This window comes from Nocardia aurantia (assembly GCF_009604425.1).
Classification (GTDB): domain Bacteria; phylum Actinomycetota; class Actinomycetes; order Mycobacteriales; family Mycobacteriaceae; genus Nocardia; species Nocardia aurantia.
This window is the reverse complement of the sequence record NZ_WEGI01000003.1, coordinates 57,672-288,357: the sequence shown is the minus strand read 5'-3', so window position 1 is coordinate 288,357 and position 230,686 is coordinate 57,672. Positions and strand designations below refer to the sequence as shown.

Genomic DNA, 230,686 nt, shown 5'->3' with positions numbered 1-230,686 from the left:
TCCCGGATCCGGTCGACGGTCACGTCGCGCCATTCCCGCATCTGCTCGACCGGAATGGGCTTCCCGGTGTAACTGCTGTTCCAGCCGCCGAAGTCGTTGCCGAATCCGGCCTCGTCCGCGCGGCCGTCCTCGTCTGCGGCGGAATACAATTCGTCGTACACCCGGCGCCACTGCCCGACCAGTTCGTCCGTGCCGACGGCCGGCCCCGCGCCGTCCGCGACCACGTATCCGACCAGTTGCCGGCCGCCCGAACCGATCTCACGCGCCACCACCACGGCTTGCGAGACCGAAGGATGTTGCGCCAGTACGGTTTCCACCTCACCGGGCTCCACCCGGAAGCCGCGGATCTTCAGCTGTTCGTCGGCGCGGCCGACGAATTCCAGCCGGCCCGCCGGGCTCCACCGCACGACGTCGCCGGTGCGATACAGCCGGCCGCCGGCGTCGAACGGGTCGGCGACGAACCGGGCCGCGGTCAGCCCGGCGCGGCCCCGGTAGCCGCGCGCCAATTGCGCACCGGCCACGTACAACTCGCCGGGGACGCCCACCGGCACCGGCATCAGCCACGAATCCAGCACGTACACCCGGGTATTGGCCACCGGCGCGCCGATCGGCACCGCCCCCTCGAACCGGTCCGGCACGGCGAACGAGGTCACGTCGACCGTCGCCTCGGTCGGCCCGTACAGATTGTCCACGCGGACGCCCGGACAGGCCGCGCGCAACGCGCCGACGAGTCCGGCGGACAGGGTGTCGGCGCCGGTGCCGATCCGGTCCAGGCTACGGAAAGGGTTGCCCGCCAAGGCTTCCAGACGGTCGGTCAGAGCCGCCAGCAGCGACGGCGTACCGAACAGCTTCGTCACCGCGCGGGTTTCCACCAGCCGGGTGATCTCCGCCGGATCCGACCGCTCCTCGACCGCCACCACCAGCGCCGCGCCGCCACACAACGCCGGCCAGATCTCGTACGTCGAGGCGTCGAACGCCACCGACGAATGCACCAGCACCCGATCCGCGGACCCCACCTCCCACGCCTGGGCGACGAGATTCACCACGTTGCGATGCGTGATCGTGACCCCCTTCGGCACACCGGTGGAACCCGACGTGTAGATCACGTACGCCAGATTCTGCGGCCGGACCGGGACCGATCCGCCGCCGTCACCGTCGGCGGCATCCGCCGCGTCCGGGTACAGGTGCGCGATCTCCGTGCGGGGCAGGATTTCCGCGATGGCCGCGTCGGTCACGATCACCACCGGCGCGGCATCGTCGAGCACGAAGGCCAGCCGATCCGACGGATACGCCGGGTCGATCGGCAGATACGCGGCACCGGCCTTCGACACCGCCACCAGGGCCACGATCAGGTCCGCGGATCGGGGCAGCGCCACCGCGACGATCGTGTCCGGGCCGGCGCCGGCCGCGCGCAGCTGCCGTGCCAGGCGGGCCGCCCGGCGATCCAGGTCCCGATAGGTGAGCTCGGTCTCGCCGCAGAACACCGCCGGCGCATCGGGATTCGCGGCCACCCGGTCCTCGAACAGCGCGATCGCGGTGGTGTCCGGGAGGTCGGCGGCGGTCTCGTTCCAGCGGCGCACCACCGATTCACGCTCGCCGGCGCCGAGGATGTCGAACGTGCCCACGGGCAGATCCGGGGCGGCCACCGCCAGCCGCAGCAGGCGCACCAGTCGCTGCGCCATCGCCTCGACCGTCGCGCTGTCGAACAATTCGGTCGCGTACTCCACGAACCCGTTCCACGCCTGCCCCGCCGGGGCGTCGGCGATGTTGAAGAACAGGTCGAACCGCGCGGTCGCGGTTGACGCCGGATAGGGCTCGATCCGCACACCCGCCAGATCCAGGGCCGGCAGGGCGTTGTTCTGGAATGCCAGGGCGATCTGGAACAGCGGATGATGGGCCGCCGACCGGACCGGGTTGAGCAGCTCGACCAGCAACTCGAACGGGATGTCCTGATTCTCGTACGCCGCCAGCGCCCGCGCCCGGACTTGGCCCAGGATCTCGGTGAACGGCGCCTCCGGCACGATCGCGGTCCGCAGCACCCAGGTGTTGACGAAGAAGCCCACCAGGTCCGACAGCGCCTCGTCGGTCCGTCCCGCGATCGGCGAGCCGATCGGGATGTCCTCGCCCGCACCGAGTTTGAACAGTAGCACCGCCAGCGCCGATTGCAGCACCATCGACACCGTCGCGCCCTCGCGGGCGGCCAGCCGTTCCACCGCGGCGCGGGTGTCGAGGTCGATCCCGAAATACACCATGTCACCGCGATAGCTCGCGACCCGCGGGCGCGGGCGATCCAGCGGCAGCCGCAACTGCTCCGGCACCCCGTCGAGTTCGCGCCGCCAGTACTCGAACTGGCGCGACAGGACGCTGTCCGGATCGTCCGGTGAGCCGAGCAGATCCCGTTGCCACAGTGTGTAATCCACGTACTGCACCGGCAGCGGCGGCCGGTCCGGCGCGGGGCCGGCCAGGCGGGCCGCGTACGCCGCCGACAGATCGCCGAGCAACGGGGCCAGCGACCAGCCGTCGCCGGCGATGTGGTGCATCAGCAGCACGAACACGCAGTCGTCGGGGCCGTCGCGGAAGATGTCGGCGCGGATCGGGATCTCCCGGGACAGATCGAAGCCGTATCGCGCCGCCGCGGTCACCGCGGAATCCATTCCGGCGGTGTCGATCTCGGTCACCGTGACCGGCACCTCGGCGGTGTCCAGGACCCGCTGGGACGGCTCACCGCCGATATCGGCGAAGATCGTGCGCAGACTCTCGTGCCGCGCGACGACATCCCCGATCGCGGCGCGCAGCGCCGCCACCTCCGCGCCGCGCAGGCGCACGGCCAGCACCATGTTGTAGGTGGCCGAACGGCCCTCCAGCCGATGGATGAACCACAACCGGCGCTGCGCGTACGACAACGGCACGACGGCCGGGCGCGGGCGTGCCGACAGGGCCGGGCGCACCGGCACCTCGGCCTCCAGCCGGGCGGCCAGCTGCGCCACCGTCGGTGCGTCGAAGATCGTCCGGATGGGCACCTCGGCGCCGAGCACCCGCCGGATCCGGCTGGCCAGCCGGGTGGCCAGCAGCGAATGACCACCGAGGGCGAAGAAGCTGTCGTCCGCGCCGACACGTTCGAGTCCGAGTATCTCGGCGAACAATTCGGCCAGCACCCGCTGTCGTTCGTCGGCCGGTGCGCGGAATTCCGCCGCCGACACGAACTCCGGGACGGGCAGGGCCGCGCGATCCAGTTTTCCGTTGGCGGTCAACGGCATCGAGTCCAGCACCATGACGACGGCGGGCACCATGAAATCCGGCAGCCGCTCGGCGACGAACCCGTGCACCCGGGCCCCGTCGAGGACGACCGATCCGGCACGGTCGGGGACCACGTAGCCGACGAGCTGTTTGCCGCCCGCCGCCTCCCGGGCGACCACCGCCGCCTGCGACACCGAAGGATGCCGCGCCAGAATGCTTTCCACCTCGCCGGGCTCCACCCGGAAGCCGCGGATCTTCACCTGGTCGTCGACGCGGCCCACGAATTCCAGCTGCCCGCCGGCGGTCCACCGCACCACGTCGCCGGTGCGATACAACCGGCCGCCGGCCGGATCGAACGGATCGGCCACGAACCGCAGCGCGGTCAGCGCGGCCCGGCCCCGGTAGCCCCGGGCCAACTGCGCGCCGGCGATGTAGAGCTCCCCGGGGACACCCGCGGGCACCGGGACGAGACCCGAATCCAGCACGTACGCGCGCATATTGGCCAGTGCGGCGCCGATCGGCACCGCCGCCTCGCCCGCGGTGCCCGCCCCGGCGGCGAAGGTCGTGGCGAACACCGTGGTCTCGGTCGGCCCGTAGGCGTGGACCACGGCCCCGGCCGCCCCGGCCCGGCGGACGGCCGCGGGGGTGAGCTCGGCGCCACCGGAGATCACCTGGGTGAGGCTGCGGAAGGGGTTGCCGGGCAACGTCTCCGCCCGATCGCACAACGCCGACAGCAGCGCGGGCGTCAGGAACATCCTGGTGACCGCCCGGTCCTCGATCAGCCGGACCATCTCGAGCGGATCCGACCGCTGTTCGGTGGCGACGACCACCGCGCCGCCGGCCACCAGGGCCGCCCAGATCTCGTAGGTGGTGGCGTCGAAGGCGATCGAGGAGTGCAGCAGGATCCGATCCGCCGGTCCGATCGACCACGCCTGGCCGACCAGGTTCAGCACGTTGCGCTGGGTGACGGCAACGCCTTTCGGCGTTCCGGTGGATCCGGAGGTGTACATCACGTACGCCAGGTGCTGCGATCGCGGGGCCGTGGCGGGTTCGGCCGGGACCGGATCGGTCGGGTCGAGCGCGTCCACGTGCAGGTGCGGTATCGCGCTGTCCGGCAACACGTCCGCGGTGCCGGAATCCGTGACGATCACCACCGGCGCCGCGTCCGCGAGCACCGCCGACACCCGCTGGGACGGATACGCCGGATCGATCGGCAGATACGCGCCACCGGCCTTCCACACCGCCAGCAGCGCCACGATCAACTCCACCGACCGCGGCAGGGCCACCGCCACCAGGACATCCGGGCCGACACCGCGCGAAATCAGCACTCGCGCCAGCGCTTCCGCCCGAGTCTCCAGTTCCCGATAGGAGACCGACTCGCCGCCGCAGAGGACGGCCACCGCATCCGGGGTCCGGCCGGCCTGCGCCCGCACCAACGTCGTGACGGTGCCGTCGGGGATCGCCGCCGAGGTGTCGTTCCACTGCGACAACACCCGATCGCGCTCCTCCGGAGCGAGGACATCGGCCGTGCCGACGGGAACGTGCGGATTCGACACCAGCTGTCGCAGTACGCGCACCAGCCGTCGCGCCATCGCCTCGACCGTGGATCGATCGAACAGATCGGTGGCGTATTCGACGAAGCCCGCCCACCTGGTGTCGCCCGGGGCGGCGCCGAGATTCACGGTCAGGTCGAACCTCGACGTCGTGCTCGTCAGCGGCCGCGGCGCGACCTCGACCCCCGGCAGGGCGGGCAGGGCGAGGGTGTCGTCCTGGAAGCTCAGCAGCACCTGGAACAGGGGGTGGTGCGCCGCGGACCGGACCGGGTTGAGCAGTTCGACCAGCCGCTCGAAGGGCGCGTCCTGATTCTCGTAGGCCGCGAGGGCCTTCGAGCGAACCCGGCCGAGCACCTCGGAGAAGGTCGCCGCCGCGGTGACGGGCGCGCGCAGCACCCAGGTGTTCACGAAACACCCGACCAGATCGGCCAGCGCCTCGTCGGTCCGGCCGGCGATCGGTGAACCGATCGGAATGTCCTCGCCCGCACCGAGTTTGAACAGCAGCACGGCCAGGGCGGACTGGAGCACCATCGACACGGTCGCACCCTCGCGGACCGCGAGTCGCTCGACCGCGGCGCGGATCTCGGCATCGACGCCGAACAGCACCATATCCCCGCGGTAGCTGGCCTGCCGCGGTCGCGGGCGATCGGTCGGCAGGCGCAACTGCTCGGGCATTCCGTCGAGTTCGCGTCGCCAGTAGCCGAGCTGCCGGGCGACGACGCTGTCCGGATCGTCGGCGGAGCCCAGCAGTTCCCGCTGCCACAGGGTGTAGTCGACATACTGCACCGGCAACGGCGTCCACTCCGGCGCCCGGCCCGCCCGGCGGGCCGCGTAGGCCACCGACAGGTCGCGCGACAACGCCGCGAACGACAACCCGTCGCCGGCGATGTGGTGGATCAGCAACACCAGGATCCATTCGTCGCCGTGGCGAACGATGCTCGCCCGCACCGGGATCCGCTCGGACAGCGCGAACCGGTGCGCCAGGGCCGCCGCCACCGCGGCGTCGGCCGCTCCGGGTGCCACGTCGGTGACGGTCACCGGCACATCGATGTCGGCGGCATCGAGCACCCGCTGTGCGGGCACCCCGTCGAGTTCGACGAAGATCGTGCGCAGGCTCTCGTGCCGCGCGATGACGTCGCCGACCGCGGCCGTGAAGGCGGCGGTGTCGAACGAACCGGTCAGCCGGGCGGTCAGGGGGATGTTGTAGGTGGCCGACGGTCCCTCCAGCCGATCGATGAACCACAGCCGGCGTTGCGCGAACGACAACGGGATCTCCCGCGGCCGCGGCCGCGGCGACAGCGCCGGGCGCGCCCGCACCCCGGCGTCCAGATGCGTCACCAGCCGCGCGACCGTCGGGGCGTCGAAGACCGTCCGGATCGGCAACTCGACCCCGAGCACCGCCCGGATCCGGCCGATCAGCCGGGTCGCGGACAGCGAATGGCCGCCCAGTTCGAAGAAGTTGTCGTCCAGGCCGATTCGGTCCCGCCCGAGGACCTCGCCGAACAGCTCCCCCAGCAGGCGTTCCCGGGTGCTGCCGGGCGCCCGGTACGCGGCCGAGGAGGCGAACTCCGGATCCGGCAGGGCCCGGCGGTCCACCTTGCCGTTCGACGTGAGCGGCACGGCGTCGAGGACGGTCACCACCGCCGGCACCATGAATTCGGGCAGCAGGCCGGACACGAACCGGCGCATGTGCGCGCCGTCGACCGGCCGGTCCGGGTCGACGACCACGTACCCGATCAGCCGGCTGTCACCGTCCGCGCCGAAGTCGCGGGCCACCACCACCGCCTGCGTCACCGAGGGATGTTGCGCCAGCGCGCTTTCCACCTCGCCGGGCTCGACCCGGAAGCCGCGGATCTGTACCTGGTCGTCGGCGCGGCCCACGAATTCCAGCGTGCCGGCGCCGGTCCAGCGCGCGACGTCGCCGGTGCGGTAGAGGCGGCCGCCACCGGCCGGATCGAACGGATCGGCGACGAATCTCGCCGCGGTCGGCCCCGGCCGCCCGTGATAGCCGCGCGCCAATTGCGCACCGGCGACATACAATTCGCCCGGAACGCCGACCGGGACCGGCGTCAGGCCAGGATCCAGGACGAACACCCGCATGTTCCCCAGCGGAGCGCCGATCGGGCTGCCGCCGTGGAAGCGTTGCACCGTGGACAGATCCAGTCTGGTCACGTGCACGGTGGTCTCGGTGATCCCGTACATGTTCACCAGGGCCGGGCCGTCGCCGCCGGCCGAGTACCAGGGCTGCAGATGCGCGTCCTGCAGCGCCTCGCCGCCGAATATCACCATGCGCAACGCGGATTCGGTGTTCCCGCGCTCCGCCCGGGCCCGTGCGAGCGCCTGGAAGGCGGAGGGCGTCTGATTGAGGACGGTCACCCCGGTGCCGACGATCAGGTCCCACAGCTGGGTGGGAGTGCGCACCACCTCCCACGGCACGACCACGACCCGGCCGCCGTGCACCAGCGCGCCCCAGATCTCCCACACGGAGAAGTCGAAAGCCTGGGAATGACACCAGGCCCAGACATCGCCGGGACCGAACGCGCACCAGTCGGCGGTGCTCAGGAACAGCGACGCGACGTTGCCATGGGTGACGGCAACGCCTTTCGGGGTCCCGGTGGAGCCCGACGTGTAGATCAGATAGGCGAGGTCGCCGGGTGACACGGCGACCGGTGGCGGTGCGGCCGCCGCCCGATCGATGTCCTCGATGCGGAGGCGCGGAATCCCGGTGTCCGGCAGCGACGTCGAGCCCGCCGCGTCGGTGAGCAGGACGACGGGCGCGGCATCGCCGAGGATGAACGCCAGCCGGTCGGCGGGATAGCCCGGATCGACGGGCAGATAGGCCCCACCGGCCTTCAGCACCGCCAGAATCGCGACGATCAGTTCGGGCGAGCGCGGCAGGGCCACCGCCACAACCCGATCCGGACCCACTCCGCGCGAGATCAGCGCGTGCGCGAGACCGTTCGCGCGGGCGTCCAGCTGCCGGTACGACAATCGCTCCGCACCGGAGATCACCGCCACCGCATCGGGTTCGCGGCGCACGCGGTCGGCGAACATCCCCACCAGGGTCGCGCCGGAATCGACCGGCACGGCGGTGTCGTTCCATTGCTCGACCAGCCGCGCCCGGTCCGCGCCGAGCAGGTCCAGCGTGCCGATCGGCGCGTGCGGGTCGGAGACGGCCAGGCGCAGGCAGTTCGCGAGCGCGTCCAGATAGCGGCGCAGATCGTCCTCGCCGTACCGCCGGGCGTCGCCCTCCAGCCGCAGGTAACCGCCACGGGGAGAGTGTCTTTCGTAGTAGAAGACGATCGACAGATCCCCGCTGTTGCCGGCCGACCAGAGCTGCAGGTCGGCCGTCCCGCCGGACATCCGCATCGCGCCGAAGAAGGACATGACGTTGACGACCGGACCGAACGGGTTGCCGTCGGCGTTCGACACCCGCCCGGCGTCCCGCCGGATGTCCGACATGCCGTAGCGGAAGTGGTCGCGGGCGCTCGACAGGCTGCCGCCGATCCGCCGGGCCAGTTCCGCCAGGCTGGTGTCCCGGCTCGCCTCGATCGGCAGCGGAACGGTGTCCGAGAGCTGGCACGGCGTATCACCCACGACGCCACCGCGGTTCGACACCGGGATCTGCACACAGAATTCGTCCCGCAGGGTGTAGCGCCGGACGACGGCGGCGGCGACAGCGAGGAACAGCGTGGAGGGTTTGACGCCGGCCGATCGCGCCGAGTCGAGCAGGGCGGCCAGCTCCGCGGCGGAGAGATCGTGGGTGCGGCCCACCCGGCCCGGCCGTGCGCTGCCGTTCGCGTTGCCGGGCAGGCGAACCGGGTCGACGCCGGCCGGGAGGTAGTCTCGCCAGAAGTCCCGATCGGCCGCCCACCGATCGCGGCGGTAGGCGAGATCGCTGTCGAGGATCTCGTCTATATCCGCGAATTCGGCCGGGGCGAGCGATATCTCGGCAACCGCGGCGCAGTAGACGTCCAGAACCCGTTGCGCCCAGGTCGCGACGCCCACACCGTCCATGATGATGTGGTCGAAACACAGGGAGAGGAAGTAGTGGTCGTCGGCGATTCGCAGCAACGCGACCCGCAGCAGGGCGTCGTGCTCGAGATCGAAACCCGACTCCTGTTGGCGCGCCAGATGTTCGAAGGCCGCCGTTAGCGGATCGGGTTCATCGCGCAGGTCCACATGCGCCGGCGCCCAGCCCGTGACGTCGCGCTCGACGACCACCGGTTCGCCGGCGTTACGCACGAAATTGACTCGCAACGCACGCGATTCGGCGAACACCCGGTGCAGTGCGGCATCGAAACGAGCGGTGTCCAGATCGGCATGGATATCTATATAGACCAGGCAGTTGTTCGGAATATCCGCCAGTTCGTGGGCCAGCCACAACTCTTTCTGAATCGAAGTGGAAGCGCGCAGGGATGATTCATTGTCCAATGGCATGGCAAACTTCCTCGCTCGTCGCCGACGCACGGCAATACCGACCCGTTGGTGACCGGCCACGCACGCACACGTACGTACGTCTCGGTTTTTCGGGTAACGGCGAGGAGCTTGCGACACGGCACGCCCTTGTCTGGACGTGGCCCCTGATCTCGACGTTCCCAGTGGATACGGGTCTCGGCGCACGCGTCGCGGTACGCGTGCATCGCCGGCCCGGCTCGTTGGATGCGTTTTATTGTGACGACAACTCCGGCGCCCGATGGATCACCGGTGTATCCGTCCCCCTTGTCGATCGCCTGACAATGATCAGATGAAGCAATATGAACGGAAAGCTATTTCGATCGCCCCGCCGACCGTGTCCTCTCGATCATGCTACAGGACAAGCGATCGAGAGGACCGGGACTGCGCGAACGTCGCTGAACCGATGCGTAAATCGCTGGTTACACGAAGGTTCGATTCCGCTGAAACCTGCCGTGGACCAGCAATTTCGAATGAAAACCAACCAGTACTCTCACATATCCCCGAATAATCACCGGCGAGCTCCCGCGCGAATGGACGCGACGGTCGGTTTACTTCGGAGTGCAACGAATCGGATCGATTCTCGGCACGACGCGGAATCGGCGAGGACACGAAAGAGGTCCGGAAAGATATCGAGAGCGGGCCGATATCCGCAATTGCGACATTGCGGACAGGAATCGCTTCACAACACGACAGGCCGACCGGTTTCGAATTCGCGATCCCCGGCCCCGCTTCCTCCCGGCGATCGGAAATCGGCGGGTGCCGGGGAGATCGCTATTCGTTCACGAGGACCGGGATCGTCAGCGCGACCGCCGAGACGGTGATATCGCCGGGAGCCGAGGTGATGGTGAAATCGACCCCGTCGTTGTGCGGCCGATGACCGCCGCCTCCGCCGGCCTCCTCGTCGGCGTGCTGGAACACACCGGTCCCGGCGAGGTGTCCCGCGGCGTCGTAGAAGGCCGCGTGCACCTCCAGCGCGAGGATGTCGCTGACGTCGGTGGTGATCGCCACTGTGCCACGAACCGTGGACTTTTCGAGCCGGGCGCCGGTGATGCGCACGCGGTCGGTGAAGGGGCCGGGAATCAGCCGTACCTCTCCCGGCGCGGCCCCGGTGAGGGTGGCCGCGGGTGGTTCGGCGGTCCGCGGGCCCGCCGCGGCGGCGGGCGACGACGGAACCGCCGTGGGGGCGGGCACATTCGAGGTGGACGAGCAGCCCGTGCCCAACGCGAGCACCGTCAGCAGGCTCGCCGCCGCGGCGGTGCCACGCGGTGAGAACCGCGCCGCACCGGCAGCTTTCCGCATCACGGCAGCAGGGCCTTGTGCATCTTGGTGTACAGCGCGGTGTTGTCCTGGCTCGCGGCGAAGACGTCCGCGCCCGGGCCGTACGCGTAGATCTGCACATCCGCGCCGGTGTGGTTGCCGGACAGGTAGGTCAGCCACAGGCTGGCCTCGGGCGAGCCGTCCTTCACGTCGGCGGGATCATCGGGGGTCCGGAAAGTGGCCGGGCCGAAGTTGCGCGGATCCGTCGAGCCGTTGGCGAAACCGCTGGAGCGTACCGGATCCTTGACATTCTCCTTGCCGTCCCGCCCCGGCTTCGAGTTGTTGGCCGGGTTGCCGGTGTCGATGTTCACCGGTGGCGCAACCGCTTCGGCGTTGGTGAAGGTGCCCTTCTCGATGATGTTGAAACCGGCGCACTCGTGGTCGGCGGTCACGAGCACCATGGTGTGGCCGTCCTTCTTCGCGAAATCCAGCGCCGCGGCGACCGCGTCGTCGAACGCCTTGATCTCGTCGAGGGTCTGGGCGGCGTCGTTGGCATGCGAGCGCTTGTCGATCAGCGCGCCCTCCACCTGCAACAGGAAACCCTTGCTGTCCTTGTGCTTCGACAGCAGGTCGACAGCCTTGGTGGTCATCTCGGCCAGGGTCGGCTCCTGTTTCTCCGGGGCCGACGCCGGCAGCGCGGCACGCGCGTTGGTCACCGTCATGTTGCCGCGGTTGAACAGGCCGACCACCTTTTCCGCGTCGGCCGACTTCAGATCGCCCGCGGTGGCGACCTTCTGGCTCTCGGCGGTCTGCGCCTTCAGCGCCGGGTCGCCCATGCTGCCCAGCACCCGATAGCCGTTGTCCTGCAGCGCCTTCTGATCCTCGGGCTCGAAGCGGGCCAGGCCGCCACCGAGGATGACGTCGGCGGTCCTGTTCCGGGCGATCTGCTCGGCGATCGGCGTGACCAGCGTCTTGTCCGCCGGCTGCGCCTCGTAGCCGCCGTCGGATTTCTTGGGCAGACAGGTGGATTCGCTGAAGGTGGGGCCCTGGCAGCCGCGCAGCAGGGCGTGGCTGAACATGGCCGCCGGGGTGGCGTCGGTGATCTCGGCGGTGCTGACGTTGCCGGTCGCGAAACCGGCGGCCTTGGCCTGTTCCATCAGCGTCGGCACCGACTTGCCGGCGGCGTCGACGCCGATGGCCGCGTTGTAGGTCTTGACGCCCGAGGACCATGCCGTGCCCGCGGACGCGGAGTCGGTCACCAGGGCGGGCTTGCTGCTGTTGGGTTCCACGGCATAGGTGGCGACCGCGCCGACGTAGGGCAACTGCTCCATGGCGAGACGGCCGTTGGCGCCGGCGAACCGCTGCCGCGCGGCCGTGACGTGGGTGCGGCCCATTCCGTCGCCCAGCAGATAGATGATGTTGTGAACCTCGTTGCCGGACTTCTTCTCGGACCCGCATCCCGCGATGACGGTGGCCGCGGTCGCCGCGACCATGAGGGCCGCGACTCCCCAGATCCGGGCGCGCTTCCTGTGCTGCACGTAGTCTCCTCCATCGTTGCGCCCGACGGTACGGGCGCCGCCCGTCCCCGGGCGCGCTGAAGCTAACCCCGGCGGTTTGCCGCACCGGGGCTCACAGCCGACACGCAGCTTGCTCGCAGGTTAATGAATTCGTATCGATGTGACCTGCGGTTCATCTCCGGCGCTCCGCGGCCGGATACCCACCGAACTCGGTGCATTCGTGCACGACGACATGGGGCCGCCAGCGCTTCGCCGGCCCGAGCACACGCTCGGCGGTGGCGGGGAGATCCGGCTCAGTGGACGGCAGCCTCCGGCACCGCCTCGGCCTCGGTCGCGACCTCGTCGCGGCGGACACGGCGCGGCACCAGCATGGCCACGATCGCGCCGACGGCCGCCGCGGCGGCGCCCACGACGAAGCACAACCGGAAGGCGTCCAGCGTGGGGATCTGTGGCAGTCCGGGCGCGAGAGTGGTTGTCTTGCTGGTGAGTACGACGGCCATCACCGCGCCGGCGATGGTGGTGCCCACCGAGCGCATCAGCGAGTTGACGCCGACGCTCGAAGCGGCCTCCGTCAGCGGGACGTTCTCCAGGATGATCGTGGGCATCGCCGCATAACCGATCCCGACACCGGCGGACGCGATACAGGTGGCCAGCGCCAATTGCCAAGGGGCATGGAGCAGTACCGCGGCGCAGACGTAGCCGACCGCAAGCACGGCTCCGCCGAGCGCCAACGCGGTCCGGCCACCGAAGCGGGTCAGCAGGAAGCTCGAGACCGGCGCGAACACCATCATCATCAAACCGGCTGGGGCGAGCCACAATCCGGCCGCGAGCACGGTCTGGCCGAGCCCGTATCCGGTCTCGGCGGGCATCTCCAGCAGCTGCGGCACGACGATCGACTGGGCCATCATGCCGAACCCGATCAGCAGCGCCGCGATGTTGGTCAGCAGAACCGGCCGCGCCGCGGTGGTCCGCAGATCGACCAGCGGATCACGATGCCGCAATTCGAAAGCGGCCCAAGCGAAGAGCACCACGACGCCGGCGGCGATCAGGCCGAGGGTGGTCGCGGAGGTCCAGCCCCAGTCGTTGCCCTTCGACACCCCGACCAGGACCGCGACCAGCCCGACCGCGAGGCCGATCGCGCCGACCACATCCAGGTGCGCGGCATGCGCGTCGCGCACGTGCGGCAACGCCACCAGAGAGAACACGGTGATCGCGGTCGCGAGCACCGCCGAAACCCAGAACAGCGCATGCCAATTGTGGTCCTGAGCGATCCAGGCGGCCAACGGCAGCCCGAGCGCGGCGCCCACGCCCAGCGTCGCGCTGATCGTCGCGGTCGCGGCGTTGACCACCCGAGCCGGCACGACCTCCCGCACGAAACTGATGGCGACCGGGATGTACCCCATCGCCACACCCTGTAGCACCCGCCCGGCCAGCATCGGCACCAGCGAACTGGACAGTGCGCACACCAGCGACCCGACCAGCAACAGCCCCGCCTCGGCGACCAGTACCGGCCGCTTGCCGAACATGTCGGCCAGCCGCCCGGCGACCGGCATCGCCACCGCACCGCCCAGCAGCGTCGAGGTGAGCACCCAGGACGCGTTGCTCGCCGAGGTGCTCAGCAGATGCGGCAGTTCACTCTGGATCGGAATCACCAGCGACTGCATGAGCGCCACACACAATCCGGAGAACCCGAGGACCGCCACGATCAGCCAGGGATTGCCCCCGCGCGCCGTGGCGGCGGCCTCCGTGGATGTCTCCTGCACCGCACACCTCCCTCTCGCAACCTGGATGTGTAATGTACACATCCACTTGGTGTGTAGATTACACACATCCGCGACGGGGCGAATGAAGAGGGTGACGATCATGGACCGAGTGCCGGTACTGGAAGCCGGGACCACAGCCAGCCGATTTCTCGCCGGGACGCTCGCCCATCTCGACCGCCACCGCCGCCACCAGGAGCAGACCTCTCCCCTGGGCGTCGCGGACCTCCGGCTGCTGTGGTTGTTCAACGACCACCGGCCCCGGACCCTGCGCGAGATCGTCGACGAACTCGGCCTGGAACGGTCCACGGTGAACCGTCAGGTCAACGCCGCCCTCGCCTCCGGCCTGCTCCGCCGCTACCGCGAGGACGGCGCGAACGCCCACCTCGTCGAGGCCACCCCGAGCGGGCTACAGGCCTTCGAACGCGGCGTCAGCGAGATCCTGCACTCCTACGACGTCGCACTGGCCGAATTCGACGACCACGAGCGCCACCTCCTCCTGAACCTGTTCGACCGCTTCGTCTGCGCCTACGGACGAACCGTCCACTCCACCCCGACCCCGCCGCAACCGTAGCCACCGATCACCCGGCCGGCGGCCCGCCCGGGTTGCCTGTTGCCAGTGCGTTCCGCTCCTTGCGGTCTCCCGCGCACCGGACGAGACTTGCACCGTGCCACCGGCATCTCGGCCGCGGGCGCGAAAGATGTTGTCCCGATTCGGTTCTCATTCGGCGAGAACCGCACGCCCCCCTGTCGTCGTCGCATAGGCCGCCGACGATGGGCGATGATCGATGGTGAGGAATACCGATGATCGTCCGGATTCGGTTGCCCGGCACGGACACTGCCGCGACGTTGGCGGATCTCGCGGCATGGCTGGGCCGTGAGGACGAACTGCGCGGGCAGGTCGCCGTCGAGCAGCAGCCGGTGTCGACCGGAGACATGGGCACCTGGCCGGATGTCCTGATCGTCGCACTGGGCTCCGGTGGCGCCGGAACGGCGCTGGCGACCTCGCTGGGGCTGTGGATCAGATACCGCAAACCCCGGGTGGACATCGAGATCACCCGGGACAACGGGGATTCGGTGAAGATCGCCGCACAGGGTCTGCCCGAGAACGAGGTCGCCCGAGTACTGCGCACCGCGCTGGGCGAATGAATGCGACTACCGGATCCACGACGATCACGGGCAGTGCTGCTGGGCACCACCACCTTCATCGCCGGAGAGCTGCCGGATCTGCCCGCGGTCGGCAACAACGTGACCGACCTCGCTCGCGTGCTGACGAGCCCCCGAGGCACCGGCCTGCTCCCCGAGAACTGCACGACGCTCGTCGACGAGGCCGATCTCACCCGAATCGGCGACACGGTGATCACCGCCGCCGAGCAGGCCGAGGACCTGCTTCTCGTCTACTACGCCGGGCACGGGCTGATCGACCGGAACGGGCTCCTGTATCTGTCCCTGCCGGCCACCAGGCAGGACCCGGACAGGGTCGGGTGGACGGCGCTGTCGCTGGAAATGCTGCGCGGCACCCTCTCCGGCGCGAAGGCCGCGAACCGGTTGCTGATCCTGGACTGCTGCTTCTCCGGGCTGGCGATCGACCTCATGGGTGATGTCACATCCGCGGTCGCCGGACAGCTCGAGGTGGCCGGCACGTGCACGCTGGCCTCCTCGCCCGCGAATCGACCCTCGCGAGCACCGGCCGACGCGCGGCATACGGCCTATACCGGCGAACTGCTGGAGGTACTGCGGCGCGGCCCGGACGACGGCCACGAGTTGCTGACGATCTTCGACATCCACGACTATCTGGCGAAAGCGCTGCCCGCCAAGGGTTTTCCGCGACCCGAGCAGCGCAACACCCGGACGATCGGCCGTCTCGCGCTCGCCAGTGGACCCACCCACGCCTCGGACGAAACCGATTTCCGGCCGCCGGACAGCGGCTCGGGCGACCGGCGGAACCGGTCGCCTTCGGCACACCGTCGAACGCGGTGGTACCGGCCGATATCGGCGATCGCGCTCCTGACCGCCGCGATCATCGGAATCTATACGATCGGGGATTTCCACCGAGCGGGGACGAGCACACCGGCCACGGCGGGCGCGAGCACGCTTTCGACCGCCCCGCCGGCGACAGCGATCGCACCCGCCGGGACGATATATGTCTATCTGGTGGTCAACGCGTCGGCGTGCCCTCCGGGCTCGTCCCCGATGGCGATCAAGGGCAGTGTCGAGCCGACCGGGTGGTCCACGGATTGGGATGTGGGCGACGCTGTCGTGTACCCCCTCGTGGCGAAGGATGTGTCCAACACCGCCCACCTGGATGTCCGGTGCGATTCCGACGTCGGCGGACGGTCCATCACCGCGACGTCACCGCACATCGACGAGAGCTTCACCCCAACCCAATCCCGCCAATCGGTTCGGGTCGGCTGAGCCGGGAAGCGGAGAAACCGCCTGCCGCTCTGGCGGTGACGATCGGCCCGGGGTTGCCTGTTGCCTGTTCGTTCGCGCGCTTGCGGTTTCGAATGCCGCCGACGAGAATTACCGTGTGATCCGGAATCTTCGCCGGGGCAGGTCCGGCGGCGCCGAATAATTCCCGGTTCGGCGTTCAACCGTTGTGACGTATTTTCCCGAACGGTTGTCGAATGGATTTCACGGCGGCTCGATATTCGTGCCGCTTCATCGTCGCGTTCGTCGAATTGACCTGTTGGGTTCCGGGGTGATCACGGCCGACATCGGCCCTGGAATCCGCAATTCGGATCAGGGACGCGTTCCGCGCCCCTGCCGAACGATGACGGATCGCGATGTTCAGAGTTCACCGACGTCTATGAGCCCGTCCTGCACGGCGCGGGCCATGAGCGCGGCCTTGGTGCCGGCCGGTCGTCCCACGTCCGCGTACTTTTTCCGAATTCTGGTGATGTGCGTGTTCAACGTGCTTACGGTAACGAACAAATGAGCGCACGCGTCGGCCTTGGTATCGGACTTGATCCATTCGACCAGCACTTCCCGTTCCCTGCTCGACAGAACGGGACGGGCGACATGATGCACTTCGGCGGCCCGGCCACGCCGGCCGCAGCGGCAGTGCCGATTCGAGCGATCCGATTCCGCGATGATCAGGCTGTCGTGCTCCACCGGAAACAATGCGACTCCCTCCCGAGTTGCATATGCCTCGGCTTGTGACAACCACTTCGATCGAGGCATTGAAGGGATTCAATCACATTTCCGTCCGGCAGGACAGTAATTCGGTGCGCAAGTAATAACTAAACGGTAACGGGTGCGAAGGTGAGCCGGCCTACCCGCATCGGTCAGGGCGCACCGTACATCGAGCGCACGATGTCGTACGCGATCTCGTTGGCGGGGCGGCCGCCGGCGGGACCGTCCCGCATCGTGCAGAAGACGATGATGGTCACGTCCCGGATCGGGTCGTGGCCCATGAAGGTCTGGAATCCCGGGATCGCCCCGTCGTGGCCGAACATCGGCCCGAAGGACTCGAGGCCGAGTCCGTAATGGTTGGCGGTCGGATCCAGCGGGTCGAGCGGGGCCGCGCTGTCCACTCGCGCGCGCTGGAGGTCACCGTCGAGCAGACCGGTTCCGCCGACCAGGGCGCGAGCGTACGTGGTCAGGTCGGCGGCGGTGGAGATCACGCCGCCGGCCGCCCAGATCCAGGTCGGGTTCAGCGCGGTGACGTCGGTCGGCAACAGGGTCCCGGCGCGCGCGGCCGACAGCCGATCGTCCGGCAGCCGCGGCGATATCAGGGCAGAAGCGTTGCTGCCGTACATGTATCCGTGCGGCGACGGTGGCGGGACGGTGGCGTCGCCGGGCACCGGGAAGAAGGTCTGCGTCAGCCCGAGCGGCCCGAAGATCCGCCGGGACAGTTCGGTGGCGATGCTGTCACCGGTGACCTGCTCGATGATCAGGGCCATCAGAACCGTATTGGTGTTCGAGTAGCGGAATTCGGTGTCCGGAGCCGAGTAGGGCGCCTCGCGCAGCGCGATCGCCAGCAACTCCTCGGGCTCCCAGACCCGCGCCGGGTTCCGATCCAGCGCCCACGCGAACGCCGGATCCTCGTTGTAGCTGAACAATCCGCTGCGCATGTCCAGCAGATCGGCGACGGTGATGCCGGTCCCGCCGGGTACATCGGACCGGAACCGCGACACGGGGTCATCGAGGCGCAGCCGCCCCTCCCGGACGAGTTGCAACGCAACGGTTCCCACCATCGTCTTGGTGACCGAACCGACCCGGAAGAAGTCACCGGCCCCGATCGGATCGTCCGTCCCGATCACCCTGGTGCCGAACGCGTGTGACCACACCGTGGACGGAGTACGCACCCGCACAACGACTCCGGGCACCGCCATCGACCGCATGACGCGATCGACGATCGGCACGATCCGCGCGTCCAGCGCCGCACCGGGATCCGGGGTCACCGTCGCCGGCGGCGGCGGTGACGACGCGATGTAGCCGGGACGGTCGTCGGCGGAGGTGGAAATCATGACGCCGCAGATCAATCCGATGACACCCCCGCGCAGCATGGCGCTCGCCGTGCGCGGAGTCCCTGGATCGGGCACGGGTCACCGCCCGACGATCGAAACGGTGCCGACGGTGAAATCGGTGATGTACGCGGCGCCGGTGGTGCGGTCGAAGCAGATGCCGTGCGGATTGTTCCCGACCCTGACGGTGTCGGTCACCCGGCGAGCGGCCGCATCGATCACCGAGACCGTGTCGACGCCGTGATCGGTGACGTACTCCGTCCGCCCGCCCGGCGCGAATGCCACACCGACCGGGCCGTTTCCGACGGTGATTGTACCCACCACCGCACGGCGCGACGTGTCGATCACCGAGACCGTCCCGGATCGATGGTTGGTGACATAGGCCGTGCCGGACTCGACGGCGACCCCCCACGGCTCCTCGCCGACGGGCACGACGGCGACGATCGACGAGCCGGCACCGTCGACAACGGTGACAGCGTTGTCACGGGCGGTGGCGACATAGACGTTCCCGGTCGACTGGTCGACCGCAATTCCGTAGGGATGACCGCCGACTCGCACCGTGGCGGTGACGACGCGCCGGCGGGTATCGATCACCGACACGCTGTCCTCGTCGAAGTTGCTGACGTAAGCGGTGCGTCCGGTGCGATCCAATGCGATGCCGTAGGGTCCGGCGCCGACCTGGACCGTGGCGGTGAACTGCACGGTCCGCGTATCGATCACCGAGACCGACCGGGCCAGCGCGTTGGTCACGTAGGCGAGGTGACCGGCCTGATCCACGGCGACGGCGGTCGGTTTGGCCGCCGCGGGCAGCGTACCGGTGGCGCCGGTGTCCAGATCTATTGTCGTGATGGTGTTGTCGTCGGCGTTCGTCACGAAAGCGGTCCGGGTGTCCGCGTCGACACCCACCCCCCACGGACTGTGCCCCACCGTGTCGACGCCGGTCACCCGCAGCGGGCTGTTGCCGGAAATAACTTGCGCCGCAGTCGGTTTGCCGGTCCGATCACCACCGCTGCCGTTACCTCCCCCGGTCGAATGCACGGCCCACGCGACGACGACGGCGAACACCGCCGCACCCGCGGCCACCGCTTTGACCCGGCCGGACACCGGTTGCCGGCGCGGGGTGTTCGGGGGCGGTGGTGGAAGTGGTTGTGGTGGAGGCGGGTTGACCGTGGGGCCGGGGTGCGTGGTGACGATGGGTCGGGTGAGTGTGGGTGGTGGTTGTGGTGGTGGTGTGGTGTTCGCGGTGGTGGTGGCGGTGGTGAGGTCGGGTATCCAGTCGGTGGCGGTGGGCCGGGTGGTGGGGTCGGGGTCGAGGGCGGCGTGGATGAGTTGCCGGATGCGGTGGGCGACGGTGGGGGGTAGCCGGGTGGGGTCGCGGGTGGTCTGGTCGCCGGTGAGCAGGCGGAGGGCGAGCAGGCCGAGTTTGTGGTTGTCGCTGGCGGGGGTGGCCAGTTCCTCGGTGGGGTTGGTGGTGTGGACTTCCCAGCCGGGGGTTTCCAGTTGCGGGAGCACGGATCGGTTGTGCAGGCGCATGGCGTCGCAGTCGATGAAGTAGACGGCGCGGGTGGGGGTGAGGGAGAACAGCAGGTTCTTCGGTGACAGGTCGCCGACGGCGATGCCGTGGCGGTGCAGGATCGACAGTGCTTCGGCGGTGCGGGTGAGCAGTTCGTATCGGTTGCGGTCGGTCAGGGCGATCCCGCGGCGGGCGAGGAACGAGTCGTCGTTGAGCAGGTGCTGGAATTCTCCGGTGACGCGGACGCGGCCGGAGGCTTTGGTCATGTCGACGAAGAACGGGTCGGGGATCGCGGGCATCACGAAACCGAGGACCTCGCCGGTGCTGTCGTCGGTGACCAGCCGGCACGGCCATGCCACGATCGACAGCAGTTCCGCGCCCGCGCCGAAGGGCAGTGATTCCAGGTGCGCGGGCATCGACTCCAGGGCCCGGACATCCACATCCACCCGGTTCGCGGGCCGGTATTCCTTGTACACCAACCGGTTCGCGTACTGCATCCGCACACCCGGCGCGGTGAACACCACACCCTGACCCCCACCCGCGATCTTGGACTTGTTCCCGAGTTCCGACACTTTCAGTCGTCGCAACGGCATCCGCTCCACCCCCGTCGAGTCACTGCTGTGGTCTGGGCCAGATCGCCACCAGCGTGCGGTCGTCGTCGAAGGTCTCCCGGGAGAAATCCAGCGCATGGCCGAATTCGACGAGCGACGGCACCCGCCCGGCCAGCAGGCCGCGGAACAGATCTCCCACCTGCCCGTCGCCGCCGCCGAGTGGATCTCCGAAACCGTCGGTCCCCATCAGCAGGACATCGCCGGGCCGGACGATCGCTCGCGCCGTCGCGATCTCGGCGGGAACCCGCGGCAGCCCGTCGACCGCCGACGACGACAGCCCGGCCGCGGAGGCCGACTTGCCGCCCAGCAGCGGGATGAACTGTCCGCCGGACAGCAGCCAGGCCGCCGAATCGCCCACCGCGGCAAGGCGTGCCGAGACGGTACCGTCCGCCAGCGCGTCACAGGCCCCGACGACGAGAGTGGTGACCAGGAGTTGATCGGCCAGGCCGGCGTCCGCCTCGGGCAGGCCCAGGACCGTCACGGTCTGCTCGATCAGGGCCCACGCCGCGTATTGGAACAACGTGTGCCACTCGATGTCCGAGTCACCGGCGGGTGCGCTGTCGGCGAGCCATTGGCTCGCGTAGCGGACGGCGGTGGTCGCGCCGACGTGTGACTGGGCGGCACCCGAAACACCGTCGGCGACTGCCACATTCAGCCGGTGACCGAGTGCGTGGGTGATCGCGAGATCGTCCTGGCGTGGTGCGCCGTTGTGCCGGTGGAGATGTCCGCGCATCGAGGCCGCCCGGACCGTGAAGGCGCCCGTCGACCAGCCGTCCAGCACGGTGTCCGGGCGGTAGGGAACGCGCCGGAACTCGTCACCCACGGCGACCGGCTCGAACACCGGTGTCGGCCGCCCGACGACGATCGGCCGATCCGACGGCCACACCGGATACGAATTCGATTCCAGGGCAATCGGTTCGGCCGGCTGCGCGGCCGTGGGCGGCGGATCGGCGGCGGCGCCCGCGGCCGCGTCGTCCGGTCCGCGGAACTTCGAGAAGAGGCTCATCACACCGTGTCCACGGCGAGCGAGACGAATCCGTCCGGTTTCTCCACCTGCAGCGTGGACTGCCCGGTCGCCAGCGCCTGCCCGGAATTGATCACGGACTGGGTGAGCGCCGTGACGAACTTCGAGATCGCGATGCCGGTATCCGTTCCGGCCGCGGTGATGAACGCGTAGCGCGGATCGGTGGCCACCTGTTTGATGACCTCGGCGTCGGCCGACCCGATGCCGAAGGCGAGGATGTTGGGCCGGGCGGCGAACCCGGTGAGCCGCGCGTGCGCCTGCTCCCATCCGTCACCCCGGTTGGGCGCGCCGTCGGTCAGGAAGAACACGGCCGGCCGGTTGACCAGATAGCCGTTGTTCTTCAGGTTCTGGATATCCCGGGGAATCCGGTCCGTCAGTGCGTCGAACGCGGCGGCGAACGACGTGGAGCCGCGGGCGGACAGTTCGGGCATCTTCTCGATCCGGCGCAGATCCTCCGGCTCGAGATAACAGCGTGCGTCGTCGGCGAAGCCCACCACGCAGAAGCGGACCTTCGCGGCGGCCATCGACTCGCCCTGCAATGCGTCGAGCAGGCTGGTCAAGCCCTGATTCAGTTCTCCGACATGGGGATACATGGAACCGGACTCGTCGGCGACGAAATACACCGGTAGTACCGTTCCGAGTGGTTCGTTCATCGGGATCGTCCGTCACCTTCGGCAATAGAGTGGTCGGGTCGGCATGCCACGCATCTCAATACCCGGCCCGGGCCTCGAAACCCGGATCACTGAGCGTGGGAGGCGCTTTCGGTTGCACCGGCGGCGCCACGGCAGGCGCCGGCACGAGCGGTGCGGCCGAAACATCCGGTGCGGGAATGGATTCCGCCGGTTCTTCGACGCGAGCCGCCGGTGGATCATCGGCGCGCGGTATCGCGGGTGCCGGGCCCGGCACTTCCGTCCCGGTCACTTCGGCTGCGGGCGTGACGATTACGGCGGGAGCGGGTGATACCGCGGCGGTTGTGGTCGCAGCGGCGGGCGGCGATCCGGCGGCCTGCCGGCAGGCGGTGAGCGTGCCGGTCAGCACAGCCGCCGAAACCACCACCGCGGCTGTGCCGGCCAGGACCCCCACCCGCGAAATTCTTTCGGGCACGGTGCCAGGCTAATCGCCGGACACCGCCGCGACTGTCGTCCGTTCGGCCGATAGTGCCGGTCGCCGCAGCGGTTCCATACTGGCCTCCCGGTGCGCGCGGTACCGGGCGCACAGCCGGAACGATCTGGGAAGGTTCGAGAAGTTGAGACCGTTCGCCGGCATCCTCGCAGCGATATCGGTGTGTGCCGCACTCTCGCCGGCCGTGGCCACGGCGGCACCCGAATCCGGGAAATCCTTTGTCGTGATGGGTGATTCGTACACCGCGACGGCGCCGCTGATCGGGCAATCCGACGACGGCTGTATGCACTCCGCCAACTCGTGGCCCAATCAGCTCGCCGCGCTGGGTATCCCGGATCGCTCGGAGATGCTCGACACCTCCTGCAACGGCGGCACGATCGACACCGGCGACGGCTGGACCCTGCTGCATCAGGCCCGTAAAGCCGCCGACCGCAACGCTTTCGGCCCGGCGACCCGCGCGGTCCTGATCCAGCTGGGCATGAACGACACCTGGGGCGGGTCCGCCGGGCGGGCGTTTCCCTCGGTGGACTGCCTGCTGGACGTCGTCCGCGGTTGCGGGCTCGATGCCGCCGACCAGAACCGGCTGCCGGACTACCGCGCGGTCACCGGGGACGCGTACGCGGCCCGGATCCGGGAGGTGGTCGACTACGTGCGCTACTACGCCCCGGCCGCCACCGTCGCGATCGTCGGCTATCCGGAGATCTTCGCCCCCGATCAGCCGGCCGCGTGCATGGATCTGGCCGTCGGCGGCCGCGTTGTGCAACCGCGCGCCGAGGGTTACCTCGCGTATCTCGACCGGCTCCAGGACGCCCAGCGTGATGCGGCCCAGCAGTTGGGAATTCGATTCTTCGACGTGCGTTCGGTCACCGCCGGGCACGGCAGTTGCACGGCCGCGCCGTGGATCAGCGGCCTGACCGGGGACGACTCCCCGTTCGCGGGCGCACCGGTCCATCCCAACGCCGCCGGCAACACGGCCGTGGCCACCGGCGTCGAGCGCTGGCTCGGATTGTAGAGAACTACCGGATGTCCGATCCGAGCCGGATGGAAACCGGTGTACGGGAACAGCTTCCGGCACTGACCGGCGCACGCTGGTGGGCCGCGTTCGCGGTCTTCGTCCTGCACGCCCTGGTGTTCCTGCCGGTCTATCCCTTCCAGAAGTCGGCACTGTTCCGGAACCTGCACTGGTGGCTCCCGATGCAGCTCGGCGCCGCCGGGGTCACCTTCTTCTTCGTATTGTCCGGTTTCGTGATCTGCTGGTCCGCCCGACCGGGCACGACGCGGCGGTCGTTCTACCGGCGGCGCGCCCTGAAGATCTTCCCCACCCATCTGGCGGCGGCTCTCGTATTCGTCGCGGCCGCGTCCGTGCCGGTGTCGAGGCTGGTGGTGTGGCTGCCGGACGCGCTGCTCGTCCACGCGTGGGTTCCGACCTGGAGCACCGTGGGCGGCCTGAACGTCCCGTCGTGGTCGTTGTGCTCGGAGGTGCTGTTCTACCTGAGCTTTCCGGCGGCCCTGCCACTCGTGCGCCGGATTCCGCGGAACCGGCTCTACCCGGCCGTGGCCGCGCTACTGCTGCTGATCGCCGCCCTGCACCTCGGTCTGTACCTGTGGGCCGACGGCCCGAAGGGAATCGCGAACACCTTCGCGCCACGGCTGCTGAACGGCGACGAGTCGCCCCGATACGAAATACACGCCTCCCCACGATGGTTCGCACAGCGCGACATTCCCGTCACGCCGTCGTATTGGCTCGGATACACGTTCCCCGCCACGAGACTGCCCGAATTCTATCTGGGCGTCGTCGCCGCACGTCTCGTGCGCGAGAACCTGTGGCGGAACCTACGACTCGGTCCGCCGCTCGCGGCGACGGCCCTCACCTACGCGACTACGTGGCTCGTACCGATCGACTTCAAGATGTCGGCATTGACCGTCGCGCCGATGACCGCGGTCGTCGCCACTCTCGCCGCCCGCGACCGAGCCGGCATATCGGGCATCAACGCCTCCCGCCCGATGCAATGGCTGGGCGAGATCTCGTACGCGTTCTACCTGATCCAATTCCCGGTGATGGTGATCCTGACCCGGTTCCTGATCGGTGGCCACCGATACGGATTCCTCGGCTGGCTGTGCTACGCGTCGGCCGCCGCCGCCCTCTCCGTCCTCGCCGCAGCAGCCCTTTACCACTACCTGGACCAGCCGATCATGAAACGCCTCGCGCGCCCGCGCCTGCCCATCCCGGCCCGGCTCGCAGCGCGTCGAGCATCGACAGGAACAGGATCGTTCCCGCGATAGTTCTCCGAATATTTGCCGGACTCGGATGATCATGGCGACAACGGTGCCGACCGGGCAAGACTCAATAATGGAAATTCAATAGTGCGATTCGCCCGCACGCCGCGACACGGGAACGATCGACCACCGTCCAACTGGCCGTATCGAGCACCGATGACATCGTCCGAGCGAGCTTGCGGACCGGGATCGCCCCACGTCCGGGACACCGAACTCGGGATCGAGCACCGAGCCCACGCCTACGAACCAGTTGCCGATACATAGCCGAATTTGATAGGGCAATGACATTAAAACCTGCCGGTGCGAATTTCCACACGGAAGTTGTCCCATAACCGGCACGGTGGTATGGTCTCGATTCGGATTTGCCGCCGCTTGATTCGGCCATATCGAAGTATCGAGGTGCAAATGAATTTGGACGATGCTCTACACGACGGAATGTCGATGGACGGAGCAGTCGGTATCGCTCTCGTCGATTACAGCAGCGGAATGATTCTCGGCAAGCGGGGCGGGAATTCGTTGATCGACATGGAAGTCGCCGGAGCCGTCCTCACGCGGGTCGTGCGCGCGAAGGTCGAGGCAATAGAGACCTTACAGTTGGACGACGCGATCGAAGACATTCTCATCACGCTCGGTTCGCAGTACCACATCATGATGCCGCTGGACGACGGGCGGCGCGGCAGCATTCTCGAGAGCGGCCGGAACACGCTGTTCCTGTATCTGGTGCTCGACCGGGAACGAGCGAATCTGGCCATGGCGCGGCACCTGCTGCGCCGGATCGAACAGTCGGTCCAGGTGTGACGCGCCGGCTGGAATTAGCGCTCACCGAGCCCGACGAGGTCGCCCGGCTGCTGGCCGAGGCGTGCGAGTCGATCGATGACGCGGCGTACGCCTTCGTCGCCAGCCGGGACGGGCTCGTCGTCGCGAGCGCGACGGCACATGAACAGCCGGAGGACGCTGTGGCACTTCGCGGTTCGGCGCTGGCCGCGGCGGCGATGGGTATCGGCGATCATTTCGCCGCGATGTCGGCCCACGGCCGCCTGCAGTCGACCTTCTTCGAAGCGGACCGCGGTTGTGTCGGCATCTTCCCGATCAGCAGTGCGATGCTGCTCGTCGTGGGCAGCGGCCAATCGGTCAATCTGGGCCGGCTGACCGCTGCGGCGAAGCGAGTCCTCGCACTGCTCCAAGCGCCGAAATAATTTACACCGCATATCCGGCATCAGAATATTTCCCGAAAGGCACGGCATATGAGCAATCTGGATCTCGCACTGAAAGACATGATGTCCATCGACGGCGCGATCGGCGCCGCCGTCGTCGACTACTCCAGCGGTATGGCCCTCGGCATGCTCGGCAATTCCAAGACATTGGACCTGCAGATCGCCGCCGCCGGTAATACCGAGGTCGTGCGCGCCAAGCTGCGCACCATCGACCAGCTCGGGCTGAACGAGGATATCGAGGACATCCTCATCACCCTCTCCGGGCAGTACCACCTCATCCGGCCGATGTCCGGCCCCAAATCCAAGGGCCTGTTCCTCTACCTCGCCCTCCACCGCGAGCGCGCCAACCTCGCGATGGCCCGTCACCGCCTCAAGGGCATCGAGCAGGAACTCGACATCTAGCGCCGATTCCTCGCGGGTGGACGGGCCCGGTGCGCATGGCCGACGATGTCGGTATGTTTCCCACGCGCGAGGCCGATCTGTTCGAAGCCTCCAGGGCCCGCCTGGAGGCGATCGCCTACCGCTTGCTGGGCTCGGCCGGCGATGCCGAGGACGCGGTGCAGGAGACGTACCTGCGCTGGCAGGCGACCGACCGCGAGTACGTGGAGACGCCCGAGGCGTGGCTGACCAAGGTGCTCACCAATCTCTGCCTCAACCAGCTCGACTCGGCCCGCGCCCGCCGGGAGATCTATGTGGGGCAATGGCTTCCGGAGCCGGTGCTGGCCGGCGGCGCGATGCTCGGCCCGGCCGACACCGTGGAGCAGCGGCACTCGGTATCGATCGCCATGCTCACGCTCATGGAGCGGCTCACCGCCAAGGAGCGGGCGGTGTACGTGCTGCGTGAGGCTTTCGGCTACCCACACCACGAGATCGCCGACCTGCTCGACATCACCGAAGCCAACTGCCAGCAGATCTACCGCCGCGCCAAGCAACATCTTTCGACGGAGCGGGCGCGCATCGAGGTCGACGAGGCCGCCGCTCGACGAATCGTGGCGGAATTCCTGGCCGCGGCGGTCAGTGGGCAGACCGAGCGGCTGGTGGCGCTGCTCACCGACGATGCCGCCATCATCGGCGACGGCGGCGGATTCGTCGCGACGCTGAGCCGGCCGCTTCTCGGCGCGGAGCGCGTCGCACGGTTCGTGCGTCTCGCGATCAAGTCCTCGAACGGCACGTGGAACACGCTCGGCGGCAAGCCCGAGATGTTCGCGGCCATCGCCAACGGCATGCCCGCGCTGGTGCTGGTGTCCGAGGATCGGATCGTCGGCATCGCGGTCCTGGAGGTCACCGTCGACGGCATCGCCGCTGTCCACGGCCTCGTCAACCCCGACAAGCTGGCATATGCCAACCGCCAGTGGGCCACTTACGCACAGCGAGAACCGCTGGCCGAGTTGTGGTGACCCACATCACAGTCGACAGCTGTCAGCATTCGTGACTCCGTCCGGTTCAGGTATCGAACCCACCGAGACAGGAGCACACCATGAAGCACCGCATCGTCGTCCTGGGAGCGGGCTACGCCGGAGCCATCACCGCCGGCCGCCTGGCCAAGCGGCTGCACCGCGACGACGTCGAGATCACCCTGGTCAATGCCGATCCCGATTTCGTCGAACGGATCCGCCTGCACCAGCTCGCCGCAGGCCAGGACCTGCCGGTCCGCCCGCTGCGGCGGGTGTTCGCGGGCACCGGCGTCCGGGTGCGGATCGCGTGGGTCGATTCGGTCGACGCGGACCGCAAGAACGTCGAGCTGATCGGCGAGAACGGCGCCGGCACGCTGGCCTACGACACCCTGGTCTACGCCCTGGGCAGCACCATCGCCGATCTCGGCGTGCCCGGCGTCGCCGAGCACGCCCACAATGTGGCGAGCAAGCAGGCCGCACTGCGGTCGCGGGAGCGACTGAACGCGTTGGTGGCGGGCGACACCGTCCTGATCGTGGGCGGCGGCCTGACCGCTATCGAGACCGCGACAGAGATCGCCGAAGCGCGCCCCGATCTGGAAGTCGCCGTGGCGGCGCGCGGCGGCGTCGGCGACTGGCTCGACGAGAAGGCGCAAACCTACCTGCGCGCCGCTTTCGAGCGTTTCGGCATCACCGTGCACGAACACGCCGATGTCACCCGCGTCACCGAGAACGGCGTGGTCACCCGATCGGGCGCGGAGATTCCGGCCCGGATGACCGTCTGGACAGCAGGTTTCGCCGTGCACCCGATCGCGGCCGCCGGCACGCTCACCGTCTCCGAGGCCGGTCGCATCGTCGTCGACGCCACGCTGCGTTCGGTCTCGCACCCGGACGTCTACGCCATCGGCGATGCCGCGCACGCCGCCGGAGTGGGCGGCAGGACCCTGCGGATGGGCTGCGCCACCGCATCCCCGATGGCCTGGCTGGGCGCCGACGCCATCGCCGCCCGGCTGACCGGACGTGAGATCCCGGACGCCCCGATCGGCTACAGCCGCCAGTGCATCAGCCTCGGCCGCCACGATGCCATCGTGCAGAAGGTGACCGAGGAGGATCAGCCGACCTCGAAGGTCGAGGTCGGACGCAAGGGCGCGCGCGTGAAGGAACTGATCTGCCGGGGCACCGCGTGGAACGTCAGCCACCCGACCCTGATGGTGCCGAGCCGGCGTCGCCACGTGGTCGCGACGGCCGCGGCTCCGGTCGCGACCGACTCTCCGGCGCCGGGAATGCGCTCATAACCGACGTTCCGCCTGATCGGACCGATTGCTGGCAGACTGGACGGCCGGTTACCGCGCCGATCGCGCCGCGCCGCGATAACGTTGAAGCGTAAGGCTACCGGTCGCTTGGTTTGATTGCGGTGAGGGTGCGCGTCGGCGACCGGGCCACGCGGCCGCCTCGGGTGGAACCGAATCTCCAGGTTCCGGCCGAGGCGGCCGCGCGGCTGAGCCCGGAAAGGGAGTCGCCGTGGCAGGCGGGTATGTGGCGGCGATCGAGGCGCGGCTCGCGGCGATGCGGGCCGATCACCAGCGGCTGGTGCGGGACGGGCCGCAGTGGTCACTGGAGGATTTGTTCAGTACGCCGGAGTGTGGAATCACTCAGTACTGCAAGGACTTCCGGCCCAATCAGTTCGGGGTCGAGGCGTGTGCGGCGGTCGAGGCGTTCTGTCGCAGGCACGGAATCTGGCTGGAAGCCGGTGGCGCGCACTACAACAGCATGACGCCCTTCCTGCATCCGCGGGCGGTCACGCCCGAGCGGATGACCCTGATCGGCAACTACAACGCAATCCTGTTCTGGCTCAACGACACCGTCGGCCGGGAGAAGTTCGCCCACCTGACGGCCACCGAGCAGGCACAGGCGTGGGACACGGTCGAGAGCCTGTGCCGGTTGCTGGAGACGAGACGGACGGACTCCGAACCGACACCGGTCGAGGCCGCCACGGCCGAATTCGTGGCCGAGCTGATCGCGAACGGTGAACCGGGTTCGGTGGACCGGATCCTGGACTCGACCGGCGACCATCTCCGGACGGCGATCCGGGATCAGAACGCCCGGGCCCGTGGGGATCTGCTATCGGTCGAGGAATACATCGATCTGCGTGCCCGGGTTTCGGGCATGTACCCGGCGATCGCGCTGTGCGAATACGGACGCGACACCTATCTACCCTGGGACCGGATCCGCGCGGCCGGAATCGAGACGGACCTGCGCCGGCTGCAGCGTCTCACCGCCGATATCGGCGCGCTCATGAACGACATGTTCTCCTTCGAGAAGGAATGCATCGTCGACGGCGCGGATTTCAACCTGATCCCGATCTGGTTGCTGAACAATGCCGGTGCGGATCTCGGCGACGCCGTGCGGGCCGCCGGCGATATCGTGCGTGACCGATTCACCCTCTTCCGCCGGATTTGGCAGCCGCTGTACGACCGGTGCGCCGAATCGGACGATCCGGCGACGACCGATCCGGTCGCCGATCATCTGCTCGATCTGCGCTGCTGCGTACAAGCCAGTTGGGTATGGCAGATCGAGACCAGTCGGTACAAAGGAAGCTCGATCTTCGCGGAGAACAGGCAACCGGACAATCACCGTGACCGCACCCGAAACACGCGGTAGATTCGGGACGGTCTGTTCGAGTAGAGGTCCTGACGCTGTTGCCGGAGTGGGGTGTGCCGGGACAGCGCGACACGGTGGTGCAAGGGGATGTGGTGGATGACGGCGAGCGTTCGACGCTGGCGCGAGAATGGTGGGAGGTGCTGGCGGCACATGGTTTCGTGCCCGGTTCGGTCGACGACCCGCAGCGACTACTGTCCGGACTGATCGATGATCTGCGCATCGCCGCCACGGCCGATCCGTTCGACGCGTCGCCGGGAGCGACCGCGGGCCGGGCGCTGGTCGCGGCGGGCCTTGCCGACCAGCGTGTTCCCGTGGTGTCGGCGCAGGTGCTGCACCGGCTGGCCGGTCACATCCGGCACGCCGAGGCGCCCGGCCGGATCGCGGCCCTGCTGACCGCGCTCGGCCAGGGTCACGAAGCCGGGACGATCGCCCTGCGCGCACCGGATTCCGTTGCCGGGCAACGCGAGAACGCGCAGGACAACCGCTTCCGGATCGTCTTCGACCACATCGCGGCCGCGATCGCGATCGGCGACACCGAGGGCACCCTGCTGGAGGCCAACCGCGGCCTGGCGGACATGATCGGCGTTCCGGTCGGTGAATTGCGCGGAATCTCGGTCTACGACTTCGCCCACCCCGACGACCGCGACCACATCCGAACGCTGTTGTACGACAAGCTGGTTCCGGCCCGGTCCGGCACGGTCAAACTGGAACGGCGGCTGATCCGCGCCGACGGCAGCGTCGGGTGGATGTCGTTCGCCATCACCTATGTCCCCGGCGTCGCCGGGAATCCCGACTACCTGCTGGCCGTCGGCGCCGACGTGACCGACACGCACCGGCAGCAGGAGGAACTGCATCGGCAGGCCCGGCACGATCCGATGACCGGCCTGCCCAACCGCCGGCTGCTCCTCGAGCGCATCGACGAACTGGTCGCCACCGCGGGTCCCGACGACCGCGCCGGATTCTTCTTCATCGATATCGACCGCTTCAAGGCCATCAACGACCGATACGGGCACAGCATCGGCGATCAGGCGCTCACCGCGGTCGCCACGCGATTGCGCAACAGTGTCGGCGACCACGATTGCCTGATCGCCCGGATCGGCGGCGACGAGTTCGGCGCCCTCATCCTGCCCCCGGCCGACACGGGCCGGCTGACCGTGATCGCGAACCGCCTGTTGTCGGCGCTGGTGGACCCGATCAGCGTCAACGGCCGGGAGATGACGATCTCGGCCAGCATCGGCGCCGTCGTCACCCCGGTCCCGGGAATGAATCCCGAATCACTGCTCGCCGCCGCCGACACCAGCCTGTACTACGCCAAGACCAACAACAAGGGGCACTGGATCCTGCACACTCTCGACGCGCCCGCCTGACCGGTTTCCGCGATTCGGATCAGCCGGGATGTAAATCTTCCGGGGGCCGAGGCCGGAATGGGATCGTGGACACCGCCTTCGGCTCGAACGGATCGTGCCGGGCCGGGAAGTTGGTGTGCGTGGTATGGGTGGCGGCGACCCCCATTTTCATTGGTATCTCCCGACATCGGGTGACGGGCGGGAGGTGATCGGCGCACTGCAGTCGGCGGGTGTGATCGGGACCGCCTCGGCCCACCGCCCGCCGAGTCTGGAGTACCTGACGCTGGTGGCGAAAACCGCGGAGCAGCTGGGATTCGAGGCGGTGCTGACACCAACGGGCACCTGGTGCGCGGACGCGTGGATCACCACCGCGGCGTTGATCCCGGCGACGACGCGCCTGAAATTCCTGGTCGCGTTCCGGCCGGGACTGATCACCCCGACGCTCGCGGCGCAACAGGCGGCCACCTTCGCCCAGCTCTCCGGTGGCCGACTGGCCCTCAACATCGTGACCGGTGGCGACGCGGAGGAACAGGCGCGCTTCGGCGACCGGCTGACCAAGTCCGAAAGATACGCCCGCACAGACGAATTCGTGCAGGTGATCCGGAAGGCCTGGACCGGCCGGCCGAGCGACTTCGCGGGTACGTACTACGACGTGACCGGCGCGATGGTCGCCCCGGCCCCCGCGCCGACTCCGCAGATCTTCTTCGGCGGCGCCAGCGACGCGGCCCGCGAGGTCGCCGCCAAGAACGTCGACACCTATCTCACCTGGACCGAACCTCCCGCCGCGGTGGCCGAGTTGATCGAGGACGTGCGCGCACGAGCCGATCGGTACGGCCGGCGGATCGAATTCGGCATCCGGGCGCACGTGATCACCCGCGACACCCGCGAGCAGGCGTGGGCCGAGGCACGAAACCTGCTGTCGCGCATGGATCCCGCGATCATCGACCTCGCCCGCGCCCGGCTCGCGCAGGGCGAGTCGGAGGGGCAGCGCCGGCAACTGGCGCTGAACGCGGACCGCGACAATCTCGAGGTGTATCCCGGGCTATGGGCCGGTTACGGCCTGGTACGCCCCGGTGCGGGAACCGCGCTGGTCGGCAGTCACGCCGAGGTCGCCGAGCTGATCGAACAGTACCGGGCTGTCGGCATCGACCATTTCGTCCTGTCGGGCCAGCCGCACATCGAGGAGGCCTACTGGTTCGGCGAGGGCGTGCTGCCGCTGGTCGGGGCCCGCGCCGGTTGACCGGAAGTTGTCTCGCGGCCGGACCCGGGGCCTGACCACCTGTCGATCGTCAAGTCTTGCAATCATTATGAGGATTGACTAGGTTGGGCCCGTGAACGGCAAGATCTCCTTCGGGTACCTCTACGACTTCCGCAACCCGGCCCGCTGGCACCGGCCGTGGGCGGATGTCTACGCCGAGACCCTGGACTTCATCGCCTGGACCGAATCCGCCGGATTCACCGGCGCGTGGGTCCCCGAGCACCACAACGCGAGCGACGGCTACATGCCGTCGCCGCTGGTGATGCTGGCCGCGATCGCCGCGCGCACCGAGACGATCCGGCTCGGGTCCGCGGTCGCGCTGGCCCCGCTGTACCACCCGGTCCGATTCGCCGAGGACTGCGCGATACTCGACATCGTCTCCGGCGGCCGGCTCGACATGGCACTGGGCATCGGCTATCGCCGGCGCGAGGCCGCGGCCTACGGCGTCGACTTCTCCGCGCGCGGACGGCGCACCGACGAATTCCTGGACATCGTCACGAAGCTCTGGGCCGGTGAGACGGTCACCTACAGCGGAAAACACTTCACCGTCGAGAACGCCGCGATCACACCGGCACCCGAACGCGGCCACATTCCGCTCTACCTGGGCGGATTCAGCGACCGGGCCCTCGAACGCGCCGCCCGATACGGTCAGGGCTACTTCGGCAACCTCGAAATCGTCGAACAGTATCGGGCGAAACTCCGTGCGTGCGGAAAGGATCCCGACAGCGGCCGGGTGCGCATCCAGGGCACCTTCGTCGTGGTCGCCGAGGATCCCGAGCAGGCGATGCACGAACTGGGCCCCTACTACCACCACGTGAACAACACCTACGGCGAATGGCACGACGAGGACCGCGCCGCGACCGGAATGGCCGACGACACCGTCCTCTCCCCCATGACCCTGGCCGAATTCGAGGCCAGCGGCACGCTCACCATCCTGACACCCGGGCAGGCCGTCGACATGTTCCGCGGCTGGCTCACCCGGACCCCCGTCGAGCACTTCATGATGATGCTGCCGCCCGGACTGCCGCCGGGCGAATTCGTGAAGTACGCCGAAACCTTCGCCGCCACAGTCATTCCCGAATTCAGTTGACCACCACCCGAAACGGAGCAGCCATGCCCAAGGCGTACGTCATCGTCACCGAAGCCATCACCGATCCCGAGGGTATGGCCGCCTACAGCCGCGCCGCCGCACCGTCGCTGGCCGCGAGCGGCGCCCGCGTCCTGGCCGTCGACACCCAGGTGCAGACGCTGGAAGGGCAGTGGCACGGCAGCAAGACGGTGCTCATGGAGTTCGACTCACCGGAGGCGGCCAAGGCCTGGTACGAATCCGACTCGTACACGGCGGCCCGTCCCCTGCGCCAGGCCGCCGCCGACAGTCACGCCGCGATCATCACCGGGCTCTGACCGGCCTCACTGTCCCTTCCAGTCCGGCGCTCGCCTGCCGAAGAACGCGGCGAGACCTTCCTGCAGATCGGCCGAGGCCAGTAGTCCGGCGTGCACGCCCTCGGTCATGGCCCACAGGCCGGTCTCGTCGCCCGCGACGGCCGTGTTGGCGATCCGCAGCGCGCCGCGGATCGCCAGCGGCGCGTTCGCGGCGATCCGGTGCACGAGTTCCAGTGCGCCGGTGAGCGCGGCGCCCGGCTCGACGAGCCGGTTGACCAGGCCCAGCCGCTCCGCTCGCTCGGCGTCCAGATCGTCTCCGGTGAGCAGCATCTCGCGGGCGATGTTGGCCGGCAGCAGCCGGGTGACCCGGAACGCGCCGCCGAAGTCCGGGATCAGCCCGCGCTTCGGCTCGGGCAGGCCGAAACGCGCTGTGCGACTTGCGACGACGAGATCGCAGCACATGACGAGCTCGAAACCACCACCGAGCGCGAACCCTTCGACCGCCGCGATCAGGGGTTTGGCGCGCACCCGGGTCATGATCCCGGCGATCCCGCCCCGCTCGGTGGGCTCACCCGCGCCGGCGGCGAGATCCGCACCGGCACAGAAGAATTCGGTGCCACCGGTGAGGATCGCGCACCACTGCTCCGGATCGTCCTCGAATTCGTTCAGCGCCCGGTCGAGACCGGCGGTGATCTCCGGGTTGATCGCGTTGCGCTTCGCCGGCCGATTCAGCGTGACAATCGTTGTGCGGTCGCGTTTCTCGACCGTGACCGCTGGTTCGGCACTCATCGGGCCGCTCCTTCCGATCAGGCGATCGTGACGCCGCCGTCGACGACGATGGTCTGGCCGGTGACGTACCCGCCGGCGTCGGAGGCCAGCCAGACCGCGCTCGCCGCCAGTTCGTCGGGATCGCCGGTGCGGCCCAGCACGATTCGGGGTTTCATGCTCTCCAGGTAGCCCGGCTTGTAGTGGTCGGTCATCTCGGTCTCGAAGAAGCCCGGCGCCACCGCGTTGACCCGGATTCCCTTGCGGGTGCCCCACTGCTGCGCGAGGTCGCGGGTCAGGCCGATCAGGCCGGCCTTGCTGGCGGCGTAGGCGGCCTGCGGAAGTCCGGCGGTGGTCAGGCCGAGAATGCTCGAGATGTTCACGACCGACGACCCCGGCTTCATGACCCGGCCGGCGGCCTGCGCGGCCCAGTACGCGCCGTTGAGGTTGACGTCGATGACCTCGCGGAACTGGGCCGGCGTCTCGTGCGTGGCCGGGTAGGCGGTGCCGATGCCGGCGTTGTTGATCAGGGCGTCGACGCGGCCGAAGTGCGCGAACGCCGTATCGATCAGGTTGTACGCCTGCTCCGGGGACGCGATGTCGGTCTCGACGACCAGGGCCTCGCGGCCGGCGGCACGGACGAGTTCGGCGGTGTCCTGCAGCTTCGCCGTCCGCCGCGCGGCCAGGACCACGTTCGCGCCGGCTTCGGCGAACGCGCGCGCGAACGCCACGCCCAGGCCGGAGGAGGCGCCGGTCACCACGACGACCCGGTCGTCCATCCGGAACTTGTCGAGAATGCTCATCAGAAGATCCCTGCCCTACGAGTGGTTGGTCGCTGTGACGGTATCGGCACCGCGATGCGGGTGCCGCAGCAGGCGCAGTCCGGCCGCCATGAACACCGGTGTCGCGTCGGCCGCGGCGACCGCGCCGCGGCCGGCGTCCGCACCCTGGTGGGCGCGGTAGGCGATGCCCTCGGCGATGACGGCCAGTTTGAAGTTGGCCAGGGCCAGATAGTGGTCCCACGGGCCGAGATCGCGGCCCGACGTCACCGCGTAGCGCTGGGCCAGCTCGTCCGGCGACGGCAAGCGGTCGCTGGTCCACGCGGCCGCCGAGCCCAGCACCCGATCGAAGTCCGGATCGCGGTAGACACACATCAACGCCAGGTCGGTGAGCGGGTCGCCCAGCGTGGACATCTCCCAATCGACCACGGCCCGAACGACTTCCGGCCGATCCTGATCGAGAATCGTGTTGTCGACCCGGAAGTCGCCGTGCACGATCGATGTGGCGGCGGGCGGCTCGAAATCGAGCAGGGCCGCGGCCAATCGGGTGGCGTCGGGTAGTTCGCGGGTCTTCACCTGCTCCCACTGCCGGGCCCACAGACGCACCTGGCGCGACACGTAACCCTCGGGGCGGCCGAAGGATTCGAGGCCCACCGCGCGGTGGTCCACGGCGTGCAGCGCCACCAGGACATCGATCAGGGAATCGGTGACGCCACGCACCTGGGCGTCGGTCAGGGCGGCGAGATCGTCCCGGTCACGGACCACGAGCCCCGGCACGAAATCGACGACCGTGCACGGCGCCCCGAGCACCGCGCCCTCCCGGTCGATGGCGACGGTCCCGGCGACCGGTACCGCGGTGGACCGCAGTGCCGTGGTCACCGTGTACTCGCGCGCCATGTCGTGGGCGGACGGGGTGAGCCCGGCGATCGGGGGCCGCCGCAGCACCCAGGCCGACGTGCCGTCGGACAGCTTGAACGTGAGATTCGAACGGCCACCGCTGATCTGCTCCGCGGTCAGCTCGCCGCGAACCGGGACGCCGCGCTCGGTCAGAAAGCGGGTGACCGCCGCGAGGTCCATGCCCGGCAGGGTCATCGGGCGCTCTCCCGCAGCGCGCGCTTCGCGGCGCCGATGCGGCGCTTGGCGATCGCCCACCGATGGACCTCCGAGGGACCGTCGTAGATCCGGAACGGCCGGACCTCCCGCGACAACCGGGCCAGCGGCAGATCCTCCGACACACCCAGCCCGCCGCACATCTGCACGCTGCGATCCACGATCCGGAAGATCGCTTCGGCGGCAAAGGTTTTCGCGATCGAGGTCGAATCGCCCGCGGCCTCACCGGCATCGAGTTCCCAGCAGGCCCGGACCAGCAGGGCCCGCGTGGCGGCGATGTCGATCTCGTTGTCGGCCACCATCTTCTGGACCATGCCGAGATCGCCGATGCGGCCGCCGAAGCCCTCCCGCCGCGCCACGTGCTCGACCGCGACGTCGTGGGCGCGGCGGGCGGCGCCCAGCCAGCGCATGACGTGGGTCATCCGCGCCGGGCCGAGCCGGACCTGCGCGTACTCGAAACCGCGGTCCACCTCACCGAGCACCGCGGAATCGGGAACGTCCACATCCTCGAAGTCGACCTCGCAGTGGCCGCCGAGCATCGACTTGTCCAGCGTCCCGATGTGCCGCCCGACCCGCAACCCGGCCGTGCCGGCGGGCACCAGGAACATGGTCGCCCCGCCGCGCTGACCGGGCTGCCCCGACGTGCGCGCCATCACGATCATGAACGCGGCGCCGTCCGCGCCGGTGATGAACCACTTCCGCCCGTTGATCCGCCAGCCGCCACCGTGCCGCTCCGCGCGGGTGGTCAGCGCGGCGGGATCCGATCCGGCGCCCGGCGCGGGTTCGGTCATCGCGAACGCCGAACGGACGTCCCCGGCCGCCAGCGGCGCCAGGAATTCGTGCCGCTGCTCCGGCGACGCGACATGCGCCAGCAGATGCAGGTTCCCCTCGTCGGGCGCGGCGATGTTCAGCGCGGCCGGCCCGAACAGCGAATAGCCGGCCTCCTCGAAGACCGGCGCCCGATCCGACATCCCCAGCCCGAGGCCGCCGTACTCCAGCGGCGCGTGCGGCGCGAACACGCCGGCCTCCTTCGCGGCCTGCTGCAGATCCTTGCGGACCCCGTCGCCGCCCGCGGCGGCGATATCGCCGTGGTGACGATCCTCGATCGGCAGGACGGTCGCGCGGACGAAATCCCTCGTCCGGTCGACCAGCGCCGTCACCTCGGAGGAGTAGGTCAAATCGATCGGCACTGCCTACCTCATCTCGCGACTTACCGAGCGCTCGCTCGGTCAACGATGGACAGCTCACTCTCACATATGGGAGTTACCGCCGTCAACAACGGAGCCAGCCCTTGCGCTGTTCAGGATTCCTGAACAGAATGGCCCGTCATGGACGACACACACGACGCCGGCGCGACGATCCGGGCGCTCCGGCTCGCCGAGGGCCTCACGATCCGCGACCTGGCCCGGCGTGTGCGGGTCAGCCCGGCCACCGTCAGCGCCGTCGAGAACGGCAAGACCGGCGTCTCCGTCACGCGCCTGCGCACCTTCGCCGAGGCCCTGAACGTCCCCGTCGCCCAGCTGCTCACCGCCGCCGAACCACCGAACCCCCGGCGCCCCACCCCTACTCGCCCGCACCCGGCCGACTGGCGCGACTACCCCCCACTGACCCTGGATCCGGTACTGGCCGCCGCCGTCGACGCCATGGTGGAGACCGGCTACCACGGCACCACGATGCGCGCGATCGCGCAACGGGCCGGCATGAGCGTGCCCGGCATCTACCACCACTACCCCGACAAACAACACCTGCTGGTGGAAATCCTCGACCTGACGATGACCGACCTGCATCGCCGCGTCACCGCCGCCGCCGACGACGCCTCCGACAGCGTCGAGCGCGTGGCCCACATCGTCGAGGCCCTGGCCCTGTTCCACGCCCACCGCCGCGCCCTCGCCTTCATCGGCGCCAGCGAGATGCGCAGCCTGATCGACGCCAACAGATCCCGGATAGCCGACTCCCGCAACCGCCTCCAGCGCATCCTCGACGACGCCATCCACACCGCGTCCCGGGAGGGCCGCACCCGCACCGAGGACCTCCGCACCGCCGGCCGAGCCATCACCACCATGTGCACCTCGATCCCCCAATGGTTCCGCGACGACGGCCCCGCCACCCCCGAGCAAATCGCCCACACCTACGCCGAATTCGCCCTGGCACTCCTGAACGCGACCCGCGCGCGGCCGAACAGTGCCGCGCCCCTGCCACTTTCGTGATCAGGGCACCAGGGACTGGGTTCCCAGGACGATGGCCAGGGCCAGGCGGTCGGCGTCCTCGGTGCCGGGTTCCGCGGTGTAGACGGTGATACGGAGGTCGTCCTGGGCGACGATCAGGGTGTCGCAGTCGAGGGTGATCCGCCCGACCGCGGGGTGGTCGATGGTCTTGTGGCGGGACGGGTCGGGCGCGGGGGGTGGATTCTCGCTGTTCCAGAGTTCGGCGAAGCGCGGGCTGTCGGCGGTCATGGTGGTGATCAGGCGGCGCAGGGCGCGGTCGGCGGGATAGCGCGAGGCTGTCCCGCGGAGGTCGGCGACGAGACGGGCCTCGTGCTCGGCCTGTTCCCGTGGGGCGTGCACGACGCGGGTGGGTTGATGTGTGACGTTGCGCCACACGGCATTTCGTTCCAGGCCGCGCCAGCCGGTGGTCTCGCCCAGCAGCGCGTCGTAGGGGGCGTTGGCCAGTACGAGGGTCCAGCTCGCGTCGTATACGACCACCGGGGTGTGCGACAGCCGGTCCAGAAGTCGTTGCACGCTGCGGGTCAGGCGGGACGGGACGACGTCCGGGCCGGGTGTGGCGTGTCCCGCGAGCCGGTACAGCTGGTCGCGTTCGGCGTCGGAGACGCGCAGCGCGCGGGCCAGGGCCTCCACCACCTGCGCCGACGGAGAGGTCGCGCGGCCCTGTTCGAGGCGGGTCAGGTAGTCGGCGGAGATGCCGGCGAGGGCGGCCAACTCCTCGCGACGCAGACCGGTCGCGCGGCGCCGGCGGCCGACCGGCACACCGAGGCTCTCGGGCGGCACGCGGTCGCGCCAGCGGCGGACCGTCGGGCCGAACTCCCACGGTTCCATACTGCCCAGTCTGCCCGGGGCGCCGTCGGTTGTCCTGGCCCTGGTGGTCCTACGAAAACCGGACGGCTGTTCGCGGGCCGGCCGGGCGCGCAACCTGGGTTCATGAACCGATCCGGAACTGTTCTGATCACCGGCCCGACCCGCAACCTGGGGCGCCACGCCGTGCTGGCCATGGCCGATCGACCCGACGGGCAACGTCCCGATCTGCTGCTGGTCGGGCGCCCTGGGCGGGACCTGACCGCCGTCGCCGACGAGGCTCGGGCGCGGGGCGCCCGCGTTCACGAGATCGGCTGCGATCTGGCGAGCCTGGCCGAGGTCCGTGCCGCCGCGGCCGCCGCGCGGGAGTTGCTCGACGCCGGTGCGGTGCGGCCGCTGCGCGCGCTGATCGCCAACGCCGGCATCACCTCGGCCGACACCCGGCAGGCCTCACCCGACGGCTACGAGCTGACCTTCGCCGTCAATTATCTCGCGCACGCCCAGCTCATCGGCGATCTGCTGGGCTCGTTCACCGCTCCCGCGCGGATCGTCCTGCTCGGCTCGAACACCTATCACGCCAATTTCTGGCGCGGGCTGCTGCACGTACCCGAAGCGCGGTGGGCCGATCCGGTCGACCTCGCCCGCCCGGCCTCCGGCCCGGAGGTTCCGGGGACGACCGCCTCCGGCGTCGCCTATTCCAATGCCAAGCTGGCGATTCTGTACTGCGCCCACGAACTGCAGCGGCACGCCGGCGCGGGGATCGGCGTGTCGGTGTTCGAGCCCGGCTGGATGCCGGGCACCGCGCTGGGCCGGGGCGCACCGGCGGCGATGCAGGCCATCGGCCGGTTCCTGGGCCGGATCCCCGGGGTGTCGACACCACGCCGCTCCGGTCCGCTACTGGCCTCCATGGCACTGGACGACCGATGGGCGCAACTGCGCGACGGCGCGTTCGTGGTGAAGACCGAGCTGACCGACGTACAGCCGGTGGCCCACGACCGCGACCGGGAGAGCCGATTATGGGAGGCGACCGGCGAACTGCTGGAGCGCGCGGCCGCGCGGCGGTGATCCATCGCACCCTCGGGGTGCCGGACGACGGCCGCCGCCGGAATGTTCCGGCGGCGGCCGTAGCCGAATTACAGTCCATGGCATGGGAATCCCCGATCGAGCCGCTTACGTCCGGGACGTCGTGGTCGCGTGCCTGCCCGGCTACCGGATCGAGTCGGTGACGTTGCTCGGTGCGGGGCAGGACAATACCGCTTACGAGGTGAACGCCGAGCTCATCGTGCGGTTCGCCGCGGAATCCGATCCCCGGGCGCGGGCCACGCGGGTCGAGGCCGAGGCCCGGCTGCTGACCGCGGTCGCGGGCATCTCACCGATACCGGTGCCCGAGCCGCGTTTCGTCGCCCCCGAACGAGGTTGCCTGGCCTACGGAAAAGTGCCGGGGACACCGCTGATCGAGCTGGAACCCGCGCGCCGGGCGGCGCACGCGGACTCGATCGCGGTCACGCTCGGACGTTTCCTCGACGCGCTGCACGCCGTTCCCGTCGAACGCTTCGCCGGACTCGTCGATGTCGACCACGAGCCGACGACGGTGTGGCACAACGAGGCCACGCGGACCTACGAGTCGGTCGCGGGCGAGATTCCCCGTGCGCGCCGATCGGCCGTGGAATCGTTCCTGGCGGCCCCGCCGCCGGACGACGCCCGGGCCCCGGTGTTCTCCCACAACGATCTGGGGATCGAACACATTCTCGTGGAACCGCATTCGGGAACGGTCACCGGCGTGATCGACTGGAGTGACGCGGCGATCACCGACGCCGCCTACGATTTCGGCCTGATCTACCGCGATCTGGGATCGGCCGCCCTCGATACCGCCTTGCGCCACTGTCGAACCCGCGAACCGGAATCGCTGCGGGTCCGCGCCGCGTTCTACGCCCGATGCGCCGCGCTGGAGGACATGGCCTACGGGCTCGAGACCGGAGACCGGCGGTATCTCGATCTCGGCCGGGCCGCGCTGTCCTGGCTGTACCCGGCCGGCGTCGATCCCGAGGGCTGACCGACCCCCCCTCGGCCGTGTCCTGTTCATCTTCTGTGGCAACGCCGAAACCCGGCCGGTTACCGGCCACGCGATAATTTTCATCTCGTTCCAGCAACCATCGAGGCTCGGCGCCGGATTCGGTTGGCGGACATCGGCGGAGCACTTCATAATGCTTGCGTCAGCAGGCTCCTGAACTGAAAGTTAGAACCATGACGACTCCCCAGCCTCCCATCAACCCGCCGCCGTCCGCCGGCTTGGACAAAAAGACCAGTGCGATCCTGTCTTACGTGTTGGGGTGGCTCACCGGAATCATCTTCCTTTTCGTGGGCAAGAACGATCCCGATGTGAAATTCCATGCCTCGCAATCGATCATCTTCTTCGGGGCGGTGTCGGTCGTCAATATCGTGCTGAGCGTCCTGGGCTCGGTCCTCGGCGTGGTGGGGATCCTCTTCAGCCTCGTCGGCCTGGCCGTGGGCATCTTCGCCGTGGTCGTCTGGGTCATGGCGATGATCCAGGCCAACAACACCGGTGGCGTCCGTGCCGAGCTGCCGATCGTCGGCAAGTGGGTCGCCCCCTACGCCGACCAGCTGGCCAATTCGGTCAACTGAGAAGTGACCCGGCATCCTGAAACGCGATGCCGGATATCGTGATCGACGCCGCCACTGGTCAGCGGTCGTCCGGGGTCCTCCATCGTGCGATTCTCGCGCGTTAGTTCGCCAAACGAATGAATCGTCCGGCGCACGTGGGCCATCGGCCGGCACCCGACCGGTGGCGGTGGCATTTCCGACCGGGCGCACAGCCGGATCGGCAGACAATTCCGCGGTGGAAATGCGGCCCTCGGCAAATACCGGGCCGAGCTGGTGCGAACCGCGAATTTTCGTTTCGTGCTCCACCACAAGCGATCTCGGCCGCGCGCGGGAATCGGCAGCACGGCCTTGCCGGGGCCGGGGCAGCGGCGCATGATGGCACCCGGGCCGAAATCGGTCCGCCCGTTGCCGAATCGCTCAACAAGGAATGCCACGATGACTGCCAAGTTCGCACAAGTGTCCGCCGTCGCCGCGATCGCTGTCTCGCTCGGTCTGTTCGCCGCCCCTGCCGCGTCCGCCGCCGCACCGCAGTCCGCGACCGCCGTCGACGGTTCGGCGTCGGTATGCCTCAACATCCCGGTCCCCCCGGTCAGCGTGAGCATCTGCCTCTGAGGGCAGACCACGCTGTGACGATGGCGCGGAAAGGAATCCGCGTGATCGTAACCGGCGGTGGGAGACTGCCCGGCGGATAGCGTCGAGGGATGGGTACCGGGCGGCGCACACTGAAAATCGTTGCGGGAGTCAGCGGATCGCCGAAAATCTACGGAGCCGCGATCGATCCGCGGCGATCCACCCTCGCGGACGCGCTGGAGATCGCGAAACTCGCGGAGCGGCATCGGTTCGACGCGTTGTTCGCCGCGGACCTGCTGAGTTTCGGGGCACAGGGCGCGATCGGCGCGCAGGAACCACTGATCTTCCTGGCCGCACTCAGCGCCGTGACCAGCCGGGTGGGCCTGATCGCCACCGTCACCACCACGTTCCACCACCCGTACAACCTCGCCCGATTGTTCGGCACGCTCGACCATGTCAGCAACGGGCGGGCGGCCTGGAACGCGGTCACCTCGTCGGTCGGCGAGGAGAACTACGGCGCCGGCGACCTGCCCAGCCCGGAGGAGCGCTACGCGCGAGCCGGTGAGGTCCTCGAGGTCACCAACGCGCTGTTCGACAGCTGGCTGCCGGGCTCCCTCACCGCCGACGGCCACGATGGCGCGGTGCTCGATCCCGAGCGGGTACGCCGGATCGACCATGCCGGAACGTATTTCACGGTGCGCGGCCCGCTGAACATCCCGCCGCTGCCACAGCGCCGGCCGGTGCAGTTCCAGGCCGGACAGTCCGCGGGCGGGGTCGAACTGGGCGCCCGCCACGCCGAGGTGGTGTTCACGTCGCTGTCGACCCTGGAGGACGCGGTGACCTACACCAAGCGGATCCGGGCCCGCGCCGCCGAACTCGGCCGCGCGGAGGGACTTCCGCTGATCTTCAGTTCACTGCACGCCACCTACGGCGCCACGGAGGAGGAAGTGCGCCGCCTCGTCCGCGAGCGCGCCGACGCCACCGATTTCGACGCCGGCCGGAAAGGCTTGGCGGACATGCTCGGTGGCGGAATCGACCTCTCCGGCCTGCCCTTGGACCGGCCGATCCCGGAATCGCTGCTGCCCGAACCGGCGTCGGTCAACCGGCGGCGCGGCCGGGTCGAGATCTTCAACCGCTTCGCGCGATCGGGAAAGACACTGCGCGAGTTGATCATCGCGGCCGCGGACACCGGGCACTGGGCCGCGGCGGGCACACCCGAGCAGATCGCCGACGCGATCGAGGAACGGTACCGCGCCGGCGTGCTGGACCTGATCGGCCTCAGCGGGCTGGGCGATCCGCGCACCCAGGACTTCCTGGTGGCGGGTCTGCTGCCGGAGCTGCGCCGCCGGGGCATCATCGGTCGCGATCACGCCGGTGGCACCTTCCGCGAGCATCTGGAACTACCGCCACTCCCGCCGCTCGCCGAGTGATCGACCGGCCGCCTTCCCACCGCCCCGGCGAGCCCGGATCGTGACCGGCAACCGGAACCGGGAACATCCTCGTGCCGATCGAATCACCTTCGCGTCACATCCGCGGGACGGCCGCCCACAGGCAATTGCCGATGTGATGCTGTGAACCGACCGATAGTCCGCGTGTTCGGCCATCACCAGGGTGAAAGGCGGGTCATGAAGATCGTAGTCATCGGCGGCACCGGCCGGATCGGCGCACAGGTGGTCCGGAAACTGACCGAGGCCGGACACGAGGCCGCACCGGCCGCGCGATCCACCGGGGTGGATCTGCTCACCGGCGCGGGACTGGACGAGGCGCTCGCGGGCGCCGGCACCGTGGTGAACGTGGCCAACTCGCCGACCTTCGACGACGCATCCCTCGATTTCTTCCGCACCACGATGGGCAATCTGCTGTCCGCGGGAGCGCGGGCCGGGGTCGGGCATCAGGTCGTGCTCTCGATCGTCGGTGTGGACCGGGTGCCTCAATTGGCCTACTACCGGGCGAAGACCTTGCAGGAGACACTGCTCGGCCAGGGAATCACGCCGTATTCGATCGTGCGCGCCACCCAGTTCTTCGAGTTCGTCGACTCGATCATGTCGTGGGTCGTCGACGGTGACACCGTCCACCTCCCCGCCACCCGGCTGCAGCCGATGGCCGGCGCGGACGTCGTCGACGCCGTCACCGAGACGGCGCTCGGCACACCGCTACAGGGCATCCAGAACGTCGCCGGGCCGGAGGTCTTCCCGCTCGACGAACTCGGGCGGATCACCCTCGCGGCGCGCGGCGACGACCGCACCGTCGTCACCGACGACACAGCGGGAATGTTCGCCGCCGTCACCGGCGACGAACTCATCGCCGGCCCTGACGCGCACCTGGCGCCCACCCACTATCTCGACTGGCTCCGGGCGACGCCCTGAACACGGTGCGCCACCGGACCGGTGGACGAAAGACCACCGGGAAGCGCCCGAGCTTCACAGCGCGCGGGCACTTCCCGGTGGTCGGTTGGACAACGAGGGATCAGAGATCCAGCAGATCCGCCATGAGGCTGGTCAGCTCGTTCTTGTAGGTCGAGACGACACCGGCCAGCGAATCCGACTGGGATTCCTGAGTTTTGACGATCGTCTCCAGAACGGCCACCTTCCGGCGCAGCTTCGCGATGAGCTGCGCCTGATCGCTGATCGTCGACGCCTGGTCACGGATCACCGCGGCCGCCTCGTCACCGGTGGACACGCCCGCGTTGGCGAGCACGACTGGACTCGAGTAGGTCACGAGATCGGAACCGGCGGACACCAGATCCGCGTCGTCCTCGGCCTCGACCGCCGAGAACTCGTCGGCGACATCGCCTTCGGCGACGACCGAGTGCTCGTCCTCGACCGCCTCACCGTCGAAGATCTCGTCGCCGTCCGCGACCGCCTCGTCCCCCTCCGACGCCTCGGCCTCCACCTCAACGGCTTCGGCTTCGGCTTCGGCTTCGGCTTCGGCTTCGGCTTCGGCTTCGGCTTCGGCTTCGGCTTCGGCTTCGGCTTCGGCTTCGGCTTCGGCTTCGGCTTCGGCTTCGGCTTCGGCTTCGGCTTCGGCTTCGGCTTCGGCTTCGGCTTCGAGCGAATCTTCCTCGGACTCGGCCTCTTCCGCACCCTCGACCGAGGCTTCCGCGGCTTCGACGACCTCCGGCTCCGCCTCGGGCAATTCGTCTTCGGCGACGACCGGTCCGACCCCGGCGACCTCCGCCTGCTCGTCCGCATCGTCCGAGTCCGCCACCGCGAACTCGACCTCGGCGACCTCCTCGGCATCCAGCGCCTCGTCCCCGACAGCAGCCACCTCGGTCTCGACCGCCTCCACAGCGGAAACGTCCTCTGCCACAGCCTCGGACTCGCCATCCGCCTCGGCCGTGGCGTCACCCGCGGCTTCCTCGGACTCGGCGACCGCCTCAGCCTCGGACACCTCGCCGACCACAGCCTCAACCTCAACCTCAGCAGAGTCAGGCTCTGCCAGTTCGCCTTCCGAGGCTTCGGCCACCTCGACAGACGCAACATTCTCGGCGACTTCCTCGGTCGAAGCCGCTACCTCGGCAGCAGCCTCCGCCTCCTCCACCGGATCCGCGGCAAAAAGGATCGCCTCGGCGACAGCGTCGGCCGCCGCCTCGTCGGCACCCTCCACTCCGGCAACCGCCCCGGTCTCGGAATCCACCGCCGCTACGGGGGCCAATTCCGCAACCGATTCGGTCTCGGCCGCTTCACCTTCGGCCGCCGGCTGCGCGTCGAGGGCCTCCTCGGCTTCCGCGACCTCCACATCGACCGCCGGAGTCTCGGCAACAGCTTCCGATTCGACCTCGCTGACTACAGACTCGGCCGAATCGCCGGCGGCAGCTTCCACTGTCTCCACCTCGACAGCCACGTCGTCGGCAGCAGCCTCTTCGACCACAGCGTCGCCGGTCTCAGCCGACTCCGCCTCGGCCGCTTCGCCTTCGACGGCCAGCTCCTCGCCGAGCACCGCCTCAGCCTCCGCCACCACAGACTCAGCCGCATCATCACCAGGAGCGGCTTCGACAACCGCCGCCGCCTCGAGATCCTCGGCAACCACATCATCAGCGGCAATTACTTCCGCGACGGCTGCCGTGGAATCGGCCGACTCCGCCTCGGCTGCTTCGGCTTCCGCCACAGGCTCCACACCGGCGACCTGCTCAACCTCGGCGACCTCAGCATCGGCCACAGGACCCTCGGCAACAACCTGCTCAGCTTCGGCGACCACGTCGTCGGCCGCGACGGACTCAACCGGCTCGTCAGCGACCTCGGCGGCCACCTCTACCTCGGTCGCGGGCTCGACATCCTCGGCCACCACTTCGTCGGCAACAGCTTCTTCCGCGACAGGTTCCGCCGACTCCACCGACTCCGACTCGGCTACTTCGGCTTCCGCCGCAAGCTCCGCATCGGCGTCCTGCTCAGCCTCAGCAATCTCACCCTCGGCCGCGAGCTCCTCGGCAACGACCTGCTCGGCTTCGACAATCTCGTCATCGGCCGCGACGGACTCAGCCGCCTCGTCAGCGACCTCTACCCCGGTCGCGGGCTCGACATCCTCGGCCACCACTTCGTCTGCAACAGCTTCTTCCGCGACAGCTTCCGCCGACTCCACCGACTCCGACTCGGCTACTACGGCTTCCGCCACAGGCTCCACACCGGCATCCTGCTCAGCCTCGGCACCTTGACCATCGGACGCGAGTTCTTCGGCAACGGCTTGCTCGGCATCGACAACTTCACCGTCGGCCACAGGCTCTTCGGCAACGACCTGCTCGGCATCGGCGACCTCATCGTCGGCCACGACCGCCTCAGCAGCCTCGGCTTCGTCAGCGATTTCAGCCGTCTCGCCTTCGGCAGCATCTCCCTCGGCGACCGCGTCCTCGACGGATTCCTGCTCAGCGACAGCGTCCGCGGATTCCTGTTCGGCGACAGCCTCCGCGGAATCCTGTTCGGCGACAGCGTCCGAGGAATCGGCAGTCTCGACCTCGGCAGCAGCAGCGGCATCTTCGGCCTCGGCAACCACCTCCGCCGTGGCAGTCTCATCGACCTCGGCAGCGTCGTCGGTCACGGCCTCATCCACAACGGCGTCGGACTCCGCGACCTCTTCGCTTTCGGCAACCTCGTCCGCAGCGACCTCGGACACCGCAGCCTCGTCGGCTTCGGCGACCTCGGACTCCACAGCCTCGGCAACCTCTGTGACCGAATCCTGCTCAGCAGCATCGGCTTCAACCGTGTCCTCAGCTTCGGCAGTCTCCACCTCGGTCGCAGCAGCGGCATCTTCGGCCTCGGCGATATCGGCAACCGCCTCCGCCGTAGCGGTCTCATCGACCTCGGCAGCGTCGTCGGTCACGGCCTCATCCACAACGGCGTCGGACTCCGCGACCTCTTCGCTTTCGGCAACCTCGTCCGCAGCGACCTCGGACACCGCAGCCTCGTCGGCTTCGGCGACCTCGGGCTCCGCAGCCTCGACAACGTCCGTCGCCGAATCCTGCTCAGCAGCATCGGCTTCGACTGTGGCCTCAGCTACGGCAGTCTCCACCTCGGCGGCGCTCACCGCAGGCTCGGCGACAGCCTCGGTCTCGACCGATTCGGTTTCGGCGACCGGCTCACCGGCTTCGGCGGACTCGGCTTCGTCGGCGTTCGATGCGTCGACCTCCGCAGTCTCGGCCTCGACCTCATCACCGGCAACTGCCTCGGTCTCGGCCGCATCGGCGACCGCCACCTCGGAATCGGCGGTCTCAGCGGCAAGTTCGCCATCACCGACGTTCACCATCGCAGCGAACGGCGTGGATTCGGTGTCCGCCGTGGCAACCTCGGCCGTCTCCCCCGCCACGACCGGTTCGGAATCGGGGGCCTGCTCGTCGTCGGCCACCACGGACTCAGCAACCGCGGCATCGTCGACCACCACGGCATCATCGACCACCGCCGCCTCATCGAACACCGCAGGATCGCCGACCTCGGCAGTCGGCGATTCGGGCTCGTCGGCCTCGGCGTCGGATCCCGAAACATCTTCGACCGCAACCTCTTCCGCGATGGAAGAGTTATCGGCGACCGCATCGGTCTCGTCCGCGTCGGGAACAACCTCGGTCTCGGTGGCGGCCGGTGCGGCTGCTGCTGCGGCCTCGGCGGCAACCGCCTCGGCTTCGGCCACGACTGCCTGGGCCTGCTCCGCGATCGAAGCCGCCTCGGTCGGCGCCTCGGAATCGCTCGCGGTCACCGCTTCGGGGGTGCTCGTGACCTCCTCGACTGCGCCGGAATCGCTTTCGACGGCGGCGCCGTCCTCCACGCTCTCGGCGACGGCCGTCTCGTCGGCCGCGACCGCCTCCGCATCCTCGGTTGCCGCCGAATCGTCCTGCGACGCTTCCTCGCCGGCCGGAGCGGCATCGGCCGCCTCCTGCTCGGCGATGCCCTCCTCCGTTTCAGCGACAGTGCCGGTCATGCCCTCGTGCTGGGAAACCGGGGATTCGGCCGCCGCGGTTTCCGCCTCGTCACCGACAGCGATGTCCGCAGCAATCGGCTGCGCCTCGCTCTCAGCAACCGTCGTTTCGACGGTGGCGGCCGGCTCGCCCTCGGCCCCCACCACATCCTCCGTCGCGACACGCTCCTCGACAGCGGTTGCGGTGGTTGCCCCCTCGGCTACCGCCTCCTCGCTACCGGTAGCTGTCGTCTCCTCGGCGGCGGTCGCGTCGTCGGTGATCGTCGCCCGGTCGTCGGGAGTTGTCATATTCGCCTGGCCTTTCGAAAAGCTTTGATCGATCCCCGGCTCGACATCCGGGGTACTACACTCTCGCACGTTATCGGGGTTGTTGCCGTCCGAAACCTGTGGTGCTGCTGTGGATTTCGGCGGGGGAGAGTCGACGTCCGCCGGCGCCTCGGCGCCCTTGTCGTCGGCCACCGATTCATCGGGTTCGGCCTCGCTCGTTCGCGGCGCTCCACGAAGGCGCTGCGCGGCCCATCCGGTGAGTCCCCGCAACCCGAACCCGCTACCGAGCATGCGCCTGCCCGACGAAATAATTGCTGCCACACCACATCCCAAGATCATCAACCAGCCCGAACGTCGGTACTGTAGCGCTCGAGCCGGTGCGCGGCGAGCCGAATTGCCAACCTTCAGGCAGCCGTGACCTGGTCGAGATGAGAAGCATTCGCGCACCCCATCAAGGCCCCTACCGGATTTCGCCGCCCGGCACGGGCCCACGCCCCGGCGCCACGGACCATCGGCCCGCCGGCACCGCCCCGGTTGGGTGTGCCGAAAGATTGCCAGACCCGAATTCAGTCTCCGCCGAGCGGGTTCCGGGGCCCGCGAACCCGGGCCGACCGACCCCGCGCCACACCACCGCGGCCGTCCCGCGAGCCCGACACCGACAACCGACACCGTATCCATCTCGGCAATCGTGCAGCAATTGCATTGAAGGAGACTGGGAGTCGACCGCAGCAACCCTTCGATCCGTTACCGGCCGACGCGTCGACAGCGAGTACCACGCAGCCGGGATACGACGATGCCGCAACCGAATCCGGGGATTCCAGCGCAGAGTACGGCGAACACAATCGGGGCGATCGATGCCGGATCAAGACAGCGCCGGGGCTTTCGCGGGAGCACATCCAATTCGGGACGATGGGTTCGACGATCCTCGAGCCGAATCATCGTCCAGTGCAAAACTTTCCCGGCGATCTCGAGCACGACGCGAATTTTTGCGTTTCGGCCGTGACCGGCCCACACGGGGACGCCACGACAGGTAGGGCGCGGCGGACCGCGGTCGTGCCCATCGCCGGCAGCGTGTTCCCGAACTTCGAACTCGGGTCACGAAAGACCGGAAGGATATTCGATCCGTTCTCTCACAAGCCCTTGTGGCCGCACCCGGACCCGTCGTTCGGGGATGTCGTTCGCGGCGCATGCGACGAATCCGTAGACGAACCGCACGAAGCCGTCGAGAGGCTTTCGACGGATGCCGAAAGCGACGACCACTTCGAGTTCCGCGTTCCGGGTGATCGGCCGCTTCTCGGCCCGTCCCGCGCGATTGCGCACCACAGCGGCATCGCCGGACCGCTTCGGCCCGATATCCCGGGCGGGCAAATCCGGCGCCTCACCACGGCATCGGCCACTCGCCCGATCGGCCGGTCCGGCCGGACCTCGGATATACCGCAGGAGCTCGTGTTTCGTGCCTCTCGACCGGTAGGCGCGGCCCGCCCGAGCGGACAACTCCGGGCAACCGGATGCGGAGACCCGAGCCCTCGCGGCGGCCACCGTGCCTTCGAAGGTGCACTGGATGACGCCGGGCGCGGACGGTGCAAAACCGCCCAGTATCGCATATAGCCAGTAAATAGTAGAATCTCACTCCACAATATGGAGAACACTACTATCATCGCTGAAGTGCCGCGGAGCAGTGCGGAGATTCCCGCGGCACACCGTTCGAAGGAGAGCGATGACGGAAACCGAGGTCGGCCTGGGACGCCGGATCCGCGATCTGGGGGCCGGGAGCCCCGGCGAGATCGCCTACCGGCACATCGGCACGGACGGCTCCGAACCCGCCGTCACCTGGGGCGAATTGGACGACCGGTCCAGCCGATTGGCCGGAGCCCTCGCGAAACGCGGTGTCGGACAGGACGATCTGCTGGGGATCGGACTCCGCAACGGACCGCGCTTCGTCCTGAGCACCTTCGCCGCCTGGAAGCTCGGCGCGGTACCCGTCCCGGTGCGCTGGGACGTCCCGGACTGGGAACTCGACCGGCTGCGCGAGGTGATCCGTCCCCGGGTGTATCTCGGCGACGCGGATCTGGCGTGGATCGACGAGGCCCTCGAACTCGAACGACCGACCCTGCCCGACGCGATCGCCCCGTACTCACACGGGATCTGCAGCAGCGGCTCGACGGGCACCCCCAAGGTGATCCTGGCGGGAACGCCGTCGGTCTACAACCCGGCCGCCGGAATCCCGATGATGACCCGCTGGCGCCCGATCCCCACCCCGCAGACCGTCCTGGTGCTGGCGCCGATGTACCACGTGAACGCCTTCTCGGCGCTGTACCCGATGCTGGCCGGCGACCGCCTGGTGGTCATGGAGAAGTTCGACGCCGCACGGGTGGTCGACGTGATCGAGCGGTATCGGATCACGAATTTCACTGCCACACCGACGATGTTGCAGCGGATCGCGGATCTGCCCGGCATCGACGATCGCGATCTGTCGAGCATCGAGTGGTTCACCCAGGGCGCCGCGCCCATGCCGCCCTCCCTGGTGGACCGGTGGTCCGCCCTGGTCGGAGCCGAGCGAATCCTCATGGCGTACGGCATGACCGAGGGCCTGGGCCTCGCCGCGCTCACCGGCGAGGAGTGGTCGACCCGCCGCGGCAGCGTCGGCCGAGGCATGCGCGGCACGGAGATCCGGATCCTCGGCCCGGCAGGCGAGCAGCTGCCGCCCGGTGAGATCGGCGAGATCTACCTGCGCGCCCCGGGCGCGCCGACGGCCCCGTATCTCGGTGACGTGCCCCAACCCACCTCCACCGCAGACGGTTTCGTGACCGTCGGCGATCTGGGCCACCTGGACGAGGAGGGCTTCCTGTATCTCGCCGACCGCCGCGTCGACGTGATCATCTCCGGCGGCGCGAACGTCTTTCCCGCCGAGGTGGAAACCGCCCTGATCGACCACCCCGGCGTGACCGACGTGGTCGTGATCGGCCTGCGCGATCCGGAATGGGGCCGGCGCGTGCACGCCCTCATCGAGCCCGCCGATCCGGCGAATCCTCCCACCCTGGACGGAATCCGGGCATTCGCGAAGTCCCGCCTCGCCGCCTACAAGGTGCCGAAGAGCATCGAGATCGTCGATGCCATTCCCCGCAGCGCGGCCACCAAGGTCAACCGCGGCCGCCTGCTCCAGACCCGCGGCGGCTGACCCGCGCTCTCCGCGGCGCGGGTCAGCCGGAAATCGTTGCGGTGCTGAGTCGCTCGCAGTCCGCGGCAGACCACCTCGACGATTCGCGCCGGGTCCGCGCCCTCGTGGGCCAGGCAGCCCGCGGTCAGGGCCTCGAGGTCCGCGAAGGTGACGGCGGGGTCGACCGCGCCCACCGGATACAGTTCGGCCCACGCGTATTTCCGATCCGAGCCGGCCAATCTGACGTGACGGCGGATGCGCGTGTTCACGTGGTGGCTGATGCAGGACCCGGAAACGGCCGCACTGGCCACGGTTCGCGCGGCGGTCGATCCGGCGGCGGCCGGCGGCGACTACTTCTCCTTGCGGACAACCAAAGACAAACCTACGATCGGCTTATCCAAGTGAGTGATCGGACAAGCCGAGATGGATGGTACTCGCGACCGCATCGTGCGGGAGGCGCTGCGGCTGTTCGCCGAGCAGGGGTACGCCGCGACCAGTGTCGCGGCGATCGAGGAGGCGGCGGGGCTCTCGCCCCGATCCGGCTCGCTGTACACGCATTTCGGGTCCAAGGAACAGGTGCTGGGTGCGGCCGTGGAGGCCGCCATCCGGCTCGCCGAGGCGGGTTTCGCACTGGCGCCGATGTTCCCGCTGGGTGATCTGCGTGCCGAACTCGTACTGATCGCGCGTGGGTCACTGTTGCTGATGACCAACTGGCGCAATCTGATTCGGGTGATGATCAAGGAATCCGATCAGTTCCCGACGGTGATGGCGCAGGCGCGCGAGCGGCTGTTCGCGCCCTCCTACCGGTACCTCGCGGACTGGCTGGCCGAGCGGGCGGCGCAAGGACCCGCTCCCGAGCGGGATTTCGAGGCCATGGCCACCGTCTGGCTGGGCTCGATCGAGAACTACTGGGTGATGACCGATATCCACCAGCATCGCCCGTTCGACATGTCCGACGATCGGTTCGTCGATCAATGGGCGGACTCGTTGCTGACTGTACTGGGGGCCGAACAATGAAGCACACCTTCGATTTCCACGATCCCGCCGTCATCGCGGACCCGTATCCGAGCTATGCGCTGCTGCGCGACCACGCGCCCGTCCACCACAGCGCCGATCCGGACTTGTGGATCGTGAGCCGCTACGACGACGTGCGCACCGTCGTGCGGGACTCGCGCCGATTCTCCTCCGCGGTCTCGGCGATCGACACCAACCCGTTCAATCCCACACCGGCAGCGCAGAAGTGGTTCGACAAGCTGCTGGCGCTGCTCCCGGTCGGCCGCGTGCTGCTGACCAGCGATCCCCCGGACCACACCGTGCTGCGGCGAAAGGTCGGCCGCGCCTTCACCCCACGCCGCGTCGCGGCCTGGGAGCCGCGCATCCGCGAGGTCACCGAGCAGCTGGTCGACGACCTGCTGCGGGCCGAATTCCCGGATCTGGTCCGCGATCTGGCGGCGCCGCTGCCGGCCGCCATCATCGCCGAGATACTCGACGTACCGGCCGACCGGCGCGCCGATTTCCAGCGCTGGTCCGACGGGCTGATCGCGGGCCTGCTCACCAACGGCAGCCGCGGCGCGATGATCCGGAGCGCGATCGCCATCTCCCGGTTCTTCTTCCGCATCGTCCGGGAACGACGCCGCGCACCCGGTGACGACCTGATCAGCGCGCTGCTCACCGGCGCCGGCGAGGAACGCCTGACGACCTCCCAGGCGATCAACTTCTGCATCCTGCTGCTGGTCGCGGGGCACGAGACGACGACGAATCTGATCGCGAACACCGTTGCGGCACTGTTCGATCACCCGGAGATCCGGGCCCGGGTGCACGCGGAGCCGGAGCTGGCCGCCGCGGTCGTCGCCGAGACCCTGCGCTTCGACGGCCCCGCGCAAATGCTGCTCCGGATCACCACCACCGCGGTCGAATTGAGCGGGACCACCATCCCCGCCGGCGCGTACGTGCTTCCGCTGGTGGGATCCGCCAACCGCGATCCGCGGCACTTCCGGGATCCGGACGAGTTCCGGTTGGATCGGCCCGACATCGGGGACCATCTCGCCTTCGGCGCCGGAATCCACTACTGCATCGGCGGCGTCCTGGCCCGGATGGAGGCCACGGCGGCCGTCGAGGCCGTCGCGCGACGCGTCCCCGATATGTCGCCGGCGAATGAGCCGCAACGCATTCCCAGCCCCGTGCTGCGCGGTCTGCGCACCCTCCCGATCGTCGTCACCGCTCCCGCCTGAATCCGCGCCCGGACCCCGATCCGGCCGGCCGGGCGCCCGAATTCGGTGAAGCGGCCGGTCGAATCATGCCGACATCTTGTGGTGGCGGCCACCATGTGGTCTCATCGTGATACTGAGATACAAAGAACGTATCTCTATATCTGTGACTCGACGAAGAGGAACAGTGGCATGACCGCACCCGAGCCCGGCAGTCCGGGCGACCGCAGGACGCCGGCAACACAGCGACTTGTGAGCGATCGCGCAGTCTTGTTCCCAGACGAACCCCGTAGACCTGATCCGGGCGAGTCGTTTTCGGCGGGTCGCCGAGGAGAGGACTGATCACATGGAGCAGAACACTGGCCTGTCGCGCGTCCGCCGCGGTGCGACCGGAGTCTTCGTGGCCGCGACCATCGCCACCGGCGGGCTCACGGTGGCGTTGGCGGTCGACGGGAACCACGCCGGGCAAGCCACCGCGCAGACCGAGGTCGCGCCGGCGAATTCCGCGCGCACCGCGCAGCCGGTCGACGCCGACTCGCCGGCTCCCGCGCCCGGCGACACCGACGGCTGGACACCGACGACGCCGGTGACCACCACCCCGGCGCCTCCGCACGAGCACACGACCGGGTCATGACGGCCGCGCGCGGCACGACCACCGCGTCCACCCGGTTCGCCGCGATCGGGACCACCGTCGGTGTGGTGTGCACCGAACCGGACGAACTGGCGAACGCGGCGGCGGTGCTGCGGGCCCGGCTCGGTGAACTCGACCGCGCCGCTTCGCGTTTCCGCCCGGACAGCGAGCTCGCGGTGATCAATTCCCGCAGCGCCGACCTGGCTCGCGCGAAACACGATGCACGTCTTCGAATTACGGTCGGTCCGATGCTCGGCGCCTGCCTGCGGGCGGCATTGCGCGCCGAGCGGATGACCGGCGGGCTCGTCTCCCCCACGGTCGGCGCGGCGCTCGTGGCCTGTGGCTACGACGAGGATCTGGACGCCGTGCGCGGGCGCGACGGCGTGCGGGACGGCGAACCGGCCCCGCCGCGACCGGCTCCGGTCGGCCGAGTCTTTCTGGACGAGCGGCAATCCCGGCTCGAACTGCCCGCGGGGACGCTGCTCGATCTGGGGGCAAGCGCCAAGGCGTGGGCGGCGGACACGATCGCGGCCGAACTGGCCGCGACACGGCCGGGCGGTTTCCTGGTGAGCCTGGGCGGCGACATCGCGGTGGTCGGCGATCCACCGCCGGAGGGCTGGGCGATCGGTCTCCGGGACCGGAACGACGTTGTGGCCCAGGTGGTCCGGTCGACCGGCCAAGCCTTCGCGACCTCGTCCACCCGGCTGCGGACCTGGAACGACCACGGCATCCACCGCCACCACATCATCGATCCGCGCACCGGCCTGCCCGCACGCACCCGATGGGCGGAGGTCACGTGCGCGGGACCCGATGCGGTGCAAGCGAATACCGCGTCGACCGCCGCCATCGTCCTGGACGATCGCGCGTCGCGCTGGCTGGCCGAGCGCGGCGTGCCGGCCCGGCTGACCACCGTCCACGGCGACGTCGTCACGACCCCGGGCTGGCCCGCGGCGGCGGAGCAACACGTGTCATGAGCACACCGTGGTTGTGGTACATCTCGCGCGCCTCGGGCGTGGTCACCCTCGTACTGCTGACACTCGTGGTGCTGCTCGGCCTGCTGACCGCCGCGCACCCGCGACCGCGCGGCACGATCCCGGTGCTGGCGATGGGCCTGCACCGGAGTCTGGCGCTGGGCACGACCGCCTTCCTGGCCGCACACATCCTGACCGCGGTGACCGACAGCTACGTCCACCTCGGCTGGTTGTCCCCGGTCGTGCCGTTCACCGCCGGCTACCGGCGCCTTCCGGTCGGCCTGGGCGCCTTGGCCTTCGACATCTTCCTGGCCCTGATCACGACCTCGCTGCTGCGGCACCGGCTGCCGGACCGCGCGTGGCGGATGGTGCACCGGCTCGCCTACGCGCTGGCCCCGATCGCGGAGATCCACGCACTGCTGATGGCGACCACGAGCGAGCCGATCCTGTTGTCCGTCACCGTCGCCTGCGGCATCGCGATGACCGGCGCGGCCGGTTGGCGATGGTGGCACCTCGACGCCGACGGCCGCCGCCGCGCGGCTGTCGCCGCCCAGGAATGGTCATGAGCGCCCTGTCGAATCTGCTGCTGGCCGCCGGACTCACCGGCCGCGGCGGCGCGGGCTTTCCCACCGGCACGAAAATCGAACTGGCCGAACGGCACAACGCCGAACTGATCGTGAACGCCTGCGACGGTGAACTCGACGCGATCAAGGATGCCTGGGTCGTGGCCCACCATCTTCCCGAGATGCTCTCGGGTGCGGGGCAACTCACCCGCGGACGGGTCCGGGTGGCCGCGCACCGCGACTCCGCCACCCTGGCGGCACTGCGCGCGGCGGGTGCCGACACCCTCGACGTGCCACGGCGTTACGTCTCGTCGGAGGAGTCGGCGCTGACCCGGCTCGCGCACGGCGGCCCGGCGCGGCCGGTCATGCGGTTCCGGCCGATCGCCGCGGGCGGCCGCGACGCCGACGGGCGCAGGCTGCCGCCCACGCTGGTCCTCAACGCCGAAACCGTATGGCGGATACAGCAGATCACCGAGCACGGCGTGCGCTGGTTCCGCTCCTTCGGTACCGCCGACGAGCCGGGACCGCGGCTGGTCACCCTCGCCGGCGGGGTCGCGAACCCGGGCGTGCACAGCGCGGAGGCCGGTCTGCCGGTATCCGAGATCCTCGATCGCGCGGGCGGTCCCACCGTGCCGGTGCGCGCGCTCTGGCTGAGCGGACTCAGCGGCGGATTCCTGCGCGCGGCCGCCGCGGACGCCGCCTGGTCCCGAATCGGTCTGGCGCCCTTCGGTTTCACGCCCGGAGCGGGCACGGTGCGCGTCCTCGACGCCCGCGCCGATCCCTGGCACGAGGTTCTGGACGCGCTGACCTATGCCGCCGGGGAGAGCGCCGGGCAGTGCGGGCCCTGCATGTTCGGCCTGCCCGCCCTCCGCGACCACCTCGCCGAACTGCTGCGCCACCCGGCCCCGGCCGCCGCCGACCGGCTCGCCCGGACGCTGCGCCAGGTGCCCGGCCGGGGCGCCTGCCGCCACCCCGACGGCGTGGCTCGGCTGGTGACCTCCGCTCTCGACGTATTCGGCACTGCCCCAGCATGTTCCGACCAGCCGATGACCGCCGCCATCGGATCCGAGGAGTAGTCGTGTCCCTGCTGCAGCGCATCCTCGGGGTCGCCCCGCCGTCGGCCGGCAGCACGCTGGTCGTCGACCGCACGGCCTGCACCGGGCACGGCATCTGCGCCCGGATCCTCAGTGGCACGGTGGTTCTCGACGACTGGGGCTATCCGATCCTGCGCGCCGGCGACCCCGACCCCGCACTCGCCGCCCGGGCGGTCACGCTCTGCCCGGCCGCCGCGCTGCGCTGGAGCGAGCGGCGGGACGCGTGACCGAGACGGACGACTCTCCCCGCTTGGTGCGAAAGCGCTATTCTCATCGCCGAGAACCTCATTACACTCCGAGAGGATCAGCATGTCCGAGACCCGGATCGAAGCCCGCAGAGAGATCGCCGCGCCGCCGGAGAAGGTGTTCGACGTGCTGCGCGACCCGCGCGGCCACGTCTCGATCGACAGTTCCGGAATGCTGCAGTCCGCCGAGGGCGACCCGGCGAACGGCGTCGGGGACACGTTCGTCGTCCACATGGACCGGGAAGCGCTGGGCGACATGCCGTTGGGCAAGTACGACGTCACGGTGACCATCACCGAGTACGAGCCCGGTACGCACATCGAATGGACGGTCGCCGCCGGGATCGACCATCGCTACGGCTACGTGCTCGAGCCCACCGAGACCGGCACCACCGTGATCTCGTACTGCGACTGGAGCCGGACCCCGGAGAAATATCTGAACGCGCTGCCCTTCCCGGTCGTCCCGCAGACGTCGCTGCGCGCCACGCTCGGAATCCTCGCGCGCACCGTGGAGTGATCTCCGCCACCGCGGCCCGGGTACAGGTAAGCTATTTTTCAGCTAACAAAATGCTGGTTCTGTCTGCGCACAGTGTCTGAAAGGACACACCGATGTTCCGGACGATCGCCTTCATCGGATGTGGCTCGATCGGGAGCGCGCTGGCCCGGCTCAGCGTCGAGGCCGGGCTGGACGTGGTCGTGAGCAATTCCCGGGGACCGCACACCCTCGGCCGGGTGGTCACCGAGCTCGGCGGGCACGCCTGCGCCGCCACCTGCACCGAGGCCGCGGTCGCCGGCGATCTGGTCGTCGTGACGATCCCGTACGGCGCCTACCGGACGCTACCCGTCGACATCCTCGCGGGCCGGATCGTCGTCGACACCATGAACTACTACCCCGAACGGGACGAACGCGTGCCCGAACTCGACGTCGGCGAGGTGACCTCGAGTGAACTGCTCCAGCGGCATCTGGTCGACGCGCACGTGGTCAAGGCCGTGAACAACGTCGACTACATACGCCTCACCAGCGCCGCCCGCCCGCCCGGCGCACCCGACCGCAGCGCGCTGCCCATCGCCGGGGACGATCCGGACGCCAAGTCGACGGTGGCCGAGTACCTGTCCCGCATCGGCTACGACGCGGTCGACATCGGTGCGCTGGTGGAGAGCTGGCGCAGCGAGCCGGGCACCCCGATCTATCTCGACGCGTACCTGCCGCGCGCACCCCGCGGCATGGACGAGGAGCGGGCCCGCCGCTGGTTCCGCACCGCGCCGAACGTGCCGGTCCCGGCCGCGCGGGTGCGCGAACTCGTCGCCGACGCCGTCCGCGCCGGCGCCCGCCGCGGCACCTTCACCGGCCTGCCGCCCGGCTTCGTCGCCACCATCGAGGGCACCGAGTTCACGGTTCTCTAGAATTCGCCGACGTCCCGTTCGGCTTCCGTGGAGAGGTCCCATGATTCGCAGGCCCCGGCGACCCCGGACCCTCCGCACCCGGCTGCTGGTGACGGTGCTGGTGGTCACCGCGGCCGGCCTGGTGATCTTCGGGACGCTGAGCACCGTGCTGCTGGGCCGCTCCCAGCTCGCGCGGATCGACGATCAAATTGATCACGTCGCGATCGGCCTGGCCTCCGCGGACCGGCCACCGCCGCCGCCCCCGAACGCGGCCGAGGACGACGCCCTGTTGCGGCCGAGTTCCCGGCTGCTGTTCTTCGACCTCGCCGGCACACCCACCGACACCACCGGCACCACGCTCGAGCTGCCGCCGATGGACGCCGCCGCGGTGCGCGCCCGCGGCAGTGCGCCGTTCACCGTCGGCGAGCGCGACGGCGGCGGCCGCTGGCGGGTGGCCACGGTCGTCCAGCCGCCGGACCGGTTCGAGCCCGACGGTGGCACCGCCGCGGTCGTCATGTCGCTGGACGACTACTCCGCGACGATCAGCGAACTGCGCACGATCGAACTGGTCACGGGCGCGGTCCTGCTCGGCCTGCTCGGCGTGGCGGCGGCGCTGCTGGTGCGGGCCGGGCTGTCGCCGCTCACCCGGATCGAGCGCACCGCCGCCGCGATCACCGCCGGCGACCTCGGCCGGCGCGTCGACAACGTCGACGACCACACCGAGGTCGGGCGGCTCGGGCAGGCGTTCGACGTGATGCTGAACCGACTGTCCACGACGATGCGGCGACTGGCGGATTCGGACGCCCGGCTGCGGACGTTCGTCGCCGACGCCTCCCACGAACTGCGCACGCCGCTGACCTCCATCCGCGGCTACGCCGAGCTGTATCGGCACGGCACCCCCGCGCCCGCGGACGTCGAACGCATGATGCACCGGATCGAGAGCGAGGCCGTCCGGATGGCGGGCCTCGTCGACGACATGCTGCTGCTGGCCCAGCTGGACGAGGAACGCCCCCTCGACCTGACCGAGGTGGACCTGAACGTACTGGCCGCCGACGTCGCCAACGACGCCCGCATCCGGAAGCCGGAACGTGTTGTGACACTACGGATTCCGGACCGGCCGATGCGCACTCTCGGCGACGAGCACCGGCTGCGGCAGGTGCTCACCAACGTGGTCGACAACGCCCTCACCCACACCCCGGCCGACGCCGCGGTCGACATCGTGGTCGAGCGGGTGACCGGTCCCCCGGCCGATCCGATCGCCACCGCCGGAGCCGAATCCGCCGCAATCGGCGGCGGCCTCGCGGTCCGGGTGCGGGACAACGGGCCCGGAATTCCGCCCGAGCAGGCGGCACACATCTTCGACCGCTTCTATCGTGCCGACAAATCCCGATCACGGGGTGGCGGTTCGGGTTTGGGGCTGGCGATCACCACCGCGATACTGGCGGCCCACGGCGCCCGGATCGATCTGACGGCCGCGCCCGGCGGGGGCGCGGAATTCGCCGTCCTGTTCCCGCCGGCCGCGCACCCGCCGGCCGACGAACCGGACCCGGCGTAGCGCTCACGACGGCGCGCGGAGGGAACTATTCGGGCACAACCGGATCGGTGAGTATGTCGGCGATCAGCGCGCGAGTACGGTCCAGGGTCGCGGGATCGCCCTCATCGAGGGTCACCAGCGCTTTCCACAGCGCCCAGCCGCGGGCGCGCGCCCAGGTCGCCGCGTCGGCGTCGACGGTGCGGCGGAAGACTTCTCGCCCGGGACCGGACAGCGCGGTCCAGGCGAAGGTGAGGTCGCAGGCCGGATCGCCGACCCCGCAGGTGCCGAAATCGATGACCGCCGTGAGCTTTCCGTTGTCCACCAAGAGATTGCCGGCCACGAGGTCGCCGTGGAACCAGACCGGCTCGCCGCGCCGCTTCGCGGCCAGGGCGGATTCCCACACCGCGGTCGCGGCCGGCACGTCGACCAGGTCGGCGAATCGGGCCAGACAGTCCCGGGTCTGCGCGTCGTAGTGGCCCGGCCGGCCGCCGCGATGGAAGCTGTGCGCGCCGGCCGCCGGCGCGCCGGCGGTATCGCAGCTTTGCAGGGCGCGAACGAATTCCGCTGTCGCACGAGCGAATTCGGTCATATCGGGAATCTCGGCGCGGTCCGCCGGCTCGCCCTGGATCCAGGCGCGCACCGACCAGGGATACGGATAGCCGAAGCCGGGGACGCCGACGGCCAGGACCGTCGGAATCGCCACCGGCAGACCGGGAGCCAGCCACGGCAGCCACCGGCCCTCCTTACGGACGGCGGGCGCGTAGTCGGCCGCGGTCGGCAGCCGGACCGCCAGCTCGTCACCGAGGCGGTAGGTGCGGTTGTCGTGGCCCTCGTGCTCGACCGGCGTGACCGCGAGCCCGTTCCACTGCGGAAACTGCACCGAGATGAGGCGTTCCACCAGTTCCGCCCGGATTCCGCCACGCCCGTCCACGATTCCGCCCTGCCTCTCGTCCTCGCCCCGGCCGTCCCGGACCGCCGCCGCCGCGTGGCGGCGAATCGTGTCAGCCTATCGCGCGATTCGCGCCGAGGTCGCCGCCGAAACCAGCGATTAACAGATGCCGGTACCTTCGGCGATATGTCTGGCAGCGGTCGCCGAGATCGCTTGCCGGAGCGAATGTCCGGTTCGATAGTCCCGAGATGAGGAGAACATGTCGATGTTTCGCGCGACGCGCTACCTGATCGCCGCCGCCGCGGTGACCCTGCCGGTGCTGGTCGCCGGCCCGGCCCTGGCCGACCCCGGACCCCACGAGGTGGTGTACGAGGTGTGGTCGGATTCGTCGGCCCAGGCGACGACCGTCAACTACTACGGTGACGAGAGCACGCCGCAGTCCCCGGCGAACGTGCCCCTGCCCTTCGTGGTCACGGTGCACACCTCCGCCGCGACCCCGATCTACGCTCTCTCCGCGGAGAATTCGGATCTGGGCGCCATCTCCTGCCGCATCACCGTCGACGGCACCGTCCGCGACGAGCAGACCGCGCACGGCATGCACGCCACCGTCGGCTGCACCGCCGCCAGCTGAGCGCGACTACGGGGTCAGCACGATCCGGCCGAACACCTCGCCCTCGTCCATCTTCCGGTGGGCGAGGGCTGCGTCGTCCAGCGGGAGCACCTCGTGGATCACCGTGCGCAACTCGCCGCGGGCGGCGGCCTCGAACTGCGCGGCGCGCACCGGGTCGCGGTCCGCGGCCGGGACGGTGTCGGTACTGAACGTGGCGACCGACAACGACTTCCGGAAGTCCCGCAGCAGCGGCAGGCCGAAATCGGCGGGCGGCAGGCCACCGACCGCGCCGACGACCACCATCCGGCCGTTCGGGGCGAGCCGCTCCAGGAAGGCCGGCAGGTCCGGACCGCCGATCACGTCGAAGACCACGTCGTAGGCCGCGGGCCCGGCGCCGGCGCCGGCGCGGTCGAGCACATGGGTGGCGCCGAGGGCGCGCAGCCGATCGCCACGCCCGGCCGACGAGGTCGTGACCGCCACGGCGGCGGCGCCCGCCCGGGCCGCGAGCTGGACCGCCGCGATGCCGATGCTGCCCGCCGCGCCACGCACCAGCACCGATTCACCGGATGCGAAACGGGCGTGGGCCAAACCGAAGTGGGCGACCGGGCCGGAACTTCCGAGCGTGACCGCGTCCGCCCCGGACAGGCCCCGGGGCAGCGGCACGGCGTCCGCGACGGCGGCGACGGCCTGCTCGGCGTAACCGCCACCGAGACCGGTGAACGCCCACACCCGCCGGCCGAGCCAGGCCGGATCGACACCCTCGCCGACCCCGGTCACGACGCCCGCGACCTCGCTGCCCGGGACCAGTCCCGGCTCGAACCCGTAACCGCCGAGGGTGCCGCGCCGGATGACGGCGTCGACGCCGCCGACCCCGATCGCCTCGACATCGAGCAATACCTGTCCGGGCGCCGCGACCGGCGCCGGCCGGTCGACGACCGCCAAACCGCCGGGACTTCCGAACTCCCGGATCGTGACCGCCTTCACCGTGATTCCTCCTCGTTCGCACATTGTCGTGGCCCGCGACGCTAACCGGCGGCCCGGCGCGGATGGCTAATGTGAGAGTGGTGACCGAGCGTTTGCCTCAGATCCTGCGCTCCGACGCGCAGGACAACCGCGAGCGGATTCTCGACGCGGCGCGGGAGTTGCTCGCCGCCGAGGGCCTGGATGTGCCGATGCGCGAGATCGCCCGGCGCGCCGGAGTCGCCCCGGCCACGCTCTACCGCCGGTTCCCGACCAGGGAGGCGCTGATCACCGCGGCCCTCACGGACCGGATGCGATGGTGCCGCGCGATCGCGGACGAGGGCCTCGCCGAACCCGATCCGTGGCGAGGATTCCGCGTGGTCGTCGAGCGCCTGTGCGAATTGCACGCCGAACAGCAGGGCTTCACCGCCGCGTTCATGTCGGCGTTCCCGGACGCACTGGATTTCGCCGCCGAGCGCCGGTACACGCTGGAGTCGCTCGCCGAACTGACCCGCCGCGCCAAACAGGCCGGGCGGCTGCGCCCGGATTTCGTGCTCGAGGACCTGATCCTGGTGCTGATGGCCAATCGCGGCATCCGGGCGGCGACACCGGCCGCGCGGACCGCGGCCTCCCGCCGCTTCGCGGCGCTGATCATCCAGGCGGCGCAGACCGACCCCGGCCGCGCCCCGCTGCCGCCCGTGGCGCGACTGCTGCCCTGACACTGCCGCGAAACCGTCCGATCCGCAAGGACTTTCACCGGCTCGACCCGGATCGGCGGTTCCCCCGTCCCGAGTACACCGGTATCCGTGCGTGAACGGCACACGGGCGCGCGGTGAAGTTTTCGCTCGGATCGGCGTCCGGGCGAGGCACGGCGGGAAGCCGGGTTCTACGCTGTGACCGGCAGAATTTCCGCCGGGACGGACGGCATGGTGATCGTGCGCGACGTCCGCTCCGGTGGTGTGACGGTACTGGAGGCCGGCCGATGGAATTACCCGAGCTGCTGGCCCGGATCCTGGCGTGGTTACGCGCCGGATATCCGCACGGCGTGCCGAACCACGACTATTTCCCGGTGCTGGCCGTACTCGGCAGGCGGCTGACCGACGACGAGGTGAACCAGGTCGTCGACGAACTCGTCACCCAGGACAAACTGCCCGCGGGCCGGGTCGACGCCGGGGCCGTGATCGCCCGGCTCACCCTGGACCTGCCCCGCGAGTCCGATCTCACCCGGGTCCGGGACCGGTTGCTGGCCACCGGCCGGGCGATCGATGGTTCCTGGCAACCGGCCGCACGCCTCGCCGAGACCGCCGGACCTGGTCCCGCCGGGCGGGATGAGTTTGAATGGGGTGTGCGGACCCAATACCACGAGAATCTGCAGGAGCTGGCCAAGCTGCTGCACGCGATGTGTGTCCGCGACCGCGACATCGTCGCCGCCGCGACCGCCGCACTGCTCGGCACCGACCTGCCGGCCGCCGAAACGGCCATCGACCTGGGCAACGAGGTCGAACGGATGCACCAGCAGGCCGAGCGGGAGGCACTGCGGCTGCTCACGTTGCAGTCCCCGGTCGCCAGGGAGCTGCGTCAGGTGGTCAGCGCTGTGCAACTCACCGGCAACCTGAAGCGGATGGCCGCGCTGGCCACGCACATCGCCGCGACGGCCCGCCGCCGCCACCCGGAGTCCGTCGTCCCGGAGCCCGCGCGGCAGGTGATCGCGGACATGGGCGCCGCGGCGATCGCGATCGCCACCGGCGCCGCCGAGGTGCTCGCCTCCGGCGATCCGCAGGCCGCCGCCGCGCTCGACGCCCAGGACGACACGATGGACGAGCTGCACGAGCGCCTGCTCGCCGCCGTGCTCGACCCGCAGTGGCAGGACGGGATCACCGCCGCCGTGGACCTCACGCTGCTGGGCCGCTACTACGAGCGGTTCGCCGACAACGCCGTGGAGGTCGGCCGCCGCACGATCTTCCTCACCACCGGCGAGACCGCCGAGTCCTGGCGGGCGGGCGGCGACCCGGAGGCCTGAGGCCCGGATTCACCCGCCGACGCGCGGCCGGAAGGAGTCCGCGTCGGCCGCGGCCCAGTCCGCCGCCCAGGACCGCGGCGGTTCCGCGACCAGTTCACCCGGCGACAGCCATTCGAAGAGGTCGGCGTACGAGCGCTGCTCGGTCGCCGAGACGCGTTTGCGCAGCTGATGCGGCGAGAGTTGCGCCGGATCGGATACCCCCATCGAGGCCATGATCTGCACGGCCTGCGCGACGGTGGCCTCGTGGTAGCGCCGGACCCGCTCGCTCTTGTCGGCCACGTCCAGGGCCCGGGCGCGACGGGGATCCTGCGTGGCGACACCGACCGGGCACAGGTTGGTGTGACACCGCTGCGCCTGGATGCAGCCGATGGCCATCATCATCGCCCGCGCGGCGTTGGTGTAGTCGGCGCCCTGGATCAGCCGCTTGACGATGTCGTTGCCGACCGCGACCTTCCCGCTGGCCCCGATCCGGATCCGATCCCGCAGCCCGCTGCCGACCAGCGCGTTGTGGACCGTCATCAACCCGTCGGTGAGCGGCAGGCCGACGTGGTCCTCGTATTCCAGCGGCGCGGCCGCGGTGCCGCCCTCGGCGCCGTCCACGATGATGAAATCGGGTGCGGTCCCCTCCGCGAGCATCGCCTTGCACATCGCCAGCACCTCCATTCGCGACCCGACGCACAATTTGAATCCCACCGGCCGCCCGTCCGCGAGTTCCCGCAGACGCGCGACGAATCGGATCAGTTCACGCGGCGTCGAAAAAGCCGAGTGCGCGGCCGGGCTGACACATTTCTCGTGGGCCGGGACGCCGCGGAAACGCGCGATCTCCGGACTGACCTTCGCGGCCGGCAGCACGCCGCCGAGGCCCGGTTTCGCGCCCTGACTGAGTTTGAGCGAGATCAGCTTGATCTGCTCGTGCGCCGCCTGATCGACGAATCGTTGCGGGTCGAAATGCCCTTCGGGAGTACGGGTTCCGAAATATCCCGAGCCGATCTCCCAGATCAGATCCGCGCCGCCGTCCAGGTGGTACGGTGTCAGCCCGCCCTCCCCGGTGTCGTGCGCGAAATTGCCCAGTGCCGCACCGCGATTCAGCGCACGCAGGGCGTTGCCGGACAACGCGCCGAAGCTCATCGACGACACGTTCAGCAGCGACATCGAATACGGCCGTGTGCAATCCGGCCCGCCGATCGGCACCCGCGGCGGCTCCGCCGGTTCGGGTACCGGAACCGTGGAATGCATCAGGTGTTCGTACCCGATCTCCTCGACATCGCGTTCGGTGCCGAAGGACAGTTCGCCGTGGATTCCCTTCGCGCGTTCGTAGATCATCGTCCGGACATCGCGATCGAACGGCCGGCCGTCGAAATTGCGCTCGATGAAATACTGCTGCAATTCGGGCCGGAGACCTTCGAGCAGATAACGCAGATGCCCGAGAACCGGATAGTTCCGCAACACCGCGTGCCGTCGTTGCACCAGGTCGTAGCCGCCGACCCCGACCAGAAACACCAGGACCGCGACGAGCACCCACCACGCCCAGGAGCCGATCGAGGCCACCACCCCCACCGCGACGGTGGCCACCACGAGAAATCCCACGAAGAAGAACCGGAACATGAGCCCGTTCTACCCCTCGACCGGCGGGTTCATGCCAGACGGGTCGCCACGGACCCGGTCAGGTCCCGATCGCGGCGGCCCGGTGCGCGCGGATCTCGTCCTGATGGTCGGAGGCCCAGGCGATCAGCGAGTTGACGATGTCGAGCAGGCTGCGGCCCAGCGGGGTGAGGTCGTACTCCACCCGGGGTGGCACCTCCGCGTAGGCGGTTCTGGTCGCCAGGCCGTCCTGGCACAGCTGTTGCAGGGTACGGGTGAGCATGCGCTGTGAGATGCCGGGCACGTCCCGCTGCAATTCGGTGTAGCGCAGCGGCCCGGAGTCGAGCACCGCGATCACCAGCGCGCTCCACTTGTCGCCCACCCGGTCCAGGACCTGGCGCATGAACTCGAGTTGATCGACGGGGATGCCGGCGCACGGCCCGTGGCCGGCCGGGGCGCTCGATCGGGTCGTGACATGCATGGCGCACATTCCTCTCCGGCACCGACACCGATGTGCCTTTTGTACGTCCCTCAATACTGGCCCACACTGACGCTACGCACAAATAGTAGGAATCGGCCCTGAAAGGGATCTTCATGTCGTATCTGCTGCACATCGACTCCTCCGCGCTCGGCGATGCCTCGGTCTCCAGGCAGGTCGCGCGGTCCTTCCGCGACGGGTGGCGGGGCGCGGTGGTGCACCGCGACCTCGCCGCTACCCCGGTGCCGCACCTCGACGCCGCGGGTATCCACGCGCGCGATGTCGAGCCCGCCGACCACACCCCCGACGAGGTCGCCGCGGCCGCCTTGCAGGACGAGTTGATCGAGGAGTTCCTCGGCGCCCGGGCCTACCTGTTCACGGTGCCGCTGTACAACCTCACGATGCCGTCGGTGTTCAAGGCGTGGCTGGACCACATTATCGTGATCGGCCGCACCGCTGATCCGGCCGGAACCGCCCCGACCGCCGGTCGCCCGGCCATCGTGGTTTCCGCCCGCGGCGGCGGGTACGGTCCCGGAACCCCCAGACACGGTCTGGATCACGTGGTTCCGGTGCTGGAAGCGATCCTCGGTCCGGGCATTCTCGGCCTGGACGTGACCGCGCTGACGCCGGAACTGACCATGGCTCCGCACGCCCCGGCGCTGGCCGAACTGCTTCCGCTGCACGAGGCTTCGCTGGCCGAGTCGCACGCCCGCGCCCGGCGGCTGGCCGAGACGATCGACATCCCCTCCGCCGCTTGAATTTCGGCGCTTCCCTTCGTACCGTCCGCCCGGACAGGTGCTCCGATCGCCGACATCGGTGTCATCGATCCGATCCCGTCGCACACGTCGCGGGCGCATCACCCGGCGATCGGATCCCGTCCGAAGCGCTCGCCGAGGGCCGCCAGAATCGTACGGGCGGAACCGAAGTCGAACAGTGCGGTGGTTCCGCCCGCGATCTCCTCCCGCAACGGTGCCAGCGCGGCGCTCGCGCGTGCGGCGAGCGGTTCCGCTCCGAGGCGAATCGCGGTGTGCGCGTTGATCGCCCACAGTACGCCGTAAAGATGATCGGCCCGCGGTTCGGGTAGCGCGGTGGCGGCCCGGCGCGCGGCGGCGAGTTCGTCGCAGGCCAGATGGATCAGCGGTTGCGCCCAGGCGCGATAGGGACCCCAGTCGAGGCCGGGATCGGTCGGTGCGGGCCGATCCTGCCGCAGGCGCAACGACAACAACGCCAGCGGCAGGTAGCCCGCCGTCACCCCCGGCATGCCGGAGCAGGCCAAATCCGCTGCCACGGTACGGTATTCGATTTCCGCCGCCGAGTCGTCCGATATCAGCGTGGCCCGGTAGGCAGCGGTCAGGACGGGCACGACCGGGTTCTCCTGACCGACCGCCAGGCGTTCCGCTGCCACCGTGTGCCGCTCGGCCGCCGCCCGCTCACCGCGAGCCGCGGCGACCTGCAGCCCGATGAGGTGACCGAGGATCTCGAACGCGGGCAGATCGTGACGGCCCGCGAGGCCGATCAGTTCTTCGGCGATCGCCGCGCGTTCCGCTGTGCCGCACGGCGTTTGGAAGGACTGCACGAATCGCGCGTTCAAGGCCGGGGCGAGCACGCCGGGGTCGCGCAGTTCCCGGGCCAGCCGTTCGGCCTCGGCCGCCCACCGATCGCGCGAACCACGATGCTCCAGGGCGACGGTCGCGAGCAGGCGCGCGCGCAGCGCGGGGGCGGCGGCCGGCCCGATCCGGCGCAAGGTCCGCCGGGTGGTCTCGACCAGCGCCTCGGCGCGGACCGGATCGTCGCTGCGCGTCCAGATCGTCGGAACGTCGTAGGCCGCGATCACCCGGGCGGTGAGTCCGGCATCGCCGGTCCGTTCGGCCTCCGCGACCGCGGCCGCGCGCTGATCCTGGGCGAGTACGAGATTCGCGCCGCCGGTCAGCGCCGCGGCGCCGGCGACGGTACTCATCGACCGTAACCGCGTGTACGTTCCGGCGGCTTCGGTTCGGGTCAGCAGCCGCACCCGGTCGTCGGCTCGTGCCGGGCCGAGATTCGGTGCGTGCCGGAGAATGTCGAGTTCGAGGTCGCCGAGTGCGGCGGTGGGCTCCATCCCGAACCGATCCAGCAGGTCCGCCCGCGCCCGCCGCAGCACCGCCAGCGCGTCGACCTGCCGATCCGCCTGATACAGGGCGTGTGCCACCAGGATCCACGCCGATTCCCGCCACGGGTGCGCGGTCGCGAACTGTTCGAGCCGCGCGACCAGCGACGCGCCCCCGCCGCGCGCGAGTTCGGCGCGGGCGTGCAGTTCCGTCGCCTCATGCCGCAGTTCCAGCAGCCGGTCCCGTTCCCGGCTCAGCCACGGGGAATCGCCGAGATCGGCGAACGGCTCGCCCTGCCACCAGGACAGCGCCTCGGCCAGGCGGTCGGCGTCCGGGCCGGAGCGCGCCGCGCGTACCGCGTCCTCGAAACGGTGTGCGTCGATGCGCTCGCGGGCGACCCGCAGCGCGTAGCCGGTGCCGACCGTCTCGATGATCCGCGACGGCGCCCGCCGGGGCCGGTCCGGTTCCAGGGCGGTCCGCAACTCGGACACGAAGGTCCGGACGGTCCCCACCGCCGTGGCCGGCGGGTCCGCCCACAGATCGTCGACGAGCGTGGGCAGCGGAACCGCCCGGCCACCGGCGGCGACCAGCCGGCCGAGCACCTCACGGCGACGCCGGCTGCCGACGTCGAGAACCCGCCCGTCACCGGTGACCCGGACCGGCCCCAGCACCTCGATCAGCACCTCCACGGGACCTCATTGTCGTCGCCGTCGCCGCGGCGGCGCTGATCCGCTGCTGATTCGAGCGCCCGATGCTGTCCCGTGGACATCAACGAGTGGAGGAACATGAACATCCCAGGATTCGAGACGACCAGGATCGGCGTCGCCGAGGACGTCGAACTGACCACGGCCGTGGGCGGTACCGGCTCGCCGGTGGTGCTGCTGCACGGCTTCCCGCAGACCCATCTGATGTGGCGGCACGTGGCGCCGATCCTGGCCCGCCGGCACACCGTGATCTGCCCCGACCTGCGCGGCTACGGCGCCAGCAGCAAACCGGTCGCGACCGGCCCGGACGTCTACTCCAAGCGCACGATGGCCGCCGACATCACGGGCCTGGCCGACGCGCTCGGCGTCGGCCGCTTCGCAGTGGTGGGCCACGACCGCGGCGCGCATGTCGCCTTCCGAGCGGCCCTGGACCACCCGCACAGGATCGACCGGCTCGGCATCCTCGACATCGTCCCCACCCTGGACACGTGGAACGTCCTGCACGGCGTCGACGCCGCGGTGGCCTTCCACCTGTATCTGATGGCCCAGCCCCCCGGGCTGCCCGAGCAGATGATCGCCGCGAGCGCCGACGCGTTCTTCGGCCACTTCCTCGACATCTGGTCGAACACCCCGGCGCGATTCCGCCGGAGGTGCGCGCCGAATACCTCCGGGCCTGCCGCGACGCCGTCCCGTCGATCGTCGCCGACTACCGCGCGACCGCCACGGTCGACATCGACCACGACCGCGCCGACCTGGCCGCCGGCCGTCACCTCACCATGCCGGTGACGGTCGTCCAGCAGGATTGGGGCAGCGCCCTCGGCTTCGACGCCGCCGCCGTATGGCGGCCGTGGGCCCCCGACCTCCATCACAGCCTCACGCGCGCAGGGCATTTCATGGCCGAGGAGGCTCCGGCCGATACCGCCGCGGCGATCCTGGATCTGCTGGAACGCCCGGCGGAACAGCCGTAACCGCTTCGCGGCCGCGGGGGCACACCGGCGGCCGGGTCCATACCGCGCCCGGCGGTTGCGGTGGCCGAGCCGGGGTACCACCGCGGAAACGCGGGAGGGGACATGCAGATTCGGCATCGGCCACCGTATGCGCTAGGGATGGCCGTCGGGGCGTTGTGCGTCTCCGCCTCGGCCGTCTTCCTGGCGCTGGCCGGCACGACGGCGGCGACCGCCTCGGTGTACCGGTGCGCGCTGGCGCTTCCGGTGGTCGCGCTCGCCGCCCTGCCCGAGCGGCGTCGCCATCGGCCACGACCGGCAGACCTCGTCCGGGACGTGCTGGCGGGTGTCCTCTTCGCGGTCGACATGCTGTTCTGGACGGCCGCGATACCGCGCTGTTCTGGCTGGCCATGGTGACCGTCTGCGGCCAGCTGTCGGGTTGGTTCCTCGTCGCACTGTGCAGTCCGCGGCTACCGGCCGACACCGGTGCCGCGTTGCTTCTGCTCACACCCGTGGGTGCCTTGGTTCTCGGTGCGGTGATTCTCGGCCAGCTGCCGAGCGCCTGGCAGATCGCCGGAAGTGCCCTGATGCTCCTCGCGGCCTATGCCGGCACCCGGCGCACCGGCGACGGCGATCCCGGCCGCACGGAGCCGGGCGGCCGGGTTTCGCCGGGTGGCTGGTCGCCGGACGGCCGAGGCCGGTCGTTACGCGGTCAGTAATAGAACCTTCGACCGCCGACGGGCCGGCCGACGGCACCCAACAGCATCAGGATCGCGCCCACGACCAGCAGGATGATGCCGATGGTCGTCAGGATCGGTATTCCGACCACGATCCCCACGATCAACAGGATGATGCCCAGAATGATCATTGTCTTTCCTCCTCGTGCAACCACAAGCGGATGGCCGTGATGACCTGCGGCTACCCCGGCGATGACGGATCATGCACGCCGGATCACGGGGACCGGGCTCAGAGCAACCGTTTCGGGTGCATGCCGTCGACGGCTCCCATGAACGGGGGATGGATGCTGTAGCCGAGCATGCGGCGGATGTCCTCGGAGACGGCGCGGGCGGTGTCGCGGCCGGTGGACAACGTGTACGCCTCCTGCGGCCGCAGCCACGGCTCGCAGTACTGCGCGGTCAGCGCGAGCCGGGCGGCGGTGCTGCGGTTGGCGCCGCCGCCGTGCCAGAGCGTGCCGAGGTAGAACACGCAGGACCCGGCGGACATCCGGGTGCCGATCCGGGGGTCGGTGGCGGCGGGCGCGCGGGAACCCCAGCGGTGACTGCCGGGCACGACGACGGTGCCGCCGTTGTCGGCCGTGAACGGGTCGATCGCCCACATCGTCGCGGCGCTGAGGGCCGGACGGGGCCGCGGCACCGGGTAGAAGCCGTCGTCGTGATGCAGCAACTGGGCCTGCTCCCCCGGCAGGATGTTGATCACCTGGAGCTGGGAGAGCAGGTAGTTCGGCAGGAACAGTCGGTCGAGCAGGGCGAGCACGCGCGGGTGGTCGACGAGCCGATCGCAGGCGCGGGTCTTCTCCAGCAGGGTGTACACCCGCTGGGTTCGCTTGCCCTCGAACGTGTTCCGGCCGGTGTGACCGAGCAGGCCGCCGAGTTCGGCGCGCAGGCCGGCGCATTCCGCGGCCGTGAGCAGGTCGGGCAGCACGACGTACCCGTCCCGGTCGAGCGCGGCGAGGTCGGCCTCGACGAGTTCCGGGTCGACCGACGCGCCGGCGCTGGCGGTGGCCCGGTACCGGTCGGCCAGGTCGACGCGCAGTGCGTCGAGGTCGGTGATGACATCGCCGGACCGCGCCTGTCCCGACGCCCCTTCATGTTCACCGATTTCGGATACCACTTCGATCCCCGCCGTCCGATGACTCGCACAGATGAATTCGGCCGTCCGGGCAGCGGAAGACAACGTCCGCAATGGTTTACGAGAAACAGAATGACGAGAAAGGTAGCCGGGCAACCGCTTCCGATTCTATCCAACCGGCGTCGGCCCCGGCAAGCGCACGAGGCCGACCGGCAACCCTCCGGCGCCCGGGCCGCGGTGCGCCGGAACGACTTCCGCCGCGACCGGAAATCCGGCCGCGGCGGAGCACCGGCAATCCGTTCACCTCAGCCGGTTGCGAAACGTTCGCGAAGATCCGTCTTGCGGATCTTGCCGCTCACCGTCTTCGGCAGTTCGTCGACGAAGTAAACCTCGCGCGGCTGTTTGTAGGAGGCCAGCCGGTCCTTGCAGGCCGCGACGATCCGCTCGGGTGACACCGTCGCCCCGTCGCGGGTCACCACGACCGCGGTCACCCGCTCGCCCCACACCGGATCGGGAGTCCCGATCACCGCCGCCTCCGCCACCTCCGGCAGCGCGTAGATCGCGTTCTCGACCTCGCTCGGGTAGATGTTCTCACCGCCGGAGATGATCATGTCCTTCGTGCGGTCGACGATGTAGACGAAGCCCTCCTCGTCCTGCCGGGCGAGATCGCCGGTGTGGAACCAGCCGCCCTCGAACGACTGCTCGGTGGCCGCCGGATCGCCGAAATACCCTGCCATGACCTGATTTCCGCGGATCACCATCTCGCCGACCTCGCCCACGGCGCACTCCCGCCCCGCGGTGTCGACGATCCGCACATCGACCAGCGCCATCGGCTTACCGGCCGCGTCCAGCAGATGGTCCTCCCCGTTCGCGGCGCGGATGTGCGCCCGCCGGTCGAGGGTCAGGATGTTGCCGCCGAGTTCGGTCATGCCCATGCCGGCGTAGACGATCGGGCCGAAATGCTCGATGGTCCGCCGCAGCACCTCCACCGGAATCTTCGATGCCCCGTAGCCCATCCAGCGCAGACTGGACAGGTCGTAGTCCGGCAGCCTGGGATGGTTCAGCAACATGGCCATCATGGTCGGCGCGAAACCGCCACTGGTGACGGCGTTGTCCCGGACGATCCGCATCCACAGTTCCGGATCCCAGCCGGCCATCATCAGCACCCGGCCGCCCTTGAACAGATTCATGGGGACCAGATATCCGGCGACGTGGCACAGCGGCATGGCGTTCAGGAAGACGGTCTCGTCCGACGGTTCGTACTCCAGCGCCGACTGGATCACCGCGGTCACCAGATTGCGGTGCGTCAGCTGCGCGCCCTTGGGGAATCCCGTTGTCCCGCTGGTGTACAGCAACCAGGCGATGTCGTTCTCCGTGGTGTCCTCCGCCGGCACCGCGGATCGCGCTGCGCCGGCGAAACTTTCGTAGTCCGGCACGCCCTCGACCGCTCCGCCGACGACGACGATCTCGGTGACGGTCTCGAGCCGGTCCCGGTACGCCGCGATCGCCTCGTAATACGGCGCGGCCACCAGCAGCACCCGGGCCCGGGCGTTGTTGAGGATCCACACCCATTCCCTGGGATGCAGCCGGTAGTTGAGCATGGTCAGCGTCAGGCCCGCGGCCGGAATGCCGTAGTACGCCTCGACGTATTCGAGACTGTTCTCGGAGAGGATCGCGATCCGGTCCCCGCGGTCGGCGAGGGTACGGATCCCGTTCCCCAGCCGGATCGCGCGCTCGTAGAGCTCACGATAGGTGCGCGTGGCTCCGGAGTCGATGTCCTGCAAGGCGATTCGGTCGGGTGTGCGAGTCGCGATGCGCCGCAGCAGGTTGTGGAGAAGCATGGGGTGGTCCTTCGCGATGCGGGAGAGTCGGCGCCCTACTTGATGGCCAGGGGGTTGATCGGCGACCCCACGCCGCGGGTGAACTTCAGCGGCGGTCCCGCGTAGAAGAACTCGTACACACCGTCCGCGGCGCAGTCCGCGGCCAGCTCCTCGAAGTCCAGCAACTCCGCGAGCGTCATGCCCATGTCCCGGATCAGCACCATGTGCAGTTCGAACAGCGCGCCCTCGTGCTCGCCCGGGAGCACCTCGATGGCCCAGTTGTCGGAGCCGATGACCGCCACGTCGCGCTCCTTGAACCAGCGCGCGGTCGCCAGGCCCAGGCCCGGTTCGCCGGCCATGAACGACTGCGGATCCCGCTCGGCCAGGAACTTCGCCCGGTAGCCGGTGCGGAACAGCACGATGTCGCCGGGGCCGACCCGCACTCCCGCGGCCCGCTCGGCGGCGTCGAGATCCTCCGGGGTGATCACCTCGCCCGCCGCCAGCCAGTCCACCCCGCGCAGCCGCGCGATGTCGAGCAGCACGCCGCGACCTGCGATCCCCTTCGACTGGTTCTCGATCCCCAGCTTCTGCGCGCCCTTGACGGTGATGCCGGCGCCGTCGTGGCCGTTGTAGAGCTGCCCGTCGTAGTGGACGTGGGCCAGCCCGTCGTACTGCGAGGCGGACTGCAAGGGCATGAACACGTAGTCGTCGGCCCATTTGAAGCCGCCGGGCAGCACCTGCTCCTGGCCGTTCTCGGACATCAGCCGGATCGGGTTGATCCGGTTGCCACCCGGCTGCGGGCCGTCGCCGTCGAGCGGGATGCCCAGATCGAAGACCTTGCCCGTGCGCACCAGCCGGGCCGCGGCGACCAGCGCCTCGGGCGTGATCAGGTTGGTGGTGCCGCGTTCGTCGTCGGTCCCCCAACGACCCCAGTTTCGCAGTTCCGCGCCCAGTTCGCGCATGTCCGGCGCAACTTCGCTCACCGGGACCTCCTCGTCCGTTCGTGATCTGCCCGTAATGACGTGACAGTCATGTCATGTTTGGCGACAGCAGCGAGTATGTCCGGGATCACACCACCTGTCAATAACCCCGCGAATGCTCGCGAGCGGACGGCCCCGGGACGACAGGGAGGCGATCACCTCGATCGCCACCCTGTGGCACCGGACCATCCGCTCTGCTCCGGATCACTGACCGGATCGGCCCGCACCCCGCGCGAAACGGTCAGTCGCAGACCGACACGGCATCGGTCAGATTGTCGACATCGTGGGGCAGGGTGCCCCGATGGTCGTCCGGGACGGATTGCAGCAGTTGCCAGTAATCGCCGGTCCAGTTGTACAGGCCGACCGTCGTACCCGTGCGGTTCCAGTACGACGTCAGGCGGTCACCGACGCCGCCGTTGCCGATGTCGTGCAGGACGCAGCTCGCGTCCACCTGCACGATCATGGCGCCCCGGCCCTCGGGACCGTCCCAGCCGCAGAACGTGCCGCCCGGACAGTCGAAGGAAGCCGCCGTGGCCGGCGCGGAAGTCATTGCGCCGAAGCCGATTCCGGCAAAAAGCAGCAGGGCCGCGGCCGATCGGAGCTTGTCCCCGTCCGCAATTCGCGGGCGATACCGCCCGCCGCCGCGATCAGCACCCGCTGGATCGACCGCTGCGCGGCGCCGCCGCGGCCCGTGACCCCGACGATGCCCACCGGCCGCTCGTCCGCGCCGCGCACAACCGCTGCCGCACAACACCATCCGTCCAGCGCCTGCTCCTGCTCGCTGGCGAATCCGGCGTCCCGGGCCGCCGCCAGATTCGCCGTCAACCGCCGCGGCGCGACGGCCGAATGCCGGGTCAGCGGGCGGCATCCGCGCTGGGTGATCTCCCCGGCCTGCCGGTCGTCGAGGGCCACCTGCAGGCGGCCACCGGCGGTCAGCACCACACTGGGCCCGAGCATGGCCATCGACGGCCAGCCCTGCGCACCGACCGCCTCGCGATACCGGTGCCCGAAGACCGGCGGGCTGCGGAAGGTGAGCTCGCCACCGAGCAGCGTCCCGCACCAAGCGATCTCGCCGCCGGTCCGCCACGACAGATCCCACAGGTACGGCTGCGCCGTGGCCGCCAGGCGATCGTCGCGCAGCGCGCGGGACCCGTAGTAGTCCAACCGCGGGCCTAGACGATAGCCGCCGGGAGCCGCGGCCAGTACGCCCCGGCGCACCAGTTCGTTGGCGATCCGGCGCGCGGTGGGTTTGGGCAGGCTCGTCGCGGCCGTCAACGCCGCCAGCGACAACGGCTCGGTCGCGGCCGCCACCGCGTCCAGCACCGCGACGGCCCGGCCGATCACGGTCCGGTCCTCGCCGGGCGCCGGTACGTCCGCGCCGGGAGCGGACCGTGCCGCGGCCGCGCCGGAATCGGCCGCCGGGCCGGAATGTATCCGCACCATCGCGGTGGGCACCGCGTGCGGTCCCTCGTCCGGAGCAGCCCGATTCGTCATGCACTCATCCTCGGCGATCGCGGCCGAGCGCGGATGGGTAGCGCGGTACCCGTTTTCCGTTCATGCCCGAGAGTGCGCCCCGGACGGCGGAACCCTGGCCGGTACCGGTGCGGACCCGCGATTCTGCTACGTTGGACCTGAGAATTGGTATCGTCACCAGGGCCGGAGCGCCGTCCGTGACGGGATCCGGAGGTGTTGGAGGTGCCGTGGCACGGGGTCGGGTGAGCCGCGCGCACCACGCCGTGGCGGACGCGTCACCGGGCGCGGTGACCTACGCCGAGGGCGACGGTAGCCGCCGCACCCAGATCCTGCAGACCGCGGCCACTCTCATCGCGTCGACGGGCCTGCGCACCTCGCTGCAGGAGATCGCGGACGCCTGCGGCATCCTCCCCGGCAGCCTGTACCACCATTTCGAATCCAAGGAGGCGATCCTCGCCGAGTTGCTGCGGCGCTACCACGCCGCACTGGACCGGGTCGCGGTGCAGGCACGGGAATCCGTGCGCCGCAACGACATCCGATCGCCCCTGGATCCGGTCACCGAGCTGGCCGTCGCGATCGCCCGCTGCGCGGTTGCCCACCGCGCCGCCCTGCAGATGTCGTTCTACGAGGGGCCCAGCGCCCATCCGGCGCTGGTCGAGCTCACCCGGCGGCGGCCGACGGCCACCCTGGAGGCGATGGAACAGGCCCTGCGCACGGCCCGGTCCGACGGCGCCCTCACCGCCGACATCGATGTGGCGTTGCTGGCCGACCGGATCACCCAGACCATGCTGCACGTCGGCCTCGATGTCATCCGGCACGACGCCCCGGCGGATCAGGTGGCGCAGCTGTTCTGCCGAATCCTGTTGCAAGGGTTGGCCACCGGCGGGCACCCCGACGCGGTACTGGATCGGTCGCGGGCCTTCCGGATCGCCGACGAGGTGACCCGGACCTGGCCGGGCGACGGCGACGAGGATTCCCGGACGGCCCACATCCGCGCGGTCGCCCGCGCCGAATTCGGCCGCCGCGGCTACGAGAGCACCACCGTCCGCGACATCGCCGCGGCCGCCGGGCTCGGCACCGGCTCGGTCTACCGGCTGATCGGTTCGAAGGAGGAGTTGCTCGCGTCGATCATGCGCTCCTTCGGCGAGAAGGTGGCGCTCGGCTGGACCGCCGTATTGCGTTGCGATGCCTCGCCGGTGGAGAAACTCGACGCGCTCAGCTGGATCAACACCAACATGCTCGCCCGCTTCGGCGACGAGTTCCGCATCCAGCTGGCCTGGATGCGGCAGTCGCCGCCGGACACCCCGAATCCGGGCTGGCACTTCGCGAAACGCATCCGGCAGATGAAAACACTACTGGCCCAAGGGATCCGATCCGGCGAGATCGCGATCGACCATCCCACGCAGGAGATGCTGGCGCGCTGCGTGATCAGCGCGGCCTGGATCCCGGAGAACATCCTGCGCGACATCGGGCCGCGCGCCTCGCTGATCCACCTGCGCGACACCACGTTACGCGGCGTCGTCACCGAGTGAGCTCAGGCGGTGCGCGCCGGCAGCGTCGCCCAGCCGCGCACGCTGGAAGTGCGCGCCTTGACCGCCCGGGTGTAGTCGACCTCCCAATCCGGCCACCGATCCAGGATCTCGTCGAGCGCGACCCGCGCCTCCATCCGCGCGAGCGCGGCGCCCAGACAGAAGTGCAGGCCCTGACCGAAGCCGAGATGCCCGGCCTGCCGGTCGATGTCGAAGCGATCGGCATCCGGATACCGGCGCTCGTCGCGATTGGCGGACCCGTTGAGCAGCAACATCACCGACCCCTCGCGCACGGTGTGGCCGTAGTACTCGGTGTCGGCGGCGACCCAGCGGGCCTGCACCGGCGAGGGGGCCTCGTAGCGCAGCACCTCCTCCACGGCGTTCGGGATCAGCGACCGGTCCGCGGCGAGGCGGCGACGCTGATCGGGATGATCCGACAGCAGCTGGCCGATGAAACCGATGAGCCGCGTGGTGGTTTCGCTGCCGGCACCCATGATCAGGCTGATGTAGGTGAGGATCTCGGTGCGCGACAGCGGCCGGCGGCCGCCGTCCTCGTCCTCCACCTCGGCGTTGATCAACTCCGTCATCAGATCGTCGGCCGGATGCTCCGCGCGCCAATCCACGTATTCGGCGATCATCTCGAGGTTGGGTGGTACGAATTCCTTGATCGCGCCGCGCCGCGCCGGCCCCTCCGTTCGCAGCGTGATGGCCTTGTCGGTGTTGTCGCGCATGATCTCCTGATCCGGCTCGGGGATACCGAGCAGGGCGCCGATCGTGCGCATCGGCATCCACGCGCCGAGATTCCCGATGAAGTCGAACTCGCCCGCGTCGCGCAGCGGATCCAGCGCCGCCGCCGTGAAATCGCGGGCGATCGGCTCGATCGCCGCCATCCGCCGCGGGGTGAACACCCGCGACAACAGGCGGCGATGCTGGTCGTGCAGCGGCGGATCCTCCCAGAGCACCAGGCCCGACGGGATCGCCACCCCACTCGAGATGACGTCGAGCACCGTGCCCCGCCCGGACCGATACGTCCGCCAGTCCATGATGCCCTCGGACACGTCCGAGTACCGGCTGAGCGCGTAGAAGCCGTACTTCTCGTTGTGGTACAGCGGGGCTTCCGCGCGCAGCCGTGCCCACACCGGATAGGGATCGTCGTCGATCGCGAAATCGTAAGGGTCGTAGTACACATCCGGCGTCGTGGTCGCGTCCATCTCTGATGCCTTCCCTGCCGCACACCCGGTGAGCGCGGCTCCGTGCGGGCCGCGCGGCTACCACCAAAGATTTGTTCAGAGGGTAACGGCCCACCGGTGTGCCGGTCAATCATTCTCGCTCGGAAGCCAATTGGAGCAGCGGCCCGAACTGCCGGAACCGCACACCCTCTTGGCAAACCTAATATTCGTTCCGTACGCTCACATCGCGGCGGCGGCAACGGGCCGCCCGGAGATCCCCCGACGCCGGACCGCCCGTGCGGCCGGACCGTCGAATCCCCTCGGAGGTGGTGGAACGTGGGCGCGATCGTCATGCTGGGCACCCTGTTCGGTGCGATCGTCCTGATCGCCGGTGCGGTGTACCGCTTCGACCCGGAGGCCCGGGGCACGGCCGACCCGGGGAGCCCGGCCGATGAACACTGAGCTGTCCCCGTTGCTGCGGGCGTCCATCGCTTTCGCCTATGTCGGCGGGTTCGCGTTCGTCGCGGCCGGGATCTACCTCAGCGTGCGCGCCCGCCGCCCGCATCCGCTTCTGCTGCTGTGCATCTCGGCGATCTCGTTCTCCTGGATCGAGGCGCCCTACGACTGGGCGGTGTACGCGCAGTTCGCCCCCGCCATCCCCCGGATGCCGTCCTGGTGGCCGCTGAACATGACCTGGCACGGGCTGCCCGCGTCGGTGCCGCCGGGGTACATCGCCTATTTCGTGCTGCCCGCCGTGACTGCGACCGCGCTGGGACGTTTCCTGAGTGCGAGATTCGGGTGGCGCCGGCCACTGGTGCTGCTGGCGACCGGACTGGTCGTCGGCTGCGTCTGGGCGTTCCTGTTCAACGCGATCCTCGGCGCCCGGCTGGGCGTATTCCACTACGGCCGAGTGCTTCCCGGCCTGGCGCTGTGGGAGGGTACCGCCCATCAGTACCCGCTGTACGACGCGCTCGCGATGGGCGTGCAGATGATGGTCTTCACCTACCTCCTCGGCCGGACCGATCCGGCGGGCCGCACGATCATCGACCGCTGGGCGAACTCCCGCACCTCGAACCGCTTCGGCGCGGCCGCGCTCGCCGTGGTCGCGATCGTGCTCCTCGGAAACGTCCTCTACGGAACGGTTTTCGCGCCGCATCTGGTCACCAAGCTGGCCGGCTGGGTGACCGCCGGCCCCACCGCCGAACTGTTCCCCGGGGTACCCAACCAGCCCGGATGATCGCGTCAGAGATCGGTGTCCGCCGATTTCCCCCACTCGTCCCGGGTGTCGTCGAGGAATGCCTCCCATTTGGCGACGAGCCGGCTGTAACTGTCGAGTTCTTCCCGGGACGTGTCGAACAATTGCTTCATCATCGCCTGCGCGTATCCGTCGGCGACGCCGGCGGCGCGCTGACCCGACGCCGTGACGTAGAGCCGCTTCCGTTTGGCGTCGCCGGCATCGGGGACCTCGTGGACGAATTTCTTCTGTTTCAATTTGGTGATCGTCTGCGACATCGCCGAACGGGTGACGCCCAGGCGTTGCGACAATTCGCTGCCGGTCACGCCGTCGGCGAGTGAGATGAGCAGGCACATCTCGGCCTCCAGCAAGGTCATCGGCGGACCCGAACCGTATTCGCGCGGCGTCCGGCGGCCCTGGGAGATCTTGTTCACGACGCGGAGCAGTCCGAGAGTGAGTCGTTGGGCGACCTCTGCATCGGTCTCCGCCACCGGGTTTCCTCTCCGACCGTGAACCGGCCCGGCGCACGTCAGCGGGCCGGTCGTCGCGTGGACGTGGCTATCAGTATGCACGACCCGCCCGGCGCCGGCGCCTACTCCGGCCGGCTCGCAGGCGCCGGCCGGAGCGGGGAGCGGGGTGTTGACCGGGTCACAGTGGCGCGTGTACCTTGCCTGTTAAGTTACTTAACTACCCGCCGGGGCACCCTACGACAACGGCCCGAATCGAGGCGCGGCGCGCGCCGCTCGTTGCAACGAAGGAATTGCTGGTCCGATGCAGTACCAACACTTTTCACCGCCGCCGGATATTCGTAGATGACCGCCGTCCGGAATACCGCACGAGCGGCGTTGTGGCGCAATTTCTCCGATACCGTGCTGTCCGCGCTCGCCACCTTCGGCAGGGCCGCGGCCATGGGCGCCCGGGCCGTGCGCATCGGTGTCACCGACGCCGTGCGCGGGCGATTCCAGGTGCACGAGGCGCTCGCCCAGGCCTGGTTCCTCGTCAAGGTGACGGCCGCGCCGAGCGTGCTCATGGCGATTCCGTTCGGCGTCATCGTCTCCGCGCAGGTCGGCAACATCGTGTCCCAGCTCGGCGCCGATTCCATGATCGGCGCGGCCGGTGGCCTCGGCGTCATCAAACAGGGTGCGCCGATGGCGACGGCGATGATGCTCGGCGGCGCCGGCGCGGCGGCCATCGCGGCCGACCTGGGCGCCCGCACCATCCGCGAGGAGGTCGACGCCCTGCGGGTGATGGGGGTGGATCCCGTTCAGCGCCTTGTCGTTCCGCGCATCGCGGCGATGATGCTGGTCGCTCCCCTGCTCAACGTGCTCATCGTGGTCGTCGGCATCGCCTCCGGTTTCGCGGTCGCCGTCACCGCGCTCGGCGTCACGCCCGGAAGCTACTGGGCCTCGTTCGGCTCCTTCACCACGCCGATCGACATCTGGGTGTCGCTGGTCAAGGCGCTGATCTTCGGCTTCCTGGTGGTCGTCATCGCCTGCCAGCGCGGACTGGAGGCCAGCGGCGGCCCGCGCGGCGTCGCCGACGGCGTCAACGCCGCCGTGGTGATGTCGGTCGCGGCCGTCGCCGTGCTCAATACCGTTGTCACACAAGTGGTCACGATGTTCTTCCCGCTGAGGATGGCCTGATGACCGCGGCCTCGTTCGCCCCCGCCGGACTGCGCCGGCTGGCCCGGCTACGGCATCGGGTCCGGCCGTTCGGCGCCGTCGAATCCCTGGGATTCGCCATCGGTTTCGGCTGGCAGGTGCTGTCCTCGGTGCCCTACACGCTGGCGCACTACCGCCGCGAGACGCTCCGGGTCGTCACCGATATGACCTGGGGCCGTGGATCGGTCATCGTCGGCGGCGGAGTGGTGCCGTTGATGCTGCTGCTCGGCGCGGCGATGGGCGGATCCATCGGAATCGAGGCCTACAGCGCGCTGAATCTGCTGTCGCTGGGCCAACTCAGCGGCCTGATCTCCGCCTTCGGCGTCACCCGGGAACTCGCGCCGATCGCGGCGGGAGTCGGCTTCGCCGCGCAGGCCGGCTGCCGGATGACCGCCGAGATCGGTTCCATGCGCATCTCCGAGGAGATCGACGCCCTCGAATCCCTCGGTGTGCGTTCGGTTCCCTTCGTCGTGACGACACGTGTCATCGCAGGTCTGGTCGCCGTCGCGCCGGCCTTCGTGGTGGCGCTGATCCTCAGTTACCTCTCCTGCCAGCTGATCGTCACCACCATCCACGGGGTGCCGGCCGGGACCTACGATCACTACTTCGATCAATTCGTGCTGGGCTGGGACGTCGTCGCCGCCACGATCAAGGTGCTGGTGTTCGCCGTCGCCGTCGTCCTGATCCATTGCTATCAGGGCTATTTCGCCACCGGCGGCCCCGAGGGCGTGGGTACCGCGTCCGGCCGCGCGGTACGCGCCAGCCTGGTGTCGATCATCGCCCTCGACATGTTCGCGACCATCGTCCTGTGGGGCTTCCGGTCCCCGATCACGTTCACCGGGTGAGTGATGCCACCGTATGCCCTTCCCGGAACCGAGGTCGGCCCGCGCCGCGCCCGCCTGCTCGGCGCCGGGGCCGTCCTTCTCACGCTCGCCGTGCTGATCGGCTGGCGGGTCGCACCTCGCCCGCAACCGGCCGACGAGATCCACGTCTCGGTACTCACCGGCCATGTCGGCGAAGGTATCGGCCCCGGCACCGATGTCCGGCTCGACGGGGTGAAAGTGGGTGCGGTCGAGGCGATCGACACCGCGGGCCCCGGCCGGCAACGGCTGGCGCTGACGCTGACGCGATCCCAGTTGTTCGGCCTCACCGACAACCTCGGCGTCGACTACGCCCCGGGCAATCTGTTCGGGGTCAGCGCCCTGCAACTGCATTCCGCAAGCGGCGGAACGGTTCTCGCGAACGGGTCGACGGTCGATCTGACCGGTGCGGCCGCGGATCGGGTCCGCGACGCGACACTGTCCGCGCTGCTGGAGTCCACGGGCCGGCTCACCGGCGACGTGCTGACTCCCGAACTGGCCGCGCTGCTGGTGAAGGCCTCACACGATCTCACGGCCTTCACCCCGCTGCTCCAGGCCGTCGGGACGACCGCACGGTCCTTCGCCGAGACCCAGCAGCTACCGCCGTCGCTGCTGTTCGATCGGTTCGGTTCGGTACTGGCCGGACTGCCGCCGATGCTCACCGGCGGGCTGACGGTCGTCGACGCCGCCTACACCAACAAGTACCTGGCGACACCGGAACACATCGAGAAGTACGGCGACATGTTCAACGGGCTGCAATATCGGTTGCTGCCCACCGTGACTCGCACCGCCACCGTCGCGGAGGGCTGGTTCGGCGGCTTCATCCCGATCGTCGCGGCGATCCTCGGGCAGCTGAACTCCTCGATCGGCGCCACCGGCGATTCCGCTGGGCGACTGAGTGATCTGCTCGACCGGCTGCACACCGCCTTCCACGACACCTCCGACGGACCGGTGCTGAACGTCGACCTCGCGCTGGTACCCGGGCTGGCCGTCCCGCTGGGCGCCGCACTCCCGGCGGGGGGACGCTGATGTCGACTCGCGCACTGGCACTGCGTATCTCGATCGCCGTGCTGGCGATGACGCTCGCGCTGATCGGGGTCTTCCGGGTCGTCGAACGCCCCGTCGCGGGCCGGGCCGACACGTACACCGCCATGTTCACCGACGCCAACGGGCTGCGGGCCGGCGACGACGTGCGGCTGTACGGAGTCCAGGTCGGCAAGGTCGAGGTAGTGGCCCTGTCCGGCACGCTGGCCCGGGTCCGGTTCACGGTGGCCCGCGGCCGGCCGCTGTTCGTCGACACGAAGATCGCGATCCGCTACCAGAACCTCACGGGATTCCGCTATCTCGACATCCAGCAGCCCGACCGGCCCGGCCCCCGGCGCGACCCGAAGGCGGTCTTCGACACCGCCGCCACGGTACCGGCCTTCGATATCACGTTGCTGTTCAAGGGTTTACAGCCGGTGCTCGCCCAACTGTCGCCGGACGACCTGAATCGCTTCGGCACCAGCCTGCTCGCCGTCGTCCAGGGCGACGGCACCGGCCTGGGCCCGGCGCTCGGGGCCATCGACACCCTCAGCCGGTACGCCTCCGATCGGCAGGCCGTGCTGTCCACGCTGGTCGCCAACCTCGGGACGGTGTCGGATCACCTCGGCGGCCGATCCGGCGACGCGATGAAACTCCTGGCGAACCTCACCAACCTGTTCACCGCCATCACCGAGAAGCTGCCCGGCCTGGTCGATTTCGCGGTCGCGATCCCGCCGGTGCTGCAACCGCTGCGCGACATCCTGACCGTGCTCGGCGTCAGCGGCGACCGGGATCGCGACCTGGACGCGCTGCTGCACCGCAGTTTTCCCGACACCCGCCAGGCCGCCACGGTTTTCGCGCGACTGCCGGGCCTGCTGCAGGCGATCACCGCGACCCTGCCCCCGACCGGGCCGGACGCGGCGATGACCTGTTCGCACGGCATCGCGGTCGCGCCCGCACCGATCCAGTTGCTGATCGCCGGACAAAGGATCACCCTGTGCCATTCCTGACGAGGTCCGGGCGCCGCACCGCACCCGCCGCGACCACCGACGCCGCCCGGCGCCGCACCGAAATACGCTGGGGCGTCGCCGGTATCGGCGCGATCCTGGTCCTGGTCGCCGCCCTCGGCGTGGTCGCGGCAACCGGCACCGCGTCGGAGCACACGTATACCGCGGAACTCACCCGGGCCGACGCCGTGCGTCCCGGCGACGACGTGCGCATCGCGGGCATCCCCGTCGGGAAGGTGAAGGCGCTCACCCTGCTCCGCGACCGCGTGCGCATGACGTTCAGCGTGGCCGACGGCGTCTTCCTCGGCGATCGGACCACGCTCGACGTCCGGATGCTCACGGTCGTCGGCGGGTACTACATCGCCGCGGAACCGGCCGGCACCGCCCCGCTGGGCTCGAAAGTGATTCCGCCGCAACGGGTCACCACTCCCTACAATCTCACCCAGGCGTTCCAGGACGCCGTGACGCCGGTCCGGGAGGTCGACGGCGACACCCTCCGGAAGAATCTGGCGGCCCTGGCCGGCTCGATCGGGAACAGCCCCGACGCACTGCGTGCCGCGATCCGGGCGGCCGACGATCTGGTCGCGATCATGAACAAGCAGAACGCCGACATCTCCGCGACCCTCTCGATCGCCGACGACTATCTGACCGCCCTAGACGCCAACGCCGGTGTGCTGGGGCAACTGATCGGCACGCTGCACGCGCTCGAGAACATCGTGGAGAACAACAAGACGCAGATCAGCCGGTCGCTGAGCGACCTCGCCACCGTGCTGCACGACGCGACACCGCTGGGCCGGGCGTGGGACGAGACGCTGCGGCAACGCGCGCGACCGCTCGCCGACGCCGTACCGAAACTCGAACAACTCGGCACCGGGATGAACGCGCTGCTGGATTCGCTGCGCGGGCTGGAACAGCGCCTGCTGCCGTATCTTCCGCCCGGCGGCGGCGTCACCGTGGACCAGTCCGCGGCCACGATCGCGCCGCCCGCCATCTGCGTGCCGATCCCCGGGGGCAGTTGCTGATGCTCACCCGCCTGCTCGGATCGCGCGGACTGATGTCCGCGGCGACCGTCCTCGTCTTCGTGCTGGCGGCCGCCCTCGGGCTGACCCTCACCCGATCCGGGCCGCCGGTGCGCGGGTACTGCGCCGAAATGCCCGACAGCATCGGGCTCTACCCGGGCAGCGCGGTCACGATCATGGGCGTACCGGTCGGCCGGGTCACCACGATCGAACCCGGCGGCGCCACCGCGCTGGTGCGGTTCACCGTGCGCGCCGACCGGAAGCTGCCTCCCGACGTCGGGGCCGTCACGGTCAGCGACACCCTCGTCGCGGACCGCAAGCTCGCACTGATCGGCGACGAACCCGGCGGGCCGGCTCGGGATTCCGGCCGCTGCATCACCAGAACCCTGACGCCCAAAAGCCTCTCGCAGACCTTCGACGCACTGGCCCGGCTGTCCGCCCAACTCGGCGGCGACGCGGATCCCGCCCAGCGCAACGCCTTCGGCGCGGGACTCGACGCGCTCGACCGCGCCACCGCCGGATCGGGCGGACAACTCAACGAGACGATCACCGCGCTGGCGCGGGCGCTGAACTCCCCCGACGCGGCCATCGGCCACCTCGGCGCACTGATCGACGCCCTCGCCGAACTCGCGCACCGCGCCCGCGATTCCTGGCCCGCGGTACAGGATTCGATCACCGGCCTCACCCAGGCGTTCGGCGACATCAACGTCATCGCCATACCCGAGATCGTCCGCATCGTCGCGAATCTCACCGAGACCCTCCCGCAATTGAACGATGTCATCACCATGTTCGGCTCACCGATCCTGCACGACCTCGACGCGATGACCGATCTGCCGCGACTGATCGACGCGGGCGTCGGCTCGCTGGCGGAGGTGATCCGGATGGCGCCGGCCGTCGCCACCGGATTCGCCGGGGCGATCGATCCCGCCACCGGCCGCCTCACGATCGGCTACGCCCCGCCGAAACTTACACTGCCCCAACAGGATGCGACACAACTGTGCGCCGCGCTGGCGACCCTCACCGGAGGACCCTGCCCCGCCGCGGACAACGGCACGGTGACCATCCCGCAGCTGCTGGGGGCGGTGAGCGCGCGATGACGAGGTACCGCCGCGGTCCGGTGGCCGCACTGGCGGTCGCGGTCGCGCTGACCGCCGCCGGCTGTGACGTCCGGCCCGCCGACATCACCGTCCCCGGAACGGGAGTGCGCGGACCGACCTATCACCTGCGCATCGAATTCGCCGACGTGCTCAATCTGCCCGAGGGCGCGAAGGTCATCGCCGACGGCGTGCGCGTGGGACAGCTCACCGGCGTCACCGTGGTCGACCCCGGCCCGGACGCGGCGAAGGGGCGCGTCGTCGCCGATGTCGCGATCCGGAGAGCGGTCCGGCTGCCGGTCGGGACGACCGCCGAACTGCGGCAGGAGACCCCGCTCGGCGACGTCCACATCGCGCTGACCACCCCCGACGGCGCCGCGGGCGCGCTCGCGCCGGACGCCACCATCCCGTTGTCCGACACCACCGGGTCGCCCCCGATCGAGGACATCCTCGCGCGGCTGGCCACCTTCATCGGCAGTGGCGCGATCACCGACATCCAGGACATCGTCCGCACGATGAACGGGGTCCTGCCGCAGGATCCGGCCGACACCGCCCGGATCGCCGGGACGCTCGGCGCCGATCTCACCGACCTGGCCGCCCACACCGACTCGATCCACGCGCTCGTCGGCGGTCTGCGGACCACCACCGAGGACGGATTACTCGGCAACGCACCGAAATTCGACGAACTGCTGACGCCCTACGGCGTGCAGCACACCACCGACGCGATCAACACCACGATCACCGTCATCTTCGTGCTCACCGCGCTCGGTCCCCTCGCACCGAGCCTGCGCTGGCTCGGCCCGATGCTGTCGGCCCTCGACGACACCACCCGGGCGGTGGTGCCGATGCTGTTCGGCGCCAGTGTGTTCGACACCGGATCACCGTCCAACCTGGCGAAACTCACCGACCTCGTCGCGAACCGGCTCGTCCCGTTCGTCGACCGCGGGCCGAAGGTGAACCTGGTCGGTGTCGGCTCCGGCGACACCACGGCCGCCACACCGACTTCCGCGGAGCAGACCGCCCGCGTCATAGACACGCTGCGCATGATCGGAGCCGTCCGATGAATCTCCGTGCCACAACCTCCCTTTCGGCGATCGCCGCGGTGCTGGTGCTCGGTGTCGGCTATATGACGGTCGGGGTGCTGCACATGGACCCCCGGCGCGACTTCCGCACCGCGGACCTGCGTCTGGCGACCTCCGGCGGGCTGGGCCCGCACGCGCCCGTGCTGCTGAACGGCATCCAGGTCGGGCACGCCGAGGAGGTCCGCAAACAGGCCACCGGTGTGCTGGTCCGGCTGCGCATCGACGATCGCTACCGCATCCCGGTCGCCAGTGATGTCCGGATCGAACAACTCTCGGCCCTCGGCGAGCCGTACATCGAATTCTCGCCGCCGAGCGCCGCCGGCCCGTATCTGCGTGACGGCCAGATGGTTCCGACCGAACAGGTCCACACGCCGATGACCATCACGGAGCTGTCGGGCCGCCTCGTCGCGCTGCTCGGTCAGCTGCATCCGGAGTCCGTCGCGAGCCTGGTCGGCACCTTCGACCGCGCGCTGTCGGGAACCGACGCCGCGATGCAGACCCTGCAACGCTCCACCACCCTCCTCGCGGCGACGCTGCTGAGCCGCACCGATACCGTCCGTCAGCTGTTCGCCGACATGCAGGCGCTCGGCGGCGACATCGACTGGCTGGGACCGTCGATGGCCACCGCGGGGCCGGAACTCGGCCGATTCGGCCAGGCGCTCAGCGATATCGTCGAACAGGCCTCGGCGTTCGTCGAAAGCCGGCCGGTCGCCGACTATTTCACCGGCGGCGGGCTCACGCCGTTCATGAGCGACCTCACCGACCTGCTGAACAGGATCGGCCCGGGTGTCGCGCCGCTGGCGCCGGTGCTGAAACCGGCGGTCGACGACGCGGTGCACCGGGCACCGGGACTGGACCTCGGCGCACTCATCGACCAGGCACTGCACAACGTCGATCCCGACGGCACCGTGCATCTGCGAATCACCGTCAAATAGCCGGCCCCGGCCCGGCGAGGAGGATCCGATGACCACCGCGACAGACGAGAAGTCCGGCACCGCGGCAGAACCCGCGCCGCCGCGGACCGGAGGCACCTCGCTCACCATCTCCATCGGAGTCCCCGCCGTCCTGCGGGGCCTGGTGATCGCCGTCCTGCTCACCGCCACAGTGGTTTTCGCCTGCCTGTACCTGTCGGCCCGGTCCACCCTCGCGGACCGCGACCACGCCGCCGCCGGCGACAAGCACGCCGAGGACATCGCCACGACCTACGCCGTCGGCGCCTCCACCATCGATTTCCACGACGTCAAGGGCTGGCTCGCCCGCCTGAAAGCCGGTACCAGCCCCCAGCTGTCCACCAAATTCGACGCCACCGCACCGCAATTGGAGCAGATCCTGCTCCCCTTGCAGTGGACCTCGAAGGCGGCGCCGCTGTCCGCGACGGTCACCTCCGAATCCGGCGGCATCTACAAGGTGAACGCCTACCTGAACGTCACGTCCACCAGCGCCCAGAACCCCGACGGCGCACAGACCACCGTCACCTATTCGCTGACCATCGACCGCAACGCCGGCTGGGCCATCACCGACGTCGGCGGCCTGCAGAACGCACTGCCGGCGAAATGAGCACCGGGAGAACCACTTCCATGGACATCATCGCAGCGGTGGCCCGCGGCGCCGACGCCCCCTTCACCGTCGAGGCCGCCACCCTCCGCCCGCCCGGTCCGGGCGAGGTACTGGTGCGCGTCGTCGCCGCCGGCATCTGCCACACGGATCTGTCCGCCCGCCGGAACTTCCCGGCCGACCTGCCGATCGTCCTGGGTCACGAGGGCGCGGGCGTCGTCGAGGCCGTGGGCGACGGTGTCACCGCCGTCGCCACGGGCGACCACGTCCTGGTCACCTACAGCAGCTGCGGCGCCTGCCGGTATTGTGCCGCCGGCCATCCCGGGTACTGCGCCGAATGGGTAGTTCGCAACGGCGGCCGCTTCGGCGAACAGTCACCACTGCGCGTCGGCGGCGAACCGGTGGTCGGCGGCTTCTTCGGCCAGTCGAGTTTCGCCTCGCACATCGTCACCGGGGTCCGCAACCTCGTCCGCGTCGGCCCCGACGTGAACCTCACGCGCACAGCGGCATTCGGGTGCGGTATCCAGACCGGCGCCGGCGCCGTGGCCAATGTGCTGCGCCCGCCCGCCGGCGCCACGGTCGCGATCTTCGGCACCGGCGGCGTCGGCATGGCCGCGCTGCTGGCCGCTCGCGCGCTCGGCGCCGGCACCGTCGTCGCCGTCGACATCGCCCCCGCCCGCCTGGAACTGGCCCGCGCCCTCGGCGCCGATGTGGTCGTGGACGGCGCCGAACCCGATGTCGCGGCCCGGATCGCCGACGCCACCCATGGCGGCGTCTCGCACGCTCTCGACACCACCGGCCTGGCCCCGGTGATCGCCCAGGCGATCGACGCCCTCGCTCCCCTCGGCACCCTCGCCTTGGTGGCCCTCGGCGAACCCACCCTCCCCATCGAGGTGGCGAAACTCATCGGCCAGGGCAAGACCCTGCGCGGCTGTCTCGAGGGCGACGGCGACCCCCAGCACTTCCTTCCCGTCCTCCTGGACTGGTTCCGCCGTGGCCTGTTCCCGATGGACCGCCTGATCCGCACCTATCCCCTCGGGAAGATCAACGACGCGGTCGCCGACTGTGCGAGCGGCGCGGTGGTGAAACCGGTCCTGACCTTCGAATGACCCGCCCGCCCCCGCTATCCGCCGAGGTGCCCGAGGACGACGGTGGCGTAGGCGTCGTGCACCGCCGCGGGCAACGAGTGGCCCAGGCCGGGGATCTCGGCCAGCCGAGCGCCGGGGATCAGTCCGGCGAGATGACGGCCGTGCGGCGGTGGATTGATCGGGTCGCGCAGGCCCTGGATCACCAGCGTCGGGATCGTGATGGCGGGTAGGTCCCGGCCGCGGTGATCGAGCCCGGCCCGGACCTGCGAGTGCGGATGCGCGGCGCGCGTATCCGATTGCCCGGCATGTCTTTCCGCGATCCGCAAGGCCGCGTCCACCTCGGCTTCGTCATAGAAGTCGCCGGCGAGCGCACGGCGGACGGCATCCCCCGAGGGCGCGGAACCCAGGGCGAGTTCGACGAATCTCCGGTCGGGGGTGGGCAATCCGTCCGGCGTCGGCTCCCCGGTCAGCGCCCGCCGCCAGTTGCCGAAGAAGTCGACACCCAGCGCGAAACAGTTGCTCAGGGTGACCGTGCGCAATCGCGTCGGATGATCCATGGCCAGCAATTGGGCTATGCCGCCACCCATTCCGAACCCGGCGACATGGGCGGCACCGGCGCCCCAGCCGTCGAGCACGGATACGGCGTCGGCCGCCAGATCGTCGAAAGTGTAGGGGTGAGCGGCGAATTCGCGCCAGGTCGAGCGCCCGGTATCGCGGTGATCGTAACGGATCACCGAATATCCGGCGTCGGTGAAGCGCTGAACCAGCGGCTCCGGCCAGCCGGTCGCCGAGGCCGTATCGCCGGCGATCAGCAACAACACCGGATCATCGGGGTCGCCGCGCCGTTCGGTCCACAACTCGAGGGCACCGGCCCGGACGATGCGTTCCTCGATCATCGCGGGGCACCGTCGAATTCCGCCGCTCGATCGGCCGCCCATTCGACCAGCGGCCGGCCGGGCCGGCCCGTCACCTCCGCGACGGTGTTCAGCACCGGCTCCGGTCGCGCGGCGCTGCGCGCCCAGATGTCGAGCAGGAAATCCTGCACGAAAGGTGGTACCCGGTCGGCGTTCTCCCGGCGCCACTCGTCGGGCGAGATCTCCTCGAATTCGAGTGCGCGCCCGATTCCGGCGCCGATCGCCGCCACCTGTTCGGCCTTGGTCAGGGTCTGCGGACCGGTCAGCGGATATCTCCGACCGGCATGGCCCGCCCCGACGAGGGCGGTCGCGGCCACCGCGGCGATATCGGCTTCGTGGATCGGCGTCTGCGCCGCGGCCGCGTACGGTTCGCGCACCACACCGGTGGCCCGGATCGACGGGGCCCACGTCAGCAGATTCGCCGCGAACATCCCGGGCCGGAGGTGGGTCCACGCCACCTCCACGCCCTCCACCGCCCGTTCCATTGCGCGATGCCCGACGGCGTCCGGCGGCTCGGAGTCGGCGAGCATGGACGACAGCGTGACGATCCGGCCGATCCCGCAACGACACGCCAGCCGGGCCACGTCCGCCGCGGTCGCGGGCCGGGCGATCAGCAACAGGGCCTCCGCCCCGGTGAAGGCCCGCGTCAGCGAATCGGGCACATCGAGATCGCCACCGACCACCTCGACCGAATCCGGTAACACCGCCCCCTCTGGGTCGCGGGTGACCGCCCGCACCTCCCGGCCGGCCTCGAGCAGACGCCGGACCACCAGCCCGCCGACCGTACCCGTCGCACCGGTCACGACAACAGTCATCGGAACACCTTTCCATCGCACATCGGAATCGCGGAACCGGCCGCCTCCCAGGGCCGATCGCGATGTCGAAGGTACACCGGAATTGCGCGAAAACAAATCGCCCGGAAGGGTTGACAGAACGGCGGATCCAGACTCTCTCGAAATTGAGAGAATAGATTTATGTGCACCGATTCATTGCGATTACTATTCTCGGAGCGATTTTCTCGAATTCAGTGCGATGGACACCGATTCGATTGCCCGGCGTCGAATATTCCCGCCGTGATTCCGGCGGCGCGACATCACGAATGCGGCGGGAGGTCGGCCCCGCCGGCGCATCCGTCAGCCGATCATCCGGCCCAGTTCGTCGACCGACCAGGGTGGCTGGTTGGCGTGGTCGCGGTAGCCCAGTGGAACGGTTGCCGGGCGGGCGAAGCGGCCGACGAAACCGCCTGCGGCGATGAAGATTTCGCCGGACACCGCGGCGGAGGCGTCGGCGGCGAGGTAGACGTACAGCGCGGCGGCGTATTCCGGTGGCGGGGCGGCGAGGGAGGCCTGCATCGTCATTCCGCGGGCCGCCATGCGGGGAGCCACCCGGCGGCAGGTGTTGAAGGTGGTGGTCAGGTGCGAGTCGAGCAGGTCGCGCCACTGCGCGGTGGTCACCGACAGGATCGAGGACCCGTGGGGTTCGGCGACGCCGGCGCAGTTCACCAGGACATCGACTGCGCCGTAGGCGGATTCGCAGGTTTCGACCAGCCGGTCGGCGACGGATTCGTCGGCGGCCGAACCCGCCACACCCACCGCGCTACCGCCGGTACCGGTGATCGTCTCCGTGGCCCGGTCCACCGCTTCCGCACTGCGCGAATTGATGACGACACCCGCGCCGTGGGCGGCCAGCGCGGTGGCCACGGCCAGACCGACGCCGCTGCCGCCGCCCACCACGATCGCGCCGCGACCGGCGAACATCAGGCGGGGGTCGCGATCAGCTTGGTCTCGAGGTACTCCTCGAAGCCCGCGACGCCCATCTCCCGGCCGATGCCGGACTGTTTGTAGCCGCCGAACGGGGCGTCCGCGTGGTACCACAGGCCGCCGTTCACGCTGAGTGTGCCGGTGCGGACGCCGGCGATCACGCGCTCGATCCGCTCCGGGTCGTTGCCCCACACCGAACCCGAAAGGCCGTAAGGGGATTCGTTGGCCAGCCGGATCGCATCGGCGTCGTCATCGTAGGCGATCACGACGAGCACCGGGCCGAAGATCTCCTCCTGCGCCACGGTGGCGGTGTTGCTCAACCCGGTGATCAGGGTGGGTTCGATGTAGAAGCCCTGCGGGCGGTTCGCCGGGCGGCCGCCACCGACCGCGATGGTGCCGCCCTCGGCGCGCGCGATCTCCAGATAGCGCTCGACCCGATCCCGCTGCCGGGCGGAAATCAAAGGGCCACAAATGGTTCGGGGCTTCGTCGGATCACCGGCCCGGATTCCGGACAGGGTTCCCGCGGCCGCTGCCACCGCCTCGTCGTACCGGGCGCGCGGCACCAGCATGCGGGTGGTCAGCGCGCAGCCCTGGCCCGCGTGCACGGCGACCGAGAACGCGGTGTAGGCCGCGGCGGCGTTCATGTCGGCGTCGTCGAGCACGATGGCCGCCGACTTGCCGCCCAGTTCGAGGAAGGTGCGCTTGAGGTTCGCGGCGGCGCCCGTCATCACCGAACGCCCGGTCGCCGTCGACCCGGTGAAGGTGATCATGTCCACGCGCGGATCGGCCACCAGGCGGGCGCCGAGGCCGTGGTCGGTGGAGGTGACGATGTTCAGTACACCGGCCGGGATGTCGGTGTGCTCGGTGACCAGTGCGCCGAGAACGGCTGCGCACCACGGGGTGTCGGGCGCGGGCTTGAGTACCACCGTGTTGCCGGCGGCCAGCGCGGGGCCGAGCTTCGCCAGGTTGATCTGGTGCGGGAAGTTCCACGGGGTGATCGCCCCGACGACGCCCGTCGCCTCCCGGCGGATCACCCGGCGGCTGCTGATGCCCATCTGCTCGGCGACACCGAGATCGGTTTCCCAGACGTAGCTTTCGGCCAGGTCGGCGGAGAAGGTCAGATCGCCGACCGGCCCCTCCAGTTGCGGTCCGCTCGTGAGCGAGACCGGCGCGCCGACCTCGGCGACGGTGATCTCCCGCAGTTCCTCGATGTGCTCGCGCATGGCGTCGCGCAGCTGGCGCAGGCAGTGCGCGCGCAACGCCGGGTCGCGGGACCAGTCGGAATCATCGAAGGCGGTCCGGGCCGCGGCGACGGCGGCGTCCATATCCTCGGCCGAGGCGTCCGCCGCGTGACCGAGCACCTCCTCGGTGGCGGGATCGACCGTGGCGAAGACGCCCGAGCCGCCGGGGACCAGCTTGCCGCCGATCAGCAGGGGCGTGCCTTCGGGAGGAACGAGGCCGTTCATGTGCGGGCTCCGATGCATGTCTGGACAGGTGTTCGGAATATAGTTCGAAGCATTGATCCAACGCAAGGAAACCGCGGCCGTTGTGGCGAACGAGCGTCGGTGATACCGTCCAGACACATGTCCAGCTGTGTGTCTTCCCGGAGGGGGACGTCATGACCTCGGCCTCGTTGGAGCCGTTCACGTTCGACCCCTACGACTACCGGTTCCACGACGATCCGTACCCGATCTACGAGCGCCTCCGCGCCGACGCTCCGCTGTACCACAACCCGGAGCTGAACTTCTGGGCCGTGTCCCGGCACTCGGACGTCATCACGGCCTTCCGCGACCACGTCCGGCTCTCCAGCGCCAACGGGGTCTCGCTGGATCCCGCCGCCTGGGGCCCGCACGCGCACCGGACGATGTCCTTTCTCGCCATGGACGATCCGCGGCACGTGCGCATGCGGCGGCTGGTGTACAAGGGCTTCACGCCGCGGCGGGTGGCCGAAATGGACGGCCGCATCCTGGAATTGACGCGCGAGCATCTGGAACCCGCGCTCGCGCGCGGAACCTTCGACTGGATCGAGGATTTCGCGGGCAAGCTGCCGATGGACGTCATCTCCGAACTGATGGGGGTGCCCGAGTCCGATCGCGCCGAGGTGCGCCGGCTCGCCGATCTGGTGGTGCATCGCGAGGAGGGCGTCCTCGACGTGCCGATGCCCGCGATCGAGGCGGCACTGTCGCTGATCGGCTACTACAGCGACATGGTCGGCGAGCGGCGCAAGTCGCCGGGCGAGGATCTCACCTCGGCGCTGCTGGACGCCGAGATCGACGGCGATCGGCTCACCGACGAGGAGATCATCGGCTTCATGTTCCTGATGGTGGTCGCCGGGAACGAGACCACCACCAAACTGCTGGGCAACGCGGTCTATTGGGCCGGCCGCAATCCCGGCGAGTACCGCAAGGTCGCCGCGGACCCGGCGCTGGTGCCGGACTGGGTGGAGGAGACCCTGCGCTACGACACCTCGAGTCAGATCGTGGCGCGCAGCGCGGCAACGGATATCGAGATGTACGGCGCCACGATCCCGGCAGGATCGAAGGTGCTGCTGCTGATCGGTTCCGCCAACCGCGATCCGGAGGTGTTCGAGGACGGCGACACCTACCGCATCGATCGGCCGGACAAGGGCAACCTCGCGAGTTTCGGCGCGGGCGTGCACTTCTGCCTCGGCGCGCATCTGGCGCGACTGGAGGCCACCATCGCCCTGCGCGAATTCGCCTCGCGCGTCGGCACTTACGAGCTGGCCGAGACCGGGATCGAACGCGTGCACTCGACCAACGTCCGCGGTTTCGCCAAACTGCCCCTCACCGTGGAGATCCGCTGATGCCCCGCTTCGAACCCCACCCCGATCGCCGGCCCGTGCTGATCGCCGGCGCCTCCTCCGGGATCGGCGCCGCGACCGCGGCGGCGCTCGCCGAACTGGGTCACCCGGTGGCGCTCGGCGCCCGCCGGGTGGAGTTGCTGGAAACGCTGGCCGCGAAGATCAACGACAACGGCGGCGAGGCATTCGCGCATCGGCTCGACGTGGCCGACACCGGTTCCGTCGACGCGTTCGTCACCGCCGCGGAGGCCGCGCTGGGCCCGGCCGAGATCGTGGTGTCCGGCGCCGGCGACATGAGTTTCGGCCGGGTGCACGAGATGACGCCCGAGGACTTCCGCGCTCAGGTCGACGTGCATCTGATCGGGGTGCATCGCCTGGTCCACCGCGTGGTCCCGGACATGATCGCCCGGCAGCGCGGCGATTTCGTGATGATCAGCTCGGACACCGCGAATCATCCGCGGCCACGTTCGGGCGCGTATCCGGCCGCCAAGACCGCGGTGGAGATCATGGCGCGGCAGATGGTCATGGAGCTGGAGGGCACCGGCGTCCGGGTCTCCCTGGTCCGGCCGGGTCCCACCCTCACCGGTATGGGTATGACCACCCCCGCGGAGGTCATCGGCCCGGTGCTCGAGGACTGGGTGCGCTGGGGTTTCGCGCGGCATCCGGAGATGTTGCGCGCGAGCCATCTCGCCGCCGCGATCGTCGCCGTCGTCTCCGCGCCACGCGGGGCCCACATTCAGCTCACCGAGGTACAGCCCGAGGCCCGGGTCCTCCACCCCGGCGCCTGATCTACCGAAAGGACCACTGCCATGGCCGATTTCGATCGCGCCGAACTCGACGAGATGGTGCGGCGCTGGTTGCGGGCGAACCGCGACTGTGAGGCCGCCGGCGACTGGCGGCCACTGGCCGAGTTCTACACCGAGGACGCCACCTACGGCTGGAACTACGGCCCGAAACAGGAGTTCATGGCCGTCGGCCGCGACGAGATCCGCGACGTCGCCATCGGATTGGAGATGGACGGGCTCGACGGCTGGTCCTACCCCTACCAGGACTGGGTCATCGACGACCGCAGCGGCAACCTGATCGGCCTGTGGAAGCAGGTCAGCGACCGCAAGCGGCCCGACGGCCGGTTCTACTCGCCGGAGGGTATCGGCGGCAGCTGGTTCCGCTACGGCGGCGACTATCAATGGTCCTGGCAGCGCGACTTCTTCGACTTCGGCAACGTGTCGGCGCTGTTCCTGGACATGATCACCGGCAACGCGCTGTCGGAGGGCATGCAGCAGCGCATCACCCGCGCCACGTCGGGAGAGAAGCTGCCCGGCTGGTATCCGATCGGCGAGGCGCCGGTGCCGCTGTGGTGAACGAAACCGAGCCGCGCCGAAGCGGTTTCGCGGATCTGACCCGCGCCGAACTGGCCGTGCTGGTACCCGAACTGCTGCTGAGCGGGCAGCTGATCGACCGGTCGGGCATGGCGCACTGCATCGCCGCCTTCGGCCGCGAGGGCATGACCGCCGTCGCGATCGAGGAGTGGCAGGTGTCCAGCCCGGTCTACACCCGGCGGATGCAGCGCGCGCTGAACTTCACCGGCGACAGTGTCGAGACGATCTTCAAAGGGCTGCAACTGGATATCGGCGCCCCGCCGCAGTTCATGGACTTCCGGTACCGGGTCGACGACCGCGATCACGGCGAGTTCTGGCTCGACCACTGCGGCGCGCTGGCCGATGTGGAGCCCATGGGCGAGTCCTATGTGCGCTCGATGTGCCACGACATCGAGGACCCCACCTTCGACGCCACCGCGCTGGCGACCAATCCGCACGCGCAGGTGCGGCCGATCCACCGCCCGCCCCGGGTACCGGCCGACCGGCACCCGGTCTGCGCGTGGACGGTCGTCATCGACGCGGCGCATGTACCGCCGCCCATCCCGCCCAATGCCGACGTTCTCGCCGAATCTCGCGCGGCCGCAGTGGTATTGGATCCGATCGATCCGGGCGACGCCGGGGCCGCCGATTACGCCGGTCCGTTGCTGAGCGATCTGCGGTTCGCCGACTTCTCCCGGTCGGCGCTGATCCGGCTCGCCGACGAGGTCTGCCTGCAACATCATCTGCTGGCCATGGGATTCCGCATCGCGGTCGGCGCGCGCACCGACGCGGCGGCCGAGATCGTGCGGAAGCAGTTCACCGGCATCGCCGGGATCACGGCCGAACGGCTGCGCCGGGCACTGGATCTCGGCGACGACGACGCGGCGCTGGCCCGGATCCTGGGACTGCATCCGGCCTGGAATCCGCTGCGGTACACCGGCGCCTGGATCGATCGGGACGACTCCGGGGTGCGGCTGCGGTTGCCGAAGCGCAGTCCGGCCCTGACGGACGGGGTCTGGCCCGCGGTGGTCGACACCGGTCACCTGGAACCGCTCGCGGCCATGGCGCGCGGGGTGAACCCGCGCTACGCGGCCGAGGTGGTCGCCGACACCGACCACGAGCTGACGATCGGATTCCGGCTCGCCGAAAAGCCTTTCGCCGAATCCGGCGAGGTGGCGATCACCCGGTTCAGCAGCGGGGCGGAGTTCCGCTTCACCGACCGCGGCACCCCCCTCCCGCTGACCGTGGTCCGATCGAAGTGAAGGACGAATCACCATGGCGTGCAACTTCGCCGATCTGTTCGAGCATTCCGTCGACGCGATGGGGCAGCGCACCGCGCTGATCCACGGCGACCGCCGCAGCACCTTCGCCGAGCTCGACGCCCGGGCGAACCGGCTGGCCGATCACCTCGCCGGCGCCGGTGTGGGGCCCGGCGCCCACGTCGGTTTCCAGATGCACAACAGCATCGAGACGATGGAGACCCTGATCGCCTGCTTCAAGCTGCGGGCGGTGCCGATCAACGTCAACTACCGCTACGGCGTCGAGGAACTGGTCTACCTCTACGACAACGCGGATCTCGACGTGCTCGTGTACCACCGCCGCTACGAACCGGCCGTGGCGCCGGCCCTGGCGCGGGCGCCGCGGGTGCGGCACGCGATCGTCGTCGACGACGACCTGGGTGGCGATCACTTACCCAGCGCGGCAACGGAATACGAGGCGGCACTGGCCGCCGGTTCCCCGGCGCGGCGGGTGGTGGAGCGCAGCGCCGACGATCTGTACATGATGTACACCGGCGGCACCACCGGCCTGCCCAAGGGCGTGATGTGGCGGCAGGAGGACATGTGGCGGGTCCTCGGCGGCGGAATCGACTTCTACACCGGGGAACCGGTCGCGGACGAGTTCCAGCAGTCGCGGGTCGGCGCGCAGTCCGATCCCGCCACCTGGCTGATCCTGCCGCCGCTGATCCACCCCTCGGCGATGATGCCCACCTTCACCGCGCTGTGGACCGGCAACGCGGTCGTGTTCGAGTCGAGGTTCGACGCGGCGGCGGTGTGGCGCACCGTGATCCGGGAGCGGCCGATGGTGCTGGTGATCACCGGTGACGCGATGGCGCGGCCGCTGCTGGACGCGCACGCCGAGGCCGACGGCGACACGAGCTCGCTGGTGGTCATCGCCTCCGGCGCGGCGCTGCTGTCCCAGCCGGTGAAGAACGCACTGCTGGAACGCTTCCCGTCGGCCCTGATCTCCGATTCCATCGGCTCCTCCGAAACCGGTTTCGGCGGAATGGGTTTCGCCACCAAGGACGACGATCCCGGCCGTGGCCCGCGCGTGCAGACCGGTCGCGGCGCGGTGGTCGTCGACGACGACGGCCGGCCGGTCGCAATCGGCGAGGAGGGCTGGCTGGCGAAGACCGGTTCGGTGCCGCTGGGCTACTACAAGGACACCGCGAAGACCGAGAAGCTGTTCCGGACCGTCGACGGCGTCCGCACGGTGGTCACCGACGACCGTGCCCGCGCCGAGGAGGGCGGTTACATCACCCTGCTCGGCCGCGGCAACATGGTGATCAACACCGGCGGCGAGAAGGTGTTCGTCGAAGAGGTGGAAAGCGTTCTCAAGGCGCATGATTCGGTCTTCGACGCGGTGGTGGTCGGCATCGCCCACGAGCGCTGGGGCCAGCAGGTCGCCGCGGTCGTCGCGACCACCGATACCGGCGCCCCGGATTTCGACGACCTGATCGCCCACGTCCGTCACCATCTGGCGGGCTACAAGGTGCCCCGCACCCTCTGGGTCGCCGAGACCGTGGTCCGCTCCCCCAGCGGCAAACCCGACTACCGCTGGGCGAAGGAGTACGCCGGCGCCCGCACCCCGGACCACCGCGTGGGCACCGGCGGCGATCGCTGACCGTGCCGCAACGACCCTGGTCGTGTCACTACAGTAGGATTCAGACACATGTCCGAACTCGCATCCACCGGCATCGAGGCGACTCGACGTCGCCTCACCGAGAAACAGGCCGACACCGTCGACCGCCTCACCGCGGCTGCGATCGACGTACTGTCCCGGGAAGGCTACTCCGGCACCACGATTCGCCTCGTCGCCGCCGCAGCGGGTGTCGGCACCGCCACCGCCTACACGTACTTCTCCTCCAAGGAACACCTGATCTCGGAGGTGTACTGGCGCCGTCTGATCGCCGCCCCGCCCCTGGAGACCGACGACGCGGATCCGGCCGCCCGCGTGGTGGCGGTCCTGCGCCAGGTCTCCCTGCTGGTCGCCGACGAACCGGCTCTGGCCAGCGCGGTCAGCAGCGCCCTCCTCGGCGACGACCCGGACGTCCGCCACCTGCGGGTCCGCATCGGCACCGAGATCCGCGGCCGGCTCGCCGCCGCCCTCGGATCCACCGACTCGGAGAGCCTGTCCATGCTGGAACTGCTCTACTCCGGCGCCCTGCTACAGGCGGGCATGAACATCCTCTCCTACGAACAGGTAGCCGACCTCCTCGAGATCTCCGCCCGGCGCCTCCTCGCCGACCGGCACACCTGACCGACACTCCCGAGCGTCCTCCGACGGCCCCGACCGCGCGTGCGGCCGGGGCCGTCGCGCGTGCACCGCGCCGTGGCATTCGCCGGGCCACGGACCTTGTCGCACACTGCTCGCCATAGTACTGTCCAGACAGATGTCCATCATTTGTCTGGACAGATTTCCGGGAGGAATTTCCGCCCCGCCAGGACGTCAGGTCCGTCAGGAGGAAAGCAATGTCAGCTCCGTCCATCCCCGCCGGCTTCGATTTCACCGATCCTGGCCTCTGGGAATCGCGTAATCCGGTGCGGGAGTTCGCCGAACTGCGGCGGACCGCGCCGGTGTGGTGGAATCCGCAGACCGACGAGCAGTCCGGCGGATTCCGGGACGGGGGGTACTGGGTCGTCTCCAAACACGAGGACATCAAGGAGATCTCGCGTAATTCGGAGCTGTACTCCTCGCAGCGGAAGGGGTCGATCATCCGGTTGCCCGGCGAGGTGACGCCCGAGCAGATCGAGCTCACCGGCGCGCTGCTGGTGAACATGGATCCGCCGAAGCACACCAAGATCCGGCGAATCATCTCGAAGGGGTTCAGCCCCAGGGCCGTCGAGGGGTTGCGGACCGCGCTGGCCGATCGCGCGGGCGCCATCGTGCGGGCCGCGCGGGAGGCGGGCACCGGCGATTTCGTCGAGCAGGTGGCGTGTGAGCTGCCGTTGCAGGCGATCGCGGAACTGCTGGGGGTTCCGCAGGACGACCGGCACAAGCTGTTCGAATGGTCGAATCAGATGCTGAACTACGACGATCCGGAGTACGGGGACGCGGTCACCACCGACGCGTCGTCGCTCGCCTCGATGGAGATCCTCGGCTACGCCTGGCAGATGGCCGAGGCGCGGCGCGCGAATCCGCTGGGCGACATCGTGAGTCAACTCGTGCACGCCGATGTCGACGGGGAGGCACTGGCTTCCGAGGAGTTCGGGTTCTTCGTGATCCTGCTGGCGGTGGCCGGGAACGAGACCACCCGCAACGCGATCACCCACGGCATGAAGGCGTTCGTCGACAATCCGGAGCAGTGGGAACTGTACAAGCGGGAGCGGCCGCGCACCGCCACCGACGAGATCGTCCGCTGGGCCACCCCGGTGACGGCGTTCCAGCGCACCGCCACCGCGGACACCGAACTCGGCGGCGCGACGATCCGGGCCGGGCAGCGCGTCGGATTGTTCTACAGCTCGGCCAATTTCGACGAGGACACCTTCGAGAATCCGTTCTCCTTCGACATCACCCGCGATCCCAATCCGCATCTGGCCTTCGGCGGCACCGGGGCGCACTACTGCGTCGGAGCGAATCTGGCGCGGCTCGAGATCGATCTGATGTTCAACGCGCTCGCCGATGTCATGCCGGACCTGTCGGAGGTCGCGGCTCCGGAACGGCTGCGCTCGGGCTGGATCAACGGCATCAAGCACTGGCGGGTGCGGTACGAGTAGCCGGAAACGGCTGCGGCCCGGGTGGTTTCACCCGGGCCGCTCGAACCTGCTGTCGTGCGGGCACTTCCTTCGCTACTTGTGCGGAACCCCCACCACGAGACCGCCGTCGACGATGAACTCCGCCCCGGTCGCGTACGCGGATTCGTCGCTGGCCAGGAAGAGGACGAAGGTGGCGACCTCCTCGGGCTGGGCGGGACGGCCCAGCGGAATGGTGACGAGGTCGTCGGGGATCTGCTCGGTCATGGGGGTACGGATCAGTCCCGGATGCAGCGAGTTGATCCGGATCTTGCGGGGCGCCAGCTCGAGTGCCGCCGATTTGGCCAGCCCGCGCACGCCCCACTTGGACGCGACGTAACCGTGTGCCCAGGGGGCGCCGCGCAGGCCCTCGATCGAGGACACGTTGACGATCGAGCCGCCGCCGGCCGCGGTCATCGGCTCCACGACCGCCCGGATGCCGAGGAACGTGCCGGTGAGGTTCACGTCGAGGATCTTCCGCCACTTGCCGAGGTCGAACTTCTCGATCGGGCCGCCGTTGATGATGCCGGCGTTGTTCACGAGCACGTCGAGCTTGCCGAACGAGGTGACCGCCTCGGCCACCGCCGCCTCCCACTGCTCCGGCTCGGTGACATCGAGATGGACGTAACGCGCTGCGGCGCCGAGCTTCTCGGCGACCGCCCGGCCCTCGTCGCCCAGGACGTCGCCGAGGATCACCTGGGCGCCCTCGGCCACGAGCAGTTCCGCGTGCGCCGCGCCCATGCCGCGCGCCCCGCCACTGATGAGTGCCACTTTGCCGTCTACGCGTCCCATGAACGTCACGCTAACATACCGACTGGAAGCCAATCCAGACTACTGTCCAGAAATATGATCGGGTCGCGCCGGAGTGTCGGGATCGGCTCGAATCCGCTACGCACCGAGGAGAATTCATGCCCATCCGAGTCGCCCATGTCGGTACCGGGAACGTCGGCCGGCTGGCATTGACCGGTCTCATCGAGAGCCCGCGCTACGAACTGACCGGCGTCTGCGTCTCCACCCCGGCCAAGGTCGGCCGCGACGCCGGTGAGCTCGCGGGGCTCGACGCCGCGACCGGGATCACCGCGGTCGGCGATCTCGACGCGCTGCTGGCGACCGAACCGGAGTGCGTCGTGTACTGCGCGATGGGCGACACCCGGCTGCCCGAGGCCGTCGCGGATGTCCGCACGCTGCTCGCCGCCGGCGTCAACGTCGTCGGCTCGGCCCCCGGACTGTTGCAGTACCCGTGGCAGGTGCTGCCGCCGAAGTTCATCACGCCGGTGGAAGAGGCAGCGCGGCAGGGGAATTCGAGCCTGTTCATCACCGGCGTCGATCCCGGCTTCGCCAACGACCTGCTGCCCTTCGCGCTGACGGGCACCTGTCAGACCGTCGAGCAGGTCCGCTGCATGGAGATCGCCGACTACGCCACCTACGACGGCGCGACGGTGATGTTCGACGTGATGGGCTTCGGCAAGCCGATCGACGAGATCCCGATGCTGCTGCAACCCGGGGTGCTGAGTATCGCCTGGGGACCGGCGATCCGGCAGCTGGCCGCCGGGCTCGGCATCACCGTGGACACGATCACCGAGCACTACGAGCGGGTCGCGGCCACCGAGCCGTTCGACATCGCCGTCGGGCACGTCTCCGAGGGCGAGGTGGTGGGCCTGCGATTCGAGCTGCGCGGCATGGTCGGCGGGCATCCGGCGATCGTGATCGAGCACGTCACCCGGCTGCGCGAGGACCTGTGCCCGGACTGGCCGCAGCCCGCCCAGCCCGGCGGTTCGTATCGCATCGAGATCGCCGGGGAGCCTTCGTATTCCGTGGACATCTGCCCGACCAGCCGCAAGGGCGACCACAATCACGCCGCCATCGTCGCGGCCGCGGGCCGCATCGTGAACGCGATCCCGGCTGTGGTCGCCGCCGATCCCGGCATCCGGACCACCCTCGATCTCCCGCTGGTCACCACGCCCGGCCTGGTGCGCGCGCCGCTGCCGCGATAGTGCGGCGCCCTTGCCCGCGCCGAATCGCTGGACTAGTATTCGGACACATGTCCGATCTACCGTCCACCCCGGGCGGATCCGCCGAGGAAACCCCGGTCGACCGCGCCGCGATGTTCGAGGTGCTGATCGACTCGGCCCGCTCGGTCATCGCACGTGGCGGCCTCGGAAGCCTCACGGCCGCAACCATTGCCGCGGAGGCCGGCGTGGATCTCGGCACGGCACAGGCGTGGTTCGCCTCCGACGCCCGGCTGATCTCCGAATTGCTGTGGCGCCAGCTGTCTTCGGCCGGCCTGCGCACACACTCGGGACAGCGCGGCAACCTCGGATCCGATGCCCTGGAAGTGCTGCGGCTGCGGGCCGGGACGGCCGGTGAGATCCAGCATCGGATCCGGGCCGCGCTGGGCCCCGCGCCCGACGCGGCCACCCTGCATCGGCTCGAAACGATCTATACCGCGGCACTTTTCGATGCCGGCACCGGCTACGCCGCCGGATCCCGATCCCGCGAGCAGGTCGTCCGGCGCATTCTCGACCGCCGCTGACGCACTCCGGCTCGCCGGGGGCGGCCACCGGGGCAGCCGACCGCCCCGGCGATCAGCCCGGAGGCCGCGCCGCGAGCAGATCGAGGAAATAGCGCACGAGCACCGGCATGTCGACCTCGCGGTCGTAGAGCCACTGGGTCTGCAACCCGTCGATGACCGCGAACAGCAGCGGGGCGAGCCGGTCGGGATCGAGGCCGGGATCGATCGCGCCCTCGTCGCGCAGCCGCTCGAACATCTCGCGGCCGAACGCGCGGACCGTGTCGTACCGATCGCGGAAGTACTCGTGCGACGGATGATCCGCCTCGATCGCCTCGTGGGTGAGCCGCGCGTGCAACTCGACGAAGCCGGGTACGGCGGCGTTGTGCGCGACGAGTTCGGTGAGCCGCGTGGGGACGTCGCCGGTGCCCGCGCTGTGCGTGGCCAGGTCGATCTCGTCGCGGCGGCGCAGGATCTCGGTGAACAGCGCGTCCTTGGATCCGAAATAGTGCAGCAGGCCGTTCTGGCTCAGCCCGACCGCGTCGGCGATCTGTTTCACCGTCGCCCTGCCGTAGCCGTGCCGCGCGACGATCGCCAGCGCGGTGTCGAGGATCTCCGCCCGCTTCTCCACACCCTTGCTGTAGGGACCACGCCTCGCCATGGGTGCATCGTACGGAGACGACACGGACCGGCGGGCGCTTGCCGCGACGAAAACCGCATGACATTCTGTTTTCGTCCGAGTGTCGCGCCGACCGGGTGTGCCGGACACATGTCGGGAGGAACGACCATGACGTCGACGGCGCCGGAACCGGCCTCGGATTCCGCGGTCCCGCAGCAGGCCGCTCTCACCGGCGGCGCCTCGTTCTGGGCCACCAAGCGGGTGGGCGCGACGGCGGCGTTCACCCTGCACGACGGCCCGCACGGACTGCGGAAGCAGACCGGGGAGACCGATCATCTCGGCATCGGCGAGAGCGTGCCCGCGACCTGTTTCCCGCCGGCGGTCGCGCTGGCGCAGACCTGGAGTGTCGCGTCGGCCGGGGAGGTCGGCGCCGCGCTGGGCCGGGAATGCCGGGCCGAAGGCGTCGGCGTGCTGCTGGGTCCCGGTGTGAACATCAAGCGGGATCCGCGCGGCGGCCGCAACTTCGAATACCTGTCCGAGGATCCGCATCTCACCGGTGCGCTCGGCGCGGCCTGGGTGAACGGGTTGCAGGCGCAGGGCGTCGGCGCGTCGGTGAAGCACTTCGCCGCCAACAACGCCGAGAACGACCGGATGCGGGCCAGTTCCGATATCGACCCGCGCACGCTGCGTGAGATCTACCTGCGCGGCTTCGCGCGGATCGTGCGCGACGCCCGCCCGTGGACGGTGATGTGCTCCTACAACAGCCTCAACGGTGTGCGCGTCTCGGAGAACCACTGGCTGCTGACCGGCGTGCTGCGGGAGGAGTGGGGTTTCGACGGGGTCGTGGTCAGCGATTGGGGCGCGGTGCGCGATCGGCCCGCGGCCGTCGCGGCCGGGGTGGATCTGGCGATGCCCGGCCCGGACCCGCACGGCGACGAGCGCATCGTGGCCGCGGTGTCGCGCGGCGAGGTGCCCGCCGGCGCGGTCGAGCGGGCCGCCGCCCGGGTCTCGGCGCTGTCCGCGAAGATCGCCGCGGCCGGACCGGCGACGGCCGGTTTCGACCGCGACGCCCACCACGCGCTCGCCGCGCGCATCGCCGCCCGCGCGATCGTGTTGTTGCGCAACGAGAACGGCCTGCTCCCGCTGGATCCGGCGCGACCGGTCGCGGTGATCGGCGAATTCGCGCGCACCCCGCGGTATCAGGGCGGCGGCAGCTCGCACGTGAATCCCACCCGGCTCGACATCCCACTCGACGAGATCCGGCGGGTCGCCGGAGCCGAGGTTCCGTTCGCGGCCGGATTCACCACCGACGGCAGCGGCGACGCCGCCGACCTGCGCCGCGAGGCCGTCGACCTGGCGCGCACCGCACAGGTGGCCGTGCTGTTCCTGGGTGTCGACGCGGGGCAGGAATCCGAGGGATTCGACCGCGACCACCTCGAACTGCCCGCCGAACAGCTCACCCTGCTGTGCGAGATCGCCACCGTACAACCGAATGTCGTGGTCGTGCTCTCGCACGGCGGCGTGCTGCGGCTCACGCCGGTCACGGAGTTCGCCCCCGCGATCCTCGACGCGGCGCTGCTCGGTCAGGCCGGCGGCACCGCGATCGCCGAGGTGCTCTACGGCGTGGTCAATCCCTCCGGCAAGCTGGCCGAGACCGTGCCCGCGCGGCTCGAGGACGTCCCGTCCTATCTCGAATTCCCGGGCGAGTTCTCCCACACCCGGTACGCGGAGGGCCTGTTCGTCGGCTACCGCTGGTACGACGCGCGCGGCATCGAGGTCGCCTTCCCGTTCGGACACGGCCTGTCCTACACCAGCTTCGGCTACGCGGACCTGCGGCTGGACACCGGCGCCGGCGGCATCACCGCGACCGTCGCGGTCACCAATACCGGCGCCCGCGCCGGACGCGAGATCGTGCAGTTCTACGCCGGACTGCCCGCCTCGGCGCGCACCCGCGCGGTCCGCGAGCTGAAGGGCTTCGCGGAGGTCACACTGGAACCCGGGCAGACCGCGGACGTGAGCGTCCTGATCCGCCGGGAAGACCTGGCCTACTGGGACATTCGGGTCGACGACTGGGTGGTCGAGCCGGGCGACTACGAGATCGCGGCCGCGGCCTCCAGCACCGACCTCCGGCTACGGCAGACCGTCACCGTCGCCGGCGACACCGTCGGGCTGACCGTCGACGCCGAGACCACCCTCGGCGAGCTGCTCGCCGACCCGGCCGCGGCCGCCGCCGTGGTACCGCTGCTCCAGCAGATGATGCCGGCAGGCGGTGAGGGAACCGCGCTGGGCATGGACATGGCCCGGATGGTGATGTCGATACCGCTGGGCATGCTGGCGTCCTTCGCGGGCGGCGATGCCACCGATCTGGTGGACCGGATCCGTACCGCCGTCGAAACCGGTTAGCCCGGAAGCAGATTCAGCGCGCCCGTGTCGAGGACATGGGAGCTGTGCCGGTCCAGCATGGTCAGGAACAGCGTGTCCCCGCGCTCGGTGCGTTCGACGACGACCGACGCCGCGATCGCCATCGTGACACCCATGAAGGAGAGCGCCCGCACCTCCTCGCGCACCTCGGCCGGCGAGATCGGCGAATCCGGGCCCAGCTCCGCGTGATACGCGGACAACAGGTCGTCGTAGTACACCCGGCGATCCTCCGCGGCGAGCGCGCCGCCGAGGAAGTAGGACAGGTCCGTGCGGGCGGGCCCGGCCATCACACCCTGCCAATCCACCACGACCAGTGGCCTTTCCGCGCCGGGACCACCGAACAGCAGGTTGTCCAGCCGATAGTCGCCGTGCACGAGCCCCCGGGTCAGACTCGCGGTGGCCGCGGCGTACGCGTCGAAGTGCCCGACCAGGCGGTCACAGACGGTCCGTTGCGGCGCGCCGATCCGCGCACCGTAGCGATCCAGGAACAGGGCGTAGAGCTGTTCGAACAGCGCCTGATTCAGCAGCGATCCGCGCTCCAGCCACGGCGCCTCGGTCACCTCCGGCGCGGCGGCGATCAGAGCGTGCCAGCGGCCCAGCCCGCACACCGCCGCCTCGGCCTGCTCCCTTGTGGCGCCGACGATCTCGTCACCGACAACGGCCGGAGCGGCGTCGCCGAGCATCAGATCGAAGCAACCGCTGCCGGGATCGATCGCGGCATGATGACACGCCGGGATCGGACCCGCGGCCAGCCGCGGGGCGATCTCACGATAGAACCGCACCTCGCTCTCGTACAGGCCCATCGCCGCTCCGGTCTGCCGGCTGGTGGGGTCCGCCGCGGCGACCTTCAGCACGACCGAGCGCGGGCCGCTCGCACCGGCCGCGTACTCCAGTGTGACGCGGTAACAATCGCTGACCTGCCCGGTGCCGATCCGCTCACTGTGGAATCCGACGACGGTGCCCGCACCGAGGGCGGCGGTCAGCCACGCACCGGTGAGATCGGCCGGGTGCTCCAGTGGTGCGTCCGAGAACTGTTGCGCCACAAGCCACCTCGCTCACCGCTTCACATCCCGCGCCCCGGCTCGACCACCCGGAGTCCGGCGGGAGAAGCAACCGTAACAGTTACAGTACAGTTTGCGGCGATTCCGGGGAGCGGATCGGCGGTAACGCCGCCCGCGAAGTCCGATCAGGTGGAGCGGCGGTGGATGAGGCGGGCGAGGCCGGTGTCGGGGGGTGGGGCGGGGATCGGGTAGCCGAGGGAGCCGAGGAGGGCGGCCAGGGCGATGTCGACGATGATCTCGGCGTCGAAGGCGATGGTGGTGAGGGGTGGGGCGGCGACCTCGCCGAGGGGGATCGCGTCGATGCCCATCACCGCGAGGTCTTCTGGGCAGCGCCGGCCCGCCTCGCGGATGCCGTGCTGGACGACGAGCGCGGTCTCGTCGCTCTGGGCGCAGACCGCGGTGACGCCGGCTTCGACCCAGGCGGTGACGGTGCCGGCGGCGTCGTCGGGGCCGATCGTGGCGACGTGCACCTCGGGGAGATCGCGGCGGCGGGCGGCGGCTTCGATCCCGGCGAGCCAATAGTCGCCGAGGGGGCGCCATTTCACCGTGTTGGTGTAGGCGAAGCCCAGGTGGCGGTGGCCTCGGGTGGTCAGGTGGTCCACGCGCATCTCACCGGCCAGCAGGTGTAGTTCGCCGACGGATCGCAGTGCGCTGCTGCCCAAATGGAATTGGGGGACGCCGGCCGCCTCGACCGCCGCGAGTGCGCCGCCGCTGAGGGGGAAGACGCTGGTCACCGCGACCGGGTCGAACGAGGAGAGGGCCTCGGCGACCTGGCGGTCGTCCTCGGTCTCGAAGACCACCAGGGACATGACGCCGTGCCGGGCCAGTGCGGTCGTCATGCGGCTGCCGACCTCGATGGCCAACTCCCCCAGCGCTATTCGGGGCACGATGTAGAGGACCACGCCGCTGCCGCCGCGGGCCAGGTTGCGGGCGGCGAGGTTGGGGCGGTAGCCGAGTTGGCGGGCGGCCTGCTGGACCGTTGCCCGCGTCCGGTCCGAGATCGTGACGCCCTTGGCGTTGTTGAGGACGTAGCTGACCGTCGCCGTCGACACGTTCGCCAGGCGAGCGACGTCGGCCTTCGTCGGCCGATCCGACCTGCTCACCTGCCACACCTCCGACTCGACCGGACCGACACTGTCCCGCTCATGATGCCGTACGCGGATTCCGCCGTGTGCCCGCGCGGTGCTGTTTACGCGCGTAAGCTGTGCCGCGAGACGGTAGTCGCGCCCGCGTGACTTCAGGACAGTGAAAGGCGTAGTTCAGTGACGATCACCGCCCCGAGCGACGTGCACTTCGATCCCTACGACGTCGACCTCATCGCGGATCCGTACCCGATGTTCCGGCGGCTGCGGGAGGAGGCGCCGCTGTATTACAACGAGCAGTACGAGTTCTACGCGCTCAGCCGGTTCGACGATGTCAACAAGGGCCTGATCGACTGGGAGACCTACAGTTCCGCCCGCGGCGGCATCCTGGAACTGATCAAGGCGAACATCGAGATCCCTTCCGGTGTAGTACTTTTTGAGGATCCGCCGCTGCACGACGTGCACCGCAAGCTGCTGGCCCGGATGTTCACCCCGCGCAAGGTCCACGCGCTGGAGCCGCACATCCGCGAATTCTGCGCCCAGAGCCTGGATCCGCTGGTCGGCGGCGACAGCTTCGACTTCATCGCCGACCTCGGGGCGCAGATGCCGATGAAGGTGATCAGCAAGCTGGTGGGTATCCCCGAGGGCGATCAGGAAGCGATCCGCGACAACGCCAACGATCGGCTGCGCACCGAGGCGGGCCGGCCGATGCGGGCCGAGGAGGGCCTGTCCGGCGAGATCTTCGCCGACTACATCGACTGGCGCGCGAAGAACCCCTCCGACGACATCATGACCGAGCTGCTGAACGCCGAATTCGACGACGAGAAGGGCGTCCACCGCAAGCTCACCCGCGACGAACTGCTCACCTACATCAACGTGGTCGCGGGCGCGGGCAACGAGACCACGACCCGCCTGATCGGCTGGGCCGGAAAGGTTCTCGCCGAACACCCGGACCAGCGCCGGGAACTGGTCGAGAACCCGGCCCTGATCCCGGGCGCGATCGAGGAACTCCTGCGCTTCGAGCCCCCGGCCCCGCACACCGCGCGCTACGTGACCCGCGACGTCGAGGTGCACGGCCACACGGTCCCGGCGGGCAGCATCATGATGATGCTGCTCGGCTCCGCCTGCCGCGATCATCGCCAATACGCCCCCGACGGAGACGTTTTCGACATCCACCGCGAGATCAAGCAGAACCTGGCCTTCAGCATCGGCACCCACTACTGCCTGGGCGCCGCGCTGGCCCGCCTGGAGGGCCGCATCGCCCTGGAGGAAATCCTGAAACGCTTCCCGGAGTGGAACGTCGACCTCACCCGCGCCCGCCTGTCCCCGACCTCCACCGTCCGCGGCTGGGAGACCCTCCCGGCAGTGCTCGGCTGATTCCGTTGCGCGCGAGCGGCGTCAGCGCAGGACGTCGAAGACGTTCTTCTGGACGCCGTTCGAATAGGTCTCGTGTTCAACGAGTTTCAGCTTGCGGGTGTCCAGGTCGGCGGCGCTGAACAGCCGCTTGCCGGCGCCGAGGAGCAGCGGGAACACCAGCAGGTGGTAGCGGTCGATCAGGGCCGCGTCCGAGAGCGCGTGGTTCAGGGTCGCGCTGCCCTGCACGATGATCGGGCCGCCGTCGGTCTCCTTCAAGGCGGCCACCTCGTCGAGGGAGCGCAGGATCGTGATGTCACCCCAGTCGGTGACCAGATCGTCGTCGGCGAGGGTGGTGGAGACGACGTATTTCGGCATCGCCTTGTAGCCGGGGAATTCCGGCATGTCCGGCCACACCGGGGCGAAGGCTTCGTAGCTGACGCGGCCCAGCAGGAGGGCGGTGGCCTCCTCCTGTTCGCGGCCCTTGAGTTCGTAGGCCTCGGGGACGAAGTCGATGTCCTTGAAGGTCCAGCCGGCGTTGCGGTAACCGGTCTCGCCGCCGGGGCCTTCCATGACGCCGTCGAGGGAGACGAACGCGGTGCTGATCAGGGTGCGCATGTGAATGTCCTTGACTCTCTTGATATTCGGGTGTGTTCAGGCGAACAGGTTGGTCAGCCAGTGCTGCCAGGCGGGCTCGGCGCCGGTGGTGTCCGGGCCGAACAGGTGATGGAACATGACCGCGACGCCGGGGAGGCCGTAGTGGAAGCTGTAGAGCCCGTCGGCGGTGCGGATCGCGAAACGTTCGTCGTCGGACCAGGTCACCTCGCCGTCGAGGGACGGCAGGCCGGCCGGTTCCGCGTGGACCCGGTCGCCGACGGTCACCGGGGTGGGCAGGGTCAGCGCGCGGATCAGGGCCGCGCGGACCTCGGTGCCGCCGGGGGCCGCGGCGAAGACCGGCGTTGCGGTGCGGCCCGGGAAATGGCGCAGGTATTCGGTGAGCGTGTGCAGATGGAACGGCCAGCCGCGGCGCAGGGCGTCGTACTCGTCCTCCCAGTCGTCGCCGAGCATGCCGCTGTGGACGGCGCGCAGCACGGTGCTGCCCTGGTCGCGGCCCTCGATGAGGTATTCGAAGGCCATGAAGCGACCGTCCTCGGCGGTGGGGGTGCGGGTGGCGAAGCGCTTGCCGGGCTCGTAGGCGGTGATCAGCGCCTCCTCGCGCTGCCCGCCGGTATCCATGGCGGCGACGCCGCCCTCGCGCGCTTCCACCTCGTTGTGACCCATGAACCAGGAGTCGATACCCGGTCCGGTCGCGATCGCGGCCCAGACCTCGTCGGGGCTCGCCGGCAGGGTCGTCTCCAGTTCGATCTCGAACGGCTCCGCCATCGTCAATTCTCCTGTCCTGCTTCGGTTTCGGTCTCTGGTTTCGGGTCGGGAATCTGATGCAGCCCGACCACCACGCGGTGGCGGCGGCCACCGGCGGCGGATTCGTCGTGATAGCGGCCGACGAGGGCCGCCACCGTGGCGGCCAGTTCGTCGGCGAAGGCGGCGCGGTCGGCCGCGGAGGCGAACCTGATCTCCGCGTCGATGCCGAAGCTCGCGACCCGCCGCTGGGCCCGGGCGGCGCCGGTGAGCAGCGCGCCGACCTCCTGTACCAGCCGGGCCCCGAGGGCCAGCAGCCAGCGCGCGGACAGCTGGTCGGGCGACCGCGCGGGATCGGGGCTGACGGCGCCGAGCGCGATCGGCGAGATGACGTACGAGGCGGCGGTCGCGCGGAACACGCGCTCGGTGACATTTCCCTTGCGCCGCTCCGACTCCAACTCGACCAGGCCGTGCCGCTCGAGTTCCTTCAGGTGGTAGTTCACCTTCTGCCTCGGCAGCTCGAGCCGCGCGGCGAGCATGGCGGCCGAGCCGGGTTCGGCCAGAGCGGCGAGGATCCGGGACCGGATCGGGTCCAGGGATGCCTCGGCCGCGGCGGGTTCTTCGATCACTGCGACGTCGAGCATGCGCACAAGACTGCTACCGACAAATAAATTTGTCAAGACAAGTCTTGTTGTCGGCTGGTCGTGGCACGACCGGCGGTATCCGCAGGGCGGAATCTATAGTCGGAACGTGGATCGCACACGGGTCCGTCTCGCCGAACTACTGGCCGTCCTGTCGCTGGCGAGCGACCTGGGAATGGGTCAGCCGATGGATCATGTCCTGCGGCAGTGCCTGATCGCGCTGCGGCTCGCGCGCCGGTTGGGACTGTCCGAGGCCGACCGCGAGGTGGTCTACTACACCGGCCTGATCTCCTGGGTCGGCTGCCATATCGACGCCTACGAACAGGCGAAGTGGTTCGGCGACGATCTGGCGTTCAAGACCGATTACCGGCACACCGACTTCCCCAGCGCGAGCGCCGAGCGGATGTTCATCCTCCGTCATCTCGGCGCGGGACGGCCTGCGGCGGAACGGATCCGGCTCGGCTTCGGCTTCCTCGGCGCGGGACACCGGGTGGCGGAGACGATGCTCGACAACCACTGGCACGCCAGCGACCGTCTCACGCAACGGCTCGGGCTCGATCAGCGGGTGCGCGACGGCGTCGAGCAGACCTTCGAACGATGGGACGGCCGGGGTGCGCCGAAAGGCATTCGCGGCGAGGCACTCTCGATGCCGGCCCGGTTGGTGAACCTCGCCGACGTGGTGGAGGTGTTCCACCGCGCCGCGGGGGTCGAGGCGGCCGTCGAGGTGGCGCGGGCCCGCAGCGGCACCCAGTTCGATCCCGCCGTCGTCGAACTCTTCGCGGCGGAAGCCGATTCGATATTCGCCGACCTGGACGGGATCGACAGCTGGGAGACTGTGGTCGCGGCGGAACCGGCGCTGGACGGACGGCTGACCGACGCCGAACTGGATTCCGCGCTGGCGGCAATCGCCGACTTCGCGGATATCAAATCGCCCTACACGATCGGTCATTCGCGCGCCGTCGCGGATTTGGCCGGGGCGGCGGCCGAATCGCTGGAACTGCCGACCGCGGCGCAGGTCCGCCGGGCCGGGCTGATCCACGACCTGGGCCGGCTGGGAGTGTCGAATGCCATCTGGGACAAGCATTCCGCGCTGAGCCCGGTCGAGGTGGAACGAATTCGCTTGCACCCGTACCTGACCGAGCGGATGCTCGCCCGATCGCCCGCGCTGGCACCGCTGGCCGCGATCGCCGTGCAGCATCACGAGCGACTCGACGGCAGCGGCTATCCGCGCGGATTGTCCGGCGCCGCAATCGGAATGGAAGGCCGAGTGCTGGCCGCCGCCGACTTCTACCGGTCCCGGACCGAACCTCGCCCGCACCGCGCGGCGGTACCGACTCCCGAGGCCGCCGCCCTGCTGCGCGCCGAGGTGCGCGCGGGCCGGCTCGACGGCGACGCGGTGGCGGCCGTGCTGCGCGCCGCCGGCCATCGCGGTCACCGCCGCCGGACGTGGCCCGCCGGGCTCAGCGACCGGGAGGTCGAGGTGCTGCGACTGCTGGCCCGCGGCATGTCGAACCGGGAGATCGCCGAGGCGCTGGTCATCTCCCGCCGGACCGCGGGCCATCACGTCGAGCACATCTACGCCAAGACCGGTACGAGCAATCGCGCCCTGGCCAGCCTGTTCGCGGCCGAGCACGGTCTCATCGGCGAGACCGGCGCCGCCGATCTCAGTAGCTGAATGCGGTGACCTGATCGTCGCCGATCCATTCCCAGAGCTGGACCGTCCCGCCGAGTTCGGCATTGCTCACCAGCGTGTCCTTCGCCAGGTGCCGAGCGTCGAAACAGATGGGGCACACCAGCATTCGACCGCCCGCCCGATGGAATCGGGCCACCAGATCGGGTAGCGGCGGGCAGCCCTCGCAGGCCACTCCCCGGGCGACGCCCTCGGTCGCCAGCCGTACCGCTTCCTTCGTGAGGAACATGAGAGTCGGCCGCCCGTGCTCCGCCGCGCCGAGCGCGACCAGGAACGCCACGGCGACCTTTTCGGAATCTTCCAGCCCGGTGATGAGGCTGACCACTGCTTTGTTCGTCATGCCTACGAGCATCGTTGCCCGCCGGCCCGCGCCGCATGGGTCAATCGCCCCATCTTCGCCGTACTTCCGGACCGAGCAGTGCGGGCTCACTCCGAAGGCCGCCTGCCACCTCCCGGCGCCGGGCCCACCGGTGTATGTCGACAGGGCCGCGGACGGTCCGGCCCTGCCGCGGCGGCCCGGCGCCGACGGGCCGCCGCGCTGAACTATCGGATCCCCGCTCCCGGCTGCGCGGGGTCGGCCTCGAGGTCGCGTAAATTCGTCGCGATGAGCGACGACGAGGGTGCCACAGGTTCGGGGGTGGATCGACTGGCGTCGGTCAACCTCAATCTGCTCGTACCCCTGCTCGCGGTGCTGGAGGAGCGCTCGGTGACCCGGGCCGCCGAGCGGGTGGGCCTGTCCCAGCCCGCGATGAGCCACGCCCTGGGCCGGGTGCGACGGTTGCTCGGTGACGATCTGCTGGTCCGGCAGGGCGGCGCGGCGGCGCTGACCCCGCGCGGGCTGGAACTGATCGCGCCGCTGCGGTCGCTGCTGCAACAGGCCGCCGACGTGATCGACTCCCGCGGTTTCGATCCGGCGACCGACCGCCGGGTCGTCACCGTCGCCATGACCACCAGCACGGCCTTCGTCCTCGGGCCGCGGCTGGGCCGGTTGCTCGCCGAGCAGGCGCCGCACGCCACCCTGCGACTGCGCACGATCACCGTGCCGGCCGAGGCCACCTTCACCGAGCACGGCGTCGACGTCGTGCTGATCTCCGAGGCCCACACCTCGCCGTATCCGCGCGAACGGCTGTACGACGACCGGATCGTGGTGGTGGCGTCGACCGACACCCCGCCGGCGGCGAGCGCGCTCGAACTGGTGACCAGCGTGCCGCACGTGGTCGTCGACGGCGAGCGGCGGGTCTTCCCGTATTCGGTGCTCGACGAGCACGGCATCGACTATCACGTCGGCCGCCGGATCTCGGATTTCCTGCTGGTCCCCTACCTGATCGCCGGCGCGGGCGGGGTCGGCCTGCTGCGCTACCGGGTGGCCGCGGCCATGCGCACGATGCTGGACGTGCGGATCGAGGAGTTCCCCTTCCCGTTGCCCGGGCTCGGGATCGACATGGTCTGGAATCCGCACCTGGGCGACCAGCATTTCATCAGCTGGCTGCGGCAGCTGTTGTTCGACGCCGCCCGGCCCTGATCAGCGACGGCCGATCGAGCCTGCCCAGCTCTCGGTGAGGACGTCCAGCATCTCCGCGTGCCGGACACCCCAGTGCCCGGGGGTCCAGTGCCGCGCGACGTGATCCAGTTCGGTGATCGCGATGACGCTGCGGAAGTGCCGGGTGCCGGCCGGGAAGCGGTCGGCGCGGTTCAGGCCCTCCTCGATGTCGCCGATGGCCTCGTTCAGCCATTCGTCCAGCAGCGCACGGATTTCCGGGTCGACGGCCGCCGCCTCGAAGGCCGCGGTCGTGTACGGGCGGATCTCCTCCCAGCGCTGTGAGGTGGCGTCGAGGTAGGCCCGGATCCGCTCCGGGGATCCGTCCTCGACGACGGCGACCAGCTCGCGTTCGGTGGTGCCGTGCTCGGCCGACGGGATCCGGTCCAGCGCGGCGTTGAGCCGCTCGGAGATGAGGGCCTTCATCAGGTCGACCTTCGACGGGAAATACGCGTAGAAGGTCACCCGGGTCGTGCCGGCCGCCGACGCGATGTCGTCGACGGTGGTCGCCGCGTAGCCCTTCGACACGAACAGGGTGACGCCGGCGTCGAGCAGGAGCTTCCGCGTCATCTCCCGCTGCGCCTCGCGAAGTGTCGCCATGCCCGCCAGCCTATAGCACGCCGATCGGGTTCCGGTCCCCATGGTCATTCTTGATACGTATTGCTCATAATCTTGACAGTCCGTCAACTCTTGTGACACCTTGCACATTCTACGGGTGAGCGCACTCACACCCGCGGGGGCGAACGTCTCGCCCGTCTCATCGAAACAAGGAAGAAATCCGCAATGACGCAGATCGCTGTGCGCAAGCAGGGCTACACCGCCACGGTGGTCGCCGGCTGCTTCGCCGTCCTCCTCGCCCAGGTGGCGTACTCGCTGCCCGGCGCGCTCAATGGCACCTTCCAGCAGGAATTCCAGACCACCGGCGCGCAATTGACTTGGGTCACAGCCGCTTTCGCGATCCCGATGGTGGTGCTGGAACTGACCACCGGCGTGATCGGCGATCTGTTCGGCCGCAAACGCCTGCTGCAGGCGGGCGCCGTCGCGACTGTGGCCGGTTCGCTGATCTGCTACCTGGCCGGCACGGTCCAGGTGCTCTGGGCCGGCCAGGTCGTGGCGGGCCTCGGCGCCGCGATCCTCTACCCGATCTCGCTGGCGATGCTCGCCGCGGTGAGCCCGACGCCGGAGGCGCGGTCCCGGGCGATCGCCGTGTGGGCCGGATTCCTCTCGATCGGCGCGGCCGTCTCGCCGCTGCTCGGGGGCTGGCTCGCGCAGCAGGGGCATTGGCGCACTTCGTATCTGGTGGTGATCGCGGCAGCGGTGGTGTCGATCGCGGTGACGCAGTTCGCCGCGGATTCGGCCGCGCCGGAGGGCCGCAAGCTGGATGTCCCGGGCCAGCTCACCCTGGCGCTCGGGCTGATCGCGATCCTGTTCGGCGCGACCCAGGGTTCCGAGGCCGGATTCGGCCGGCCGGAGATCATCGGCGCGTTCGTCGCGGGTGTGGTGCTGCTCGGCGCGTTCGTCGTCATCGAGTTGCGGACCGCGGTGCCGTTGCTGAACCTGAAGATCTTCGCGAACCGGGCCTACGCGGTCGTCGCGATCGCCACGGTCGTCGGCATGTTCGCCTTCCTGGCGATCTGCTATTCGCTGAGCATCCGGATCGGCGCGGTGCAGCATCAGAGCGCACTGAAGATCGGCGTGCTGTTCCTGTTCATCCAGGGCCCGGCGTTCCTGCTGGCGCCGGTGGTCTCGTATCTGATCCGCAATGTCGCCCCGCGCTGGGTCCTCACCACCGGGTTCGCGCTGATCGCCGTCAGCGGCATCTGGTCCTCGACCTTCGACATCGACGACCCGAGCTGGACGGTGTTCATCGCGCCGATGCTGGCGCTGGGGATCGGTTTCGCGCTGACGGTCGGCTCGATCACCGCGGTCGCGATCAACACGGTCCCGCTGCGGCTGGCCGGGATGGCCAGTGCCACCACGAACCTGTTGCGCGACTTCGGTTTCGCGCTCGGCCCGGTGCTGATCGCCGCGATCGCGGTCAGTCGCGCCAACGGCCGGATGACCGACGAACTGGGCACCGCACTCGGCGAGTCCGGGCTGCGGCCGCCGTACACCGACATCGCCGGGGGCATCGCGCACGAGGGCGGTGCGATGGCGATCAACTCGATGCCCGTGGTGCCGGGCGCGGGTCCACAGCTGCCGCCGGTCCCGATGCCCGCGAGCCTGCACACGCTGGCGTTCGAATCCCTCGGCAGCGCTTACAGTCTCGCGTTCCTGGTGGCCGGACTGTGCGGGGCCGCCGCGGCGGTGCTGACCCTGGTCGGTTTGCTCGGGTCCCGGGACGCCGACGCCGAGGAACCACTGGTCGACGCGGAACTCGTTCCGGCCGAATGATTTTCCGGCCACGGCCGGTCGCAGAACTTTTCCGCCGCCCTCGGGGCGAGGGATCGAAGAGAAGGAATTGAGAAGTCATGCACAGCATCTCCCGGGCCACGGCCATCGCAACCTTGGCCATCGCCACCACCGCGAGCGCGGTGGGCATCGCGACGGCCGCACCCGCCCTGCCGGCTTCGGCGGCGGCGGAACCCGGCCACGCGATCGCCGACGACGGCGCGGCGGCCCAGCAGTCGCCCGAAGCGCAACTCGACCAGGCCGTCGGCGCGATGACCGGCGCGTTCAGCAACGCCAAGAACGACGGGACCCTGATCGGTACCGCCGCGGGCGTGATCATCGGCTGCCCGGTCGGCGCGGTCACCGGCGGCACCTTGACCGCCCTCGTCTCGGCCGGTTCGCTGACCCCGATCGGCGTGGTCGGCGGCTGCATCCTGGGCGGTGCCACCCTCGGCGGCCTGGGCGGCGCGTTCGGCGGCGCGGTCACCGGCATCCCGGCCCTCGCCGACGCGGCCGGGCAGCAGTACAACCGCCTGCACGCACAGGGCTTGATCGCCGCGCCGGGTGACCCGGATACTGCGGACCGGACCGCCACCGACGCGGCGCTGCCGATCACGGGCGCCGCCGAGACGGCCGTGCCGCACACCCGTCCGACCGGGCCGCTACCCAGCGAAGTCGCCACGTCCGTACCGGCGAGCGCTACGAACTTGCCGACAACCGGCGGCCTCGAGGCGCCGACGTCGGTCACCGCGACCGCTCTGCCGCTGGCCGGCGGCACCGGGACAACCACGTCCACAGCCCTCCCACCGGGCGGTGTGGCCGCAGAGCCCACGTCGGCAGCCGGCGTGTCGCCCGCGTCGATCGGTGACCTGGCTGCGCCCGCGCCGGTCGCCGGTTCCGGAGATGTGCTCGCCGACCTGAACATGGCCTGGCACGCCGCCGGTCCGTACATCGGACTGGCCGCCGGTGTCGGCGGCACAGCGGGAGCACTGGTCGGCGCGGTGGTCGGCTGCCCGATCGGCGCGATCACGCTGGGCAGCATGGCCACCGTGATGTCGGCGGCGGTCCTGACCGTTCCGGGCGTGATCGGCGGCTGCCTCGCCGGTGCGGGGACCACCGCGGCGTTCGGCGGCATGGCCGGCAGCGTCATGGCCGGCCTGCCGGTCGGCCTGGCGGTGACCGCGCAGAAGTTCGGCGAGATCCAGGCGGACCACGCGGCGGCTCGGTAATCGAGACAAAGCCGATCGCGGTCGGCTGCCCGGTGGCGGGCAGCCGACCGCGATCGACAGTCAGGCGCGCCGAGGCGGATCGGCGAACCGAACCATCGGGCAGCCGAGCGAGCTCAACTCCCGGCAGCCGCGACCGCCGTGCTGAGAAATGCGGCGGGTTGATGACCCGGGTCACCTCCTGGATGAGCGGTTCGGCTCATCGGTCGGCCGAGCGCGACCGTCCGGTAGGCCGATCGTCGGCCGTGGCGCCCTGGTTGCCGGTGGCTTGCCGACGGCGATCCGGACCTGCGAGCTCATGGTCGAGCAGCTCCGCACCGGTTGTTCGGGCCGCATCGAACCAGGTCACAGCCCTGCTGCGGTGCGGTCGGGCGGGGTCGCGACCAGCTTTGTACGGGCATGCAGCTTTATTTACATTCAGAACATTTATTTGACATCACGTAAGCTTTTATGACACCGTTCACATCGGCGGCGTGACCGCATCACTTGCCCCAGATCCGGCCCGGCGGCCGGTGGCGCCCGAGGAGAGCGCGGGGTGACTGCCCGACGAGAGGACAACGACGTGAGCTGCGTCGGCATGGAAAGGAAGTGCCAGTGATGGGCGACCGGACTGCGACCGTGAACACGGTGCTCGGACCCGTTCCCGCCGAGGAGCTGGGAGTCGTCGCGGTGCACGAGGCGCTGCTGTCGGTGGTGCCGGGTGCGGAGTACGCGTTCGACGTCACCATCGACCGCGCCGAGATCTTCGAGACGCTGGCCGCGAAGTTGCGCGCGTTCCGCGAGCAGGGCGGCGGCACGATCGTCGACAGCACCGGCATGTTCCACGGTCGCGATGTTCGGCTGTACGAGACGTTGTCGCGCGCAACCGGTGTGCACATCGTGGCGTCGACCGGGATGGGGCCGGAGGAGCTGCTCGGCGGGTATTTCCTTACGCCGCAGACTGATCCGCCGACTCCGTGGCCGGCCGACAAGTTCGCCGACCTGTTCGCGGCGGAGGTCGCCGAGGGCATGGTGGTTCCGCGCGTGGAGCGCCGCGGCGCCGCGGGCATCGTCGCCACCACCGCGACACCGTCCGGTATGACGGCCACGGACGAGAGCCTGTTCCGGGGGGCGGCGCGGGCCGCTCGGCAGACCGGCGTTCCGGTCTCCGTCCGCTACGGCGCCGACGCCCTGCACGATCTCGGCACTGTCCTCGACGAGGGACTGCCGGCCGATCGGGTGGTCGTCGGCGGACTCGATCGCCGGGACGCCGTCGCCGCCGGTGCGCCGCTCGAAATCGCCTGGCGCGGAGCGTATGTCGCGCTCGACCACGTCGGTACGGAGGACGAGCTCCACATCGCCGACGCCGACCGCGCCGCGCTGGTCCTGGATCTCGTCGAGGCCGGGCACGGTGATCGGATCCTGTTGTCCGCCAACGCGATCGGCGTCGCCAAGGGCGGTCCCGGCCGCGAGCTGCCGTACGGCCACGTGCTGACCGCATTCGTCCCGCTGCTCACGGCGCGTGGGCTCGCCGAGGAGGACCTCAGGCGGATCCTCGTGGCCAATCCGCGCGCGCTGCTGACGCGGCACTGATTGCCGCCCAACGAGTTCCGACTTTCCCGAAGGTGAGTGTTGTGTCGAGAGTGAACACGGTTCTGGGGCCGATCCCCCCGGAGGAGCTGGGCATCGTGGCCGTCCACGAGCACATCGGATACGGCATGCCCGGCTCCGAACTGGATACGAAGTGGTGGAAGTCCCCCGAGCAGCGCTACGCGGAGACCGTTCCCAAGCTGCGCGCGTTCCACGAGTACGGCGGCGGCACGTTCGTCGACGTGACCGGGATCTGCAACGGGCGCGACGTCGACTATTACAAGTCGCTGTCCGCGAAGACCGGCGTGCACATCGTCGCCTGCACCGGCTTCGTCGGCGGCGACACCGCGCTGCCGTTCTTCGCGCGGGCGAGCGTCGACTATCTGGCCGAGCATTTCGTCCACGAGATCACCGTGGGCATCGGCGGCACCGGCAGCAGCGCGGGCGTGATCAAGGTCGGGGTGAGCCGCGGTGGCCGAATGACCGAGCTGGACAAGCGGATCTATCGGGCGGCCGCGCGGGCCGCCCTCGCCACCGGCGTGCCGATCCTGACCCATCTGGCGATCGACGCCGAGAACGCCATCGCGATCTTCGGCGAGGAGGGCCTGCCGCTGGATCGTGTGCTGTTCGGGCACGCCGACGACGGCGTCAATGCGGAACAGACCCGCGACCTGTGGATCGCCGAGCAGGGCGGACGGGTCGGCTTCGACACCTTCGGTTACGAGACCGAACTCGAGGATCCACCGTTCTGGGCGCGGCCGCGCAAGGAACGGCTCGACCACTTCCTGCGCTTCATCGGCCACGGCCATCTGGACCGGGCACTCGCCTCGGCCGACGCCAACTGCAGCCCGCTGGGCTGGCCCGGCGTCAAGGGCCACACCGTGAACTACCTCTTCGAAGACCTCTTCCCCGACCTGCGCGCGGCGGGCGTCGACGAGGCCACCATCACGACGTTGTTCGTCGAGAACCCCGCCGACTTCCTCACCATCCAGAACTGAGAGCAGAGAGAGATGCAATCGTCGGACCTGAAGAACCTGACCATCGCCATCGTCGGCGCGGGGTACGCCGGCGCGTCGGCCGCCCGGGCGCTGAGCCTGCTCGGCGCCCACGTCGGCGTGTACGAGCAGGCCTCCGAGATCCGGGAGGTCGGTGCGGGCATCGGCCTGCGGCCCGCCACCATGGACCGGTTCCGCCGGTGGGGGATCTTCGACACGATCGCGAAGGTGAGTTCACCGAGCGACTACTTCGAGATCCTCACCGCCACCGGCGAGCGGATCCTCAAGGAGGACTGGCCGGGCACCGACGACTTCGCCGAGCGGACCGAGACCCACCTGATCCACCGCGGTGACTTCATCGACGCCCTGCTGGGCGCGCTGCCCGAGGGCATGGTCCACCTCGGGCACAAGCTCGAGCGCGTCGAGGATCACGGTGCGCGCGCGGCACTCACCTTCACCAACGGCCGGACCGTGGCGGCCGATCTGGTCGTCGGCGCCGACGGCATCAAATCGGTTGTGCGCAAACAACTCTTCGCCGATCGGGAACCGGTGTTCTCCGGCGAGCACGCCTACCGCGCGGTGATCTCCGCGGACGACGCCCACGGGATGGTCGTCGACGACAACCTCCGGATGTACATCGGCCGCGGGACGAAGGTCTATCTGCTGCCGCTGCGGCACCGCGGCCAGGTGTCGTTCGACATCACCGCGTTGTGCCCGGACGGCACCTGGGCGCCGGAGGTGACCAAGGACGACATCGTCGCGACGGTCCAGGGTTTCGACGAGCGGATCGTCGACATCGCGCGCAATCTCGACCTCGGCACCGTGAACATCCGCGCGGTCTACGACATCGATCCGGTCGACACGTGGCATTCGGACTCGGTGGTCCTCGTGGGTGACGCCGCGCATTCGATGCTGCACCACCAGGGGCAGGGCGCGAACTCGGCCGTCCTGGACGCCGGCGCGCTCGCGGACGCGTTGCGCGACAACGACTCCCTGCCCGCGGCGCTCGCGGCGTACCAGGCCGGCCGCAAGCCGGTGACCGACGAACTGCAGCGCATCTCGCGCCAGGGCTGGAGCGAGGAGGAACTCGACGAGGTCTTCCCCGGGCAAAAGCCCGCGCGGGCCGGGCAGGCGGTGCGGTCGTGACGCTGCATCCGGAGATCGCGAAGGTACTCGCCACGCTGCCCGCGCCCCCGCCGGACCCGATCGATCCGGCGGTGCTGCGAACCGCCGAGGAGTCACAGGTGCTGCCCGTTTCCGAGCGCCTGCCGCTGCATTCGGTCCGGGACGCGCCGGCCGGCGAGGTGCCGGTCCGGATCTACACACCGGCCGAAGCGGACTCGTACGGATTGCTGATCTACTTCCACGGCGGCGCGTTCTTCCTCGGCAGCCTGGAGACACACGACCACATCGCGCGGTCGCTCGCCCGGGAGACCGGGCTGCGGGTCGTGTCGGTGGGCTACCGCCGGGCACCGGAGGCCGCCTATCCGGCGGGACTGACCGACTGCCTCGCCGCGGTGCGCTGGGCCGCCGATTCCGGCGAGTTGTGCTGGGACGGTGTGACTCTCGCGGTCGCCGGGGACAGTTCGGGCGGCAACTTCGCGGCGGCGGTCGCGGCGCTGGCCCACGACGAGGGCTTCGGCGCGATCACCCATCAGGTGCTGTACTACCCGTCCCTCGATCTGGACTTCGACGTCGACCGCTACCCCTCGCTGCGGGAGAACGCCGTGGGCTACGGCCTCGAGACCGCGGGCCTGAAACCGTTCAACGCCTTCTACCTCGACAGCGGCGCGGATCCGGCGGATCCGCTGGTCTCACCGATCCGGCGGGCCGATCTCGGCGGGCTACCGCCCGCGCTGATCATCACCGCCGAGCACGATCCGCTGCGCGACGAGGGCGAACTCTACGGCCGGCGGCTGCGCGAGGCCGGGGTGGACACGACGATCAGCCGATACCCGGGCGCGGGACACGGCTTCGTGCAGCACTTCTCGTGGATCCCGGAATACCACCGGGCCTTCACCGAGACGGCCGCGTTCCTGAACCGGCGCTGACGAGGAGACAGCCATGACCCGAGATGTGCGGATCCACCCCCTGGTCTCCCCGTGGGGCCGGTTCGGCCTGTACAGCTTCTACATCGACGCCCCGGAGCCGGCGATCGTCGACACCGGGATCGCCTCCTCCCCCGCCGAGGGGATGGCCCCGGCGCTCGCGGCGCTGGGCCGCGACATCGCCGATGTGCGCTGGATCCTGTTGACGCACGGGCACATCGACCATGTCGGCGGGGCGCACGCGCTGTGGGAGCTGACCGGCCGCCGGGCGCAGGTGGTGATCCACCGGGCCGACGCGCCGTTCCTGCGGTCGCGCCGGGCGCATGTGGACGAGTACCTGAACGGGCGCAACCGATATCTGAACGATCCCGGCGGGGAGGCGAAGCAGATCGCCGCGACGCGGGCGGTCATCTCCGGCGAAATGGAACCGACCGTGCTCATCGAGGGTGGCGAAACCCTCTCGCTCGGTGGCGGTGTCACAGTATCGGTGCATTCGATCCCGGGTCATACCGCCGGCTCGGTCGCCTATGTGGTGGACGGGCAGAACTCGGTCTTCGTCGGCGACGCCGTGCAGGTGCACGGGGCCGCCAACGGTTTCCCGGGATTCGAGGACCCGGACGCCTACCGCGCGAGCCTGCGGTACCTGCGGGACGAGATCCGGCCCCGCACCATGTATTTCGGACATCCGTACCGCCGCGCGGACGGCGTGCCCTACGGCGTCGAACTCGACGCCGAGCAGGCGCGCGCGGCGCTGCGGGAGAGTCTCGACATCGAGACCCGGGTCGGCGCCGCGTCGCACGAATGCCTGTGCGCCGGTCTGCATCACACGGATTCGGTGTATTCGCCGTTCGCCCCGGTCGCCGCGGAGCTCGGTTACACCGGCGATCCCACGCTGGAGCCGTCGCCGTTCTTCACGACGCTGCACGGCTACCGCACGCGGTTCGAGCAGAACCCGCACGAACACAAGGAGTTTCACACCCATGGCTGAGTACGCAACGCGGGCGGCGGGCGGCCGCCGGATCGCCGTCCGCACCGATCTCGAGGTGCCGATGCGCGACGGGGTCACCCTGGTCGCCGACACCTACAGCGATGTCGAGGACAAGCCCCGTCCCGCGCTGGTGGCGCTGAGCCCGTACGGCAAGGAATTGCAGGCGCTGGCCCTCACCATGCCGCCGCAGCGGCGGCCGAGCCCGATGTGGGACGGCTGCATCGAGGCCGGCGACATCGCGCGAGTGGTCGGCGAGGGCTACGTCCACGTGATCGGTGACCTGCGCGGCTCCGGCGGCTCCGGCGGCGAGATGATCGGCAACTACAATGCCGGCGGGGTCTCCCTCGGGCAGGACGCCTACGATTTCATCGAATGGGTTGCGGCCCAGCCGTGGTGCGACGGCAACGTCGGCATGATCGGCATCTCCTACTTCGGCTCGATGCAGGTGCTGGCCGCCGCCGAGCGGCCGCCGCATCTGAAGGCCATCTTCGTCAGCGGCGGTCACTACGATTTCTACGAGACCACCTACCACGGCGGCATCATGTGGTTCATGCCGCGCGCCGCCCGCGAGGGACGCGGCGGCGATTCGGGTATCGCGCACACGAACGTGAAATCCCGGATGCGGGAACGGTATTCGCCGGACGAGCTGAAGAGGCTGGTCGACGAGCGGCTGCGGGATCCCGATGTGGCGGCGTGGCCGAATCTCGTGCACGTGCTGAAATACCCCACAAACCGCGAATTCTGGTTCGACATCGTGATGAACAACCTCGACGGTGACTGGTACGAGGAACGCAATCCGATCACGCTGGCCCCGAACATCGACATCCCGGTCTACCTGCAGATCGACCAGGGCCGCGGCTGGACGCTGGACGGCACGCTGGAGCTGTACGACGCGCTGCGCGGACCGAAGAAGCTCGACATCGGCCCCTATCCGCCGATGCAGTCGCGGCCGTTCGTCGAGGAACACGACAAGATGTTCCGCTGGTACGACTACTGGATCAAGGGCATCGACAACGGAGTGATGGACGAACCGCCGGTCACCGTGTTCGTCGAGGGCACGCGGGAACGGGTCACCGGCGAGCAGTGGCCGCCGAAGCGGGTCGAGTACCGGCCGCTGTACCTGCGTACCCGCCGCAAGCTCGCCGCCGATCCGGAGCCCATGGGGGTGGAATACGCAGCGCCCGACGGCTTCTACCAGGCGCCGCTCACCGTCACCGACAAGGTGGAGATCCTGAGCTGGAGCACCGAACCGTTCGAGGAGGCCACCGAACTGATCGGCGCCGGCGCCGCGCACCTGTTCGCCGAGATCGACCAGGACGACACGAATTTCATTCTGCGCCTGTGGGATACCGCCCCCGACGGGAAACGGCAGCTGATCACCACCGGCTACCTGAAGGCCTCGCACCGCGAACTCGACGACCGCAGCACCGAGGGCGACCCATACCATCCGCACACCCGCGCGGTGCCGGTCGAACCGGGTGCGATCGAGGAGTACGTGCTGCGCCTCTATCCGTTCGCGGCGGCCTTCCGGCCGGGGCACCGGCTGGTGGTCGAGTTGTCCAACAACGAACCACTGGCCGACGACCACAACGCGCTGCTGCCCCCGGACGCGTTCCACCTGCCGGTGGGCCGCCCGGTCACGCACAAGATCTACCGCGACGCCGCGCACCCGTCCCGGCTGGTCCTGCCGTTCACGACGCGCGCGGCGCGGCGGTAGCCGATCACGGCTCGGTCGACCCCGCGGAACTCGGGCCGCGGCCGTGGCGCATGACGACGGCCACGACGAGGGCGATCAGGACCGCACCCGCCATGGTCCAGAACGTCAGCACATAGCCGCGGTCGGCGAACACCTGCGGAATCGGTTGTGTGACAGTGCGTCCCATGACCTCGATATGCGCGGTGATCGGGTGCGCGGCCTGGAGGGCGGTCATGACGGCGGTGCCGATGGCGGTACCCAGCCCCATGATCGCCCCCAGCATCCCGGAGCCGATGCCGTGCTGCCCTTCCGGAACGCCGTCGACGATGAGAACCGAAGCGGCGGTGTAGAAGAACGCGAAGCCGATCCCGAACACGGCCGACAGCAGCGCGAAGGTCACCCAGGAGTAGTGGGGCACGGCGAAGGCGAAGCCGATCGCGACGAGAATCACGACGACACAGGCGATCACGGCAGGCACCCGGGCCCCGATCCGCCGGGCCAGCAGCCCGGCGATCGGGCCGAAGATCATGCCGACCGCGCCGGTCATCACGCCGATGTGCAGCGCGTAGGAGAGCATGCCGTACCCGCTGCCGTAGTGGTATCCGGGATCGAGGGTCACGTGGACCGCGGCGGGATTCAGGTTCACCCCGGCGGTCCGGTGGGCCTGGGCGAGCACACCCTGGATCACGTTCTGCCGCAACTCTTCCGCGCCCGGCGTCTGGGTCATGTAGCCGGTGGCGGTGGGTACGACGGCGAATCCGCCGATGCCGAACAGGACCATCAGCAGCGTCCAGCGCATCTTCGGGCCGAGCAGCAACCTCATGTCCATGATCGGTGCGCTGGACCGGGTTTCGATCAGGTAGAACGCGGCGATCAGCACCAGCCCGGCGATCAGCCAGATCAGCGAGGTCGGCCGGCCCCAGCCCCAGTCGTGACCCTTGTCCACGTAGATCAGGGTGGCCAGCATGCCCACCGCCAGCGCCAGCACGCCGTACGGCTGGATGCGCTGCCGCGACCGCAGTGCGCTCTCCGGCACCAGGACGGTGAACAGCGCGGCCGTGACCGCGGTGTAGATCACCAGGAACCAGAACATCGCCCGCCAGTCGTAGTTGTCGACCAGCAGTCCGGCCACGACCGGCCCGATCACCGCGGAGAACCCGACACCGCTGGCGACCACCCCGAGCGCGAGCGGAACATATCTGCGCGGCAACAGGTCTCGCACGAGCCCGTAGGTGATCACCGACATCGCGACGCTGAACGCCTGTAGTCCGCGCCCGGCCAGGAACACCCACCAGTTGCTCGTGAGCGCGTCGAGCAGGCTGCCCACGAGGAAGAACGCCGCGCACACCAGGAAGATGCGCTTCTTCCCCCACATGTCGCTGAGCTTCCCCAGAATCGGGGTGACGGCCGCGCCGACCACCCCGGGAAGGATGATGGCCCAGTTGATGTCGGCGCCGACACCGGAGAACGTCTTCGTGATCTTCTGCAGCGCCGCTCCCACCATCGATAGCTGGAACGGTACGACTTCCGCCAGCAGGACCATCGCGATGACGATCGCGATGATGCGCCGGCGTCCGGTGTCGTCATCGAGACGGCCGGAATCCGTTCGGTCGTCGACGAGTTCGGGATCCGGAACAACAGGTGAGGTGGCCATCGGCCCTCCGAGCATGAGAATACTGCCGTCGAGAGGCCGGCAGTCGGTGGTACGAAGCGCGGCTCGCGAAACCACGTTCTATGTCTTTCGAGAATCGAATTCTACTGCGGTCTGCGCAGTTGTCTTCGTTTTCGAGGGATTGCCGAGGTCCGTTCGGCATCTCGGCCCGAATCCCATGATGCGCATTGCGAGAGCATAGTTCTACTTCGGCCAGTCCATAAGCCTCTCCCCTGAGCAGTCGCCCAGTTCCGTTCGGCACACCCGGTCGCGCCACGAGCCCTCGCAAACCCTTTGCCGCGCAAACGATCCTGCCGAATCCCCCGGCCCCCCGGCGCCGCGGTGCTAATTTGTGCCCGCTCGGCGGAATCGACTGGGATTCCGCAGGATTGGAGATCGACACCATGGGAAAACTCGACGGCAAGGTCGCCTTCATCACCGGAGCCGCGCGCGGTCAGGGCCGCAGTCACGCGATCCGGCTGGCCGAGGAGGGCGCCGACATCATCGCGGTGGACATCTGCGCCCAGCTGGAATCGGTGTCCTACCCGATGGGCACGGAGACCGAACTCGACGAGACCGTCGCGGCGGTGGAAGCCCTGGGACGGCGAATCGTGGCCCGGCAGGCCGACGTTCGTGACGTGACCGAGCTGCGGAAGGCGTTCGCGGACGGCACCGCCGAACTCGGCCCCGTCGACATCGTGCTGGCCAACGCCGGTATCGGCGCCGGCGGTGCGACGGTGGCGGAGGAACAGGAGTGGGACGAGGTCGTCGCGGTCAACCTGACCGGAGTCTGGAACACCGGCCGAGTCGCGATCCCCTCGATGCTCGAGCGTAAACAGGGCGGGGCGATCGTGCTCACCAGCTCCACCGGCGGTATGGCGGGCGTCGGCATCCCGACCGCCGGTTTCCTGGGTTACACCGCCGCCAAGCACGGCGTCATCGGCCTGATGCGATCGTGGGCCAACTACCTTGCCCCGCACAATATCCGGGTGAACAGCGTGGCGCCGACCGCGGTCCGCACGCCGATGGCGGGCGACGGCAACCTGAGCGCGATCATGGAGCGCTCCCCCGCACTGGCCAGCGCGTTGTCCAACGCCATGCCCGTCGATCTGGTCGAACCCGTCGACATCTCCAACGCCATCGTGTGGCTGGTCTCCGACGACGCCCGCTACGTGACCGGCTCGGTCATCCCCGTCGACGCGGGCCAGCTCAACAAGCGCTGATCGTTGTCCGGCGGCCGGGTCGCGAGGCCCGGAGCGGCGGGCCGGGACCGATCGTGAGCCCGGATAATTGTGTCCGCGAACCAGTTCCGCACCAGTGCGGAAAGGCGGCGAGCAATCGGCCGGAAGGTCAGTGCGGCAGCGACTCCCGCCGGCGACAGTCGGCGGGCTGCTGGTCCGCGGGGGTGGTCCCGAAGTCCGGGATCGCGGAATCGCAAGCGCGCCCGAGGAAATCGATCGCGTCACGGACGGTCAGGTAGCGGCTGGGTCGTGTACGCCGCCAATCGCACGTCCGCCACAAAAGGATCTCGCGGTCCCGGAGACGAAATACTCTGCCTCCTCGTATCCTTCGTCGGCCACCCGGAACGGCACGTCCATCTGCGGATGCCCTTGGGTACCACCGGTAATGGGTCCGGTCACCACGGGAACGGCCGGACCCCCGGCCGGATCCGCGGTCACCCGCGCCGGACCCGTGGCGACCACCAGACCCAGCGCGCAGGCCACCGAAGTCACGGCGAGCCACTGCCCACGCGACCGCACGCGCCGCCGCACCCCCGGCTCCGCCGGTCGCGCGAACCCCGCACCGCGCATTCCGGCAGACCGGCTGGGCCACAACCCGTTACGACGGAGAATTCCTCGCCGCACCGCGCGGGCGGCAGCGGCGATCCATGGTTCGCGCTGTGCGGCAGCGAGATCCGGGTCCGGAGGCGGCGCACCGTCGCGCCCCGACAGCTCCCCGCTCTCCTGGCATGCCTGCGATTCGAACGATCCGGCCATGAACTCTCACCTCGCGAGATTGCGAATACTCAGCTGGCTGTAGAACAGCGATTCCCGAGCCGAACGGCACCACACTCGCAAACCCGCCGCACCACAGGATGATTCGGCGGCGGATAAATGTGGACCCCAGGGTCCGGTTATGCCTATGATGACCTAACCGGACCCTGGGGTCCATTTAGCTGCACGAAAGGCAGGCGAGCCGATGGACGATCGGGATGTGGCGCACGAGGAGCAGACCGGAGGTGGCGGGCTGCTGGTGCTGGCAGTGGCGGCCGTCGCCTACTCATTGGCGCAGACGGCGGTGGTACCCGGCCTGAGCCAGCTGACGAAGGCCCTGCACACCTCCTCGGAGAACGTCTCCTGGGTGCTCACCGGATATCTGGTGTCCGCGGCGATCCTCACCCCGGTCGGCGGCCGGCTCGGCGACATGTTCGGCAAGCGCCGGGTGCTGGCGATCGCACTGGCCGCGTTCACCGTCGGCAGCGTGGTGGCCGCATTGTCCGGCAGCATCTGGGTGCTGGTGGCCGCGCGGGTGGTGCAGGGCGCGGGCGGCGCCGTGTTCCCGTTGTGCTTCGGCATCATCAGCGACGCCTTCCCGGCCGAGCGACGTCCGGGAGCGCTCGGACTGATCTCCGCGATCGCGGGCATCGGCGCCGGCGGCGGCCTCCTGATGGGTGGCCTGCTGCTCGATCACGCCTCGTGGCGCTGGATCTTCTGGGCCGGCGCGATCATGGCGGGCCTGGCCGCCCTGGGCACCCTGCGGCTGCCGCAATCCACCACGCACACCCCGGGCCGGGTGGATCTGGTCGGCGCGCTGCTGCTGGCGGTCGGGCTCACGGCCCCGCTGATCGCGTTGACCCGGACAACGAAGTGGGGCTGGGGCGATGCCCGCACCCTGGGCCTGATCGTCGGCGGTCTGCTGGTGCTCGCGCTGTTCGCGTGGTTCGAGACCCGGATCGCGGAGCCGCTGGTGAACGTGCGACTGCTCGCCCGCCCGGTGGTGCTCGGCACCAATGTCGCCACCGCGCTGATCGGTTTCGGCATGTTCGGCGCGTTCGTGCTCATCCCGCAGATCGCCGAAACCCCGGTGGCCAGCGGCTACGGCTTCGGTATGAACGCCACCGGCGCCGGCCTGCTGTTGCTGCCCGCCTGTCTCGTGATGCTGGTGACCGGTGGAGTGTCGGGTCAGATCGGGATGCGCCTCGGTCCACGCTTCCCGCTGGTGGTCGGTCTGCTGATCGCGGTGGCCGGGCTGGCCGTACTCGCGGGCGCCCACCACAACCGGTGGCTGGTGCTCGCGCTGTGCGCGGTCGTGTTCGGCGGCATCGGCCTGGGTATGGCGGCCGTGCCGAATCTGATCGTCGGCGCGGTGCCGCCCGAGGCGACCGGGGAGGCGACCGGCGTCAACGCGCTGGTGCGGTCGGTGGGATCGTCGATCGGCTCCCAGGTCGCGGCGACCGTGCTGGCCGGCAGCGTGACCGCGGCCAGTGCGCTGCCCACCGATTCGGCGCTCACGGAGGCGTTCTGGCTCGGCGCGGCCGGTAGTGCCTGCGCGGCGGTGGCCGCGCTGCTGATCCCCCGCGACCGCCGCGGCGCGGACGCCGGGGCGGAACTACTCGACGCGGCAGCCCCGGTGTCCGACCCGGACGGTGTTCGGGCAAGCTGAGGTGATGTCCCCGGCCACCCCCAACCCCGCCGACTGGTCCGATCGCCGCGCGGACGCCCGCCGCAATCACGAACGTATCGTCGCCGCGGCTCTGGAAGTCTTCTCCGAGAAGGGTTTACAGGCGACGGTGCCGGAGGTGGCGGCCCGGGCCGGGGTGGGCAAGGCCACCGTCTACCGCAGCTACCCCACCAAGGCCGACCTGGTCCGCGCGGTCGCGGACCAGGAGCTGGAGTGGCTGCGGACCCGGCTCGCGGCGATCGCCGAGGACGACGATCCGTACACCGCCCTGCGCGATTTCGTCGGCGACGCCTCCGAACGGCTCGCTCGCCAGCAGATGCTGCTGTTCGAGGTGATGCCCCGCGACGACCCGCGCAACTCCGATTCCGAACCGAATCGGATGTTGCAGCGGATCATCGATGCGGCCCGGGAACGCGGTCAGGTGCGCGCGGATGTCACCGCGCTCGACCTACGCGTCCTGGTCGGCGGATATGCCCGCATCCTTTTCGATCTGGGCATCCGCGACCCGGCGCAGTGGCGCCGCTACGCCGACCTGGTGATGGCCGCACTGCGCCCCTGATCGGGCGAAAGTCCTACTGCCCGAACAGGTCCGGTAGTCCGTCGGAGACCCGATCGACGAACGACGGATCCCGCTTCGACAGAAACGCCTCCACACCCTCACGAATATCAGCCGAACGACCACGCTCGTAGATACCCCGCGACTCCACCACATGCGCCACCTCCGGACCCTCGGCGCCGAGCATCGACCACAACATCCGCCGGGTCAGCGCCACCGACACCGGCGCGGTCCCCGACACCAGATCCCGCGCCACCTCGATCGCCCGCTCCACCACCCGCTCCGGCGGAACCACCTCCCGCACAAGACCCTTCGCCAACGCCTCCCGCGCATCGATCAACCGGCCACTCAACATCCACTCCAACGCCGTCGCGATACCCACGATCCGCGGCAGAAACCACGACGAACACGCCTCCGGCACCAACCCACGCCGCGTGAACACAAACCCGAAACGCGCCGTCTCCGAAGCGATCCGCACATCCGCCGGCAACGTCGACGTCACCCCCACACCCACCGCCGGACCATTCACCGCCACCACCACCGGCTTCATGGAACGAAAAATCCGCAAAGAAGCGAGCCCACCCTCGTCCGGCGGAGCACCACCATCAGCCGGCTCCAGCACGAAACTGTCCCCACCGGCACCCAGATCGGCACCGGCGCAATAAGCCCGCCCCGACCCGGTCAGCACCACCGCCCGCACCTCGTCGTCGGCGTCGCAGCGATCGAACGCCGCCTCCAACTCCTCACGCATCCGCACGGTGAACGCGTTCAACCGATTCGGCCGATGCAGGCGCAACACCGCCACCTCACCCACACGCTCGAACAGGACCACCGGATCATCCACATGCTGCGTCACAGAACTCACCCTAACTTCTCACGGTGGTCGGCGACGTAGAAGTACCCGACCGATGCCATTCCTCGTTAACTTGCCGCGCACGCGGCCTCATCCGAACCAGCGGACGAGCGCATCCTCCAGCGGTTGCGAGTCGGTCGCGGACCAGGCGATATAGCCGTCGGGCCGGATCAGGACGGCGTCGATGTCCTCGTCGGTCTCGGCCACGACGTGGTCCACCCGGCCGGCCCAGGCGTCGATCGACCTGGGCTTGCCGTCGAAGGAGAGCAGCAGTCCGCGGCCGGAACGCAGCAACCGGCCGACCCGGGTCGGGCCTTCCCCGGTGGTCAGGTCCAGGTCGATCATCCGCGGTCCGACGCCCGGATACTCGATGTCGAGACCCGACATCAGGCCCGAGATGAGCCGATTGGCGCCGGGGACCCGCAGCAGGTCGGAGACGATGTCGCGGAGGGCCGCGACGTCCGTGTCCCGGCCCGGGTTCATCAGGACGCTCTGCGCGCGGGTGACGTGCAGCACCCGGGCGGCGACCGGATGCCGCTCGGCGTGGTAGCTGTCCAGCAACCCGTCCGGCGCCCAGCCGTTGATCTCCGCCGCGAGTTTCCAGCCGAGGTTGACGGCGTCCTGGATGCCGAGGTTCACGCCCTGCCCGCCGATGGGCAGATGGATGTGGGCCGCGTCCCCCGCGAAGAACACCCGGCCCTCGCGATACCGCTCGACCTGCCGCACGGCGTCGCCGAACCGGGAGGCCGCGCGGAGTTCACCCAGTTCGGTCCCGGGCCCGTACACCGTCCGCAGCGCGTCGCGGATCTCGTCGGCGGCGACGGGCACCTCGCGCCCCGGCGTCGCACCGGCGAACCTGCCGAAGATCATTCGGTACAGGTCACCCTCGATGGGGTGCAGGATGCTGAAGTACCCGCCACCCGACGTGATGTAGCGGCTGAAATGCTCGGAGCCGGTCGGCACGGACGCGGATCGAGCGGACAGGGTGATGTCCGCGACGACCGCCGACATTCTCGCCGCGGTTCCGGGGAACGGGACGCCGAGGAGTTTGCGAACCGTACTGTGCCCTCCGTCGCACGCGACGAGATATCTGCCGCGGACCTCCCCCGCGGTGACCCCGTCGGCATCCTGCTCGACCGTGGACACCTCGCGCCCGCGCAGCACCGGCACGCCCTGCGCGATCAGGCGTTGTTCGAGGAAGTCCTCGAGCCGGGCCTGCGGAACCGAGACCGGATACGGGTGCCGGGTCCGCCACGGCCGGCAGTCCAGTTCGACGGGAAGTCCGGCGAAGTGCCCGCCGAATTCGCCGCGGGGAATCGCCCGGTCGAGCAACGGGTCCAGGAATCCACGCAGATCCAGCACCTCCGCGGTGCGCGGCTGCAACCCACCGGCCCGCGACTGCGGACTGCGCACCCGCGCCTTCTCCAGCACGACGGCCGGCACGCCGGCCAGCGTCAACTCGGCGGCCAGCATCAGTCCGGTCGGACCGGCCCCGACCACGATCACCTCGGTCTCCATGACCCTCTCCTAAAAGTAGACTCGATGCAATAATATACTGAATCTACTTATGCGCTACCATGGGCGCATGACCGATCCGAGGGGCCTGCGGGAACGCAAGAAGGTGCGCCTGCGCGAGACGATCGCCGCCACGGCCATCCGCATGTTCCTGGAATCGGGCTTCGACCAGGTCTCCATCACCGATATCGCCCGGGCGGCGGAGGTCTCCCGGCGGACGCTGTTCGCGTACTTCCCGACGAAGGAAGATCTCGTCCTGCAACGGTTCGCCGATCACGAGGACGAAGCCGCCAGGATCGTCCGGGCCCACCCCGATCGGCCGCCACTGGACGCGTTGCGCGCGGCGTTACTGGACGCGTTGCGGCAGCGCGATCCGGCCACCGGCCTCAACGACAATCCGGAGACCATCGCCTTCCTCCGATTGGTCAGGGACACCGAGAGTCTGGCCGCGAGACTGATGCGCTACACCGCACGCGGGGTGGACCTGTTGTCGGACGCGTTGCGCGAGAACGGTTTCGACCCGCTCACCGCCCGCCTGGTCGCCTCCCAGGTGATCGCGGTACAGCACGAGCTCACCTTCATGAACCTCGCGTACCTCGCCGAGGGCGAGTCCGCCGCGGATCGCTACCCGGCCGCGGTGCGCGCCACCGACCACGCCTACGATCTCCTTCGCGATGGCCTGAAATCGCATGCGGGAGAAGGCATATCACCGTGATCCGAGTTCGTGCGCGGCCCGATGGCGGCCGGGGGTGGTGCCGACGACCGCGGTGAAGGCCGTGATGAAGCCGCTGGGATTGGACCAGCCACAGGCATGCGCGACCCTGGTCGTGTCGTGGCCGTCGGCGAGCAGGATCAGCGCGTGGGCGATGCGCAACTGGGTCCGCCACTCGTAGAAGGTCATCCCGAGTTCGTCGTGCAGCAGTCGGCTCAGGGTGCGCGCGCCCGCGCCGACCGCCCGCCCGAGTTCGGTCAGAGACGCGTTGTCCGAGGGATTCTCGTCCAGCCGGCGAGCGAGGGCGCGCAGCCGATCGTCGCGCGGTTCCGGCAGGTGCAGGGGCTGCTCGGGCGCTTCGTGGAGTTCGTCGACCAGCACCCGGTGCAGCCGGGCTCGGGCGGCGCGCTCGAAGTCACGAGAACCGGTGAGCGCGAGCAGGACCTCGCGGGCGAGCCCCGAGGCCGGGAACACCGCGGGCCGGTCGGGCAGCCGGCCCGACAGCGCCCCGGGCAGGAAGACGATCCGCATGTCGGTATCGCCGTGCGCGCGGTGATGGTGGGTGAATCCGGCTGGTGTCCAGGCGATCCGGTTCGCGGGAACGATCGAGGTACCGCGCCCGGTGTGCACGGACAGCACGCCGCGCGCCGCGTACACCAGATGCCCGCGCGGATGCGAATGCACCGTGCTCGAATCACCCGAAGGCCAGTGATGAACCCCGCCGGACGGCCACAGCCGGGAGCTTCGAGATTGGCGGGCTACAGGCATGAATCGGCATTCTAGCGGTGGCACGCCATCGGAGCGCTCGACGACAGTGGGGACATGACCGACGATTCCCGGACCGGACCCGCCCCGACGATGCGCGCGGCGGTCTGCACCCGCCCCGGCGCCCCGGACGTACTCGAGGTCCGTGCCCTGCCGATACCGGCGGTCCGTCCCGGCCGGAGTCTGGTACGGGTGCGGGGATTCGGCCTGAACCGCTCGGAACTGCGGACGCGGCAGGGACATTCGCCGAACGTGCGGTTCCCGCGCGTGCTCGGCATCGAATGTGTCGGCACCGTGGCCGCTTCGACCGATCCCGCGCTGCCGGAGGGGACGACCGTGGCGGCGGTGATGGGCGGGATGGGCCGCGAATTCGACGGTGGCTACGCCGAATACGCGTTGCTGCCGAACGAACTGCTGATGCCGGTCACCACCACGCTGCCGTGGGAGGTCCTAGCCGCGCTTCCCGAGGCGTACCTCACCGCGCAGGGCGCCCTGGACACGTTGCGGATCGCACCGCAGAGCAAGAGCCGCTTGCTGATTCGGGGCGGAACCGCCTCGGTGGGGATGGCGGCGGCGACGATCGCGGCCGCCCACGGCATCGAGATCGCGGCCAACACCCGGCAGCCCGGCAAGGCCGGCGCACTGACCGGGATCGGCGTGCACCACGTCGTTCCCGACGACGGTGGGTCGATCGCCGAACGTGTGCACGCGATCTGGCCCGGCGGGCCCGATCACGTCCTGGATCTCGTCGGCGCGGACACGGTGGCCGATTCGCTGCGCCTGGTCCGACGGGGCGGCGCGGTCTGCGTGGCCGGCTCGCTGCGTGGATGGCTGATCCCAGGCTTCGAGCCGATCGCGATGATCCCGTCCGGAACCACGCTCACCGCGTTCCACAGCAAGGACGCCGAGGGCAGCGCCGGCACCCTCGCGCGGATCGTCCGCGAGATCGAAGCCGGCGGCTACCGGCCCAATCTCGATCGGGTCTTCGCCCTGGACGACATCGTCACCGCCCACCGGTACCTGGAGAGCGACGAGGCCGCCGGAAAAGTCGTGGTGCTGCCGTAACGGCCGTGGCCGGGACATATCTTCGAGTGAGCGTGCGCGTGCACCCGACAGCACCCGAGGAGAACCCGTGACCCGCCTGGCACAGACCGCCGGACTCACCGACGTCCAGACCGAGATCCTGCACACGGTGCGAGCCTTCGTGAACAAGGAGATCGTCCCGCACGCCCAAGCGCTGGAACACTCGGACACCTACCCGCGCGAGATCGTGGACGGTATGCGGGCGCTGGGACTGTTCGGCCTGATGATCCCCGAGGAGTACGGCGGACTGGGCGAATCGCTGCTGACCTACGCGCTGGTGGTGGAGGAGATCGCGCGCGGCTGGATGAGCATCTCCGGCGTGATCAACACCCACTTCATCGTCGCCTACATGCTGCGGCAGCACGGCACGCCGGAGCAGCGGCAGCACTATCTGCCGCGGATGGCCACCGGCGAGGTGCGCGGGGCCTTCTCCATGTCGGAGCCGGACCTGGGCTCCGACGTGGCGGCGATCAAGACCCGGGCCCGGCGCGACGGCGACCACTACGTCGTCGACGGCACCAAGATGTGGCTGACCAACGGCGGCACCTCGAACCTGATCGCGCTGCTGGCCCGCACCGACGAGGGCGCCGAGAAACCGCACCGGAACCTGACCGCCTTCCTGGTCGACAAGCCCGAGGGTTACGGCGAGGTGACACCCGGCCTCACCATCCCCGGCAAGATCGAGAAGATGGGTTACAAGGGCGTCGACACCACCGAAGCGATCTTCTCCGGATTCCGGATCCCCGCCGACCGGGTGCTGGGCGGAGTCCCCGGTCACGGCTTCGCCCACATGATGGACGGTATCGAGGTCGGCCGCGTCAACGTCTCCGCGCGTGCCTGCGGCATCGCACTGCGCGCCTTCGAGCTGGCGATCGAATACGCCCAGCAGCGCAGCACCTTCGGCAAGCCGATCGCCGAACACCAGGCCATCTCCTTCAAACTCGCCGAGATGGCCACGAAAGTCGAAGCGGCGCACCTGATGATGGTCAACGCCGCCCGGCTCAAGGACTCCGGCGAGCGCAACGACGTGTCGGCCGGCATGGCCAAGCTGATCGCCTCCGAATACTGCGCCGAGGTCACCCAGGAGGCGTTCCGCATCCACGGCGGCTACGGCTACTCGACCGAGTACGAGATCGAACGCCTGATGCGGGAGGCGCCGTTCCTGCTGATCGGCGAGGGCACCAGCGAGATCCAGAAGACCATCATCAGCCGCGGCCTGCTCCGCGAATACCGCTCCAGGAGCTGAGGGCCCGTACCTCACCGATCGGGCCGGTGATCCCGCCCGGCGTACCGGCGGCCGTTTGACCGCCGGTACGCCGGGAACTGCGGAGACATAGAGGTCTGAAGTATGTCTCCTGGAAGGGGTTTCACCATGCTCCGGCGTATTGCCCATCCGATGCTGGCGGCCGATTCCATCGTCGGTGGTGTGGATGCGCTGTTCGATCCCGAGCCGCGGGTACGCGCCGTGGCCGACCTCGTGCAGCGCGGCGAGAAGACACTGCCGCCCCGGGTGGCGGCCTATCTGCCCGGTAATGCCACGCAGGTGGTCCGGATCAACGCGGTCGTGCGGATCGGCGGCGGCGTGCTGCTCGCGATGGGCAGGATGCCCCGCCTGTCGGTGGTCCTGCTGGCCGCGACGGCCGTGCCGACGGCGGTGTCCGAGCACGATTTCTGGAACGAACAGGACCGGGACCGGCGGTCGGCCAAGCGGTCCGGATTCCTGAAGCAGGTCAGCCTGTTCGGCGGACTGCTGATCGCGTCGACCGACCGCGCGGGCAAGCCGTCGCTGACGTGGCGGGGCAAGCGCGCCGCGGCCCGGCTGCGGGGCGATACGGCCCCGTGGCGCGAGCATCTCGCCGAAGCCGCGGAGCTCGGACCGGAACTCGGTGCGGCACTGCGGCATCGGGGCGAGCAGCTCGCCGAGGCCGCCCGCAGCGGCGGTGAGAGCCTCGCCGGCACGACCCACGATCTCGGTGTGCGGGCCGGTAGCGCCGCCGCCGACCGCGTCGGGTCCGTGCTCGACACCACCCGGGCACGGGGCGGGGATCTCCTGGACACCGCGCGGGATCGGGGCGGGGATCTCCTCGGCACCGCTCGCGACCGGGGTGCGGATCTGGCGGGCACCACCCGGGATCGGGGCGGTGACCTGCTGGGTAGCGCGCGCGACCGGGGCGGTGACCTGGTCGGCACCGCCCGGGATCGGGGCGCCGGCCTGGTCGACAGCGCGCGGGATCGGGGCGGGGATCTCCTCGGCACCGCTCGTGACCGGGGCGCCGACCTGGTCGACAGCGCCCGCGACCGGGGCGGCGATCTGCTCGGTACCACCCGAGATCGGGGTGCGGACCTGTTGGACACCGTGCGGGATCGGGGCAGCGACCTGCTCGGCAGCGCACGTGATCGCGGGAGCCGGCTCACCGGCGCGGCCCGCGATGCCGTCGGCCGGGCACACTGAAAGGAAAGTTCATGGCACAACATCGTTCTCGTCCGATCGCCGCGCGAGGTTGGTGCGCCGCAGCGGTATTGGCGGCGTTCGCGGCCGCCGGCTGCGGCACCAGCACCACCCCGGGGGTGCCGGCGACCGGTACGACCGCGCCGGTGACGGAGACCCCGGCCGTCTCGGCGGACTCCGCGAAGGGGCTCTGCGACCTGATCGGACCGCAGGTCGACACCTGGCGCGGCGACGGGCCGACGCTCGGCAAAACGAAATTCAATGCCACGGTTCATGATTGGGCCCTGCGCAACAACGGCGTGAACATCGCCGTGATGCGCAATCGCGCGGTGATCGACGAGGTCACAACGAACACCTGCCCGGACGTGCGGCAGGCAACCATGGCGGCGCTGCAGATTTCCGACCTCGCCTCGGGCCTCGCGGGATTCTGATCCGTCGCAACTTTTCGCCGGCGCCTGTTTGACCACCGGCAAAAAGGGAATCGCTTTATTGTCACACTCTTTCGGACAAGAGAAATGGAACCATCATGGCAATCCTCGGTCTCATTCTGCTCCTCGTGGGAGTCGTGTTCGGAATTCCGATTCTGACCACTGTCGGTGTCATCCTGCTGGTCGCGGGCGGAATTCTGATGTTGCTCGGTGCGGTCGGCCGGCCCCTGGGCGGACGCAGCCACTACTACTGACGCAACTCCCCCGGTCGGCGAGCACGACCGGTGACCGGTGAATACGCCGGCAACAGGACGACTGTGCCCGGCACCCGCGAAAGGGTGCCGGGCACAGTCGTATCCGGCGCCCGCGCTCACCGATGTTCGAATCGCCCGTATTTTTCGAATCGTCCGCATTTGTTTCGATCGGCGCCGAGGTGGAATCACCGGAATGGGAGCACACCGACATTCGGCCGACTCTCGGACGGCGTCACGCGAGCCGTGCCCGGCATCGATGCCGGGCCCCGGCAAGGAGGCCACGGCCCGCGTACCGCCGCCGTTTCCATACCTCGCGAAAAGCCGGACGGCGGGACCGATCGCACTGAATAATCCTCGGCATGGACAGCGCAGGTGATCCCGCGGTCTCCGCTTCGCGCAAAGCAACCAGGATCATCGCCGCGGGCCGGCGACAGGCGGTGGGCGGCTTCCGGTTCCGGTTCGCCGACCAGTGCTGGCAGTGGTCCGACGAGGTCGCCCGGATGCACGGGTATCCGCCCGGCAAGGTGGTGCCGAGCACCGAACTGCTGTTGTCGCACAAACATCCGGACGATCGCGCTCAGGTCGCGGACGCCATCGCGCACTCGGTGCGTACCGGTGAGCCGTTCTCCAGCCGGCACCGGTTTCTCGACACCCGCGGCCGCGAGCATCATGTCATCGTGGTTTCCGACCGGATGCTCGACGAGGCCGGAACCGTGATCGGCACCACCGGGTACTACATCGACGTCACCGACACGCTCGCCGAACATCGGCGCGAGGTGCTCGACGGCACGCTGCCCGAGTTGTTCGAAGCCCGCGCGGTGATCGAACAGGCCAAGGGCGTGCTGATGTGGATCTATCGCATCGGCCCGGAGCAGGCCTTCTCGGTGCTGCGCTGGCGTTCCCAGGAGACCAACACGAAACTGCGCGCCCTGGCGGAGCAGATCATCCGGGAACTGAGCAGTCTGCCACCGACGACCCCCTCCCTGCGCAGCCGATTCGACCATCTGCTGCTCACCGCGCACGAGCGCATTCCCGAGAAGGCCGAATCGGAGGCGAACTGACGCCGGTGCGGGCGCCGAGCCCGTACGCTCGTGACTCGCGCGGACACCGGGTACCCCGTCCGCGACACGCGTCGATACGGACCGTCGGGACGAAACGGGAGGGAGATCGGAGCGAACGGCATGGATTCACCCTCGGATTCGGACGCGGACCACGGCGCGGACAAGTGGGATCGGGAGACCCGCGGCGAGAATCGCGCACAACAGCTCGATCGCAACCTGTCCGGCCTGCTGCAGGAGTTGCGGGTGGTCCAGACGGGCGTGCAGTTGCTCACCGGCTTCCTGCTGACGCTGCCGTTCCAGAACCGCTTCACCATGTTGTCGGCGACCATGCGCTGGGTCTACCTCGGCACCGTCGCGGCCTCGATCGCGGCGACGGTGCTGCTGACCGGCCCGGTGGCGGCGCACCGGGTGTTGTTCCGGCGGCATCGGCTGGCGAGTGTGGTCCGGGCGGCCCATCATTCGGCACTGGCCGGGCTCGCGCTGCTCGGTGTCGCGGTGACCGGAGTGGCGGTGCTGATCTTCGACACGGTGGCCGGGCCACTCGCGGCGACTCTCGCCGGCGCCGCCACCGCCGCGCTGTTCCTGCTCGTGTGGGTGGTCCACCCGCTCTACCAGCGGCTGACCGAGCGCGTCGGCGAGACCGAGCAGTGACGCCGGTCAGTCGGCCACGGCGGGCTCCGGCACGCGGATCGGCAGCTCGTACACGGCGAACGCGGTGCGGATGACCGGCTGGGCCACATTGCGCACCCGCACCCCGCCGGGCGTGGTTCCCTGCTCGCATCCGGCGTGCGCGTGGCCGTGGATCGCCAGATCGGCCCGGCCCGCGTCGACGGCCTCGCCCAGCAGATAGGAGCCGAGGAAGGGGTGGATCTCCGGCGGCTCACCGTGCAGCGTGTCGTTGACCGGCGAATAGTGGGTCAGTGCCACTGTCACATCGGCGCGCGGCCCGGACAGCGCGGCCTGCAGCGAAGCGGCGAGTTCCTCTGTGTACCGGGCGAATTCGCGCATGATCCGCTCACCGAAGGCGCTCGCGCATTTGCCGGCGAATCCGCCGCCGAAACCCTTGGTGCCCGCCACGGTGACGATGCCGTCGGGCAGCCGCACCGTGGTGGCCGTACCCTCCAGCACCACGATGCCGTGATCGGTGAGCAGCGCGGTGATCTCGTCCTCCGCGTCGCCGTGGTAGTCGTGATTGCCCAGCACCGCGATGACCGGTACGCCCAGATCCGCGAATTCCGTTGCGACGACCCGTGCTTCGTCGAGAGTCCCGTGCCGGGTGAGATCGCCTGCCAGCAGCAGCATGTCGGCGCGCTCGGGCAGGCAGGACAGCACCGGGCGCAGCGAGCCGGCGGATTCGGCGCCGAGGTGGACATCGCCCACCGCGGCGATCCGCGCACATCCCGTGCCGGCCATCACAATCGCTCGTGGCCGGTCGGCGCGGCGGGCGTAATGACGCGAACATCGTTGTGCACATGCAGTTTCGGCACATGCTCGGCCACGATCCGGGCGAGTCGCTCGCGCTGCTGCACACTGGTCACGTCCCCGCTCAGCACGACCGTGCCGCCGCGGATGGTGACGCCCACCCCGAGTTCCGCGGTGCGATCGTCCTCGGCGAAGGCCCGGCGCAGATTCGCGACCAGATATTGCGGCAGGATCGCCTCGGCCTCGTCGCCGGGCTCGTGGCCGATGTCGCTGATGCCGAGGTCGTCGAGCAGGCTCAGGAACGCCCGCGCGTACGGCGAGGTCGCGGTGTTCTCCCGGACCTTCGGCCAGTCCACCTGTTCCCGCAGTCCGCGCGCGATGTGCAGCAGCGGGGTGAAGTCCAGGCGTTGCGGGTCCAGCACCATCAGCTTGTCCACCAGCAGGTCGGTGCCGCTGATCACCGGCGCCATGGCGGGCCCGATCCGCATCCAGGTCGACCGGGAGAAGAGCTCGTCGGTGACGGCGTGGAACGCGGGCCGGAAGATCAGGTCGACCAGGATCTCGCCGTCGTAGGCCTTGATCAGCCAGTCCTCGGGCGGATCGTCCGCCCGTAACCCGGCCGCGACCAGCGCGGCGCGGGCGGGCTCGGCATCGGCGGGCTTCACGAAGATGTCGACATCGTGATCCGAGGGCGGGCCACCGCGGGCGTACACTGCGCACCCACCTGCGACCGCGAACTGGACGTCGCTGTCCGACAGCGTGTTCACCACCCTGGTCAGCGTGTGGAGCAGTTGCTCGTTCGAAACGGCCATGGTCACGACCTACCCCCGCCTCCCCCGGTCAATCAGTACGACCGGGGCGCCCCGCGCGACGCCACGGAGCGGCGCTGCTACACCGCGCACATCGACTGCATCACGCCGCGCAGGATCGGCGCGCCGTAGGTGGCCGGGGAGAAGGCCAGGGTCTCGGCCATGCCCAGCGGGGTCAGCACCGTGGCGGTCACGCCGGCCCAGCCGGCCACCAGATTGGCGCCGGTCAGCAGCAGGCTGGAGACGTCCAGCGCCACAGTGGTCAGATCGTAGGCGTTTTCGACGGTCATATCGGACAGCGCGGTGGTCTCCAGCGCGCGGCCCTGTGCGATGTCGAACCCGAGGCTCGCCAGGAAGGTCACCGGGCCGTAGTCGACGTAGTCGATGATCTGACCGAGCTCGTCCGTCTTGTGCAGCAGCGCGACCTTCGCGATCCGGTTGTCGCGCAGGAACTCCTGCACATTCGCCGCGGTGGCCCGCAGGGCCGCCCGGTCGATCGGCAGGTCGGTCTGCGCGAGGAAGTCACGGGTCCGTTCGACCACGGTCGCGGTGGTCAGATCGGAGATCGTCGTGCAGGAACCGTCGGCGCGCACGACCTGCTGCGCCAGATCGGCGATCGGTCCGGGCACCTCGACGTGCTCGGCCGGGAAATCGGCGTCGTTCAGGTCGAGCTTCGGGTACGCGCCGGGCGTGGCGCAGGTGTTGCGGATCTGGTCCTGCACCCGCCGCGCCAGCCATTTCACACCGCTGAACACGCCGCCGACGATGAACTTCAGGAAGAAGCCCGCTGTGGGAACCAGACTCGCCGCCAGCTGCGCGGGGATCTTCACGATCCGGGTGGCGAGGATGAAGACCTCGACGACCTCGTCGACGGTCAGGTTCGACACCGACATGGTCCGGTCGAGCCGCCCGGTGCGCACCGCGTCCAGTCCGTTGACCAGGTAGGTCACGATCGGGTCGTCGAGTTCGGCCAGGCGGCCCTCGCCGTGCGTCGGATCGACCGGCAGCTGGTCGCGGTGCACCCGCACCGCCGCGAGGTCGTGCCGGAACCGGTCCACCTCCTGGTCGAAGGCCGAGATCTGTTCGGCCGGAACGACACTGCGGAAAGCGGTGGCCGCGGAGGCGACCACGTCGTCGAAGGTCGGGGCGACCTGCCCGCAGCCGGCGTCGGCGACCGTGGCCGCGGCGAGGGTGCCCGGCTCGTCGGCGTGCGCGGCCGACGGCGTCAGCAGGCCCGCGGTGAGTGCCGCGGAGAGGACGACCGCGCCGAGGAGCGGGGCGTGGAGACGGGTGATCCGCATGGGTCGAGCTCTTCCGATCTGTCTGTCCGAACACACTGCCGGCGACAACCTGGTCGCTTGATCAGTTAGTCGCATATCAAACACGACGGCATGTCACTCGCGCCAGCGAACGGCGAACGCTCGGCAAAATCCGGGTATTTCGGACCGCGAGATTCGGCATGCCACGCCGTGAGCACCCCGGGGAGCAGGCGCGCCGGTGTGGCCGCCTCCGGCAGTCACTGCCGATCCGGATCCGGTGTGCGCATCCCGCACCGCCTCGAGCCGCCCGCCACGTCCACAGCGACCGCGGTAGCGGCCCGGCGTACGGTCCATGGGGATCGCTGAAGGCGCGGCGGAAACTCCGCACCCGCCCGTACGAATTGCGGCCAGGCGGCTAACGATTCGCGGTAAATCGCCGATGAGGGGGAAGGCGATTCCGGCCACACGTACCAGGGGGCAGATATGGGCAATTCGGACAGCAGTAGATCGCCGTGGAAGATCTCCCTCGGTGCCGGATTGCACGGCGTGGTTGTCGACGTCGAGTTCCCTTATCACCCCGGCCTGCTCGCCGAAATCCTCAAAGCGGAGATCGCGGATCCGCTGACCTTGTTGCTCCAGAAGGTCCTCCACATCTCCGAATTCATCGGCGATCCGCTGGCCGACCCCAGCGGGGGTTCCACACGTTCCCTCCCCCAGTTCTCGGTCCGGCAACTGCGGCAGCGGCTGGCCACCGCACGGGTGCCGCGGCGACCGATACCGATGCAGGTGCGGGGCGAGTTCTGTACCAGCGTGCTGCTCAGCTACGGCTGGTGGGAGCGGTCCGGTCCGGGACATACGCCCGTCGGGCGCAACGATATTCAGCGCTGGACCTATGCCGGGTTCGAGGAATGGGCGCCGTCCTGGGATTTCACCAGCGAGGCCGGATCCGGCGACGAATCGTTCTTCCTGGGGCAGCTCGGCCAGGGCGACGAGGCGAATTCGATATTGGTCGTGGTGCTCGGCCAGCGCGCTCGCGCGATTCGCCCCGGCATCCGGGATCTGATGCGGGAACGTAAGGTCGCGGCCCTGTCGGTGCAGGTCACCGGATTGCTCTGCCACCGTAACCATTTGCGCAAGCGCAACCCGGAACTCGCCGCGATCGCCGAACGCTGGCCGTACGACTTCAACTACTGCCTGCTGCTCGACTCCGACCATCATCACATCGCCGACGTGCGCGAGGTCCCGGACTTCTATTCGGCCTATCTGTGGAAATGCCTGTGGGCCAGAGAGCAGGCGGCCACGGACGCCCTGCCGACGCTGAACGACTGTTATCTGATCTGGGAGCACACGGATCTCACCAAACCCGATGCGATCCGTTACAACCTCGACAGTCTGCAGCACAAGGAACAATTCCTGCGTGGCGAGTTCGGCGAGATGGAACTGCTGCAGAAGTCGAGTCCGCTGATCCCGGAACAGCCGAGCCTCACCGCCGGATCGTTCCAGCGGCTGTTCGGCGCGATCGGCCGGATGCAGTAGCCGATGATCACCTTCCGGGAACTCACCGACGAGGCCGCGGATCTCGCCACGCTGCGCACCTTCTACGACACCCTGTACGTCGCCGAGTTTCCCGATCCGGACGAGCGCGAGTCGCTGGCGAACATGGCCGGCTATCTGCGGCGCAAACATCGGGGCTGGTACGGCCGCAACAGTTATCACATCGTGCTCGGCGTGGCCGGCGGCGAGGTGGTGGCCGCTTCGATCAGCGACTATCTCGCCGAGCCCAATACCGGGGTCATCGAATTCCTGCTGATCGCGCCGACCTGCCGGGGCAGCGGCGCCGGGCGAAAGCTGCTCGCCCACACCGAATCCCTGCTCGACGCGGACGCCCGGCGCGCACACGGGCGTCCCCTGGACGCGATTCTCGCGGAGATGAACGACCCGCTGGCCACCTCCGCCCAGACCGACAATCTCGATCCCGTCACCAGATCCCTGATCTGGCATCGCTGGGGCTACCACGGCCTGGACTTCCCGTACGTACAGCCCGCGCTGTCCCCGGACCAGGACCCGGTCACGAATCTGATCCTCATCGGCAAACCGCTGCGTACGGACTGGTCGGCGGCGATCCCCGCGCCGGTCGTGGTGAGCACCGTGCACGAATACCTGCGCTGGGCGATGCGCATCGACGAGCCGGACGACTGCGCCGAATTCCGCGCCATGGCAACCGCGCTCGCCCGGGCCGACGCGGTCCCCCTGCTCCCGCTGGACCGTTACGTCGGCCGCGACGACGCGTTCGATCTCCGTACGGCCACCGGCGAGGACGAGTTCGCCGCCGCGATGACGTTGTACCGCAGCGTATTTCCACCCGGACCCGCGACCGTCGCGGAGTCGGCGTTCCGGCGGGCCCGCGCCGATCCGGGCCACCGGCTGTGGACCCTGCGCCGTACCCGGGACGATCCGGCGCCGACCGGCCTGGCCTCCTTCTTCGCGCTGCCCGCAGCGGGTTTCGCGGGCTACCTCGCGCTGACCGGTCGCCTGCGCCACGCCGGGCTGCTCCGCCCGCTCGTCGCCCGGATGGAGACCGAACTGCTGGCGCACCGCCGTCGTCTCCACGGCTGGTACGCCGAGCTCGCCCCCGGCGCCGATCCGGCGCCCTTCCGCCGCATCGGCTGCCACGAGCTGGCGATCGACTACCACCAGCCCGCACCCGACATCCCGATCCGCCTGGTCTACAAGGCAACCGGCCGCGTGTACGCGCCACCGGAGCTCACGACGGACGACCTCCTCGCCGACCTCGAGGACGTGCTCGCCGTCGTGTACGGCATAGCCGCCCCACGGGAACATCCGACCATCCGGCGCCTGCGAGCCGCCCTCCCGCGCTCGCCGGGAGCCGTTGTCCCGCTGCGTTAGTCACGCGTCCGCGAGCGCCGGCCGAGGTCCGGCAGCCCTTCGCCGGCCGCGGCCGGGCGATGCTCCTCCAGCCAGAACCCGTACTCCCGCAAGGATCTTTCGAGCCCGTCGGCCACGTAGCGCCGGTAGGCCCGCAGCCCGTGGGTGTTGTGCTGCTCGTCCTTGCGGCCGCTGTCGGCCCAGACCCGGCAGGTGTCGTCGATCCACTCCAGCAGGCGTTTCCGCTCGGCCCACCAGTCCCGGACCGATGCCAGCGTCCAGTGCTCGTCACCGTCGCAGGCGTAGGCGTGGAAGGGGTCCGACCACGCCGCGGTCAGCACCATCTGGGTCTCGGCGGCGTCGCGCGGCTGGCGGAACACCACCTCGCCGCCGTTGTCGTCCTCGTACACGATGTGGTCGGGCGCGACAAGCCTTCCCACCCAACAGGAATCGGTCATCGCGCCGTAGAAGGGACCGGGTACGTTGCGCCAGTCCCGATTCGCCCACCGACCCCGCAGATAATCCTCCGCCGGTCCCAGCAGCATGCCGGCCAGGCCGGCCACCGGCAGACCGGCCGAGACTGCGACGGTCGGTCGTGGATCCCAGTACACCACCTCACCGTACGACGAGACGGGCCGGTGATCGCGCCGAACCGGCCACTGTGGCACCGACACGTCGCCACCACGCGCCCGGCCCGGCGTCCGGTGGCCACGCGGCGGCGGTGCCGGACGGGCGGCGGACCTATCCCGGCAACGGGCTCGCGGCGGGTCCCCGGGCCGCCGGATCCGTTCCGGCGGCGGCGCATTCGTCGTCCTGCGCCGGGGCGCCCCCGCTCACCGCGACGGCGCCGACCACGGTGTCGCCGCGCCGCAGCAGCCGCGCGCCGGCGCCGGCGACGATCGGCGCCCCCGCCACCCGGTCCAGCGACTCGAACAGCGCGGGCCACGCTTGCTGCAACTGGATCAGCTCGCCGCCGTCGCGGTGGAACAGCGCGACGCTGGTGGCCTTGGCCGGCGCGAGCCGGGCCGACAGCGGTGGCGCGCCGTCCATTCGGTCGAGTACACACACATGCCCACCGGCGTCGACGATCGCCACCGTGACCCGCGCGCCGAGCGTGGCGGCATGTGCGCGCACCGCGGCGCTCACCGCCCGCGCCTCTTCCCAGCCGAGTGTCATCCCATCCTCCTCATTCCTTGGTTCGTCCAACGTTGGACGAACCAAGAGTAACCGAATCCCTGGGTCGAACCAAGGGATTCGCTACACTGCGCGCATGGAGATGCAGGAGGCACCGAACCGGCTGCGCCGCAAGCCGAGCTGGCTGATCAGCAAGGTCTCGGCGCGAGCGCATCGGCTCATCGGCGAGGCGATGGCCGCCGCCGGTGGGCGCGCCTATCATTTCGCGATCCTCGCCGCCCTGGACGAGTTCGGCCCGGACAGTCAGGCGCGGATCGGCCAGCGGTGCGGCATCGACCAGAGCGATATGCACACCATGCTCAACGAACTCACCGAGCAGGGCCACGTCGCGCGGGCACCCGATCCGGCCGACCGCCGCCGCAACCTGATCACGCTGACCGCCGCGGGCCGGCGGCGGATGACGGAGCTGGATCGGGCCCTGAGCCGGGTGCAGGACGATCTGCTCCGGGACCTGCCGCGCGCCGACCGCGATACGCTCGTCACCCTGCTCTCCCGAGTCCTGGACTGATCCGCCGGCGCGCCCGTCGTCAGTGTTCCGCTTCGGGGAACATCGCCGCGCTGATGGTGGCGGCGGTGACGCGAGCCAGGTTGGCGAGGAAGGGAATTCGTTCCGGGATCATCAACCGGGTGGTGCCTCGGACGCCGATGGCGAAGCGCGCGTGGCCGTCCGGGCCGAACACCGGCACGGCGATGATGCGGAAACCCCATTCGGTCTGCTCGTCGTTGATGGCGTACCCGGCCTGCCGGGCGAGATCGAGTTCGGCGGACAGCGCCGCGGCATGCCGCGGCGTGCGCTCGGTGCCGCGATCGTAGGGCAGCGCTTCGAGTTCCGCGCGGGTCACCGGTGACCACGCCAGCAGGGCCTTACCCAGCGCGCTGGCGTGCAGCGGGAACCTGACCTCGGAGAGGTTGTGGCCGTGGGTCTCCCGCCACCGGGTGAAGGCCAGGTTGATGGCGTCGGATCCGTGCCGGACGGCGATCGACACCGCCGTGCCGGTCTCGACGGCGAGCTGTTCGAGATGCGGCTCGGCCAGGTAGACGCGGTGCCGGCGGTAGGCCAGATGGCCGTACTCGGCGAGCGCGACCCCGAGCCGGTAGCGGCCGCTGCCGGAAACCTGTTCGACGAAGCCGGATTCCAGCAGGGTCCGCAGCAGCCGGTGCGTGGTGCTCATCGGAAGTTGTTGCGCGCGGGCGATCTCGGTGACACCGAGTTCCGCATCGCCCTGGAAACAGCGCAGCACCCCGAGCGCCCGCGACACCGTCTGCAACGCGGAGCCGTCCACCGTCATCGGCGATCCCTTCCGTCCGGACCCACCCCGGCGCCCGCATGTATTCCACCTATCGGAATTCCATCCTCACACAGACCGGCGAACCGGGCAATGAGGTGCCGCTGGACTGGCAGCCCGTGCTACGGCACAGCAATTCGGACATGTCAACTATTCCGATCAACGGAACAGCATCCCTTGTTGCCGGATCTCTGCGTCCCTACGCTCGGCCTTGCTCGAATCTCGGGGTCCGGATCCGCTCGTTCCGGCACAGATGTGAAAGAAGCCGATGTCCGCACCTGCGCTCAGCCCGTCGCCGTCCACCGCCGTCACTTCACCACCGGCGAGAACCGCTCTCCCCGAGGGCTTTCGGGCGGTCGGCCGGTCGGGGCTGGTGGTGTCCGAGGTGGGCATCGGCGCCAGCACCTTCGGCCGCACGGGCATGATCGCCGACAGCCAGACCGCCGTCGACGCGATCGTCGGCCGGGCCCTGGATCTGGGCATCACCTATTTCGACGTCGCCGACGTCTACGGTGAACGGCCGGGCCAGAGCGAGACCATGCTCGGAAAGGCGCTGGGGCGCAACCGGGATCGCGTCGTTATCGGTTCCAAGTTCGGCATCGGGCTCGACGGGCTCAACGGGCCGGACTGGGGCGTCCGCGGTTCGCGCCGCTATGTGCGGCTGGCCGTGGAATCGTCGCTGCGCCGCCTCGGCACGGACTGGATCGACCTGTACCAGATCCACACTCCCGACCCGGTCACCCCGATCGAGGAGACGTTGTCGGTGCTCGACGATCTGGTGCGCGAGGGCAAGATCCGGTACATCGGCAGTTCCAATTTCGCCGGCTGGCAGGTCGCCGACGCCGAATACGTGGCCCGGATCCACGGCCTGACCCGATTCGTCTCGGCGACGAACGAATACAACCTGCTGTGGCGGGAGCCCGCCACGGAATTGCTGCCCGCGCTGGCCGCGTACGGGCTCGGTTTCTTTCCCTATTTCCCGTTGCAGAACGGATTGCTGACGGGCAAATACCGGCGGGATACCGCACCGGCCGATGCCAAGATCACCAATCTGAAGAAGCATCTGCTCGACGCCGCACCGTGGGACGCGCTCGACCGCTACGCGGAATTCGCCCGCCAACGCGGGGTGACGCCGACCGCGCTCGCGTTCGGATGGCTGCTGGCACACGAATCCGTGTCGAGCGTGATCGCGGGGATCACCCGGCCCGAACAGCTCGACGACAATCTGAGCGCGGCCCGATGGCGGCCGTCCCCGGCGGAATTCGCCGAACTGTCCGCGCTGTTCACCGGCGATCTCAGCGGCGCGCCGGGCCAGGTCACCGGGTCGGTCCCGGCCTGACGGCACGCGGCACCGGCACTCTTCTCTTCTCTCGCGAGGTGGACACATGACGACGGATTCCGGCCGGAATCGCACCCTGCACCTGGGGTACATGTATTGGTCGAACGGCACCCATCCGGCGGGCTGGCGGCTGCCCGAGGCCGTGCACGACCGGGGTTTCGACGGCCGCTACATCGCCGAACTGGCACAGCTGGCCGAGCGCGGCAAATTCGATTTCTTCTTCTTCGGCGACCGCCTCGCCACCGGGCCGGAATACCAGTACACCAACACCTCGGTGCTGTCGCGGATCGAACCGTTCACCGCCGCGGCATACATCGCGACGCTCACCACCCGGATCGGCCTCGTGGTGACGGCCAACCCCACCTATTACGAACCGTTCAACCTCGCCCGGCTGACGGCGTCGCTGGACCACATCTCGGCCGGGCGCGCGTCCTGGAACATCGTCACCGGCGCCGACGGGCGGGCCGCGGACAATTACACCCGCACCGAACACGGCGACGCGACCGCGCGGTACGACCGCGCCGACGAATTCGTGGGCCTGGTCCGCCGGTTGTGGGACAGCTGGGAGGACGACGCGTTCATCCGGAATCCGGAGACCGGCGAATTCGTCGACGGCGAGAAGATCCACCGGGTGGACCACGAGGGCCGGACCTTCCGGGTGCGCGGGCCGCTGAACGTCGCCCGGCCGCCGCAGGGGCATCCGGTGATCCTGCACGCCGGAACCTCGGACCGCTCACGGGATCTGGGCGCGCGCGACGCCGACGTGTTGTTCGCCGCGGCCGCCACGATCGAGCAGGGCAAGCGGTACTCCGACGACATCCGCCGCCGCGCGGCCGAATTCGGCCGCAATCCGGCCGATGTCGCGATCCTGCCGGGCCTCACCCCGATCGTGGCGGCGACCCGGCAGCAGGCCCGCGACCGCTACGACCGGCTCAACGCGCTGATCGTCCTCGACGACGACATCCGTTTCGGCGGACAGGATCCCGCCGTGTGGTCGCCGGATTCACCACCGCCGCCACGAGAGGCGCAGGGACGTGGATTGCGCAACCTGGGCGCGCTGTCGCAGCGCGTGGGCGTCGATCTCACCGGCGCCGAGCCGGCGGATCCGATCGACGCCGCGACCGCCGATCGGCTGAACCCGGCGGGCCGCGGGCTGCTCGCCGCCGCCCGGGCCCGCACCGGCCGATCCGTCGGCGGCACCCGGCCGCTGACCGTCCTGGATCTGCTCTACACGCACATCGTCGGCGGCCATGTCGTGGTCGGCGATCCGGTCGACATCGCCGACTACATCCAGGCCTGGTTCGACGCGGGCGCCTCCGACGGTTTCAACATCCAATCCGCTTATCTCACCGAGCAATTGGAGACATTCGTGGCCTCGGTGATCCCGGAGTTGCAGCGCCGCGGCCTGTTCCGCCGCGACTACGAGGGCACCACGCTGCGCGCGCATCTGGGCCTGGATCGCCCGGCGAACCACTGGGCACCAGCCGATACGACGTCCGGAGGGCGGTAGACCATGTCCGAACCACAGCGTGAACTGCACTTGGGACTGATGTTCTGGGCCACCGGAACGCACACCGCCGGGTGGCGTTATCCGGGCGCGAAGGCCGACGGCGCCTTCGACATCGCCTTCATCCAGGAGGTGACCCGCCTCGTGGAGGCGGCGAAGTTCGACTTCCTGTTCCTCGGCGACCGGCTGGCGACCGATCCCGCACTGGCCAAGACCAATCCGGCACAGATGTCGCGGATGGAACCGTTCACGGTGGCCGCCGCGATCGCGGCGGCGACCTCGCACATCGGCATCGCCGTCACCGCGAATCCGACCTACTACGACCCGTATACCGTGGCGCGGCTGCTGGCCTCGCTGGACCATCTCAGCGGCGGCCGCGCGGCCTGGAATCTGGTGACCGGCGCCGACGGCGCGGCCGCCCACAACTTCAGCCGGGACGCCCACTGGGACACCGAGAAACGCTACGACTGGGCCGACGAATTCGTCGACGTCGTACGCGCGCTGTGGGACAGCACCGAGGACGACGCGTTCCCGCGCGACAAGTCCGCGGGCCGGTTCCTGGACGAGTCGAAGCTGCGCACGATCGACCATGCGGGCCCGCACTTCTCGGTACGCGGGCCGTTGAATGTGGCCCGGCCACCGCAGGGACAGGTGGTCCTGTTGCACGCGGGCACCTCGGACCGCTCCCGGGAGCTCGGCGCCCGCGAGGCCGACGTGATCTTCGCCGGAGCGCCGAATCTCGAAGCGGCGCAAGAGTATTACGCCGATGTCAAGGCACGCGCGGCCCGCTACGGGCGCACCGATCACGACATCCGGATCCTGCCGGGTCTCAGCGTGGTGGCGGGCGCCACGACCGCCGAGGCGGTGGCGGTCTACGACCGGCTCAACGCGCTGCTGCCATTGGATCCGGAGGGCGAGGTGGTGGACAAGGTCCGGTTCGGCGGCCTCGGGCAGGGACCGAAGCGCAACCTCGCCTCGGTGTCCCAGGTCCTCGACGTCGACGTGACCGGTTACGGGCACCACGATCCGGTGCCGCGCGAGATCTTCGACCGCTCGGGGCCGGAGGGACGAAAGGTGTTCGCGGGCATCACCGAAACCACCCGCCGCACCGTCGCCGGCGCGGCGCCGATCACGTTCTTCGATCTGATCAACGGCATCACCGTCGGCACCCGCACGGTGGTCGGCGACGCCGTCGAGGTGGCCGACCACATCCAGTACTGGTTCGAGGAGCGGGCCGCGGACGGGTTCAACATCTTTCCGGACTTCGTGCCCGGTTCGGTGCGGGCCTTCACCGAGCTGGTCGTGCCGGAGTTGCAGCGGCGCAAGCTTTTTCGCACCGAATATCCCGGGACGACGTTCCGGGACCACCTCGGCCTGGCCCGGCCCGCCGCGCGGCGCCCCCGGCTCGCCGTCTGATCTCCCCTCGCACACGGAAGGACTGTGACGATGACCCTCGACCATGCCGAGCTCGTCGCCGATCGGGTGGTGACGACCGAGTCGCGGACGCCGGCCGCCACCCGCGCCCGACGGCTGCGTGGCGCGTTGTCGCGGCGCAACCTGGCGGTCCTCGGCGGGCAACTGCTCACCGTGGCCGCGGTGCTGGGACTGCTGCAGTGGCTGGTGGATTCCGGTCGCATCGGCACGATCTACCTCGCGTCGCCGACCCAGATCCTGCGCGTGTTCCCGCATCTCATCATTCAGGAACATCTGTTCGGCAATCTGCTGATCACGCTCTACGAGGCGGTGGCGGGCACCGCGCTCGCCTTCGTGATCGGCGTCTCGACCGGTATCTGGATGGGCCTGTCCCGGGCCGGGGAACGTTTTCTCAATCCGTTCGTCGCCGCGGCGATGGCGGTGCCGAAGGTGACGATCATTCCGCTGCTGACGCTGTATCTGGGCGTCGGGGTGAATCACAAGATTGTCATCGTCTTCCTGTTCGGCTATTTCCTGTTCGTGTTCAACACGATCGCCGGGATCCGGCAGGTGCAGGACAGCCATCTGAAAGTGGCACGCGCCCACGGCGCCTCGCGAATACAAACGATCGTGAAGGTGATCCTGCCGTCCGCGGCGCCGAGCATCGTGGCGGCGCTGCGGGTGGAAACCGGCACCGCGCTGGTGGCCGCGTTGTTCGGTGAGATCGTCGCCTCCAAGGCCGGGCTCGGGAACATGCTGAACCGCGCCATCGGGGTGTACGACACCGCCAAACTGTTCGCCCTGGTGTTGTCGATCACGGTGTTCTCCGTGCTCATCATCACCGCCGTCGACCAGCTGGAGAAGAAGGTCCTGCTCCGCTGGAAATACGTCTGATCCGGCATTTTCACGCCGGAACATCTCAGTATCGAAGGACATATCGTGTTCAACAAGAAATCCCTCGCCGCACTCGTCGGCGCCGCCGCACTCGCGCTGGTCGTGAGCGGCTGCTCGGGGGCGGTCGATTCGCTGTCCGGCAACAGCTCCGGAACCGGCGGGAAACCCACTCTGACGCTGCAGGACAGCACCGAATACACCCAGCTGCCGCTCCGCTTCGGCGTGGAGAAGGGAATCTTCGCCAAGGAGGGCCTGGACGTGAAGTTCACGCAGGTCCAGGACGCGGTGACCGGCGTGGCCACCGGCGAGCTGACCTTCGCGTTCGGCCCGACCAACAGCTATCTGCGCGCGGCCGCGAAGGGTGCGCCGATCAAGATCGTCAGCTCCGCGTTCCGCAGCAAGGGACCGTTCTTCCTCGTCGCGCGGCCGGGCATCAACTCGGTCGCTGAGTTGAAGGGCAAGACGGTCGGCATCGCCGTCGCCGGCAGCGGTATGGAGACGTACACGCGGAAGATCCTCAGCGCCAACGGTGTCGATCCGGACAAGGACGTGAAATTCGTCGCGGACGGCGTCAATCAGCAGGCGTACGGCGCGCTCACCACCGGGCAGGTCGACGCGACCATCATTCACCAGCCGTTCCCCGCGCTCGGCCAGTTGCAGGGTAAATCCGTCACTCTCGCGCGCGGCTGGGACTATCTGCCGAGCTATCACACCGGCGTGCTGATCGCCGGTAACGACGTGGTCGACAAGAATCCCGATCTGCTGCGGCACGGACTGCGCGCGTATTTCACGGCCTACACCTACGCCAAGGAACACCACGACGAATATCTGCCGTGGCTGAAGTCCAAGCTGGGCACGATCGATCCGCAGGCGGTCGAGGCGGCGCTGAAGCAGGAGGACGACATCTGGGACGACAATCCGGCGATCGACCCGAAGGCCATCTCGGACACCCAGGACATCGAGATCTCGGTGGGTTTCCAGAACAGCCGCTACGACGCCGACAAATACATCGACACCCGGTTCATCCCGCAGGAGTTCGTGAAGCCGTTCTCCTATCCGAAGCCGGCCAACTGAGCGCCGGATAACCGCGGCGGCCCGACAGCAGTGAGGTGACACACCCGTGGCAACGTTCGAAGTACGGGGACTGGGCAAGCAGTTCCCCACCGATCCCCCGGTACGCGCGCTCGACGGTATCGACCTGACCGTCGAGGACGGCGAGTTCGTGGTGCTGCTCGGGCCCAGCGGGTGCGGGAAGAGCACCCTGCTGGAGATCCTCGCCGGGCTGCAGCAGCCGACCGAGGGTGCGGTGCTGCTCGAGGGCGAACCGGTCCGGGGCACGAACGATCGCCTCGGGGTGGTGTTCCAGGACGCCTCGCTGTATCCGTGGCGGACCGTCGAGCGCAACGTGGAGCTCGGGCTGGAGTTCCGCGGCGTGGGTAAGGCCGAACGCCGCCGCGTGGCCACCGAATACCTTGCCCAGGTGGGTCTTTCGGGCTTCGAGAAGAAGTACCCGCATCAGCTGTCCGGCGGGATGCGCCAGCGCGCCGGCATCGCCCGGACGCTGGCGGCCGAGCCGGACGTGCTGCTGATGGACGAGCCGTTCGGCGCGGTGGACCACCTCACCCGCATCCAGTTGCAGCGAGATCTGCTGGCGCTGTGGGAATCCCGGCGCCGGACGGTCGTCTTCGTGACCCACGACGTCGGCGAGGCCGTCTACCTCGCCGACCGGGTGATCCTGCTGTCACCGCGGCCGGGCCGGGTCGCCCGCGAATTCGTGATCGACGAACCGCGGCCGCGGCGCCGCGGCGATATCGCGCTGCTCGCGGTGGAGAGCGAGATCTACGCGGCGCTCACCCGGATCGAGGAGCGTTCCGCCACGGCCTGATCCGCCGGCGTCACGGCTGCGACGGTTGCGCCAGTGGCGAATTCACCTTGTCGACCAGCCAGTGGCCGCCGGTCCGCTGCAACCGCATCACCATCGACAACTGTCCCGGCGCGGGCTTGCCCTGGGTGCCGAGGCTGGTGATGGTCTGGCCGATCACCACGACGGCCTCGGCCGAATCCCGGTCGCTGGTGCGGATTCCGCACTGCACGTCGGTGGCCTTCGACACCACCTGGCCCTGGGTGAGGACGTCGCGCAGATCCTTGCTGGTGGCGTCGAACTGCTTGTGCCAGTCGCCGGTCGCGCCGGCGAGAACCGCGGCGAAATAGGAGTCCAGGTTCTTGGCGTCGTAGTTGGCTAGCACCGGTGCGTAGGCGCAGGCGGCGGTGCGCGCGTCCCGTTCGGCTACCGCCAGTTCGTGCTGCTGGTGATCCCGGTGGTAGAAGAACACCGTCGAAACGGTCGCGGCCACCAGCGCCAGCAGCACCACCGCCTGAATCACCAGCCGCCCGGCCCGGCCCGGCGCGGGCACGGTGATGCGCAGTGTGCGCGACTTCGAATCGCCGGCCGCGGATTTCGCCACGGCCGAGCCGCCGGGCGCCGGCGTACCACTTGCTGCCGGCTGCGGGATGGTGACGGAGTCCGGCTGCGGCACAGCCGGATCGGGCGTGCGGGCCGCCGTGGAATCGCCGTGGATCGTCGCCGTCGCGGCCGGTCCCACCGACGCGGCATCGGCCGACCGGTCCGTGGTGGCGTCGGCGCGTTCGGACACCGTGCGATCGGACGGCTCCGCCGCGGTGTCGACCGCTGCACGGTCCGGCCCGTCGCTCGACGGCGGTGCGACTTCTCTGTCGCTCATCTGAATTCTCCTATCGGGCAGGGACGGGCTGGGACAGTTCGTTGCCGGAGACGCCCGGCGGCGCGGTGGCCCCGTTGTCGGGGACGTCCGGCCGGGGCGCGTTGGCGGCGCCGCGGATCTGCAGGGCCGGATTGCTGGTGACGCAGTAGTTGTAGAGGCGCACCCGGGTATCGGCCTGCACGTCGGTGGCGACCACCGGGATCGTGTCGTACTCGCAGGTCGGCCTGGGCCAGATGTCGACGAGCGTGTGATACATCCCGTCGTACGCCGGGATGCCCAGCGCCTCGGAACCGGCTCGCAGCGAGGGGAACAGCGCCGCGATGGCCGGCGCGCGCAGTTTGGCCGCCTTGGTGATCGCGACGAAGTTCGTCACCAGATCGGTGATCGGATCCTGGGTTTCGGAGATGAATCCGTCCAGCGTGGCCAGCTGCCCCGGCGCCTGCTGCAGCAGCGTGCGCAATTCCTGATCGGCGGAAGCGAATTGATCGAACAGCGCGCTGCCGGATTTCGTCAGCGTGCTCAGATCCGGCTGCGCGTGCTGGGTGGTGTCGGCGATGATCTCGAGGTTCTCCAGCAGTTGCCGCGTCTGCGGCAGCAGCTCGTTCAGCCCGTTCATGGCGTGGCTGAGCCCGGAGACCAAGTCCCGCAACTTGTCCGGACCACCCGCCAGTGCCTTGTCCAGTTCGTCGACGATCGTGTCGAGCCGGTCCGGGTTCAGGCCGCCGATGAAATCGCTGAGGTTGGTGAACACCGATTGGATCGGCACCGGTGTCCGGGTGCGCGAGCGTTCCACCAGCGCACCGTCGCGCAGATACGGCCCGGTGTCGGAATCGGGCCGGAAGTCCAGGTATTGCTCACCGGCCGCGGACAACCGGCCGACGGCGACCGCGCCGCCGACGGGAATCCGGGCGGAGTCGTCGATCCGGGCGACGGCGGCGACGCCGTCGCCGGAAACCCGTACCGCCGCGACCTTTCCGACCCTGCTGCCCCGGAAGGTGACGTCGTTGCCGGCGCGCAGGCCGCCCGAGGTGGCGAGTTCGACGGTGACATCGTAGGTGTGCGGCAGCGGGTCGAATCGCAGCACGGACCCGCCGATGTAACCGCAACCCACGATCAGCACCGCGATCAACGCGATATTGGCGATGGCGATGCGATGCCGCACCACCCAGTACCACAGCGGCGGGTTCACCGGCCCCCTCCCGGTTGCGGTTGCGGCGCAGCCGGATCCGGCGTGCCCCCCGGTGGCGGCGGCGGACTGTTCAAGCGGCCGAACACCTTCTCGAACACCTGCTGCAGACTCCCGATGAACTGCCCCACGTCGCCGACCTCCGGCGGGCGGCTGCCCGCCGGATCGGTGAGCGCGCCGATACTCAGATAGGACACGGTCGCCGCGACCGCCAGGGCCGGCCCCCGGATACTCGCCATCAGCGACGGATACAGCGTGTGGACGCCGTCGAGCGCGCCGGTCAGCTGATCGCTGTGGGCGAAGGCCGACATCAGGGCCTGAATGCTCTGGAACAGGCTCACGAAATCGTCGCCGGTGGTGGTCGCGAAGTCACCGAGCGCGTCGGTGGTGGTGGCCACCTTGGTGAGCAGTTCCACCATCTGCTGGTTGTTCTCGGTGAGCAGGCCGATCAGGGCCGGGAACGTGTCGGCGGCGGCACCCAGATCACGCTTGCGCTGGGCCAGCGCGCCGGACAGCGAGTTCAGGCCGATGAGCGTCGAGTCGATGTCGCCGGTGCGCTGGTTCAATGCCGCGATGGCAGCGGTCAACTCGGTGAGCAGATGAGCCAGTTGCGGCGCCCGCCCGGCGAACATGGAGTTCATCTCGGTGGTGATCTTCGCGGCCTGGTTGATGCCACCGCCGTTGAGCAGCAACGACACCGACATCATCAGCTGTTCCACCGAGGCGCCGGCGGCGGTGTGGTCCGTGCCGATGGAATCGCCGTCGCGCATCGGCTCGCCCGCGTCCTTCGCCGCGGGCAGGCTCATCGCGACGAACATGTCACCGAGCGGAGTCGCCTGCCGCAGTTCGACGGTGGTGCCCTTCGGCAGCCGGATGTCGTCGCGGATCAGCAACTGCACATCGGCCACGAAATTCGTGGTGTGGATCCCGGTGACGATGCCGATATCGGTGCCACCGATCTTCACCTGCGCGTGGTCGGGCAGGTTCAGCGCATCGGTGAACGCCGCGTGGATGGTGTAGCCCGGACGCCCGAGGCCGGGCTTGGGCATCGGCACGGAATCCACCGTGACCGCACAGCCGCTCGTGCCGAGCAGGGCGACCGCGGTGATCAGGCCACCGATCGTCGTTGTGCGCAGGCTCATTTCGCGTTCGCAATCCCCAACAGTGCGGCGGTGAGGCCGAAGTCGGGACCGAAGTCCTGGATTTTGCCGGTGCGGCAGCCGTCCAGGCGCATCTGGATCCGCTCGCAGAACGTCGACAACGCCTCGCTGTCGAGCACCGACTTGTCCAGCAGCGCATGCAATCGCAGCGCCCGGTCGTCCCGGCTGGTGGCATTGGACAGATTCTGGAACGTGAGCGGGAACAGGTCCACGATCTCGGTGAGGTTGCGCGAGTTCGCCCGCATGTCCGCGGTGATGCTCAGGAACCGGTTCAGGGCCCCGGCCAGCTGTTGCTTGTTCTCCCCCACCAGGCTCGCGGTGTCGGTGACGAAATCGTCGAGCTGGGTCAGCACCGCCTGGATACCCGGCGCCTGGTCACCCATCAGTCGCACCAATTCGGTCAGCCGCCCGCTGAAGTCGCGCACCGTCTGGTCGTTGGACGCGATCACCTGGGTGATGTCGTTGAGTTTGATGATGGTGGTGGAGATCTGGTCCTTGTTGGCGAAGGTCACTTCGAACGCGGAGGACAAGGCGTCGAGGGTTTCCCGCAGCCGATCACCGTTGCCGTTCAGCAACGGGAACAACACCCGGCTGGCCAGCGGGCCGGTCTGGTTGTCGCCCTTCAGCGCGTCACCGAGCTGCGCGAAGTTCTCCAGGATGCGATCCAGCTCGACCGGAACCCTGGTGCGCTGCAGGGGAATATAGGCGCCGTCGGTGAGAGTCGGGCCGGTCCCGGTGTAGGCCGGCGCCAGCTCGACGTGCCGATTGGTGATCAGCTGCGGATTCACCAGCGCCGCCATGGCATCGGCGGGAATCTGCACACCGCGGTCCAGCGACATGACCACCTGCACGTAGGTGCCCTTCGGCGTCACCGAGGCGACGGTGCCGACCGGAACGCCCAGCACCGCGACGTCGTTGCCCGCGTACAGGCCGGCGACGTTCTCGAAGTCGGCGGTCACGGTCATGCGACTGCCGAGGTACTGGTTCGGCACCGCGGTCAGGGTGCTCGGCAGCAGTCCGCACGCCGAGGTGAGCGAGGCGACGGCGCACAGCACGGCCGTCTTCACCCGATTTCCGAATCTCGTCATTGCTGCTCCCCGCCTCACTTGCATCCGGCGACGGCCTGCGCGAAGCACAGCCAGTTGTCCGGGAAAATCCACGGCGCGTAGACATTTCCGTAGGGACCGTCGCCGAGCACGTTGTCGAACTGACGCAGCGCCACCGGCATCACCTGATAGAGCCGGTCCAGGTTGGCCTGGTTCTTCTGCAGGCCCTCGGACATGGTGTTCAGATCGCCGATCAGCGGCGACAGTTGGTTGTTGTTCTCCAAACCCATCTGCTGCAACAGTTTCGACAGCGACGCGATGTTGTCGAGCAATTGCTTCAGCAGCGTCTGCCGCTGCTGCACGGCCCTGCCGATCGCCTCGCCGCGGGTCAGCAGCAACAGCACGCTGTTCTGGTTGTCGGCGACCAGTTCCGACACCTTGTCCATGCCCTTCAGCAGCGTGTCCACCTCGTCGCGGCGATCGTTGACCACCTTCGCCAGCGCACCGACGCTGTCGAGCGCCTGGACGGCCAGCTGAGGCGAGTCGCCCATCTGCTGGTTCACCAGATCCAATGCCTGCCGCAGTTTCTGCGGGTCGAGCCGCTCGATCCGCTCGAACGACGACTTGTACTGCGGATCCTGGATGACCTTGCCGAGGTTGTACGGCACCGAGGTGTGATCGAGCCGAATCCGGTTGCCCGGCAAGCTCGGTCCGCTACCGGGCGTCAGATCCACGTGCAACCGGCCGAGGATCGTCGAGAGTTCGATAGCCGCCCGCGCGTCGTCACCGAGCCGGATGTCGCGACGCACCTTCATGCCGACCAGCACCTTGCCCTTGTCGAGCGCGACGCTCGACACCTGCCCGACCTCGATGCCGGACACGTCGACCGTCGCCCCCGGGCGCAGCCCGGCGGCCTGTTCGAATTCCGCCGAGATGGCGCGGTCTCCGAGCCGGGCCTGCTTCAGCACGGTCGAGCCGACCAGCAACAGCACCACGACGCCGGCGGCGATCAGGCCCAGCCGCAGATAACGGTTGGCCAGGAAACCGGGGTAGCGGATCGCCGGAACCCGGAACCGGCGTGGTCGTGTCGTCATCGGCACACCTCCGAATGGGACTGGCCGCCCACCTGATTGAACAGTCCGGGCGGGAAGAGCACGCCCCACAGCGACACGTCCAGGCTGCAGATGTAGGCGTTGCCGTAGGTGCCGTAGCTGCTGAATCGCGCGACGGCGTTGAAGATGTCGGGGAACTCCACCGCGACCTGGTCCAGCGAGGCGCCGTTGAGCAGCAGCAGCGCGACACCCGCGGTGGCCTGGTGCTGAGCGTCGGCCAGGTTCGGCTGCACCTGCGCGATGATGCCCGACAGCGAATCCGTCGCCGTCGCAACGCGTTCCACCGACGATTTCAGCGCGGTGCCCTGTGCGTACAGCGCCTCCACCAGCGAACGCGCCTGGGTGATCAAGGTTTCCAGCTCGTTGCTGCGATGCGACAGGCCGTCGATGACACTGCTGAGATTGGTGATCACCTCGCCGAGGATGCGATCGCGCTGCCCGAAGGTGGTCGCCAGCTGTGCCGCCTGGGTCACCAGCGCACTCAGCGACACCCCGTTGCCCTGCAGGGCCTGGATCAGCGTTTCGGACAGCGAGTTCACCTGATCCGGTTGCAGCACACTGAACAGCGGTTCGAATCCCGACAACAGCGAGGAGACGTCGAAGGACGGCTCGGTCCGCTCGATCGGGATCCGGCCACCGGCCGGCAGCGGCTGCCCGGGATCCTTACCCGGCAGCAGCGCGATGTAGCGCTGCCCGATCAGATTCTGGTAGCGCACCATCGCCTTGGTCGTGCTGGTCGGATGCTGATCGCTCTGGATCCGGAATCCGACCGCGGCCCGGTACCCGTCGGTGAAGTCGATCTTGTCGACCCGGCCGACCCGCACCCCGGCCATCCGGATGTCGTCGCCGACCCGCAGACCCAGCACATCGGAGAAAACCGCCGAATAGTCGTGCGTACGACCGGGAACCGACCGTTCCAGGGTGGAATAGATCGTGTACGAGAGCACTATCGCGATCACGGCGAAGATCCCGAAGCCCGCCAGCGCCTTTCCGGATTTCACGATCAGCCCTCCCCGTCCGCGGGAACCAGATAGCCACCGGCCAGTACCGGCGACAGCAGCAGGACCTGCGCCATGTTCGGCGTACCGCCGACGAGCGCCGCGACAGCGTCGGCGCCGCGCAGTCCGGCGGGCTCGGTATCCGCCCCGCCGGGGTACGCGCCGGGCGACCCGGAATCAGTCGCCGGCCCACCGGGATTCGCCGCGCCGGGCGTGGGCGGGCCCGAGCCCGCCCCGCCGGGCCCCACCGACCCGCCGGCATTCGGCGCCGCGGGCGCAGCGGCACCTGGCCCCACCGGCCCGCCGGCATTCGGCGCTGCGGGCGCTGCGGGCGCAGCGGCACCGGGCCCCACCGGCCCGGCAGCATTGGGCGCCGCCGGCGCGGTGATACCCGGAATCGCCGGGATCATCGGAAAGCCCGGAATCCCCGGCACATTCGGCACGGCAGGCGCTCCCGGCACGGCAGGCGCTCCCGGTCCGGTGGGCAGCGCCGGGACGACCGGCGCGGGACCGGCCGCCTCGAGCCGGTGCGGCATCAGCTGCGGCGGATAGTCCTGTGGCGGAGCGACATCCGGCACGCTGGAGCCACCGCAACGCGGGCCGGCCATCGGCCCGTAGTGCGGGCAGTCCTTCGCCGTGTACTGCTGGAAGGGCGTGAACGACACGTCCATCTTCCACAGCATCTGTTTCTTCGGACCGAAGGTGAAGGTGCCCTGCAGTCGTTGCAGCGCGGTGTTCAACGTCGCGATCGCGTACGGGATGGCCTGCGGATCCTCGGCCAGGCTGGCGAACAGGCCGTTCAGGCCGGACACCAGGAACTTCCCGGAATCGGGATTGCGGGCGAACAGGCCGTTCACGGTGTCCACGGCGTGGCCGCCGCCGGTGAGCAGCTGCACCAGGGCCGTGCGCTGTTCGGTGAGCGTGCGGGCGGTGGTGACCGACTTCGCGAGCGTATCCACCAGATCCGGCGCCGATACGCTCAGCGCCGACGCCGCGCGGCCCAGATTGCCGAGCAGATCGCCGATCCCGTCGGTGCCGCGCACCTCGGTGAGCCACCGGTCCAGCCGTTCCACGGTGGACCCGGGAACCCGGGCCGAGGGATCCAGCGCGGCCGCGAGCGTGGACAGCACCCGCCCCAGTTTCTCCGGCTGGATGTTGTTCAGCACCGTGCGCAACACGTCCAGCGCGGTCTGCAACTGCACGGTCGCCGCGCTGTGGTCCTCCGGGATCGTCGCCCCCGCGCGCAACGTCGCGGACGTCGCCGTGGTGTCGACGAGTTCCACCGCCGTCACGCCGAAGATGTTGGACGGCACCACCCGCGCCGCCACGGTCGCCGGAATGCTCTGTACCACTTGCGGTTGCAGTGCCAGCACGGCCCGCTGGCTCTCGCCGCGCGCGGCCACCGCGACATCCTCGACGCGGCCGACGATCATGCCGCGGAACTTCACGTCCGCGCGGGCCGGCAGCCCGTCGCCGGTGCTGGTGAGCACCGCTGTCACGGTGGTCTTCTCCTCGAAGCGGCCGGTGTAGCGCAGCCCGAGCAGGAACAGCACGAGGGCGATGGCGGTGATCATGCCGAGCCCGGCCAGGGTGAGCTGCCGGGCCGTGGCGCCGCGCCCGCTGGGATCCAGAATCATCGCGCCCCTATCCCGAGATCCGGAAGCCGGGGTCGATACCCCAGATCGCCAGTGTCATGAACAGATCCGTGAAGACGGTGACGACGATGACCATCTTGATCGCGCGCCCGGCCGCCACCCCGACCCCTTCGGGTCCGCCGGTGGCGACGTAGCCGTAGTAGCACTGGATGAACGTCGCGATCATCACGAACACGACGACCTTGAGCAACGACCAGAACACGTCCGGTCCCAGCAGGAATTGATAGAAGTAGTGGTCGTAGGTCCCCGCGGTGGTGCCCCCCAGCAGCAGCACCGACAGTTTCGTGGTGAGGTACGCGCTCGCCAGCCCCACGCTGTAGAGCGGCACGATGGTCAGCGTCGACGCGACCATGCGGGTGCTGATCAGATACGGAAGTGGCCGGATGGCAATGGATTCCAGCGCGTCGATCTCCTCGGAGATGCGCATCGCGCCGAGCTGCGCGGTGAACCGGCAGCCGGCCTGGATCGCGAAGGCGAGCGTCGCGACGATCGGTGCCAGCTCGCGCGTGGTGGCGAAGCCGGAGATGGCGCCGGTGAGGGGGCTCATGGTGAGCAGGTTCAGCGCCGTGAACGACTCCATGCCGACGGTGATGCCACCGAAACCGCACAGCGCCACGACGACTCCGATGGTGCCGCCGCCGACCACGAGAGATCCGTTGCCCCACGCGACATCCGCGGTCAGCCGCAGTACCTCTCGCCGATAGTGCTTCATCACGAAGGGAATCGCGAACAGCGCCTGGAAGAAGGTGATGACCTGATGCCCCAGCCGGCGGTTCGCCTGCACCGGTGCGGCGGCCACGTTCGCGGCCATCCGCACCGGCCGCAGCGCGGGGGGCGTGTACGTGCTGCCCATCTCACACCACCTTCGCCGGCGAGATCGTGTTGTAGAGCTGGGTCAGCAGGATGTTGGTGGCGAACAGCATCAGCGCCGAGCTCACCACCGCCGAGTTCACCGCCTGCGCTACCCCGCCGGGACCGCCGTGCGCGTGCAGGCCCACGTCACAGGCGATGATCGCGGTCAGCAGCCCGAAGATCGCCGCCTTGACCAGCGCCACCAGCATGTCGTTCGCCACCGCGAAGGAGGCGAACGAGCTGATGAAGGAGCCCGGCGTGCCGTGCTGCGCGTAGACGTTGAACATGTAGGCGGTGGCGAAGCCGACGAACACGATGAAGCCGCACAGCAGCATGCTCACCAGCACCGCCGCCGCCATGCGCGGCGCGACCAGTCGCCGCACCGGGTCGACGCCCATCACCATCATCGCGTCGATCTCCTCGCGGATGGTCCGGGAGCCGAGGTCGGCGGTGATCGCCGAGCCGACCGCGCCCGCGATCATGAGCGAGGTGACCAGCGGCGCGCCCTGCCGGAGGATGCCCAGCCCGGCCACCGCGCCGATGAACGTGGTCGCGCCGACCTGATTGACCAGCGCACCGACCTGGATCGACACCACCACGGCGATCGGAATGGCCACCAGCACCGTCGGAGCCGCCGACACACTGGTCATGAACGCACACTGTTTGATGAACTCGCGGTAGGGGAATCGGCCGGTCACGATCGAGACGACCAGCTGGCGCAGCGCGTCGCGGGCCAGATCCACCTGTCGTCCCAGGGTTTCCAGCGACTGCTGCGGATGCCGGCGCCACAACCCGCGCGCGCTCGCGCCTATCCTCGCCAGTTCGGTCGGTTCCGGGGCGGGTTCGGAGACCTCGGCCCGCGGCACGGTGACGGTCATGAGGTGCCCTCCAGGGAATGCTGCAACAACACCAGCAGCACGCCGAGGACGGCGAAACCCGCTGCGACAGTGAACAACACGGCCACCCACAGTCCGTAACGCAGGACCGGGTTCACATTCGTTCGCCCACCGAGGACCTTCACCCCGATCACGAGGAGGTCGATGAGCCGGATCAGGATCATCATCTACGTCATGCACACATTCGCGAAGGTGAGCACCGGCCAGCACACGATCGATCCGAGGAACGAGACGACGACATCGATGCCGTGCAGCTGCTTCAGGTGTGCGGTGTGGGTGAGGCTCCAGACCACCCCGACGAGCCCGTAGGGGATGCCGAGGATGAGCAGTGTGCCCAGGAACTCGGACACCTTCATCTCGTAGGCGAGTAACCGATCCAAGCGTTTCAGCACGTCCCGCACGTCCTTTCGCATCCCGTCCCCGTCCCCGGGCGCGCGCCCGCCCCATCGCGTTGCGCGCGTGGTCCCCGCGACGTTCCGCGGCCCGGCAAGACATCCGACGATCCGGCATCATGCCGAGAACCAGCAGACACATAGTAAGGCAGAAACTCGTATTTACAACGCCTTTCCTCGCTCAGGTGTTTCTACATGGCAAGAATGACCGGTAACATAGTGTTGCATCGACCGGTCGGCGCAGGGCCGGTCGGGGACGAGGAGGATGCGATTCGCATGACTACGGCACACGAGACCACCGCCGCGGCCGCGCCACCCGAGGTCGCGCCGCCACTCACCCTGGCGCAGACCCGGATCCCCATCCCCGGCACCCACCGCCCGGACGGCAAGCGGCCGCCGCGGCTCGCGGACGCGCTGGACTTCTGGCAGTTCTCCGGCGCCGCGGCCAATGTCGCCATGCAGCTCGCGCTCCCCGGCGTCGGTTACGGCGTGGCACAGAGCAGGGTCGAGTCCGGCGCGCTGATGGTGCATCCGTGGAAACGCCTGCGCACCACGGCTTCCTATCTCGCGGTCGCGATCCTGGGCAGTCCGGAGGAGAAGCACGCCTTCCGCGAGGCGGTCAACGTGGCCCACCGTCAGGTCCGGTCCGAACCGGGCGCGGCGGTGAAGTACAACGCCTTCGACCGCGACCTCCAATTGTGGGTCGCCGCATGCCTGTACATCGGATTCGAGGACTCCTACCAACTGCTCAACGGGAAGATGAGCCCGGAGCAGGCGGAGTCGTTCTACTCGACCTCCTCGACGCTGGGCACCACGCTGCAGGTCACCGAGGAGATGTGGCCCGCGACCCGCGCCGACTTCGACGTCTACTGGAACGAGGCCTGCCGGCGGGTCGCCACCGACGAGACCGTCCGCGCCTACGTCGACGATCTACTGCATCTGCGGATGATTCCGTGGTTCCTGCGTCTGCTGTTCGGCGACCTGCTGCGGTTCCTCACCGTCGGCTACCTGCCGCCGCACTTCCGCGAGCAGCTGCGGGTGCGGTGGTCCGCGACGGATCAGCGCCGCTTCGACCATCTCTTCCTGTTCGTCGGATTCGTGAACCGGTTCATCCCCCGATTCGTTCGAACCATGGGCACCCATTCGATGATGGCCGACGTGCGCCGCAGGTTGCGTAAGCACAAGGCACTCATCTGATCTCGTGCCGATGGCCACCCGGGGCACCGCGCCGGCCCCGGGCGGTCAGCCCATGTGGTCGATCTGCCGGATCTTGTTCATCGCGTCCAGCGCGGCGACCTTGTACGACTCGGCGAGGGTCGGATAGTTGAAGACCGCGTCCACGAGATAGTCGACCGTGCCGCCGCATCCCATCACGGCCTGCCCGATGTGCACCAGTTCCGTTGCCCCGGTGCCGAATACGTGCACCCCCAGCAGCGACCGGTCCGCACTGGACACCAGCAGCTTGAGTACGCCGTAGGAATCGCCGATGATCTGGCCGCGCGCCAGCTCACGGTACCGGGATACGCCGACCTCGTAGGGAATTCGCGCCTCGGTCAGCTCGTCCTCGGTCTTGCCGATGAAGCTGATCTCCGGAACCGTGTAGATGCCGATCGGCTGCAGCGACGAAAGCGCGTGCACCGGTTCGCCACACGCGTGGTGCGCGGTTAGCCGCCCCTGCTCCATGGCGGTCGCGGCCAGCGCCGGGAAGCCGATCACGTCGCCCACCGCGTAGATGTGCGGCACCTCGGTCCGGAAGTACTCGTCGACGGTGATGCGGCCGCGGCGATCCGCGCTCAGCCCGGCGTTCGCCAGCCGCAACGGCTCGGTCAGGCCCTGCCGGCCGGCCGAGTACATCACCACCTCGGCGGGAATCTTCTTGCCGCTCTCCAGGATCGCGATGGCGCCGTTGGCGTGCCGCTCCACGGCGGCGACGGTCTCCCGGAACCGGAACGTGACCGCGAGATCGCGCAGGTGATACTTCAGCGCCTCGACCACCTCGACGTCGCAGAAGTCGAGCATCCGCTCGCGCGATTCCACGACCGTGACCTTGCAGCCGAGCGCGGCGAACATGGAGGCGTACTCGATGCCGATGACCCCGGCGCCGACCACGATCATCGTCTGCGGCACGCGCTCGAGTTGCAGGATGCCGTCGGAGTCGATGATGGTCCGGCCGTCGAAGTCGATGCTGGCCGGTCGGGCGGGCAGGGTGCCGGTGGCGATCACGATCTTCTCGGCCGTGACCCGGGTCTCCCGGCCGGTGCCGTCCAGCACCTCGACGGTGTGCTCGTCGGCGAACGAACCCATCCCGGGATGCATGGTCACCCGGTTGCGGGTGAGCTGGCTGCGAATCACGTCGACTTCCCGGCCGATGACGTGCTGCGCGCGCGACAGCAGGTCCGTGATCGTGATGTCCTCCTTGACCCGGTAGCTCTGCCCGTACATCTCACGCTGGGACAGGCCGGTCAGGTAGAGGACGGCCTCGCGCAGGGTCTTCGACGGGATGGTGCCGGTGTTGATGCACACCCCGCCGATCATGTCCCGCCGCTCCACCATGGCCGCGCGTTTGCCGAGTTTCGCGGTGGCTATCGCCGCCTTCTGGCCGCCGGGCCCGGACCCGAGAACCAGTACATCACAGTCGTACATGCAGCCAGTGTGACAGCGGAATGTGAAATCCGATGTGCTTCCGAAATGCCATGGGCCGACGGGATTCCGGCGGATTGCCGACTCGGCGAGGGTCGTTCCGATCCGTGTCGACAGCGGCGCCCGAAGAGGCTGCTGAATATTTGCTGTCGCCGAGCTCGTGGGTGCCGAGCGCCACCCGGGGGCGAACGTGTCCGATTCGCCGGGAATATCCGATGGGCGACCGGGGCCGGTCGAATCGCCGGAGGAACACCGGTACCATAACGGTGTGGCGTCGGTGCGAACGCACATGTCACGGTCGGGCCAAGTGCCCGGCCGTCCGGCCCGACGCAGACCGGTGCCGAATGCGCGCACGGTGACAATTCGATGTCGATCGAGCCCGCGACCTGCGGACACAGGAAATCTGTCTGCGAACGGGGTGGAGGCAGAGCTATGCAGCAAGACGACAACACGACAGCGGCGGCGATCTTCGAGACGGCCGTCGCAGCGGCGGTGCGGGCGCCCTCGGTGCACAACACCCAACCGTGGCGGTGGCGGCTGGACGGCGAGACCATCCGGTTGTACGCCGATCGCGACCGGCAACTGGCAGCTGCCGACCCCTCCCAGCGAGCGTTGCTACTGAGTTGCGGAGCGGCGCTACAGCACCTCCGGGTGGCGCTGGCGCAGGCGGGCCGGGCGGCGGAGGTGACCTATTTCCCCGATCTCGGCGATCCCGACCACCTCGCGGACATCACCACCACGGTGGCGTCACCGTCGCCGGAGGATCTCGACATGGCCGCCGCGATCCGGCATCGGCGGTCCGATCGGCGGCGCTACGGCCCCCGCCCCACGCCGTCGCGGCAGTTGCGCGCGGTCGCCCGCGCCGCCGTGCCGTACGGCGCCGCCGCGCGGCTGGTCCCGCCGAACCTGCGCGACCTGCTGGCCGAGGTCGGCCACGCGGCCGCCGACCGGCATCGCGAGGACCCGGCCTACCAGCGCGAACTGTCGGCCTGGAGCGGCCGGCACGGCACCTCCGACGGCGTCCCGGCCGCCAACACCCCGCCGGTGCGCGACGACCTCGCGATGCGCTTCTTCGCCGAGCCCGAACTGGCCGATCGGCCGCTCGCGGACGACGCCGCGGAGTGGCTGGCCCTGTGCACGCCCGCCGACGACCGGTTGTCGAGAATCAGGGCGGGCGAGGCGGCCGGCGCCGTGTTGCTCACGGCCACGAGCCTCGGTCTGGCCACCTGCCTGCAGACCGAACCGCTGGAACTGCCGGAGTTGCGGGCCGAGGTGCGCTCGGAGGTACTGTTCGACTGCGCGTTCGCGCACGCGCTGGTGCGGGTGGGCTCGGTGCCCACCGAGGCCGGGCCGCTGCCCGTCACACCGCGTCGCGCACCCGCCGAGGTGATCGCGTCCCCGGCCACCGGCGAGCGCGTACGGGAATCTGTGAGCGCCGTTCGGATCTGAGTGGGGGGAATTGGTAATCAGTTGTGCGCCAAAAGGTATCGGTTGACGATGTGACGGGCTGGTAAAATCGCACACCGAATAACGGTGTTCGAGCACGCGACCACAACGGCGTGGGGGCGGGGAAGAGTGAGCCATGGTCCGTTGCGCCGATTCCGAATTCCCGCCCCCGCTGTCTCGGGGCCCGAGCCCAGATCTCAACCGCCGCAACCTGTTCCGCGGAGTCGCCCTCGGCGCCGCGCTGGTTGCCGCCGGTGCCGGAACGGCCACGGCCGCACCGTTTCCCAGCCTCAGCGCCGGCGACGACAGCGGCAGTTCCGGCGGTGACGACGACGGTATCCCCGGGGGCGACCCGAAAGCCCCGGCGCCGCAAGGCGTCCTGAGCCGCCTGCCCGGCGACGGCAATCAACTCGCGTTCACCGTCGACGACGGCACCACCGGCGAGGTCGTCACCGCCTACGCGCGGCTGTGCATCGAGAACGGCTTCCGGCTCACGTTCTTTCCCAACGGGGTCTATCCGTCCTGGGCCGAGAACGCGGGACTGCTACGGCCACTGCTGGATTCGGGGCAGATCCAGTTCGGCAACCACACCTGGTCGCACCCGGACATCACCAAGCTGAGCCACGATCAGCTGGCCGACCAGATCACCCGCAACGAGCGATTCCTGCAGAACACCTTCGGCGTCAGCGGCCGGCCGTTCTTCCGGCCGCCCTACGGCAGCCACAACGCCACCACCGACCGGATCGCCGCCGACCTGGGCTATCAGACGATCACCCTGTGGGGGGACACCATCGGCGACAGCCGCATCGTCACCGAATCCGACGTGATCGGCGCCGCGTCGCACGCCTTCCAGCCGCAGAACATCGTGCTCGGGCACGCCAACCAGCGGTCCGTGGGCCGCGCGTTGCCCGCGCTCGCCGGGATCATCCACGACCGCGGCCTGGCCACCGTCAACCTGGGCGACGTCTTCGCCACCGACTGAAGGACAACCGCGGGCGCACTGCCGCGGTGGCACCGGCCCGGCAGCCCACCCGTACATGGGCGATGGTCGCGAATTCCGGTGCGCAGGCGGTGAGCCAGGCCGGCCCGTTGCCGGTGCGATAGTGCCGGCGGCGCGCGACGGTGGTGGCGGTCCAGTCCGAACGCGACGTCGATATCCGGCGTATCGACATTACGGATGAAGATATCCGGCAATTTCGACGGCTTGCCTGCGACGTGCCCCATTGTGGCAAAACCATCGCGCCCGACGAAAGATCACCTGGCATGTTGCGCATCACCAAGGTCACCGTCCTGCTGCTGTCCGCGGCATGGATCGCCGACTACGTCGACCGCGTCGTGGTCACCTTCGCGTTACCGGCGATCGGCCGGGACCTGCACCTGAGCCACACCCAGCAGGGTGCGATCGTATCGGTCTTCTTCCTGGCCTACGCCGCGACCCAGATCCCGGCCGGCCTGCTGGCCGATCGCTTCGGCGCCCTGACCATGGCCGCGATCGGCATGCTGGCCTGGTCGGTGTTCACCGGCCTCACCGCGCTGGCCTGGTCGTTCTCGGCGCTGCTGGTCCTGCGTTTCCTGTTCGGGCTGGTGCAGGGCGTCTACCCGAGCGCCGCGATGAAGGCGCTGGCCGAACGCAGCCTGCCCGAGCAACGCACCACCGCGACCGGCTGGACCAACACCTCCAACGCCGTGGGGACCCTGCTCGCGGCCGTGATCGCGGCGGTCGTGCAGCCGTTGTGGGGCTGGCGGGTCATGTTCGCGCTGATCTCACTGCTCGGACTCGCGGCGCTCGTCGCGTGGCGGGTCTGGATGCCGCAGCCGCTGCCGCAGGATCGGATCGAACTCGTCGCCGATCGCGGCGTGCCCTGGCCGGTGCTGCGGGCGCCGGCCCTGCTCGGCTTCGCGGTCCTGTTCTTCGGCTACGACACCGTCGTGTGGGGGCTCGGGTCCTGGGTGCCGACCTATCTGCACGATGTGCACGGGGTGTCGACCAGCCGCGCGGCGCTGCTCGCCATGCCGGCCACGATCCTGGCGGCCGCCGGGATCGTGCTCGGCGCCCGGTTGTCGGACCGGCTGGACGGACGGCCGCGGCTGATCGTCGTCCCCGCCATGGCGGTGACCGTCGTCCTGCTGGTGGCGCTGCCGCACATCGGTTCGATCGCGCTGTTCGCCGCGGTCGCGGCGCTGCTGGCCGGGGTGGCGTCGCTGGCCTACATGCCCGCGTTCGCGGTCCCGCTGCGAGCCCTGCCGCCGGTCGTGCTCGGCGCCGCGACGGCGGTGATCATCTTCGGCGGGCAGCTCGCCGGGGTGGTGACGCCGCTGCTGTTCGGCGCCGTGACCGATCGCTTCTCGTACGCCGCCGCGTTCGCGGCGCTGGCCGCCGGCCCGCTGCTCGCCGCCGCCGTCGCCTGGTTCGTGCCGCAGTCCGCGGACGCCTTCCGGGCCCGGCTGTCCGGGCGGTTCGCCGCCCCCGATCCGAAGGAATCCCTCGCATGACCGCCCCCGCACCGGAGATCGACGAGCACTGGCTCGAGGTGTACCGGCAACTGCACGCGCATCCGGAGCTGTCCTACGCCGAATTCGACACCGCCGCACTGGTGGCCGGCGAACTGCGCGCCCTCCCGGGCTGGGAGGTCACCACCGCGGTCGGCGGGACCGGCGTGGTCGGCGTGCTGTCGGCCGGGCCCGGACCGGTGATCTGGCTGCGCGCCGATATGGACGCGCTGCCGGTCCAGGAGGAGACCGGACTCGAATACGCTTCGCGCACACCGGGAGTGATGCACGCCTGCGGGCACGACATGCACGTCGCCGCGCTGCTCGCGGCCTGCGCGCGGCTGTCCGCCGAACCGCCGGCGGGGACCGTGGTCGCGATCTTCCAGCCCGCCGAGGAGTCCGGCGGCGGCGCCGACGCGATGCTGCACGACGGCATGCTCGAGCGCTTCCCGCGACCGCGAATCTGCTTGGGCCAGCACGTCGGTCCGATCCCCGCCGGTCTGATCGTGACCAAGGGCGGGCCGATCATGGCCGCCTCCGATTCGATCCGGGTGCTGCTGACCGGCCGCGGTGGCCATGCCTCGACACCGCATCTGGCCGTCGACCCGCTGCTGATGGCCGCGTCGCTGGTGCTGCGGTTGCAGACGCTGGCGGCCCGGCAGGCGGGCACGCCCATGTCGCCGGTCCTCACCACCGGCGCGCTGCACGCCGGCACCCGCGCCAACGTCATCGCCGACACCGCCGAGATGCTGCTGAGCCTGCGGACCTTCACCCCGGGTTCGCGGCAGGCGATGATCGACGACATCACCCGGGTGGTGCGGGCCGAGGCCGACGCCGCGGGAGCACCGCGCGAACCGGAAATCGAGCTGTTCCACAGCTATCCGGTCACGGTCAACACCGCCGAGGACGCCGACCGGGTGCTGGAGACCTTCACCACGAGCGGCCTGCCCGCGGTGCGATTGCAGAATCCCGTCACCGGCAGCGAGGATTTCGGGCGGTTCGCCACCGCGGCCGGCTGCCCCTCGGTGTTCTGGCACATCGGCGGCTATGCGCTGCACCGCTTCTCCGAGGAGGACATGGCCCGCATGCTCGGCGAGCAGACCCTGCCACAGGGCATGCCGTCCAACCACTCCCCCCGATTCGCGCCGGATCCGGAGCAGACCCTGCCGGCTGCGGCGAACGCCATGCTCGTCGCGGCCCGGGCCGAACTGACGCGCTAGCCGCCGGATACCGCCGCCGGCCGGTCCACGACCGGCTCGGTGGCGGGCTCGCGGGTGAACCGCAGCACGCCGTCCTCGAGCGGGGCCTTGCGCAGCAGCGCGCGGTCCCGGAAATAGTTGTTGATCACCTGCCACGGCCCGCGGGTGCCCTGGCGCGGGGCGACCGCGTCGCCGCGCTGGACATACCCCGAGCTCAGCGTGCCGCCCATCATGGATTCCGGTGCGATGTCGCCGGGTTCGGGCACCGCGACGAAACGGGTGTAGCCGTGCTCGCGCATGTGACCGAGCAGGCGGCAGAAGTATTCGGCGGCCAGGTCGGCCTTCAGGGTCCAGGACGCGTTGGTGTAGCCGAGCACGATCATCGCGTTGGGCACAGTCCCCAGCAACGCGCCCTTGTAGGCCACCAGATCCCGGGTGGCCAGCACCTGCCCGTCGACCTCCAGTTCCGCGCCGCCGAGCATCTGCAGGGTCAGGCCGGTCGCGCTGATCACGATGTCGGCGGCCAGCTCCTCGCCCGAGCGCAGCCGGATGCCGGTCTCGGTGAACGTCTCGATGTGATCGGTGACGATCGAGGCCCGGCCGCTGCGCAGGGCCCGGAACAGATCCCCGCCCGGCACGATGCACAGCCGCTGATCCCACGGGTCGTAGGAGGGGCTGAAGTGCCGCATGTCGACATCGGATCCGACCTGCGCCCGCACCGCGGCCAGCAGCAGCCGCCGCGACAGCGCCGGGTTGGACCGCGACAGCTGATAGCTGGCCCGCTGCAGCGCGATGTTTCGGGCCCGGCCGACCCGATAGGCCAGTGCCACAGGCGCTTTCACGCGCTTCAAGCCGACCGCGACCGGATCCTCGGCGGGCAGCGCCGCGATGTAGGTGGGCGACCGTTGCAGCATGGTGACGTGGGCGGCGTCCCGGCACATCGCCGGCACCAGGGTGATCGCGGTGGCGCCGCTGCCGATGACCACGACCCGCTTGCCGCGGTAGTCGAGGTCCTCGGGCCAGTGCTGCGGGTGCGCGATCGTGCCCCGGAAGTTCTCCTCGCCCGCGAACCTCGGCCGGTAACCCTGGTCGTAGTCGTAGTAGCCGGTACAGCCGACCAGAAAGTTCGCGGTGTAGGTCTCGGTCTCGCCGGTCTGCTCGTCGAGCGCCTCGGCGGTCCACAGCCCACGCTCGCCGGACCAGCGCACGGCGGTGACCTTGCGGCCGAACCGGATGTGTTCCGTCACACCGTATTCCGCGGCGGTCTGCTGGATGTACTCGCGGATGTGCGGGCCGTCGGCGAGCACCTTGGTGCCGTGCCAGGGCCGGAAGCCGTAGCCGAAGGTGTACATGTCGGAGTCCGACCGGATGCCCGGGTAGCGGAACAGATCCCAGGTACCGCCGACGGCGGTGCGCCGCTCCAGGATCAGATAGCTGCGGTCGGCCTGTTCGCGGGACAGATGGCAGGCCATGCCGATGCCGGACAGGCCCGCGCCGATGATCAGTACGTCGACATGCCGCGTCATTGAGGTACTCGTTTCGTTCTCCGGTGATGACCGCGGCGTCGCTGCCGCGCTACCCGCAGGGTACGTGTTATTTCTGGTTACGTCTACATGCGCGGCGGTCCGTACAGATACGACGTCCGATGACGGCCACGGGTCCGCCCGCCGGGCAAATCGGCGTCGCGGCCCCTTTCCCGGCGCATCCACTCCGCCACACACCGCTCGAAGCACCCGGCCCGGCAGCCTTTCCCCGCAGTGACAGCCGAAATATGTTGCTGTACAACATTTTTCACACACCCGGCCCGAAGTGCCCGGCTCCGGTGGAACCGGGCGGATCCGAGTGCCATGATGTCTGCATCCACGAGATGTGTGTTGCTCGTGTAAAACTCCGATTGCGCGATATCCGAGTGGCGGAATAATATTCCCTGGACCCATTGCCTTTTCCCCGTTCGGCATTGAGAATCAGCCGCATGGCAAAACTCGATGTGCACGCGAAGATCGACCAGGTCGTCGCCGACGAACTGCGCGCGGCACGTGCCCGGCGCCGGCTCAGCCGGGCTCAGCTGTCGGCCTCCTCGGGGCTGGCGGTGTCCACCATCCAGCGGTTCGAAAACGGCGAGCGCTCACCGGATCTGCGGCAACTGCACGATCTGTGCGCGGCGCTGCGGATCTCCCCGGTCGACATCGTCTCGGTGATCAGCAAGATCGACGAGAAATAACGTCGCTTACGCGACCGGCGACACCCGCAGCGCGCGCAATTCTTGCGCGAGATTATCCCGGGCCCTCGATTCGAACCTTTCACGGCCGACGGCGGTCCGGAACAATACCGGCCGGTCGATGAATCGCCGCAACACGGCGGTCCGGCCCATGCGATACAACTCCGGGGGCACATGCCGATACTCGGCGCGCACCGCACGGGCGTAGGCCGCGTAATCACGCTCACCGGCACCTAGCACGGCGAGATCCGCGTCGCAGAGCACCGCGCCATCGGAATCCGCTTCCGCCGGGGTGTGCGCGACAGTCAGGCCGATCAGCCGGATCACCTCCCCGACGGTCTCCGGTCGCACGCCCAGAGACGACAGCGCCGCGCCCGCCAACCGCGCACTGCGCTCCTCGTTGTCACCCCGCCGCACCGCGTAGACCGCGTCGTGATAGAAGGCCGCATATCGGATCGCCTCCAGATCCACTGCGGCGGAACTCAATTCGTCGACCACTCGCAGCACGGCGCGGAGATGCCGGACGGTGTGGTACCGGCGGTGCGGCTCCCGATAGCAACGGATCACCGCCGTGCCCACCGCGCGAGCACGCTGCCCCGCCAGCAATTCCCATCGGCCGAGCAACTCGGCGTCGAGTTCCGTCATGCGCCCCAGTGTCGTCCCGGCGTGAGGTGAGCACCAGATCCGCTGACGGACATCACATTCCGGCGATACATGTGAGCCGGGACCGCCGCCGGGTGCCGCGAGTTCCCGACCGCCGCGGCACACACCTCGTGATCGTCCGACGGACATCGTGCGGCGCATCCGCGGACGGCCCGGCCGACTACGAACCCACCGGTAGCCCGCGTGCCGGATCTTCGATTGACTGGACGTTTGCTAGCATCCCGGTGCGCTGTAGCCGACGAACGGAGACACCGGAACTCATGGGGTTCTCGCATCTGCCGACGTACCGGGAGCAGGCCGACTCGATGATCCCCGGCCGCCCCGACGCGATCGTGTTCGCCTGTGACGGCACTCTGATGGATACGCACGCCTGTGTGCGGCACGCCCTGGACGCGGTGTTCCAGCGCCGGGGCCGGCTGTGCTCGGACGAGATCCACGAGGGTGTCGTCGGGCTGTCCATTCCCGCGATGGCCGTGGTGCTCACCTCGATCCTGTGCGCGGACGCCGGTCGCCTCGCCGGGGAACTGCTGACGGCGATGGTCGATCACATACCGGTCGCCGCCACTCCCCTGCCCGGCGCCGTGGAGATCGTGACCCTGGCCGCGAGCGATATGCCGGTTGCCATTGCCAGCAATTCGCCACGCCCCCTGCTCAATGCCGCCCTCGCCCACGGCAACCTCGTGGACCTGGTCCAGGTGACCATCGCCGCCGACGAGGTCCCCGCCCCCAAGCCCGCCCCCGACCTCTACCTCGCCGCCTGCCGTCGGCTCGACGTCGCCCCCCACCGCGCGCTGGCGATCGAGGACAGCCCCGTCGGCGTCTCCGCCGCCCGCGCGGCGGGCCTGACGGTTCTCACCGTCGGCCCGCGTACTCGCGGATCCCGGGCCCACGTCGACCACCTCGACAACCCCGCCCTGCTCCGCCGGATCTGCGAGATCTCCACTCCAGAACCCGATCTCGTGTCCTGATCGAGCATTTCCGAATATGCGGAATCCGATTCGTTCGATCCAACAATCATTTGCGACAGTCACCGGCCGAACTACTCCCGAATTTTCGAAATCGCTTGTCGCGATCCCACCGGCCGGAACGTGGTTCGACGAGGTGTCAGTCACCGATCCACAGCGGCAGGATCAGGGGCACGGTGTTCTCGACGAGCACTCGCAGTTCCCACTGTCCGGTCGCGGTGAACGGTACGTCGGCGGCGCGGTAGCGGCCGGAGTCGGTCGCGGTGGCCGTGACCGGCGGGCCGGCGGCGCCGCTGCTCTCCTCGACGGCGGCCACCCGGATCGTCGCGCCCGCCACCGCTTTTCCGTCCCCGTCGGCCAGTGCGATATCGATATCGGAGGAGCCCAGCCGGGGATTGCCGACGGTGACGGTCGCGCTTCGATCCGGCGTGGCGGCGTGCAGCACGACGGGTTTCGTGGATTCGGGCCACCACCACCACACCAGCAGGGCGACCACCACCAGTACGGCCGCCGCGGACGCGGCGCCACGGCGGGCCGACGGCGAAGAACCGAAAAATCCTCCGCGACGGACCAATTCCGCGATCTTCATCATCGACCTCTCGAACCGGACGGCGGTCCGGCGAGTACCGCACCGCACCGAACACCCATCATGGCCGTTCGCACGCCGTTGCGGAATCCCACGGCGACACCGGCGTCCGGCCGGGCCCGGCGGGCGTGCTTGAATGAGGCCCCGCAATCCGCCGACCCGTGAGGTGACGAAGCAGTGGAGAGCCGAACGATCGTCGACGACTGGCTGGCACTGGGCAGTCACAACATCGCCACCAACGGTATCGAGTTGCGTGTCGTCGAGCACGGCTCCGGGCCGCTGGTGGTGTTCTGTCACGGGTTCCCGGAGCTCGGATTCTCCTGGCGCAATCAGGTTTTCGCGTTGGCCGAGGCCGGATTCCGTACGCTCACACCGGATATGCGCGGCTACGGGGGCAGTTCCCGGCCGGAGCGGATCGAGGACTACGACATGCCGACGCTGTGCGCGGATCTCGCGGGGCTGCTGGATGCCGTGGGGGCGGAGGACGCCGTCTTCGTCGGGCACGACTGGGGTGCGTCGGTGGTGTGGCAGTTCGCGCTGCTGTACCCCCAGCGGGTCCGGGCGGTGGCGGGGCTCAGTGTGCCGGCCACGCCGCGGTCGAAGGTGGCTCCGCTGCGGATCTTCCGGTCCCGGCTCGGCGACGAGTTCTACATGGTGTGGTTCCAGGAGCCGGGGGTCGCGGATGCCGCGCTGGCCGCCGACATCCGGCGGACCCTGTTGCTGGACGGGGTGCTCAATGCCCGCGACCTGACGGCCGAACCCGGTGGCACGCCGCCGGAGTGGCTCTCGGAGGCCGAAGCCGAGTACTACATCCAGACGTTCACCGCGACCGGCTTCACCGGTGGACTGAACTACTACCGCAATCTGGATCGCAACTGGGAACTGAGCGAGGATCTGGCGGGTGCGACGATCGACTGCCCGTCGCTGTTCATCGCCGGAACCGCCGATCCGGTCATCGGTTTCACGCCGCTGGCCGGACTGGGGAAGATCCTCACCGATCTGCGGGGCACGGTGATGCTCGAGGGGGCCGGGCACTGGATCCAGCAGGAACGGCCGGACGAGGTCACCGCCGCGCTGCTCGAATTCCTGCGCGGACTCGACTGAGCCGGAACCGCGCCCGGAGGCAGGCCCCGGGCGCGGTCGGGGCCTGCCTCCGGTGCGGAATCTACAGCGCCAGTACGAGTTTCCCGGTATTCGCGCCGCGGAAAAGCATGCCGAGCGTGTCGCCGAAATCGGCGACCCCACCGGACACGACATGTTCGCGGGCCGTCATCCGCCCTTCGGACAGCAGCCGCGAAATCTCGGCTACCGCTTCGCCGTAACGGTCGGCGTAGTCGAAGACCACGAACCCGGTCATCGATGCCCGGAACACGAGCAGCGACATGTACCGGCTGGGACCGGGTGGCAACTTCTCGGCATTGTACGTGGAAATGGCGCCGCAGAGCACGATCCGGGCGCCGCGGCGCATATTGGCCAGCGCGGCGTCGAGAATGTCGCCGCCGACATTGTCGAAGTAGATGTCGACCCCGTCCGGGGCGATCTCACGGACCCGCCGCAGGACGTTCTCGGCGCGGTAGTCGACGGCGGCGTCGAAACCGAGTTCCTCCGTCAGCACCCGGCATTTCTCCGGACCGCCGGCGATCCCGATCACGGTGGCGCCCTTGGCCTTCGCCAGCTGACCGACGACGCTGCCGACCGCACCCGCCGCCGCGGAGACCAGCACGGTCTCCCCCGGTTGCAGGCGGCCCACCTCGAGCAGCCCGAAATACGCTGTCATGCCGGGCATTCCGAGCGCGCCCAGCCAGGTCGGGCCGGAGGCGACAGCGAGGTCCACCCGCTGAACGCCGGCGCCGTCGGTGAGCGCGTACTCGGTGACCCCGAAGGTGCCGCTGACGGTGTCGCCCACCGCGTACTCCGGATGCGACGACGCCACCACGGTGGCGATGTCCACCGACCGCATCACCTCGTTCAGGCCGACCGGCGGCAGATACGAGCGCACGTCGTTGAGCCAGCCGCGCATGGCCGGGTCGAGGGAGATGTAGTCGACCTTCACCAGGAACTGCCCGGGCCCGGGCGCGGGCAGTTCCTCGGTGGTCACGGTCCAGGTGTCCGCGCCGGGCAGCCCGACGGGCCGCCGGGCCAAGCGCACCTGCTGCGTCTTCGTCACGCGAAACCTGTTCCCGCGGACCGGATCAGAGCGCGCCGAGGGTGGCGTCGCCACCCGGCACCGGCGCGAGGACCTGCACATCCAGCGGTGCGGCGACCGCGTCGGCCAGCGCCGCGCCCAGATCGCGCAGCGCCTGGGCCTTGCCGTGCACGCCCAGCGCTTCCTGCGATTCCCACTTCTCGACCATGATGTACTGGCCGGGCTTGCCGAGGTTGCGGTGGAACGCGTAGAGCAGGCAGCCGGGCTCGGTGTGCACAGCCTCCTGAGCGGCGGCCACGGCCTTCTCGACGACCTCTTCCTGTCCGGGCTTCGCGACGATAGTCGCCACCACCACGACCGGATCCGACATGTTGTCTCCTTCTCTCTCTTCGGCGCCCACCAGCGTCAACGAATCCGAATTCGAAGTCAAGTAAGCGGTGGACGCGTCATGCGCCGCCCGATTCGGGTTGCAGCTGCAAGGCGTTCACCCAGAGCTGGGTGAGCGTGGTCAGCAATTTCTCGAAGGAGATGCGGCGGTTCTGCACGAAGACCGAGTACGCCATCCGGCTCACCATCACCGACAGCGCCAGCGCGGTGACCTGCGGATCGAGGTCCGCCGCGGCCCGCCCGGACTCCTGCAGCATGCGGATCATCCGGGCGTTGCGCCGCACGAAGGCGTCGGCCCGCTCGGTGCGCAGTTGCCGGAAGTTCTCATCGATCTGAGCGACCTGTTCCAGCACGCCCATCAGCCGGGCGTTGCGTTTGTAGGACATCAGGTACTCGCGGTTGGCGGCCTCGATCAGCGCGATCGGATCGGTGACGCCGGTCCGCTCCCGGATGTGCGGATGCAGCATCTCGTCCCGCACCTGCTCCAGGACGGCGGCGAAGATCTCCTCCTTGCCGTCGAAGTAGGTGTAGAACGACCCGGACGCGAGGCCCGCGGCGCGGGCGATGTCGGAGATCTTGGCATCGAGGTATCCGTCGCGTTCGAACACCTCGCGGGCCGCGGTGACCAGGGCCGCACGGGTTCGGACGCCGCGACGGGTGCGCGGCGGGACACGGCGGGACTCCTCGGCGCTCCCCGTGGAAGCGCCGCCGACTGGTAGGGACACCCACCCACCGTACCCCTCCGGGTAGTTTCGACTGCCGCACAGTGCCTTTCAGATTCTTCCGAACCTGGCGTCAACTTCGAGAGTACAGTGACCTGCATGTCGAACACCGCCACCGCCATCTGGGAGCACGCCGATCATGATCCGGACCGGATCGCACTGCGCGGCGACGACGGCACCGGCTGGACCTACGCGCAGCTGCGCGGGCACGTCGCCGCCGTGACCACGCAGCTCACGGCAGACGGAATCGGCCCCGGTGACCGGGTGCTGTTCGTGGCGCCCTCGGTGCCGGAATTCGCCGCGGGGTACTACGGCATCCACGCCGCCGGCGCGATCGCGGTCACGGCGAACACGATGTCGCCGGCACCGGAGTTGGAGTACATCGCGCGCGACACCGGCGTGTCCGCCGTCCTCGGCTGGCATGCCGTCGCCCCCGCGCCGGAGCGGGTGGCCGCGGCCCTCGGCGTCCCCTACCGCGCGCTGCACCCGGATCTGGCGGGCCTGCCCCCGGCGGCGGGCCCGATCCGGCCGCACCCGACCGCCGACGACGACACGGCGACGATCATCTACACGTCGGGCACCACCGGCCGGCCCAAGGGCGCCCAGTTGAGCCACGGCAACTTCCTCGCCTGCGCGGACGCGTTCCGGACGGTCTTCGACATCACCGCCGACGACCGCAGCGGCACCGCGCTACCGCTGTTCCACGTCTACGGGCAGGCGTGCGTGCTGGGCACCGCGATGCGGTCCGGCGGCAGCCTGTCGCTGCTGTCCCGGTTCGATCCGGAGCGGATGCTCGCCATGATCGGCCGCGACCGGCTGACCTTCATCACCGGCGTCCCGACCATGTGGAACGCGATGCTGCACGCCGCCGCCGCGGATATCGATCCGGCGGATTTCGCCTCGCTGCGGCAGGCATCCTCCGGCGGCGCGTCACTACCCGGAGAAGTGCTGGAGGCGTTCCGGAATCGCTTCGGCTGCGCCATCAGCGAGGGCTACGGTCTCACCGAAACAACCAGCGCCGCAACGTATCAGCCCGCTGATCGACCGGCGAAGGCCGGATCCGTCGGCCGCCCGCTGCCGGGGATCGAGATCGTGATCCGCGATTTCGACGGCGCCGAGCTGCCGCCCGGGGAGACCGGCGAGATCTTCATCCGCGGCCCGGTGGTGACGAAGGGCTACTGGAACCGGCCGGAGGCGACCGCCGAGGCGCTGCACGAAGGCTGGTTGCGCACCGGCGATCTGGGAGTCTTCGATGCCGACGGCGATCTGCGCATCGCCGGCCGGGTCAAGGAGATGATCATCCGCGGCGGCTACAACGTCTACCCCCTGGAGGTGGAGGAGGTGCTGTACCGGCACCCCGACATCGTCGAGGCGACGGTGGTCGGCGTGCCCGACGAGCACTACGGCGAGGAGGTCGCCGCCGCGCTGACCCTGCGCCCCGGCGCCGATTTCGACCCGATCGCGTTGCGCGAGTGGACCAAACAACAGCTGTCCGCCTACAAGGTGCCGCGGCTGTTCGCCGTCCTCGACGAACTGCCGAAGGGCCCGTCCGGGAAGATCCTCAAGAACGCCTTGGACAGCGCGATATTCGCGGACGTGGCGCGCCGGGACTGAACCCCCTCACGGGTGAATTCGCCTCGCGCCGGCGGGACCCCGTGCGGCGGCACGGCCGATCACAGGACCGGCCACCGCGGCGACGGATCGATGCCGATCTCCCGCAGCACCCGATGGTTGATCTCCGCGACCCGGGCGCGCAGGGCGGATTCGTCCAGGCGCGTGGATCGCTTGTGCCGCACCAGGACATCGCCGCCGACGAGCACGGTGTCCACCGAATGCCCGGTGGAGCCGTAGACCAGGTTGGCGACCGGATTGTGCAGGGGGCCCAGGTCGTAGTCGTCGGTGTCGAAAACGACGATGTCGGCCTGCTTTCCGGGTTCCAGCGAGCCGACCTCGTCCTGCATCCGCAGGGCGGTGGCACCGCCGAGGGTGGCCATCTCCAGGGCCTGTTCGGCGGTCACGGCGTTCGGGTCGCGGTGCATGTCCCGGGGCAGCAGGGCGGCCAATTGCATGGCGCGGCAGATGTCCTGGTGGTTGGACACGTTCTCGGCGTCGGTGCCCAGGGCCATCGGCACGCCGGCGTCGGCGAGTTCCTTCCACTTGCCGGTCCGGGTGGTGCCCTTGGCCAGTTTCAGTGCGGAGGTCGGGTTCTGGGAGATGCGGGCGCCGGTGTCGCGCACGATCGCGACGTCCCGATCGTCCAGGCTCGTCATGTGATTCAGCAGTACGCGGTCGTGGAGGGCGCCGATGCTGTGCATGTGGGCGACCGGACGCTCCCCGAAGGTCCGCAACTCCATCTCGACCTCGGCCTCGCTGGTGGATTTGTGCAGCACGAACAGGCTGTCGAGGTCCAGCGCGAGATCGGCGGCGCCGCGGGTGAGCGCGTCGGAGCAGGTGCCCACCCCCTCGATGGTGACCGCGTCGCGGAGGCGCGGATTGCCGAATTTGCGGACCGTCGCGACACCCTCGGCGAGCCGGTCCAGGGCCGCGTCGGCATCCAGCCGCAGCCAGTCCGGCAAGCCGTCGCGACCGGCGGATCCGGCCTGATCCCAGGTCCACGGGCCGGTGCGCGCCCGAATCCCGGTGTCCGCCAGCGCTTCCAGCACGGCTTCCAGGTGGTTGCAGCCCGGTTCCTCGAACAGCGTGGTGCCGTATCGCAGCATCTCCGCCGCCGCGTATCGGGCGTAGACGTGCATGTCGTCCTCGGTGAGCGCGGCGAACGACGGATAGATGAAGGCGCGCAGGGCGGCCAGCGTGCCGCCGCCCTCCGGCATCGCTCCCTTGGCACAGCACAGCAGGTGCCGGTGCCCGTTGGTCATGCCGGGCAGCACGATGGCGTCCGGCTCGTCGATCAGGGTGGCCGCCCGGTGGCCGGCCAGGATGTCGGCGCGGTGGCCGACGGCGACGACGACGCCGTCGGCCACCGCGACCGCACCGTGGCGGTAGATCTCCCGCCTGGCGTTGAGGGTGAGTACCCATGCGCCGGTGACGATCACGTCCACGGCGACGGGTTCGATGCGTTCGGTGACGATCATTGATACCTCACAGACATTGCGGGACAACGAGTTCGGGATCCGCCACGGCCGGTCGCGGCGCGGTCAGACGGATTCGGCCAGCGGGGTGCCGGGCAGTGCGGCGGGGGCGGCGGAGCGAACTCGCCACAGCCGGTAGCCGCCGTAGACCAGTCCGGCCGCGAGGAAGTTCACGTAGTAGGCGAGATCCGCGCCGTGCAGCGCGGACGCCACCGGGCCGACCACCAGGCTGGTGTTCATGAACGGGACGGCCACCGCGAACGCGACCACGAAGGCGACCGCCGCGGCGACGGCGTCGGCCCGGGTGGTCTGCTCGCGGGCCGGGTCCACGGTCACCCGGCCGCGGGACCGGTACAGCCAGTCGATGGTGATGATCGCGACGAAGGCCGGGATCCAATAGCCCACGAACAGCAGCACGTTCTGGAACCGGGAGGCGACGTTGCCGCCGTGCAGCCACAGGATCAGCGCGAACGCGATGACCGTCACCACCACCGCGGACACCGGGCGCCGCACCTTGATGCCGACGGTCTGGAGTGCCAGCGAGCCGCTGTAGTCGTTCATGGCGTTGGAGCCCACCGAGGCCAGCGCGATCACCAGCAGTGCGAGCACACCGAGGACGCCGCCACCCATCACGCTGCGCACACCCTCGGCGGTCTCCTCGCCGAGCGCCTTCGCGCCCACGATGCCGACCGTCTGGATCCCGATGTAGCCCAGCAGGATTCCGGCGAAGCTGTACCAGAACACCGGCTTGGACGGGGTACTCGCGGGCAGGTACCGGCTGTAGTCGGAGGCGTAGCTGGCCCAGGAGATGGCGAGGCTGAACGCGACCGTGATCTCCAGGACGAACGCGCCCGCCAGATCGCCGTGGTGAACCGCCGGCGCGGTGATCACCTCGTGGCCGGTCGCCAGCTTGATCGCCAGCACGGTGAAGGTGACCAGCAGCACCACCGTCATCACCGCCTCCAGCCGGTGGATCAGTTCGTAGCCGACGATGCCGACCACGCCCTGGCAGGCGAGCACGATCAGCACACCGGCCCAGAACGGGATGTGCAGCAGGACCGCCAGCGCCTCCCCGCCGAACAGGCCGACCAGCCCGTCCCAGGCGATCGACGACAGCCACTGCACCACCGCCGGCAACACCACCAGGGGGCCGAATGCCATACGGGCGTTGGGCAATTGGCCGGCGCCGGTGCGCGGGCCCCACGTGGACAGGTAGGCCACCGGCAGCGAGCCGAGCACGGTGCCGATGATCATCGCCAGGAGGCCGAGCCAGAAGCCCAGCCCGAACGTGATCGCCAGCGAACCGGAGAACACGCCGGTCATGTTGACCTGCGGGGCGCACCACACCGTGAACAACCGGCGGGCGGTGCCGTACCGGTTGTTCTCGGGCACCGGTGCGATGCCGTGGGTCTCGACCGCCAGGTCGCCGCTGCCGGTGGGCATGCGCCCGGCGAAGGTGGAAGCGGCGAGCGCGTTCTGCTCACCGTGGTGGATTTCCGACACTGTCTTGCCTTCCCTCGATGTTTCGAGTGGGTCATCGATCCGTTGCGACGCGTTCGCTGTCGTGAAGATCTGAGATCTCAGTTTTCTGCACGAACTTTGCGACGCAAGACTTCCGGCGTAACTTCTGCGTTTCCAGCCGAGCCCGCCACCGGCCGGTTCACGCTTTCGATCATGGAAATATGGTCCGGAGCAGCACTTTTAGCTGGGCACGTCGGCGTCGCGCCGCCCGGGCAACCGTGCGGCGCGATCCGGCCTCCGAGATCTCAGGCCACGAGATCCATTGCGCGGTAACCGATCATCATCGAGGGCAGAGTGGTGTTGGCCCGCGGGATGATCGGCAGGATCGACGAATCGGCGACCGACAGGCCCGTGGTGCCCAGCACGCTCAGATCGGGCGTCACCACGGTCGCCGGATCGTCGGCGCCGCCCATCCGGCAGGTTCCGCTGTGATGGTTGTAGGTGGACACCACCGCGCGGGCCGCGGCCACCGGATCGCCGGCTCGCCACCAGGCGTCCGCGGGCACCGCGACCACACCGTCGGCGGCCAGCGCGTCCACCAGTTCGGCAGTGCGCGTGACGATCTCGGCCATGTGCCGGGCGTCGCCGGCGTTGGTGAGGTGTCCGGTGCACACCCGCGGTCCGCCCGGTCCGAGGGTGAACCGGCCGCGGCTGCGCGGTGTCATCAGCGCCGCGGTGAACGACACGCGGGTGGCCGGAGCCGCCGGGTCGTAGGGCCGGGCCTGCCAGGCGAAGATCTCGGCCTCCACGTGCGCCGCCCGCGGATCCGGGAGTTCGTAGCGCAGCAGTGCGCCGCTGACCGGCCGGGCCTCGATCGCGGCGACGTCGGTGACGTCGACATCGAGCAGGCACCACGGGTGGTCCTGCAGGTTGGCGCCCACTCCGGGCAGCACCGACACCGGCGGCACGCCGAGTTCGCGCAGCACCGGTTCCGGGCCGACACCCGAGCGCATCAGCAGTGCCGGGGTGCCGAAGGCGCCCGCGCACACCACGATCCGGTCCGCGAGTACCGTCACCGGACCCTCGGGGCCGAGCAGTTCCGCTCCGGTGCACCGATTCCCGTCGAACAGCAGCCGGGTCGCGGTGGTGTCGGCACGAATGTCGACGCCCGCGGCGCGGGCGGCGGGAGTGACGCCCGCGTAGGTCCCCCAGCGGCCGCCGTCGTGCCGATTGGTCGTCCACATGCCGTAACCCAGTGCGCCGGGGGCGTTGTGGTCGGCGACGTGGTCGAAGCCCGCGTGGGCGCACCAGTCCATCACCGCCTCGTCGAGCGGACCGGCCCCGAGCCGGGTGATCGGAATCGGGCCCGCGGCACCGTGATACGCGTCCCCGGCGAACTGCCGGTCGGACTCGAGGGCCCGGAACGCGGGCAGGCACTCGGCCCAGCTCCAGCCCGGTACGGCCCAGTCGTCGTAGCACCAGGGCTGACCACGCAGCGCGGCAGCCGAATTCACGGTCGTGCCGCCGCCGAGGCCCCGGCCCTGCGGCAGCGCGCGGCCGGTCGTCTCGTCGGTGTACCGGTGGTAGTGCGGGTCCGGCAGCAGGTAGTCGTACAGCGACCAGGCCGGCGGCGGATCGCCCGCGTCGGGCCCGGTTTCGGCGAGGATCACCGTGCCGCGGCCGGCCGCGCGCCAGGCGCAGAACAGGCCCGCGGCGCCGCCGCCGATCACCAGCGTGTCCGTATGTGTGCTCATGGATGTCCGTTCCTGCTCGGGGAGCCGGGCCCGGACGCGTCGGTCAGTCCGGGTCGGCGTCGTTACCGATGGTGGTGAGTTGATCGGCCATCACCGATCGGATGTGCCTGCGCATCAGGCGTTCCGCGGCGTCGCCGTCGCCCTGCACGATGGCCTCGAAGATCGCCTGGTGCTCCGGCACGGATTTGGCCAGCCGGCCCGGGATGCCGGTGGTCAGGCGGCCCAGCCGGAGGATGTGGCTGCGGATGTTGCCGACGATCTCGTCGATGCGGCCGTTGCGGGACTGCGCGTACAGGATCCGGTCGAACTGATCGAGCAGTCCGGTGAGCCGGTCCTGTTCGCCGCTGCGCACCTCGCCGCCGGACACACACGCCGCGCTGTCGCGCACCACAGTGGCCAGTTCGGCCAGTTCGTCGGCCCCGATGCCGAGCGCCGCCTGGCGGGCGCAGGCACCCTCCAGCAGTTCGCGCAGTTCGTAGATCTCACGCAGATCCGCCCGGCTGTAACCGGCCACGACGGCGGTGCGGTAGGGCGGGATCCGTACGAAACCGTCCTTCTGCAACCGGACCAGCGCATCGCGCAGCGGCGTCTTGCTGACACCGAAGCGCGCCGCCAATTCGGCCTCGCGCAACAGGGTTCCCGGCGGCAGTTCGCCGCTGACGATGTCGTCGCGCAGTTTCAGGTAGACGGCGTCCTTCAACTGCCGATGCACCTGGTCGTCGACTGTGGGTGTCACGTTCCCTCCCGAACGGTCTGCCACCGGCACGGCGGCATCCGGCCGGGACGGCCCGGACGCGCGGCGGTGAGATCTCAGATCTGAGAATAGTGCGGCGTCCCGGTCCCGGCGGCGCCGGGGGCGATCTGTCGTGCTGCACGGACATCGGCTCAGATCCTCGTCAGCACCCGGGCGAAGGCGGCGTTCGCCTCGCGCAGCACGGTCCGCTCGTCCAGCGTGCGCAGTTCGCGGCCGCGCATCAGGATCCGGCCGTCCACGATCGTGGTGTCGACCGCGGATCCGTTGGCGGCGAATACCAGATGTGAGTACAGATGATCCGGGTTGCCCTCGCTCAGCGGTGTGAACATCACGTTGCGGGTGTCGACCAGGATCACATCGGCCTTGCGGCCCAGGGCGAGTTGCCCGGTGTCGTGGCCGAGGGCCGCCGCGCCGTTGCGGGTCGCCATGGTGAGCACGTCCGGCGCCTGTTGCAGGGAGGCGTCCACCCGGTTCGCGCGATGCATCAGCGACGCGAACTTCATCACCTCGAACATGTCACGGCTGTTGTTGCATTCGGCGGCGTCGTGGCCGAGACCGACGTTCAGACCCGCGGCGAGCATTTCCGGCAGCCGCGCGATACCGTTGCCCAGCTTGGCATTCGAGGTCGGATTGTGGGAGATCTGGGTGCCGGTTTCGCGCATCAGCGCCATCTCGGCATCCGAGAGCCAGACACAATGCGCGGCAACACAATCCGGCCCGAGTAGGCCCGCGTCGTAGGCGATCTCGGTGGGGCGGCGGCCGAACCGGCGTTTGCTGTCCTCGACTTCGGTGAGGGATTCGTTGAGGTGGACATGGATGCCGGTGCCGAGGTCGTCGGCCAGTGCGCGCGCATCACGCAGGAGTTCCGGCGACGCCAGCGGGAGCCATTCGATGCCGACGCGGACTTCGATGCGGCCGTCGGCCGTTCCGTGGACGGCATGGAAGGCCTCCTTGTTGTCCTCCAGGACGTCCAGCCGGTGTTCCGGGAGGGCGACATCGTTGGACAGCACCACCCGGATGCCGATGTCGGTGGCCGCGCGCGCGAGATCCGGTAGCCGCCGGTACATGTCGTTGACCGTGGTCACACCACACTTGATCGACTCGGTGTAGCTGGCGGCCGCCGCCCAGTACGCGGCCTCCGGATCGAGGTTGCGGATCAGCGGATACCAGCAGGTGTCGAGGTACTCCCACAGCGGCAGGTGATCGCTGAAACCCTTGCCGAGGGCGGTGTGGTAATGCAGGTCGATCAGGCCGGGCATCACCACCATGCCGGTGGCGTCGATGATCTCGTCGCCCGGAGCCGCCGGGAGTTCCGGCGCGCCCGGCCCCACCGCCACCAGCCGGTCGCCATCGATGATCACGTGGCCGCCGAAATGCACCCGCCGGTCGTCGTCCATCGTGACGACCGTGCCGTTGGTGATGACGATTCTGCTCATGGCTGTCCTTGCAATTGGGGTTCGCGGGCCGGCTCGCCCAGTTCCGTTGTGACACATTCCCGGAAGCGCGCCACGGTCCGCATCCGGTCCGGGCCCAGCGGGAAGACGGTGAGGTGATCGATCCCGAGGCCGGCCAGCGCACGAATGTGCCCGCGTGCCTCGGCCGAACCGCCCGCCAGCGCCATCCGATGCACGAATTCGTCCGGCAGTTCCTCAGCCGCGCGGGCCGCTTCCTGGAATTCCCCGCCCGCGTACCGTTCCCGGACGCGCTGGATGAGATCCGATGGCAATCCGGCCAATTCGCAGTACACCGGCGAGGTCTGCGGGAACCACGCGGCGATGGTGCGGGCGGCGGCGAACGCGGCCGACTCGTCCTCGTCATCGATGGCGCCGTAGGCGAAGACGGTGACCTCCGGCCGCGCGGTCCGGCCGGCCTGTGCCACACCGCGATCGATGTGATCTAGTGCGAACCGGATGCCGTCCGGATGCAGGCCCGCCAGCAGGATCACGCCGTCGGCCACCCGCCCGGCCAGTTCGAGGGTCTTCGGGCCCGTCGCGGAGATCCAGATCGGGATGTCGGCGGCCGGCGGGAAGCGATAGTGCGCGTCGCGCAACGCGAATCCGGCGGCATCGACGGTCACGTGCTCACCGGTCCACAGTGCGCGCAGGGCATGCACCGAGGCCTCCAGATCGGCCAGCCGGGAAGGCTTGCGGCCCAACGCCAGCAGCGGCCGGTCCCCCGCGCCGATCCCGAGGATCAGCCGGCCGCCGGAGATCTCGGCGACGGTCCCGGCCGCCGCCGCGGTGATCGCCGGATGCCGGGTGACCGGATTGGTCACGGCGGTACCGAGGGTCAGCCGCGGTGCGACCCGTGCCGCCAGCGTCAGATACGACCAGCAGTTGCGCGAGTGCAGCGAGGAGTCCGTGAGCCACAGCCCGTCGTACCCCAGCCGATCGATCTCGGCCACGTTCGCCTCGAATTCGCCGGGAGTGTCGACTCCCTGCAGACAGACGGCTGTGCGCATGACTTCCTCTCTCGTCGTTCGGTGTTCGTTCAGGACCGCAGCGCGTGCTCGCAGGCGGCGGCGAACGCCAGCACCCGCCGGTCGTGTCCCCACGGCCCGACGATCTGCAGGCCCACCGGCAGCCCGTCGGCGGCCGTGCCACCCGGGATGCTGATCGCGGGCTGACCGGTGATGTTGAACGGATAGGTGTACGGGGTCCAGGTGATCCACGGCAGCGGCGCGTCGGCCTCGCCGCCGGGCGGCACCTCGGCGTCCGCGGCGAACGCGGTGCCCGGCATCGTCGGCATGACCAGCAGGTCCCAGTCGTCGAACAGCGCGAACATCGCGGCGGTGAACTCCCGCCGCCGGACCATCGCGGCCTGATACTCCGCGAGGCTGTACCGCCGCGCCAGCGGCAGCAGCCGGACCAGCCCGGGATCCATGACATCGGCGTGCGCCTCGATGAGCCCGGCGTGGCCGAGGCCCCGGCCGGTCACCCACATGGCCTCGAACACGCTGCGCGGCAACGGAATCGAGATCCGGGCGGCGACGAACTCGACCGCGCCGAACTCCGCGGCGACCGGCTGCCCGAGTCGGAGATTCCGCGCCGAATGCGTTGTGGCACTTATGATCGCCGCAGTCGCCCGCTCGAACACCGCGGCCACGGGTGACTGCGGCGCGATACCGAAGGGAGCGTCGACGATGCCGATCCGCAACGCACGCCCCGGGGCGTCGCGACGGTCGTCTGGATAGGCCGACTGCGGGTCGCGCGAGTCCGCCCCACGGGTCAGCGCATAGACCAGCGCCGCGTCCCGCACCGAGCCGGTGAGCGGACCGGCATGCGAGAGAGTCTCGTTCGCGGTGCCCGGCCACACCGGGATCGCCCCGAGCGTCGGCTTGAATCCGACCACGCCGCAGAACGACGCCGGAATGCGGATCGACCCACCGGCGTCCGTACCGGTCGCGATCGGCACCGCACCGGTTGCCACGGTCGCGCCGGACCCGGCGCTGGAGCCGCCCGAATTGCGTTGCGGATCACGCGGATTGCGGGTGATCCCGGTGCGCGGTGAGATACCGGTACCCTTCCAGCCGAATTCCGGTGTGGTGGTCTTGCCGATCACGATCGCGCCCGCGCGCACCAATCGATCCACCATCGGGGCCGAGACCGGTTCCGGCGCAACGGAAGTGGTAAGCGACCCCTTCCCGGTCGGCTCGCCCGCGTAGTGGAAGTTGTCCTTCACGGCGATCGGGACGCCGTGCAGCGGCCCCCGGATCCGTCCGGTCCGCGCCTCCGCCTCCAGGTCGGCGGCCTCCCGCAGCGCGCGGTCCCGCAACAACGAGGCATAGGCGTTCACCGTCGGCTCGGCCCCTTCGGCCACGGCCAGCGCGCATTCGACCAACTGCACCGGCGAGACCGTCCCCGCCGCCACCGCCGCTGCGAGATCGGCCCCCGCCTCGGTCCGGTATTTCTCGGGTTCGATTGCCGCATAGCGACTCACGGCATCCATCCGGCAGACCTCCGTGCTCCGGGCGAACCGGCTCGCGCCGTGCCGCCGAGCGGGCCGAGGCCGCGATGCGCCCGCCGTGCCCGACGGCACTGCGGCACTGACGAACTCGCCCACCGAACCGATCGCGGGTCGACCCGGCCCCACCGCGGCACGGCCGGTACGTCACCCGACGACTTCGACCGGCCGTCGGAGTCCCGAGGTGATCGGGCAGGGACCGGGTGGCTCGCACCGGACGAGTGTGTCCCGCAGGTTGTCGCGCCACGGGTAAGGTTTCCAGCTACAGACCGGCCGCCGCCGACTTCGGCGCGATACGGGAGACTGCGCGAATCGGCGCTCATCGCGGTTTCCTTTCCGCGAGCGAGGACCACACCACGGCGAGCCGGTCCGCCCACTGCGGCGGCACCGAGGTGCTGATCTTCACGAAACGGTCGCCGAAGGCCGGGGACTGGTAGGTGCCGGCGCGGACGAAGATGTCCTCGTCCAGGAGCGCGGCGCTCAATGCGTCGGCATTCCAACCGGATTCGGCTATGTCGACGGCGAGAAAGTTGCCGTGTGAGGGGTCCACGAGGATCCGGCCCAGTCCGCTGCCGGTGATCGCGTCGGTGATCACCCGCTGGTTGCGGCGGTCGGTGGCGGTCAGGCGAGCCAGCCACGCGTCCCTCACTCGCAGGCCGGCGATCGCCGCGCGCTGGGCCTGGATGTTGGCGCCCAGGGGATTCGACGGGACCGCGGCCAGGCCGGCGGTGAGTTCGGGGGACCCCACCAGCGCGCCCAGGCGTAATCCGGCCAGGCCCAGCCACTTCGAGAAGCTGTAGGTGGTGAGGGTGCCCTCGGGATACAGTGCGGCCGCGAGAGTGTGGCCGGTCGCGAAATGCCGGTAGGTGCAGTCGTGGACGAGAATCGCCTCGTGCTCCCGCGCCAGGTCGGTGATCGCGCGCAGTTCCGGCTCGGTGTAACGGCTACCCAGCGGGTTCAGCGGATCGATCAGGTAGATCAGGGCACGGGGCTCGATCACCTCGGCCAGGCGTTCGGCAGGCAGTTTGTAATCGTCTGCGGCCGAATAGATCTCGACCGTGGTGACCGGCACACCCGCCACGGTCAGGAAGCGGCCGGGCCAGGGCCAGCCCGGGTCGGTGGTGATGAGCCGCGAGATCCGCGGCGCCAGCGCGGTGCACAGGTGGTGCAGGCCGCCCACCGCGCCGTCGGTGATCAGCACCTCGGCGCCGGGAAGGCCGAGGTCCTCGGCGATCAGCGCGCGAAGTTCCGAGAGGCCGAGGGCCGGTGCGTACCACTGGAATTCGCGGCGACGGATGCTGTCGGTCAATGCCTCCAGGACTTCCGGGGGCGGCTCCAGATGGGTCGTGTTCTGTCCCATCCAGGCCAGGCCCGGCCGGTTCAGCAGCGCCTCGAACGACGGCGCGGGCACCGTGGCCGTCATGAGCGCGGCGCCAGCGCCAAGGCGCCGAAGGCGGCGTACACCCGCGTCGCCTCGATGATGTCCGCGACACTGAGATGTTCGTCCGGGCAGTACACCGGCTCGCCGCCGGGGCCGAAGATCACCGTGGGCACCTTGGCGCCGAAACTCGCGGTGTCGCCGAGCCATCCGGCCGCGCCCAGTACCGGTTCGGCGCCGCGCACGTGCCGCACCGCGTCCTGCATCAGGCGCACCACATCGTCGCCGGGGTCGGCGAGGTAGCCCTCCTTCACATCGGCCAGCAGCACATCGGCGCGGAAGCGCGGGTCCCGCACGGCGGCGCCGGCCAGGCAGCGATCGATCTCGGCGCGCACCAGGTCGATCCCCACGCCCGGTTGCGGACGGCAGTCGACCCGGATCACGCACTCGTCGGGAATCATCGAGGGGCCGCCCGGGGGCAGGCCGCCGTAGATCCGGCCGGGGGCCATATAGGTCTCGGCACCGAACAGCGCGGTCACCGCCGGGTCCAGCGACGGGAGCAGCCGCGACGCGTCCAGCTCCAGGACCGCCTGGGCGGCAAGCGCGTTGGCGTTGACCGCCAGCGACTTGTGACAGGTGTGCGCGGACCGGCCGAGCACCGTAACGTCGAAGTAGTAGCGCCCGCGGTGGCCGAGGAAGATCTCGTTGTCGGTGAGTTCGCCCAGCACCGCCATGTCGGCGGAGTACGAGTCGAAGTAGGCGATCGAGCCGAGCTGGTCGCCCATGTGGTCCGACACCGCGGCCATCGCCAGCGTGCCGGCGAGCGGAATACCGCTGTCGCGCAGCGCCTCCATGGCCACGATCTGGCACACCAGCGCGGCCTTCATATCCATGATCCCGTGGCCGTAGATCGCGCCGTCGATCAGATCGCCGGAGAACGGCTCGGTGACGGTCCAGCCGTGCGACACCGGCTTGGTGTCCATGTGGCCGGTGTACACCACCCGCGGGCCGGCCCCGAAGGACAACTCCCCCACAGCATTCGGCCGATCGTCCAGGACCGGTTGCAGCAGCGTCCCCTCGAATCCGGACTCGCGCATGACATCACACAGATGGGCGGCCAGCGGTCCTTCACTGCCGAGCACGCTCGGGATGCGGCAGACCTGTTGCACGAGTTCGAGCAGACGCTCGGTGTCGATGGCGGCGACAGCGGCCGCGGCGGCATCAGCCATGGATACGATGCTCCTTAAATAAGATCTGAGATCTAATTTCTCCGATGGTAGCCCCGTGTTCGTCATCGTAGGTGCCGAGAGAACTGGTTTCACCTGTTCGTAACACCCGTTGCACGCAGCTAACACAAGCGCTGTGCCGCATCTCATTTCGCCCGATGCTTGCCATACGGACCGCTGGACAAGCATGCTCTGGAGTGTTAGATCTGAGATATCAGTGGCGCCGCGCATCGATCGCCGGCCGCTCTCCCGGGCCGATGAAAGGCTTCGCATGACCTCTCTGGAGAAACTCGACGACTTCCTCGGCCGCCCATTGGGTCTGGTGATCGACGGCGCCGAGGCCCCGGCCGCGCTCGGCGGCGAATTCGACGTGCTCGACCCGGCCACCGGCACGGTGATCACCCGCGTCGCGGACGGCACCGAGGCGGATGTGGACCGGGCGGTGGCGGCCGCGCGGGCGGCCTTCGACGGCTGGTCGTCGCTCGCGCCCGCCGCCCGCGCCGACCTGTTGTGGCGGCTCGGCGCCCGATTGGAGGAACTGGCCGCGGAATTCGCACGGCTGGAGGCGATCGACAACGGCAAACCGGTCGCCGAGGCACTGGCCGTCGACATCCCGCTGTGCGCGGGCCTCATGAAGTACTACGCCGGGTGGGCCACCAAGATCGAGGGCGAGACCATCCCGACCGCGGGCGGCGCGCCGTTCCACGTCTACACCCGTCGCGAACCCGTCGGGGTGGTGGCCGCGATCATCCCTTGGAACTTCCCACTGCTGATGTGCGGCTACAAGCTCGGCCCCGCCCTGGCCGCGGGCAACACCGTGGTGCTGAAACCCGCTGAGCAGACCCCGCTCTCGGCGCTGCGGCTGGCGCAGGTGATCGCGGAGGTGGGCTTCCCGCCCGGAGTTGTCAACGTGGTCACCGGTTTCGGGCCCTCGGCGGGCGCACCGCTGGCGGCCCATCCGGATGTAGACAAGGTCACCTTCACCGGCGAGACCGGCACCGGCCGCAAGATCATGACCGCGGCGGCCGGGAACATGAAGCGACTCTCGCTGGAACTGGGCGGCAAGTCGCCGAGCCTGGTGTTCGCCGACGCCGATCTGGACGCGGCCGTGGAGGGCACCTTCGGCGCGGTGTTCTTCAACCAGGGGCAGTGCTGTATCGCGGGAGCCCGGGTCTACGTGGAGGATTCGGTCTACGACGAATTCCTCGACCGGCTGGTGGAGCGGGCGAGCCGGGTGCGGCTCGGATCCGGGCAGGCCGCCGGCACCACCATGGGACCGCTGGTGAGCGCCGAACAACGGGATCGGGTGCTGGCCCTGATCGGCTCCGGACTCGCCGAGGGCGCGCGGGCGGCGCTCGGCGGCATCGAGCCCGCCGCCGGAATCGGCCTGGACGACGGCTATTTCGTGCGGCCCACGATCCTCACCGAGGTCACCGCGGATATGCGCGTGATGCGCGAGGAGATCTTCGGCCCGGTCGCGCTGGTGTCGCGATTCCACAGCGAGGACGAGGCGATCCGGGCCGCCAACGACACCGCGTACGGCCTCGCCTCGGGGGTGTGGACGCGCGACATCAAGCGCGGGCATCGGCTGGCGGCGCGGCTGCGCGCGGGCGTGGTGTGGCTGAACACCTACGGCTGGTTCGATGTCGCCGTCCCCTACGGCGGATTCGCGCTCAGCGGTTTCGGCAAGGAACTGGGCCGCGAGGCGCTCGACGCGTACCTGCAGACGAAGACCGTCTGGGTGGATCTGTCGTGATCGTCATCGGCAACGGCATCGTCCTCACCGTCGACGACGCGAACCGGATGTACTCCCCCGGCCATGTCGTGATCGACGGCGACCGGATCGTCGCGGTCGGGCCCGGTGATCATCCGGGGTTACCGGGTCCCGGTGACGAATTCATCGACGCCACCGGCATGGTGGTGATGCCCGGCATGATCGACCTGCACTACCACACCGCGCTCGGCAAGGGATTGTGCGATCACCTGCCGCTGTGGGAGTCGCTGGATCGGTTCTGGTATCCCTCGATTCGCGCGCTGGACGAGGAGACCGCCTACTGGGGTGCCGCCGTCAGCTATCTCGAGTCGATCAAGTGTGGTGTGACCACGGTCAACGACATGTACCGGCGGCTACCGGATCTCGCCCGCGCCGCTACCGATATCGGGATTCGGGCCGTGCTGTCCAACGACGTCGCCCTCCCCGAACACCGCCTGGACGTACTGGAGGACAACAAGGACGCCTTCCACGCCGTCCACGCAACCGCCGACGGCCGCATCGAAGTCCGCGTCGGCATCGAATGGCTACCCCTCGCCTCACCGGAACTACTGCGCGACGCCCGTGCCCTGGCCGACGAACTGGGCACCGGCATCCATGTCCACCTCAACGAATCGCTGACCGAGGTCGAGGACAGCAAACGCCGCTTCGGCCGCCGCCCCACCGAAATCGCCTACGACACCGGACTACTCGGCCCCGACTGCATCGCCGCACACTGCGTCTGGCTCACCGACACCGAGATAGCTCTGATGCGCGAAACCGGCACCCACATCGCCCACTGCCCCACCTCGAACGCCAAGCTGGGCAACGGAATAGCGCGGATACCGGAGATGCTGGCCGCCGGCCTGAACATCGGCCTCGGCCACGACGCCGCCGAATCCAGCAACAGCTGCGATCTGTTCCAGACGATGAAGTTCGCCTCGCTGATGCACCGGGCCGCGCACACCGATGCCGCCCTCCAGCAGGCCCCCGAGGTGATCGCGATGGCGACCCGCAACGGCGCCGCGGCTCTCGGCCACGAGACCGGGCAACTCGTTCCGGGCCGCAAGGCCGACGTGATCCTCGTCGACACCCGCAACGCCATGTTCACCCCGATGCGCGAGACCGACCCCGCGCACCTGTGCTCGCATCTGGTGTTCGCCGCCAACGGATCCGCGGTCGACACCACCATCGTCGACGGCGCCGTCGTGATGCGCGGACGCACCCTGACCACCCTCGACGAACAGCTGATCCGGGAGCGCGCGAACGCGGCACTGCGCCGCGTCACCGACCGGATCGGCGCCGTGTGACCTCCGGAGACCCGCATGCTGATCGACGCCCATACCCACATCCTGAGCCTCGCCGAGGACGCCGAGTTCACCACCGAATACGGGCGGGAGGGTTCGCTGTGCATCTATCGCAGCCACGGTTCCCTGCCCGCGCATCGGATGCCGACCGAATCCGAGTGGGAGGACAGCGGTTACGGCCGCAGCGGCTTCCCGGTGATCGGCCCGGTGGAATCCCTGCGCGACCACCCCGGGTTCGACAAGATCGTGATCCTGGCGGTGTCGCCGCAGTTCCTCGACGGCGAATTGATCGGCACGGTGGACAGTTACGGCATCACCGACGTGCCCGGGCCGCCCTCGCCGGAGAAGTGCAACGACTACATCGCCGCCGTCGTCCGCACCCGGCCCGAGGTGTTCATCGGCTACGCCTCCGTGAATCCGAACTATCGCGGACCGAAGGCGGCGGTCCGCGAATTGGAGCGCGCGATCACCGAACTCGGCCTGCACGGCCTCAAGTTGTACCCGATGTACCAGGATTGGTCGCCGGCCGATCCGGTGCTCGCCTTCCCGATCTTCGAGAAGGCCGAGGAACTCGGCATTCCGGTGATGGTGCATCAGGCCGGATCCACCCGGATCGACGCCCGGATGGAGTACGCCCGGCCGGCGCTGCTCGACGCGGCGGGCCGGCATTTCCGCGACCTGCGGCTGACCATCGCGCATCTCGGGCTGCCATGGGTGGACGAGGCGCTGTTCATGCTGACCAAACATCCCAACTTCTTCGCCGAACTGAGCTACTACATCGCGACGGTGACGACCGAGGAACTGTTCCGATTCCTGATCCACGCTCAGCAGTCGTTCGTCCCGCTGGAGAAGCTGTTCTTCGGCACCGACTACCCCGGCTTCCTCTACGACCCGATCCTGTTGCGGGACAAGCTGCTGGCCGTCAACGAGCACGCGGAACGGGTCGGCGCGCCGCCGATTCCGCGGGAGAAGCTCGACGGCCTGCTCGGCGACAACTACGCCCGCATGTTCGGCCTGCTCGACCGATGAACCGTCCCGACACTTTCCCGCGGGAGTACCCGAGATGACATCCGAATCGCAGCGGCTGCGCGAGCGTGGCGCCCAGCACTGGGAGGCCGCGGTCACCCACCCGATGGTGCGGGAGATCGGCGACGGCACCCTGCCGCACGAGACCTTCCGCTTCTACTTCGAGCAGAACGTCGAATACCTCCACGACTACGCGCGGGCCGTCGCGCTGACGATCGCCGGGGTGACCGAGCACGCCGCGCAGGCGGTGCTGACCCGGTTCCTCGCCCAGATCGTCGAGGTCGAGATCCCCGCCAACCTGGATTTCCTGGAAACCCTGGGCGGGCAACGGGTTCGGCCCGCGCCGCTGTTGCCGACGGCGTACGCCTACACCCGGCACGTGCTGGATGCCGCGCGCGCGGACACCGCCGTGGCACTCGCGGCGCTGCTGCCGTGCCAGTGGAGTTACGGCGAGATCGGCCGGCGGCTGCTGGCCGACGGGCCGCCCGCCGATCCGATCTACGCCCGCTGGATCGGCCTGTTCGCCGGCGACGGCTACGGCGAACTGGTCGGCGCCTCCACCGATCTGCTCGACAACACCTGCGCCCGAACCGATCCCGGACGGATCGAGGCCGCGTTCGATCGATCCACCCGGTACGAGATCGCGTTCTGGGAGATGGCCTACACCCGCGGCGCCGCGGAACCGCGGTGAGCGCCCGGCCCGCTCAGACCGGCACCCCGCCCAGCCGGGCGTTCACCGAATCCGCGGCCAGCACCTGATCGAGAATCATCGCGGCGCAGGCCTGTACGCCGGTGGGGGCGTCGATACTGCCCGGTTCGATCCGCAGTGACCGGGTGGCCAGCGCCGACGACTGCTGATAGATCCGCTCACGCAGGCCCGCGACCAGCGGTTCGGCGGCGTGCGACAGGTCACCGCGTACCACGATCACCGCCGGATTGAGCAGATTGACCGCCGCCGCGACCACCTCGCCGATGCGGCGGCCCGCCTCGCGCATCAGCCGCAGCGCGTCCGGATCGCCCGCCCGCACCAGTTCCATCAGCCCCGGCAGGCCGGATACCGGTGTACCCCGGTCGGCGAGCTCCTTCAGCAGCGCCCAGCCCGCGGCGACGGTCTCCAGGCAGCCGTGATCCCCGCAGCCGCACTGCCGGTCGGCGGCCCCGGCGACCTTGATGTGGCCGATCTCGCCCGCCCCGCCCCAGGCGCCGCGCTGCAACCGGCCGCCCGCGATGATGCCCGCGCCGATCCCGGTGGACGCCTTGAGCAGCAACAGATCCCGGATCTCCGGATGCCGGGCCTGCTCGGCGAGGGCCAGCACGTTCACGTCGCTGTCGACGCGCACCGGCACCCCGAACCGGTCGGTGAAGTATTCGGCCACCGCGATATCGCCACGGCCGGGGCCGGTGCTCAGGCTCATGCTGTGCCCGGTGGCCACGTCGACCGCGGACGGCACGCCGACGCCCACCCCGTACACGGGCCGGCCACCCGGAACCGCGGCCTGCAGCGCGTCGAGTTGCTCGGCGGCGATCACGAGCACCTCCTCCGGCCTTCCGACAGTGGCGAATTCGGCTTCGGCCAGCACATCACCCGCGAGATCGCAGACCGCGACCTGGGATCGGCCGGCGCCCAGCGAGACCGCGTACACCACACCGGAATTCGGATTGAACGCGAGCCGGGCCGGCGGCCGCCCACCGGTGGAGCCGCCGTCGGCGCGCTCGGTGACCAGGCCGTGGCCCAGAAGCTGTTCCACCCGCAGCGTGACCGCCGTGCGGGACAGACCGGTCAGCCGCCGCAGGTCGGCCCGGGTGACGACGGCACGCGCGCGGATCAACTCCAGGACGTCACCCACCGAGACTCCGGGGGTGACCATCGGCCGGCCCATCGCCATCCCTTCCCGGTAGCGAACTCGCGCAACCTCATCCAACACTGTATCGGGCGTGTTCGGGACACCCTAGCGGGTAGTTGGGTCTTTACCGGACCTAAGTTGGCTTGCTGATGGACCAAAGGGTGTCTAGTGTTTATGTGTTCGATCACACGTTTAATTCGAAGGAGTCCGCGATGTCGGCCTCGTCTCGGATCGGCCCCTGCGACATCGTCGTATTCGGCGGCACCGGTGATCTCGCCGTTCGCAAGTTGCTACCCGCGCTGTACCTGCGCGATCGGGACGGCCTGCTGCCCCGCGACACTCGCATCATCGGGGTGTCCCGCGCCGGGCTGGAGGATGTGGGCTACCGGGTGAAGGTCTCCGGCGAGCTGGGCCACGCGCTGCCGCCCGGCACCGCCGACCCCCTCGCGATCGCGTCGTTCGTCCGGCGGCTGCATCACATCACCCTCGATGTCGGCGGCCGGTTCACCACCGAGGAGCAGGCCTGGCGCGATCTGGTGGTCGCACTGGCCGATTCGGGCCGCACCCGTGTGTTCTACCTCGCCTGCACACCGGATCTGTTCGGCCCGATCTGCAAGAACCTGCGCCGCTGGGGTCTGATCAATCCCGGCGCCCGCGTGGTGCTGGAGAAGCCGATCGGCCACGATCTCGCCTCCGCCCGCCGGATCAACGACGAGGTCGGATCGGCGTTCACCGAGGACCGGATCTTCCGCATCGACCACTATCTCGGCAAGGAGACGGTGCAGAACCTGCTGGTGCTGCGCTTCGGCAACACCCTGTTCGAACCGCTGTGGAACTCCGGCTCGATCGACCACGTGCAGATCACCGTCAGCGAATCCCTCGGTGTCGGTGGGAGAGTCGGCTATTACGACGATTCCGGCACCGCGCGCGACATGCTGCAGAACCACCTGCTGCAACTGCTGTGCCTGGTCGCGATGGAACCACCGGTCCGGCTGGATCCCGAGGCCGTGCGCGACCGCAAACTCGAGGTGCTGCGCGCGCTCGCGCCGCTGACCGGCGCGGCGGTGGGACGCGCGACCGTGCGCGGTCAGTACACCGCGGGCACCGTCGCCGACCGCCCGGTCCCCGGGTACATCGACGAGCTCGGCGGAAGGCCCAGCGCCACCGAGACATTCGTCGCCTGCAAGGCCGAGGTCCGCAACTGGCGCTGGGCGGGGGTGCCGTTCTACCTGCGCACCGGTAAACGCCTGGACCGGCACGCGGCCGAGATCGTGGTGCAACTGCGCGGGGTGCCGCATTCGATCTTCCCCGGCGTGCCGCCGTCGGCGCTGGCGCCGAATCGGCTGGTACTGCGGCTGTATCCGGACGAGAGTGTCGAACTGCACCTGACGGGTAAGCGACCGGGCCCCGGCGAGTTGCGGTTGCAGCCGGTGCCGGTACGGCTCGACGCCACCGGAGACGGCCGGTCCCGCTTTCCCGGCGGGTACGCGCGATTGGTCGACGACGTACTGCGCGGGGATCCGACCTTTTTCATGCGCCGCGACGAGGTCGAGGCCGCATGGTCCTGGGTCGAGCCGATCCTCACCGCCTGGTCCGAATCCGATTGCCCGCCAGTGCAATACGCCGCCGGTACGGCCGGGCCCGACGCGGCGGCGGACCTGCTCGAGCGCGACGGCCGCAGCTGGGCCTGAGACGGATTCGCTCGCCGGCGTCCGGCCCGTTAGTCTGACCCGAGCGCGTATGCGCGCGAACGGCTGCCGTCGGCGGCCGGTACAGCTCGGTGGTAATGAGGCGATGCGGCAGATCCTGTTCGCGGCGGCAATCGCGGTCGTGGTGTCGATGGCGGTGACACGTACGCTCGTCGTCGCGTTCACCCATCGGCGGACCCCCGACCGGGTCCCGGCAGGCGGGCCCGCACCACAGCACACCGGACTCGACACCCCCACCATGGGCGGGATCGCGATCCTCGCCGGGATCTGGGCCGGATACCTGTGCTCGCATCTGGCCGTGTCCCGGTTGCACATGCCCGGCCCCTCCGCGACCGGCCTGCTCGTGCTGCTGCTGGCCACGGCTCTGGGCGCGGTCGGTCTGCTCGACGACTGCATCAAGGTCCGCGAGCGGCGCAATCTCGGTCTCACCGGATGGGGCAAGGCCGCCGCGCAGATCGTCGCCGCCGCAGTGTTCGGCTACCTGGTGCTGCGCTTCCCCGGCACCGACGGCATGACCCCGGCGACCCGCCACATCTCCTATGCCCGTGACATTCCCACGGTGTCGGTGGGTCTGGTGGCCTTCCTGATCGTCGTCTGCTTCCTGGTGACGACCTGGACCGGCGCGGTCGCGGTGACCGACGGACTGGACGGCTTGGCTGCGGGCACAATGGTTTTCGCGCTGGGCGCGTATGTGGTGATCACCTACTGGCAGTACGACAAGGCCTGCGCCGACATGCCGTGCCCCGGCTGCTATCACGTGCGCGATCCGCTCGATCTGGCGCTGATCGCCGCGGCGGCCGCCGCGGCGTGCGCCGGATTCCTCTGGTGGAATGCGGCACCGGCTCGAATCCTGATGGGCGGCATCGGATCCCAGACCCTCGGCGGCCTGTTCGCGGCCCTGTCCATCACCACCCACACCGAACTGCTGGCCGTCGTCGTCGGCGCGGTCCTGGTGGCCGAGGCACTCTCGGTGCTGTTGCAGGTGGTCGTCTTCCGCACCACGCGCAGCCGGCTGTTCAAGATGGCGCCGTTCCACCATCACTTCGAACTGAGCAAATGGTCGGAGTCGACCGTGGTCGTCCGGTTCTGGGTGATGGCGGGAATCTCGGCCGCCACCGGGCTGGCCCTGTTCTTCGGGGAATACTTCGGACAGCGCCGCTGATCATGGCGTTCGTACACTCGACTCATGAGGTTGCGGACGAACGTGGCGGTGCTCCCGCCGAGCCTGGTCGAGATGACGACGCGGCACGTGCGGTCCGCGATACTCAGCGGTGAGTTCGAGCCGGGCGCCCGGATCGTGGAGGAAACCCTCTGCGCCAGACTGGGAACCAGCCGGGCGCCGGTCCGGGAGGCGCTGCGGCTGCTGGACCAGGAAGGGCTGATCGAGCATCTGCCCCGGCGCGGATTCCGGGTGGCGGTGTGGTCGCCGACGGATGTGCTGCAACTGTTCGAACTGCGGCGGGTACTCGAACGGCACGCGATCGAGCGCGCCTTTCCGCTTCCCGCCGAAGGTGATCCGCTGCTCACGGTGCGGGCCGCGCTCGACGAGATGCGGACCGCCGACGAACGCGGTGACGCGTTCGAACGGGACGAGGCCCACCGGCGTTTCCACACCGCGATCGTGGCGCTGGCGGGCAACCGGCAGCTCGATCTCGCCTACGAGCCCATCCTGCTCAAACTCCAGCTGCCGATGGCGCGCAATATCCGTGAAGAGGCCCGGAAGACGTCTCACTACAACGGGATTCGACGCCATACGGAACTACTCGCCGCGCTCGAGCGCAACGATCCCGCCGTCGCCTACGACGCGTTGCAGCGGCACGGCGAACTGGTCTATCTGGACCTGAAGATCTAACACGGCCGATACACGGCGCCTCTTCCGCTTTCACACATTCTGTCGACAATCGACAGATGCAGAATTCGGGTCCCAGCGTGGCGGAGATCCTCGCCTCGCACGAAAGTGGCAGCGGCTCACCGACGAAGACCGCCGCCCGCGTCGCGGACGCGATCGCGGCGCGCGGCGACGACGGCACCTGGATCACCCCGGTGCCCCGCGACGAACTCCTCGCCGCCGCCGCCGAGATCGAGCGGCGGCCCGGCGCGCGGACGCTGCCGCTGTACGGCGTCCCGTTCGGCGTCAAGGACAGCATCGACGTCGCGGGCCGGCCGACCACGCTCGCCTGCCCCGACTTCGCCTACACCGCCACCGACACCGCGCCCGCGGTGCAGCGGCTGCTGGACGCGGGGGCGTTGTTCGTCGGCAAGACCAATCTGGACCAGTTCGCCACCGGACTCAACGGCACGCGCACGCCGTACACCGTGCCGCGCAGCGTATTCGGCCACGACATGATCTCGGGCGGTTCGAGTTCGGGCTCGGCGCTGGCGGTCGCGCTCGGCGAGGTGCCGTTCTGCGTCGCCACCGACACGGCGGGCTCCGGCCGGGTGCCGGCGGCGCTGAACGGGATCGTCGGCTGGAAACCGTCGCGCGGGCTGATCAGTACCGTCGGCCTCGTTCCCGCGTGCCGATCATTGGACTGCATGACCCTGATGGCGACCCGGATCGACGATCTGGACCGGGTTTTCGAGGTGATCGCCGCCGAGGATCCCGGCGATCCGTGGAGCCGCCCGCGCGGGCCGCGGTTCGGCGACGGCACCGTCCGGGTCGGCCTGCCGCCGGAATCGGAGCTGGAATTCTTCGGCGACGCGGCGATGCGGACCGCTCATTCGGCCTTCCGGAACCGGTTGCGCGGGTTGGGCTTCGAAGAGGTGTCGATCAGCGTGGCGCCGTTCCTCGCCGCCGGCGAGCTGCTCTACTCCGGTCCGTGGGTGGCCGAGCGGCTGGTGGAGTTCGACTCCTTCCTCACCGCGCATCCGGAATCGGTGTTGCCGGTGATCCGTGACATCCTCTCCACCGGTTACGGTTTCGACGCGATCGACGTGTTCCGCGCCCAGCAGGAGTTGCAGCGGCTGCGCTCGGTGGTGGCGCGGATGTGGGCCGACTTCGACGTGGTCGTGCTGCCCACGATCGGCACCACGTTCACCGTCGGCCAGGTGCTCGCCGATCCGATCGCGACCAACACGATCCTGGGCCACTACACCCATTTCGGAAATCTGCTGGACCTCACCGCGATCGCGGTGCCGGTGGGCCTCACCGCGGACGGCCGGCCCGTGTCGGCGATGGTGCTCGGGCCCGCGCTCGCCGACGATCTGGTGCTCGCGGTGGCCGCCCGGATCCTCGACGAGCCGCGCACACCGGATTCCGGCGCGCCGCAGGCCGTGACCGACGCACCGCACCCGGCGGCGGTGCCGCGCAGCAACATCCGGCTCGTACCGAAGGAAAACCGATGACCGCAGCCCTGCCCACCGCCCGGTCCGTACCCGCGCGGCCCACCGCGTTCACCTTCGACCCCGGCACCGTCGCGCTGCTGGTGATCGACATGCAGCGCGATTTCCTGCTGCCCGGCGGCTTCGGCGAGAGCCTCGGCAACGACGTCGCCCTGCTGCAGGCGGTCGTCGAACCGCTGGCCGCGCTGATCGCGGCGGCCCGCGCCGCCGATGTCCCGGTGATCCACACCCGGGAGGGGCATCTGCCCGACCTCTCCGACTGCCCGCCCGCGAAGCTGTTGCGCGGCAACCCGTCCCAGCGCATCGGTGATCCCGGCCGGTTCGGGCGGATCCTGATCCGCGGCGAGTACGGTCACGACATCGTCGACGAACTCGCGCCGGTGGCCGGCGAGGTGGTGATCGACAAGCCCGGCAAGGGCGCCTTCTACGCCACCGAACTGTCGGAGGTGCTGGCGCGCGACGGCATCGAGACACTGCTCGTCACGGGCGTCACCACCGAGGTGTGCGTGCACACGACCGTCCGGGAGGCCAACGACCGCGGTTACCGCTGCCTGGTCGTCTCCGATTGCGTCGGTTCGTATTTCCCGGAATTCCAGCGCGTCGGGCTGGACATGATCGCCGCCCAGGGCGGCATCTTCGGCTGGGTCGCCGACTCGGCCGCGGTCGTCACCGCACTCACCCCCACCGCCGCCGGCAGCGCACCGGCCCGATGACAGGAAATCCGATGTCCGTCGACACGACACTCCCCGACAGTCCCACTCCCGGAAAGGACGCTGCCCGCCTGCCACTTCCGTGGTGGACTCGCGGTGACACCAACGCGTTCTTCGGTCTCTCGTTCAACATCCTGGTGAACGTGCTGACCCTCACCACGCTGTCCATCGCGGTCGTCAAGATCCCGAACCACGACGTGCTCGGCACCATGCTGCCGGCGCTCGGAGTGGCTCTGGTGCTGGGCAACCTGTACTACATGCTGCTGGCCCGGCGCCTGGCCCGTCGTGAGGGGCGGACCACGGTGACGGCCCTGCCGTACGGGCCCAGCGTGCCGCACATGTTCATCGTGGTCTTCGTGGTCATGCTGCCGATCTTCCTGAAGACCGGTGACCCGATGAAGGCCTGGTCGGCGGGCCTGGCGTGGGCGTTCATGATCGGCGTGATCGTGATGATCGGCGCGCTGGTCGGGCCGTACATCCGGCGGGTGACCCCGCGGGCGGCGATGCTCGGCACGCTGGCCGGCATCTCGATCACCTTCATCGCCATGCGGCCGGCCGCGCAGATCTGGGATGCCGCCTGGATCGGCCTGCCGGTGCTGGCGATCCTGCTGATCGGCTTCTTCACCGATGTGAAGCTGCCCGGCAACGTCCCGATCGGCCTGGTCGCGCTGCTGGTCGGCACCGCGATCGGCTGGATCGGCGGCTACATGTCCGTACCCGAGGTCACCCAGGCCGCGCACGACATCGCGGTGGGACTGCCGACGCTGCGGCTGAATCTGCTCGGTGACGGCCTCGCCAACCTCTCCCCGCTGCTGGCGACCGCGATTCCGCTGGGTGTCTACAACTTCACCGAGGCGATGAGCAACGTCGAGAGCGCGGCGGCCGCGGGTGACAGCTACAACCTGCGCAGCGTGCTGCTCGCCGACGGTTTCGGCGCGATCGTCGGCTCCGCGTTCGGCTCGCCGTTCCCGCCGGCGGTCTACATCGGCCATCCCGGCTGGAAGGACGCGGGCGGGCGGACCGGCTACTCGCTGGCCAGCGGCGTGGTGATCGGCCTGATGTGCCTGCTCGGCCTGTTCGGCCTGCTCGCCACCGTCCTGCCGAATCCGGCGATCGTCCCGATCCTGCTGTACATCGGCCTGCTGATCGGCGCGCAGGCGTTCCAGGCGGTACCGAAGGTGCACGCGGTCGCGGTGGTGGCGGCGCTGCTGCCCAACCTCGCAGAGTGGGCGACCGGGCAGATCGACAACGCGCTGGCCGCGGCGGGCACGACCGCCGACAAGGTCGGCATGTCGGCCCTGGGCCAGGCGGGGGTGGTCTACGACGGCCTGAAGATCCTCGGTAACGGCGGCGTGCTCGCGGGCCTGGTGCTCGGCGCCATCGTGACCTTCATCCTGGACAAACGTTTCGTGCCGGCGGCGATCGCGGCCGGAATCGGCGCGGTGCTCTGCTGGGTCGGCCTCATCCACGCCACGGAAGTGGCCTGGGCCGCCGCCCCGAAGGTCGCGCTGGGCTACCTGTTCCTCGGCCTGATCTGCCTCGGCTGCACGCTGCTGCCGTCGGTCCGCACCCCCGCCGAACCGGAGCCCGCCCTGCCCGAGGACACCGCCACCGCCACCGAAAAGCGCACGGAGCCGAAGGAATCCGCGTCATCCACCGAAACCGCCGAATCGACCGCGCCGGTGGAAACCGCGGCCTCCCCCGCCTGACCGATATCGCGGTGACGAAACCGGGGCACGGTCCGCTCCCTGCGGACCGTGCCCCGGTCGCACGCGCGCCGTGCCGGAATCGGACGCCCCGTCCGGCGCTCGCTGTCCGCCGCCGAAATCCGGCCGGACCGGCGGTCACCCCACCGGCCGGTCGGCACAGCGGCCGGTGGGCCGAAGATCGCGCGAGGCCGCTCGGGAGTCCTCACGCACCCGTCCCGGCAGGATAGCTTTCCTCCTTGCGGCCCTTGCGAATCCGGGCGTAGTGGGCACGGGCCTTGACGCGGTTGCCGCAGCGGGCCATCGAGCACCACTGGCGATTGTGCTTCTGCGAGTAGTCGGCGAAGCGGAGACTGCAATCGCCGGCGCCGCATTCGCGGACCGGGGTGCCGTCGGTGGCCAGTTCGATCGCGTCGACGGCCAGCCGTGCCCGTGCGGTGGCGACCGGATCCGCCGGGACCGGTTCGGCGCGGTCGAGCCTGCCCGCGCGGAAACGCAACTGCGGCACCGGAAGCGGGGCGCAGCGCGCGGACTCGTTGAGCAGCCGGACCGCTCGTGGCGTGGCACGGCCCATGACCACGGCGTCGATCGCCTCGCGCAGTTCGACGAATTCGTCCAGCTGCGTGGCGGTTACGCGCGGCCGCCGGCCGGCGAGGCCCGCGGCGACGAGCCACTCGGACAGCGCGGCCGGTCCGGTCAGCAGATCGCGGCCGCCCAGGTAGCGCTCCCGGACGGTGTTCACCAGGTCCAGGCAGGGACGGCCGCCGTCGAACACGAATTCGTCGTCCACCCCGCCATTCTAACCCTTGCGAGCAGTTAGGCCGACGACTAACTTGTAACCCTATGAACCCGGTAGAAGAGACCGTGTCCGTCAACGGGATTCGCATCCACCACACCCGTTCCGGTGACGGACCCGCACTGGTACTCCTGCACGGCTGGCCGCAGACCTCCTACTGCTGGCGGCACCTGATCGAGCCGTTGTCCCGCGACCACACCGTGATCGCGCCGGATCTGCGCGGCTACGGCCACAGCGGCAAACCGCGCGAGGGCTACGACAAGCGGACGATGGCCGCGGACATGTCGGCACTGATCCGTCACCTGGGATTCGAATCCGCCGCCGTCGTGGGGCACGACCGTGGCGCGCGGGTCGCGCACCGCTGGGCGCTGGACCGGCCGGCGGAGGTGACCAGGCTGGCCGTCCTGGACATCGTCCCGACCCGGGAGGTCTGGCGTCGGCTGGATGTCGTGGTGGCCCGCGGCTACTGGCACTGGCTGTTCCACCTGCAACCCGATCTGCCGGAGTTGCTGGCGGGCAAGGACATCGGGTCATATCTCGGATACTTCTTCGAGCACTGGAGTTTTCAGCGTGCCGGTCTGGCCCCGGACGCGGTCGCCGAATACGTCCGCGCCTTCTCGGCACCGGGCGCGCTACGCGCCGGATTCGACGACTACCGGGCCTCGTTCCCCGGCGACGCCGAACTGGACGACGCCGACGCGGCGGCAGGCCGTCGCCTCACCATGCCGGTACTGGCGCTGTGGGGCTCGGAAGGTCTGCTGGGATCGCTTCCCACACTGGACATCTGGCGAGACTACGCCGAGAATGTCACCGGCCGGGCGCTGCCCGAATGCGGCCATTTCCTGCCCGAGGAACAACCGGCGATCGTCGCGCGCGAGCTGCTCGACTTCCTGAACAGCTGACCCCGCACCGGATTACGGCCGCATGCGGCGCCCGAGCAGGCCGAGCAGCCGCTCCTGCGGGCCCGCCGCGTCCGGCACCGGTACCGGCGGCGCGAACCTGCCACTGGCCGTCATGACCGGCTGCGCCCGCTCGATCCCCGGCAACAGCGCGGCCACCAGTTCGGCGTCGAGCGCCTCGTCGGCGCCCGTCGCGCGCGCGAGATCCCAGGTGTGCGTGGCGAGATCGGCGGTGATGATGAAGATCAGGCCGGAGATCGGCCCGTCGCCACCGAACGGCGACGGCGCGGTTCGATCGAGCGCACCGGGCAGTGTGAACCCGGATCGCACCGCGGCCGTCACCGCCCGCCACGACCGGTCCGGCTCCTCGTCGACGGCCTCGAACGGGCGGCCGTGCAACAGTCCGGCCATCCGGCGGTGATTGGCGACGACATGCTCGACCAGCGCGCGCACATCCCATTCCGTGCAGGGCGTCGGCAGGTCCCACTGACCGGCGCCGACCCGCTCGACGTGAGCGCCGAACCGATCGGCCGCCCGCCGGTGCATGTCGATCACATCCATACCGCTCAACCTGACACGGCCGGTGCGTGCCTGCCAACCCGGGCGGACGTTACCGGCCGGTCGGCGCTACGGCACCACCTCGATGATGTCGCCCGGGTTCAGGTAGTCGAAGAAGGCCTGGGCGCCGTCGGGGGTCATCCGGATGCAGCCGTGTGACTGCTCCTCGATCGGGCCGATATGCGTCGCGATATCGCCGTTGAAGAAGATCGCGTACAGCATCTCGGCGTTGTGCATCGTGCTCCAGTGGTAATCCTTCTTGAACGCCACCGGGAACGATCCGGGCGGCGTCTCGTAGCCCGGCCGCCCGTGCGAGATCGGCGTGGGGCCGAAGGTGACCCGGCCGTTGTCCATCAGCCACGCCTCGTTGGTGGACAACCGCATACAGCCGCGGGCCGCCGGGGAGCAGGGCGCGGTGACCGCCGCCGGCGGGCCGCCGAACCAGGGCGGCGGCGGAGGCGGCGGGGGCAGGGGAGCCTCCGGATCGCCCGGTGGCCCCGGTTCCGGCGGGGGCCCTGGGATCAACGCCGGAACGCCCGGAATGTCCGGGCCGCCGGGCCACAACGGATCGGCCCGGGCGACGGTCCCGCCCATGATCGCCGCCGCCATCGCCCCGGCCAGAACGGCCGGCCAGGCGAACCTGGCCAGCGAACGCATGCTGTTCATGAAATCCGACCTCTCTGTCCATGCCCGGACAGCCCGGCCGAATATCGGCCGAGTGTCGAGGACAAAACGCTGTGAGGGACTTCCGCAGCTGCTGCTGGTCAGATTCTCGAGTGATGGCCGGGACGTACGGGACGAAATCGACAATATGGGCGTCGATTCGTGATATACGGCCCCCGGCCTCGCTCGTTTCGCTACTTGACGGTGACCGTCAGGGAATACCGCGGGCCGCTCGCCGCGCCGCCCTGCTCCCACGGCCGCGCCGACACCAGGTTCAGCGTGGTGGTGCCGGGCGCCTCGGCCGCGAACGTCCACACCGCCTGGTCCGGGCCGCCGGGCACGAAACCGCCGGCCGGATTGGCGCGCAGCTGCGGATCACCGTCGACGCGCAGCACGTTCTGGTCGAGATCGCCGAGCTGCCAACGGTATCCGGTCGAGGGGTTGTCCGGGAGGGCGACCGCCAGCTCTTGCCCGACGGTCAGGGTCACGGCGTGCCCGTTGTCGTCGGAACCCAGCACGACCGGCTCCGCGATCGGCGCGGCGTGGATCACCGGCGCCGCGTCGGCGACCGCCACCGCGCCCGCACCTCCGGCGGCTACCGCCAGACCGAACACAACCATCAGCAAAGGTGTACGCACCACAGTCCTTCCAATTGCTCGAGACAGCGTGCACACCATACCGTCGAACCCCGGCCCGGCGTCCACCCGTCACGCGAAAAGCCTTCGGCGACAGCGGTAACGGTGATCATCACCGTTTACGGGCCAGCCCGCCGAAGGCGCCGGAATCCGCCACTGCCCGGCTCAGGTCCTCGCCGTGGTCCGGCCGCCACGCCTGCAGCTGGACCAGCCCCGGCTCCAGCAGCGTCCAGTTGTGGAAGTAGCCGCCGATCTCCTCCTTGGAACGCAGCACGATCTCCGTGGCGGTGCGGCCGGACAAGCGTTGTGCCGCGAGCACCTCCTCGGGCTGACCGTCGGCGGTCGCGTGGCTGATCGCCAGATAACTGCCCGGCACCACGGCCTCCTGCAACCGGGCCACCGCGCCGGCGGGATCCGCGGCATCGGGCAGGAATTGCAGCACTCCCATCAGCAGGATCGCGACCGGCCGGTCGAAATCCAGCAGGCCGGTCACCAGCGGATCGGCGAGCACGCCGTCCGGATCGGCGACATCGGCGTGCACCACCGCCGTGTGCGAATTACCTTCCAGCAGCGCGCGACTGTGCGCGACCGCCACCGGATCGATGTCGACATAGACGACGTTCACCTCGGGATTGCGCGCCTGCGCCACCTCGTGCACATTCCCGGCAGTCGGGATTCCGGAACCCAGATCCAGGAATTGGGTGACGTTGGCGTCCTCGACCAGATACCGCACGATCCGGCGTAGCAACTCCCGATCGGCGCGCATGGTGTGGGCGACATTCGGTGTGAACGCCTCGATCTCGCGAGCGAGCGCACGATCTATCTCGAAGTTGTGCATACCACCGACGAAATAATCGTAGACTCGGGAAGCGCTGGGACGGTCCAGGTCTATGCCTTCCGGTGCCCAACTGGGTCTGGTCATTCCAACCTCTCTGACAACCTGATCCGGCGGAAGCCGAAGCAGGGCAATCGTATTCGAGGATTACTTACCATCCTGCAGTTAGCACACGCGTAACGATCCGGCTACGATCGGTCCATGGCGTGGGACGGCGGCTCGGTCGGCACGGATGCCGGCGACACTGCCGAGCTGGCGCGCCGCTGGGCGGCGGCGCTGGCCGGTGGTGCGCGCGACCATGTCGTCGCGCTGAGTGCGGCCGAGGTGACCCAGCTGCTCACCCGCCTCGCAGCCGGTCTGGATGCCGCGGCGCGGCAAGGCGATTCGCGGGCCGCCGCCGAGATCGGCGCCGAGTTCGCCGAGGCCCGATTCGTCGGCGACGAGGTGCTGGGACTGAGCGTCGCCACGCTGGCCGCGCATTTCGCCACGCGAGGACTCGACGCCGCCGCCGTGCTGGGCGCGTTCGGCACCGGCTACGTGCGGGCGTTCCGCGCATGGCTGCTGGCCGAGCAGGAGAGCGCGCGGGCCGCCGAGATCGCGGCCCGGCGGGCGGCCGAGCAACGGCTGCGCGACAACGAGGCGCGCCTGCGGTTCCACGCCCAGCACGATCCGCTGACCGGGCTGGCGAACCGGACCCGGTTCTTCGACGAACTCGGCGCCGCCTTCACCGATCCCGACGCCCGGGTCGGGCTCTGCTACATCGACATCGACGGGCTCGAATCGGTGAACGAGACCCTCGGCCACGCCGTCGGCGACGAATTGCTCGCCCAGGTGGCGCGCCGGTTCGCCGAACTGGCGGGTCCGGGCCGGCCGGCCGCGCGCATCGGCGGCGACGAATTCGTGGTCCTGGTCCCGCGGGCCGGCGCCCCCAGCGAACTGGCCGAGCTGGCCGACGCGGTGCTGCGGGTGCTGGCCGTCCCGTTCGAGGTGCACGGGCAACGGCTGACGGTCACCGCGGGTATCGGCGTGTACGCCGAACGCGCCGGGCTCACCAGCCCGGAGGAGTTGCTGCAGAACGCCGACACCGCGCTGTATTGGGCCAAGGCCGAGGGCCGCGGCCGCTGGGCCGTCTACGACGCCGATCGGCAGCAGCGCGAGCGCACCCGGCTGGATCTGGCGTCGGCGCTGCCGGGCGCGGTGGCCCGGGGAGAATTCTTCCTCGAATACCAGCCGATCGTCACCCTCGCCAACCGGCAGGCGGTCCCGGTGGCCGTGGAGGCGCTGGTGCGGTGGCGGCATCCGGAACTGGGCGTGCTCGGTCCGGGACGGTTCATCGATCTCGCGGAGGATTCCGGCCACATCGGCGCGCTCGGCTCCGACGTGCTGACGATGGCCTGCCGGCAGGCGCGGCGATGGCACGAGCAACTGGGCCCGGCCGCGCCGGTGGTGAGCGTGAACGTGGCCGCCGCCGAGGTCGAGGACCGTGGCTGGCTGCCGCGGGTGCAGCAGCTCATCGACGACACCGGGATCGCGCCGGCGCAGCTGCAACTGGAGCTGACCGAACGCACCTTCATGCACACCACCGGCCGGCCCTTGCAGACCCTGCGCATCCTCGCCGAGAGCGGGGTCCGGATCGCGATCGACGACTTCGGCACCGGCTACTCGAATCTCGCCTATCTGGGCCGGTTGCCGCTGCACGTGGTGAAGCTGGCCGGGCCGTTCGTGCACCGCATCCGTACCGCGGGCAGCGCCGGCCGCAACGATCTGCTGATCCTGGAGGCGATCATCGACCTGTGCCACGGGCTCGGCCTCACCGTCACCGCCGAATGCGTGGAGACCCGGCACCAGGCCGATCGGCTGCTCGAACTGGGCTGCGACACCGCGCAGGGCTGGTTCTTCCAGCGCCCGATGGCCGCGGGGCTGGCGACCGAGCAGTTGACCATCGCGGCGGCGATGGCCGACTGACTACCGTTCCGGGAAGCCGATTCCGGATTCCGCCGCGATCAGCACCTCCTCCACCAGGGCGGCGACCGCCGCCGCGTGGTCGGTCAGATAGAAGTGCCCGCCCGGGAACACCCGGATCCGGAATCCGGCCGTGGTGTGTCCCGCCCACTCCCGCACATCGGTGACCGGGACTCGCGGGTCACGGTCCCCGGTCACGGCGACGATCGGGCACGCGACCCGGGCGCCGGGCTCGCACCGGTAGGTCTCCACCGCCGTGTAGTCACTGCGGACCACGGGCAGATACATCCGGGCCAGTTCCTCGTCGTCGAAGATCCGGCCGTCGGTCCCGCCCAGCAACCGCATCTCCGACACCAGGCCCGCATCCGGCCGGCGATGGACCGTCTCGGCCCGCCATCGCGCCGGCGCCCGCCGGGCCGAGACGAAAAGCGCTGCGACGGAACGGCCTTCGGCCTCCAGGCGGCGGACCACCTCGAAGGCCTGGATCGCCCCCATGCTGTGCCCGAACAGCACGGTCGGCCGGTCGGCCGCGGCGCGGACACTCGGCAGCACACCATCGGCCAGCGCGGCGATCGACTCGAGCCGTGGCTCGGCGTAGCGCTCCTGACGCCCCGGATTCTGCACGCCCACCACCTCCACGCGGGGCGCCAGCAATCGCGCCAGCGGGAGGAAGGTGGTCGCCGCCCCACCGGCGTGCGGGAAGCAGATCAGGCGAGCGGCGGCCGAGCCGTCGCCGGGCGGCAGCCGCCGCAGCCAGGGACCGGAGATCACACCGCCTCCGTCTGCCGGGTGTCGGGCTCGTCGACGAGCGCCGCGGCCAGCCCGGCGCGGCGGGTCACGCCGAGCTTGCGGTAGACGCGGGTCAGGTGCTGTTCGACGGTGCTGGTGGTGATGTGGAGTTCCCGCGCGATCTCCCGGTTGCGGCAGCCCTCGGCGGCCAGCCGGGCCACCTTGAGCTCGGAGGGACTGAGTGCCTCGCGCGGGGTCTCGGTGGCCGAGACCGGGTGCAGATTGGTCGTCCGCGGCCCGGCCAGCCGGCGGCGCAGGGGTTCGGCGCCGCACTGTTCGGCCAGCCGCAGGGCGCGGCGCGCCGCCGTCCGGCCGCGGTCCCGCTCGCCGATCAGATGATAGGCGTCGGCCAGATCGGCCAGGGCCGTGGCGGTTTCGAGCAGTTGCGCACCGGATGCCGCGATGTGCACCGACTTTCGCAACAACGCCACCCGCTGCGCGGGCGCGCTGGTCGCCGCGATCAGCCGCAACGACACCCCTCCGCTGGAATGTTTTGCGGCGCTTCGAATCCAGGACAGATGCTCGGCGGCCCAGCGCCGGGCGCCGGGCAGGTCGCCGGCGGCCAGCTGCACCTCGGCGAGGTCGTTGCGCCAGGCGACCAGACCGGGAATGTCCATGTGCCACTCCCGCATCCGCTCACCGCACGCGAGGAAGTCCGCGCGTGCCCCGTCGTGGTCGCCGACCGCGAGCCGGAACCGGCCGCGCGCGTGCAGATGGTGCAGTCCGACCCGCGACAGCGACACGGTCTCGGGCACTTCGGTTTCCAGATAGGTGGCCGCTTCCCGCAGCCGTCCCGCGGCGGTCGCCGACTCGACCAGGCAGGCCACCGCCAGGCCGCCGTAGGTGCCCAGGCTGTCGCCGCGCACCCGGCTCAGCGCCGTGACCGCGTGCCCGATGGCGTCCTCCACCGCGCCGGCCCGCAGATACATCGCCGAGCGCCAGATCCCGAAGATCGCCTGCCAGGCCGGCGCCTGACGGGCATTGGCCTCCAGCATGAGCGCGTCGCACCACGACGCGGCGGATTCCAGCCGGTCGGCGTACACCAGCACATCCAGCGCGGTCAGCAGCGCGCACACCGTGCTGTCGTCCAGCCGGTGCGCCCGCAGCAGCCGCTGCGATCGCGCGATGGCGTGATCGCAAGCGCCGTGGGCGAATACGTCCGACAGCAACCCCATGGCGGCGGTATCCGATTCGTACCAGCCGCACCGGCGCAGCATCCGATCGTGATCCGGGCTGCCGGTCCGGATCTCCGGGTCGGCGGCGGCGCCCGTCGCCAGGCCGGGGTAGAAGCACCGCAGCCACTGCCGCAGCACGGCTCGATTGGCGGCGGCCGTCGGCTCGGCCGTGGCCGCGGCGTCGTCCAGCAGCCGCACCGCCCGGGTCGCGTCCTCCGCGCGACCGGAGTACAGCAGATAGCGCGTCGTCATGGCCAGACCGGCGGCGGGCATCGCGCCGCTGTGCACCATCGTCACCAGGCGCGCGAAGCTGCGGGTCGAGGTCGACGGGCTCAGCCGCCAGCGGATGACCGCCAGATGCACCAGCATGATTCCGCGATCGGCGTCGTTGTCGGCGACCCGGCAGGCCAGTTCGAGATACTCGATGGCACTGGAGGTGTCGTCGTCGGCGAGGGCGTGCCGCGCCGCGTTGCGCAACACCGGGACCGCCCACGGCACCCGTACCTCCGCGCCGCCGATCAGATGGTCGGCCACCTGGGCGGCCGGCGCGGAACACTCGTACAGCACCTCGGCGCAGCGCTGATGCAGCCGCCGCCGCAGCGCGATCGGTGTCTCGCGCAGCACCGCGTCCCGGATGTCGTGCTGCCGGAACTGGCTGTACGCCACCAATTTGTTCGCGGTGAGTTCACCGATGAGCGCGCGCACCGCCGACCGGTCCGCGTCCAATATCCGCGCCAGGATCCACAACGAGGTGGGTGCGTCGAGCACCGCCAGCAATTGCGCGACCCGCAGCCGCGCCGCGCCGCCGCTACGTAAATACATGAGGGCCGACGTTTGCGACCACGCTCGAGGTGGAACACCGACCGTACCGCCGGTCCGCTCCGGCCTCCGATCCGCTTCCGAGATTTGTCCAACAGGTTCCATGGGCATAACCCCCGCCCGTACACAGCCGACCTGCCACTGACACGCCCGGCATCGGATACCTAAGAGCGACTTCGTCGTCCGCCGCTTGCTGATAGTAATCGCACGATGCGCGCGATGCGTTTACGAAAGCGGCCGGACAACTCGTGGAAATCCACGCGGACGGGTTGCCGGTAATACGGCCGAGAAGCGTTGTGACATATCATCGATCGGTTCAACCGGCGCGCCGCCGATGTGCAGGTCCGTAATTTTTCCGAACGGCCGCTCCGCGAATTGCGCTGACCACGAACGACTTCCAGGCGTATCGGGATCACCGATACGCCTGGGGCGAAATGTCTGAAATTTTCCGACGTCACACGGACGTCACAGAGCCTTCCGGCCGCGAAATATCGATGGCCGGAAAGGTGCGGGCTCCCCGGCGAGCCCGCACCTTATGAAATGGGTCACATGACGCTGTCGGACAGCGGCGACTGTGCTCCGGCAGCGTCGGCCGTCGGCTCGGCCGCGGCCGGCCCGCCCGTCATCGGCAGCGCGGCCACGATCACCGGCACCATGGCCGCCGCGGCGAACCAGAACACCGCGTGCAGCCCGTCCAGCCAGCCGGTGGTCACCGAGATGGTGATCGCCGCGAAGGCCGCGATACCCAGCCCGCCGCCCATCTGCCGCGCCGTCATGCTCATGCCGTATCCGGAGGCGAAGTTGGCCTGCGGCAACGACGTTGCCGCCGCCGAGGACACCGCGGTCATCAGCAGGCCGATCGCGAGACCGGACAACAGGCCGACCGGCAGCCACACCGCCAGGAACCGGGACTGCTCGTGCAACAGGAGGGCGAACAGGATCCCGGAGATGCCGAACAGCACCGCGCCGGCGATGGTCGCGATCCGCTGGATGTCCGGGTGCTTCGACCGGCCGACGATGCCCGCGCCGATCGCCGCGGTGAAGGCGCCGGGCGAATTCGCAAGGCCCGCTTCCCATACCGAGTATTTCCAGACCACGATGGTCCACAGCGGGCAGGCCAGCAGCCAGGCGAACATGGCGATGCCGAAGAGGAACGAGACGGCGCTGGCCGAGGCGAATTTGCGATCGGCCCAGAGCTTCACCTCGAACACCGGCACCGGATGCTGCATCGAGCGGAGGATGCCGAGCGCCAGCAGTACCAGGCCACCGATGGTGGTGCCGAGGAATGCCACACTGCCCCAGCCCCATTCGCCGCCCTGGGTCAGCCCGACGACCACGGCGCCGACACCGATGCCGACCAGTACGGCGCCGAGCGGATCGGGCCGGACCCGCAGGTTGGGCCGGATCTCCGGCAGCCACGACAGGCCGGCCACGAAGGCCAGCAGGCCCACCGGCACGTTGATGAGGAATACCGCACGCCAGTCCCAGGCCCAGACCAGCACGCCGCCGAGCGCGGGCCCGAAGGCGGCGGCCGCGGAGGAGGCCGCCGCCCAGGCCGCCACCGCGGCCACCCGGCGCTCGACGGGGTAGGAGCCGAGCACCAGGCCCAGCGCGGCGGGGATCATGCCGCCGGCCGCGACGCCCTGTAGGGCGCGCGCACCGATCAGGAACTCGATGTTGGGCGCGATCGTGCACAGTGCGGACGCCACGGTGAAGCCCAGCAGCGACCAGACGAACACCGCCTTGCGCCCGAAGACGTCGGCGTACCGGCCGATCGGGGTCAGCACGGCCGCGAAGAACACGGCGTAGCCGGATACCACCCACGACAACGTGGACAACTTGGTACCCGGGAAACTCTGAGTGATGTCCGTGAACGCCACGTTGACCACGGACATGTCGAGGAAGGCCACGAAGGTGGCCACCGAGGTGATGAGCAGTACCCGTCGCGGCTCGATCGCTGCGGGAATTTCGTTCGCAACGCTGTCAGTCATCGTCCACCTGCCGAGTAGTCGTGGAAGAACGCCATCGCAGACCCTTGCTCTTATTGAACCGAACGTTCGTGCGTGTTCATTAACGCACGAACGTTCGCTCGGGTCAAGCCGGGCAAAACGGGCCGACCAGGAGCGATAACCGGCCTGCACAGGGCGGACCTCGCGATCTCCCGTCACCGTCTCGTCGGACGATGGACACAGGCCCTATACCAGGCCGAACGATCGTTCAGCTAATATGAGCAGGCAACTGACACACAGGGGCGGTGACGAAGGAGTACGGCGGATGACCGAGACACGGCCCGTGCGTGGGCAGGATACCCGGCGCGCCATTCTGCGCGAAGCGGTTCAGGTCGGCACGGCGGAAGGATTGGACCGGCTCACCATCGGCCGGCTGGCGACCGCCCTCGGCGCCAGCAAGAGCGGGGTGTTCGGCCTGTTCGGGTCCAAGGAGGAGCTGCAACTGGCCGCGATCGAGGAGGCCAAGGCCAGTTTCATCACCGAGGTGATCGGCCCGGCCCTGCGGCAGCCGTCGGGCATCGGCCGGCTGCAGACGCTGTGCGACGCGTGGCTGGACCACACCGGCAAGGACGCCGCCGCCGGCGGGGCCTGCTTCTTCCTGTCCGTCGGCTCCGAGTACGGGTCGCGGCCCGGCCGGGTCCGGGACGCGATCGTCTCCGTCTGGCGACAGTGGCACGACTTCCACCGGCAGACGATCATCGAGGCACAGCAACTCGGCGAGATCCGCGCCGACACCGATCCGGTGCAACTGGCCTTCGAGCTGTCCGCCTTCGAGCGCAGCGCCGCCACCGACCGGACCCTCTTCGACGATACCGAGGTGTTCGAGCGGGCCCGCACCGCGATGCGGCGGGTGCTGCGCGAGCACGCCGTGCAACCCGACCGAATTCCCTTGACAGCCTAGCGATTCCATCGGGACGCCGCATCGTCGCGACGGCCCGGCCGCCGAGGTTAGGGGACGCGTAGGGGTTACGCGGCACGGCGGGGTCGGCGACAGTTGGCCTATGCGTTCAGTTTCCGGTCCCGACGTCCAGGCCGGACGACTCACTCCCCTCCGCCGGCGCCCCCGCGTCGGCCACATCGAGTTCCTGAACTGGCTGCCGATCCTGTGGGGCCTGGCCCGCTCCGGCAGCCTGGTGGAGCTCGATCTGGTCCGCGGCAGCCCGGAACGGCTCAGCGCCGAGCTGGCGGGCGGCGCGCTCGACGTGGGCCCGATCAGTCTCGTCGAATTCCTCACGCACGCAGACGATCTGGTGATGCTGCCGGATCTGGCCATCGGCTGCGACGGGCCGGTCATGTCCTGCCTGATCGTCAGCCGGGTGCCACTGGACCGGCTCGACGGGGTGCCGGTGGCGCTGAGCTCCACCAGCCGCACCTCGGTCCGGCTGGCGCAACTTCTGCTGGCCGAGCACATCGGTGTGCGGCCTCGATTCTTCAGCAGCGCACCGGATCTCGACGTCATGTTCGCGCAGGCGCCGGCGGCGGTGCTGATCGGCGACGTCGCGCTGCGCACCGCCCTGTACTACGCGCCGACCCGCGGGCTGGTGGTGCACGACCTCGGCCGGATGTGGCGGGACTGGACCGGCCTGCCGTTCGTGTTCGCCGTGGTCGCGGCCCGGCGCGAATTCCTCGAACGGGAGCCGGAGACGGTGCGCCAGGTGCACTCCGCCCTGCTGAACGCCCGCGATCGGGCCATCGCCGAGATGGACGAGCTGTGCGAGCGCACCGCGCGCTGGGAACAGTTCGACGCCGGCACCCTGCGGCGGTACTACACCGACGCCCTGAACTTCGGGCTCGGCCCGCGCCAGCAGCAGGGCATCGCGGAATTCGCCGCGCGCACCGGATTCGGCGTGAATGTCGGTGCGACACTGCTGGACTCGGCCTAACCGGACATCGGGAGAGGTAGCTCATCGTGATCGTGCCGACGACGACAGAACTCAGCCCCGCCGCCCGCGTCGACACGCTGGCGGCACAGACCGGCCGCCGGGTCGCGCTGGTCTACGAGGGCAGCACGTACGGCTACGCCGCGCTGGCCGACCAGGCGCGGCGGCTGGCCGCCGTGCTCGCCGCGGGCGGGACCACCGAAGGCGATCGGGTGGTGTACTTGGGCGGCAACAGCGTCACCTTCCTGACCACCTTCCTCGCGGCGGCGCGGCTCGGCGCGGTGTTCGTACCTGTCAACTCGCGACTGACCGCACCCGAGGTCGCCATCGTGCTGTCGGATTGCGCGCCACACACGCTCGTCACCGAACCGGAGTATCGTCCGGTTGCGGAGGCAGCCTCGCCCGGCTCCGCCCGGTTGCTCTCGGTCCCCGGCGACCCGGCGGCGACGGCGGGCGAGGCGCCCCCGTCACCCTGGGAGACGCTGCCGGCCGCGGCCGGCCCGGCGCCAGAGCCCGTGCACTGCGGGCCGGACCGGATCGCCATGCTGGCCTACACATCCGGCACCACCGGCCGGCCCAAGGGCGTCGAGCTGACACACGGCAATCTCTGGTGGAACGGCGTCAATCAGGACATGGTCGCCACGTCCGCGCCGCTGGACGTCACGCTCGTGGTCGCGCCGCTGTTCCACACCGCGCCCCTGGGCTCCTTCGCGCTGCGCACCCTGATGCGCGGCGGCACGGTGGTGCTGCGCCGCGGCTTCGAGGCCGGGAGTATGCTCGCAGATCTCGAAACCTACGGTGTGACAACCGTGTTCGCGGTGCCGGCGATGTTCGCGGCGGTCGCCGCGCACGAGGGATTCGCGGCCGCCGACCTGTCCGCGCTGCGCACCGCGGTCACCGCCGGAGCGCCCGCGCCCGCATCGCTGATCGAGCGTTACCGCGAGCGGGGCATCGCGCTGCAGCAGGCGTACGGGCTGACCGAGACGCTGTTCGCCGCGTATCTGCCGGCCGACCGGATCGCCACCCACTCCGCTTCGGTGGGACTTCCGTTGCCCTACACCGAGATCCGCATCGTCGACCCCGCCGGCGATCTCGCGGGCGCGGGCGGCCTGCCGCCGGGCGAGCGCGGCGAGGTCTGTGTGCGAGCGCCCACGGTCGCCCGGGGCTACCGCGGCAAGCCCGAGGCCACCGCGGAGGTGTTCGCGGACGGCTGGTTTCGCACCGGCGACATCGGCTATCTGGATCCCGACGGCTATCTGTATCTCGTCGACCGCCGCAAGGACATGATCATCGTCGGCGGCGACAACGTGTACTCCGCCGAGGTCGAACAGGTGCTCGCGCGCTTCCCGGACGTCGAGGACGTCGCGGTGGTGGGTGTCCCGGACGAGCACGAGGGCGAGAGCGTGGTCGCGATCGTCACCGGCCGCGCCGCGCCCGGCCCGACCGGCCCGCGGGCCCGGCCCGCGCTCGCCGAACTGCGCCGGTTCGCCGAATCGGAACTGGCCCGCTACAAACTGCCGACCCGGGTGGTCCACGCCGACCGCATCCCGCGCAACGCGATGGGCAAGCTCGACAAGCCGGTCATCCGCGCCGCGCTCGCGGACAGGGACGAGAGCGTCTTCGACGCCGCGGCGGCCCCCGCGCCCACGCCGGCGGCCGAGGCCGCGCCGGCGCCGGCCTCCGTCGCCGATCCGGCGGCCCCCTGGCTGTACACGCTGGCGGCGCTGCCACCGGATGAGCAGTACCGCCTCGTCTTCGACGCGGTGGTCGCGGGGATCGCGCGGACCATCCGCGGGGGGCGCGCGGTCGTCGCGCCCGAGGACCGGTTGCAGGACATCGGATTGGGCTCGCTGGCCGCGGTCGAACTCGCCCGCCGGCTCGGCGACACCCTGCGGTTGCGGCTGCCCAGCACGACACTCTTCGATCACGACAGCGTCGACGCCCTGGTCCGGCACCTCACCGCCCGGGTCGTCGCCGGCAACACCCGGCCGGCGGTCCTGGACCGGCTGACCGACTTCGAACGAGCGGTCCGCGACGCGCCGGCGGATCCCGCCGTACGCGCGGAACTGCGAATCCGGTTGCGCGGCGCCCTCAATCGCCTCGCCGCCGACGAGGGCCCCCTGGTGCCGGCGCCCGCCGGGACCCCCACCGACCGAGATCTGTTCGCCCTGCTCGATGCCGAGCTCGGACCGGCCTGAGCCGCGGAGGAGAATCATGACCGACGAGGCGACGTTGCGCCGCTACCTCGAGCGCGCGACCACCGCGCTGCTGGAGACACGGGCACAGTTGCAGCGGCTGGAGGCCGCGCACAACGAACCGATCGCGGTGGTCGGGATGGGGTGCCGGTATCCCGGGAACATCCGTTCGCCGCAACAACTCTGGGACCTGGTGGCCGCCGGGGAGGATGTGGCGGGCCCCTTCCCCACCGACCGCGGCTGGGATCCGGCGGCCCTGCTCGGCGACGATCCGGACGAGCCGCACACGGTGACCGCCGAGGCCGGCGGATTCCTGGACGCCCCCTTCGATTTCGACGCCGACTTCTTCGGGATCTCCCCGCGTGAGGCCACCGCCACCGATCCGCAGCAGCGGCTGCTGCTGGAGGTGACCTGGGAGGCGCTGGAGCACGGCGGCCTGGACCCGAACTCGTTGCGCGGCAGTGATTGCGGAGTCTTCGTCGGGGCCATGTACCACGACTACGCCAGCCGCCTGCGGCAGGTGCCGGGCGAGCTGGAGGCGCAACTGGGCACCGGCAGCGCGGCGGGCGTGCTGTCGGGGCGGATCGCCTACACGTTCGGCTTCTCCGGGCCGACGGTGACGGTGGACACCGCCTGTTCCTCCTCGCTGGTCGCGATGCACCAGGCCGCGAACGCGCTGCGCGGCGGCGAGTGTTCGCTGGCGCTGGCCGGCGGGGTGACGGTGATGTCGACGCCCGCCAGTTTCGTCGAGTTCAGCCGGCAGCGCGGCCTGGCCCGCGACGGCCGCTGCAAGTCGTACGCCGCCGCGGCGGACGGCACGGGCTTCGCCGAGGGCGCCGGAATCCTTGTGCTGGAACGTCTCTCGGACGCGCGTCGGCTCGGGCACCGGGTGTACGCGGTCCTGCGCGGATCGGCGGTCAATTCCGACGGCGCGGCGGCCGGGCTCACCGTGCCCAGCGGTGCGGCCCAGCAGCGGGTGGTCCGGCAGGCGCTGGCCGCCTCGGGACTTCAGCCCGGCGAGATCGATGTCGTGGACGGCCACGGCACCGGCACCACGCTCGGCGATCCGATCGAGGCGCGGGCGCTGCTGGAGGTGTTCGGCGAGCGTGAGGCCGAGCCGCTGTGGCTCGGTTCGGTGAAGTCGAATCTCGGTCACACCCAGGCCGCCGCGGGCGTGGCCGGGGTGATCAAGATGATCATGGCGATGCGGCACGGCACGGTACCGGCCACCCTGCACGTCGATTCGCCGACGCCGCACGTGGACTGGTCCGCCGGCGCGGTCCGGCCGGTGCTCGAGGCCCGGCCGTGGCCGGAGACCGGGCGGCCGCGCCGCGCCGGGGTGTCGTCGTTCGGCATCAGCGGCACCAACGCGCACCTGATCGTGGAGCAGGCGCCCGCCGCCGCACCGGTTTCCGCGGCGCCGCCGCCGAATCCCTTGTCGCCCTGGGTGGTCTGGGAACTGTCCGCCCGTACCGAGGCCGCGCTCGCCGCGCAGGCCGCGGCCCTGGCACAGCACGTCCGCGACCACGCCGATCTGCCGCTGGACGGGATCGGCCGGGCGCTGGCCGCCCGCACCCGATTCGCCCGTCGCGCCGTGGTTTTCGGGCACGACCGCGGCGAGTTGCTGGCGGCGCTGACCACGCTGGCCGCCGGTGGCCGCTCCCCCGCGGTGGTGCAGGGCGTCGCCGCGGCGCCGGACACCCCGGAGCGTGGCGGGACCGCGGTGATGTTCCCCGGCCAGGGGGCGCAGCGGGTCGCCATGGGCCGGGAACTGCATGCGGCGCACCCGGTTTTCGCGCGGACCTTCGACGAGATCTGCGCCGCGTTCGACCTGTACCTCGACACCCCGCTCGCCGAGGTGATCTTCGCCGAGCCGGGTACCGCCGCGGCGGAACTGCTCGGCCGCACCGGGTACACCCAGGCCGCGCTGTTCACCGTTGAGGTGTCGCTGTACCGGATGGCCGAATCCCTCGGCCTGCGAGCGGATTTCCTGATCGGGCATTCCATCGGCGAGCTCACCGCCGCTCATCTGGCCGGGATCTGGACCCTGCCGGACGCGGTCGCCGTGGTCGCCGCGCGCGGGCGGCTGATGGACCGGCTCCCCGGGCACGGCACCATGATCGCGGTCGCGGCCGCCGAGCACAAGGTGACGCCCTTGCTGGTCGGCCGGGAGCATGCGGTGTCGCTGGCCGCGATCAACGGCCCCGCCGCCGTCGTGCTGTCCGGGACCGAGGCCATGATCGGTGAACTCGCCGCGACCCTGGAACGGCTGGGGCGCCGGGTTTCCCGGCTGCGGGTGGCGCACGCCTTCCATTCCCCGCTGGTGGAACCGATGCTCACCGAGTTCGCGGAGGTGTGCCGCTCGATCACCTATCACGAGCCGGTGCTGCCGATCGTCTCGAATGTCACCGGCGCCCTTGCCGATCCGGCCCGGCTGCGGGATCCGGAGTACTGGGTCGAGCAGGTGCGCCGGCCGGTCCGCTTCTTCGACGGCCTGCGCTGCCTGCGCGACGAGCACGGGGTCCGGGTGTTCGTCGAGGCGGGTCCCGGCAGCACCCTCACCGCGCTGGCGCGGGAGGCGTTCACCGCCGACCCGGAGGCGACGGCGGCCCCGTTGCTGCCCGGGCGGATCGCCGAAACCCCGGCGGTCATCGCCGGATTGGCCGCGGCGCAGACCGCGGGCGCGCCGATCGAGTGGTACCCGGACGCCCCGGACGCGGGCGTCGAACTGCCGACCTACGCGTTCCGGCGCCGCCGGTACTGGCTCGACGCCGGCGCCACCACGGTCACCCGAGCCGGCGAACCGACCGGGCATCCGCTGCTGGACCGCCGGCTGGCG

The 230,686-nt window shown here is 69.6% G+C and carries 208 protein-coding genes and 2 pseudogenes (2 of these 210 only partly in view); 121 read left to right on the top strand and 89 right to left on the bottom strand.

The genetic code is table 11. From position 1 onward, the window contains the following. The 4 genes from NRB56_RS07735 to NRB56_RS07720 all read right to left on the bottom strand — a co-directional run. A protein-coding gene (locus tag NRB56_RS07735; RefSeq protein WP_153339843.1) for a non-ribosomal peptide synthetase crosses the window boundary here: on the bottom strand, window positions 1-9,230 show its 5' portion. It extends 5,773 nt beyond the left edge of the window; 9,230 of the gene's 15,003 nt are visible here — the first part of the coding sequence; the start codon lies at window positions 9,228-9,230; its stop codon lies off the left edge, out of view. Window positions 9,231-10,019: 789 nt separating this feature from the next. Continuing rightward, window positions 10,020-10,547 carry a hypothetical protein gene (locus tag NRB56_RS07730; RefSeq protein ID WP_153339842.1) on the bottom strand — a complete coding sequence of 176 codons (528 nt, stop codon included), beginning with the start codon at window positions 10,545-10,547 and terminating at the stop codon, window positions 10,020-10,022. Further along, on the bottom strand, window positions 10,547-12,043 hold the full coding sequence (locus NRB56_RS07725; RefSeq protein ID WP_319942702.1) for an alkaline phosphatase: 1,497 nt from the start codon (window positions 12,041-12,043) through the stop codon (window positions 10,547-10,549). The genes NRB56_RS07730 and NRB56_RS07725 overlap by 1 nt, the downstream gene beginning before the upstream one ends. A 272-nt stretch (window positions 12,044-12,315) precedes the next feature. Next, complete coding sequence (locus NRB56_RS07720; protein ID WP_153339841.1) at window positions 12,316-13,827, bottom strand: MFS transporter; 1,512 nt, start codon at window positions 13,825-13,827, stop codon at window positions 12,316-12,318. Window positions 13,828-13,885: 58 nt separating this feature from the next. Here NRB56_RS07720 and NRB56_RS07715 point away from each other — a divergent pair, with 58 nt between their 5' ends. The 3 genes from NRB56_RS07715 to NRB56_RS07705 all read left to right on the top strand — a co-directional run bounded on the left by NRB56_RS07715 (window position 13,886) and on the right by NRB56_RS07705 (window position 16,197). Next, window positions 13,886-14,356, top strand: coding sequence for a MarR family winged helix-turn-helix transcriptional regulator (locus tag NRB56_RS07715; RefSeq protein ID WP_227837343.1), 471 nt, complete (start codon window positions 13,886-13,888; stop codon window positions 14,354-14,356). Window positions 14,357-14,586: 230 nt separating this feature from the next. Next, window positions 14,587-14,931 (top strand): effector-associated constant component EACC1, encoded by a 345-nt coding sequence (locus NRB56_RS07710; protein ID WP_153339840.1) that lies wholly within the window; start codon window positions 14,587-14,589, stop codon window positions 14,929-14,931. Between the two features lie 33 nt (window positions 14,932-14,964). Then, window positions 14,965-16,197, top strand: a complete 1,233-nt coding sequence (locus tag NRB56_RS07705) for a caspase family protein (RefSeq protein ID WP_319942700.1) — start codon at window positions 14,965-14,967, stop codon at window positions 16,195-16,197. A 375-nt stretch (window positions 16,198-16,572) separates the two neighbouring features. Here the strand turns inward: NRB56_RS07705 and NRB56_RS07700 are convergent, their stop codons facing one another. From NRB56_RS07700 to NRB56_RS07675, 6 genes are all read right to left on the bottom strand, one after another. Further along, window positions 16,573-16,896: a LuxR C-terminal-related transcriptional regulator gene (locus NRB56_RS07700; protein WP_319942699.1), complete on the bottom strand. Its 324-nt coding sequence runs from the start codon at window positions 16,894-16,896 to the stop codon at window positions 16,573-16,575. Window positions 16,897-17,069: 173 nt separating this feature from the next. Further along, entirely contained in the window at window positions 17,070-18,329 is a 1,260-nt protein-coding gene (locus NRB56_RS07695) for a serine hydrolase domain-containing protein (protein WP_153339838.1), read from the bottom strand. A 3-nt stretch (window positions 18,330-18,332) separates the two neighbouring features. Beyond that, complete coding sequence (locus NRB56_RS07690; RefSeq protein ID WP_153339837.1) at window positions 18,333-20,357, bottom strand: hypothetical protein; 2,025 nt, start codon at window positions 20,355-20,357, stop codon at window positions 18,333-18,335. Window positions 20,358-20,376: 19 nt separating this feature from the next. After that, entirely contained in the window at window positions 20,377-21,381 is a 1,005-nt protein-coding gene (locus tag NRB56_RS07685) for a protein phosphatase 2C domain-containing protein (RefSeq protein ID WP_153339836.1), read from the bottom strand. Continuing rightward, window positions 21,381-22,052, bottom strand: a complete 672-nt coding sequence (locus NRB56_RS07680) for a vWA domain-containing protein (RefSeq protein ID WP_153339835.1) — start codon at window positions 22,050-22,052, stop codon at window positions 21,381-21,383. Before NRB56_RS07680 ends, NRB56_RS07685 begins: the two co-directional genes overlap by 1 nt. Window positions 22,053-22,107: 55 nt before the next feature. Beyond that, complete coding sequence (locus NRB56_RS07675; RefSeq protein ID WP_153339834.1) at window positions 22,108-22,503, bottom strand: hypothetical protein; 396 nt, start codon at window positions 22,501-22,503, stop codon at window positions 22,108-22,110. 244 nt (window positions 22,504-22,747) lie between these two features. On the opposite strand from NRB56_RS07675, the gene NRB56_RS07670 reads away from it, so the two are divergent. The 12 genes from NRB56_RS07670 (at window position 22,748) to NRB56_RS07615 (ending at window position 34,072) form a co-directional block, all read left to right on the top strand. Further along, a complete protein-coding gene (locus NRB56_RS07670; RefSeq protein ID WP_153339833.1) occupies window positions 22,748-23,533 on the top strand; it encodes an SGNH/GDSL hydrolase family protein in 786 nt (261 codons plus the stop codon). 11 nt (window positions 23,534-23,544) lie between these two features. Next, complete coding sequence (locus NRB56_RS07665) at window positions 23,545-24,804, top strand: acyltransferase family protein (protein ID WP_153339832.1); 1,260 nt, start codon at window positions 23,545-23,547, stop codon at window positions 24,802-24,804. Window positions 24,805-25,239: 435 nt separating this feature from the next. Beyond that, entirely contained in the window at window positions 25,240-25,596 is a 357-nt protein-coding gene (locus NRB56_RS07660; RefSeq protein WP_227837341.1) for a hypothetical protein, read from the top strand. Next, window positions 25,593-25,994, top strand: coding sequence for a roadblock/LC7 domain-containing protein (locus NRB56_RS07655; protein WP_153339831.1), 402 nt, complete (start codon window positions 25,593-25,595; stop codon window positions 25,992-25,994). Before NRB56_RS07660 ends, NRB56_RS07655 begins: the two co-directional genes overlap by 4 nt. A 48-nt stretch (window positions 25,995-26,042) precedes the next feature. Then, the gene (locus NRB56_RS07650; RefSeq protein ID WP_153339830.1) at window positions 26,043-26,414 is read left to right on the top strand and encodes a hypothetical protein; all 372 of its coding nucleotides are present in this window, start codon (window positions 26,043-26,045) and stop codon (window positions 26,412-26,414) included. Between the two features lie 53 nt (window positions 26,415-26,467). Further along, a complete protein-coding gene (gene sigJ, locus NRB56_RS07645; protein ID WP_153339829.1) occupies window positions 26,468-27,409 on the top strand; it encodes an RNA polymerase sigma factor SigJ in 942 nt (313 codons plus the stop codon). Window positions 27,410-27,489: 80 nt separating this feature from the next. Further along, window positions 27,490-28,698: an NAD(P)/FAD-dependent oxidoreductase gene (locus tag NRB56_RS07640; protein WP_153339828.1), complete on the top strand. Its 1,209-nt coding sequence runs from the start codon at window positions 27,490-27,492 to the stop codon at window positions 28,696-28,698. A gap of 226 nt (window positions 28,699-28,924) precedes the next feature. After that, a complete protein-coding gene (locus NRB56_RS07635; RefSeq protein WP_319942698.1) occupies window positions 28,925-30,064 on the top strand; it encodes a terpene synthase family protein in 1,140 nt (379 codons plus the stop codon). A gap of 53 nt (window positions 30,065-30,117) precedes the next feature. Beyond that, window positions 30,118-31,431: a sensor domain-containing diguanylate cyclase gene (locus NRB56_RS07630; RefSeq protein ID WP_319942697.1), complete on the top strand. Its 1,314-nt coding sequence runs from the start codon at window positions 30,118-30,120 to the stop codon at window positions 31,429-31,431. Between the two features lie 124 nt (window positions 31,432-31,555). Next, window positions 31,556-32,650 carry an LLM class flavin-dependent oxidoreductase gene (locus NRB56_RS07625; RefSeq protein WP_153340391.1) on the top strand — a complete coding sequence of 365 codons (1,095 nt, stop codon included), beginning with the start codon at window positions 31,556-31,558 and terminating at the stop codon, window positions 32,648-32,650. A gap of 91 nt (window positions 32,651-32,741) precedes the next feature. After that, a complete protein-coding gene (locus NRB56_RS07620) occupies window positions 32,742-33,758 on the top strand; it encodes an LLM class flavin-dependent oxidoreductase (protein ID WP_319942696.1) in 1,017 nt (338 codons plus the stop codon). 23 nt (window positions 33,759-33,781) lie between these two features. Next, the gene (locus NRB56_RS07615) at window positions 33,782-34,072 is read left to right on the top strand and encodes a DUF1330 domain-containing protein (protein WP_153339826.1); all 291 of its coding nucleotides are present in this window, start codon (window positions 33,782-33,784) and stop codon (window positions 34,070-34,072) included. Window positions 34,073-34,078: 6 nt separating this feature from the next. On the opposite strand, the gene NRB56_RS07610 is transcribed toward NRB56_RS07615, so the two are convergent. The 4 genes from NRB56_RS07610 to NRB56_RS07595 are packed head-to-tail and all read right to left on the bottom strand — an operon-like array spanning window position 34,079 to window position 37,895. Then, entirely contained in the window at window positions 34,079-34,840 is a 762-nt protein-coding gene (locus NRB56_RS07610) for an enoyl-CoA hydratase-related protein (protein WP_153339825.1), read from the bottom strand. 17 nt (window positions 34,841-34,857) lie between these two features. Then, window positions 34,858-35,619: an SDR family NAD(P)-dependent oxidoreductase gene (locus NRB56_RS07605; RefSeq protein WP_153339824.1), complete on the bottom strand. Its 762-nt coding sequence runs from the start codon at window positions 35,617-35,619 to the stop codon at window positions 34,858-34,860. Between the two features lie 15 nt (window positions 35,620-35,634). Further along, entirely contained in the window at window positions 35,635-36,687 is a 1,053-nt protein-coding gene (locus NRB56_RS07600; RefSeq protein ID WP_153339823.1) for a phosphotransferase family protein, read from the bottom strand. Next, window positions 36,684-37,895, bottom strand: coding sequence for an acyl-CoA dehydrogenase family protein (locus NRB56_RS07595; RefSeq protein ID WP_319942695.1), 1,212 nt, complete (start codon window positions 37,893-37,895; stop codon window positions 36,684-36,686). Before NRB56_RS07595 ends, NRB56_RS07600 begins: the two co-directional genes overlap by 4 nt. A gap of 138 nt (window positions 37,896-38,033) precedes the next feature. Here NRB56_RS07595 and NRB56_RS07590 point away from each other — a divergent pair, with 138 nt between their 5' ends. After that, the gene (locus tag NRB56_RS07590) at window positions 38,034-38,912 is read left to right on the top strand and encodes a TetR family transcriptional regulator (RefSeq protein WP_153339822.1); all 879 of its coding nucleotides are present in this window, start codon (window positions 38,034-38,036) and stop codon (window positions 38,910-38,912) included. Here the strand turns inward: NRB56_RS07590 and NRB56_RS07585 are convergent, their stop codons facing one another. Next, window positions 38,913-39,758: a helix-turn-helix transcriptional regulator gene (locus NRB56_RS07585; protein WP_153339821.1), complete on the bottom strand. Its 846-nt coding sequence runs from the start codon at window positions 39,756-39,758 to the stop codon at window positions 38,913-38,915. It lies immediately after the preceding gene. A 102-nt stretch (window positions 39,759-39,860) separates the two neighbouring features. Here NRB56_RS07585 and NRB56_RS07580 point away from each other — a divergent pair, with 102 nt between their 5' ends. From NRB56_RS07580 to NRB56_RS07560, 6 genes are all read left to right on the top strand, one after another. Next, entirely contained in the window at window positions 39,861-40,799 is a 939-nt protein-coding gene (locus NRB56_RS07580) for an SDR family NAD(P)-dependent oxidoreductase (RefSeq protein ID WP_153339820.1), read from the top strand. Window positions 40,800-40,881: 82 nt separating this feature from the next. After that, on the top strand, window positions 40,882-41,787 hold the full coding sequence (locus NRB56_RS07575; RefSeq protein ID WP_153339819.1) for a phosphotransferase family protein: 906 nt from the start codon (window positions 40,882-40,884) through the stop codon (window positions 41,785-41,787). A gap of 191 nt (window positions 41,788-41,978) precedes the next feature. Further along, window positions 41,979-42,377, top strand: coding sequence for a DUF4870 domain-containing protein (locus NRB56_RS07570; RefSeq protein ID WP_153339818.1), 399 nt, complete (start codon window positions 41,979-41,981; stop codon window positions 42,375-42,377). Window positions 42,378-42,791: 414 nt separating this feature from the next. Beyond that, window positions 42,792-42,968 carry a hypothetical protein gene (locus NRB56_RS38255; RefSeq protein ID WP_194290762.1) on the top strand — a complete coding sequence of 59 codons (177 nt, stop codon included), beginning with the start codon at window positions 42,792-42,794 and terminating at the stop codon, window positions 42,966-42,968. A gap of 89 nt (window positions 42,969-43,057) precedes the next feature. Next, complete coding sequence (locus NRB56_RS07565; RefSeq protein WP_153339817.1) at window positions 43,058-44,356, top strand: NtaA/DmoA family FMN-dependent monooxygenase; 1,299 nt, start codon at window positions 43,058-43,060, stop codon at window positions 44,354-44,356. A 195-nt stretch (window positions 44,357-44,551) separates the two neighbouring features. After that, a complete protein-coding gene (locus NRB56_RS07560; RefSeq protein WP_153339816.1) occupies window positions 44,552-45,292 on the top strand; it encodes an SDR family oxidoreductase in 741 nt (246 codons plus the stop codon). Window positions 45,293-45,392: 100 nt separating this feature from the next. On the opposite strand, the gene NRB56_RS07555 is transcribed toward NRB56_RS07560, so the two are convergent. Then, a complete protein-coding gene (locus tag NRB56_RS07555) occupies window positions 45,393-49,784 on the bottom strand; it encodes a midas domain-containing protein (RefSeq protein ID WP_153339815.1) in 4,392 nt (1,463 codons plus the stop codon). A 717-nt stretch (window positions 49,785-50,501) separates the two neighbouring features. On the opposite strand from NRB56_RS07555, the gene NRB56_RS07550 reads away from it, so the two are divergent. The 13 genes from NRB56_RS07550 (at window position 50,502) to NRB56_RS07490 (ending at window position 61,395) form a co-directional block, all read left to right on the top strand. Continuing rightward, window positions 50,502-51,200 (top strand): hypothetical protein, encoded by a 699-nt coding sequence (locus NRB56_RS07550; RefSeq protein WP_153339814.1) that lies wholly within the window; start codon window positions 50,502-50,504, stop codon window positions 51,198-51,200. Window positions 51,201-51,309: 109 nt separating this feature from the next. Next, window positions 51,310-52,770 (top strand): class I adenylate-forming enzyme family protein, encoded by a 1,461-nt coding sequence (locus tag NRB56_RS07545; RefSeq protein WP_153339813.1) that lies wholly within the window; start codon window positions 51,310-51,312, stop codon window positions 52,768-52,770. A gap of 234 nt (window positions 52,771-53,004) precedes the next feature. Then, the gene (locus tag NRB56_RS07540; protein WP_153339812.1) at window positions 53,005-53,154 is read left to right on the top strand and encodes a hypothetical protein; all 150 of its coding nucleotides are present in this window, start codon (window positions 53,005-53,007) and stop codon (window positions 53,152-53,154) included. An 18-nt stretch (window positions 53,155-53,172) separates the two neighbouring features. Further along, a complete protein-coding gene (locus NRB56_RS07535; protein ID WP_153339811.1) occupies window positions 53,173-53,766 on the top strand; it encodes a TetR/AcrR family transcriptional regulator in 594 nt (197 codons plus the stop codon). Beyond that, window positions 53,763-54,980, top strand: a complete 1,218-nt coding sequence (locus NRB56_RS07530; RefSeq protein ID WP_153339810.1) for a cytochrome P450 — start codon at window positions 53,763-53,765, stop codon at window positions 54,978-54,980. Before NRB56_RS07535 ends, NRB56_RS07530 begins: the two co-directional genes overlap by 4 nt. Window positions 54,981-55,302: 322 nt before the next feature. Beyond that, window positions 55,303-55,590 carry a hypothetical protein gene (locus NRB56_RS07525; protein ID WP_153339809.1) on the top strand — a complete coding sequence of 96 codons (288 nt, stop codon included), beginning with the start codon at window positions 55,303-55,305 and terminating at the stop codon, window positions 55,588-55,590. Beyond that, window positions 55,587-56,561, top strand: coding sequence for an FAD:protein FMN transferase (locus NRB56_RS07520; protein WP_153339808.1), 975 nt, complete (start codon window positions 55,587-55,589; stop codon window positions 56,559-56,561). The genes NRB56_RS07525 and NRB56_RS07520 overlap by 4 nt, the downstream gene beginning before the upstream one ends. Continuing rightward, the gene (locus tag NRB56_RS07515; protein WP_153339807.1) at window positions 56,558-57,124 is read left to right on the top strand and encodes a ferric reductase-like transmembrane domain-containing protein; all 567 of its coding nucleotides are present in this window, start codon (window positions 56,558-56,560) and stop codon (window positions 57,122-57,124) included. The genes NRB56_RS07520 and NRB56_RS07515 overlap by 4 nt, the downstream gene beginning before the upstream one ends. Then, entirely contained in the window at window positions 57,121-58,197 is a 1,077-nt protein-coding gene (locus NRB56_RS07510; protein WP_153339806.1) for an NADH-ubiquinone oxidoreductase-F iron-sulfur binding region domain-containing protein, read from the top strand. The genes NRB56_RS07515 and NRB56_RS07510 overlap by 4 nt, the downstream gene beginning before the upstream one ends. Before the next feature lie 2 nt (window positions 58,198-58,199). Beyond that, window positions 58,200-58,442, top strand: coding sequence for a ferredoxin (locus NRB56_RS07505; protein ID WP_319942694.1), 243 nt, complete (start codon window positions 58,200-58,202; stop codon window positions 58,440-58,442). Window positions 58,443-58,524: 82 nt separating this feature from the next. Further along, window positions 58,525-58,974, top strand: a complete 450-nt coding sequence (locus tag NRB56_RS07500; RefSeq protein ID WP_153339804.1) for an SRPBCC family protein — start codon at window positions 58,525-58,527, stop codon at window positions 58,972-58,974. Between the two features lie 92 nt (window positions 58,975-59,066). Continuing rightward, window positions 59,067-59,861 (top strand): NADPH-dependent F420 reductase, encoded by a 795-nt coding sequence (locus tag NRB56_RS07495; protein WP_153339803.1) that lies wholly within the window; start codon window positions 59,067-59,069, stop codon window positions 59,859-59,861. A 40-nt stretch (window positions 59,862-59,901) separates the two neighbouring features. After that, window positions 59,902-61,395 (top strand): sensor histidine kinase, encoded by a 1,494-nt coding sequence (locus tag NRB56_RS07490; RefSeq protein ID WP_153339802.1) that lies wholly within the window; start codon window positions 59,902-59,904, stop codon window positions 61,393-61,395. Between the two features lie 25 nt (window positions 61,396-61,420). Here NRB56_RS07490 and NRB56_RS07485 read toward each other — a convergent pair whose 3' ends face one another. Then, a complete protein-coding gene (locus tag NRB56_RS07485; protein WP_319942693.1) occupies window positions 61,421-62,305 on the bottom strand; it encodes an aminoglycoside phosphotransferase family protein in 885 nt (294 codons plus the stop codon). Between the two features lie 223 nt (window positions 62,306-62,528). Here NRB56_RS07485 and NRB56_RS07480 point away from each other — a divergent pair, with 223 nt between their 5' ends. After that, complete coding sequence (locus tag NRB56_RS07480) at window positions 62,529-62,894, top strand: MmpS family transport accessory protein (RefSeq protein WP_194290761.1); 366 nt, start codon at window positions 62,529-62,531, stop codon at window positions 62,892-62,894. A 6-nt stretch (window positions 62,895-62,900) separates the two neighbouring features. Here NRB56_RS07480 and NRB56_RS07475 read toward each other — a convergent pair whose 3' ends face one another. After that, the gene (locus tag NRB56_RS07475) at window positions 62,901-63,857 is read right to left on the bottom strand and encodes a zinc-binding dehydrogenase (RefSeq protein ID WP_319942692.1); all 957 of its coding nucleotides are present in this window, start codon (window positions 63,855-63,857) and stop codon (window positions 62,901-62,903) included. Between the two features lie 80 nt (window positions 63,858-63,937). Here NRB56_RS07475 and NRB56_RS07470 point away from each other — a divergent pair, with 80 nt between their 5' ends. Together NRB56_RS07470 and NRB56_RS07465 are read left to right on the top strand one after the other, a co-directional pair. Further along, a complete protein-coding gene (locus NRB56_RS07470) occupies window positions 63,938-64,552 on the top strand; it encodes a TetR/AcrR family transcriptional regulator (protein ID WP_319942691.1) in 615 nt (204 codons plus the stop codon). A 263-nt stretch (window positions 64,553-64,815) separates the two neighbouring features. Then, complete coding sequence (locus tag NRB56_RS07465; RefSeq protein ID WP_153339798.1) at window positions 64,816-65,853, top strand: DUF3349 domain-containing protein; 1,038 nt, start codon at window positions 64,816-64,818, stop codon at window positions 65,851-65,853. 9 nt (window positions 65,854-65,862) lie between these two features. Here the strand turns inward: NRB56_RS07465 and NRB56_RS07460 are convergent, their stop codons facing one another. Further along, window positions 65,863-67,458 carry an FMN-binding glutamate synthase family protein gene (locus tag NRB56_RS07460; protein ID WP_153339797.1) on the bottom strand — a complete coding sequence of 532 codons (1,596 nt, stop codon included), beginning with the start codon at window positions 67,456-67,458 and terminating at the stop codon, window positions 65,863-65,865. A gap of 58 nt (window positions 67,459-67,516) precedes the next feature. Continuing rightward, window positions 67,517-67,915 carry a winged helix-turn-helix transcriptional regulator gene (locus tag NRB56_RS07455; protein ID WP_153339796.1) on the bottom strand — a complete coding sequence of 133 codons (399 nt, stop codon included), beginning with the start codon at window positions 67,913-67,915 and terminating at the stop codon, window positions 67,517-67,519. 113 nt (window positions 67,916-68,028) lie between these two features. Here NRB56_RS07455 and NRB56_RS07450 point away from each other — a divergent pair, with 113 nt between their 5' ends. After that, window positions 68,029-68,670, top strand: a complete 642-nt coding sequence (locus NRB56_RS07450) for an FMN-dependent NADH-azoreductase (RefSeq protein WP_153339795.1) — start codon at window positions 68,029-68,031, stop codon at window positions 68,668-68,670. A 98-nt stretch (window positions 68,671-68,768) separates the two neighbouring features. Here NRB56_RS07450 and NRB56_RS07445 read toward each other — a convergent pair whose 3' ends face one another. Then, window positions 68,769-70,688: an AfsR/SARP family transcriptional regulator gene (locus NRB56_RS07445; protein ID WP_319942690.1), complete on the bottom strand. Its 1,920-nt coding sequence runs from the start codon at window positions 70,686-70,688 to the stop codon at window positions 68,769-68,771. A gap of 96 nt (window positions 70,689-70,784) precedes the next feature. Between NRB56_RS07445 and NRB56_RS07440 the strand changes: the two are divergent. The 3 genes and pseudogenes from NRB56_RS07440 (at window position 70,785) to NRB56_RS38770 (ending at window position 72,366) form a co-directional block, all read left to right on the top strand. Beyond that, window positions 70,785-71,671 (top strand): annotated as a pseudogene (locus tag NRB56_RS07440) (alpha/beta fold hydrolase). A gap of 138 nt (window positions 71,672-71,809) precedes the next feature. After that, window positions 71,810-72,064 (top strand): hypothetical protein, encoded by a 255-nt coding sequence (locus NRB56_RS38775; protein WP_227837339.1) that lies wholly within the window; start codon window positions 71,810-71,812, stop codon window positions 72,062-72,064. A 95-nt stretch (window positions 72,065-72,159) separates the two neighbouring features. Next, window positions 72,160-72,366, top strand: a complete 207-nt coding sequence (locus NRB56_RS38770) for a hypothetical protein (RefSeq protein ID WP_227837338.1) — start codon at window positions 72,160-72,162, stop codon at window positions 72,364-72,366. On the opposite strand, the gene NRB56_RS38250 is transcribed toward NRB56_RS38770, so the two are convergent. The 6 genes from NRB56_RS38250 to NRB56_RS07410 form a co-directional block, all read right to left on the bottom strand. Beyond that, the gene (locus NRB56_RS38250; RefSeq protein ID WP_194290760.1) at window positions 72,360-72,515 is read right to left on the bottom strand and encodes a DUF6131 family protein; all 156 of its coding nucleotides are present in this window, start codon (window positions 72,513-72,515) and stop codon (window positions 72,360-72,362) included. The two genes, NRB56_RS38770 and NRB56_RS38250, sit on opposite strands and share 7 nt — an antisense overlap. 98 nt (window positions 72,516-72,613) lie before the next feature. Continuing rightward, window positions 72,614-73,498 carry a phytanoyl-CoA dioxygenase family protein gene (locus NRB56_RS07430; protein WP_319942689.1) on the bottom strand — a complete coding sequence of 295 codons (885 nt, stop codon included), beginning with the start codon at window positions 73,496-73,498 and terminating at the stop codon, window positions 72,614-72,616. 263 nt (window positions 73,499-73,761) lie between these two features. Further along, window positions 73,762-75,315 (bottom strand): class I adenylate-forming enzyme family protein, encoded by a 1,554-nt coding sequence (locus NRB56_RS07425; RefSeq protein WP_319942761.1) that lies wholly within the window; start codon window positions 75,313-75,315, stop codon window positions 73,762-73,764. A 17-nt stretch (window positions 75,316-75,332) separates the two neighbouring features. After that, the gene (locus tag NRB56_RS07420) at window positions 75,333-76,238 is read right to left on the bottom strand and encodes a cyclase family protein (protein ID WP_153340381.1); all 906 of its coding nucleotides are present in this window, start codon (window positions 76,236-76,238) and stop codon (window positions 75,333-75,335) included. Between the two features lie 259 nt (window positions 76,239-76,497). Then, the gene (locus NRB56_RS38245; RefSeq protein WP_194290759.1) at window positions 76,498-76,806 is read right to left on the bottom strand and encodes a peptidase inhibitor family I36 protein; all 309 of its coding nucleotides are present in this window, start codon (window positions 76,804-76,806) and stop codon (window positions 76,498-76,500) included. Next, window positions 76,803-77,750 carry a helix-turn-helix domain-containing protein gene (locus NRB56_RS07410; RefSeq protein ID WP_153339792.1) on the bottom strand — a complete coding sequence of 316 codons (948 nt, stop codon included), beginning with the start codon at window positions 77,748-77,750 and terminating at the stop codon, window positions 76,803-76,805. The genes NRB56_RS38245 and NRB56_RS07410 overlap by 4 nt, the downstream gene beginning before the upstream one ends. Before the next feature lie 206 nt (window positions 77,751-77,956). Between NRB56_RS07410 and NRB56_RS07405 the strand changes: the two genes are divergently transcribed. Next, window positions 77,957-79,261 (top strand): TetR/AcrR family transcriptional regulator, encoded by a 1,305-nt coding sequence (locus NRB56_RS07405; protein ID WP_406603447.1) that lies wholly within the window; start codon window positions 77,957-77,959, stop codon window positions 79,259-79,261. A gap of 2 nt (window positions 79,262-79,263) precedes the next feature. On the opposite strand, the gene NRB56_RS07400 is transcribed toward NRB56_RS07405, so the two are convergent. Beyond that, window positions 79,264-80,469, bottom strand: a complete 1,206-nt coding sequence (locus tag NRB56_RS07400) for a cytochrome P450 (RefSeq protein WP_153339791.1) — start codon at window positions 80,467-80,469, stop codon at window positions 79,264-79,266. A 294-nt stretch (window positions 80,470-80,763) separates the two neighbouring features. Here NRB56_RS07400 and NRB56_RS39620 point away from each other — a divergent pair, with 294 nt between their 5' ends. Continuing rightward, window positions 80,764-80,889: a hypothetical protein gene (locus NRB56_RS39620; protein ID WP_264767011.1), complete on the top strand. Its 126-nt coding sequence runs from the start codon at window positions 80,764-80,766 to the stop codon at window positions 80,887-80,889. Continuing rightward, window positions 80,879-81,664, top strand: a complete 786-nt coding sequence (locus NRB56_RS07395) for a spirocyclase AveC family protein (RefSeq protein WP_153339790.1) — start codon at window positions 80,879-80,881, stop codon at window positions 81,662-81,664. The genes NRB56_RS39620 and NRB56_RS07395 overlap by 11 nt, the downstream gene beginning before the upstream one ends. A 5-nt stretch (window positions 81,665-81,669) precedes the next feature. Here the strand turns inward: NRB56_RS07395 and NRB56_RS07390 are convergent, their stop codons facing one another. Next, window positions 81,670-82,152, bottom strand: coding sequence for a MarR family winged helix-turn-helix transcriptional regulator (locus NRB56_RS07390; RefSeq protein WP_153339789.1), 483 nt, complete (start codon window positions 82,150-82,152; stop codon window positions 81,670-81,672). Between the two features lie 321 nt (window positions 82,153-82,473). Here NRB56_RS07390 and NRB56_RS07385 point away from each other — a divergent pair, with 321 nt between their 5' ends. Genes NRB56_RS07385 through NRB56_RS07340 form a run of 10 tightly spaced genes read left to right on the top strand, consistent with a single transcriptional unit; the run spans window position 82,474 to window position 92,070 of the window. After that, window positions 82,474-83,304, top strand: coding sequence for an ABC transporter permease (locus tag NRB56_RS07385; RefSeq protein WP_153339788.1), 831 nt, complete (start codon window positions 82,474-82,476; stop codon window positions 83,302-83,304). Continuing rightward, window positions 83,304-84,167 carry an ABC transporter permease gene (locus tag NRB56_RS07380; RefSeq protein WP_153339787.1) on the top strand — a complete coding sequence of 288 codons (864 nt, stop codon included), beginning with the start codon at window positions 83,304-83,306 and terminating at the stop codon, window positions 84,165-84,167. Before NRB56_RS07385 ends, NRB56_RS07380 begins: the two co-directional genes overlap by 1 nt. Before the next feature lie 3 nt (window positions 84,168-84,170). After that, window positions 84,171-85,211, top strand: a complete 1,041-nt coding sequence (locus NRB56_RS07375; RefSeq protein ID WP_153339786.1) for an MlaD family protein — start codon at window positions 84,171-84,173, stop codon at window positions 85,209-85,211. Continuing rightward, complete coding sequence (locus NRB56_RS07370) at window positions 85,211-86,215, top strand: MlaD family protein (RefSeq protein ID WP_153339785.1); 1,005 nt, start codon at window positions 85,211-85,213, stop codon at window positions 86,213-86,215. Before NRB56_RS07375 ends, NRB56_RS07370 begins: the two co-directional genes overlap by 1 nt. Further along, on the top strand, window positions 86,203-87,234 hold the full coding sequence (locus tag NRB56_RS07365; protein WP_319942687.1) for an MlaD family protein: 1,032 nt from the start codon (window positions 86,203-86,205) through the stop codon (window positions 87,232-87,234). Before NRB56_RS07370 ends, NRB56_RS07365 begins: the two co-directional genes overlap by 13 nt. Continuing rightward, window positions 87,234-88,328 carry an MlaD family protein gene (locus tag NRB56_RS07360; RefSeq protein WP_153339784.1) on the top strand — a complete coding sequence of 365 codons (1,095 nt, stop codon included), beginning with the start codon at window positions 87,234-87,236 and terminating at the stop codon, window positions 88,326-88,328. The genes NRB56_RS07365 and NRB56_RS07360 overlap by 1 nt, the downstream gene beginning before the upstream one ends. Further along, on the top strand, window positions 88,325-89,389 hold the full coding sequence (locus NRB56_RS07355; protein WP_153339783.1) for an MlaD family protein: 1,065 nt from the start codon (window positions 88,325-88,327) through the stop codon (window positions 89,387-89,389). Before NRB56_RS07360 ends, NRB56_RS07355 begins: the two co-directional genes overlap by 4 nt. Then, window positions 89,386-90,342 (top strand): MlaD family protein, encoded by a 957-nt coding sequence (locus NRB56_RS07350; protein ID WP_153339782.1) that lies wholly within the window; start codon window positions 89,386-89,388, stop codon window positions 90,340-90,342. Before NRB56_RS07355 ends, NRB56_RS07350 begins: the two co-directional genes overlap by 4 nt. 28 nt (window positions 90,343-90,370) lie before the next feature. Further along, a complete protein-coding gene (locus NRB56_RS07345; RefSeq protein WP_227837337.1) occupies window positions 90,371-90,964 on the top strand; it encodes a hypothetical protein in 594 nt (197 codons plus the stop codon). A gap of 20 nt (window positions 90,965-90,984) precedes the next feature. Continuing rightward, entirely contained in the window at window positions 90,985-92,070 is a 1,086-nt protein-coding gene (locus tag NRB56_RS07340; RefSeq protein ID WP_153339781.1) for an NAD(P)-dependent alcohol dehydrogenase, read from the top strand. A gap of 14 nt (window positions 92,071-92,084) precedes the next feature. Here the strand turns inward: NRB56_RS07340 and NRB56_RS07335 are convergent, their stop codons facing one another. The 4 genes from NRB56_RS07335 to NRB56_RS07320 all read right to left on the bottom strand — a co-directional run bounded on the left by NRB56_RS07335 (window position 92,085) and on the right by NRB56_RS07320 (window position 96,189). Continuing rightward, the gene (locus NRB56_RS07335; RefSeq protein WP_153339780.1) at window positions 92,085-92,945 is read right to left on the bottom strand and encodes an alpha/beta fold hydrolase; all 861 of its coding nucleotides are present in this window, start codon (window positions 92,943-92,945) and stop codon (window positions 92,085-92,087) included. Beyond that, window positions 92,942-93,778 (bottom strand): NAD(P)H-binding protein, encoded by an 837-nt coding sequence (locus NRB56_RS07330; RefSeq protein ID WP_153339779.1) that lies wholly within the window; start codon window positions 93,776-93,778, stop codon window positions 92,942-92,944. The genes NRB56_RS07335 and NRB56_RS07330 overlap by 4 nt, the downstream gene beginning before the upstream one ends. A 318-nt stretch (window positions 93,779-94,096) precedes the next feature. Beyond that, the gene (locus NRB56_RS07325) at window positions 94,097-94,720 is read right to left on the bottom strand and encodes an SDR family NAD(P)-dependent oxidoreductase (RefSeq protein ID WP_153339778.1); all 624 of its coding nucleotides are present in this window, start codon (window positions 94,718-94,720) and stop codon (window positions 94,097-94,099) included. Next, window positions 94,720-96,189 carry an aldehyde dehydrogenase gene (locus tag NRB56_RS07320; protein ID WP_153339777.1) on the bottom strand — a complete coding sequence of 490 codons (1,470 nt, stop codon included), beginning with the start codon at window positions 96,187-96,189 and terminating at the stop codon, window positions 94,720-94,722. Before NRB56_RS07320 ends, NRB56_RS07325 begins: the two co-directional genes overlap by 1 nt. A gap of 152 nt (window positions 96,190-96,341) precedes the next feature. Here NRB56_RS07320 and NRB56_RS07315 point away from each other — a divergent pair, with 152 nt between their 5' ends. The 7 genes from NRB56_RS07315 (at window position 96,342) to NRB56_RS07285 (ending at window position 103,896) form a co-directional block, all read left to right on the top strand. Further along, entirely contained in the window at window positions 96,342-97,547 is a 1,206-nt protein-coding gene (locus NRB56_RS07315; protein WP_153339776.1) for a cytochrome P450, read from the top strand. After that, window positions 97,547-98,332 (top strand): SDR family oxidoreductase, encoded by a 786-nt coding sequence (locus NRB56_RS07310; RefSeq protein WP_153339775.1) that lies wholly within the window; start codon window positions 97,547-97,549, stop codon window positions 98,330-98,332. The genes NRB56_RS07315 and NRB56_RS07310 overlap by 1 nt, the downstream gene beginning before the upstream one ends. 21 nt (window positions 98,333-98,353) lie before the next feature. Then, window positions 98,354-98,905, top strand: coding sequence for a nuclear transport factor 2 family protein (locus NRB56_RS07305; RefSeq protein ID WP_153339774.1), 552 nt, complete (start codon window positions 98,354-98,356; stop codon window positions 98,903-98,905). Beyond that, window positions 98,902-100,164, top strand: coding sequence for a hypothetical protein (locus NRB56_RS07300; RefSeq protein WP_406603446.1), 1,263 nt, complete (start codon window positions 98,902-98,904; stop codon window positions 100,162-100,164). The genes NRB56_RS07305 and NRB56_RS07300 overlap by 4 nt, the downstream gene beginning before the upstream one ends. 13 nt (window positions 100,165-100,177) lie before the next feature. Then, the gene (locus NRB56_RS07295) at window positions 100,178-101,803 is read left to right on the top strand and encodes an acyl-CoA synthetase (RefSeq protein ID WP_153339773.1); all 1,626 of its coding nucleotides are present in this window, start codon (window positions 100,178-100,180) and stop codon (window positions 101,801-101,803) included. 48 nt (window positions 101,804-101,851) lie between these two features. Further along, window positions 101,852-102,439, top strand: a complete 588-nt coding sequence (locus NRB56_RS07290) for a TetR/AcrR family transcriptional regulator (protein ID WP_153339772.1) — start codon at window positions 101,852-101,854, stop codon at window positions 102,437-102,439. 212 nt (window positions 102,440-102,651) lie between these two features. Then, window positions 102,652-103,896: a cytochrome P450 gene (locus NRB56_RS07285; RefSeq protein WP_153339771.1), complete on the top strand. Its 1,245-nt coding sequence runs from the start codon at window positions 102,652-102,654 to the stop codon at window positions 103,894-103,896. 72 nt (window positions 103,897-103,968) lie between these two features. Here the strand turns inward: NRB56_RS07285 and NRB56_RS07280 are convergent, their stop codons facing one another. Then, entirely contained in the window at window positions 103,969-104,703 is a 735-nt protein-coding gene (locus NRB56_RS07280; RefSeq protein WP_153339770.1) for a glucose 1-dehydrogenase, read from the bottom strand. A 116-nt stretch (window positions 104,704-104,819) separates the two neighbouring features. Here NRB56_RS07280 and NRB56_RS07275 point away from each other — a divergent pair, with 116 nt between their 5' ends. Continuing rightward, window positions 104,820-105,905 carry an NAD(P)H-dependent amine dehydrogenase family protein gene (locus tag NRB56_RS07275; protein ID WP_153339769.1) on the top strand — a complete coding sequence of 362 codons (1,086 nt, stop codon included), beginning with the start codon at window positions 104,820-104,822 and terminating at the stop codon, window positions 105,903-105,905. Between the two features lie 47 nt (window positions 105,906-105,952). Then, window positions 105,953-106,444 (top strand): hypothetical protein, encoded by a 492-nt coding sequence (locus tag NRB56_RS07270; protein ID WP_153339768.1) that lies wholly within the window; start codon window positions 105,953-105,955, stop codon window positions 106,442-106,444. Window positions 106,445-106,496: 52 nt separating this feature from the next. On the opposite strand, the gene NRB56_RS07265 is transcribed toward NRB56_RS07270, so the two are convergent. Then, a complete protein-coding gene (locus NRB56_RS07265; protein ID WP_153339767.1) occupies window positions 106,497-107,081 on the bottom strand; it encodes a TetR/AcrR family transcriptional regulator in 585 nt (194 codons plus the stop codon). A gap of 126 nt (window positions 107,082-107,207) precedes the next feature. On the opposite strand from NRB56_RS07265, the gene NRB56_RS07260 reads away from it, so the two are divergent. Then, window positions 107,208-109,442 carry a glycoside hydrolase family 3 C-terminal domain-containing protein gene (locus NRB56_RS07260; protein WP_153339766.1) on the top strand — a complete coding sequence of 745 codons (2,235 nt, stop codon included), beginning with the start codon at window positions 107,208-107,210 and terminating at the stop codon, window positions 109,440-109,442. Window positions 109,443-109,444: 2 nt separating this feature from the next. Here NRB56_RS07260 and NRB56_RS07255 read toward each other — a convergent pair. Continuing rightward, a pseudogene (locus NRB56_RS07255) lies at window positions 109,445-110,503 on the bottom strand (phosphotransferase); the annotation flags it as partial. 143 nt (window positions 110,504-110,646) lie between these two features. After that, complete coding sequence (locus tag NRB56_RS07250) at window positions 110,647-111,633, bottom strand: LacI family DNA-binding transcriptional regulator (protein ID WP_319942685.1); 987 nt, start codon at window positions 111,631-111,633, stop codon at window positions 110,647-110,649. 150 nt (window positions 111,634-111,783) lie between these two features. Here NRB56_RS07250 and NRB56_RS07245 point away from each other — a divergent pair, with 150 nt between their 5' ends. After that, the gene (locus NRB56_RS07245; protein ID WP_319942684.1) at window positions 111,784-112,980 is read left to right on the top strand and encodes a cytochrome P450; all 1,197 of its coding nucleotides are present in this window, start codon (window positions 111,784-111,786) and stop codon (window positions 112,978-112,980) included. A 21-nt stretch (window positions 112,981-113,001) separates the two neighbouring features. On the opposite strand, the gene NRB56_RS07240 is transcribed toward NRB56_RS07245, so the two are convergent. Genes NRB56_RS07240 through NRB56_RS07230 form a run of 3 tightly spaced genes read right to left on the bottom strand, consistent with a single transcriptional unit; the run spans window position 113,002 to window position 114,959 of the window. Beyond that, the gene (locus NRB56_RS07240; RefSeq protein WP_153339765.1) at window positions 113,002-113,574 is read right to left on the bottom strand and encodes a dihydrofolate reductase family protein; all 573 of its coding nucleotides are present in this window, start codon (window positions 113,572-113,574) and stop codon (window positions 113,002-113,004) included. A gap of 36 nt (window positions 113,575-113,610) precedes the next feature. Further along, a complete protein-coding gene (locus NRB56_RS07235) occupies window positions 113,611-114,339 on the bottom strand; it encodes an SRPBCC family protein (protein ID WP_153339764.1) in 729 nt (242 codons plus the stop codon). Between the two features lie 2 nt (window positions 114,340-114,341). Then, window positions 114,342-114,959: an ArsR/SmtB family transcription factor gene (locus tag NRB56_RS07230; RefSeq protein ID WP_153339763.1), complete on the bottom strand. Its 618-nt coding sequence runs from the start codon at window positions 114,957-114,959 to the stop codon at window positions 114,342-114,344. Window positions 114,960-115,065: 106 nt separating this feature from the next. Between NRB56_RS07230 and NRB56_RS07225 the strand changes: the two genes are divergently transcribed. Further along, window positions 115,066-116,631: an HD domain-containing phosphohydrolase gene (locus NRB56_RS07225; protein ID WP_319942683.1), complete on the top strand. Its 1,566-nt coding sequence runs from the start codon at window positions 115,066-115,068 to the stop codon at window positions 116,629-116,631. Here NRB56_RS07225 and NRB56_RS07220 read toward each other — a convergent pair. Next, on the bottom strand, window positions 116,621-116,986 hold the full coding sequence (locus NRB56_RS07220) for a DsrE family protein (protein WP_153339762.1): 366 nt from the start codon (window positions 116,984-116,986) through the stop codon (window positions 116,621-116,623). The genes NRB56_RS07225 and NRB56_RS07220 overlap by 11 nt on opposite strands. 264 nt (window positions 116,987-117,250) lie before the next feature. Between NRB56_RS07220 and NRB56_RS07215 the strand changes: the two genes are divergently transcribed. Further along, entirely contained in the window at window positions 117,251-118,168 is a 918-nt protein-coding gene (locus NRB56_RS07215) for a LysR family transcriptional regulator (RefSeq protein ID WP_153339761.1), read from the top strand. Here NRB56_RS07215 and NRB56_RS07210 read toward each other — a convergent pair whose 3' ends face one another. Next, a complete protein-coding gene (locus NRB56_RS07210; protein ID WP_153339760.1) occupies window positions 118,169-118,783 on the bottom strand; it encodes a TetR/AcrR family transcriptional regulator in 615 nt (204 codons plus the stop codon). Between the two features lie 183 nt (window positions 118,784-118,966). Here NRB56_RS07210 and NRB56_RS07205 point away from each other — a divergent pair, with 183 nt between their 5' ends. From NRB56_RS07205 to NRB56_RS07170, 8 genes are all read left to right on the top strand, one after another. After that, a complete protein-coding gene (locus NRB56_RS07205; RefSeq protein WP_153339759.1) occupies window positions 118,967-120,577 on the top strand; it encodes an MFS transporter in 1,611 nt (536 codons plus the stop codon). 77 nt (window positions 120,578-120,654) lie between these two features. Then, window positions 120,655-121,803, top strand: a complete 1,149-nt coding sequence (locus NRB56_RS07200; protein WP_153339758.1) for a hypothetical protein — start codon at window positions 120,655-120,657, stop codon at window positions 121,801-121,803. Between the two features lie 594 nt (window positions 121,804-122,397). Next, entirely contained in the window at window positions 122,398-123,372 is a 975-nt protein-coding gene (locus NRB56_RS07195) for a phosphotriesterase family protein (protein ID WP_153339757.1), read from the top strand. A gap of 41 nt (window positions 123,373-123,413) precedes the next feature. Beyond that, window positions 123,414-124,367 (top strand): phosphotriesterase family protein, encoded by a 954-nt coding sequence (locus NRB56_RS07190; RefSeq protein ID WP_319942682.1) that lies wholly within the window; start codon window positions 123,414-123,416, stop codon window positions 124,365-124,367. A gap of 12 nt (window positions 124,368-124,379) precedes the next feature. Next, complete coding sequence (locus NRB56_RS07185; protein WP_153339755.1) at window positions 124,380-125,510, top strand: FAD-dependent oxidoreductase; 1,131 nt, start codon at window positions 124,380-124,382, stop codon at window positions 125,508-125,510. Next, on the top strand, window positions 125,507-126,415 hold the full coding sequence (locus NRB56_RS07180; protein ID WP_319942681.1) for an alpha/beta hydrolase: 909 nt from the start codon (window positions 125,507-125,509) through the stop codon (window positions 126,413-126,415). Before NRB56_RS07185 ends, NRB56_RS07180 begins: the two co-directional genes overlap by 4 nt. A gap of 13 nt (window positions 126,416-126,428) precedes the next feature. Then, a complete protein-coding gene (locus NRB56_RS07175; protein WP_153339753.1) occupies window positions 126,429-127,400 on the top strand; it encodes an MBL fold metallo-hydrolase in 972 nt (323 codons plus the stop codon). After that, window positions 127,393-129,117 carry a CocE/NonD family hydrolase gene (locus tag NRB56_RS07170; RefSeq protein ID WP_153339752.1) on the top strand — a complete coding sequence of 575 codons (1,725 nt, stop codon included), beginning with the start codon at window positions 127,393-127,395 and terminating at the stop codon, window positions 129,115-129,117. Before NRB56_RS07175 ends, NRB56_RS07170 begins: the two co-directional genes overlap by 8 nt. Before the next feature lie 4 nt (window positions 129,118-129,121). Here the strand turns inward: NRB56_RS07170 and NRB56_RS07165 are convergent, their stop codons facing one another. After that, on the bottom strand, window positions 129,122-130,750 hold the full coding sequence (locus NRB56_RS07165) for an MFS transporter (protein WP_153339751.1): 1,629 nt from the start codon (window positions 130,748-130,750) through the stop codon (window positions 129,122-129,124). A gap of 401 nt (window positions 130,751-131,151) precedes the next feature. Here NRB56_RS07165 and NRB56_RS07160 point away from each other — a divergent pair, with 401 nt between their 5' ends. Beyond that, window positions 131,152-131,970: a mycofactocin-coupled SDR family oxidoreductase gene (locus NRB56_RS07160; RefSeq protein WP_153339750.1), complete on the top strand. Its 819-nt coding sequence runs from the start codon at window positions 131,152-131,154 to the stop codon at window positions 131,968-131,970. Between the two features lie 249 nt (window positions 131,971-132,219). Here the strand turns inward: NRB56_RS07160 and NRB56_RS40430 are convergent, their stop codons facing one another. Then, complete coding sequence (locus NRB56_RS40430; RefSeq protein ID WP_406603451.1) at window positions 132,220-132,558, bottom strand: alpha/beta hydrolase domain-containing protein; 339 nt, start codon at window positions 132,556-132,558, stop codon at window positions 132,220-132,222. A gap of 388 nt (window positions 132,559-132,946) precedes the next feature. On the opposite strand from NRB56_RS40430, the gene NRB56_RS07155 reads away from it, so the two are divergent. Both NRB56_RS07155 and NRB56_RS07150 read left to right on the top strand, forming a co-directional pair. Then, window positions 132,947-134,410: an MFS transporter gene (locus NRB56_RS07155; RefSeq protein WP_153339749.1), complete on the top strand. Its 1,464-nt coding sequence runs from the start codon at window positions 132,947-132,949 to the stop codon at window positions 134,408-134,410. Window positions 134,411-134,414: 4 nt separating this feature from the next. Continuing rightward, a complete protein-coding gene (locus NRB56_RS07150; RefSeq protein ID WP_153339748.1) occupies window positions 134,415-134,987 on the top strand; it encodes a TetR/AcrR family transcriptional regulator in 573 nt (190 codons plus the stop codon). Between the two features lie 13 nt (window positions 134,988-135,000). Here the strand turns inward: NRB56_RS07150 and NRB56_RS07145 are convergent, their stop codons facing one another. Further along, the gene (locus tag NRB56_RS07145; RefSeq protein WP_319942680.1) at window positions 135,001-135,840 is read right to left on the bottom strand and encodes an enoyl-CoA hydratase-related protein; all 840 of its coding nucleotides are present in this window, start codon (window positions 135,838-135,840) and stop codon (window positions 135,001-135,003) included. An 87-nt stretch (window positions 135,841-135,927) separates the two neighbouring features. Continuing rightward, window positions 135,928-137,355, bottom strand: a complete 1,428-nt coding sequence (locus tag NRB56_RS07140) for an FAD-dependent monooxygenase (protein ID WP_153339747.1) — start codon at window positions 137,353-137,355, stop codon at window positions 135,928-135,930. A gap of 67 nt (window positions 137,356-137,422) precedes the next feature. Here NRB56_RS07140 and NRB56_RS07135 point away from each other — a divergent pair, with 67 nt between their 5' ends. Further along, window positions 137,423-138,067 (top strand): TetR/AcrR family transcriptional regulator, encoded by a 645-nt coding sequence (locus NRB56_RS07135; RefSeq protein ID WP_153339746.1) that lies wholly within the window; start codon window positions 137,423-137,425, stop codon window positions 138,065-138,067. Here NRB56_RS07135 and NRB56_RS07130 read toward each other — a convergent pair. Then, on the bottom strand, window positions 138,059-138,748 hold the full coding sequence (locus tag NRB56_RS07130; protein ID WP_319942679.1) for an AraC family transcriptional regulator: 690 nt from the start codon (window positions 138,746-138,748) through the stop codon (window positions 138,059-138,061). The two genes, NRB56_RS07135 and NRB56_RS07130, sit on opposite strands and share 9 nt — an antisense overlap. 138 nt (window positions 138,749-138,886) lie before the next feature. On the opposite strand from NRB56_RS07130, the gene NRB56_RS07125 reads away from it, so the two are divergent. The 7 genes from NRB56_RS07125 (at window position 138,887) to NRB56_RS07100 (ending at window position 144,755) form a co-directional block, all read left to right on the top strand. Next, window positions 138,887-139,894, top strand: coding sequence for a zinc-binding dehydrogenase (locus NRB56_RS07125; RefSeq protein WP_153339744.1), 1,008 nt, complete (start codon window positions 138,887-138,889; stop codon window positions 139,892-139,894). Window positions 139,895-139,961: 67 nt separating this feature from the next. Next, complete coding sequence (locus tag NRB56_RS07120) at window positions 139,962-141,158, top strand: acyl-CoA dehydrogenase family protein (protein ID WP_319942678.1); 1,197 nt, start codon at window positions 139,962-139,964, stop codon at window positions 141,156-141,158. A gap of 126 nt (window positions 141,159-141,284) precedes the next feature. Then, on the top strand, window positions 141,285-142,364 hold the full coding sequence (locus NRB56_RS07115; RefSeq protein WP_153339743.1) for a DoxX family membrane protein: 1,080 nt from the start codon (window positions 141,285-141,287) through the stop codon (window positions 142,362-142,364). An 11-nt stretch (window positions 142,365-142,375) separates the two neighbouring features. Then, window positions 142,376-142,792, top strand: coding sequence for a hypothetical protein (locus NRB56_RS38765; protein WP_227837335.1), 417 nt, complete (start codon window positions 142,376-142,378; stop codon window positions 142,790-142,792). Between the two features lie 95 nt (window positions 142,793-142,887). After that, a complete protein-coding gene (locus NRB56_RS38240; RefSeq protein ID WP_194290758.1) occupies window positions 142,888-143,043 on the top strand; it encodes a hypothetical protein in 156 nt (51 codons plus the stop codon). 359 nt (window positions 143,044-143,402) lie between these two features. After that, a complete protein-coding gene (locus NRB56_RS07105; RefSeq protein ID WP_153339742.1) occupies window positions 143,403-144,104 on the top strand; it encodes a PAS and ANTAR domain-containing protein in 702 nt (233 codons plus the stop codon). 120 nt (window positions 144,105-144,224) lie between these two features. Beyond that, window positions 144,225-144,755 (top strand): DUF6328 family protein, encoded by a 531-nt coding sequence (locus NRB56_RS07100; RefSeq protein WP_153339741.1) that lies wholly within the window; start codon window positions 144,225-144,227, stop codon window positions 144,753-144,755. 6 nt (window positions 144,756-144,761) lie between these two features. Here NRB56_RS07100 and NRB56_RS07095 read toward each other — a convergent pair whose 3' ends face one another. The 3 genes from NRB56_RS07095 to NRB56_RS07085 form a co-directional block, all read right to left on the bottom strand. Beyond that, complete coding sequence (locus NRB56_RS07095) at window positions 144,762-145,517, bottom strand: metallophosphoesterase family protein (protein WP_153339740.1); 756 nt, start codon at window positions 145,515-145,517, stop codon at window positions 144,762-144,764. After that, complete coding sequence (locus tag NRB56_RS07090) at window positions 145,517-146,338, bottom strand: BON domain-containing protein (protein ID WP_153339739.1); 822 nt, start codon at window positions 146,336-146,338, stop codon at window positions 145,517-145,519. Before NRB56_RS07090 ends, NRB56_RS07095 begins: the two co-directional genes overlap by 1 nt. Window positions 146,339-146,415: 77 nt before the next feature. Further along, entirely contained in the window at window positions 146,416-147,636 is a 1,221-nt protein-coding gene (locus NRB56_RS07085; protein WP_153339738.1) for a hypothetical protein, read from the bottom strand. 441 nt (window positions 147,637-148,077) lie between these two features. Here NRB56_RS07085 and NRB56_RS07080 point away from each other — a divergent pair, with 441 nt between their 5' ends. Further along, window positions 148,078-149,130 (top strand): hypothetical protein, encoded by a 1,053-nt coding sequence (locus NRB56_RS07080; RefSeq protein ID WP_153339737.1) that lies wholly within the window; start codon window positions 148,078-148,080, stop codon window positions 149,128-149,130. A gap of 3 nt (window positions 149,131-149,133) precedes the next feature. Continuing rightward, window positions 149,134-150,501, top strand: coding sequence for a GNAT family N-acetyltransferase (locus NRB56_RS07075; RefSeq protein WP_153339736.1), 1,368 nt, complete (start codon window positions 149,134-149,136; stop codon window positions 150,499-150,501). On the opposite strand, the gene NRB56_RS07070 is transcribed toward NRB56_RS07075, so the two are convergent. Both NRB56_RS07070 and NRB56_RS07065 read right to left on the bottom strand, forming a co-directional pair. Next, window positions 150,498-151,154: a ferredoxin gene (locus NRB56_RS07070; protein ID WP_319942677.1), complete on the bottom strand. Its 657-nt coding sequence runs from the start codon at window positions 151,152-151,154 to the stop codon at window positions 150,498-150,500. The two genes, NRB56_RS07075 and NRB56_RS07070, sit on opposite strands and share 4 nt — an antisense overlap. A gap of 67 nt (window positions 151,155-151,221) precedes the next feature. Next, the gene (locus NRB56_RS07065; RefSeq protein WP_153339735.1) at window positions 151,222-151,656 is read right to left on the bottom strand and encodes a GlcG/HbpS family heme-binding protein; all 435 of its coding nucleotides are present in this window, start codon (window positions 151,654-151,656) and stop codon (window positions 151,222-151,224) included. Window positions 151,657-151,750: 94 nt separating this feature from the next. On the opposite strand from NRB56_RS07065, the gene NRB56_RS07060 reads away from it, so the two are divergent. Continuing rightward, window positions 151,751-152,182, top strand: a complete 432-nt coding sequence (locus tag NRB56_RS07060) for a MarR family winged helix-turn-helix transcriptional regulator (RefSeq protein WP_227837334.1) — start codon at window positions 151,751-151,753, stop codon at window positions 152,180-152,182. A gap of 19 nt (window positions 152,183-152,201) precedes the next feature. Here NRB56_RS07060 and NRB56_RS07055 read toward each other — a convergent pair whose 3' ends face one another. Next, window positions 152,202-152,963: an IclR family transcriptional regulator gene (locus tag NRB56_RS07055; protein WP_153339734.1), complete on the bottom strand. Its 762-nt coding sequence runs from the start codon at window positions 152,961-152,963 to the stop codon at window positions 152,202-152,204. 265 nt (window positions 152,964-153,228) lie between these two features. Here NRB56_RS07055 and NRB56_RS07050 point away from each other — a divergent pair, with 265 nt between their 5' ends. From NRB56_RS07050 to NRB56_RS07025, 6 genes are read left to right on the top strand one after another with little or no spacing between them, the layout of a single operon-like run. Further along, entirely contained in the window at window positions 153,229-154,299 is a 1,071-nt protein-coding gene (locus NRB56_RS07050; RefSeq protein ID WP_227837332.1) for an aldo/keto reductase, read from the top strand. Window positions 154,300-154,345: 46 nt separating this feature from the next. Continuing rightward, entirely contained in the window at window positions 154,346-155,809 is a 1,464-nt protein-coding gene (locus NRB56_RS07045; RefSeq protein ID WP_153339733.1) for an NtaA/DmoA family FMN-dependent monooxygenase, read from the top strand. Window positions 155,810-155,812: 3 nt separating this feature from the next. Further along, window positions 155,813-157,222: an NtaA/DmoA family FMN-dependent monooxygenase gene (locus NRB56_RS07040; RefSeq protein ID WP_153339732.1), complete on the top strand. Its 1,410-nt coding sequence runs from the start codon at window positions 155,813-155,815 to the stop codon at window positions 157,220-157,222. A 30-nt stretch (window positions 157,223-157,252) separates the two neighbouring features. Continuing rightward, a complete protein-coding gene (locus tag NRB56_RS07035) occupies window positions 157,253-158,113 on the top strand; it encodes an ABC transporter permease (protein ID WP_153339731.1) in 861 nt (286 codons plus the stop codon). A 45-nt stretch (window positions 158,114-158,158) separates the two neighbouring features. After that, window positions 158,159-159,187: an ABC transporter substrate-binding protein gene (locus NRB56_RS07030; protein WP_153339730.1), complete on the top strand. Its 1,029-nt coding sequence runs from the start codon at window positions 158,159-158,161 to the stop codon at window positions 159,185-159,187. 46 nt (window positions 159,188-159,233) lie between these two features. Continuing rightward, the gene (locus tag NRB56_RS07025) at window positions 159,234-159,998 is read left to right on the top strand and encodes an ABC transporter ATP-binding protein (RefSeq protein WP_319942676.1); all 765 of its coding nucleotides are present in this window, start codon (window positions 159,234-159,236) and stop codon (window positions 159,996-159,998) included. A gap of 10 nt (window positions 159,999-160,008) precedes the next feature. On the opposite strand, the gene NRB56_RS07020 is transcribed toward NRB56_RS07025, so the two are convergent. Genes NRB56_RS07020 through NRB56_RS06970 form a run of 11 tightly spaced genes read right to left on the bottom strand, consistent with a single transcriptional unit; the run spans window position 160,009 to window position 170,151 of the window. Beyond that, window positions 160,009-160,854 (bottom strand): prolipoprotein diacylglyceryl transferase, encoded by an 846-nt coding sequence (locus tag NRB56_RS07020; protein WP_194290757.1) that lies wholly within the window; start codon window positions 160,852-160,854, stop codon window positions 160,009-160,011. A 10-nt stretch (window positions 160,855-160,864) separates the two neighbouring features. Next, a complete protein-coding gene (locus NRB56_RS07015; RefSeq protein WP_319942675.1) occupies window positions 160,865-162,043 on the bottom strand; it encodes an MlaD family protein in 1,179 nt (392 codons plus the stop codon). Further along, on the bottom strand, window positions 162,040-163,182 hold the full coding sequence (locus NRB56_RS07010; protein ID WP_153339729.1) for an MCE family protein: 1,143 nt from the start codon (window positions 163,180-163,182) through the stop codon (window positions 162,040-162,042). Before NRB56_RS07010 ends, NRB56_RS07015 begins: the two co-directional genes overlap by 4 nt. Continuing rightward, a complete protein-coding gene (locus NRB56_RS07005; RefSeq protein ID WP_153339728.1) occupies window positions 163,179-164,288 on the bottom strand; it encodes an MCE family protein in 1,110 nt (369 codons plus the stop codon). The genes NRB56_RS07010 and NRB56_RS07005 overlap by 4 nt, the downstream gene beginning before the upstream one ends. Before the next feature lie 14 nt (window positions 164,289-164,302). Beyond that, window positions 164,303-165,340: an MlaD family protein gene (locus tag NRB56_RS07000; RefSeq protein ID WP_153339727.1), complete on the bottom strand. Its 1,038-nt coding sequence runs from the start codon at window positions 165,338-165,340 to the stop codon at window positions 164,303-164,305. Further along, window positions 165,337-166,359 (bottom strand): MlaD family protein, encoded by a 1,023-nt coding sequence (locus NRB56_RS06995; RefSeq protein ID WP_319942674.1) that lies wholly within the window; start codon window positions 166,357-166,359, stop codon window positions 165,337-165,339. The genes NRB56_RS07000 and NRB56_RS06995 overlap by 4 nt, the downstream gene beginning before the upstream one ends. Window positions 166,360-166,361: 2 nt before the next feature. Continuing rightward, window positions 166,362-167,993, bottom strand: coding sequence for an MlaD family protein (locus tag NRB56_RS06990; protein WP_153339725.1), 1,632 nt, complete (start codon window positions 167,991-167,993; stop codon window positions 166,362-166,364). A 7-nt stretch (window positions 167,994-168,000) separates the two neighbouring features. Next, window positions 168,001-168,864 carry an ABC transporter permease gene (locus tag NRB56_RS06985; RefSeq protein ID WP_153339724.1) on the bottom strand — a complete coding sequence of 288 codons (864 nt, stop codon included), beginning with the start codon at window positions 168,862-168,864 and terminating at the stop codon, window positions 168,001-168,003. A 1-nt stretch (window position 168,865) separates the two neighbouring features. After that, window positions 168,866-169,741 (bottom strand): MlaE family ABC transporter permease, encoded by an 876-nt coding sequence (locus NRB56_RS06980; RefSeq protein WP_227837331.1) that lies wholly within the window; start codon window positions 169,739-169,741, stop codon window positions 168,866-168,868. After that, window positions 169,738-169,926 carry a hypothetical protein gene (locus NRB56_RS06975; RefSeq protein ID WP_153339723.1) on the bottom strand — a complete coding sequence of 63 codons (189 nt, stop codon included), beginning with the start codon at window positions 169,924-169,926 and terminating at the stop codon, window positions 169,738-169,740. Before NRB56_RS06975 ends, NRB56_RS06980 begins: the two co-directional genes overlap by 4 nt. Beyond that, the gene (locus tag NRB56_RS06970) at window positions 169,927-170,151 is read right to left on the bottom strand and encodes a hypothetical protein (protein ID WP_319942759.1); all 225 of its coding nucleotides are present in this window, start codon (window positions 170,149-170,151) and stop codon (window positions 169,927-169,929) included. It abuts the gene before it with no gap. Window positions 170,152-170,427: 276 nt separating this feature from the next. On the opposite strand from NRB56_RS06970, the gene NRB56_RS06965 reads away from it, so the two are divergent. Then, window positions 170,428-171,348, top strand: coding sequence for an oxygenase MpaB family protein (locus tag NRB56_RS06965; protein ID WP_153339721.1), 921 nt, complete (start codon window positions 170,428-170,430; stop codon window positions 171,346-171,348). A gap of 45 nt (window positions 171,349-171,393) precedes the next feature. On the opposite strand, the gene sthA is transcribed toward NRB56_RS06965, so the two are convergent. After that, window positions 171,394-172,794 carry a Si-specific NAD(P)(+) transhydrogenase gene (sthA, locus tag NRB56_RS06960; protein ID WP_153339720.1) on the bottom strand — a complete coding sequence of 467 codons (1,401 nt, stop codon included), beginning with the start codon at window positions 172,792-172,794 and terminating at the stop codon, window positions 171,394-171,396. A gap of 429 nt (window positions 172,795-173,223) precedes the next feature. On the opposite strand from sthA, the gene NRB56_RS06955 reads away from it, so the two are divergent. From NRB56_RS06955 to NRB56_RS06940, 4 genes are all read left to right on the top strand, one after another. Further along, complete coding sequence (locus tag NRB56_RS06955; RefSeq protein ID WP_153339719.1) at window positions 173,224-174,240, top strand: Acg family FMN-binding oxidoreductase; 1,017 nt, start codon at window positions 173,224-173,226, stop codon at window positions 174,238-174,240. A 133-nt stretch (window positions 174,241-174,373) separates the two neighbouring features. Continuing rightward, on the top strand, window positions 174,374-175,219 hold the full coding sequence (locus NRB56_RS06950; RefSeq protein ID WP_153339718.1) for a polysaccharide deacetylase family protein: 846 nt from the start codon (window positions 174,374-174,376) through the stop codon (window positions 175,217-175,219). Window positions 175,220-175,500: 281 nt separating this feature from the next. After that, on the top strand, window positions 175,501-176,730 hold the full coding sequence (locus NRB56_RS06945; protein WP_153339717.1) for an MFS transporter: 1,230 nt from the start codon (window positions 175,501-175,503) through the stop codon (window positions 176,728-176,730). Continuing rightward, complete coding sequence (locus NRB56_RS06940) at window positions 176,727-177,947, top strand: amidohydrolase (protein WP_153339716.1); 1,221 nt, start codon at window positions 176,727-176,729, stop codon at window positions 177,945-177,947. Before NRB56_RS06945 ends, NRB56_RS06940 begins: the two co-directional genes overlap by 4 nt. Here NRB56_RS06940 and NRB56_RS06935 read toward each other — a convergent pair. Next, a complete protein-coding gene (locus NRB56_RS06935) occupies window positions 177,944-179,452 on the bottom strand; it encodes a flavin-containing monooxygenase (protein ID WP_153339715.1) in 1,509 nt (502 codons plus the stop codon). The genes NRB56_RS06940 and NRB56_RS06935 overlap by 4 nt on opposite strands. A 446-nt stretch (window positions 179,453-179,898) precedes the next feature. Between NRB56_RS06935 and NRB56_RS06930 the strand changes: the two genes are divergently transcribed. After that, complete coding sequence (locus NRB56_RS06930) at window positions 179,899-180,147, top strand: helix-turn-helix domain-containing protein (protein WP_019925045.1); 249 nt, start codon at window positions 179,899-179,901, stop codon at window positions 180,145-180,147. Window positions 180,148-180,153: 6 nt separating this feature from the next. Here the strand turns inward: NRB56_RS06930 and NRB56_RS06925 are convergent, their stop codons facing one another. Continuing rightward, window positions 180,154-180,789 carry an HD domain-containing protein gene (locus tag NRB56_RS06925; RefSeq protein ID WP_153339714.1) on the bottom strand — a complete coding sequence of 212 codons (636 nt, stop codon included), beginning with the start codon at window positions 180,787-180,789 and terminating at the stop codon, window positions 180,154-180,156. A gap of 278 nt (window positions 180,790-181,067) precedes the next feature. On the opposite strand from NRB56_RS06925, the gene NRB56_RS06920 reads away from it, so the two are divergent. Then, window positions 181,068-181,775 carry an HAD family hydrolase gene (locus NRB56_RS06920; protein ID WP_153339713.1) on the top strand — a complete coding sequence of 236 codons (708 nt, stop codon included), beginning with the start codon at window positions 181,068-181,070 and terminating at the stop codon, window positions 181,773-181,775. A 136-nt stretch (window positions 181,776-181,911) separates the two neighbouring features. Here NRB56_RS06920 and NRB56_RS06915 read toward each other — a convergent pair whose 3' ends face one another. After that, a complete protein-coding gene (locus tag NRB56_RS06915; RefSeq protein ID WP_153339712.1) occupies window positions 181,912-182,364 on the bottom strand; it encodes a FixH family protein in 453 nt (150 codons plus the stop codon). A 171-nt stretch (window positions 182,365-182,535) separates the two neighbouring features. Here NRB56_RS06915 and NRB56_RS06910 point away from each other — a divergent pair, with 171 nt between their 5' ends. Beyond that, window positions 182,536-183,462 (top strand): alpha/beta fold hydrolase, encoded by a 927-nt coding sequence (locus tag NRB56_RS06910; RefSeq protein WP_319942673.1) that lies wholly within the window; start codon window positions 182,536-182,538, stop codon window positions 183,460-183,462. A gap of 61 nt (window positions 183,463-183,523) precedes the next feature. Here NRB56_RS06910 and NRB56_RS06905 read toward each other — a convergent pair whose 3' ends face one another. The 3 genes from NRB56_RS06905 to NRB56_RS06895 form a co-directional block, all read right to left on the bottom strand. Beyond that, the gene (locus NRB56_RS06905) at window positions 183,524-184,525 is read right to left on the bottom strand and encodes an NADP-dependent oxidoreductase (protein WP_319942672.1); all 1,002 of its coding nucleotides are present in this window, start codon (window positions 184,523-184,525) and stop codon (window positions 183,524-183,526) included. Window positions 184,526-184,550: 25 nt separating this feature from the next. Continuing rightward, complete coding sequence (locus tag NRB56_RS06900; RefSeq protein ID WP_153339711.1) at window positions 184,551-184,874, bottom strand: putative quinol monooxygenase; 324 nt, start codon at window positions 184,872-184,874, stop codon at window positions 184,551-184,553. 76 nt (window positions 184,875-184,950) lie between these two features. Continuing rightward, window positions 184,951-185,616, bottom strand: coding sequence for a TetR/AcrR family transcriptional regulator (locus NRB56_RS06895; RefSeq protein ID WP_319942671.1), 666 nt, complete (start codon window positions 185,614-185,616; stop codon window positions 184,951-184,953). A 96-nt stretch (window positions 185,617-185,712) separates the two neighbouring features. Between NRB56_RS06895 and NRB56_RS06890 the strand changes: the two genes are divergently transcribed. After that, window positions 185,713-187,227 (top strand): class I adenylate-forming enzyme family protein, encoded by a 1,515-nt coding sequence (locus NRB56_RS06890; protein WP_153339710.1) that lies wholly within the window; start codon window positions 185,713-185,715, stop codon window positions 187,225-187,227. A gap of 59 nt (window positions 187,228-187,286) precedes the next feature. Here NRB56_RS06890 and NRB56_RS06885 read toward each other — a convergent pair whose 3' ends face one another. The 9 genes from NRB56_RS06885 to NRB56_RS06845 form a co-directional block, all read right to left on the bottom strand. Then, complete coding sequence (locus NRB56_RS06885) at window positions 187,287-188,705, bottom strand: amidohydrolase family protein (RefSeq protein ID WP_153339709.1); 1,419 nt, start codon at window positions 188,703-188,705, stop codon at window positions 187,287-187,289. Window positions 188,706-188,768: 63 nt separating this feature from the next. Beyond that, a complete protein-coding gene (locus NRB56_RS06880) occupies window positions 188,769-190,145 on the bottom strand; it encodes a purine-cytosine permease family protein (RefSeq protein WP_153340339.1) in 1,377 nt (458 codons plus the stop codon). Between the two features lie 323 nt (window positions 190,146-190,468). Continuing rightward, window positions 190,469-191,917: a GMC family oxidoreductase gene (locus NRB56_RS06875; protein WP_153339708.1), complete on the bottom strand. Its 1,449-nt coding sequence runs from the start codon at window positions 191,915-191,917 to the stop codon at window positions 190,469-190,471. 43 nt (window positions 191,918-191,960) lie between these two features. Further along, window positions 191,961-192,653, bottom strand: coding sequence for a GntR family transcriptional regulator (locus tag NRB56_RS06870; protein ID WP_153339707.1), 693 nt, complete (start codon window positions 192,651-192,653; stop codon window positions 191,961-191,963). Between the two features lie 149 nt (window positions 192,654-192,802). Further along, window positions 192,803-194,107, bottom strand: coding sequence for an amidohydrolase family protein (locus NRB56_RS06865; RefSeq protein WP_153339706.1), 1,305 nt, complete (start codon window positions 194,105-194,107; stop codon window positions 192,803-192,805). Then, complete coding sequence (locus NRB56_RS06860; protein WP_153339705.1) at window positions 194,104-195,132, bottom strand: LLM class flavin-dependent oxidoreductase; 1,029 nt, start codon at window positions 195,130-195,132, stop codon at window positions 194,104-194,106. The genes NRB56_RS06865 and NRB56_RS06860 overlap by 4 nt, the downstream gene beginning before the upstream one ends. Window positions 195,133-195,161: 29 nt before the next feature. Next, the gene (locus NRB56_RS06855) at window positions 195,162-196,619 is read right to left on the bottom strand and encodes an amidase (protein WP_153339704.1); all 1,458 of its coding nucleotides are present in this window, start codon (window positions 196,617-196,619) and stop codon (window positions 195,162-195,164) included. Window positions 196,620-196,953: 334 nt separating this feature from the next. Continuing rightward, entirely contained in the window at window positions 196,954-198,057 is a 1,104-nt protein-coding gene (locus tag NRB56_RS06850) for a pyridoxal phosphate-dependent aminotransferase (protein ID WP_153339703.1), read from the bottom strand. After that, window positions 198,054-199,241, bottom strand: a complete 1,188-nt coding sequence (locus NRB56_RS06845; protein WP_194290756.1) for a M20 family metallopeptidase — start codon at window positions 199,239-199,241, stop codon at window positions 198,054-198,056. Before NRB56_RS06845 ends, NRB56_RS06850 begins: the two co-directional genes overlap by 4 nt. A 268-nt stretch (window positions 199,242-199,509) precedes the next feature. Here NRB56_RS06845 and NRB56_RS06840 point away from each other — a divergent pair, with 268 nt between their 5' ends. From NRB56_RS06840 to NRB56_RS06825, 4 genes are read left to right on the top strand one after another with little or no spacing between them, the layout of a single operon-like run. Next, complete coding sequence (locus NRB56_RS06840) at window positions 199,510-200,994, top strand: aldehyde dehydrogenase family protein (protein WP_153339701.1); 1,485 nt, start codon at window positions 199,510-199,512, stop codon at window positions 200,992-200,994. After that, window positions 200,991-202,298, top strand: coding sequence for an amidohydrolase family protein (locus NRB56_RS06835; protein WP_319942670.1), 1,308 nt, complete (start codon window positions 200,991-200,993; stop codon window positions 202,296-202,298). Before NRB56_RS06840 ends, NRB56_RS06835 begins: the two co-directional genes overlap by 4 nt. Window positions 202,299-202,313: 15 nt before the next feature. Beyond that, the gene (locus tag NRB56_RS06830; protein WP_153339700.1) at window positions 202,314-203,324 is read left to right on the top strand and encodes an amidohydrolase family protein; all 1,011 of its coding nucleotides are present in this window, start codon (window positions 202,314-202,316) and stop codon (window positions 203,322-203,324) included. 34 nt (window positions 203,325-203,358) lie between these two features. Then, a complete protein-coding gene (locus tag NRB56_RS06825; protein ID WP_153339699.1) occupies window positions 203,359-204,012 on the top strand; it encodes a TenA family protein in 654 nt (217 codons plus the stop codon). A 13-nt stretch (window positions 204,013-204,025) separates the two neighbouring features. On the opposite strand, the gene NRB56_RS06820 is transcribed toward NRB56_RS06825, so the two are convergent. Further along, entirely contained in the window at window positions 204,026-205,246 is a 1,221-nt protein-coding gene (locus tag NRB56_RS06820) for an ROK family transcriptional regulator (protein WP_319942669.1), read from the bottom strand. A 131-nt stretch (window positions 205,247-205,377) separates the two neighbouring features. Between NRB56_RS06820 and zwf the strand changes: the two genes are divergently transcribed. From zwf to NRB56_RS06790, 6 genes are all read left to right on the top strand, one after another. Continuing rightward, complete coding sequence (gene zwf, locus NRB56_RS06815) at window positions 205,378-206,856, top strand: glucose-6-phosphate dehydrogenase (RefSeq protein WP_153339698.1); 1,479 nt, start codon at window positions 205,378-205,380, stop codon at window positions 206,854-206,856. A 103-nt stretch (window positions 206,857-206,959) separates the two neighbouring features. Continuing rightward, complete coding sequence (gene mraY, locus NRB56_RS06810) at window positions 206,960-208,036, top strand: phospho-N-acetylmuramoyl-pentapeptide-transferase (RefSeq protein WP_153339697.1); 1,077 nt, start codon at window positions 206,960-206,962, stop codon at window positions 208,034-208,036. 24 nt (window positions 208,037-208,060) lie between these two features. Continuing rightward, window positions 208,061-208,726, top strand: coding sequence for a GntR family transcriptional regulator (locus NRB56_RS06805; protein ID WP_153339696.1), 666 nt, complete (start codon window positions 208,061-208,063; stop codon window positions 208,724-208,726). Between the two features lie 56 nt (window positions 208,727-208,782). Beyond that, complete coding sequence (locus NRB56_RS06800) at window positions 208,783-210,219, top strand: allophanate hydrolase (protein ID WP_153339695.1); 1,437 nt, start codon at window positions 208,783-208,785, stop codon at window positions 210,217-210,219. Next, window positions 210,216-210,929 (top strand): cysteine hydrolase family protein, encoded by a 714-nt coding sequence (locus tag NRB56_RS06795; protein WP_153339694.1) that lies wholly within the window; start codon window positions 210,216-210,218, stop codon window positions 210,927-210,929. The genes NRB56_RS06800 and NRB56_RS06795 overlap by 4 nt, the downstream gene beginning before the upstream one ends. A gap of 11 nt (window positions 210,930-210,940) precedes the next feature. Continuing rightward, entirely contained in the window at window positions 210,941-212,635 is a 1,695-nt protein-coding gene (locus NRB56_RS06790) for a SulP family inorganic anion transporter (protein ID WP_153339693.1), read from the top strand. A gap of 202 nt (window positions 212,636-212,837) precedes the next feature. On the opposite strand, the gene NRB56_RS06785 is transcribed toward NRB56_RS06790, so the two are convergent. Then, window positions 212,838-213,422, bottom strand: a complete 585-nt coding sequence (locus NRB56_RS06785; RefSeq protein WP_319942668.1) for a CGNR zinc finger domain-containing protein — start codon at window positions 213,420-213,422, stop codon at window positions 212,838-212,840. Between the two features lie 53 nt (window positions 213,423-213,475). Between NRB56_RS06785 and NRB56_RS06780 the strand changes: the two genes are divergently transcribed. Next, entirely contained in the window at window positions 213,476-214,330 is an 855-nt protein-coding gene (locus NRB56_RS06780) for an alpha/beta fold hydrolase (protein ID WP_153339692.1), read from the top strand. Between the two features lie 12 nt (window positions 214,331-214,342). On the opposite strand, the gene NRB56_RS06775 is transcribed toward NRB56_RS06780, so the two are convergent. The 4 genes from NRB56_RS06775 to NRB56_RS06760 all read right to left on the bottom strand — a co-directional run bounded on the left by NRB56_RS06775 (window position 214,343) and on the right by NRB56_RS06760 (window position 217,105). After that, window positions 214,343-214,888: a TIGR03086 family metal-binding protein gene (locus NRB56_RS06775; protein WP_153339691.1), complete on the bottom strand. Its 546-nt coding sequence runs from the start codon at window positions 214,886-214,888 to the stop codon at window positions 214,343-214,345. Between the two features lie 66 nt (window positions 214,889-214,954). Beyond that, window positions 214,955-215,551 (bottom strand): L,D-transpeptidase, encoded by a 597-nt coding sequence (locus NRB56_RS06770; RefSeq protein WP_227837329.1) that lies wholly within the window; start codon window positions 215,549-215,551, stop codon window positions 214,955-214,957. 191 nt (window positions 215,552-215,742) lie between these two features. Further along, window positions 215,743-216,168: a protease inhibitor I42 family protein gene (locus NRB56_RS06765; RefSeq protein ID WP_194290755.1), complete on the bottom strand. Its 426-nt coding sequence runs from the start codon at window positions 216,166-216,168 to the stop codon at window positions 215,743-215,745. Window positions 216,169-216,295: 127 nt separating this feature from the next. Beyond that, window positions 216,296-217,105, bottom strand: a complete 810-nt coding sequence (locus NRB56_RS06760) for an SAM-dependent methyltransferase (RefSeq protein WP_153339689.1) — start codon at window positions 217,103-217,105, stop codon at window positions 216,296-216,298. Window positions 217,106-217,219: 114 nt separating this feature from the next. On the opposite strand from NRB56_RS06760, the gene NRB56_RS06755 reads away from it, so the two are divergent. Further along, window positions 217,220-218,983: a putative bifunctional diguanylate cyclase/phosphodiesterase gene (locus NRB56_RS06755; protein ID WP_153339688.1), complete on the top strand. Its 1,764-nt coding sequence runs from the start codon at window positions 217,220-217,222 to the stop codon at window positions 218,981-218,983. On the opposite strand, the gene NRB56_RS06750 is transcribed toward NRB56_RS06755, so the two are convergent. From NRB56_RS06750 to NRB56_RS06740, 3 genes are all read right to left on the bottom strand, one after another. Next, window positions 218,984-219,751 carry a thioesterase II family protein gene (locus tag NRB56_RS06750; RefSeq protein WP_319942667.1) on the bottom strand — a complete coding sequence of 256 codons (768 nt, stop codon included), beginning with the start codon at window positions 219,749-219,751 and terminating at the stop codon, window positions 218,984-218,986. Next, on the bottom strand, window positions 219,748-221,766 hold the full coding sequence (locus NRB56_RS06745; protein ID WP_153339687.1) for a helix-turn-helix domain-containing protein: 2,019 nt from the start codon (window positions 221,764-221,766) through the stop codon (window positions 219,748-219,750). The genes NRB56_RS06750 and NRB56_RS06745 overlap by 4 nt, the downstream gene beginning before the upstream one ends. Before the next feature lie 542 nt (window positions 221,767-222,308). Beyond that, entirely contained in the window at window positions 222,309-223,754 is a 1,446-nt protein-coding gene (locus NRB56_RS06740; RefSeq protein ID WP_153339686.1) for a DHA2 family efflux MFS transporter permease subunit, read from the bottom strand. A 283-nt stretch (window positions 223,755-224,037) separates the two neighbouring features. On the opposite strand from NRB56_RS06740, the gene NRB56_RS06735 reads away from it, so the two are divergent. The 4 genes from NRB56_RS06735 to NRB56_RS06720 form a co-directional block, all read left to right on the top strand. Beyond that, complete coding sequence (locus NRB56_RS06735) at window positions 224,038-224,673, top strand: TetR/AcrR family transcriptional regulator (protein WP_153339685.1); 636 nt, start codon at window positions 224,038-224,040, stop codon at window positions 224,671-224,673. Between the two features lie 100 nt (window positions 224,674-224,773). Beyond that, on the top strand, window positions 224,774-225,655 hold the full coding sequence (locus NRB56_RS06730) for a menaquinone biosynthetic enzyme MqnA/MqnD family protein (protein ID WP_153339684.1): 882 nt from the start codon (window positions 224,774-224,776) through the stop codon (window positions 225,653-225,655). Window positions 225,656-225,681: 26 nt separating this feature from the next. Next, window positions 225,682-227,850: an AMP-binding protein gene (locus NRB56_RS06725; RefSeq protein ID WP_153339683.1), complete on the top strand. Its 2,169-nt coding sequence runs from the start codon at window positions 225,682-225,684 to the stop codon at window positions 227,848-227,850. Window positions 227,851-227,866: 16 nt separating this feature from the next. Then, window positions 227,867-230,686 carry the 5' portion of a type I polyketide synthase gene (locus tag NRB56_RS06720; RefSeq protein WP_194290753.1) on the top strand. The gene runs 2,556 nt beyond the window's last position, so the window shows 2,820 of its 5,376 coding nt (coding positions 1-2,820); the start codon lies at window positions 227,867-227,869; the stop codon falls past the right edge of the window.

Excerpts from the sequence above, each read along its gene's own strand:
- NRB56_RS07730 (WP_153339842.1), bottom strand. The coding sequence starts at position 10,547 with ATGCGGAAAGCTGCCGGTGCGGCGCGGTTCTCACCGCGTGGCACCGCC.
- NRB56_RS07720 (WP_153339841.1), bottom strand. The coding sequence starts at position 13,827 with ATGTGTACATTACACATCCAGGTTGCGAGAGGGAGGTGTGCGGTGCAG.
- NRB56_RS07715 (WP_227837343.1), top strand. The coding sequence starts at position 13,886 with ATGGACCGAGTGCCGGTACTGGAAGCCGGGACCACAGCCAGCCGATTT.
- NRB56_RS07710 (WP_153339840.1), top strand. The coding sequence starts at position 14,587 with ATGATCGTCCGGATTCGGTTGCCCGGCACGGACACTGCCGCGACGTTG.
- NRB56_RS07690 (WP_153339837.1), bottom strand. The coding sequence starts at position 20,357 with ATGCCGTTGCGACGACTGAAAGTGTCGGAACTCGGGAACAAGTCCAAG.
- NRB56_RS07685 (WP_153339836.1), bottom strand. The coding sequence starts at position 21,381 with ATGAGCCTCTTCTCGAAGTTCCGCGGACCGGACGACGCGGCCGCGGGC.
- NRB56_RS07680 (WP_153339835.1), bottom strand. The coding sequence starts at position 22,052 with ATGAACGAACCACTCGGAACGGTACTACCGGTGTATTTCGTCGCCGAC.
- NRB56_RS07670 (WP_153339833.1), top strand. The coding sequence starts at position 22,748 with ATGGGTGATTCGTACACCGCGACGGCGCCGCTGATCGGGCAATCCGAC.
- NRB56_RS07665 (WP_153339832.1), top strand. The coding sequence starts at position 23,545 with ATGTCCGATCCGAGCCGGATGGAAACCGGTGTACGGGAACAGCTTCCG.
- NRB56_RS07660 (WP_227837341.1), top strand. The coding sequence starts at position 25,240 with ATGGACGGAGCAGTCGGTATCGCTCTCGTCGATTACAGCAGCGGAATG.
- NRB56_RS07650 (WP_153339830.1), top strand. The coding sequence starts at position 26,043 with ATGAGCAATCTGGATCTCGCACTGAAAGACATGATGTCCATCGACGGC.
- sigJ (WP_153339829.1), top strand. The coding sequence starts at position 26,468 with ATGTTTCCCACGCGCGAGGCCGATCTGTTCGAAGCCTCCAGGGCCCGC.
- NRB56_RS07640 (WP_153339828.1), top strand. The coding sequence starts at position 27,490 with ATGAAGCACCGCATCGTCGTCCTGGGAGCGGGCTACGCCGGAGCCATC.
- NRB56_RS07625 (WP_153340391.1), top strand. The coding sequence starts at position 31,556 with ATGGGTGGCGGCGACCCCCATTTTCATTGGTATCTCCCGACATCGGGT.
- NRB56_RS07615 (WP_153339826.1), top strand. The coding sequence starts at position 33,782 with ATGCCCAAGGCGTACGTCATCGTCACCGAAGCCATCACCGATCCCGAG.
- NRB56_RS07610 (WP_153339825.1), bottom strand. The coding sequence starts at position 34,840 with ATGAGTGCCGAACCAGCGGTCACGGTCGAGAAACGCGACCGCACAACG.
- NRB56_RS07605 (WP_153339824.1), bottom strand. The coding sequence starts at position 35,619 with ATGAGCATTCTCGACAAGTTCCGGATGGACGACCGGGTCGTCGTGGTG.
- NRB56_RS07600 (WP_153339823.1), bottom strand. The coding sequence starts at position 36,687 with ATGACCCTGCCGGGCATGGACCTCGCGGCGGTCACCCGCTTTCTGACC.
- NRB56_RS07590 (WP_153339822.1), top strand. The coding sequence starts at position 38,034 with ATGGACGACACACACGACGCCGGCGCGACGATCCGGGCGCTCCGGCTC.
- NRB56_RS07585 (WP_153339821.1), bottom strand. The coding sequence starts at position 39,758 with ATGGAACCGTGGGAGTTCGGCCCGACGGTCCGCCGCTGGCGCGACCGC.
- NRB56_RS07580 (WP_153339820.1), top strand. The coding sequence starts at position 39,861 with ATGAACCGATCCGGAACTGTTCTGATCACCGGCCCGACCCGCAACCTG.
- NRB56_RS07575 (WP_153339819.1), top strand. The coding sequence starts at position 40,882 with ATGGGAATCCCCGATCGAGCCGCTTACGTCCGGGACGTCGTGGTCGCG.
- NRB56_RS07570 (WP_153339818.1), top strand. The coding sequence starts at position 41,979 with ATGACGACTCCCCAGCCTCCCATCAACCCGCCGCCGTCCGCCGGCTTG.
- NRB56_RS38255 (WP_194290762.1), top strand. The coding sequence starts at position 42,792 with ATGACTGCCAAGTTCGCACAAGTGTCCGCCGTCGCCGCGATCGCTGTC.
- NRB56_RS07565 (WP_153339817.1), top strand. The coding sequence starts at position 43,058 with ATGGGTACCGGGCGGCGCACACTGAAAATCGTTGCGGGAGTCAGCGGA.
- NRB56_RS07560 (WP_153339816.1), top strand. The coding sequence starts at position 44,552 with ATGAAGATCGTAGTCATCGGCGGCACCGGCCGGATCGGCGCACAGGTG.
- NRB56_RS07550 (WP_153339814.1), top strand. The coding sequence starts at position 50,502 with ATGGGTTCGACGATCCTCGAGCCGAATCATCGTCCAGTGCAAAACTTT.
- NRB56_RS07545 (WP_153339813.1), top strand. The coding sequence starts at position 51,310 with ATGACGGAAACCGAGGTCGGCCTGGGACGCCGGATCCGCGATCTGGGG.
- NRB56_RS07540 (WP_153339812.1), top strand. The coding sequence starts at position 53,005 with ATGCGCGTGTTCACGTGGTGGCTGATGCAGGACCCGGAAACGGCCGCA.
- NRB56_RS07535 (WP_153339811.1), top strand. The coding sequence starts at position 53,173 with ATGGATGGTACTCGCGACCGCATCGTGCGGGAGGCGCTGCGGCTGTTC.
- NRB56_RS07530 (WP_153339810.1), top strand. The coding sequence starts at position 53,763 with ATGAAGCACACCTTCGATTTCCACGATCCCGCCGTCATCGCGGACCCG.
- NRB56_RS07525 (WP_153339809.1), top strand. The coding sequence starts at position 55,303 with ATGGAGCAGAACACTGGCCTGTCGCGCGTCCGCCGCGGTGCGACCGGA.
- NRB56_RS07520 (WP_153339808.1), top strand. The coding sequence starts at position 55,587 with ATGACGGCCGCGCGCGGCACGACCACCGCGTCCACCCGGTTCGCCGCG.
- NRB56_RS07515 (WP_153339807.1), top strand. The coding sequence starts at position 56,558 with ATGAGCACACCGTGGTTGTGGTACATCTCGCGCGCCTCGGGCGTGGTC.
- NRB56_RS07510 (WP_153339806.1), top strand. The coding sequence starts at position 57,121 with ATGAGCGCCCTGTCGAATCTGCTGCTGGCCGCCGGACTCACCGGCCGC.
- NRB56_RS07500 (WP_153339804.1), top strand. The coding sequence starts at position 58,525 with ATGTCCGAGACCCGGATCGAAGCCCGCAGAGAGATCGCCGCGCCGCCG.
- NRB56_RS07495 (WP_153339803.1), top strand. The coding sequence starts at position 59,067 with ATGTTCCGGACGATCGCCTTCATCGGATGTGGCTCGATCGGGAGCGCG.
- NRB56_RS07490 (WP_153339802.1), top strand. The coding sequence starts at position 59,902 with ATGATTCGCAGGCCCCGGCGACCCCGGACCCTCCGCACCCGGCTGCTG.
- NRB56_RS07480 (WP_194290761.1), top strand. The coding sequence starts at position 62,529 with ATGTTTCGCGCGACGCGCTACCTGATCGCCGCCGCCGCGGTGACCCTG.
- NRB56_RS07465 (WP_153339798.1), top strand. The coding sequence starts at position 64,816 with ATGGAATTACCCGAGCTGCTGGCCCGGATCCTGGCGTGGTTACGCGCC.
- NRB56_RS07460 (WP_153339797.1), bottom strand. The coding sequence starts at position 67,458 with ATGTTCCGGTTCTTCTTCGTGGGATTTCTCGTGGTGGCCACCGTCGCG.
- NRB56_RS07455 (WP_153339796.1), bottom strand. The coding sequence starts at position 67,915 with ATGCATGTCACGACCCGATCGAGCGCCCCGGCCGGCCACGGGCCGTGC.
- NRB56_RS07450 (WP_153339795.1), top strand. The coding sequence starts at position 68,029 with ATGTCGTATCTGCTGCACATCGACTCCTCCGCGCTCGGCGATGCCTCG.
- NRB56_RS38775 (WP_227837339.1), top strand. The coding sequence starts at position 71,810 with ATGGCCGTCGGGGCGTTGTGCGTCTCCGCCTCGGCCGTCTTCCTGGCG.
- NRB56_RS38250 (WP_194290760.1), bottom strand. The coding sequence starts at position 72,515 with ATGATCATTCTGGGCATCATCCTGTTGATCGTGGGGATCGTGGTCGGA.
- NRB56_RS07420 (WP_153340381.1), bottom strand. The coding sequence starts at position 76,238 with ATGCGCGAACTGGGCGCGGAACTGCGAAACTGGGGTCGTTGGGGGACC.
- NRB56_RS38245 (WP_194290759.1), bottom strand. The coding sequence starts at position 76,806 with ATGACTTCCGCGCCGGCCACGGCGGCTTCCTTCGACTGTCCGGGCGGC.
- NRB56_RS07410 (WP_153339792.1), bottom strand. The coding sequence starts at position 77,750 with ATGACGAATCGGGCTGCTCCGGACGAGGGACCGCACGCGGTGCCCACC.
- NRB56_RS07400 (WP_153339791.1), bottom strand. The coding sequence starts at position 80,469 with ATGGACGCGACCACGACGCCGGATGTGTACTACGACCCTTACGATTTC.
- NRB56_RS07395 (WP_153339790.1), top strand. The coding sequence starts at position 80,879 with ATGAACACTGAGCTGTCCCCGTTGCTGCGGGCGTCCATCGCTTTCGCC.
- NRB56_RS07385 (WP_153339788.1), top strand. The coding sequence starts at position 82,474 with ATGACCGCCGTCCGGAATACCGCACGAGCGGCGTTGTGGCGCAATTTC.
- NRB56_RS07380 (WP_153339787.1), top strand. The coding sequence starts at position 83,304 with ATGACCGCGGCCTCGTTCGCCCCCGCCGGACTGCGCCGGCTGGCCCGG.
- NRB56_RS07375 (WP_153339786.1), top strand. The coding sequence starts at position 84,171 with ATGCCACCGTATGCCCTTCCCGGAACCGAGGTCGGCCCGCGCCGCGCC.
- NRB56_RS07370 (WP_153339785.1), top strand. The coding sequence starts at position 85,211 with ATGTCGACTCGCGCACTGGCACTGCGTATCTCGATCGCCGTGCTGGCG.
- NRB56_RS07360 (WP_153339784.1), top strand. The coding sequence starts at position 87,234 with ATGCTCACCCGCCTGCTCGGATCGCGCGGACTGATGTCCGCGGCGACC.
- NRB56_RS07355 (WP_153339783.1), top strand. The coding sequence starts at position 88,325 with ATGACGAGGTACCGCCGCGGTCCGGTGGCCGCACTGGCGGTCGCGGTC.
- NRB56_RS07350 (WP_153339782.1), top strand. The coding sequence starts at position 89,386 with ATGAATCTCCGTGCCACAACCTCCCTTTCGGCGATCGCCGCGGTGCTG.
- NRB56_RS07345 (WP_227837337.1), top strand. The coding sequence starts at position 90,371 with ATGACCACCGCGACAGACGAGAAGTCCGGCACCGCGGCAGAACCCGCG.
- NRB56_RS07340 (WP_153339781.1), top strand. The coding sequence starts at position 90,985 with ATGGACATCATCGCAGCGGTGGCCCGCGGCGCCGACGCCCCCTTCACC.
- NRB56_RS07335 (WP_153339780.1), bottom strand. The coding sequence starts at position 92,945 with ATGATCGAGGAACGCATCGTCCGGGCCGGTGCCCTCGAGTTGTGGACC.
- NRB56_RS07330 (WP_153339779.1), bottom strand. The coding sequence starts at position 93,778 with ATGACTGTTGTCGTGACCGGTGCGACGGGTACGGTCGGCGGGCTGGTG.
- NRB56_RS07325 (WP_153339778.1), bottom strand. The coding sequence starts at position 94,720 with ATGTTCGCCGGTCGCGGCGCGATCGTGGTGGGCGGCGGCAGCGGCGTC.
- NRB56_RS07320 (WP_153339777.1), bottom strand. The coding sequence starts at position 96,189 with ATGAACGGCCTCGTTCCTCCCGAAGGCACGCCCCTGCTGATCGGCGGC.
- NRB56_RS07315 (WP_153339776.1), top strand. The coding sequence starts at position 96,342 with ATGACCTCGGCCTCGTTGGAGCCGTTCACGTTCGACCCCTACGACTAC.
- NRB56_RS07310 (WP_153339775.1), top strand. The coding sequence starts at position 97,547 with ATGCCCCGCTTCGAACCCCACCCCGATCGCCGGCCCGTGCTGATCGCC.
- NRB56_RS07305 (WP_153339774.1), top strand. The coding sequence starts at position 98,354 with ATGGCCGATTTCGATCGCGCCGAACTCGACGAGATGGTGCGGCGCTGG.
- NRB56_RS07295 (WP_153339773.1), top strand. The coding sequence starts at position 100,178 with ATGGCGTGCAACTTCGCCGATCTGTTCGAGCATTCCGTCGACGCGATG.
- NRB56_RS07290 (WP_153339772.1), top strand. The coding sequence starts at position 101,852 with ATGTCCGAACTCGCATCCACCGGCATCGAGGCGACTCGACGTCGCCTC.
- NRB56_RS07285 (WP_153339771.1), top strand. The coding sequence starts at position 102,652 with ATGTCAGCTCCGTCCATCCCCGCCGGCTTCGATTTCACCGATCCTGGC.
- NRB56_RS07280 (WP_153339770.1), bottom strand. The coding sequence starts at position 104,703 with ATGGGACGCGTAGACGGCAAAGTGGCACTCATCAGTGGCGGGGCGCGC.
- NRB56_RS07275 (WP_153339769.1), top strand. The coding sequence starts at position 104,820 with ATGCCCATCCGAGTCGCCCATGTCGGTACCGGGAACGTCGGCCGGCTG.
- NRB56_RS07270 (WP_153339768.1), top strand. The coding sequence starts at position 105,953 with ATGTCCGATCTACCGTCCACCCCGGGCGGATCCGCCGAGGAAACCCCG.
- NRB56_RS07265 (WP_153339767.1), bottom strand. The coding sequence starts at position 107,081 with ATGGCGAGGCGTGGTCCCTACAGCAAGGGTGTGGAGAAGCGGGCGGAG.
- NRB56_RS07260 (WP_153339766.1), top strand. The coding sequence starts at position 107,208 with ATGACGTCGACGGCGCCGGAACCGGCCTCGGATTCCGCGGTCCCGCAG.
- NRB56_RS07240 (WP_153339765.1), bottom strand. The coding sequence starts at position 113,574 with ATGCGCACCCTGATCAGCACCGCGTTCGTCTCCCTCGACGGCGTCATG.
- NRB56_RS07235 (WP_153339764.1), bottom strand. The coding sequence starts at position 114,339 with ATGGCGGAGCCGTTCGAGATCGAACTGGAGACGACCCTGCCGGCGAGC.
- NRB56_RS07230 (WP_153339763.1), bottom strand. The coding sequence starts at position 114,959 with ATGCTCGACGTCGCAGTGATCGAAGAACCCGCCGCGGCCGAGGCATCC.
- NRB56_RS07220 (WP_153339762.1), bottom strand. The coding sequence starts at position 116,986 with ATGACGAACAAAGCAGTGGTCAGCCTCATCACCGGGCTGGAAGATTCC.
- NRB56_RS07215 (WP_153339761.1), top strand. The coding sequence starts at position 117,251 with ATGAGCGACGACGAGGGTGCCACAGGTTCGGGGGTGGATCGACTGGCG.
- NRB56_RS07210 (WP_153339760.1), bottom strand. The coding sequence starts at position 118,783 with ATGGCGACACTTCGCGAGGCGCAGCGGGAGATGACGCGGAAGCTCCTG.
- NRB56_RS07205 (WP_153339759.1), top strand. The coding sequence starts at position 118,967 with ATGACGCAGATCGCTGTGCGCAAGCAGGGCTACACCGCCACGGTGGTC.
- NRB56_RS07200 (WP_153339758.1), top strand. The coding sequence starts at position 120,655 with ATGCACAGCATCTCCCGGGCCACGGCCATCGCAACCTTGGCCATCGCC.
- NRB56_RS07195 (WP_153339757.1), top strand. The coding sequence starts at position 122,398 with ATGGGCGACCGGACTGCGACCGTGAACACGGTGCTCGGACCCGTTCCC.
- NRB56_RS07185 (WP_153339755.1), top strand. The coding sequence starts at position 124,380 with ATGCAATCGTCGGACCTGAAGAACCTGACCATCGCCATCGTCGGCGCG.
- NRB56_RS07175 (WP_153339753.1), top strand. The coding sequence starts at position 126,429 with ATGACCCGAGATGTGCGGATCCACCCCCTGGTCTCCCCGTGGGGCCGG.
- NRB56_RS07170 (WP_153339752.1), top strand. The coding sequence starts at position 127,393 with ATGGCTGAGTACGCAACGCGGGCGGCGGGCGGCCGCCGGATCGCCGTC.
- NRB56_RS07165 (WP_153339751.1), bottom strand. The coding sequence starts at position 130,750 with ATGGCCACCTCACCTGTTGTTCCGGATCCCGAACTCGTCGACGACCGA.
- NRB56_RS07160 (WP_153339750.1), top strand. The coding sequence starts at position 131,152 with ATGGGAAAACTCGACGGCAAGGTCGCCTTCATCACCGGAGCCGCGCGC.
- NRB56_RS40430 (WP_406603451.1), bottom strand. The coding sequence starts at position 132,558 with ATGCGCGGTGCGGGGTTCGCGCGACCGGCGGAGCCGGGGGTGCGGCGG.
- NRB56_RS07155 (WP_153339749.1), top strand. The coding sequence starts at position 132,947 with ATGGACGATCGGGATGTGGCGCACGAGGAGCAGACCGGAGGTGGCGGG.
- NRB56_RS07150 (WP_153339748.1), top strand. The coding sequence starts at position 134,415 with ATGTCCCCGGCCACCCCCAACCCCGCCGACTGGTCCGATCGCCGCGCG.
- NRB56_RS07140 (WP_153339747.1), bottom strand. The coding sequence starts at position 137,355 with ATGGAGACCGAGGTGATCGTGGTCGGGGCCGGTCCGACCGGACTGATG.
- NRB56_RS07135 (WP_153339746.1), top strand. The coding sequence starts at position 137,423 with ATGACCGATCCGAGGGGCCTGCGGGAACGCAAGAAGGTGCGCCTGCGC.
- NRB56_RS07125 (WP_153339744.1), top strand. The coding sequence starts at position 138,887 with ATGACCGACGATTCCCGGACCGGACCCGCCCCGACGATGCGCGCGGCG.
- NRB56_RS07115 (WP_153339743.1), top strand. The coding sequence starts at position 141,285 with ATGCTCCGGCGTATTGCCCATCCGATGCTGGCGGCCGATTCCATCGTC.
- NRB56_RS38765 (WP_227837335.1), top strand. The coding sequence starts at position 142,376 with ATGGCACAACATCGTTCTCGTCCGATCGCCGCGCGAGGTTGGTGCGCC.
- NRB56_RS38240 (WP_194290758.1), top strand. The coding sequence starts at position 142,888 with ATGGCAATCCTCGGTCTCATTCTGCTCCTCGTGGGAGTCGTGTTCGGA.
- NRB56_RS07105 (WP_153339742.1), top strand. The coding sequence starts at position 143,403 with ATGGACAGCGCAGGTGATCCCGCGGTCTCCGCTTCGCGCAAAGCAACC.
- NRB56_RS07100 (WP_153339741.1), top strand. The coding sequence starts at position 144,225 with ATGGATTCACCCTCGGATTCGGACGCGGACCACGGCGCGGACAAGTGG.
- NRB56_RS07095 (WP_153339740.1), bottom strand. The coding sequence starts at position 145,517 with ATGGCCGGCACGGGATGTGCGCGGATCGCCGCGGTGGGCGATGTCCAC.
- NRB56_RS07090 (WP_153339739.1), bottom strand. The coding sequence starts at position 146,338 with ATGGCCGTTTCGAACGAGCAACTGCTCCACACGCTGACCAGGGTGGTG.
- NRB56_RS07085 (WP_153339738.1), bottom strand. The coding sequence starts at position 147,636 with ATGCGGATCACCCGTCTCCACGCCCCGCTCCTCGGCGCGGTCGTCCTC.
- NRB56_RS07080 (WP_153339737.1), top strand. The coding sequence starts at position 148,078 with ATGGGCAATTCGGACAGCAGTAGATCGCCGTGGAAGATCTCCCTCGGT.
- NRB56_RS07075 (WP_153339736.1), top strand. The coding sequence starts at position 149,134 with ATGATCACCTTCCGGGAACTCACCGACGAGGCCGCGGATCTCGCCACG.
- NRB56_RS07065 (WP_153339735.1), bottom strand. The coding sequence starts at position 151,656 with ATGACACTCGGCTGGGAAGAGGCGCGGGCGGTGAGCGCCGCGGTGCGC.
- NRB56_RS07060 (WP_227837334.1), top strand. The coding sequence starts at position 151,751 with ATGGAGATGCAGGAGGCACCGAACCGGCTGCGCCGCAAGCCGAGCTGG.
- NRB56_RS07055 (WP_153339734.1), bottom strand. The coding sequence starts at position 152,963 with ATGACGGTGGACGGCTCCGCGTTGCAGACGGTGTCGCGGGCGCTCGGG.
- NRB56_RS07050 (WP_227837332.1), top strand. The coding sequence starts at position 153,229 with ATGTCCGCACCTGCGCTCAGCCCGTCGCCGTCCACCGCCGTCACTTCA.
- NRB56_RS07045 (WP_153339733.1), top strand. The coding sequence starts at position 154,346 with ATGACGACGGATTCCGGCCGGAATCGCACCCTGCACCTGGGGTACATG.
- NRB56_RS07040 (WP_153339732.1), top strand. The coding sequence starts at position 155,813 with ATGTCCGAACCACAGCGTGAACTGCACTTGGGACTGATGTTCTGGGCC.
- NRB56_RS07035 (WP_153339731.1), top strand. The coding sequence starts at position 157,253 with ATGACCCTCGACCATGCCGAGCTCGTCGCCGATCGGGTGGTGACGACC.
- NRB56_RS07020 (WP_194290757.1), bottom strand. The coding sequence starts at position 160,854 with ATGAGCGACAGAGAAGTCGCACCGCCGTCGAGCGACGGGCCGGACCGT.
- NRB56_RS07010 (WP_153339729.1), bottom strand. The coding sequence starts at position 163,182 with ATGAGCCTGCGCACAACGACGATCGGTGGCCTGATCACCGCGGTCGCC.
- NRB56_RS07005 (WP_153339728.1), bottom strand. The coding sequence starts at position 164,288 with ATGACGAGATTCGGAAATCGGGTGAAGACGGCCGTGCTGTGCGCCGTC.
- NRB56_RS07000 (WP_153339727.1), bottom strand. The coding sequence starts at position 165,340 with ATGACGACACGACCACGCCGGTTCCGGGTTCCGGCGATCCGCTACCCC.
- NRB56_RS06990 (WP_153339725.1), bottom strand. The coding sequence starts at position 167,993 with ATGATTCTGGATCCCAGCGGGCGCGGCGCCACGGCCCGGCAGCTCACC.
- NRB56_RS06985 (WP_153339724.1), bottom strand. The coding sequence starts at position 168,864 with ATGGGCAGCACGTACACGCCCCCCGCGCTGCGGCCGGTGCGGATGGCC.
- NRB56_RS06980 (WP_227837331.1), bottom strand. The coding sequence starts at position 169,741 with ATGACCGTCACCGTGCCGCGGGCCGAGGTCTCCGAACCCGCCCCGGAA.
- NRB56_RS06975 (WP_153339723.1), bottom strand. The coding sequence starts at position 169,926 with ATGATGATCCTGATCCGGCTCATCGACCTCCTCGTGATCGGGGTGAAG.
- NRB56_RS06965 (WP_153339721.1), top strand. The coding sequence starts at position 170,428 with ATGACTACGGCACACGAGACCACCGCCGCGGCCGCGCCACCCGAGGTC.
- sthA (WP_153339720.1), bottom strand. The coding sequence starts at position 172,794 with ATGTACGACTGTGATGTACTGGTTCTCGGGTCCGGGCCCGGCGGCCAG.
- NRB56_RS06955 (WP_153339719.1), top strand. The coding sequence starts at position 173,224 with ATGCAGCAAGACGACAACACGACAGCGGCGGCGATCTTCGAGACGGCC.
- NRB56_RS06950 (WP_153339718.1), top strand. The coding sequence starts at position 174,374 with ATGGTCCGTTGCGCCGATTCCGAATTCCCGCCCCCGCTGTCTCGGGGC.
- NRB56_RS06945 (WP_153339717.1), top strand. The coding sequence starts at position 175,501 with ATGTTGCGCATCACCAAGGTCACCGTCCTGCTGCTGTCCGCGGCATGG.
- NRB56_RS06940 (WP_153339716.1), top strand. The coding sequence starts at position 176,727 with ATGACCGCCCCCGCACCGGAGATCGACGAGCACTGGCTCGAGGTGTAC.
- NRB56_RS06935 (WP_153339715.1), bottom strand. The coding sequence starts at position 179,452 with ATGACGCGGCATGTCGACGTACTGATCATCGGCGCGGGCCTGTCCGGC.
- NRB56_RS06930 (WP_019925045.1), top strand. The coding sequence starts at position 179,899 with ATGGCAAAACTCGATGTGCACGCGAAGATCGACCAGGTCGTCGCCGAC.
- NRB56_RS06925 (WP_153339714.1), bottom strand. The coding sequence starts at position 180,789 with ATGACGGAACTCGACGCCGAGTTGCTCGGCCGATGGGAATTGCTGGCG.
- NRB56_RS06920 (WP_153339713.1), top strand. The coding sequence starts at position 181,068 with ATGGGGTTCTCGCATCTGCCGACGTACCGGGAGCAGGCCGACTCGATG.
- NRB56_RS06915 (WP_153339712.1), bottom strand. The coding sequence starts at position 182,364 with ATGATGAAGATCGCGGAATTGGTCCGTCGCGGAGGATTTTTCGGTTCT.
- NRB56_RS06900 (WP_153339711.1), bottom strand. The coding sequence starts at position 184,874 with ATGTCGGATCCGGTCGTGGTGGTGGCGACTATCGTCGCGAAGCCCGGA.
- NRB56_RS06890 (WP_153339710.1), top strand. The coding sequence starts at position 185,713 with ATGTCGAACACCGCCACCGCCATCTGGGAGCACGCCGATCATGATCCG.
- NRB56_RS06885 (WP_153339709.1), bottom strand. The coding sequence starts at position 188,705 with ATGATCGTCACCGAACGCATCGAACCCGTCGCCGTGGACGTGATCGTC.
- NRB56_RS06880 (WP_153340339.1), bottom strand. The coding sequence starts at position 190,145 with ATGCCCACCGGCAGCGGCGACCTGGCGGTCGAGACCCACGGCATCGCA.
- NRB56_RS06875 (WP_153339708.1), bottom strand. The coding sequence starts at position 191,917 with ATGAGCACACATACGGACACGCTGGTGATCGGCGGCGGCGCCGCGGGC.
- NRB56_RS06865 (WP_153339706.1), bottom strand. The coding sequence starts at position 194,107 with ATGAGCAGAATCGTCATCACCAACGGCACGGTCGTCACGATGGACGAC.
- NRB56_RS06860 (WP_153339705.1), bottom strand. The coding sequence starts at position 195,132 with ATGCGCACAGCCGTCTGTCTGCAGGGAGTCGACACTCCCGGCGAATTC.
- NRB56_RS06855 (WP_153339704.1), bottom strand. The coding sequence starts at position 196,619 with ATGGATGCCGTGAGTCGCTATGCGGCAATCGAACCCGAGAAATACCGG.
- NRB56_RS06850 (WP_153339703.1), bottom strand. The coding sequence starts at position 198,057 with ATGACGGCCACGGTGCCCGCGCCGTCGTTCGAGGCGCTGCTGAACCGG.
- NRB56_RS06845 (WP_194290756.1), bottom strand. The coding sequence starts at position 199,241 with ATGGCTGATGCCGCCGCGGCCGCTGTCGCCGCCATCGACACCGAGCGT.
- NRB56_RS06840 (WP_153339701.1), top strand. The coding sequence starts at position 199,510 with ATGACCTCTCTGGAGAAACTCGACGACTTCCTCGGCCGCCCATTGGGT.
- NRB56_RS06830 (WP_153339700.1), top strand. The coding sequence starts at position 202,314 with ATGCTGATCGACGCCCATACCCACATCCTGAGCCTCGCCGAGGACGCC.
- NRB56_RS06825 (WP_153339699.1), top strand. The coding sequence starts at position 203,359 with ATGACATCCGAATCGCAGCGGCTGCGCGAGCGTGGCGCCCAGCACTGG.
- zwf (WP_153339698.1), top strand. The coding sequence starts at position 205,378 with ATGTCGGCCTCGTCTCGGATCGGCCCCTGCGACATCGTCGTATTCGGC.
- mraY (WP_153339697.1), top strand. The coding sequence starts at position 206,960 with ATGCGGCAGATCCTGTTCGCGGCGGCAATCGCGGTCGTGGTGTCGATG.
- NRB56_RS06805 (WP_153339696.1), top strand. The coding sequence starts at position 208,061 with ATGAGGTTGCGGACGAACGTGGCGGTGCTCCCGCCGAGCCTGGTCGAG.
- NRB56_RS06800 (WP_153339695.1), top strand. The coding sequence starts at position 208,783 with ATGCAGAATTCGGGTCCCAGCGTGGCGGAGATCCTCGCCTCGCACGAA.
- NRB56_RS06795 (WP_153339694.1), top strand. The coding sequence starts at position 210,216 with ATGACCGCAGCCCTGCCCACCGCCCGGTCCGTACCCGCGCGGCCCACC.
- NRB56_RS06790 (WP_153339693.1), top strand. The coding sequence starts at position 210,941 with ATGTCCGTCGACACGACACTCCCCGACAGTCCCACTCCCGGAAAGGAC.
- NRB56_RS06780 (WP_153339692.1), top strand. The coding sequence starts at position 213,476 with ATGAACCCGGTAGAAGAGACCGTGTCCGTCAACGGGATTCGCATCCAC.
- NRB56_RS06775 (WP_153339691.1), bottom strand. The coding sequence starts at position 214,888 with ATGGATGTGATCGACATGCACCGGCGGGCGGCCGATCGGTTCGGCGCT.
- NRB56_RS06770 (WP_227837329.1), bottom strand. The coding sequence starts at position 215,551 with ATGAACAGCATGCGTTCGCTGGCCAGGTTCGCCTGGCCGGCCGTTCTG.
- NRB56_RS06765 (WP_194290755.1), bottom strand. The coding sequence starts at position 216,168 with ATGGTTGTGTTCGGTCTGGCGGTAGCCGCCGGAGGTGCGGGCGCGGTG.
- NRB56_RS06760 (WP_153339689.1), bottom strand. The coding sequence starts at position 217,105 with ATGACCAGACCCAGTTGGGCACCGGAAGGCATAGACCTGGACCGTCCC.
- NRB56_RS06755 (WP_153339688.1), top strand. The coding sequence starts at position 217,220 with ATGGCGTGGGACGGCGGCTCGGTCGGCACGGATGCCGGCGACACTGCC.
- NRB56_RS06745 (WP_153339687.1), bottom strand. The coding sequence starts at position 221,766 with ATGTATTTACGTAGCGGCGGCGCGGCGCGGCTGCGGGTCGCGCAATTG.
- NRB56_RS06740 (WP_153339686.1), bottom strand. The coding sequence starts at position 223,754 with ATGACTGACAGCGTTGCGAACGAAATTCCCGCAGCGATCGAGCCGCGA.
- NRB56_RS06735 (WP_153339685.1), top strand. The coding sequence starts at position 224,038 with ATGACCGAGACACGGCCCGTGCGTGGGCAGGATACCCGGCGCGCCATT.
- NRB56_RS06730 (WP_153339684.1), top strand. The coding sequence starts at position 224,774 with ATGCGTTCAGTTTCCGGTCCCGACGTCCAGGCCGGACGACTCACTCCC.